The 181,130-nt window shown below is 61.9% G+C and carries 143 protein-coding genes, 3 tRNA genes and 1 pseudogene (1 of these 147 cut by a window edge); 62 read left to right on the plus strand and 85 right to left on the minus strand.

Going from position 1 to position 181,130, the window contains the following annotated elements:
* The 3 genes in view from rnc to B5G16_RS02285 are tightly spaced (at most 44 nt apart) and all read right to left on the minus strand, a layout consistent with a single transcriptional unit that may run on beyond the window.
* Positions 1–532, minus strand: the 5' portion of a protein-coding gene (gene rnc / locus B5G16_RS02275) for a ribonuclease III (protein WP_087260933.1). Its footprint begins 227 nt before the window's first position; only the first 532 of its 759 coding nucleotides appear in the window; the start codon lies at positions 530–532; the stop codon falls past the left edge of the window.
* A 39-nt stretch (positions 533–571) separates the two neighbouring features.
* Positions 572–1,819, minus strand: coding sequence for a beta-ketoacyl-ACP synthase II (gene fabF, locus B5G16_RS02280; protein ID WP_087260683.1), 1,248 nt, complete (start codon positions 1,817–1,819; stop codon positions 572–574).
* 44 nt (positions 1,820–1,863) lie between these two features.
* Positions 1,864–2,100 (minus strand): acyl carrier protein, encoded by a 237-nt coding sequence (locus B5G16_RS02285; RefSeq protein WP_087260685.1) that lies wholly within the window; start codon positions 2,098–2,100, stop codon positions 1,864–1,866.
* A gap of 177 nt (positions 2,101–2,277) precedes the next feature.
* On the opposite strand from B5G16_RS02285, the gene pepE reads away from it, so the two are divergent.
* From pepE to B5G16_RS02305, 4 genes are all read left to right on the plus strand, one after another.
* The gene (gene pepE, locus B5G16_RS02290) at positions 2,278–2,979 is read left to right on the plus strand and encodes a dipeptidase PepE (protein ID WP_087260687.1); all 702 of its coding nucleotides are present in this window, start codon (positions 2,278–2,280) and stop codon (positions 2,977–2,979) included.
* Positions 2,980–3,064: 85 nt separating this feature from the next.
* A complete protein-coding gene (locus tag B5G16_RS02295; protein ID WP_087260689.1) occupies positions 3,065–3,907 on the plus strand; it encodes a prephenate dehydrogenase in 843 nt (280 codons plus the stop codon).
* Positions 3,907–4,269 carry a YraN family protein gene (locus B5G16_RS02300; RefSeq protein WP_442856526.1) on the plus strand — a complete coding sequence of 121 codons (363 nt, stop codon included), beginning with the start codon at positions 3,907–3,909 and terminating at the stop codon, positions 4,267–4,269. The genes B5G16_RS02295 and B5G16_RS02300 overlap by 1 nt, the downstream gene beginning before the upstream one ends.
* Positions 4,270–4,403: 134 nt before the next feature.
* A complete protein-coding gene (locus tag B5G16_RS02305; protein ID WP_087260691.1) occupies positions 4,404–5,630 on the plus strand; it encodes a 3-deoxy-D-manno-octulosonic acid transferase in 1,227 nt (408 codons plus the stop codon).
* 287 nt (positions 5,631–5,917) lie between these two features.
* Here the strand turns inward: B5G16_RS02305 and B5G16_RS02310 are convergent, their stop codons facing one another.
* The gene (locus B5G16_RS02310) at positions 5,918–7,204 is read right to left on the minus strand and encodes an L-cysteine desulfidase family protein (RefSeq protein ID WP_087260692.1); all 1,287 of its coding nucleotides are present in this window, start codon (positions 7,202–7,204) and stop codon (positions 5,918–5,920) included.
* Between the two features lie 77 nt (positions 7,205–7,281).
* Between B5G16_RS02310 and B5G16_RS02315 the strand changes: the two genes are divergently transcribed.
* From B5G16_RS02315 to B5G16_RS12715, 3 genes are read left to right on the plus strand one after another with little or no spacing between them, the layout of a single operon-like run.
* Complete coding sequence (locus B5G16_RS02315; RefSeq protein ID WP_087260694.1) at positions 7,282–7,869, plus strand: NUDIX hydrolase; 588 nt, start codon at positions 7,282–7,284, stop codon at positions 7,867–7,869.
* Between the two features lie 19 nt (positions 7,870–7,888).
* A complete protein-coding gene (locus tag B5G16_RS02320; protein ID WP_087260696.1) occupies positions 7,889–8,743 on the plus strand; it encodes a 4Fe-4S binding protein in 855 nt (284 codons plus the stop codon).
* Positions 8,740–8,898 (plus strand): hypothetical protein, encoded by a 159-nt coding sequence (locus tag B5G16_RS12715; protein ID WP_162612005.1) that lies wholly within the window; start codon positions 8,740–8,742, stop codon positions 8,896–8,898. The genes B5G16_RS02320 and B5G16_RS12715 overlap by 4 nt, the downstream gene beginning before the upstream one ends.
* A gap of 106 nt (positions 8,899–9,004) precedes the next feature.
* Here the strand turns inward: B5G16_RS12715 and B5G16_RS02325 are convergent, their stop codons facing one another.
* The 3 genes from B5G16_RS02325 to B5G16_RS02335 form a co-directional block, all read right to left on the minus strand.
* Positions 9,005–10,198 carry a transglutaminase-like domain-containing protein gene (locus tag B5G16_RS02325; protein ID WP_335340984.1) on the minus strand — a complete coding sequence of 398 codons (1,194 nt, stop codon included), beginning with the start codon at positions 10,196–10,198 and terminating at the stop codon, positions 9,005–9,007.
* Positions 10,195–10,926 carry a copper homeostasis protein CutC gene (locus B5G16_RS02330; RefSeq protein WP_087260940.1) on the minus strand — a complete coding sequence of 244 codons (732 nt, stop codon included), beginning with the start codon at positions 10,924–10,926 and terminating at the stop codon, positions 10,195–10,197. The genes B5G16_RS02325 and B5G16_RS02330 overlap by 4 nt, the downstream gene beginning before the upstream one ends.
* Before the next feature lie 220 nt (positions 10,927–11,146).
* Positions 11,147–11,584 carry an Hsp20/alpha crystallin family protein gene (locus B5G16_RS02335; protein WP_087260698.1) on the minus strand — a complete coding sequence of 146 codons (438 nt, stop codon included), beginning with the start codon at positions 11,582–11,584 and terminating at the stop codon, positions 11,147–11,149.
* Positions 11,585–11,853: 269 nt separating this feature from the next.
* On the opposite strand from B5G16_RS02335, the gene B5G16_RS02340 reads away from it, so the two are divergent.
* Positions 11,854–12,435, plus strand: a complete 582-nt coding sequence (locus B5G16_RS02340; protein ID WP_087260700.1) for a GNAT family N-acetyltransferase — start codon at positions 11,854–11,856, stop codon at positions 12,433–12,435.
* A gap of 153 nt (positions 12,436–12,588) precedes the next feature.
* Positions 12,589–12,661: transfer RNA gene (locus B5G16_RS02345), tRNA-Phe, on the plus strand.
* A gap of 257 nt (positions 12,662–12,918) precedes the next feature.
* On the opposite strand, the gene B5G16_RS02350 is transcribed toward B5G16_RS02345, so the two are convergent.
* The 9 genes from B5G16_RS02350 to B5G16_RS02390 form a co-directional block, all read right to left on the minus strand.
* Entirely contained in the window at positions 12,919–14,769 is a 1,851-nt protein-coding gene (locus B5G16_RS02350) for an outer membrane beta-barrel family protein (RefSeq protein ID WP_087260702.1), read from the minus strand.
* Positions 14,766–15,350 carry a hypothetical protein gene (locus tag B5G16_RS02355; RefSeq protein ID WP_087260704.1) on the minus strand — a complete coding sequence of 195 codons (585 nt, stop codon included), beginning with the start codon at positions 15,348–15,350 and terminating at the stop codon, positions 14,766–14,768. The genes B5G16_RS02350 and B5G16_RS02355 overlap by 4 nt, the downstream gene beginning before the upstream one ends.
* Positions 15,351–15,469: 119 nt before the next feature.
* Entirely contained in the window at positions 15,470–16,816 is a 1,347-nt protein-coding gene (locus tag B5G16_RS02360) for an MFS transporter (protein ID WP_087260706.1), read from the minus strand.
* Between the two features lie 13 nt (positions 16,817–16,829).
* Positions 16,830–17,753, minus strand: a complete 924-nt coding sequence (locus B5G16_RS02365) for a glycerophosphodiester phosphodiesterase family protein (protein ID WP_087260708.1) — start codon at positions 17,751–17,753, stop codon at positions 16,830–16,832.
* 3 nt (positions 17,754–17,756) lie between these two features.
* A complete protein-coding gene (locus tag B5G16_RS02370) occupies positions 17,757–18,782 on the minus strand; it encodes a hypothetical protein (protein WP_087260710.1) in 1,026 nt (341 codons plus the stop codon).
* On the minus strand, positions 18,779–19,687 hold the full coding sequence (locus tag B5G16_RS02375) for a sugar phosphate isomerase/epimerase family protein (RefSeq protein WP_239405927.1): 909 nt from the start codon (positions 19,685–19,687) through the stop codon (positions 18,779–18,781). The genes B5G16_RS02370 and B5G16_RS02375 overlap by 4 nt, the downstream gene beginning before the upstream one ends.
* A 2-nt stretch (positions 19,688–19,689) precedes the next feature.
* Entirely contained in the window at positions 19,690–21,654 is a 1,965-nt protein-coding gene (locus B5G16_RS02380; RefSeq protein WP_162612006.1) for an outer membrane protein assembly factor BamB family protein, read from the minus strand.
* 21 nt (positions 21,655–21,675) lie between these two features.
* Positions 21,676–23,070 carry a RagB/SusD family nutrient uptake outer membrane protein gene (locus B5G16_RS02385; RefSeq protein WP_087260713.1) on the minus strand — a complete coding sequence of 465 codons (1,395 nt, stop codon included), beginning with the start codon at positions 23,068–23,070 and terminating at the stop codon, positions 21,676–21,678.
* Positions 23,071–23,083: 13 nt separating this feature from the next.
* On the minus strand, positions 23,084–26,470 hold the full coding sequence (locus tag B5G16_RS02390; protein ID WP_087260715.1) for a TonB-dependent receptor: 3,387 nt from the start codon (positions 26,468–26,470) through the stop codon (positions 23,084–23,086).
* 320 nt (positions 26,471–26,790) lie between these two features.
* On the opposite strand from B5G16_RS02390, the gene B5G16_RS02395 reads away from it, so the two are divergent.
* Positions 26,791–27,381, plus strand: coding sequence for an RNA polymerase sigma factor (locus B5G16_RS02395; RefSeq protein WP_087260717.1), 591 nt, complete (start codon positions 26,791–26,793; stop codon positions 27,379–27,381).
* Positions 27,378–28,364, plus strand: coding sequence for a FecR family protein (locus B5G16_RS02400; protein WP_087260719.1), 987 nt, complete (start codon positions 27,378–27,380; stop codon positions 28,362–28,364). The genes B5G16_RS02395 and B5G16_RS02400 overlap by 4 nt, the downstream gene beginning before the upstream one ends.
* Positions 28,365–28,778: 414 nt before the next feature.
* Here the strand turns inward: B5G16_RS02400 and B5G16_RS02405 are convergent, their stop codons facing one another.
* On the minus strand, positions 28,779–29,624 hold the full coding sequence (locus B5G16_RS02405; RefSeq protein WP_087260721.1) for a helix-turn-helix transcriptional regulator: 846 nt from the start codon (positions 29,622–29,624) through the stop codon (positions 28,779–28,781).
* A gap of 545 nt (positions 29,625–30,169) precedes the next feature.
* On the opposite strand from B5G16_RS02405, the gene B5G16_RS02410 reads away from it, so the two are divergent.
* The 8 genes from B5G16_RS02410 (at position 30,170) to B5G16_RS02445 (ending at position 37,209) form a co-directional block, all read left to right on the plus strand.
* Complete coding sequence (locus B5G16_RS02410) at positions 30,170–30,739, plus strand: LemA family protein (RefSeq protein WP_087260723.1); 570 nt, start codon at positions 30,170–30,172, stop codon at positions 30,737–30,739.
* Between the two features lie 35 nt (positions 30,740–30,774).
* Complete coding sequence (locus B5G16_RS02415) at positions 30,775–31,752, plus strand: DUF3137 domain-containing protein (protein ID WP_239405928.1); 978 nt, start codon at positions 30,775–30,777, stop codon at positions 31,750–31,752.
* Between the two features lie 44 nt (positions 31,753–31,796).
* The gene (locus B5G16_RS02420) at positions 31,797–32,453 is read left to right on the plus strand and encodes a hypothetical protein (RefSeq protein WP_087260728.1); all 657 of its coding nucleotides are present in this window, start codon (positions 31,797–31,799) and stop codon (positions 32,451–32,453) included.
* Between the two features lie 22 nt (positions 32,454–32,475).
* Entirely contained in the window at positions 32,476–33,834 is a 1,359-nt protein-coding gene (locus tag B5G16_RS02425; protein WP_087260730.1) for a hypothetical protein, read from the plus strand.
* A 12-nt stretch (positions 33,835–33,846) separates the two neighbouring features.
* Positions 33,847–34,938, plus strand: a complete 1,092-nt coding sequence (locus B5G16_RS02430; RefSeq protein WP_087260731.1) for a trypsin-like peptidase domain-containing protein — start codon at positions 33,847–33,849, stop codon at positions 34,936–34,938.
* 127 nt (positions 34,939–35,065) lie between these two features.
* Entirely contained in the window at positions 35,066–35,524 is a 459-nt protein-coding gene (locus B5G16_RS02435; protein ID WP_087260732.1) for a hypothetical protein, read from the plus strand.
* Positions 35,525–35,794: 270 nt separating this feature from the next.
* The gene (locus B5G16_RS02440; protein ID WP_239405930.1) at positions 35,795–36,433 is read left to right on the plus strand and encodes a hypothetical protein; all 639 of its coding nucleotides are present in this window, start codon (positions 35,795–35,797) and stop codon (positions 36,431–36,433) included.
* Between the two features lie 26 nt (positions 36,434–36,459).
* The gene (locus tag B5G16_RS02445; RefSeq protein ID WP_204227982.1) at positions 36,460–37,209 is read left to right on the plus strand and encodes a hypothetical protein; all 750 of its coding nucleotides are present in this window, start codon (positions 36,460–36,462) and stop codon (positions 37,207–37,209) included.
* Between the two features lie 205 nt (positions 37,210–37,414).
* Here B5G16_RS02445 and B5G16_RS02450 read toward each other — a convergent pair whose 3' ends face one another.
* The 5 genes from B5G16_RS02450 to B5G16_RS12940 all read right to left on the minus strand — a co-directional run bounded on the left by B5G16_RS02450 (position 37,415) and on the right by B5G16_RS12940 (position 44,498).
* Positions 37,415–38,068: a lipid-binding protein gene (locus tag B5G16_RS02450; protein WP_087260734.1), complete on the minus strand. Its 654-nt coding sequence runs from the start codon at positions 38,066–38,068 to the stop codon at positions 37,415–37,417.
* 40 nt (positions 38,069–38,108) lie between these two features.
* Positions 38,109–39,518 carry a SusD/RagB family nutrient-binding outer membrane lipoprotein gene (locus B5G16_RS02455; RefSeq protein ID WP_087260735.1) on the minus strand — a complete coding sequence of 470 codons (1,410 nt, stop codon included), beginning with the start codon at positions 39,516–39,518 and terminating at the stop codon, positions 38,109–38,111.
* A 25-nt stretch (positions 39,519–39,543) separates the two neighbouring features.
* Positions 39,544–42,771: a SusC/RagA family TonB-linked outer membrane protein gene (locus B5G16_RS02460; protein WP_087260737.1), complete on the minus strand. Its 3,228-nt coding sequence runs from the start codon at positions 42,769–42,771 to the stop codon at positions 39,544–39,546.
* A 242-nt stretch (positions 42,772–43,013) separates the two neighbouring features.
* Positions 43,014–44,228, minus strand: a complete 1,215-nt coding sequence (locus B5G16_RS02465; protein WP_087260739.1) for a site-specific integrase — start codon at positions 44,226–44,228, stop codon at positions 43,014–43,016.
* A gap of 138 nt (positions 44,229–44,366) precedes the next feature.
* The gene (locus tag B5G16_RS12940; protein ID WP_262481314.1) at positions 44,367–44,498 is read right to left on the minus strand and encodes a hypothetical protein; all 132 of its coding nucleotides are present in this window, start codon (positions 44,496–44,498) and stop codon (positions 44,367–44,369) included.
* A gap of 49 nt (positions 44,499–44,547) precedes the next feature.
* On the opposite strand from B5G16_RS12940, the gene B5G16_RS02470 reads away from it, so the two are divergent.
* Positions 44,548–45,741, plus strand: a complete 1,194-nt coding sequence (locus tag B5G16_RS02470; protein WP_087260742.1) for an FprA family A-type flavoprotein — start codon at positions 44,548–44,550, stop codon at positions 45,739–45,741.
* Between the two features lie 153 nt (positions 45,742–45,894).
* Here B5G16_RS02470 and B5G16_RS02475 read toward each other — a convergent pair whose 3' ends face one another.
* The 22 genes from B5G16_RS02475 to B5G16_RS02580 all read right to left on the minus strand — a co-directional run bounded on the left by B5G16_RS02475 (position 45,895) and on the right by B5G16_RS02580 (position 76,331).
* Positions 45,895–46,344, minus strand: coding sequence for a YhcH/YjgK/YiaL family protein (locus tag B5G16_RS02475; protein WP_087260744.1), 450 nt, complete (start codon positions 46,342–46,344; stop codon positions 45,895–45,897).
* Positions 46,345–46,382: 38 nt separating this feature from the next.
* A complete protein-coding gene (locus tag B5G16_RS02480) occupies positions 46,383–47,519 on the minus strand; it encodes an endonuclease/exonuclease/phosphatase family protein (protein WP_087260748.1) in 1,137 nt (378 codons plus the stop codon).
* Between the two features lie 6 nt (positions 47,520–47,525).
* Positions 47,526–48,140, minus strand: a complete 615-nt coding sequence (locus B5G16_RS02485; RefSeq protein ID WP_087260750.1) for a rhomboid family intramembrane serine protease — start codon at positions 48,138–48,140, stop codon at positions 47,526–47,528.
* A gap of 40 nt (positions 48,141–48,180) precedes the next feature.
* Positions 48,181–50,142, minus strand: a complete 1,962-nt coding sequence (gene mutL, locus B5G16_RS02490) for a DNA mismatch repair endonuclease MutL (protein ID WP_087260752.1) — start codon at positions 50,140–50,142, stop codon at positions 48,181–48,183.
* Positions 50,143–50,559, minus strand: a complete 417-nt coding sequence (locus B5G16_RS02495) for a hypothetical protein (RefSeq protein WP_087260754.1) — start codon at positions 50,557–50,559, stop codon at positions 50,143–50,145.
* A 180-nt stretch (positions 50,560–50,739) separates the two neighbouring features.
* Positions 50,740–51,903, minus strand: a complete 1,164-nt coding sequence (gene dnaJ / locus B5G16_RS02500) for a molecular chaperone DnaJ (protein ID WP_087260756.1) — start codon at positions 51,901–51,903, stop codon at positions 50,740–50,742.
* Positions 51,904–51,907: 4 nt separating this feature from the next.
* Positions 51,908–52,543 (minus strand): nucleotide exchange factor GrpE, encoded by a 636-nt coding sequence (locus tag B5G16_RS02505; protein WP_087260758.1) that lies wholly within the window; start codon positions 52,541–52,543, stop codon positions 51,908–51,910.
* A gap of 55 nt (positions 52,544–52,598) precedes the next feature.
* On the minus strand, positions 52,599–53,312 hold the full coding sequence (locus tag B5G16_RS02510; protein WP_087260760.1) for an SAM-dependent methyltransferase: 714 nt from the start codon (positions 53,310–53,312) through the stop codon (positions 52,599–52,601).
* 6 nt (positions 53,313–53,318) lie between these two features.
* The gene (alr, locus tag B5G16_RS02515; RefSeq protein WP_087260762.1) at positions 53,319–55,688 is read right to left on the minus strand and encodes an alanine racemase; all 2,370 of its coding nucleotides are present in this window, start codon (positions 55,686–55,688) and stop codon (positions 53,319–53,321) included.
* Between the two features lie 234 nt (positions 55,689–55,922).
* Positions 55,923–57,296 carry an MFS transporter gene (locus B5G16_RS02520; RefSeq protein ID WP_087260764.1) on the minus strand — a complete coding sequence of 458 codons (1,374 nt, stop codon included), beginning with the start codon at positions 57,294–57,296 and terminating at the stop codon, positions 55,923–55,925.
* Between the two features lie 2 nt (positions 57,297–57,298).
* Entirely contained in the window at positions 57,299–58,186 is an 888-nt protein-coding gene (locus B5G16_RS02525; protein WP_087260766.1) for an endonuclease/exonuclease/phosphatase family protein, read from the minus strand.
* A 13-nt stretch (positions 58,187–58,199) separates the two neighbouring features.
* Positions 58,200–59,111 carry a glycerophosphodiester phosphodiesterase family protein gene (locus B5G16_RS02530; RefSeq protein ID WP_087260768.1) on the minus strand — a complete coding sequence of 304 codons (912 nt, stop codon included), beginning with the start codon at positions 59,109–59,111 and terminating at the stop codon, positions 58,200–58,202.
* A 71-nt stretch (positions 59,112–59,182) separates the two neighbouring features.
* Positions 59,183–61,210 carry an endonuclease/exonuclease/phosphatase family protein gene (locus B5G16_RS02535; protein ID WP_087260769.1) on the minus strand — a complete coding sequence of 676 codons (2,028 nt, stop codon included), beginning with the start codon at positions 61,208–61,210 and terminating at the stop codon, positions 59,183–59,185.
* Positions 61,211–61,234: 24 nt separating this feature from the next.
* Positions 61,235–63,094: a PKD domain-containing protein gene (locus B5G16_RS02540; RefSeq protein ID WP_087260771.1), complete on the minus strand. Its 1,860-nt coding sequence runs from the start codon at positions 63,092–63,094 to the stop codon at positions 61,235–61,237.
* A gap of 26 nt (positions 63,095–63,120) precedes the next feature.
* A complete protein-coding gene (locus B5G16_RS02545; protein ID WP_087260773.1) occupies positions 63,121–64,545 on the minus strand; it encodes a glycerophosphodiester phosphodiesterase family protein in 1,425 nt (474 codons plus the stop codon).
* Positions 64,546–64,555: 10 nt separating this feature from the next.
* A complete protein-coding gene (locus B5G16_RS02550) occupies positions 64,556–66,016 on the minus strand; it encodes a RagB/SusD family nutrient uptake outer membrane protein (protein ID WP_087260945.1) in 1,461 nt (486 codons plus the stop codon).
* A gap of 12 nt (positions 66,017–66,028) precedes the next feature.
* Positions 66,029–69,586: a SusC/RagA family TonB-linked outer membrane protein gene (locus B5G16_RS02555; RefSeq protein ID WP_204227984.1), complete on the minus strand. Its 3,558-nt coding sequence runs from the start codon at positions 69,584–69,586 to the stop codon at positions 66,029–66,031.
* Between the two features lie 97 nt (positions 69,587–69,683).
* Entirely contained in the window at positions 69,684–70,667 is a 984-nt protein-coding gene (locus tag B5G16_RS02560) for a FecR family protein (protein WP_087260776.1), read from the minus strand.
* A gap of 202 nt (positions 70,668–70,869) precedes the next feature.
* Positions 70,870–71,424, minus strand: coding sequence for an RNA polymerase sigma-70 factor (locus B5G16_RS02565; protein WP_087260778.1), 555 nt, complete (start codon positions 71,422–71,424; stop codon positions 70,870–70,872).
* Between the two features lie 93 nt (positions 71,425–71,517).
* Entirely contained in the window at positions 71,518–74,010 is a 2,493-nt protein-coding gene (locus B5G16_RS02570) for an endonuclease MutS2 (protein WP_087260949.1), read from the minus strand.
* A gap of 71 nt (positions 74,011–74,081) precedes the next feature.
* Entirely contained in the window at positions 74,082–75,083 is a 1,002-nt protein-coding gene (locus B5G16_RS02575) for an MlaD family protein (RefSeq protein ID WP_087260780.1), read from the minus strand.
* 6 nt (positions 75,084–75,089) lie between these two features.
* Entirely contained in the window at positions 75,090–76,331 is a 1,242-nt protein-coding gene (locus B5G16_RS02580) for an N-acetylmuramoyl-L-alanine amidase (protein WP_087260782.1), read from the minus strand.
* Between the two features lie 142 nt (positions 76,332–76,473).
* On the opposite strand from B5G16_RS02580, the gene B5G16_RS02585 reads away from it, so the two are divergent.
* A complete protein-coding gene (locus B5G16_RS02585) occupies positions 76,474–79,389 on the plus strand; it encodes a putative LPS assembly protein LptD (protein WP_087260784.1) in 2,916 nt (971 codons plus the stop codon).
* A gap of 186 nt (positions 79,390–79,575) precedes the next feature.
* On the opposite strand, the gene B5G16_RS02595 is transcribed toward B5G16_RS02585, so the two are convergent.
* Both B5G16_RS02595 and B5G16_RS02600 read right to left on the minus strand, forming a co-directional pair.
* Positions 79,576–80,427 carry a nitroreductase family protein gene (locus B5G16_RS02595; protein WP_087260951.1) on the minus strand — a complete coding sequence of 284 codons (852 nt, stop codon included), beginning with the start codon at positions 80,425–80,427 and terminating at the stop codon, positions 79,576–79,578.
* 5 nt (positions 80,428–80,432) lie between these two features.
* A complete protein-coding gene (locus B5G16_RS02600) occupies positions 80,433–81,815 on the minus strand; it encodes an MFS transporter (RefSeq protein WP_087260786.1) in 1,383 nt (460 codons plus the stop codon).
* 138 nt (positions 81,816–81,953) lie between these two features.
* Between B5G16_RS02600 and B5G16_RS02605 the strand changes: the two genes are divergently transcribed.
* Positions 81,954–82,024 (plus strand) — tRNA-Gln (locus B5G16_RS02605).
* A gap of 177 nt (positions 82,025–82,201) precedes the next feature.
* Here B5G16_RS02605 and B5G16_RS02610 read toward each other — a convergent pair.
* The 3 genes from B5G16_RS02610 to B5G16_RS02620 all read right to left on the minus strand — a co-directional run bounded on the left by B5G16_RS02610 (position 82,202) and on the right by B5G16_RS02620 (position 87,171).
* On the minus strand, positions 82,202–82,780 hold the full coding sequence (locus B5G16_RS02610) for a hypothetical protein (RefSeq protein WP_143260808.1): 579 nt from the start codon (positions 82,778–82,780) through the stop codon (positions 82,202–82,204).
* Positions 82,781–82,823: 43 nt separating this feature from the next.
* Positions 82,824–84,905, minus strand: a complete 2,082-nt coding sequence (locus tag B5G16_RS02615) for a M3 family metallopeptidase (RefSeq protein ID WP_087260790.1) — start codon at positions 84,903–84,905, stop codon at positions 82,824–82,826.
* 82 nt (positions 84,906–84,987) lie between these two features.
* Entirely contained in the window at positions 84,988–87,171 is a 2,184-nt protein-coding gene (locus B5G16_RS02620; protein ID WP_087260793.1) for a M3 family metallopeptidase, read from the minus strand.
* 175 nt (positions 87,172–87,346) lie between these two features.
* On the opposite strand from B5G16_RS02620, the gene B5G16_RS02625 reads away from it, so the two are divergent.
* From B5G16_RS02625 to B5G16_RS02670, 10 genes are all read left to right on the plus strand, one after another.
* The gene (locus B5G16_RS02625; RefSeq protein WP_087260795.1) at positions 87,347–88,078 is read left to right on the plus strand and encodes a 16S rRNA (uracil(1498)-N(3))-methyltransferase; all 732 of its coding nucleotides are present in this window, start codon (positions 87,347–87,349) and stop codon (positions 88,076–88,078) included.
* A gap of 30 nt (positions 88,079–88,108) precedes the next feature.
* Complete coding sequence (locus tag B5G16_RS02630) at positions 88,109–90,097, plus strand: proton-conducting transporter transmembrane domain-containing protein (protein ID WP_087260797.1); 1,989 nt, start codon at positions 88,109–88,111, stop codon at positions 90,095–90,097.
* A 2-nt stretch (positions 90,098–90,099) separates the two neighbouring features.
* Entirely contained in the window at positions 90,100–91,014 is a 915-nt protein-coding gene (locus B5G16_RS02635; protein ID WP_087260799.1) for a respiratory chain complex I subunit 1 family protein, read from the plus strand.
* Positions 91,011–91,640: a hypothetical protein gene (locus B5G16_RS02640; protein ID WP_087260801.1), complete on the plus strand. Its 630-nt coding sequence runs from the start codon at positions 91,011–91,013 to the stop codon at positions 91,638–91,640. Before B5G16_RS02635 ends, B5G16_RS02640 begins: the two co-directional genes overlap by 4 nt.
* A gap of 4 nt (positions 91,641–91,644) precedes the next feature.
* Entirely contained in the window at positions 91,645–93,045 is a 1,401-nt protein-coding gene (locus tag B5G16_RS02645; RefSeq protein ID WP_087260803.1) for a complex I subunit 5 family protein, read from the plus strand.
* Positions 93,042–94,571 carry a hydrogenase large subunit gene (locus B5G16_RS02650; RefSeq protein WP_087260805.1) on the plus strand — a complete coding sequence of 510 codons (1,530 nt, stop codon included), beginning with the start codon at positions 93,042–93,044 and terminating at the stop codon, positions 94,569–94,571. The genes B5G16_RS02645 and B5G16_RS02650 overlap by 4 nt, the downstream gene beginning before the upstream one ends.
* A gap of 184 nt (positions 94,572–94,755) precedes the next feature.
* The gene (locus tag B5G16_RS02655) at positions 94,756–95,856 is read left to right on the plus strand and encodes a pectinesterase family protein (protein ID WP_087260807.1); all 1,101 of its coding nucleotides are present in this window, start codon (positions 94,756–94,758) and stop codon (positions 95,854–95,856) included.
* Positions 95,857–96,052: 196 nt separating this feature from the next.
* Entirely contained in the window at positions 96,053–96,817 is a 765-nt protein-coding gene (locus B5G16_RS02660; RefSeq protein WP_087260953.1) for an NADH:ubiquinone oxidoreductase, read from the plus strand.
* Between the two features lie 12 nt (positions 96,818–96,829).
* Positions 96,830–97,393 (plus strand): chromate transporter, encoded by a 564-nt coding sequence (locus B5G16_RS02665; protein ID WP_087260809.1) that lies wholly within the window; start codon positions 96,830–96,832, stop codon positions 97,391–97,393.
* Positions 97,394–97,408: 15 nt separating this feature from the next.
* Positions 97,409–97,981, plus strand: coding sequence for a chromate transporter (locus B5G16_RS02670; RefSeq protein WP_087260954.1), 573 nt, complete (start codon positions 97,409–97,411; stop codon positions 97,979–97,981).
* Between the two features lie 12 nt (positions 97,982–97,993).
* Here B5G16_RS02670 and B5G16_RS02675 read toward each other — a convergent pair whose 3' ends face one another.
* The 3 genes from B5G16_RS02675 to B5G16_RS02685 are packed head-to-tail and all read right to left on the minus strand — an operon-like array spanning position 97,994 to position 101,363.
* Positions 97,994–98,968, minus strand: a complete 975-nt coding sequence (locus tag B5G16_RS02675) for a class I SAM-dependent methyltransferase (RefSeq protein ID WP_087260811.1) — start codon at positions 98,966–98,968, stop codon at positions 97,994–97,996.
* 16 nt (positions 98,969–98,984) lie between these two features.
* A complete protein-coding gene (locus tag B5G16_RS02680) occupies positions 98,985–100,844 on the minus strand; it encodes a peptidase U32 family protein (RefSeq protein ID WP_087260813.1) in 1,860 nt (619 codons plus the stop codon).
* 57 nt (positions 100,845–100,901) lie between these two features.
* Entirely contained in the window at positions 100,902–101,363 is a 462-nt protein-coding gene (locus B5G16_RS02685) for a hypothetical protein (protein ID WP_087260815.1), read from the minus strand.
* A 400-nt stretch (positions 101,364–101,763) separates the two neighbouring features.
* Here B5G16_RS02685 and serS point away from each other — a divergent pair, with 400 nt between their 5' ends.
* From serS to B5G16_RS02700, 3 genes are all read left to right on the plus strand, one after another.
* Positions 101,764–103,035: a serine--tRNA ligase gene (serS, locus tag B5G16_RS02690; protein WP_087260817.1), complete on the plus strand. Its 1,272-nt coding sequence runs from the start codon at positions 101,764–101,766 to the stop codon at positions 103,033–103,035.
* A gap of 45 nt (positions 103,036–103,080) precedes the next feature.
* Positions 103,081–103,248, plus strand: a complete 168-nt coding sequence (locus tag B5G16_RS02695) for a DUF362 domain-containing protein (RefSeq protein ID WP_087260820.1) — start codon at positions 103,081–103,083, stop codon at positions 103,246–103,248.
* Positions 103,249–103,314: 66 nt separating this feature from the next.
* The gene (locus B5G16_RS02700) at positions 103,315–103,902 is read left to right on the plus strand and encodes a sugar O-acetyltransferase (RefSeq protein WP_087260821.1); all 588 of its coding nucleotides are present in this window, start codon (positions 103,315–103,317) and stop codon (positions 103,900–103,902) included.
* Between the two features lie 104 nt (positions 103,903–104,006).
* Here the strand turns inward: B5G16_RS02700 and B5G16_RS02705 are convergent, their stop codons facing one another.
* From B5G16_RS02705 to cysS, 6 genes are all read right to left on the minus strand, one after another.
* Positions 104,007–105,134 (minus strand): exo-beta-N-acetylmuramidase NamZ family protein, encoded by a 1,128-nt coding sequence (locus tag B5G16_RS02705; RefSeq protein ID WP_087260955.1) that lies wholly within the window; start codon positions 105,132–105,134, stop codon positions 104,007–104,009.
* Between the two features lie 187 nt (positions 105,135–105,321).
* Positions 105,322–106,434 (minus strand): peptide chain release factor 2, encoded by a 1,113-nt coding sequence (prfB, locus tag B5G16_RS02710; protein ID WP_087260824.1) that lies wholly within the window; start codon positions 106,432–106,434, stop codon positions 105,322–105,324.
* A gap of 13 nt (positions 106,435–106,447) precedes the next feature.
* The gene (locus tag B5G16_RS02715) at positions 106,448–107,089 is read right to left on the minus strand and encodes a cytidylate kinase-like family protein (RefSeq protein WP_087260826.1); all 642 of its coding nucleotides are present in this window, start codon (positions 107,087–107,089) and stop codon (positions 106,448–106,450) included.
* 3 nt (positions 107,090–107,092) lie between these two features.
* Positions 107,093–108,493, minus strand: coding sequence for an MATE family efflux transporter (locus B5G16_RS02720; protein ID WP_087260828.1), 1,401 nt, complete (start codon positions 108,491–108,493; stop codon positions 107,093–107,095).
* 275 nt (positions 108,494–108,768) lie between these two features.
* Complete coding sequence (locus tag B5G16_RS02725) at positions 108,769–109,359, minus strand: hypothetical protein (RefSeq protein ID WP_087260830.1); 591 nt, start codon at positions 109,357–109,359, stop codon at positions 108,769–108,771.
* 9 nt (positions 109,360–109,368) lie between these two features.
* Positions 109,369–110,844: a cysteine--tRNA ligase gene (gene cysS / locus B5G16_RS02730; RefSeq protein ID WP_087260832.1), complete on the minus strand. Its 1,476-nt coding sequence runs from the start codon at positions 110,842–110,844 to the stop codon at positions 109,369–109,371.
* A gap of 92 nt (positions 110,845–110,936) precedes the next feature.
* Between cysS and B5G16_RS12835 the strand changes: the two are divergent.
* The 3 genes and pseudogenes from B5G16_RS12835 to B5G16_RS02750 all read left to right on the plus strand — a co-directional run.
* A pseudogene (locus B5G16_RS12835) lies at positions 110,937–112,058 on the plus strand (DEAD/DEAH box helicase); the annotation flags it as partial.
* A 985-nt stretch (positions 112,059–113,043) separates the two neighbouring features.
* Positions 113,044–116,259, plus strand: a complete 3,216-nt coding sequence (locus tag B5G16_RS02740) for a glycosyltransferase family 117 protein (RefSeq protein ID WP_087260834.1) — start codon at positions 113,044–113,046, stop codon at positions 116,257–116,259.
* Between the two features lie 727 nt (positions 116,260–116,986).
* Positions 116,987–117,190: a helix-turn-helix domain-containing protein gene (locus B5G16_RS02750; RefSeq protein ID WP_239405934.1), complete on the plus strand. Its 204-nt coding sequence runs from the start codon at positions 116,987–116,989 to the stop codon at positions 117,188–117,190.
* A gap of 271 nt (positions 117,191–117,461) precedes the next feature.
* Here the strand turns inward: B5G16_RS02750 and B5G16_RS02755 are convergent, their stop codons facing one another.
* On the minus strand, positions 117,462–119,213 hold the full coding sequence (locus B5G16_RS02755) for an AMP-binding protein (protein WP_087260840.1): 1,752 nt from the start codon (positions 119,211–119,213) through the stop codon (positions 117,462–117,464).
* Between the two features lie 96 nt (positions 119,214–119,309).
* Here B5G16_RS02755 and queG point away from each other — a divergent pair, with 96 nt between their 5' ends.
* Entirely contained in the window at positions 119,310–120,281 is a 972-nt protein-coding gene (queG, locus tag B5G16_RS02760; RefSeq protein ID WP_087260842.1) for a tRNA epoxyqueuosine(34) reductase QueG, read from the plus strand.
* Positions 120,282–120,358: 77 nt separating this feature from the next.
* Here the strand turns inward: queG and B5G16_RS02765 are convergent, their stop codons facing one another.
* The 4 genes from B5G16_RS02765 to B5G16_RS02775 form a co-directional block, all read right to left on the minus strand.
* Positions 120,359–122,500, minus strand: coding sequence for a fimbrillin family protein (locus B5G16_RS02765; protein WP_162612007.1), 2,142 nt, complete (start codon positions 122,498–122,500; stop codon positions 120,359–120,361).
* Positions 122,497–122,619, minus strand: coding sequence for a hypothetical protein (locus B5G16_RS12945; protein ID WP_262481315.1), 123 nt, complete (start codon positions 122,617–122,619; stop codon positions 122,497–122,499). The genes B5G16_RS02765 and B5G16_RS12945 overlap by 4 nt, the downstream gene beginning before the upstream one ends.
* Positions 122,620–122,863: 244 nt before the next feature.
* Complete coding sequence (locus tag B5G16_RS02770; protein ID WP_087260846.1) at positions 122,864–123,805, minus strand: tetratricopeptide repeat protein; 942 nt, start codon at positions 123,803–123,805, stop codon at positions 122,864–122,866.
* Positions 123,806–124,159: 354 nt separating this feature from the next.
* Positions 124,160–124,606 carry a nucleoside deaminase gene (locus B5G16_RS02775; RefSeq protein WP_087260848.1) on the minus strand — a complete coding sequence of 149 codons (447 nt, stop codon included), beginning with the start codon at positions 124,604–124,606 and terminating at the stop codon, positions 124,160–124,162.
* A gap of 168 nt (positions 124,607–124,774) precedes the next feature.
* On the opposite strand from B5G16_RS02775, the gene aspS reads away from it, so the two are divergent.
* Positions 124,775–126,532, plus strand: coding sequence for an aspartate--tRNA ligase (gene aspS, locus B5G16_RS02780; RefSeq protein WP_087260850.1), 1,758 nt, complete (start codon positions 124,775–124,777; stop codon positions 126,530–126,532).
* A 156-nt stretch (positions 126,533–126,688) separates the two neighbouring features.
* Here aspS and B5G16_RS02785 read toward each other — a convergent pair whose 3' ends face one another.
* The 3 genes from B5G16_RS02785 to B5G16_RS02795 form a co-directional block, all read right to left on the minus strand.
* Entirely contained in the window at positions 126,689–127,072 is a 384-nt protein-coding gene (locus B5G16_RS02785; protein WP_143260809.1) for a DUF2752 domain-containing protein, read from the minus strand.
* Entirely contained in the window at positions 127,073–127,417 is a 345-nt protein-coding gene (locus B5G16_RS02790) for a CD225/dispanin family protein (protein ID WP_087260959.1), read from the minus strand.
* A gap of 462 nt (positions 127,418–127,879) precedes the next feature.
* On the minus strand, positions 127,880–128,353 hold the full coding sequence (locus B5G16_RS02795) for a hypothetical protein (RefSeq protein WP_143260810.1): 474 nt from the start codon (positions 128,351–128,353) through the stop codon (positions 127,880–127,882).
* A gap of 404 nt (positions 128,354–128,757) precedes the next feature.
* Between B5G16_RS02795 and B5G16_RS02800 the strand changes: the two genes are divergently transcribed.
* From B5G16_RS02800 to trmB, 7 genes are all read left to right on the plus strand, one after another.
* The gene (locus tag B5G16_RS02800) at positions 128,758–130,035 is read left to right on the plus strand and encodes a replication-associated recombination protein A (RefSeq protein ID WP_087260855.1); all 1,278 of its coding nucleotides are present in this window, start codon (positions 128,758–128,760) and stop codon (positions 130,033–130,035) included.
* A 217-nt stretch (positions 130,036–130,252) separates the two neighbouring features.
* Positions 130,253–130,756 carry a metallophosphoesterase family protein gene (locus B5G16_RS02805; protein ID WP_087260857.1) on the plus strand — a complete coding sequence of 168 codons (504 nt, stop codon included), beginning with the start codon at positions 130,253–130,255 and terminating at the stop codon, positions 130,754–130,756.
* 100 nt (positions 130,757–130,856) lie between these two features.
* Positions 130,857–133,307 (plus strand): ATP-dependent Clp protease ATP-binding subunit, encoded by a 2,451-nt coding sequence (locus tag B5G16_RS02810; RefSeq protein ID WP_087260859.1) that lies wholly within the window; start codon positions 130,857–130,859, stop codon positions 133,305–133,307.
* Between the two features lie 124 nt (positions 133,308–133,431).
* Positions 133,432–134,793 (plus strand): MATE family efflux transporter, encoded by a 1,362-nt coding sequence (locus B5G16_RS02815; protein ID WP_087260861.1) that lies wholly within the window; start codon positions 133,432–133,434, stop codon positions 134,791–134,793.
* A 36-nt stretch (positions 134,794–134,829) separates the two neighbouring features.
* Complete coding sequence (locus tag B5G16_RS02820) at positions 134,830–136,488, plus strand: PSP1 domain-containing protein (protein ID WP_087260862.1); 1,659 nt, start codon at positions 134,830–134,832, stop codon at positions 136,486–136,488.
* A gap of 3 nt (positions 136,489–136,491) precedes the next feature.
* Entirely contained in the window at positions 136,492–136,935 is a 444-nt protein-coding gene (locus B5G16_RS02825) for a hypothetical protein (RefSeq protein ID WP_239405935.1), read from the plus strand.
* An 87-nt stretch (positions 136,936–137,022) separates the two neighbouring features.
* Positions 137,023–137,775 carry a tRNA (guanosine(46)-N7)-methyltransferase TrmB gene (gene trmB / locus B5G16_RS02830; protein ID WP_087260864.1) on the plus strand — a complete coding sequence of 251 codons (753 nt, stop codon included), beginning with the start codon at positions 137,023–137,025 and terminating at the stop codon, positions 137,773–137,775.
* A gap of 37 nt (positions 137,776–137,812) precedes the next feature.
* On the opposite strand, the gene B5G16_RS02835 is transcribed toward trmB, so the two are convergent.
* Positions 137,813–138,910 (minus strand): alkaline phosphatase, encoded by a 1,098-nt coding sequence (locus B5G16_RS02835; protein WP_087260866.1) that lies wholly within the window; start codon positions 138,908–138,910, stop codon positions 137,813–137,815.
* A 107-nt stretch (positions 138,911–139,017) separates the two neighbouring features.
* On the opposite strand from B5G16_RS02835, the gene ung reads away from it, so the two are divergent.
* Entirely contained in the window at positions 139,018–139,680 is a 663-nt protein-coding gene (gene ung / locus B5G16_RS02840; RefSeq protein ID WP_087260868.1) for a uracil-DNA glycosylase, read from the plus strand.
* 186 nt (positions 139,681–139,866) lie between these two features.
* Here the strand turns inward: ung and B5G16_RS02845 are convergent, their stop codons facing one another.
* From B5G16_RS02845 to B5G16_RS02875, 7 genes are all read right to left on the minus strand, one after another.
* A complete protein-coding gene (locus B5G16_RS02845; RefSeq protein ID WP_087260869.1) occupies positions 139,867–140,727 on the minus strand; it encodes a sigma-70 family RNA polymerase sigma factor in 861 nt (286 codons plus the stop codon).
* 57 nt (positions 140,728–140,784) lie between these two features.
* A complete protein-coding gene (locus B5G16_RS02850) occupies positions 140,785–142,263 on the minus strand; it encodes a Do family serine endopeptidase (protein ID WP_087260871.1) in 1,479 nt (492 codons plus the stop codon).
* A 167-nt stretch (positions 142,264–142,430) separates the two neighbouring features.
* Positions 142,431–143,735 (minus strand): methionine adenosyltransferase, encoded by a 1,305-nt coding sequence (gene metK / locus B5G16_RS02855; RefSeq protein ID WP_087260873.1) that lies wholly within the window; start codon positions 143,733–143,735, stop codon positions 142,431–142,433.
* Between the two features lie 290 nt (positions 143,736–144,025).
* Complete coding sequence (locus B5G16_RS02860) at positions 144,026–146,059, minus strand: transketolase family protein (protein WP_087260875.1); 2,034 nt, start codon at positions 146,057–146,059, stop codon at positions 144,026–144,028.
* Positions 146,060–146,178: 119 nt separating this feature from the next.
* Positions 146,179–147,459 (minus strand): ATP-dependent Clp protease ATP-binding subunit ClpX, encoded by a 1,281-nt coding sequence (clpX, locus tag B5G16_RS02865; RefSeq protein ID WP_087260877.1) that lies wholly within the window; start codon positions 147,457–147,459, stop codon positions 146,179–146,181.
* A gap of 6 nt (positions 147,460–147,465) precedes the next feature.
* Positions 147,466–148,134, minus strand: coding sequence for an ATP-dependent Clp endopeptidase proteolytic subunit ClpP (clpP, locus tag B5G16_RS02870; protein WP_087260879.1), 669 nt, complete (start codon positions 148,132–148,134; stop codon positions 147,466–147,468).
* 167 nt (positions 148,135–148,301) lie between these two features.
* The gene (locus B5G16_RS02875) at positions 148,302–149,627 is read right to left on the minus strand and encodes a trigger factor (protein WP_087260881.1); all 1,326 of its coding nucleotides are present in this window, start codon (positions 149,625–149,627) and stop codon (positions 148,302–148,304) included.
* Between the two features lie 162 nt (positions 149,628–149,789).
* On the opposite strand from B5G16_RS02875, the gene B5G16_RS02880 reads away from it, so the two are divergent.
* The 5 genes from B5G16_RS02880 to rnr all read left to right on the plus strand — a co-directional run bounded on the left by B5G16_RS02880 (position 149,790) and on the right by rnr (position 158,668).
* Positions 149,790–150,608: a glutaminyl-peptide cyclotransferase gene (locus B5G16_RS02880; RefSeq protein WP_087260883.1), complete on the plus strand. Its 819-nt coding sequence runs from the start codon at positions 149,790–149,792 to the stop codon at positions 150,606–150,608.
* Complete coding sequence (metH, locus tag B5G16_RS02885) at positions 150,605–154,237, plus strand: methionine synthase (protein ID WP_087260885.1); 3,633 nt, start codon at positions 150,605–150,607, stop codon at positions 154,235–154,237. Before B5G16_RS02880 ends, metH begins: the two co-directional genes overlap by 4 nt.
* 17 nt (positions 154,238–154,254) lie before the next feature.
* The gene (locus B5G16_RS02890; RefSeq protein WP_087260887.1) at positions 154,255–155,211 is read left to right on the plus strand and encodes a methylenetetrahydrofolate reductase; all 957 of its coding nucleotides are present in this window, start codon (positions 154,255–154,257) and stop codon (positions 155,209–155,211) included.
* Between the two features lie 86 nt (positions 155,212–155,297).
* A complete protein-coding gene (locus B5G16_RS02895) occupies positions 155,298–156,410 on the plus strand; it encodes a M20 family metallopeptidase (RefSeq protein ID WP_087260889.1) in 1,113 nt (370 codons plus the stop codon).
* 11 nt (positions 156,411–156,421) lie between these two features.
* Positions 156,422–158,668: a ribonuclease R gene (rnr, locus tag B5G16_RS02900; RefSeq protein WP_087260891.1), complete on the plus strand. Its 2,247-nt coding sequence runs from the start codon at positions 156,422–156,424 to the stop codon at positions 158,666–158,668.
* A gap of 145 nt (positions 158,669–158,813) precedes the next feature.
* Here rnr and B5G16_RS02905 read toward each other — a convergent pair whose 3' ends face one another.
* The 11 genes from B5G16_RS02905 to B5G16_RS02955 form a co-directional block, all read right to left on the minus strand.
* Entirely contained in the window at positions 158,814–159,257 is a 444-nt protein-coding gene (locus B5G16_RS02905) for an ATPase (protein ID WP_087260893.1), read from the minus strand.
* Positions 159,258–159,311: 54 nt separating this feature from the next.
* Positions 159,312–161,150: a V-type ATP synthase subunit I gene (locus B5G16_RS02910; RefSeq protein WP_239405936.1), complete on the minus strand. Its 1,839-nt coding sequence runs from the start codon at positions 161,148–161,150 to the stop codon at positions 159,312–159,314.
* Positions 161,147–161,755: a V-type ATP synthase subunit D gene (locus tag B5G16_RS02915; protein ID WP_087260895.1), complete on the minus strand. Its 609-nt coding sequence runs from the start codon at positions 161,753–161,755 to the stop codon at positions 161,147–161,149. Before B5G16_RS02915 ends, B5G16_RS02910 begins: the two co-directional genes overlap by 4 nt.
* Positions 161,756–161,761: 6 nt before the next feature.
* The gene (locus B5G16_RS02920; protein WP_087260897.1) at positions 161,762–163,084 is read right to left on the minus strand and encodes a V-type ATP synthase subunit B; all 1,323 of its coding nucleotides are present in this window, start codon (positions 163,082–163,084) and stop codon (positions 161,762–161,764) included.
* Between the two features lie 3 nt (positions 163,085–163,087).
* Entirely contained in the window at positions 163,088–164,842 is a 1,755-nt protein-coding gene (locus B5G16_RS02925) for a V-type ATP synthase subunit A (protein ID WP_087260899.1), read from the minus strand.
* Positions 164,843–164,851: 9 nt separating this feature from the next.
* Positions 164,852–165,688, minus strand: coding sequence for a DUF2764 family protein (locus B5G16_RS02930; protein WP_087260901.1), 837 nt, complete (start codon positions 165,686–165,688; stop codon positions 164,852–164,854).
* 4 nt (positions 165,689–165,692) lie between these two features.
* Complete coding sequence (locus B5G16_RS02935) at positions 165,693–166,307, minus strand: hypothetical protein (RefSeq protein ID WP_087260902.1); 615 nt, start codon at positions 166,305–166,307, stop codon at positions 165,693–165,695.
* A 199-nt stretch (positions 166,308–166,506) separates the two neighbouring features.
* Positions 166,507–168,825, minus strand: coding sequence for a hypothetical protein (locus B5G16_RS02940; RefSeq protein ID WP_143260811.1), 2,319 nt, complete (start codon positions 168,823–168,825; stop codon positions 166,507–166,509).
* 51 nt (positions 168,826–168,876) lie between these two features.
* Positions 168,877–169,770 (minus strand): hypothetical protein, encoded by an 894-nt coding sequence (locus B5G16_RS02945; RefSeq protein WP_087260906.1) that lies wholly within the window; start codon positions 169,768–169,770, stop codon positions 168,877–168,879.
* 54 nt (positions 169,771–169,824) lie between these two features.
* On the minus strand, positions 169,825–172,071 hold the full coding sequence (locus B5G16_RS02950; protein WP_143260812.1) for a hypothetical protein: 2,247 nt from the start codon (positions 172,069–172,071) through the stop codon (positions 169,825–169,827).
* A 3-nt stretch (positions 172,072–172,074) separates the two neighbouring features.
* Positions 172,075–173,934: a hypothetical protein gene (locus B5G16_RS02955; protein WP_087260911.1), complete on the minus strand. Its 1,860-nt coding sequence runs from the start codon at positions 173,932–173,934 to the stop codon at positions 172,075–172,077.
* A 167-nt stretch (positions 173,935–174,101) separates the two neighbouring features.
* Between B5G16_RS02955 and B5G16_RS02960 the strand changes: the two genes are divergently transcribed.
* The 9 genes from B5G16_RS02960 (at position 174,102) to B5G16_RS03000 (ending at position 181,110) form a co-directional block, all read left to right on the plus strand.
* Positions 174,102–174,713 (plus strand): Crp/Fnr family transcriptional regulator, encoded by a 612-nt coding sequence (locus B5G16_RS02960; protein ID WP_087260913.1) that lies wholly within the window; start codon positions 174,102–174,104, stop codon positions 174,711–174,713.
* Positions 174,714–174,969: 256 nt separating this feature from the next.
* Positions 174,970–175,782, plus strand: coding sequence for a BACON domain-containing protein (locus B5G16_RS02965; RefSeq protein ID WP_087260915.1), 813 nt, complete (start codon positions 174,970–174,972; stop codon positions 175,780–175,782).
* A 101-nt stretch (positions 175,783–175,883) separates the two neighbouring features.
* Entirely contained in the window at positions 175,884–176,474 is a 591-nt protein-coding gene (locus tag B5G16_RS02970; protein ID WP_087260917.1) for a DUF6549 family protein, read from the plus strand.
* 92 nt (positions 176,475–176,566) lie between these two features.
* Positions 176,567–177,412: an endonuclease/exonuclease/phosphatase family protein gene (locus tag B5G16_RS02975; RefSeq protein WP_087260918.1), complete on the plus strand. Its 846-nt coding sequence runs from the start codon at positions 176,567–176,569 to the stop codon at positions 177,410–177,412.
* A 151-nt stretch (positions 177,413–177,563) separates the two neighbouring features.
* On the plus strand, positions 177,564–178,034 hold the full coding sequence (gene coaD, locus B5G16_RS02980) for a pantetheine-phosphate adenylyltransferase (protein ID WP_087260967.1): 471 nt from the start codon (positions 177,564–177,566) through the stop codon (positions 178,032–178,034).
* Between the two features lie 10 nt (positions 178,035–178,044).
* Positions 178,045–179,079 carry a UDP-3-O-(3-hydroxymyristoyl)glucosamine N-acyltransferase gene (gene lpxD, locus B5G16_RS02985; RefSeq protein ID WP_087260920.1) on the plus strand — a complete coding sequence of 345 codons (1,035 nt, stop codon included), beginning with the start codon at positions 178,045–178,047 and terminating at the stop codon, positions 179,077–179,079.
* Positions 179,080–179,086: 7 nt separating this feature from the next.
* Positions 179,087–180,139, plus strand: a complete 1,053-nt coding sequence (locus B5G16_RS02990) for a TlpA disulfide reductase family protein (protein WP_087260921.1) — start codon at positions 179,087–179,089, stop codon at positions 180,137–180,139.
* A gap of 101 nt (positions 180,140–180,240) precedes the next feature.
* Positions 180,241–180,858, plus strand: a complete 618-nt coding sequence (ruvC, locus tag B5G16_RS02995; protein WP_239405937.1) for a crossover junction endodeoxyribonuclease RuvC — start codon at positions 180,241–180,243, stop codon at positions 180,856–180,858.
* Positions 180,859–181,036: 178 nt separating this feature from the next.
* Positions 181,037–181,110: transfer RNA gene (locus B5G16_RS03000), tRNA-Arg, on the plus strand.
* Positions 181,111–181,130: the final 20 nt, after the last annotated feature.

Here is a 181,130-nt window from a genome sequence, read left to right on the forward strand (position 1 = left end):
GACACCATTCGATCAACCGGCTCTTGAAATCGGTCTCCGAATGGGTCAGTTCGTCCAGATTCAGATAGCGGTAATAGATCCGGTTGATCAGCAACCGGTTGACGAAGTCGTACCCCTGATCGAGATAGACCGCCCCCATCATGGCCTCGAACGCATCTCCGTAGATGTGTTTCTGAGCGATTCCGGCCCCGCCGTTCGAAATGACGTGGCGGTCCAGTCCGAGGTTCACGGCCAGGGCGTTGAGCGACTGCCGCGAGACGATCTTCGAGCGCAACTGGGTCATGAACCCCTCGTCGCGATCGGGATATTCGATGAAAATGTAGTCGGAGGTCACGGCCTCGATCACGGCATCGCCGAGGTATTCGAGCCGTTCGTTGTTGATGGCCCGGCCATCCTCCAAAACCAAAGAAGCTGACTTGTGAATCAAAGCCAGCTTGTAGAGTTCGACGTTGTGCGGGACGAACCCGAACAGATCGTCGACGATTCTGTAATAGAATTTGTCACGTCCGAAATTCCGCCGCAGCGGACGCAGAAGGAAGTCGATCACGGCGCGGGGACGTTGACAAACGGGTTAGAGTTTGCGGAAGATCACCGTCGAGTTGTGACCGCCGAAACCGAAGGTATTGCTCAACGCGCACTTGACCTCGCGTTTTTGAGCCTCGTTCAACGTCAGGTTCAACTTCGGATCGATGGCCGGATCGAGCGTCTGACAGTTGATCGTGGGAGGCACCACGCCGTGGGTCATGGCGAAGATGCAGGCCAGGGCCTCGACGGCGCCGGCGGCACCCAGCAGGTGTCCGGTCATGGATTTCGTCGACGAGATGTTGACGTTGTAGACGTGTTCGCCCAGCACTTCGGCAACGGCCTTCAATTCGGGGAGGTCGCCGGCGGGCGTCGACGTACCGTGTACGTTGACGTAGTCGATCTCCTCGGGACGGATTCCGGCGTCCTTGATGGCGTCGCGCATGGCCTTGATGGCGCCCTTTCCTTCGGGATGGGGAGCCGTGAAGTGGTAGGCGTCGGCCGAAGCTCCCCCGCCGATGATCTCGCAATAGATCTTTGCACCGCGGGCCTTTGCGTGCTCGTACTCCTCGAGGACGAGGGCGCCGGCGCCTTCACCGATGACGAAGCCGTCACGATCCACGTCGAAGGGGCGCGAAGCGTGCTGGGGGTCGTCGTTGCGGGTCGAGAGGGCCTGCATGGAGTTGAAACCTCCGACAGCCGGTTCGTTGACCGCAGCCTCGGAGCCGCCCGTCACCATGACATCGGCCTTGCCGTAGCGGATGGCGTCGAAAGCGGCGATCATGCCGTGGTTCGACGATGCGCAGGCCGAGACCGTGCAGTAGTTGGGGCCCATGAAGCCGTACTTCATGGAGATGAATCCGGCGGCGATGTCGGCGATCATGCGGGGGATGAAGAAGGGGCTAAACCGCGGGGTTCCATCCCCAGCGGCATAGCCCAGACATTCGTCGAAGAACGATTTGAGTCCTCCGATACCCGAGCTCCAAATGACTCCGACCTGCTCCTTGTCGATGGTTTCGAGATCGAGCGCCGAGTCCTCGACGGCCTGCGTCGCCGCGATCAGGGCATACTGCGTGAAGAGGTCGTACTTGCGGACCTCCTTGCGGTCGAAATATTGTGCCGGGTCGTAATTTTTTACTTCACAGGCAAATTTGGTCTTAAATTTTTCAGCATCGAAATGAGTAATGGGTGCGGCACCGCTGACTCCCTTCTCCAAATTCGAAAAATACTCTTCAATATTATTGCCGAGCGGGTTGATCGTCCCGATGCCCGTAACAACTACTCTTCTTTCAGTCATAAATTCAAGACTCTTGCCGTGAACAAAAAATTCCTGCGAAAAAATTATTTCTTGTGCTCCTCGATGTACTTGACAGCGTCACCTACGGTAGCGATCTTCTCAGCGTCCTCATCCGGGATCTGGATATCGAAAGCCTTTTCGAACTCCATGATCAGCTCTACGGTGTCGAGCGAGTCTGCGCCCAGGTGGTTGGTGAAGCTGGCTTCGGGAACTACCTCCGACTCCTTGACACCCAGTTTATCGACGATGATCTCGACAACTTTTGATTGAACTTCTGACATAATCTTTAAGTTTTTAGTTAAACAATTATTGGAAACAGTTCAGTACATTTCCAGGGTAATTTTGCGCAAAAGTAACACTTTTTTTATTACTTTTGACAAAAGAACGTGATTTTTTATTCACAACTTTTTCGACATTTAGCACAAAATCGTCTGTAACAAACTAAATATCACTCGATTATGAAATTGCTCCTGATCTCGAATTCGACCAATGCCGGTGAAGAATACCTGCGCTACCCGCTCCCGGAAATCGGGCGCTTTCTGGCCGGCATCCACGAGATCGCCTTCGTTCCCTACGCCGCCGTGACCTTCTCCTACGCCGAGTACGAGCGGAAAGTCCAGGCGCGCTTCGCCGAACTCGGCATCCGGGTCCGCTCGGTCCACCGGACAAAGGACCCCGCAGCGATGATCCGCACGGCCGAGGCAATCTGCGTGGGCGGCGGGAACACCTTCGCCCTGGCGCGGAAGATGCAGCAACAGGGGCTCATGCAGGCCATCCTGCGCCGGATCAAGGCCGGAACGCCCTACGTGGGGTGGTCGGCCGGAAGCAACGTCTGCTGTCCGACGATCTCGACGACGAACGACATGCCGATCGTCGAGCCCGAATCGTTCCGTGCCATCGGAGCCGTGAAATTCCAGATCAATCCCCACTACCTCGACGCCAATCCGGCCGGACACGCCGGGGAGACGCGCGAGCAGCGCATCCTCGAATTCATCGAGGCCAATCCGCGGCGGTGGGTCGCCGGACTGCGCGAGGGGTGCATGCTGCGGCTCGAAGGGGAGCGGCTGGAACTGATCGGCAACCGTCCGATGCGTCTGTTCCGCAAAGGCGTCGAGACCTTCGAGGTGCAGCCGGGCGACGATCTGTCGTTCCTATTATAAATATAGGTAACCCGCCCGCGGGAAGCCGCATACGGCGGACGAAGGCGGATGGGAGTTTGCAAACGCATAAATTCAGAAGATAGTCATGAAAGTATTGATCGTCGGACTGGGACTGATCGGAGGATCCTTTGCCCTGGCGTTGCGCGACCATGAACTCGCCGACGAGATCCTCGGGGTCGAGAACTCCGAGGAGCATGCCGTCGAAGCGCTCCGGCTGAGGCTTGCCGACCGGCTGGTGACGTTCGAGGAGGGGATTCCCGAGGCCGACCTGATCGTGCTGGCCACGCCCGTAGATACCATTCCGCTGCTGGCCGTCAAGGCGCTCAACCGGGTGAACGACCGGCAAATCGTCATCGACATGGGCTCGATCAAGAGCGAGTTGTGCGAGGTGATCTCGATGCACGCCCGCCGCGGGCGCTTCGTGGCCGTGCATCCGATGTGGGGCACGGAGTACAGCGGTCCGAAAGCCGCACAGCGCGGCGCCTTCACGGGCCGCAACGTCGTCTTCTGCGACACGATGCGCAGCGATCGCGACGCCCTGCACGCCGTGGAGCGGATCTTCCGCACGTTGAACTGCCCGGCCGTCTACATGGACCCCGAAGAGCACGACCTGCATGCCGCCTACGTGTCGCACATCTCCCACGTCACGTCGTTCGCACTGGCGCTCACCGTTCTGGAAAAGGAGCGTGAGGAGCGGCACATCTTCGACCTGGCGGGCGGCGGATTCGAGAGCACGGTACGTCTGGCGAAGAGTGCTGCGGCGACATGGGTCCCGATCCTGCTGCGCAACAAGTACAACGTGCTGGACGTTCTGCGCGAGCACATCCACCAGTTGCAGATCCTGCGCAAGATGCTCGAACGCGACGATGCCGAGGGGCTGAAAGCCGCCATGGAGAAGGCCAACACCATCCAACGGATCCTGCACTGATGACCACGGCCGAGACGGGTGCGGCCGGGGAACGTGCCGCTGCCGAGTATCTCCGCAAGGCGGGGTACCGGCTTTTGGAGCGGAACTGGCGACGGGGGAACTACGAGTTGGACCTGGTGGTCACGGATGGCGAGGTGCTGCACATCGTGGAGGTCAAGACGCGGCATGCGGGGGCGTTGACGCCGCCCGAAGCGGCAGCCACGCGGCGCAAGTTCCGGGCATTGACGCGGGCGGCTGCGGCATATCTCCGGGAGACGGGGTGGACGGGCGAGGTACAGTTCGACGTGGCGGCGGTCGAGGTTGCGGCAGACGGAACGATGCGCGTGGAATGGATTGAAAATGCGTGGGAATACAACTGGTAATTTTGCTTTTACGACAAATTATGCTATCTTTGTCGAACCAAAAAAACAGCCCTTCCGGAAAGTAGGTTGCGAGCGGGAGGAGGGGGCAAGTCAAAAGATTCGATATTGAACAATTTCAACACCATAGACTGCTGATGTGGTTCTATAATCTCGGCCTGCTGCTTTACGTATGGGCCATCCGTCTCGTGGCGCCGCGCCACCGGAAAGCCCGGCTTTGGCTCGAAGGGCGCAAGGACCTCTTCCGCCGTATGCGGGAGGCCATCGACCCGGCAGCCCGGGTTGTGTGGATCCATGTGGCATCCCTCGGAGAGTTCGAGCAGGGGCGTCCCATCATCGAACATCTCCGCAAGACTCATCCCGAGTACAAGATCCTGCTGACCTTCTTCTCTCCTTCGGGTTACGAAATCCGCAAGGACTACAAGGGTGCCGACTATATCTTCTACCTGCCGCTCGACACGCCGCGCAATGCCCGGCGGTTCCTCGATGCGGCGCATCCCGAAATTGCCGTCTTCGTCAAATACGAATACTGGCTCAACCTGTTGCGGGAGTTGCGGCGCCGCAAGATCCGCACCTATGTCGTCTCGGCGATTTTCCGCCGCGATTCGATCTTCTTCCGTCCCTACGGCGGGATGTGGCGACAGGCGTTGGAGTCCTTCGACGTGATGTTCGTCCAGAACGAGGAGTCGAAGAAACTGCTCGCCACGCTGGGATTCGACAACGTGCTGGTGGCCGGGGACACACGTTTCGACCGCGTGGCGGAGATCGCCCGTTCGGCCAAACATGTCGACATCGTGGAGCGCTTCAAGGGCGACGCGCGGTTGTTCGTGGCCGGATCGACCTGGGGGCCCGACGAGGAGCTGCTCATCCGGCTGATCAACGACAACCCGGAGGTGAAATTCATCATTGCCCCGCACGAAATGGACGAAAGCCGCATCGCCCGCCTCATCGAGGAGACGAAAGGCGGTGCGCTGCGCTATACGCAGTGCACCCCGCGCACGGGATACGGATCGCGCCAGGTGCTGATTCTCGACACGGTGGGACTGCTTGCATCGGTCTACGGCTACGCCACATGGAGCTACATCGGCGGCGGATTCGGGGTCGGCATCCACAACACGCTGGAAGCCGCGACATTCGGTCTGCCGGTCGCCTTCGGGCCCAACTATCACAAGTTCAAGGAGGCGCGGGATCTCGTCACGCTCGGGGCCGCGCGGTCGATATCGAACTACGAGGAGTTGCAGCACTGGTTCATTCCCTTGCGCGACAACGAGGAGTTCCTGCAAAAGACCTCCCGCATTGCCAAGGACTACACGACACGTCATCAGGGGGCCACGAACATCATCGTAAAGACCATCTTCCACTGATCCTGCGAGGGGTGGGCCGGAAGAGGGACGAAGAGTGAGGACCGAAGAGTGAGGACCGAGAGAGGGCGGAGAACGGATGAAGTGAGGGCCGGAGAGAGGACGAAAAAGGGACGGAGAAGAGGAACGGAAGAGGACGGAAGAGGACGGAAGAGGACGGAAGAGGACGGAAGAGGACGGAAGAGGGGAGGGAAACGGAGGATGGGGGTGAGAGCCGGATTCCCGACCGACGAAATACGAAAAACCCGGAACCTGTACGGCTCCGGGTTTTTCAATTATTCGGAAAACGGTTACTCCTTGTGGGTCATGATATCGAGAACGAGACGGTCGGTTTCATCCATACCGTCGCGGCCGATGGTCGTGAGATTGCGGATGCAGCGGTCCACATCCTCCTCGATGATCCCCTCCACGGAGCTGACGCAACGCCCGTCCATGGCCATCATCGCCGACAACACGGCCGTCGAGACACCGCTCATGAGTTTCATGGCACAACTCGGCTTCGCACCGTCGCAGATCATGCCCGTCAGATTGGCGATCATGTTCTTCACGGCGGCCGCAGCCCGATCATAATCCCCGCCCATCAGATAGGTGATGCCGCAGCTCGACCCCGTGGCCGCCACGACACACCCGCACAGGGCCGACAGACGCCCCAGACTCTGCTTGATGTAGACGACCGTCAGATGGCTCAACGTCAAGGCGCGGATCGTCTGCTCCTCCGACGCGCCCGTCTCCCGGGCATAGACGGCAACGGGCAGCGTGGCGGCGATTCCCTGATTGCCGCTGCCGGAGTTGCTCATCACGGGAACCATCTCTCCGGCCATCCGGGCGTCGCACGCCGCCGACGTATAGGAGAGAATCCGCGTGAAGAGGCTGTCGCCCATCACCTTCCGCTCCCGGTCGCAGCGCAGCGTCCGGCCCACGCAGTGGCCGTATTCGCCCGTGAAGGCGTGCTCCGCGGCAGCCATGTTCAGACGCCGCGATTCGAGAATGAAGCGGATCTCGTCGAGCGGTGTGGTCATGGCGAACTCCCACACGCGGCGCAGCGTCAGCGGGACCTCCGTTTCGGACTCTTCCGCACCCATCGCCGCCCGCCTGTCGAACAGCGCCTCGCCGTCGCGGTCGAGATAGACGAAATCGGTGTGTCCTCCGGCAATGATCGCCAGCGCCTTATGGCCGCCGGCCTCAACCTCCGCTTCAATATATAGTTTTTCGGTGATATCCTCTTTCAGGGCAATGGAGATGCGTTTTTCGTCGATCATCCGACGGCCCTGCTCCACGGCTTCGGGCGTCACGTCACGCAGCACTTCGAGCTGATACGCCGAACGGCCGATCAGCGCCCCGAGCGCCACGGCGATCGGAAGGCCGATCATCCCCGTGCCGGGAATCCCCACGCCCATGGCGTTTTTCAGAATATTTGCACTCAACCGGACCGCAATCCGTTCGGGCACTTCGCCGAGCGTCTCCTTCGCACGCGCCACACACAACGCCACGGCAATCGGTTCCGTGCATCCGATCGCCGGAATGACTTCCCTCCGGATCAAATCGATGATCCCCTTTCGTTCACTTTCCGGTAGCATGATTCTGGCTGTTTTGATCTCTGGTCAACAAAGATACGAAAATTTCACTACATTTGTGAGAGAAGAACGACCAAGCCATGAAAAAGCCGAAAAACCGCCCCTGGAAGGTGCTGACCAGCGAATACCTGGCCCGCAGGCCGTGGTTCACCGTGCGGCACGAGCGACTCGAACTCCCCGACGGGCAACGGGTTCCGGACTACTACGTCTTCGAATACCCGGACTGGATCAACATCACGGCCATCACGCGCGACGGCCGGTTCGTACTGATCGACCAGTACCGACACGGTCTCGGAGAAACGGACTACGAGATTCCGGCCGGAGTTTCCGAGCCGACGGATGCCTCGATGCTGGCGGCAGCGCAGCGCGAGCTGGCCGAGGAGACGGGCTACGGCGGCGGCGAATGGCAGCTGCTCACGGTCGTGGCGCCCAACCCTGCGACGCAGAACAACCTCACCCACTGTTTCCTCGCCACGGGCGTAGAACGGATCGGCGAACAGCACCCCGACCCGACCGAAGACCTGCGGGTACACCTGATGACGCGCCGCGAGGTGCTCGACCTGCTGCGCCGCAACGAGATCCGGCAGGCGTTGATGGCGGCGCCGCTGTGGCGTTATTTCGCCGAGCACCCCGATCCGGAGGATCGGCTTCCGGCACAGGAATCCTGAACCCAGCCACCCGACAACCATGAAAAAACACGATTCGATCCGCACGATCATCTTTTCACCGACCGGGACCTCGAAGAGAATCGCCGAGGCCATCACCCGGGGGATTGCCGCGCCGGACAGCAGTGCCTCCCCGACCCTCACCGCGCAAACGCTCGACCTGACGCATGCCGCCGCTCCGGAAACGACGGTTCCGGAGGAGTGCATCGCCGTCATTGCCGTGCCCGTCTACGGCGGGCACATCGCCCCGGCGGCGGCCGAACGGCTCCGGAACATCCGCGGGTCGGGCGGTCCGGCGGTCGTCGTGGCCGTGTACGGCAACCGGGCCTTCGAGCATGCCGTCACGGAGCTGGCCGCGTGGGCCTGCCGGCAGGGATTCGTACCGGTAGCCGCCGGAGCCTTCGTCGGCGAACACTCCTACTCCACACCGGAGACACCGATCGCCGCCGGACGTCCCGATGCGCAGGACCTCACCGCCGCTGCCGTCTTCGGACAGGCCGTCCGGCGAAAACTCGATGCCGGCGACACCTCGCCGGTCGACGCCTCGCAGTTGAAAGACCGCCGTGCGCCAAGTCTCTCGACGCTGCGCTTCATCCGCTTTGTCCTGCGCTACCGACGCCAACAGAAGAAACACCCCGTGGTCTACCTGCCCGAAGGCGATGCAGAATGCTGCACCCATTGCGGACGCTGTGCGGCGATCTGCCCCGTCGGAGCCATTCCGCGCGGCGACGAGACCCGCACCGATCCGGCGCGCTGCATCCGCTGCTGCGCCTGCGTCAAGGGGTGTCCGGTCGGTGCGCGGACGTTCCACACCCCCTTTGCCGCGGCCCTCGCCCGCAACTTCGCTCGGCGCAAGGAGCCCGTCACCCTCCTGTGACCGAATGGTTTCCGGCCCCGCACCATGCCACCCCGGCGCGTTCACCACGCTTTGGGAGCAGCGGAGTCTATGAACGGACGGGATTCCGCATCATCGGACGCGACGACCTCGATCCGTCGGGCAAACCCTGCCCCATCCTGCATCCGGGGATGTGACGGTTCGGAGCAGCGCATACGAAAAAGGCGGGCATCCTTCCCGGGACACCCGCCTTTCCTATTCCGTCCGCAGCGGCTCGGATCCCTCCGCCCGCACGGGTCCGGATCACTCCATGTAACCCACGACCGCAAGCGGCTCCTCGCCTACCTCGACCGTCACCTCCGTCAGCTCGCCCCGCGCATTCTCGTAGCGGAACGTACAACGCGACCCCTTTTCGAGCAGGAAGCGCAGCGCATCGTTCATGTCCTGCTGCGGACCCGAAGTGCGGCCTCCGCCCACCTGCTCCGTACCGCAGAAGACATCGACATTCGCCGGCGTGCGTCCGGCCGAGGTCCCCTCGACCGCGGCGTTGCGGTACATCGTGAAGGTCACCGGCACGTGGGTCCCGCTGGCCAGCCGTTCGTCGAACAGCTTCCGGCTGACCTCCCGGTAGCGGCGCGTCACCTCGACGGCATGGACCTCGCGCGAATCCTCGCTCCACACCATCGGGAACCAGTCGCCCGCAGGGCGGAACGACACGGCATAGATCGCATGCTCCCGGTCGCCTTCGATCGCCTGTCCGGCGTCGGCCAGGAACCACGCACGGTCGAAACCGACGAAATTATACTCCGTGAAGTGCCATTCTCCGTCGCACCACACCTCCGTCCAGCTGTGGTTGCCGCGGTTGTCGTGCCAGGCCGCCGTCCCGACGAACCGCGCCGGGATCCCCACGGCCCGCAGGGCATCGACCAGCAGCACCGAAAGCCCCGTACAGGAGGCCATGCCCTGACGCATCGACTCCGCAGGGCTCTGGTTGGTCTTCTCGCGCAGCGTGTTGTACTCGACGCCGACCCGTCGGGCGATCTCCCGGTTCACGGCCTCGGCCGCCTCGCGCATCGTCCGACACCCCTCCACGCAGGGGGCGAAGCGATCGAGGAAGTCGGCCCGCCAGGCGTCGCGCACCTCGTCGACCACGGCATAGGGCAGCACATCGTTCAGGAAAACGGAGTCGGGCAGCGCCCGGGTCCAGGCATAGCGCTCGCGGGCCCGGAAGGCGCAGGTCACGTTCTCGCGCAGCAGGCCGAGCCGCATCGTATCGCGGTCGCCGCGCGGCATCCAGGCAATCAGGAAAGCCATCGCCTCGCGTTCGGCGCGCGGCGTCTCGCGCAGCAGCATCCGCAGGCTGTCGGCCCGCGGGCACTCGGCAAGGGCCGCATCGAGCAGCGGGTCATAGGATTCGGGAATGCCGCTTCCGTAGCGGCTGCCGCCGCAGGCACACAGCCCGAGGCACATCAAGAGGGTCAGCAGTCGTATCATCATTCGAGTTCTTTGAGGATTTTTCGGACCAGCGTCTCGTCGGCGCACATCGTGGCGTATTCGGGGACCTCCCCGACGCCGCCCATCGAGACATTCGGATTGCGGAAGCGCATGCGGCTCTCGCGCCACCCCCGGGCGCTGAAATGCAGAGCATCGACCCCCGCGTCGGCCAGCAGCCGGGCATTCGCGGCATTCACGCCGCTGCCGGCCATGATCTCAATCCGCCCGGCAGCCCGCACGACCAGTTCGCGGAGCGTATCGATCCCCTCCACGGCGGTGTTGCGCCCGCCGGAGGTGAGGATCCGGCGGCACCCGCAGCCGATGACCGTTTCGAGCGCCGAGAGCGGATCGCGCGTCATGTCGAAGGCGCGGTGGAAGGTCACCTCCAAACCGCCGGCTTCGGAAACCAGCGCCGCCGTCCGGGCGGCATCGACCTCGCCGTCGGGCGTCAGCACCCCCAGCACTACGCCGTCGACGCCGCACGAACGGGCAAAACGGATCTCCCCGGCCATCTGCTCCAATTCCGGATCGGAGTAGCAGAAGTCGCCGCCGCGCGGGCGGATCATCACTTGCAGCCGGATGCCCGGGATGCGGCGGGCCAGGCGGATCGTCGCCGCCGAAGGGGTCGTTCCGCCCTCCCAGGGCGAAGCGCACAGCTCGACGCGCGTCACCCCGGCCCGGGAGGCCACGAGGCACGCATCGACGGAATAGGCACAAAGTTCGGTTGTCATGGTTTGCGTATGGTTCATATTGCGGCGGGACTTCCGGGCTTCGGGGCGCATATATCCACGACAGCCCCTCCGCCATCCCGCTCCTGTTTTTTGGGTTCCCCAAAGATAACCGTTTTTTCCATTCGCCGCTCCGTCCGGGGTGCGTTTTACCCGCCGAAACACAAAAAAAGAGGAGAATCCCGCCCATGCAGGATTCTCCCCGGATCCGGCTGTCAACCGATTATTTGATCTCGATCTGCCGTGCAGCCGATGCGGTCTCCGTCACCTTCTTCTTCGGGATGTCGATGCTCATCACACCGTGCTCGACCTTCGCGGAGATCTTGTCCCGCTCGACATTGTCCGGAAGCAGCAGGCTCTGCTGGAACTGCGTGTAGGAGAATTCACGCCGCAGATACGTGCCCTTGTGCTTCTTGTCCTCCTCCTTCTCCTCGCTGCGCTTCTCCATCGAGATGATCAGTTCGTTGTCCTCGTTGATATGGACCTTGAAGTCCTCCCGGGTCATACCCGGAGCGGCGACCTCGATCTTGTACTCGTCGTCGTTCTCGATGATGTTCACGGCAGGGGCCGTCGTATTGCGGCGTTCCATCAGCCAGTCGTTGGTCAGAAAATCGTTGAAAATGCTCGGCAGCCAGTTTTGATTCCGTCTTACAGGTACCATAGTTTTGTCCTCCTTGTTTTATTTTGGTTTAACATTTTTTCTTCGTCCCGCCCCCTCCGGAGCGGGTTCATCCGGAATCGGTCAAATCCTGTGCCACAACCCGAAATCGGAAAAATTGTCACAAATTGACATAATCAAAGACAATTCATGACAAAAAGCCGCCAGAATGTCCTGCCACGACGACAGATACAGATCTTTTCCTATTTTTGCAGCAGTCCGGAGGCCGTTCAGCGGGGGGGGGAGCAGACTGACGATTCACACAAAAGCCTATGAAAAACTACCGATTCCGACCGGCGACGTCCGACGACGTGCCGCGCATCCTGCAAATCATCGCCCAGGCCCAACGCCGCATGGCTGCGGCGGGCAGCGGGCAGTGGCAGAACGGCTACCCCGCATTGGGCAACATCGTCTCCGACCTCGGTCGCGGCTACGGGCATGTCCTCTGCTGCGACGCGGACTCCGGGGCGTGCGGACAGCGGGCATCCGTCGCAGGCCGAAACGATTCCGAAACGGTCGTCGCTTACGGAGCGATCGTTTTCGACGGCGAGCCGGCCTACGATGCCCTCGACGGACAGTGGCTCACTGCGGGACCTTATGTGGTCGTCCATCGGCTGGCCGTATCCGACGAGGCATTGGGACAGGGTCTCGGGAGGGCCTTTCTGCAACAGACGGAGCGGCTGGCCCGTGAACAGGGAGTCGGAGCCTTCCGCATCGACACGAATTTCGACAACCGCCGGATGCTCCATATCCTCGCCAGCGAAGGCTTTGTCTGCTGCGGGAAGATCCGATACGAAAGCGGCGAACGGCTGGCCTTTGAGAAGCGGCTCGGGGGCATCACCGAGAGGGGATAACCGGGATAAGGGCACCCGACGAATGGATCCGCAGGGAGTGCGGAGGGTGCTGCGACGACAAAAAAACGAGAATTTTTCATCGAGGACTTGCAGAATCGAAAATTTTGCTTACCTTTGCACCACGATACGACACAATGGTGTTCGATCGCGGATGGTGCCATAGCTCAGTTGGTAGAGCAAAGGACTGAAAATCCTTGTGTCCCCGGTTCGATTCCTGGTGGTACCACTGAAAATAAGAGAGTTACTTTCGTAACTCTCTTTCTTTCTTAGCTGAAATGCAGGGCAAAACAAGACCGTGTTTTCTCCGATGCTTTCCTCGAAATGGCAGCAGAGACCGTGTGCCATAAGTACAAAACGCCGAAAACGGAATGTCTCCCACCAACGTCAGACACGCCAAAGACAGGAAAACATGGACTGTGGACCCAGGGGGGGGGCGGGCCGGAACATTCCCAAAAACCGGTCCGGAGCCTATTATTTCTTGGATCAAATCCGATCCTCTATCCCCTTCCCGGACAGATGGCGCCGGGCCTGCCCCTTCACCTTCTTATTGCCGAAGGAACAGGAGATCACCACGTACAACTCCCGTCGGCCGAGATCGTTTCTATCATACGAACGCAGCAAATCGGTAACGGTCGTGGCCCTCGAAATTCCCCGGTTCAGAAGATCCTGCATCTTGACCGTAAAGCTCCATCCTGCAATCTGTTTCCGCAGGCCGACCGACAAAAGTTGGGAGCCCTCGAATCGGGTATCGGTATCCTGACAGGGCGTGTCCAGGAAAAAGGAGAGGTCGCAATACCATTTGCGCTGTTTCGACAGGGTAAACGTATTCATGGACATCAGCCAAAACGAGGACCCATCCGTATTCATCTCCCTCCCCAAGGGATTGCCCTTGAAGTGCGAATAGGCATAGGCCAGCGTGTTGGTCGTATTCCAGACACCGTTGAAGAAGCTTTTCGTATAGACGAAGTTGAAACCGAATTCCTGACTGTTCCCGTAATTGACCAGCGTATAGCGCATGACGTTGTTCTCCTCCGGGACGACGAATTGCGCCCATGCATCATAGTTGACCGTATAGGACGCCTGAAAAATGTAGTGGTCTTTTAATGTACAGGACAGCTCCTGCACCAGCGAAGGCGAAGATTGCAGAAACGGATTGTTCTCAACATAGGAGGTCGATGAAAAATAGTGCCGGAACGGATTGAGATCATTGAACCCGGGGCGTCGGATTTTCCCGCTCAAACTGTAAGAAAGAACGCCTTTGTATCCGAGAATCACCGTGGGGAACAGGTTGAACCGCGAGTTGGAGAACCGCTTGTCGCCGACATACTGGCGGCCTGTGTTGTGCATGTATTCCCCGCGCAGGCCCAGCGTCGTCTCGAAAGAATCGCTCCACGCCCGGCGGCAGGAGACGTAGGCGGCGCCGATCGTCTCGCCATACACGAAGCGGTTGGTGCGGTTCGGATCGTTGACATAGCTGCCGCCAACCGCATTGCCGAAAAACGTATCATTGTCCGTCGATGTGGAATAGAAGGCAACGCCGCCCTTCAACGTGTTTTCGGGCCCCGGGGACCACTGGTAGTCCATGCGGCCCGACCAGGCATCGACGGCTGTTGTGGCGCGCTGGATAAAGTCCGAGTTGCGATACATCGGGGCCCCGTTCTCATCCATACGGTCGCTGTACGTGAACGAATCCCCGGTCCGGCGGTTGTTCGAATAGCTGACATCCATGGTCAGCCGGTGCCGCGAGGGAACGATGTCGAACAGACAGATGATGCTTGCCGAGGTCTGGTTCACCGGATTCGCGCTTTCCGACCGGGAGCAGGTCAACGAATCCAGCATCTCCGCACGGCTGTACCGGTGGTCTGCCCGGCTGTCGCTCCGGTTGGCCCGGCAACTCCGGCTGAAATGCAGCCCGAGGGTGTGCCGGGGCGAGATTTCGTAATCGAGGCCGATCTTTCCGCCGACATAACCGCCGCCCTGTTTGTTACGGCCGAAACTACGGATATCGGTCTGCGTCTCAAAAACATTTTGCTCGGAAGCATTTTCCATGCAAGTAAGGCTTCGGCCTCCCCACAGGTTGGCGGCGAGGGAGACCTTTTGTCTCCGGAAGTTCAGGTTCAGCGATGCTCCGGGATTGTTCACGAAGCGGTTCTGGCGATCCTCCAGGCGCAGGGAGCCTTTCAAGCCGTCGGTCTGTTCCCGGATGACGACATTGATGATGCCGCCCGTACAGGAGGCCGCATATTCGCTGCCCGGCACGGTGATCACCTCGATGCGCCGGATCTCTTCCGACGGCACGGAGCGCAGATAAGCCATCAGGGCATCCTGACTCATGTGCGGGTCTTTGCCGTTGATCCGGATCGCCGTCCGGCTCTTGCCGACAATGTTGAGTTTGTCGTTTCCCGAGGAGATGACCAGCGGTGTGTGTTGCAGGAGTGCCGCGGCATCCGTCCCGGCCAGCCACGGGCGGCACTCACGTTGAAGACGAAGCGGTCGGACTTGCGCTGGAAGAGCGGCGCCTTGACAACCACCCCGCCGATGGCGTAATCCCGGGCCTGCATTTCGATTTCCAGCGGAGTGTCTCCCTCGATGGCGGTATAACGGTCGGCATAGCCGAGATAGGTCGCTTTCAGGAGCAGCGGCGCCGTGGTGTCCGGCAGTTTCAGGGCAAAATTCCCGTCCATATCAGCCATAGTGCTGACAAGCAGGGAACTGTCGGCCGCCTGCAACAGATGGAGATGCGCTCCGGGCAAGGAGCGGCGGTCGGCGGCATCGAACACGTGTCCGGAGATGGCCGCGGTCTGCGCCTGTGCGGGCGGCGTCAGCAGGAACAAGTGCAGCAAAGACGGAAGAAGCAGGAGACCGACCCGGTTCCCCCCCCCTTTGGAAATAGGAACAATCTGTTCATGATTCATATCTGTTTTTACGTATGGATAGCGTATGGCAGGTCCGGCATTCGGTGCCGCCCGGTTCGGCCGGGCGGACTCCCCCCCCCGGCCGAACCAAAGGCCGGATGTCCGGAAAGGTCGCCGCCCTATTTTGCGCGGGCGTTCCAGACGGCCAGCGTACAGAGGACCGAGAGGACGGCGGCGCCGATCCAGAACCACGTGACGACCGAAAAGTCGTATAATGCGGCGTCGGCCGTACCAGCGCTCCTGCCGTGCTGGATCAGGATGCCGCTCAACAGGTCCTGCACCGCGGCACCCACATAACTGGCGATCCCGACGACGCCCAGCGCCGCCCCGGAGGCCTTCTTCGAGGCAATGTCCACGGCCATCAGTCCACCCAAGAAGCAGATCAGCGCCCCGATGGCCAGTCCGAAGATCACCATGCTCGCGGCATCGAGCCAGAAACAGTCGCGCGGGCCCAGCAGGAAGAGGCAGAGTCCGAGGATGTTCATCACGCCGAAGATCAGTGCCGGGAGGTTGCGGCGCCCGCCGAAGAAGCGGTCCGAAACCCACCCCGAGGCGACGGTCCCGACAATGCCGCACACCGAGCTGATCGAAATCACCGAGCTGGCTTCGAGGTTCGTATAGCCCTTGTCGGCTTCGAGGAAGAAGATGCCCCAGCTGTTCACGGCATAGCGCGAGACATACATGAAGGCGCTGGCCAGGGCCAGCATCCAGATCGCGGGGTTGCGCAGCACCTCCTTCTGGTAGTCGCCGACCGACTTGCCGTCGGCCGCCGCGGCCTCCTCCTTCGGCTGATCGCCCTTGTAGAGCGCCACGGGCGGCAGGCCGTTGCTCTGGGGCGTGTCGCGCATGAAGAGCACGACGACGAGGAACCCCACCAGCCCCAGCACCGCCGTGCCGCGGAATCCCCACTGCCAGCCGAGCGACGCGACGATCACCGCCGTGACGATGAAGGTGATCGCCTCACCGATGTTGTGGCTCGACGACCACAGCCCGTAGAAGGTTCCGCGCTCGCGGTCCCCGAACCAGCGCGAGAGGGCCACGACGCACGGCGCGGCACCCATCGACTGCGCCCATCCGTTCACGGCCCACAGCACAAGGAAGACGGCGAACGAGGTCGTGAAGCCCAGCACGAGGTTGATCAGCGCCGTGGCGAGGAGTCCGGCCGCGAGGAAGCGGCGGATGTTGCTGCGGTCGGCCAGGAATCCGTTCGTGAGTTTCCCGACGGCATAGGTGATGAAGAGTCCCGAGCCGATGATGCCCAGTTCGGCCTCGGAGAGGACCCCGGCATCGACGATCGGTTTCTTGATGACGTTCAGGCTCAACCGGCAGACGTAGTAGAGTCCGTATCCGAGCGTGGCGGAGAGGAAGACCGACCACCGCAGCCGCCCGTAGCGTTTGCGGATCGCCTCGGGGTCGGCCAGCGGCTCCGCGGCCGGCGAAATGGCGAAGAATTTCAGCAGATTCATGGCCTTCCCGGAATTAGTCGTGCAACCCGCGCCGGCGGAGGTAGTCGAGCAGGTGTTCGGCGCGGTCGGTCTGGATGATCCGGGCGCCAAGCGTATCGACGAGGTAGCCGAACGCCGCATCGGGATCTTCGAGCGAGAGGTCGTCGTCGTGGCCCCCGCAAAGCGTATCCCACAGCGTGTTGTACCAGATCAGCGCCCGGCCGCGCAGCGTGTCGCGCATCCGGAGCGGCATGGCCGTATCTTCGGCCCGGGCATAGAGCAGTTCACAGGCCGCGGGCTTCAGGTCGGAGACGTACGCCTGCATCAGTTCCGCGGCATCCGCGTTGTCGAGGTTCACCACCGGCATGTAGATCACCTCATCGAGGTATTTCCCATACAGGGCCAGCACCTCATCGGCGGGTTTCGAACCCTTCATGACGATCTGGCGCGTCGTTCCGGTTCGTTCCAGCACCGGCACCACGAGGTCGAAGTAGCGGTCGGCCTTGTCGAGATTGACCAGCACACGCCCTTTGGCGGCCAGAAGGGCCTCTTCGAGCGTCGGGACCGAGTGTTTGGTGCGGATGCCGCAGCCGTTTTTGAGCCGGAGCGTGCGGATCGAATCCAGCGTCCAGTCGGCCACCTTTCCCTTGCCCGTGGTCGTGCGGTCCAGCGCGGCGTCGTGCATGACGATCAGCACGCTGTCGCGGGTCAGTTGAAGGTCCAGTTCAACTACGTCGACCCCCACGTCGATCGAGTGTTCGATGGCCGCCACGGAGTTTTCGGGCGCATGGCGCCAGTCGCCGCGGTGCGCCACGACGAAGACTGCGGAGGTATCCCCCGCCAGGAGGCGTTCCCGGAGCCCTTCGGCCCGGTTTTCCGGCGCTTCCGTCCGCCCGGCGTTGCCGGAACAGCCTGCCAGCACGGCGAGTGCCAGCAGGCAGGATATGATTCGTGTCATGGTTTATTCGAGTTTATGGTTTTTCCAGATCAGCCGTTCGCCCCAGAAAGGCATGTAACTGTGTGCGCAGTCGAGTTTCGAGGCGCGGTTCAGCCCCTGTTCGAGGGTCCAGCGCGACGTCGAGGGATCGGCGTGCGAGAGCTCCAGGATGTGCGACAGCAGGGCGTATTTCGGGGTGAAGAGCTTGCCGAGGACATTGTTCTCGGTCAGTTCGTTGGGCGCATAGCGCAGGACGTAGAGGTCGATCTCCTTCGTCACGTCGAACTGCTCGGGCTGGAAGTTCGAGTCGCCGGAGTGCAGCAGCACGAAATGGTCCGTATCCGCACCGCAGTCGATCTGGAAGACCGTCACGGGCACGTTCGTCGAGCCGTTGTTGTGGTTCGTGATGAAGGTGTGGAGTGCGAAGTTGCCGATCGTGTAGTCTTTGGCCGTCTCCGAGGTGTATGCGTATCCCGGCCGTTCGAGGTAGTTCGTCACGACGGGTTTTCCGGATTCAAGCATCGCATCGATCAGTGGCAGACTCTTGTGGTCCTGATGGACGTGCGTCGAGGCGTAGAAATCGAGGTACGGGACCAGTTCGGCGGCCCGGCGGTGGTAGATGTCCACGCCGAAGCAGCCCGACGGCGTCTGGATGACATAACCCATGTTGTAGAGCATCCAGATATGGACCTCCCCCGCGGCCGGCTTCCCGTCGCGCAGACCGTTCAGCACCCGGTCGAACGCCGCATCGTAGCAGGTCAGAATCCGCTCGCTCCTTACCAGCGAGGCGGCCAGCCGCTCGTCGGCATCGAGAAAGCTCGAAAAGGTCGCACTCGAACAGGCGTCGGCATAGCTCTGGATCGTCGCGAAGAGTTCGCGGCGCGTCGTCAGGTCGGCATCGAGCGGCGAGGTCGCCCACAGCGCCTCCATCGTCTCCGCGGCGGCATTCGGCTGCGGGGGTTCGGGTGTCCGCTCCACCCCCTTTTCGTTGCAGGCCGCAACTCCGGCTGCCAGCGACACGGTCAAAAACAGGCGGAAGAAAAATTTCATGGTCTCGTTTGATTTAATTCGTTGTAGTCTTCGCACATACGTTCGAACCCCGCGGCGATGTCCCGGGTCGTCGTGCGGCTGCCGTCGCGGCGCAGCTTCTTCACCTCGTGCATCAGCACGCCGTCGTAGCGGGCCTTTTCCCGCAGGCCGACAAGGAAGGCGCCCCAGTCGATCCGCCCCTCGTAGGGCAGCCAGTGGCATTCGTTCACGAAATCATAGTCGGAGATGTGCACGGTCCGGATCCGCCGTCCGGCCGTCTCGATGAAGTGCGCGACGGTCCCCTGCACATAGTGGTTCGTGTCGAAGCAGATCCCGACGCCCGGCACGGCGTCGACGATGCGCACCAGCTCCTCGGGCGTGTTGCCCAGGCAGGTGCGCGGAAGGTTCTCGATGCAGAGTTCCACGCCGCACGCGTCGGCAACGGCCTTCAATGTGCGGATCGACGCGACGGCGTTTTCGAGCCGCCGCTCGCGCAGGCTGTCGGCAATCGGCTCCGAACTGGGGTGCAGCACCAGCCGCTGCGGCGCATAGAGTTCGCAGCTCCGGCGGATCATCTGCGCCTGAACCGCCACGTTCGCCGCCCGCAGCGAGTCGTCCGCAACGGAAATGTCGAGCGTCCGCGAGAAGGGCAGATGCACCGACCACACCTGCATTCCGGCGCTGTCGAGGCGCTCCTTCATCCGGAGCATCCGGGGGAGCTGCTCCTCTTCGGGAACACCCCGATAGCACTGGTTCACGGCGACTTCAACCCACGGGATACCGTCGGTGCGGGCCTGTTGCAGCTCCTCGACCGCAGGAATCGCACCCCACACGGCGGTGGAGGTCCCGACCTCGGGCCGTTGGGCCGAAGAGGGGATCTCCATACCGAGCAGGAAGAGCGTCAGAAGAATTGCAAACCGTATCATGGTCATTTCAGGGAGTTGCTGCCCTGCGCATTTCCGCCGCGCATGGGCCAGCCGGACGTCGCCGCAGGATGCGGCAGCCCGATGGCGCCGAATTCGCCGTTCTTGCCGTAGTAGAGGCGCTGGTCCGGGCCGATCGTTACGGGACTCATCGTCTGGGAACCGATCGCGGTATATTCCGAACGGTTGCCCGAGGCGTCGAAGGCCAGCAGCGAGAAGGGCGACACATATTGCGAGATGTAGGCTGTACCTGCCTCGTCGAGCGCAAAGCCCGAATAGATGTAGCTCGTCGCGCTCTTGTCCTCCCATTTGAGCGAGCCGTCGCGCTTCACGGCGTAGAGGTAGCCGTTCTTCTCGCAGAAGTAGACCGTCCCCTCGCCGTCGACGGCCGGGTGGTAGCAGTCGCCGTTGGTCGTTTCGTAGTGCCACAGCTCGCTTCCGTCCGACGTGCTGACGGCCACGCACCCCTTCGACGAGGCTTTCAGCACGGCATACAGCGCGCCGTCATGCAGGGCCAGCGAACCGCCCCGCTCGGTGACCGCATAGGCCGTCTTCGAGGACCATTTCAGTTGTCCGTCGGCGGAATAGGCCCAGATGCCGGTCGAGGTGCCGATGTAGACCGTACCGTCGGCATCGACCACGACACCGCCGCCCACGCCGCTCTGCACGGCCGACCACCGCTCGTCGCCCGATGCCGCGTCGAACGCATAGAGGCGTCCGTCGTTGGCCAGCGCATAGACCACCCCGTCGGAGGTCACGGCCGGAGCGGCCTGCACCTTCGCGCCGAGCGACTTCTTCCAGCGGAGGGAGCCGGTTGACGAAACGGCATAGAACGAACCGCCGTCATCCTCGGTTCCGAAATAGACCGTACCGTCCGTTCCGACCGAAGGCCCGGCGCCGTAGGTCGCGGCATCGGTCGTATAGCTCCAACGGGTCTGGCCCGTGATGGCGTTCACGGCGATGAGTTTCTTGTCGGTCTGCGAGATGGTGTAGAGCGTCTGTCCGTCGGGCGTAAAGGCGATCTGGCTGGCCTTCTGGTATCCGGCGTTCGGGAACGTCGACCAGGCAAGACCCGAGACCGTAATCTCCCGGGTGGCTGACTCCGTAGACTGGTCTTCGTAAGTGACAGTCAACGTTACGGTCCACGTTCCGGTCTTGGCGAAGGCGTAGAGCGGGATCTCTTCATCCGAGGAGCCTCCGTCGCCGAAATCCCAGTGTACCGAAGCCACCGTGCCGCGCACGAAATAGGCCGGGTTGTATTCGAACGAGCAGAGCTCGAACTGCCGCAGCGAGGCCAGGTCGGCCGACGAGGTGGGCGTCGCAACGAACGGATCGATCAGTCCGGGCGTCGCCGCGGCCGTCAGCGTCTCGGAGTCGCCGTGGGCGTAGACGCACGTCAGCGCAAAGGTGTATGCGCGGTCGTTGGTCAGCCCTTCGACCAGGCAGGAGGTTTCGCCCGAGTCGACCGTCAGCGTTCGGTCATCGTCCGAGGCCGAGGAGACGACCAGCCGGTAGGAGTAGTCGAGCGAGGTCTCCGGGGCCACCCACGAAAGGAACACGCGCCCGTCACCGGCCATCGCCTTGAAGTTCGAGGCCGCGATGCGGGTCGATTTCGGCGTCGCGAAGGCCGTGACCTTCATCGACAGCCCGCCCGCATAACGCGCCTGCACGGCGAACGTGTAGGTGCAGCCGTTGGTCAGGCCCTCGACCGTCAGCGCATGCTGTCCGGCCTCGACCGTCGCATCACCGCCCTCGATCTGGGCATCGTCGGGCGTCCAGGAGACGTAATAGTCGAGCGGCCGGGGTTTCTCCGCCTGGGCCGTCCACGAGACGGTGGCGGTACCGTCGCCTGCCGTGGCCGTCACCGTCTCGACCTGAAAGAGGTCGAACGACGCCTGCGGCAGCTGATCCTTGCTGCATCCCGCCAGCAGCACGGCGCTTGAAAGCGCCCCAAGAAGTATGTTTTTCATCGTTGTCATTCATTTAAACCATTAATAACCGGGATTCTGCCACAGCAGCGACGTATTGTTGATGCGTTCGAGCTCCGTGTTGGGAATCGGGTAAAGCAGCTGATAGTCCTGAATGGCGTGGCCTTCGGCCGCCATGGCCTCTTTGGCATAGCCCATGCGCACGAGGTCGAACCACCGCTGTCCCTCGTAGGGGAACTCCTTCTGGCGTTCGAGGCAGACGGCGCGGCGGAACGCATCCTGATCGGGCAGATCCGTAATGTTCAGCGGATCGAGCCCGGCCCGCGTATGTACGGCATTGAGCGCTTCGAGGGCCGGCGATGCCGACGAACCGTCGTAGCCCACCTCGTTGAGCGCCTCGGCGTAAAGCAGCAGCACGTCGGCATAGCGCAGCAGGATCTGGTCGTTGCCGTATTGGAGCGTCGTCGCGTCGCGCGTGTCGAAAAACTTCTTCATCAGATAGAGCTGCACGTCGGGGACCTTCTGGTATTCGATCAGCGCCCGGCGGGCGTCGTCCTCGCCGTAAAGGGATTTCAGAACGGGGCTCTGGCCCGAGTTGTCCGTCAGGTTCGAGATCGAGAACCAGGCTCCGTGTCCTTCGTCGACCACCGTCTTGTTGAAGCGGATGGCGAAGATCACCTCGCCGTTCATCTTGTTGTTCACATCGAAGACATCGGCCACATCCTCCAACAGGGCGTATTTCCCGATCACCTCTTTCAGGACATCGGCGGCCTGCTGCGGCCTCTTGAACGTCAGGTAGACCTTGCCCAGCAGCGTCCGGGCCGCACCGAGCGTCGCACGACCCGCATCGGCCCCGTCGTAGCTCTCCGGAAGCATCGCCTGGTCGACGATCTCTTGCAGGTCGCCGGCAATCAGGTCGAACATCTCCTCCTCGGACGAGCGCCCGATCCGGAGCGCCTCCTCGACCGTCACAACCCGCCGCGTCGCGGGAACGCAGCCCCAGAGCCGGTATTTCATGAAGTAGGTATAGGCCCGCAGGAACATCGCCTCGCCCTTGTACTGGGCTTTGAGCCGCTCGTCGAAATCGGCCCCGTCGATGCGGTCGAGCACCATGTTGCAGCGGTAGACCGCATTGTCGAAATTGGCCCAGGCATCTTCGAGAATGCCGTTCGAGGCGTTGTCGCGGAACTGGTCGATGTCGTAGCGGTCCTGCGTGCCGGTCGTCGGGGCATCGAGGTAGAGATTGTCGCTGCGGTACTCGCACAGCTCCGTATAGTAGTTCACCTGGGTCTGGAATTTGGCATAACAGCCCACCACGGCGATGTCGAAATCGCCCGCCGTCTCGTAGATGTCGTCGACGGCCACTTCGTAGTTCGGCGTGAGGTCGAAGAACGACTCGCCGCACGAACCCAGGCCGAACAGCGCAATGACTGCGCCGAAAATCCGTATCTTTTTCATCTTTCGTGTCGTATTAGAAGGTAACATTGAGACCGACCATGTAGGTCTTGGCCAGCGGATAGGTTCCGTAGTCCTCGCCGGGCGTCAGGGCGCTCGTGCTGCCGCTCACCTCGGGGTTGTAGCCCGAATAGTCGGTCCACGTCACGAGGTTCTGCGCCGAAACGTAGACCCGCAGCTTCTCGACATGGAACTTCCGGGTCCACTTCGCCGGCAGCGTGTAGCCCAGGGCGATGTTCTGCAAACGCAGGTAACTGCCGTCCTCGATGTGCCAGGTCGACGTGCGCCCGTTGTTGCCGGTCTGCTTGCGGTTCACGCGGTTGGTGTTGCCGTCGCCCGGCTGGTCGGCGCTGACCCAGCGGTTCAGGGCGGCGGTCGTCCCGTTGACGTTCCCCTCCATGTTGTCCAGGTAGCGGCGGTTCAGATTCAGGATCTCGTTGCCGTAGACCCCCTGGAAGGCCACCGCAAAGTCCAGCCCCTTGTATCCGAACGTTCCGCCGAATCCGTAGGTGAAGTCCGGCATGTAGTTGCCGACGATCGTGCGGTCGGTGTTGGTGTCGATCACGCCGTCGCCGTTGACGTCCACGAAGCGGAAATCGCCCGGCTGCGTGGTGTCGAAGTGCGGGTAGGCCTTCAACTCGTCGGCATTCTTGAAGATACCGTCCTGCACGAGCACGTAGTAGGAGCCGATCGGCTCGCCGACCTTCGTGATGTAGTAGGCGTGCTCGACGCTGCCGGAGGTGATGATCGGCGTGTCGTTGGCCCCGAGCGCCTTCACCTCGTTGGTGTTCGTCGCCCAGTTGGCGTTGAGCGAGTAGCTGATACCGTTGGCATAGGAGTGCTGCGAGGTGGCCGAGAGCTCCCAGCCGCGGTTGTTCACCTTGCCGATGTTCATCAGCGTCGTGCTGTAACCCGTCAGGTGCGGGATCGGCACTTCGAGCAGCATGTCCGTCGTGTTGGCGTAGTAGTACTCGGCCGTCAGGTTGAAATAACCGCCCAGAAGGCTCAAATCGGCTCCGACGTTGAACATCGAGGTCTTCTCCCACGTGAGGTTCGGATTGGCGACGTTCGTGGGCTTGTATCCGTTCACGAGCGAGCCGCTCCCCGTCCCGAGGATGTAGTTGTCGCCGTCCATCGTGGCCAGGTGCTTGTAGTTGCCGATCTGGAAGTTACCCGTCTGACCGTAGCTGGCGCGCAGTTTCAGGTCGCTGACCCACGACAGGGCCGCGGCGTTCTGGAAGAAGGGCTCGCCCGAGATGCGCCACGCGGCCGAGGCCGAAGGGAAGTATCCCCAGCGGTTGTTCCGCCCGAAGCGCGACGAACCGTCGGCACGGATCGCCGCCGAAAGCATGTATTTGCCCTTGTAGCTGTACTGCACGCGGGCCAGGTAGGAGGCCAGCGACCACTCGTCGGTCTTCGAGTCGCCGTCGTTCACGGTTCCGCCGCCGATCGTCTGGTTGTAGTCGTTCGGGTAGTCCGTGGCCGTGACGTTGTTGCCCTTGTAGGTCTCCTTCTGCGCCGACTGCACCAGAACGGCCGTCAGCGAGTGGTCGCCGAAGTCCCGCGAATAGGTCAGCTGGTTCTCGATGAGCCAGTTGAAGTAGAAGCCCGAAGAGCTGTATCCGACGGGGTTGGATTTCTTCCCGTAGTTGGCCTTGCCGATGGTTTCCAGTTCGGAGGAGGAGTAGGTGTCGTTGTGGGCGCCGTAGAAGGTGCCGCCGATCGAGGTCTGGAACGAGAGCCCCTTGCAGATGTCGTAGCCGAGGAACGCCCGGCCGGTCATGGCCATGCGGTCCACGACGTCGGATTTGAGCGTCGCCAGCGCCACGGGGTTCAGGATCTCGTTGTGCTGGTAGTCGTTGCCGATGCGCCAGTAGCCGTTGCCCTGGAAGTTGAAGGTTCCGTCCTCGTTGTAAACGGGCCACATCGGGTTCGAGCACAGCGCCGACTGCACCACGCCGCCCGAGCTGTAAGGTCCCGAGGCATTGACGCGGTTCGATTTGGAGTACGACGGCGAGAAGTTCACGCCGTACTTGAAGTTCTTGTACTTGCCGTCGAGGTTCAGGCGGAACGAATACTTCTCGAAATCGGAGTTGATGATGATACCCTCCTTGTAGTAGTAGTTCGCGGAGATGAAGTAGTTGATGTTCTGCCCTTTCCCGGAAATCGAAACGTTGTGGCTCGTGGTCGAGGCCGTGCGGAAGATGGCGTCCTGCCAGTCGGTGTCGGTCAGACCCGGCTCGCCGTTCAGATAGGGCGTGAGTTCCACGGGCCAGTTCATGTAGGATTCGGGCCGCTCGCCGTTGGGGGCCGTGCCGCCGGGATAGATGCTGTAATAGGAGTTGTCGTGTCCCTCTTTGGCAAACTGCGCATACTGGTAGGCATTCATCAGGTCGATCTTCTTCGAGACCTGCTCGATGCCGTAGTAACCGTCGTAGGTGACCTGGATGGTCTCCGAATGGCCCTTCTTGGTCGTGATGAGGATCACGCCGTTCGAGCCGCGCGAACCGTAGATCGCGGCCGACGAGGCATCCTTCAACACCTCCATCGACTCGATGTCGTTCATATTGAGGTTCGAGAGTCCGTTCTCCATCGGCACGCCGTCGACGATGTACAGCGGGTCGTTGCCGGCCGTCGCCGAACTGATACCGCGCACGCGCACCATGACGTTGCCTTCGGGATCGCCGCCCGTCTGCATCACCTGCACGCCGGGCATCTTGCCGATCATCGACTGCCGGAAGTCCGAGATGGGCTGGTTGGCGATATCCTCGGCCTTGATCGACGAGATGGCCGTCGAGACGTCGCGCTTGCGCACGGCGCCGTAACCGATCACCACCACGTCGTCCAGCGCCGTGGCCTCCTCCTTCAAGCGGATTTCGAATGACGTGCGGCTCCCGACCGGAATCTCCTGCGTGTCGTACCCGATGTAGGAAACGACCAGCACGTCGGCAGGCGTCACATCGAGAGCGAATCCGCCGTCGATGCCCGTACTGGCACCCCGTGTCGTACCCTTCACGACGACCGTGGCCCCGATGACGGGCTCGCCGGACGCATCCGCCACCGTACCCTTTACGGTCCGGGGTTGAAGGGGGGGGGTCGACGCGGCCGGTTTGGCCGTCAGATAGATTTTCCGGTTCTTGATCTTGTAGCCGATCTGCGTGCCGGCGAAGAGCCGGTCCAATGCCGTTTCGAGTTTCGTGTCCGCGACGTCGAGCGACACGATGCGGTCGGGATCGACCGTAGGACGCGAGTGGTAGAACGCATAGCCGGTCTGCCGCGAAATCTCGTCCAGCACCTGCACCAGCCTGACCTGCCGGAGCCTGACAGTCACCTGCTGCGCCGAGACCGCGGTCACGGACGCCGCCAGAAGGACTGCCGCCAATAGGAGTCTAAATGGTTTCATTTCTGTTGGATTGGTTAATAAAGATAGGAAGAATCGGTGAATCAAATGTTTCTTTGCCGCAAAGATGTACAGCAGAAGATGCGGCCGGAGAACATCGAAATGACAATACGATGTCAATTTGCATGCAAGAAGTCAAAAGTTATCGGGTCATACGGTTGTAGTTTTGTCGGTTCATTCAAAGGACACACAGTCATCCCGAAAAGTGTGAGCGCAGAGCCGATTTTTCCGAAAAAAAATTCCGGACTACTCATTTTGCCCCCTTTCGGGTGTCTTGTAAATGAAACCGAATCGTTATCTTTGTATGGCTTTAACGAACGGATATGACTTCTTGGAAAGGAGATACGGAAGAGGACCTCGCGCTGCTCGAAAGGCTTCGGAAGGGCGACCGGGCGGCATTCGAGGCCATCTACCGGCGCTACCACGCCAAACTCTATACGCTGGCACTGCGCTATCTGAAAAACCGCGCCGACGCCGACGACGCCTTGCAGCAGCTTTTCGTCAAGCTGTGGACCGCCCGCGAGGCGCTTTTCATCACGCGGAATCTCTCCGGATACCTGTACGGAATGCTGAAACACCAGGTCCTGAACCAGATCCGCAACAACGTCAACGCCCTGCAACACAACTACCGGATCGTACAGAAACAACCCCAATACGATGATGACCTTTATACGTTGGCGGAGCGCAGCCACCGCATCGAACTGCTCGGACAGGCCATAGCCACTCTCCCGCCCCAGCAGCGGGCCGTGGCGACGATGCGCTGCGAAGGCTACTCGAATCAGGAGATCGCCGCACGGCTCAACCTGTCGATCCACACGGTGAACACCCACTACCGGGAGTGTCTGAAACGGTTGAAGAGCCTCCTTGCCGGGGCTGCGAACTTATTGATAACCCTGTTATTGTTGATCCGATGAAACGACCCGATGAAATAATTCTGAAACGAGTTCTCAATGAAACGGCCACCCCCGAGGAGGCGGCCGAAGTCGCCGCATGGTTCGCCACGGACGAAGGTCAGCAATGGCTCTCCGCCGAGTTCGATGCCGATGCGCAGCGGTTGGAATCGGGTGCTGCCGCCCCGCTGTCCGACATTCCGGGCGAAGAGCTGCTGCGCCGCATCGAGCGCATCCTCGCACGCGCCCGGAGACGTCGCATGTGGTTCCGGGCGGCCGCGGTCCTGATTCCCTGCGCCCTGATTCTGGGTCTGTGGGCCAATCTGAACAGCCGCCTGGGCGGCGCGCTCTTCTCGGCCGACGAACAGCAGACGGTCTCGGCGGCGGTCGGACAGCGCAAGGAGGTGATTTTCCAGGACGGAACGCGGGTCTTCCTCAACGCCGGCTCGACGATCTCCTATCCCGAACGGTTCGGACTCTCGGAACGCCGCGTGCTCCTCGACGGCGAAGCCTATTTCGAGGTGGCGCACAACTCCCGGCGGCCATTCATTGTCGAGACCGCCGACCATGCGGCAATCCGGGTTCTGGGCACGGAGTTCGATGTCAAGGCATACCGGGCCGATGAAATGATCTCGGTGGTGCTGATCCGGGGAAGCGTGGAGTTTTCACGCGGGGGAAAGAGCTTCCTGCTGGAACCCTCCCAGCGGCTCATCTATGACAAACGACTGGATACGAGCCGGATCGAGGATCTGGACAATGCCGAGCAGTCGATCCTGTGGAGCCACAATACGATCTGTTTCCGGGATACGCCCATGCGGGAGGTCATCACCGAACTGGGCCGCTGGTACGACGTACGCTTCGAGGTGACGGACCCGGCGGTCTACGAATGTACGTTCAGCCTCCAAACCCCCAACCTGCCGCTCCGGGAGCTGCTCGACGAACTGGAAAACATCGCGCCGATCCGCTGTTCGCTCAAAGAGGGAATCGTCGTAATCAGCGGACGATAGCAAGCGTCCTACGGACAAAAACGGGAGATCTCCTACGTGCCGGAGCGACTTTTCAATCGGGATGACGTCCCTGCGATCCGCCGGCCGGGACTTCGCCCGGACCTCGCGCGGATTTCAGGCGGACCGAATGGCGTTTCGGACTCCCGGGATCACGGTCCGGCCCCTTGCGACGGAGGGAATCACAACGGCAGATTACAGGAGGACCCCGGTGGCGCCGGGTTCCAACATGGTTCAGGACCTCCGGGACCCGTCGGAGGGGGCGCATGCCTCCCTTCGACGACATGGCCGCGAGACATATTTTTCGGACAATCGGATTCCGCATGGATTCGGGGTTCATCGGCGACGTAAAAATAGGAACCGCCGGCGAATGCCCGGTTCTGACCGGAGGCCGGAAATTTCTGACCGGAGGCTGTTTTACGGCTCCCCTAACTTCTCCCGCATCTGCCGGGGCGGCGCACCGAAATTCCGGCGGCAGTAATCCGCGAACGTGGAGGGCATGTTGAATCCGTTGCGTTCCGCAACCTCCCGCAGCGGAATCTCCGGATCGCGCAGCATCCGTTCGACCCGCTCCCGGCGCTGCCGGCGGAGCCATTCGGAGACCGGAATGCCGAACTCCTGCCGGAAGCGCCGCCGGAACACCGACTCCGACATGCAGCACGCACGGGCCAACGCTCCGCCGGTCGTCATTTCCGGCATTCTGTTCCGGGCCGCCTGCACCCGCTCCCGGAAGCCGAAGGGCCGGAAATCCGGAAGGTATTTCCCGAAAAGGTGAAAATCCCGTTCGGTCAGGAAGGGAAGGGCGGAACGTTGATCCGCAGGCGCCGTATGAAGCCGGTATTCGCGCAGCACATCCCCCGTCATCAGGTTGTAGAAAACATTCAGATGGGGGTATTTGTCGTGACGGCTGACCAGCGAATAAATCCGGGCGCAGGACAAAAGGCCCCGGCTGTTCCTTGTCCGGAGATAATACCGCCAGGTGTCGATGACGTATCCGAGAACCCGGTTGTCCGGGCAGAATGCCGCCAGCATATAGAACAAGGACTCCTCCTGCGGGCGCTCGGGCGGCACGGGGTTACAGCACCGGATCTGCTGCACGAGCCAGCGCATGGCCGGCACCTCCCCCGACAGCGACGCCAGAACCGGCCAGGTTTCGGTGCGCGCGGGATCCGCCCGCCGAATCTCCGACAAAACCCGGCCCGTCCAGATGTTCCATTCCGTATTTTGAGCAGCCCGCTCCAACCGGGCGCATAGTCTGTCCATCTCCCTGCATGCGGTAACAGGTCCAAAGATATGGCTTTTTCCGGAACCCGGGTGCTCCGGAGTCCGCAAATCTTCGGCTTGCAGGCCGCAACGGCGGAAAAAACCGGGTGAACCCGCGGATCGGGAGGGCTCCGGGCACAATTCATTTCGCCCCTTATGCCCGAATAAATCGTTCTTTTTTACCGCCGGTGCTTTGCGGATCAATAAAAAAAACTATATTTGTGGAGTGATTGGGCGCAGTGCCCGGTCGGATACATACGAAGCGTTATGCTGATCTTGCAGTTTTGGGAACCTGAGAAATTTTCAAACTTGGCACGAGAGATGGCATGGCGGCTTTCACGTTTGCGTGGGCTGCTATCACCATATTCGTGCTCAAAGGTAATCTCAGGACCTCCAAAACCAAATATGGCCGCAGACCCACGTTTCGTATCTATCAGGGTTGGGCGGACGGCCCGAATCCCGGAAGGTGCAGAATGGATGCAGCGGAGACACGAAAAAAATCGGAACAACCCGGAAATACAGAACCTGATAAAACGATATGTATTATGTCGACCGGAGGAATCATCATCTGCCTGGCGGCGGTCGCCCTGCTGCTGATCGTGTGGGGCATCGTCACCAACAACAGCCTCATCGCCAAGCGGAACCGCGTCAGGCAGTGCCGAAGCGGCATCTGCGTGGTCTTGAAGCAGCGCAACGACCTGATCCCGAATCTCGTGGCATCGGTCCGGACCTATATGGGCTACGAAAACGAGCTCCTGACGCGCATCGCCGACCTGCGCTCTCGGACGGCCGCGGCTCCGGAAGGGGAGCAGATCCGCAACGGCGGTGAGATCTCCGCACTGCTGGGGCGTCTGAACATCGCCGTGGAGAACTACCCCGAATTGAAAGCCAACGCACAGTTCCTGCATCTGCAAGGTCAGATCGCGCAGATGGAGGACGAGTTGCAGGCCATACGACGCACCTGCAACGCCGCCGTCACGGACTACAACAACGCCATCGAAATGTTCCCCTCGTCGATCATCGCCGCATGGCGCCGCCACACGCAGGAGGAACTGATCGAAATCCCCGAAGAAGAAAAACAACCGGTTTCGGTCGCCGACCTCTTCCGCTCATGAACGCAACGATCGACTTCAAACGGCTTTCCGGCAAAATGAACCGGGAATTGACGCGCATCGCCCGCCTGCGCCGCGTCGTTCGCGTGCTGCTCGTGATCGTCTATTCGGCAACTCTTGTGTGGTTCGTCTTCTGCCTCTTCGGCGGCTACCTGCTCGCCTCGGCCGATTATGCAACGAACGTACAAACCAGCCAATACATCCTTTACGGATTCATCTTCTTCTGCGTGCTGCACTTCGCCCTCATGCGGGGGCTTCAATCGCTCGGCGGACAGGAGACTGCGCTCATGGGCCGCATCGTCGGCGAACTCTTCCCCGAAGCGCGGTTCAACCCGGCGGGCGGCGTCGACCGCGAAGCGCTGGCCGAAAGCCGGCTGTTCGGCGACGCCTCCACCCTCCCGTCGCCGGAAGCGACATCGTACGGCCGCGTGGAACTCCCCGTCGGGGAGCAGACGATGCAGATCTGCGACGTGGGCATCACCCCGCAGCACGACAAGGGCCTCGCAGCGAATCCGCTCACGATGCTCTATCGGTCAATCGTGCGGCCGATCTTCGGGACACGGATCGAAAGCTCGATGCACACGTTCCGCGGCATGTTCGGATACTGCCGCACGCAGCGCCGCTTCAAGGGATATGTCCTGCTGCTGCCGGACCATCTGGAAGACAAACTCGGCTATCTGGCGCAGAGCGTCCAGAGCATCCGTCAGAAGAACGGCGCGAAGTTCGTCCACCTGGAAGACCCCGAATTCGAAAGTCTCTTCGCGGTCTATGCCGACGACGAGGTCGAGGCCCGCATGGTGCTGACACCGGCCACGATGCGCCGCATGACCGGACTGCGGCGATCGTTCAACCGCGACCTGATGATCTCATTCCGCGGCGACACCCTCTATTTCGCCTCCGGGACTCCGGACGGATTCCTGCGTCCCGGCCGGAGATCGCTCGCCGACGAACGACTGCTGGAACAACTCTACCGCGAAATCGACTTCTGCCGCACGGTCGGAGCCGAAATGAAATAAAATGAAATGAAAACAAACTATCCAACTTCAAACACTTCACACGTATGAAAAAATCAATCTGTTTCGCCGCCATCGCCGGCATCGCCGCACTGTTCGTTTCGTGCAACAACGTCAATTCGCTGCTCGGAGGAGCCAAGTATCCGGCCGACCAGGCGGAAACCTACGCCAAAGCGGTCGAAATCCTCAAGGAGAAGGTCGACACGACGAAGTTCAAGATCTTCTCCATGCGTTTCAACGAGCGCGAGGAGCTGTCGAACGATTTGAGCAGCATCTCGCTCGACATGGTCAATGCGGACAACTTTGCCTTCCGTCAGGCCTACTACATGGATGGCCGCGTCGGGCAGATGAACGACTACTCGACGAGCGTCAACGAGATCGACTACGCGAAGATCAAGGGCATCAGCCTCTCGGAGATCGACCCCGCAGCCATCGGACGCCAGATCGAAGAGGCCAAACAGCTCCTGCCCGAAGGACACACCTTCCAGTCGGTCAGCATCTACCAGATCAGCGAAGTGCTTCCGAAAATAATGTCCATGCTGAATCGCGGCAAGGCGGTCGGCACGCAGGAGGCCAACTTCAAGATCTGCTTCACGGAGGACGGCAAGGAGACCGAAACCAGCGGCGGCCAGGTGACGCACCTCTACTACGAAGCCAATATCATCGTCAATCCCGACGGCTCGATCACGCCCGAAGAAGAATAACCGTCAAACCCGACAACGACCCATGAAACGGACACTTCCCTTTATTGCGCCGGTCGTGGACTCCACGCAGAGTGCCATGCAGCGCGACCTGTACGACAAAAGCATCGACCTGTACGGCGAAGGGCAATACGTCGAGGCGTTCCACACGCTGCTCGACCACCTCAACCCGGAGTTCCGCACAAAATACGGCAATGCCGCGGGGACGGAGTTCCACCTGCCCCACGGCTCGATCGTCGTCAACGTGCGTCTCGACGACAGGACGATGTACATCGACGCCGACTTCCTGAACCTGCCCGCAAAGGGCCGCGTGGCGATGCTGCGCCAGGTGGCCGACATGAACATCAACCGCCTGCTGCTGCCGCGCTTCACGAAGGAGGGCGACCGCCTGAAAATGGAGTACCACTGCCCGATCGCGGAGACCCATCCGCACAAGATCGTCAACATCCTGCAAAACATCTGCCGCGTGGGCGACCGCTACGACGACGAATTCTGCACGAAATTCGGGGCCACGCGCTGCTACGAACCCCGCGTAACGCCCTATCCTGCGGAGACGGTGGATCGCATTTACGAGGCGATCCAGTCGCTCGTCCGGGCGACGCTCGACGCCGTCAGGGAGTACAACGACCAGCGTCGTTACGGCTATTCGTGGAACGTCATCGACACGACGTTCTACCAGATCTCCTATTTCGCGCAGCCGCAGGGCCAGTTGGCCAACGACATCGACAAGGCGGTCGACGATATGGACGAGGAGCTGCCCGTGGCCGAACTCGTGATGAAAGGCACGGCCTTCCTGCAAAAACTGCTCGACATGCCGAAGGAGAAGCTGGCCGAGGACCTCTACTATGTCGATACGCTCGTCTCGATCAAGGGCCCTTCGTCGTTGCAGAACGTGCAGGAGAACATGAAGGATGTCTACGAGGAGGCCACGGCCGCCATGCAGAACAAGGATTTCGAGCGGGCTGCCGTGCGCATCTGCTACAAGTTCTACGAAGCCTACTTCTACAACGACATGCAGGACGACCTGAACGTCATCTTCGTCAAGGCGTTGCGTGAAGCTGCCGACCAGCCGATGGAGAAGGCCGCCGAGATCCTCTGGACCGCGCTGGACAAGGTCATGGAGGGTGAGATCGAGGAGGACGACGACGAAGGGTTCTTCGCCGGCGCGATGGAGGGCAACCCGATGGCGCAGCAGATGATGGAGCAGGCGCAGGCACAGGCGCAGGCCATGCAACAGAAGATGGCTGCGGCGATGGGCGGCGACGAGATCCAGGAGCTGCAACGGAAGATGACCGAGGCGATGACGCGCGGCGACATGGCCGAGTACATGCGTCTGGCCGGCGAACTGCAACAGAAAATGATGAGCGGGCTCTTCAACAACTAAACACGAATCACCATGGAACAGAATATTTATAGCGTAGTATTCAAGGTTACGCATGCCGGCGGCTCGGGCAGCTGCTTCTACCTGAAAGACCACGATCTCTTCGTCACGAACTACCATGTGGTCGAGGGATTCCACACCGTGGCCGTCCACGACAACGACCGCAACCCCTATCCGGCGAAGGTCGTGCTCGTGAACCCAACGCTGGACATCGCACTGCTGGCCGTCGACCACGACTTCTCATCGCTGCCGTCCCTGCACCTGGCGGCCGACGATTCGCTCGCCATCAGCAACAAGATCCGCGTGGCGGGCTATCCCTACGGCATGCCCTTCACCGTCACCGAAGGCACCGTCTCGTCGCCCAGGCAGCTGATGAACGGGCAGTATTACATCCAGACCGACGCCGCGGTGAACCCCGGCAACTCCGGCGGCCCGATCATCAACGAACGCAACGAAGTGGTCGGCATCACGGTGAGCAAGTTCACCAACTCCGACGCCGACAACATGGGATTCGGCATCCGCGTCGAGACGCTGCACAAGCTCTTCGATTCGCTCGGCGAGCTGGACCGCGACTGCTTCCAGGTGCAGTGCGAGAGCTGCGACGAGTTGATCTCGGACGAAGAGGAGTTCTGCCCCTCGTGCGGCGAAAAGCTGCCCGAAGGGGTCTTCGAGGAGCGTCAGCTCTCGCCTTTGAGCGAGTTCTGCGAGGCGGCCATCGCGAAGATGGGCATCAACCCCATTCTGGCCCGCGACGGCAACGAAGCGTGGTTGTTCCACAAAGGCAGCTCCGAGATCCGGCTGTTCGTCTACGACCGCACCTACCTGTTTGCCGTCTCGCCGATCAACCTCCTGCCCAAAAAGGAGGTCGAGAGGGTGCTGGACTACATGCTCGATACGGACTTCTATCCCTACAAACTCGGCATCGAGGGGCGTCAGATCTACATCTGCTACCGCATCCACCTGGCCGACATCTCGGAGGAATCCGAGGAACGCATCCAGCAGAACCTCGTCCGGCTGGCAGAAAAGGCCGACGAGATGGACAACATGATGGTCGAGCAGTTCGGCTGCGAGTTCTCGGCCTATTCGAAACAGGACAACGAGGCGTAAGCCCGAAAAACACATTGCGAAAACCCGACGAAACCGGTCTCTTCCGCCGTGCGGTGTCCCCCGCCTGACGGAAGAGACCGGGGACAACGGTCCGATCCATCCATTTCCATCAAACAACGATCCAACCATGAAAACCTTCAATTACGCATCGACCTCGTCGATCAAGGAGAATCTGATCTCGCTGATTCTGGGCATCGCCCTGATCGTCTTTCCGCTCGTTCACCCCTTCGGGATCCGCATCGGCGCCAAACCGATCCTCGGCCCCGTGCCGACGACGATCCTGATGATCATCGCCGGACTCTACATGCTCTACTCGGCCTACCGCAAGATCCGTCAGGCCCGAGCCCTGTCGGCAAAGGGCGGCACCATCACCGTGGAGGACGACCGGGTAACCTATCCGGTAATCCGCAAGGGCAATGTCGAAAAGGAATCCTTCGCGATCTCCGAAGTATCGAACCTCGCGTATGCCGAGGACGACGGCATCCTGACCGTTGTGCTCAACGACGGCAAGACGGTCAAGTTCGACGTCGACTTCTTCGACAGCCTCGACACGCTCAAAGAGTTCTCCGCCCTGCTGCAGAAGTAATCCGCATGCTTTGTCGGGAGGGGCGTCGTAGCACGAAGCGGATACGGCGTCCCCGTTTTTTCAGGCCGTTTCATGGCAACACTTCGTCATGCCGGAACGAGACAGCGACAAAGGAGGACGAAGAAGCCCAGCCCGAAGCAATCGGGTCCCGCGACAAACTTCCGGCAACATGACTCGAACCGGCAGTTTTTTACAAATTATCTCCCTAATGGCATCCGGCTTCTCAAAATAATGCTTAACTTTACGAACAACCTCAATATGCCTGGTAGCATGAATACAAGAATCCTTCGTTTCACGCTGTTGACGCTGCTGTGCACCATGGCACTTTCCGTGGCTCACGCTGCCTCGACCGTTCAGGGGCGCATCTACCTCAAGAACGGACGCGTCATCGAATGCGGCGAAAAAGACCGCATCGAACTCCCCAAACACGCACAGGACGTCAAACTGCTGCGCCGTGCTTTCTACAAGGACAAGAGCAAGGAGATCTATCGCTACGAGGAGATCGACTCGATCGTCTGCTGGCACGCCACGGCACCTGAACATCCACAGAAGTTTATCCCCGCAGGGAAAGTCGGCTGGCTGTGGGTCTATTTCGAGACGCCTCATATCTGCGTCGGCGTCTTCGCCCAGAAGGGATACGGCGTCGATTCGAACGGCGGCATCGAGGTGCTGGTCAAGTATCGCTATCTGAGCCGTTCGCGCACGGCATACTACCTGCGCAAGGCGGGCGAGGAGGAGTTCTACGACGCCGGATCGGCCAGCCGCCGGGGCAAGGATCGTTTCCGCGAATCGGTGGCGGCCTACGTCTCCGACGATCCCGAACTCGCCGGGCGGATCTTGCAGTCAAATACCTCCGACCGCAGCAAGACCATCCTGATGCTCGAAGCCTACAACCCCGAAAAGAATTGAATGTTTAACAACGAACCTGAAACAAGATGAAACACTTTTTCTTTGGTGCGTTAGCTGCATTAGCCACCATCGGCATGATCTTCCGTGCCGACGCCAAGAATCCCGAAGATGCGGAGTCGGATCATGTGATCGTCACCCTCAAATCGGGCGAGAAGGTCGACTGCTACGTCCATCGGGGCTGGCACGCCGAGAATTCGGTATTCAAGAAGGAGAACTACTCGTTCAAGGTCACGAAAACGCCCGACGACAAGGAGCCGATCGAATATACGGCCGACGATGTCGTGAGCATCGACTATGTCGAGACGACCGAGAACCATCCCGACGGTCTGCGCTGGGAGTCGCATCCGCTCGCCAAGCCCAACTTCGCAAGCCGCTACCACACGATGCAGGTGCTCTTCTGCGTCAACAAGGTGGGCAAGAACGCCACGACCTACTGGTGGAAAATATGGGTTTCATCCGGAATAAACGGCATGGGCCGATCGCTCCAAACCAACTACGGCGTCCGTTTCCACAACGATCCCGAAGGGATTGTCTACCCCTACACGCTGGTCAATTCGGTGCTGATGAAGGACCGCTACCCGGGCTTGCAGGATTTCTGCAAGAAATGGTTCAAGGGTCCTGAAGGAAAGGTCCACGACAAGGAGGCCGAGGAGAACGACTCCTGGATCCTCGACATGTACGACGCCTATCTGGCCGGGATGGGCGACGAGGCGGCCAATCTGCCCTATCCCATTCCCGACAAGAAAAAAGCCTCCGGGAAGTCGGACAAAGAGTAACCGGGACCGGGGATCTCTGTCCAAAGCCGAAAGGATTCCCAGACAAAGAATCGCTCCGCATCAGCGCACGTGCCCGCCGGGGGTTCACACACTCACTCAAAAAAAGGAGAGGATCACCGTCACGGCTCCTCTCCGAATAAACATTTCCGGCCAAAACTCAATTCATTGCATCATTGATAGAAATGTTTACCTTGCTTCCTGACCATCACGGCCACAAGTTATTATCAATGAAATCAGAGTAATCCTGCATGTCCTCGTTCCAGCCGGTATTCTTCATCCCCTTGACGACATACTCCTTCATGGTCGCATCGGGATTCGTGCGGCTGTATGTAAATTCGATCGCATCGGCCTTGTATCCGGTCTTCGTATCAACTCCATTCTTCACAACCTTGCCGCCGGTGACCGTCACCTTGTAACCGTCACGATCCACATATCCGCTGTAACCCGCCGTATAGTAGGTCATGCCCAGATATATGTTGTTGCAGAATTGAGGCTGGGAAGCGTCCGATTCCGAACACGAGAACGTCAGATCCTTCGTATTGCAGGAAAGTCTGAATTGAAGCGCATCCAGAAAAATCGCGCTGATTTGATCCTGCGTATTGGTCGTATAGTGTTCGATCTTGCAGTCGGTAAGCGTCATCCACATGGCATCCGCATCATTGTTGGTCGTATTCGTAACCAGAATATCGAACACCGTGACCGGAGTCGTCAGATCGCTCGCATCATAGGCGAAACAGATCCACTGTCCGTCGAAATCGGCAACCGCCGTCATCTCGGGATCGTCCGCCTTATAAGTCTCACAGGCTGCGAAACCAAAGGCCAGAACGACGGCAAACAACATTTTCAATATCTTTTTCATATCTTGTCCGTTCTTTTAAATTTAACCAACTGTACTGAACCTATTTGTGCCACCACATCTTGGTGTTGAGGGGCACTACGTCCGGAGCGTTGGGGTTGAAGTCCGTCGACGTGTAAGGATAGAGGAAACGATAGGGATAGTCATTCAGGACTCCTTTCGACGAAGTAAGCGTCGTCCCTCGCGTCGGATAGCCCGTGCGGTTCATATCGAACCACGCCTCGATCGGCATGCAGCGCACATTGGCAGCCCACTTCTGGTTGATGATCTGCTCGACCATCTGCTCGGCCGTACCGTCGCTCTTGAAGGCATAATCGCCGGCGATGAACGTGTCGGCGCCCTCGCAGCCGCAACGGGCGAAGGCCGCGCGGATCGCCGCCTCATAGTTGCTTTGGGCATTCGCAGCGTCATTCAGACGGGCATACGCCTCGGCTTTCAGGAAAAGAGCCTCGTCGATCGTGGCGAAATAGACCGGATCCGTGGCTCCGAGACGGAGGCGGTTCGCCTGTTCCAGCATCGGCCGGATCCCATAGGCCACGCCAAGGAGCTCTCCATCCGTCTCATAATAGTAGGCCAGACGAGGATCGCTCTCATCCAGGATATTGAGAATATCCGAGCAGCAACGGATGTTGGCGGTCGTGTTCAACTGACGACGGTCGCTCTCGTACAACGGATTCGACTTGTCGGCCTGATCCAGGAAGTTGTCGAAGGCCGCATCCTGCGTGTCGAGCAGGTTGTTTTCGGTCAGCAACGTCTGGATCTTGGTCTTGTTGGCATCGAAATCACGCATCAGCACCCGCAGGTAGAGCGTATTGGCGAATTTCACCCACTGCTCCATGTCGCCGCCGAAGATCATGTCCGACGTGGTGGAGGTATTCGTCTCCTCATCGGTTGCCAGCTGCGCGGCATCCATCGCGCGAAGTTCTTCCAACAGGCCGACGATCACCTCCTGCATCTTCTCCCCGCTGTCGAAATGCGGGGTCGTGTTGGTTTCGTCGCCCAGACAGCCCTCCGTATAGGCCACCTCGTCATAGAGGCTCGTCAACAGATAGAGGTTGTAGGCCAGCAGGGCCTTGGCCTCGAAAACGAAGTTCGAGACATTGGACTCGCCCTCGCACTGCGCCAGAATCGTCTTGATCGACGGGAAGACCCGCGAATAGATATAGGCCCACGGGTTGGTGAAGTAGGACGACTGCGTATTGAGGTTGTAGGTCATGATGTCCACATACTGGTTGGTCTCATTGCACTGCACCACATACTGCGACCAGAAATAACCCACCAGCGTCAGTTCGTACCCCACCTTGTCCGCCGTTTCAAGCGCTACGGTAGGCAACAGCGCCGTCTTGTCCGCATCGCTGACATAGTTCGGGTTCTCGTTGATATCCAACCAGTCCCGGCATCCACTCAACACGGTCGAGAGAAGGATGGAAAATATGACAATGATTTTTTTCATAACGATATCTTCTTAAATGGGACGTTTAGAAAATGATTTTGATGCTGCCGCCGAAGGTCCGCGTCGTCGGGGCGGAGTAGAACTCGCCGAACTGCGACGTGAGGTCGTTGCCGTAGTTGGTCATGTCCGGGTCGATGAGGCCCTGGGTCGGCGTCCACATCAGCAGGTTGCGGCCCACCAGCGAGACGTCGATGCCCGTCAGCCACTTCACGCCGGCGAACCACTTGCGCGGAAGACGGTACGTGAGGTTGATCTCGCGGAGTTTCAGGTAGGTCTTGTCGAGCAGGTCGTCCCGGTAACGCTCGTTGTTGGAGTTCGAATACCAGTAATTGCTCAGCGTGTTATAGGCCGTAATGGGGATGTTGTTCTCATGGTATTCGCCATCTTCGCCCACATACACCGCATTGGGCACGACGAACGAATCACGCATGTTGTAGAGCGTCTCCTCGGCGTTTCCGTTGAAGTAGACGATGCTCTTCGTCGCCGAATACATTTTGCCGCCGTAACGCCAGTCGAACGAGAAGCCCAGCGACAGATCCTTCCAGCGGATCGTGTTGTTGAAGCCCATCGTGAACTTCGGATCCGCATATCCGATGATCTCCGTCTCGGTCGACGAGAGAACCGGATAACCCGTCGTGGAGCTGACGATCGTCTTTCCGTAGTAAGGGCTCGACTCGTCCTGCACGGTCTCGGTCTTGTAATAGGTCCAGGTTCCCATCGGCTGTCCTACGATCGCTTTCAGCTGGGGTCCCGTGGTCAGACCGTAGATCGTGGTCTCCGTCACGTCGTCCCACAACTCCTTGACTTCGTTCTTGTTCTTCGAGAAGGTGTAGGTGAAATCCCACTCCCAGTCCTTCGTCCGCACGGGAACCAGACCGACCGTCAGTTCGATACCGCGGTTCTGGACGAGACCCACGTTGCGCACCTGCGAGGTATAGCCCGATTCGGGCGCCAGGTCGGCCGAGATGATCTGATCCCGGGTCTTCTTGTTATAATAGGCGATGTCGAAGTTGACGCGGTTCTGGAACAGACGGATGTCGGCACCGACCTCCCATTCGGTGGAGATCTCCGGCCGGAGGCTCGTCGCCGGCATGCGCGTCGACTGCAAGAGACCCGAGAAACTGTTCAGCGGGAACGTCAGACTGCCGAAACCGCCCGTAGCGCTTCCCAGAACATAGTAGGTCGACGTATAGTAGGGTGAAGCGTCGTTACCGGTCTGTCCGTAACCGCCGCGGAGTTTCAGGAAGCTCAACACATTGCTGCGGATCGACGGGAAGAGGTCCGTCAGCACCACCGAGACGTTGGCGCCCCAGTAGAAGAACGAGTTGTCGTCGATGGGCAGCGTCGACGACCAGTCGTTACGCGCCGAGAGCGTCAGGTAGATGGCGTCGCGCCAGCCCAGGTCGGCCTGTCCGTAGAGACCGAGCAGACGGCGGCGCTCGAAATAGGACGACGACGTGGGGATCGCACCGCTCGTATTGTCGAAGCTCGGCCACTCCTCGACAGCCAGGCCCGTCAGCGAACCGGCCACATAGGAGGCCGTGCGCTGGTTGAGGTTCCAGCCCGCCGCAGCGTGCAGCGACCAGTCGCGGCCGAAACGGTAGTCGGCATTGAGCAGGATGTTGGCATCGATCTGGTTGCTTCGGCGGGCGATCTCCTGATAGGAGCCCTGCTCCGTCGAACCGCCCTCCACTGCCGTATACGATCCGGGCAGGAAGGTCCAAAGGTCGTTATAGTACTTTTCGGTCGAATTGTCGAAGTCGCCGCCCAGACGGCCGATCAGTTGCAGGCCCTTGCAGAGCTGGAAGCCCAACTCGATGTTGCCGTAGACGCGGTCGTCCTGATAGGTCGAATAGTTGTGGTCCAGTGTCCACCACGGGTTCTGGGCATAGGGCGTATAGAAGTTGTTGGCGTTGTTGTAGATGTTGTCGTAATCTTTCAGATCGCCGTAGTCGATGTCGACCGGATACTGCAAGATATCCTGATAGATGGTCGAACCGCTGCCGCCCTGGCCCGTCATGGCATTGCGGACATCCTTGCGCACGTAGGAGATGCCGTAGTTCAGCCATGCCAGTCCGCCCTTGATCTGCGTATTGCCGCGGAACGAAATGGTATTCCGCTTGTAGTAGTCGTTGTTGCCCGGGAGGATACCGTTCGAATAGGTATTTCCGTAGGAAGCCATGAATCCGCTGGTCTCCGTACCGCCCTGCACCGTGATGGTATTGTTGGTTTCGAAGCCGACGTCGTAGAAGTTCTTCAACGAATTCTTCGCATACGAGAAGGGTTTTACCGACATCTCGGCTCCGTCATACCACGCAGCGCCCGGACGCCAGTAGTTCGGACGGCCGTCGAGGCGGTTGCCCCACGAACCGTTCTCCGTGGGCGAGAAGTTGCCGAAATAGCCGCCTTCGTAGTCATAATACCAGCCCTGACCGAACTGGTCCTGCAACTGCGGGATGCGCAGCACGGTGCTGGCCATGAACGAACCGTCGTAGGTGACGGTCACGTCCTCGTTCTGACGGCCCCGCTTGGTGGTGATGATGATCACGCCGTTGCCGGCCCGCGAACCGTAGAGCGCCGTAGCCGAAGCGCCTTTGAGCACCGTGATCGACTCGATCTCGTCGGGATTCACGTCGGCGGCCTGGTTGCCGAAGTCGATCGAGTTGTCCAGATCCTGCGTTCCCATCGTGGAGTTCGAGATGGGCACGCCGTCGACGACGTAAAGGGGCTGGTTGCTGCCCGTCAGCGAGGAGTAGCCGCGGACGATGACCTTCTGCGAGGTGCCGGTACCTCCCGACGAGGAGATCTGCATACCGGCCACCTTGCCGATCAGACCCGACATGGCGTCGGCGGCACGACCCTTGGCGATCTCGTCGGCCCGGACCGTCGATGAGGCGTATCCCAGAGTACGCTCCTGACGCGTAAGGCCGAGGGCCGTGATGACGACGTTGTCCAGACCGATCGCATCGTCCTGCATGACGACGTCGATCGTCGTCCGGTCGTTGATCGCAATGGTCTGCGTCTGCATGCCGATGAACGAGAACTGCAAGGTTTCGCCCTTACGAACATCCAACGTGTATTGTCCGTCAGCATTCGTGCTGGTACCCACATGTGTGCCGTCCACGACAACCGTCACTCCCGCAATCGGTTTCCCCTCGGTTGAGGTAACCGTACCGGAAACTTTCTTACTTTGAGCCGAAGCATAAATGCTGCAACTCAAAACGGCCATGAAGAGTAGTACAAGTTTTCTCATAAACCTAAATTTGAATTAATAATTTTAAAAATATCTCTTTTCAAGAGATGTGATTACAATTTGAAACTTGTCGAAATATGGCTTCCAGTATACTTGCAGCTGCATTTTTTGTCATTTTTGTCTGAAAAAGTATGACCAAACAGGATGAAATGCTTCAAATATGTAAACAGATCATTGCGAATACCGTTTTTTTACTTATATTTGCCTTGTCGGAATCGTCTCTTGAAAAGAGATACAAACCGTCACTCGCCGAACCTGCTTGCAATCAAATCGATAACCATTCGGTTGGCACGGTCCACCTCGGCCGTATCCAGCGACGCCAGATAGATCTGTGTCGTCGTCTCGGAATCGTGCCCCATGCCTTCGCTGATCACCGAAAGCGGGATATGCTGGCTCCGCGCCACGCTCGCCCACGTATGGCGCGCCACGTAGAGCGTCAGCGGTACGGGGAGTTGCAGCCGCTGCCCGATCTTTTTGAGATTCCGGTTGATCAGGTGCCCGACATTCTTGTACTGGCTGCGCTCGCTGCCGGCGTCGCTGCGCAGAATCGGCAGCAGATAGTCCGGATGCCGGTCGGGATACTTGTCGACGATCTCCTGCATGCAGTTCTCCCATCGGATCGAGAGCTGCTGTCCGGTCTTCTTCCGCCGATAGGTCAGGATTCCGCCTTTCAGGTCGTTCTTGCGCAGGTAAACCATATCCACGAACGACATCCCGCGCGTATAGAAGCTCAACAGGAACATGTCCCGGGCATAGTCCTGCTTCGGCGAGGCGGAGAGATCCAGACTCCGGATCTTGCGGACGGTCTCCGCGGAGACGGCCCGCTTCACGGTCTTGTCGATACCCGTATACACGTGTTTGAAGGGGTGCCGCTGCGGGGTCAGCCGCTGTTCCACGGCCCGGTTGTAGACCGCCCGCAGGATGCGCATGTAGAACGACGAGGTATTTTTGCTCACACCCGTCATTTTGAGCTCGGCCTCATAGGCGCTCATGAGTTCGGAGTCAATGGCGTCCAGCCGGATATCGCGGAATTTGCGGAACCGCGAGAAGCTGTGCAACGCCGTGGCATAGGTCTCGCTGGTGCGGATGCGGTTCAGCGCTTCGAGCCGTGCGATCTGCTCCTGCATGAAGCGGAAAAACGATTTTTGGACCTTCGGAGCCTCCCCGCGTTGAAACACCTGCTCGAACGAGAACTCCCCTCCGGAACGTTCCTGTGCGGCGACATTGCGTTCGAGCCGCGCCAGGTCCGCCAGAAGATTCCGCCGCAGAGCGTCGAGATAACAGGTACGATCGGATCCGGAACCGCGGAATGCGAGACGCTCGTCCCACTCCGATGCATGGATTTTGTAGTCGGTCCTGATCCGGAAGACCTTCCGGTTGAGGATGATCTGGAAATAGAGGGATCCCTCTTTGCCCGCGACAGTCGAAGCGCGGAATTTTACCTTTACAGATGCCATATTTAATTTGATTTATAAGATAAAAAGACGACGGGAATATAAGATTTTAATTCCTGACGGCATCGGATCGGCAACAGACGGCAAAGGATCCGGAATACGGAACGCAGACCGATGGCACGAAAAAGGCGGAAACACCGGTCAAGGTTTCAGATTGAAAGCAGACGCACGGAAATCCGAAGAGGCGAAAAGTCTTTTCAGCACAAAAGTATCCGGATCGACAGATTTTCCCGTTTCAGGGAATCTTTCCGGATCGGATTCCGGGGTCGTCATATTCCGGGATTTTTTCGTAAATTTGCGGCAAAACAAACCGAACGAAACCATGGCAATCACGGAAATAGCACCCGGCATCCACTATGTCGGCGTCAACGACCGGACCACAACCCGCTTCGAAGGGCTCTGGTCGCTCCCCCAGGGAGTATCTTACAACGCCTACCTGGTCACAGGCGAGAAAACCGCACTCATCGACACCGTCGAGGAGGCATTCGGCAGCCGGCTCGAAGCCAATATCCGCGAGGTGATCGGCGACCGCAAGCTCGACTATCTGGTCATCAACCACATGGAACCCGACCATTCGTCGTCGATCACGGCCCTGCGGCGGCTCTACCCCGACCTGCAAATCGTCAGCAACGCCAAGGCCCTGCAAATGGTCGAGGGATTCTACGGCATCGCGGGCCCGACGCTCGAGGTCAGGGAGGGCGACACGCTCGATCTGGGCGGCAAGCACCTCACGTTCCACCTCATCCCGATGGTCCACTGGCCCGAGACGATGGTCACGTGGTGCGCCGGGGAGCAGACGCTCTTCACGGGCGATGCCCTGGGATGCTTCGGCGCCCTCGACGGCGGGATCACCGACTCGGAGATCGACCCCGAACGCTATTGGGACGAGATGCGCCGCTACTATGCCTGCATCGTCGGGAAATACGGCGCGCCGGTGCAGAAGGCGCTCCAAAAACTCGCCGCGCTGCCCGTGCGGACGGCCTGCCCGACCCACGGTCCCGTCTGGCAGCAGCAGCTCGGCCGGGTCATCGACCTCTACGACCGCATGAGCCGCTACGAGGGCGAGCCGGGCGTGGTCATCGCCTATGCCTCGATGTACGGGAATACCGAACAGCTGGCCGAACGCCTCGCCCGCGAGATCGCAGCCGAGGGTGTGCGCGACATCCGCGTCTACAACCTCTCCTATGCCGATCCGTCGGTGGTGCTGCGCGACGTATTCCGCTTCGACACGCTGCTGGTCGGAGGTCCGACCTACAATGCGGGGCTCTTCCCGCCCGTAGCCGAGCTTCTCGACAAGCTGGCCGCACGCTGCATTCCGCAACGCCGTTTCGGATGGTTCGGCTCCTTCACGTGGGCCGGGGCATCGGTGCGGCTGCTGGGAGAGTTTGCCCAGAAGATGAAGTGGGAGACGCTCTGCGAGCCCGTGGAGATGAAGCAGGGATTCTCCGGGAAGATGCACGACGCCTGCCGCACGCTGGCACGAAGCGCCGCAGAAGGACTCCGCGACAAGGCATAACGGGGAATCGGGCGGAAGAGAAAAACCGCCATCACACCCATCGGCGGCGGCATCGCCCCCTTCGCAGGACCGCAGCGGTCCTGCCATCAATGACAAAAACGGAAAAAGCCGGGGATTTCTCCCCGGCTTTTTCCGTAAAGCGGCGCGATTCCGCTATCGGCGCACCTTGACGATGATCTTACGCACCGTACCCTGGCCGACCATCGGAGCGTGTCCGTCCTCCGGGAAGAGGATCGTGAACTGGCCCGGACGGAGCGTGTAATAGGTCTGGGGTTCGTCGTCGAAGAGCTGGATGTCCTTCTCGACATTGAACTCCGACTGGGGCATGCGCAGATCCCTGCGCTCGCTCCATCCGAAGCTCTCGCACGTTCCGCTGACGAGCACCTGGATGTCGATGTACTCGTCGTGCACTTCGAGCTTGGCATCCTTCTTCTCTTTGAGCTCCCGCTCCATGACGTTGACATAGATGTCCTTTCCGTCGAGTTCGTGGATGCCGGGCTCCACAGTCATCCAGTCGGTCTGCGCAATCAGTTCGAAAGCCTTTTCCAGACGGGGATTCAGGCCTGCATAGAGGCTGCTGTTTTTCAGAGAGTCTAAAATCATAGCGTTTATGGGTTTTGAGTTGGCAATGAATTCCGTATCTACTCTTTTTTCAGATCCACGACCACGGGATAGTGGTCCGAATACTCGACCGGGAGGGTCGCATAGGACCTCGGATCGAAACCGTCGCACAGCACATAGTCGATGCGCAGCGTGTTGAAGAAGCCGCGGAAGGTGTGCGAATAGCCCGACCCGCAGACGCTGAACGCATCGCGCAGACCGCGGGCCATCGTCCGGTAGACGTAGGAGATCGGCGTGTCGTTGAAGTCGCCGCAGACGATCCGGCGCGTATGCGTGGCCTCCACCACGCGGGCGATGCTGTCGACCTGGGCGGCGCGCAGCACGCTGTTCTCGCGCAGCCGTCCGACGATGCTGCGGATCTTGACCTCGCGGGCCGTATCCGAGAGGAAGCGGTGGTCGGTGATGTACTCGCTGTCGGAGGCGTTGATCGCCGTGGAGCGCAGGTGGTTGTTGAAGACCCGCACCGTGTCGTTGTCGACCAGCAGGTCCACCCACACGGCCGACGAGGGCGTGAGGATCGTCCCGGAGCGGAGGATGCGGAACTTGCTCAATATCGCCAGCGGAGCCTCATAAACCGAATCGGGGGCCGCCGTACGTCCGAATCCGGAACTTTCGTACTTTTCATCCAGGAGCGAGAACTCCTCCGAGCGGGCCGCCAGACGGGCGTTGAACTCTTGCAGGCAGATGATGTCGGGGTCCTGCTCCTCGATCAGGCGCAGGACATCGCCGACGCTGCTGCGGCCGTTTTCGCCGTAGAAACAGCGGACGTTGTAGGTCATCACCTTGATTGTCCCGCGGCCGGAGGTCTCCTCCTCGTAGGAGCGGCGGATTTCGGGGCGCCAGAAGAGCGAGACCTTGAAGAATCCGACCGCCACGACGACCAGCATTATCGAAGCTCGCAACAAACGCCAGCGGATGATCCAGTAGAGCATCAGCACGACGCCGACCACATAGGTGATCGGGGCGGCCAGTCCCAGCACGGGGAAGAACCACACGCGGGAGGGGTTGACATAGGGAACGAGGTAGGTCAGGAGGATCGCGACGACGAAAGCCAGCGAGACGACCGTAAGCAGGGCGTCGAGGAGCCACAGGAGCCAGCTGCGGCGGCGCTTTCCGCCGCTGCGCTCCCGGTAATCGCTGTAATATTCGGAATCCATGACGGTTTAATATCGGATCTGTCCGCGCCGCCTCCACCACAGGAGCAGCAGATAGCCCCACAGCATGCCGCCGACGTGGGCGAAGTGGGCGACGTTGCCCACACCCCGCCAGCCGAGGAAGAGTTCGATGACGGCGTAGATGATGACGAACCACTTGGCCTTCATCGGGATGGGCGGGATCAGGAGCATGATCACGGCATTGGGGTACATCACGCCGAAGGCCAGCAGGAGCCCCATCACGGCACCCGAAGCTCCGACCAGCGCCATCGGCTGACCCATGGCCGTGGCGATGCCCGCCTGGATCAGCGCCGCACCGATGCCGCAGACCATGTAGTAGATCAGGAAGCGCCGCGAGCCGAGGTCGTACTCCAACGTCCGGCCGAACATCCACAGGGCGAACATGTTGAAGAAGATATGCTCGAAATTGGCATGCAGGAACATGTAGGTGATGAACTGGTAGGCATGGAAGTCATATCCCAACATGCGGGGCCCGACCTGCAAGGCGCCGAACCGATCGAGGAACAGACGGGCCTCGGGGATCAGCGCCATCGCCATGTAGACGAGCAGATTGATGATTATCAGATTTTTGACGACCGGAGGGGTCTGGAAATAGCGGTTCATGCAGCATCAAATTTTCACAAAAGTAACTTTTTCAGCCGGATTATCCCAACTTTGCCCGCAAATCTTCGGCGGTAAATTCGGCGAGGATGGTCTTGCCGGATGGCGAGAAACTGATGTTTCCGGTTTCGGCGAGGCGTTCGAGCAGCGCGGCGGCCTCCTCGCGGGAGAGGTTGCGCACGACGCCCTTCGCACCGGAGAGGGCCATCACGGAGGCGATCTTCTCGCGCCGCACGTCGGCCAGCGACACCGGCGTGGCGAAGGCCTGCAAGAGGTCGAACAGCAACTGGTCCACCGTATCGGCGGGCATGTCGGCGGGCGTACCCTTGACCTCCACGGCACCGCCGCCGCAGAGCTCGATGTCGAAGCCCAGGGAGGCAAACTCCACGGCATGCTCCTCCAACAGGGCATACTCGTCGCCCGAGAGGACCAGCCGTTCGGGGAAGAGCAGCTGCTGGCTGACGGCCGAACCGTGCCCCAGCATGCGGAGATAATCCTCGTAGAGGATGCGTTCGCGGGCCCTCCGCACGTCGACGACGACGAAACGCCCGCCCAGCAGCGCCGCGACATAACCCCCCGGCAGGGGCAGCGCATCGGAGAATTCGGCCCGGTGCGCCAGGTCGAGCGTCCGCTGTTCGAGCTCCGCCGACGAAGGGATGAAGTCGAGCGAACTCTCCCCGAACTCCGCTCCGTCACCGGGAATCCCGAAGCCGCCGCCGGATGCGAAATCCTCGAATTCGTCCGATTCCGAAGCGGCCAGCGCGCCTCCGCGCGGGAACGACGGCGTCCGCACGCTCCGCGGAGCGGCATGGGCCGCGGCTCCCGGATCGGTGTAGGGGACGTCGAAGCCCGTAAAATCGACATTCGGATCCGGCGCCGTCGGATCGATATACTCTTCGCGGAAGGGATTGTAGTCGTTGTTCGACATCGCCGCGGGTTCGCTGTACACGGCCCCCTTCTGCAAGACGGGAATCTCCATGGCCCCCTCGCGGTCGAAATCCATCATCGGCACCGCGCCGGTCTTGGCCAGCGTCTCCCGCACGGCGGCATGGACGATCTGCCAGACGGCCTCCTCGTCGGCGAAACGCACCTCGGTCTTCTGCGGATGGACGTTCACGTCGATCCGCGCCGGGTCGACCGTCAGGTAGAGGAAATACGACGGCTGGCAGCTCTCCGGGATCAACTTCTCGTAGGCTTTCAGGATGGCGCTCGTGAGGTAGCTGCTCTTGAAGAAGCGCCCGTTGACGAAGAGGTACTGCTCCGTATTGCGTTTTTTTGCTGCGGCCGGGCGTCCGATGAATCCGTCGAGGCGGGCGATCGACGTATCGGCCTCCACCTCCAACAGGTTCTGCTTGATGTGGCGTCCGACCACGTCGACGATCCGTCCGGCGAGCGATGCCGGCGGCAGATTGTAGACCGGAGCGTCGTTGGCGTAGAGTTCGAAGGCCACCTGCGGATAGCAGAGCGCGATGCGCTGGAACTCCGCGCGGATCTGCGCCGCCGAGGTGGTGCTCTTGTCGAGGAATCGGCGGCGGGCCGGGACGTTGTAGAAGAGGTTGCGCACGAAGAACTGCGACCCCGCGGGACACATCACCGGGGTCTGCCCGACGAACTGGCCGCCGTTGATTTCGGTCTGCGTGCCCACGTCGTCGCCCTCCTGGCGCGTGCGGAGCTCGACCTGCGCCACGGCGGCGATCGATGCCAGAGCCTCGCCGCGGAAACCGAACGTATGCAGCGCATAGATATCCTCCACGGCCCCGATCTTGCTCGTGGCGTGGCGGTCGAAGGCCATGCGTGCGTCGATGGGCGACATGCCGCAGCCGTCGTCGACGATCTGGATGAGATCCTTGCCGCCGTCGCGGAAGTTGACCTTCACCGAACGGGCGCCCGCATCGAGCGCATTTTCCATCATCTCCTTCACGACCGAAGCCGGGCGATTGACGACCTCACCGGCCGCAATCTGGTTGGCGACGACTTCGGGCAACAGTCTGATCTTGTCTGCCATTTAGTTTTCTGGTTCCTCCTGGTAATCGTTCGGGACGACGACGATCGGCGCATAGGGGTTGAACTCGCCTTCGGCCTGCGCCGCCGGCACCGGACGTGCGGGCTGCCGGAGTTGCAGCACCATATCGGCCAGCTTCGGGTAGAGCAGGTAGATGAACAGCAGCATCAGCACGGCTGCCGCAGCGATCTTCAACACCCGGACCCGTCCCTGCTCCTCCGTTCCGGCACGCCGGGCCGCCCGAGCCTCGCGCTGCGTGCGGATGTACTGTCCGGGACGGTACTCGCGGTCGGCATCCTCGGCGCGTTCACCGCGCAGTTCCGCCCGGCGCTGTTCGCGGGCCTCCTTCTCCGGGTCGTAGTAACGCGGAATGTAGTTGAACTTGTTCGCGTGTTTCTTGAACGGGGTAAAGCCTAACATGGTCGTCGTTTTTAGTGTTGATAAAGATACGAATATCTGTCCGATTTATTGTCCGGAACCGGGACGAACGCTTACGACAAGCCCCTCCCGGAGGAGAGGTTTGGGGTATGCATGACGCTGCGGGGCCTTTCGGCCGGGGTTCCGCGCAACGAATCAAAGAACGAACGTGGTTCCGAAGCCCTATCGGAAGAAGCTCTTCATGCGTTCGAAGATGTTCTGGTTCCGGGTCGACTCGGCCTTCTGGAATCCCGGCTGTGCGGCCAGCTGCTCGACGAGGCGTTTCTCCTCGGCGGAGAGCTTCGAGGGGATCGTGATGTCGACCACGATCAACTCGTCGCCGCGACCGTATCCGTTGACGTCGGGCAGGCCCTTGCCGCCCAGACGCAGCACCTTGCCGGCATGGGTTCCGGGGGCGATCTTGATCTTGGCGCGGCCGTCGACGGTCGGAACCTCGACCGTGCCGCCCAGCAGGGCCGTCGTCACGGTGATGTTCAGGTTGTGGATCAGGTCGTTGCCGTCGCGGACGAGTTCCGGATCGGTCTCCTCCTCGATGACGACCTGCAAGTCGCCGTTCACACCGCCCTGACGGGCCGCATTACCCTTTCCGGTGACCGTGAGGACCATTCCCTCGCCGACGCCGGCCGGGATCTGGATCTCGACGACCTCCTGTCCGCGCAGCGTCCCTTCGCCCTTGCACTTGTCGCACGGCGCCGTAATGACCTTGCCCGTGCCGCCGCACGTCGGGCAGACGCCCTGGGTCTGCATCCTCCCGAAGAAGGTGTTCTCCACGCGCGTGACGTATCCCGTGCCGTTGCAGGTCGAGCAGGTCGCGTAGGCGTTGGCATCCCGGGCTCCCGTGCCGCCGCACTTGTCGCACGCCACAGTCTTGTTGATTTTGAGCTTCTTCGTGACGCCGTTTGCGATCTCCTGCAAGGTGAGCCGGACCCGCACCCGGATATCCGAGCCGCGGTTCACGTGCCGCGCACCTCCTCCCGACGAGCGGAAACCTCCGCCGAAATGCCCGCCGAAGATGTCTCCGAACTGCGAGAAGATGTCCTCCATGGAGAATCCTCCGCCGCCGAATCCGCCGAATCCGCCGGCACCGCCCGCCGCGCCGCTCATTCCGGCGTGTCCGAACTGGTCGTAACGGGCGCGCTTGTCGGGGTTCGACAGCACGTCATAAGCCTCTGCGGCCTCCTTGAACTTCTCTTCGGCCTCCTTGTCCCCGGGGTTCTTGTCCGGGTGATACTTGATGGCCGCCTTGCGGTAGGCCTTCTTTATTTCGTCTGCGTTAGCGTTTCGCTGGACGCCGAGCACTTCGTAATAATCCCTCTTCTCTGCCATGGCCTTACTCTCCTACGACAACTTTTGCAAAGCGCAGCACCTTATCGCCCAGCATGTATCCGGTCTGAACGACATCAATGACCGTGCCTTTCTTATCCTCGCCGGCGGCAAATTTCGCCACGGCCTCGCAGAGGTCGGCGTCGAAAGCCTTGCCGCGGACATCGATTTCGGTCACGCCCTTCTGGCGGAGGGCCTCGGTGAATTTCTGCGAGATGAGCTGCACGCCGGCGCGCAGGGCCTCCACGTCGTCGCTCTTCTCCATGGCCCCGACGGCCCGCTGCACGTCGTCGCGCACGGGCAGCATGGCCAGCAGCACGTCGCGGCCGCCGGTCTGCACGAGGTCCATCTTCTCTTTGAGGGTCCGTTTGCGGTAGTTGTCGAACTCGGCCTGCAAGCGCAGGAACTTGTCCTTCCACGCGGCAACGGCCTCCTCCACGGCACGGGCCGTGGCCTCGGACTCCTCCGCCGTGCGGAGCCCGTCGGCGGGAGCCTCCTCCGCCTCTGCCATTTTGGCAGGCTCCTCCGCGGCATCGTCTGCCACATTGGCACAGGACGCCCCTTCGCAGGCGGGATCGACATTGCCCGGAGCGAACCCTTCGTCGCCATTAACAGCCTCATTATAAACCTTTTTCTTTTTCATATCTGGTATTTTTTTCAGTTTCCGAAAGACCTTTCGCACAAATTGCATACCAACGCTACCCGATGATGAAAATAGCCGGACGCTTGTTCAGTTCGGGCAGCGCCATCCGACGCCACTCCCCCACCGTGCGGGTTTCGATCCGTTCCGCCGGAGCCGTAAGGTCCGCGGCGACCGTCAGCCGCGTCTCGGGCGCCAGCGTCCGGACGAGTTGTTCGAGAAGTTTCCCGTTGCGGTACGGAGCCTCGATGAAGAGCTGCGACTGCCCCTCGCTGCGGGCCCGGCGCTCGAAAAAGCGGATGGCCCGGAGCCGTTCGGGCGGCTTGACGGGCAGGTAGCCGTTGAAGGCGAACGACTGCCCGTTGAGTCCCGATGCCATCATGGCAAGGATGATCGACGAGGGGCCCACGAGGGGCACCACGCGGATGCCCCGCCGGTGGCAGGCCTCGACGACCAGCGCCCCCGGATCGGCGACGCCCGGCACGCCGGCTTCGGAGATCACCCCGGCCGAACGTCCCGCCAGCAGCGGCGCCACCAGCTCTTCGACCTCGCGTCCGGCGACCGTATGTTCGTTCAGTTCGCGGAATTCCAGCTCTTCGATCGGCCGTGCGACGCCCGCCTTCGAGAGAAACCGCCGTGCCGTGCGGGTGTTCTCGACGATGAAGTAGTCCAGCGCGTCCATCACCGCGCGGTTGGCGGCGGGCAGTACGTCCCAGGGCGCCGTTTCGTCCGAAATCGGGCAGGGAATCAGGTAGAGGGTTCCGTGGTCCATCGTGCGTTACTCTTTGAGGTAGATGCGTTTGACGCGGCCCGAGACCGAGGTCATGATCTCGTAGGGGATCGTTCCCAGCACCCCGGCCATCGTTTCGAGGTCGTTGCCCGCGACGGCCGAGAAGACGACGGCCTCGTCGCCCTCCGCAACGCCCGGGATGTCCGTGATGTCGATCATGCAGCTGTCCATGCAGACCCTCCCGACGATCGGGGCCGGCTGTCCGGCGACGAGCATCGACCAGCGTCCGCACCCGAGGTGGCGGTCCAGCCCGTCGGCATAGCCGATCGGAACCGTAGCCGTGACGGTCGGGCGGGTCAGCCGGCCGGCGCGTCCGTAACCGACGGCATCCCCGGCTTCGAGGTGCTTGATCTGCACGATGCGGGTTTTCAACGCCGAGACGGGCCGCAGCGCCGGATTGTGCTGCCACCCGAAGCCGTAGAGCCCCAGCCCGAGGCGGCACATGTCGAACTGCGCCTCGGGGAAGCGCTCGATGGCCGCCGAGTTGGCCGTATGGCGGATGACGGCGTAGGGCAACGCCTCGACGAGCCGTGTGCTCATGCGGTCGTAGCGGTCGATCTGCGCCCGCGTGTAGGCATCCTCCTCGGGCATGTCGGCGCAGTTCAGGTGCGAGAAGACCGAGGCGACCTTCACGGCCGAAAGGCCTTGCAGCGTCTCGCACAGCCGGTCGATCTCCCCCTCCATGAAGCCGAGCCGGTGCATGCCGGTATCGAGCTTGATGTGGATCGGATAGCGGGTTTCGCCGGCGTGGTTCACGGCCTGCACGAAGTCGTCGAGCGACCGAAAGCTGTAAATTTCGGGTTCGAGGCGGTTGGCGATCATCAGGTCGAAGCTGTCGGCATCGGCGTTCAGCACCACGATCGGCATCGTGATGCCGCGTTCGCGCAGCAGGACGCCCTCGTCGGCGAAGGCCACGGCCAGATAGTCGACCCCCTGATGTTGGAGCATCTGCGCCACCTCGAAATCCCCGGCGCCGTACGACCCGGCCTTGACCATGGCCACGAGCTTCGTGCGGAAGTCCAGTTTCGAGCGGAAATAATTGAGGTTGTGGATCATGGCGTCGAGATCGACCTCCAACACCGTGGTGTGGCTCTTGTGCGCAAGGGCGTGGGCCAGCTTCTCGAAACGGTAGTCGCGGGCGCCCTTCAACAGCACGGCGCGTCCGGCCACGGCGCGGCGCCCGATGCGGGCGATGCACTCGTCGGTCGAGGCGTAGAAGGCCTTGTCGCAGTCGAAGAGCGCGCCGTAGCGTTTCAATTTGGGGCCGATGCCGATCAGGGTATCGATCCCGGCACGCGAGACCATGCCGGCAACCCGGCCGTAGAGTTCGTCGTCCGAAAGGCCGCTCTGGGCGATATCCGACAGCACGAGCGTGCGCCGGCGCGTCAGGGCCACGCTGTGGAGGTAGTCGAGCGCCAGGGCCAGCGAATTGAGATCGAGGTTGTAGGCGTCGTTGATGAGCACCGAGTCGTTGATCCCCTCCTTGACTTCGAGCCGCATGGCGACCTCCGGGGCCGCCGAGAACGACGGGGCCGGATAGCCCATCGCCGTGCAGAAGGCCTCGACGATCTGGGCGTTGCGGCGCGACGCCTCGTTGCCGATCACCGCCTCGGGGAGCTGCGGGGCCGCGGCCGCATCGAAGAGTTTCCGTCCGGCGAAACGCGAGGCGATCAAACGCCCCAGCGGCTCGTAGTAGCTGTGGTAGATGATCACCCGGGCACGGTGGGCCAGGACCATCTTTTCGAGACACTTCTGTTCGAGATTGAGGAAATTCTCCTGATGGGCGTCGCCGATCGAGGTGAAGATCACCGCATCGGGACGGATGATGCGTTCGAGGCGCTCCATCTCGCCGGGTTTCGAGATCCCGGCCTCGATCAGGGCCAGCTGCTCGTCGCCCTCGATCATCAGCACCGACAACGGCACGCCCAGTTGCGAGTTGTAGCTCTTGGGCGAGCGGTAGCACTTCATGCCGGCGGGCAGCTCCTCGGCGATCCACTCCTTGATGACGGTCTTTCCGTTCGAGCCGGTGATTCCGACGACCGTACCCTTGAAACGGGCGCGGTGGTAGGCCGCCAGACTCTGCAAGGCGGCGATGGCGTTCCTGACGAGGAGATAGCCGCACCCGGGCATCGCCTCGACGGGACGTTCGACGAGGAAGGCCCGCACGCCGCGGGCATACATCTGCGGGATGAAATCGTGCGAGTCGTGGTTGGCGCCGCACATGGCGACGAAAATCGGGTTACAGCCCAATTCACAGGAGAGCGAGCGGCTGTCGGTGACGACCGACCGCACGTCGCACTCCTCGCCCGAGAAGCGACCGCCGACGATGGCGGCGATCTGCGAAAGTTTGTAGTTCATGACATACCGATTGTTAACGGCATCGGCCCTTCCGGTGCTGTATGTCCGGATCCGGGAGCGGCGGAGCGGACAGCCCGCTCCGGCTGCGGGGATGCGGATTCGGGACCCGGGGTCCCGGAGGTGCAAAGGTAGCCAAATTTGTCGGAATTACAAAGCCGCGGGGGTGCTTCTCATCTGCAACAGAACGGGCTGCGGAGATCCTTCCGCAGCCCGTCCGCAGGGTTACCGTGCGATTCAGCGCCGGGAGCCCCGGGCAACGAAAAGGGCGAGGATGAACGAGAGGGCCGAGGCGGCGATCCAGAAGAGGGCCGCGGTGCCGAAATCGTACCGGACGACCCCGTCGACGAGCGTCTTGCCCGAATCGATGAGCCATCCGCTGACGATGTCCTGCAATCCGGCCCCGACGTAGCTGGCCATACCGACGATGCCGAGTGCGGCGCCCGTGGCTTCGCGCGGCACGATGTCGATGGCCATCAACCCCCCGAGGAAGCAGATCAGCACGCCGATGGCCATACCGAACAGCACCATCGCGAGCAGGTTGACGAACATGCCGTTGCCCGAGTAGAGGAAGAGCGTCAGGGCCAGGGTGTTCAGCACGCCGAACCCGAAGGCCAGTACATTGCGCCGTCCGTGGAAGAGGCGGTCCGAGAGCCAGCCCGAAAAGACCGTCCCGATGATCCCCAGCAGGGCGTTCACCGAGATGACCTGCGTGGCCGTGGCCAGCGAGTAGCCCTTGGCCTCTTGCAGGAACAACACGCCCCAGCCATTGATCGCATAGCGGCTCACGTACATGAAGGCGCTCGACAGGGCCAGGATCCACACGAACGGATTCCGGATCACGGAGCGTTGGAGTTCGGAGGTGGAGCCGTGTTTGCGGCTCTGCTCCTCGGACTCCTCGCCGGTCAGCACTTCGATCGGGGGCAGGCCCTTCGATTCGGGGGTGTCGTGCAGCAGGAAGAGGATGATCACCACGCCGACGGCCCCGGCCACCGAGGAGCCGACGAATCCCCACTGCCAGCCGAAGATTCCCACGACGGCGCCCACGAAGAGGAACGAGAGGAATTCGCCGAGGTTGTGGCTGGCGCTGAAAAACCCGTAATAGGTGCCGCGGATGCTCAACGGGAACCAGCGCGAGAGGGCGATGATGGCCGGAGGGGCGCCCATCGACTGTGCCCAGCCGTTGAGTCCCCACATCACGGCAAAGGCCGCGAAGAGGGTCATGTTACCCACGAACCCGCCGCCGTTGGCAAAACCCAGCACCCCGACCAGCAGGTTCGCCACCGTCGAGACGCAGAGCCCCGCGGCCATGAAGCGCTTGATGTTGCTGTGGTCGGCGAGGAATCCGTTGACGAACTTCCCGATGGCATAGGCGAAGAGCAGGGCCGAGCCGATCAGACCGAGTTGCGAGGCGTCGAGCGCCCCGCTTTCGAGGATGGGCTTCTTCACCACATTGAGACTCGTCCGACAGACGTAATAGAGACTGTACCCGACGGTTCCGGCCAGAAAGCTCTGGAAACGGAGCCTGCGATAGAGTTTCATGCGGGCCGCGTCGTCGCCTCCGAACGGGACCGCCGGTTCGCTTTTGCGAAAAAAGGACAGAAGAGACATGACTATTTCAAAAATTCAAGTTGAACCAATACCGGAAAATGGTCCGACGGCGTACGGGCCCGATAGCGGGGTTCGCCGTCGGAGGGCTCTTCCGAGCGGTAGGTGTCGGTCAGGATGCCGTAGCGCAGGACGCGGAATCCCGGGCTCACGAAGAGGTGGTCGATCCGGCGGAAGGTCCGGATATCGGGATCGAACCAGTTCTCCGTGCCGGTCATGGCGTAACGGATCCCGGCCCGCTCGAAGGCATCCGCGAGGATTCCCGAGTCGTGCAGAACGGCGTAGCTTTCGCTCGTCTCCCCGACATTGAAGTCCCCGGTCAGGATCACCGGCTCCGAGCCGCACATTTCGCGGATCTTCGCCAGCACCAGCCGGCAGCTTTCGACCTGCGCCTGCGCCCCCTTGTGATCCGTGTGCAGGGTGAAGAACCAGAAACAACGCTGCGTCTGCCGGTCGAGGAAACGTCCCCAGCAACAGATCCGGAGATACTTGGCATCCCACCCCCGGACCGGCCGCGCAGGGTCCTCGGCGAGCCAGAAATGGCCCTCGTCGAGCAGTTCGAAGCGGTCGCGTTTGTAGAAGACGACGCAGTATTCGCCCGCTTCGGCGCCGTCGTCACGCCCCACACCCGTCCAGCCGTATCCGGGCAGCGCCGCCGCGAGGTCCTCCAACTGACTGTGGAACACCTCCTGGGCGCCGAAGATCTCGAAGTCGTGGAACCGCACGAGTTGGGCAATCACGGGGCACCGGACCGTCCAGCCGTCACCGCGGGCATCATCCTCGGCGTTCAGCTGGCGGATGTTGTAGGTCCCGGCCCGGAGCGTCTGCCCGTGCACGGCCCCTGCGCCCGCCACCGCCGCGAGCCATGCGCCGATCAGCAAAAGCCATCTCATCGTTCCGGAGCTGTTACGGGCGGCGTCCCCGGGATTCGAGATAGCGGATCAGAAACTCCGGCCGGTCAGTCTGGATGATCGTCACCCCCAGGTCGAGCAGGCGCCCGTAGACGGCCTCCGTTTCGCCGCGGAAGGCCCGGTCATCGTCCAGACCTCCGCAGAGCGACGGCCAGAGCGAGTTGACCCAGAGCTTCGAGCCTCCGTCGACGACCTGCCGCATGCACGCCTCCACGTCGGGGGTCATCGTGTCCCAGCAGATCTCATAGGCCAGCGGCTGCACCTCTTGGGCGCGGTACGACTCGAAGAGCTCGCGTCCCTGGGGTTTGAGGATGTCGATGATCGGCATGTACATCATGTTGTGCGGATATTCGGCGAACTTTGCGGCCACGACCTCCGCCGGGCGCTTGCCCTTGATGAGGACCTGATCGGTCATGCCGAGCTCCTCGGTGACGGCCAACGCCAGATCGTAGTATTCGTAGCCCTGGTCGATGTTGACCACGATGCGGTCCTTGCAGACTTCGAGCGCCTCGCGGAGCGTGGGCATGCGCAGCGCGGTCTTCACGCCGTGGCCGGTCCGCAGCACGCAGCGGCAGATCGAATCGTAGGTGATGTCGCACACCCGCCCGTGGCCGTTGGTCGTGCGGTCGATCGTCTTGTCGTGGCAGAGCACCAGCACGCTGTCGCGCGTCAGTTTGAGGTCGAGCTCCATGATATCGACTCCCATGTCGATCACCGATTCGATGGCGTCGATCGAGTTTTCGGGCCAGTTCCGCCAGTCGCCGCGGTGCGAGACGACCAACACGTTCTTCGACATCGGGTTATGGAGTTCGGCCAGGATCCGGTCGGTCGTGCGGAGCGGTGCCGGATCGGGTTGCGCGGCACACGAGCAGAGCGCCGCCGCAATCAGAAACAAAATACGGTTCATTTTTCGAAAAAAGGATTAAAAAGCCGGCGGGAAGCACGCCTTGCGGAGCGGCTTCCCGCCGAAGCCACGGTTTATTCCAGGACCGGACAGCTATCCGAGGCCACCCAGCGGCGGACGGCCGTTTCGGGTTTGGTCGGGAGCGTTTCGGCTGTCAGGGCCTCGTAGAGGCCGGCCCCGGCATTCAGCGCCTCGACGAACGACGCGCACTCCTCCTGGGACGAGGGTACCGTCACGGCGCCCGTCTTCATTCCGTCAAGGCTCAACAGCGCCCCGACGCTCTCGGCCCAGACCGAACCGGCCTTTTTGGAGTCGTTGCCGACGATCCAGTTTGTGTTTGCCTTACCCGACGGGCAGGCCGCGTTGCCGTAGACGTTCCAGACGTTGCCCTTCTTGTTGTAGCCCACCGACGAAGCGTAGGAGTCGTTCTGCGTAACCTCGCCGAGCGTCGCGTAGCAGTTGATGACGAAGCTGTCGTCGCTGACGATACCGACGATGCCGCCGATGTTGTTGTTACTCGAAACAATGCGCTCGATCCAGCTGTAACAGTTGATGATGTAGTTGCCCACTTCATCGGATCCTTTGGAGACCTGTCCGACGATACCGCCGAGGTTCTCGCTCTTGGTAGCCTCTCCGGCCTCGATCGCCCCGCCGCGGTTGCCGCAGTTGATCACCACGCCCTGATTCTGACCCGTGATACCGCCCAGCACGGCGGCTGCGCCCGTACCGACGATCGAGCCCTGGAAGGTCACGCCGTCGATCACGCCGCGGTTCGTGCCGACGACTCCGCCGGCGGTCTTGTAGGCGGTCGAGAGCGAGAGGTTCTCCACAACCAGATCGCGGATCGTACCGTCATTGCCGCCGAAGAGTCCGTAGGAGGATCCCGAAGCGGTGGTCTTCACGTTGCGGAGCGCATGGCCGCGGCCGTCGAACAGGCCCTGGAAATAGATCAGGCTTTCGGCGTTGAACGAGATGGGCACGGCAGCCTGATTCTTGAAGTCGATGTCGGCCGTCAGGACATAATAATGGGTCGAAAGATAGCGGGCATCGGCCCCGGCGCCGTTGATCGACTCGGCGACGGCATTCCAGTCGGCCGAAGAGTTGATCTGCCAGGGATCGTCCTCGGTTCCGGCACCCTCGATCGCGGGGGCCTCCGGGGCGTCGAAGTCGAAATCGACCTGAATCGTCACCGGGCAGTGATCCGAAGGATAGATGTTCCCGAAGACCGAATTGTCGACCTTGTAGGACTTCAAAGCGAGCGACCCGCGCGTATAGATGTAGTCGATGCGGGCGGTCTCCACCGAGAGGTCGGCTGTGATCTTGTGCCCGTTGAAGGTCCCGAGGGGACCGCTGATGAAGCGTGCGTCCACAGCCTTGCGGGCATCCTCCCAATAGGAGCGGAACGTGCTCGACGCAGCGTCGTCGGGCGTGGCGTTCATGTCGCCGACCAGCACCGAGGGCATGCCCTTCGTATTGTACATCTGCTCGCGCTCGATGATCAGTTTGGCAGCCTCCGAGCGGGCCATGTCGGCCAGCGGCAGGTGGGTCACCGTCAGGAAGAACTGCTTGCCGTAGAGTTTGTCGGTCACGACGGCGCAGCAGGCGATGCGGTGATACCCCACCTCATCCCATCCGTAGCTCATCTCGTCGGGGGTCGCGGAGAGCCAGTAGAAATGCTGCTCGCTCAATGCGAAGCGCTCCGGATTGTAGGCGATACCGAGTGCCTCGCCGCTCTTTCCGTCCTGCGAATCGCGCCCGACAAACCACCACTCGTAGTTACCGCCCTTGTCGGCGACGAGCGTCGGGAGTTCGGACTGGATCGTGGTGTTGGCCTCCTGGAACCCGAAGATGTCCCAGCCGTTGTTGACGATCGACTGTGCCAGCACATCGCGGCGGTTCGTCCAGACGTAATCGCCCGTACCCTTGTTCGAGATCCAGAGGTTGTAGGTTCCGAGGCTGACGGTCTGCTCCGTGATGTCGGGTTTGGCCGGGGGCGTATCGTCCTCGTAATATTGATGGTTCAGTCGGGTCGGGAAATCCTCGGCGCAGCCCGCCAGCAGAGCGGCGGCCACGCACAAGGGGAAAAACAGATATCGTTTCATTTCAGTGTCGGTATTTTTCGGTTGTTACTTCTGGTAGTTGATGTGTCGGGCATTGCCGCCGTACTGCGACCAGGAGGAATCCGCGGCGGAGGTCACGCCCGGCAGAGCCACGGCGTAGACTTTGAGTTTTCCGGCGGCGGTATCCTTGCCCAGCACGTAGGCGTAGCCCCACTCGGCGATCGAAACCGAACCCTCGAAGCTGTCGGCGAGTTTCTGGCTGTACACCTCCTCACCCTCCGGCGAGAGGACGACATAGGTTCCGTTCGCGGTGACGACATGCACCTGTCCGAGGTTGTCGACGGCCGGGACGCTGTGGCACTCCGCGTCGAGCGTCCAGGACCAGCGGGTAGCACCGTTCGACGTGTTGAGGGCGTAGACCACCGACGGCGTCACGGCATCGGCCACGATGTAGAGGGTCTGGCCGTCGGCGCTCACCGTAGCTCCGGTCTGCTCGAAACCGCCGTCGAGAGCAACGCTCCACTTGGGCGTCTTTGACGAGGAGGAGGTCAGGTTCGCGCAGTCGAAGGCGGCAAGATTCCACGTACCGCCGCTGCCCTCCTTGATTTTGCCGGGCAGATAGACGCAGCTGTTGGCATCGACGCAGGGCTGGCAGCGACCGGCCGAGAGCGTCTTGTTCGGAGCAAAGGTATTGGAGGTCGGAACCGGCGCCCAGACGAACTGATTGTCGGGGACCATGATGCCATATCCGTACTCGGCCGTATTGGTGAAGATCACCACCCCGTTTTTAAGGATGATCGTACCGGAGGTGCCGCCACCGTTTGCAGGCGTGGCCTGTGCGGTGTTGCGTCCCGAGGCCTTGTCGAAGCCACGGATGGCTCCGTTCGTTCCACGGCTGCCGACCACCACCATACTCGGCGTGATACACGGTGTCGAATAGGCGATCCGGGCACCGGAGGCATAAGCGGTCTGGTTCTTCCACAGGACCTTACCCGTAGCTCCCTCGAAGGCATAGACGGTCGGCACGGCATCGCTGCCATAGGCATGAGCCACCCAATAAACCGTACCATCGGCATCCACCGACGCATAGGCAATCTCATCGGTCAGGAGTACCTTGTCCTGCGCGGCGGCATCGTACTCCCAGGCCACCTCACCGGCAGCATCCAGCGCCACGAACTTGCCGTCGCCCGTCACGGCATAGATATATCCCAGGTCGCTCACCGTGACGACATTGGCCACACAGAGCGCATCGGCCGACGCAACCTCCTTGCTCCACAGCACGGTGAACTCCGAGACGTCGCCCTCACGGACGTTGACCGACTTGGTGACGCTGCTCTCGCCGCCGCGGTTGTCGGTGACGGTGAGCGTCACGCGGGACATGCCCTGGGCGGTAAAGGTATAGGAGGGGCTTGCGTCCGTGGAGGTCGAGCCGTCGGGGAAGGTCCACTTGCGCGAGACGATCTCGCCGTCGGAATCGGACGACTTGTCGGTGAAGGTCACCTCGTCGCCGACGTTGACCATCATCGGAGCATAGGAGAAGTCGGCCGTCGGCAGCACGTTGTCGGCCAGCACGGTCACAACCTTCTTGATGGTGGCACGGTTGCCGTCAGCGCCCCAGGCCGTGAGGGTCACCGTGTACTCGCCGGCCTGCTTGTAGACCACCGGATCGGGCTGCGCCTCTTCCGACCAGTTGCCCTCGCCCGAGAATCCGAAGTGCCAGAAATAGTCCGTAACGGTCGTCCCTTCGACGACGGTAGCATTGGTGAAGGTCACCGCCGTGGTTCCGGCCACGATCTCGCCGTCGGAGATGGTGAAATCGGGGGTGATGACCGAATCATATACGTTGTTCATGTCGTCGTTGCCGTCCGTACAGGCACCCAGCGCGAGGAGCGACACGACGCTCAATAGGGAAATGAATCGTTTCATGATGTTCGTTTTGTCGTTTTAAGGTTTTAGCGTTTTCCTTTGCCGCGGAGGTATTCGTCCATTTCGGCGGGATAGTCGCACTGGATCATACGCACGCCCGCTGCAACGAAGGTGTCCATCAGCGCCGTATTGCCGTTGTAGAAGTTCTGCCCGTTGTCATCGAGCAGGTTCGAGACCGAGAGGGCCTTGGCGTTGATGGCGGCGATCCAGGAGGAGGTGACATACCCCGTGGAGGTCTGCACCATGTAGACCGGTTCGTAGGCCGTCATCTGGGTCAGCACCGACTCCTTGTTGGCGTGCGGCGCGAGGATTCCGGGAATCTCCTGCCGGGAGAGCCAGTCGGCGCGGTCGGTGTTGTCGGAGATGTAGAACTGCACGCGGTCGAGACATCCGCAGCGCTTGACCACGTCGTAGACCTTCTCGATGTTGACATCGCTCTCCATGCACTTGTCGAGGTTGAACCACACCTTCCCGCGGAATTCCGTGAGGACCTCCTCCAACGTGGGGATCTTCTCCTCGGAGACCTTCCCGTCGGAGGTTTTCAGCCGGAACCGGCCCAGCTCCTCGAACGTGAAGTCGGCAACCATGCCCTTCCCCGAATAGTAGTCGTTGTAGTCGGTGAAGCGGCTCAGATAGTTGTCGTGCAGGCAGATGACAACCCCGTCACGGGTGATCTGCACGTCGGTTTCGATGAACTCCACGCATCCCAGCTCGACGCAGCGGCGGAAGGCCGCCATCGAGTTCGGGGGCAGTTCGTAACCGTTCTTCGTATTGCCGCGGTGGGCCATGATCCACATCTTCGAGCGGTCGAAATTCCGGCAGGCCCAGCTCAACGAGAGCCCCTCCACCTCAACCGTGCGTTGCAACGTCCGGGTCTCGCCGCCGGCAAAGGCGACATCGGCCCGCACCGTATAGGAACCCTCCCCGGCAAAGCTGTGCGTCAGCTGCTGCGTCGCGGAAGAGGTGGTTTCGGGTTCGCTTCCGTCGCCGAAGTCCCAGGTCACGCCCGTCACGTCGGAGAGACGGTTGAGCGAGAAACGGACCTCCTCCATCCGGGCGGGGAAGTCGTTGCTGACGACCATGCCGGCCTGCGTGTCGTTCACGGCGATCGTGCGCGACAACTCGCGCATCGCCCCGGAGAGCGGCGTGAGGACCGCCTTGACGACATACTCTCCGGCCGCAGCGTAGGCATGCTCCACGGTTTCCGCGGGCTGTGCCGAGGCGGTTTTGCCGTCGCCGAACATCCACAGCACGCTGCGGAGCGACGAGACGTCACCGTCGAGCGAGAAGCTCACGAATTGATCCACCGTCGGGGAGGCGGGCTCCCAGCGGATCGCCGCCTCCGAACCCGTTTCCGGCCCCGGGGCGTCCCCCGCCTGCTTCGAGCAGGCGGCAAGGAGCAGCACCCCGGCCAGACCGAAAACCGTAAATATTCGTTTCAAACGTTCCATGTTTCGCAGATCAATCGACATTGTAACCCGGGTTCTGATAGAGTCCGTCCGGATTGAGAATCCGTTCGTTGTAGGGGATCGGCAGGAGCAGGTCCTTGACCGAGAAGTTGGAATTCAGCGCGTTATAGTGTTCGATCAGCTCCTGGTTCGAATACATGCGGCGCACGTCCTGCCAGCGCAGGCCCTCCTGCATGAACTCGAAGAGACGCTCGTCGTAGATTCCCTGCCGCAGGTCGCTGCCCGACCAGTCGGCCAGCCCGGCGCGCTTGCGGACCATGTTCAGGTAGGTTTTCGCCGTCGCTTCCGTGCCCTGCCAGTAGTAGGCCTCGGCCAGCATCAGCGCCACGTCGGCATAACGCAGCACGATCCAGTTGTTGCCGCCGTAACCGTTGGCGCCGCATTCCAGATCGGCATACTTCATCGTGTGGTAATAGGTCACGCCCGCCACGGTCGTCTCCCGCAGATAGTCGCGGCGCACGTCGCTCGGGTCGAACGAATCGTAGACTTCCCGGGTGGTCATGTTGTGCATCTGGCCGATCTTGTAGGAGGTGACCCCCGTCGTGCTGGGCCCGAACTGGAAGTTCCAGATCGACCCCAGGTCGGCATTTCCCTGCACGTAGTTGATCTGGAAGATGCTCTCGGGGCAGGATTTCTGCGTGGAGAGATCCCACAGTTGGTTGTAGGGAATGTCGGCCAGTTCACCGAAGGGGCGCATCTCCCACACCTGGGTCAGTTTCTCGACGGCCGTCGTCAGATAGGCGCTCTTGTCGGCGGCGAAATCCTCGTCGCAGGCGCATTGCAGAGCCACCTTGCCGTAGAGGGCGATGGCGGCAGCCTTGCTGGCGCGCCCGCACTCGGAGGCCGGCTGGAAATCGGCCAGCGGACTCCCGAGGACGAAATCCAGATCGTCGAAAATCGCCTTGTAAACCTCCTTCTTGGGACGCCGATAGTTGTTGGCCTCAACCTCGTCTTTGGTTTCCAGGCGTTTGAGGACCAGCGGCACATCGCCCCACTCGGTCACCAGATGGAAGTAGGTCAGCGCACGGATGAAACGCACCTCGGCCTCGTAGGTGTTCCGGGAATCGGGGTTGGCATAGCTCACGTCGTCGAGGTGCGCCAACAGCGTATTGGCCCGCGAGATGCTCTTGAAGAGCTGCGTGTAACGGTTGTAGACGTACTGGTTCTCCTCGGTGAGCGTATAGTTGTAGAACTGGTAGGGAATGCCGCTGCTGGCGCCGCTGTCGGTCACCACGGTGACATGCGCCCGCACGTCGGTGAAATAGTAGTTGTACTGATAGTAGTAATCCTGCGTCAGCGACTGATAGACCCCGTTGAGCGACGTCACGATGTCGGCTTCCGACGTATAGAAGTTTCCGGCCGTGGTGGCATTGGGGTCGTATTCGTCGAGGAAGTTGCACGACATCAGCGCCGCCGAAACGGTCAAAGCTGCAAATATCTGTTTGATTTTCATATTCATCCGAGTTTAGAAGGTAAGGTTCAGTCCAACCGAATAGATGCGCGAGAGCGGATAGCATCCCCAGTCGAAACCGGGCATCAGGTTGCTGCTCTTGTAGGATACCTCGGGGTTGTAGCCGCGGTAGGGGGTGATGGTGAAGAGGTTGTCCCCGCTGAAATAGACGCGGCACGAGGCGATGTGGAGCTTGTTCATCCAGCGCTTGGGCAGCGTATAGCCGAGGGTGATGTTCGCACAGCGGAAGAACGAGGCGTCCTCGACATAGTAGGACGAGAGTTTGAGCGACGTGTTGGGCGTCGAGATGCGCGAAGCGATGGGGACGTTGTTGCGTCCGGGCTGCTCGTCGGAGATGTAACGGTCGGCGACGATGGCATACTGGTTGCCCGAACCCTCCATGTTGTAGAGGTAGTAGTCCTGGAAGTTGATGACCTCGCCGCCATAGGAGTAGGCGAAGCTGGCGCTGAAATCGATGCCCTTCCACGAAAGGCTGGTCGAGAAGCCGCCCGTAAAGTCGGGATAGGCGTCGCCGATGATGGTCTTGTCGTCGGTGGTGATCAGTCCGTCACCGTTGACATCCTCCCAGATAGCGTTTCCGTAGGAGAGCGCGTCGAGCGAATAGGAGGACACGGCGGGACCTTTCAGCTCGTAGCCTTCGGGGAACTTGTTGCCGTTTTGGAGATAGACCTCACGGTCGAGAAGCGCATTGGCGTAGTCGGCCTTCGACATGATGCCGATGGCCTTGTAGCCGTAGAACGACCCGATCGGATAACCCTCCTTGGTGATGTGCGTCCCGACGGAGCGCTCCGACGTGGAGATGATGTCGTCCAAGCCGCCCATGCTGACCACCTTGTTGCGGTTGACCGAGATGTTGGTGCTGACGTTCCAGTTGACCTTTCCGGTAAGCAGGCGGGCATCGAGCTGGAGGTCGAAACCGCGGTTGCGGATCTTCGCGCCGCTGAGGTTCGTTTTGGTGGAGGTGGCGCCGGAGATCGCGGAGATGGGATAGTCGTAGAGAATATCCGAGGAGATCGAGTTGTAGTAGTTTCCGATGATGTTCAACCGGCCGTTGAAGAATCCGAGGTCGATACCGATATTGGTCTGCGTGGTGGTCTCCCATCCGAGCGCGGCATCGGCGAACGATCCCTCGTAGGTCGTCGACACGGGCGTGTTGCCGAAGGCGTAGCTGCCGGTCGAGATGGCGGCGATGCTGGCGTAGTTTCCGATGTCGTTGTTGCCGCTTTTTCCCCAGCTGGCGCGCAGACGGATCGAGACGATGCGGTCGAGGGCGTCTTTCAGGAAGGGTTCGTTCGAGAGCGTCCAACCGGCCGATACCGAGGGGAAGTAGCCCCAGCGGCTGTCAACGCCGAAGCGCGAGGAGCCGTCGGCACGGAACGACGCGGTGAACGTGTACCGGTCGTCGAAGGCGTAGTTCACACGGGTGAGGAACGACATCATCGACCATGCGGCCTTGCGCGTATCGTAGAGTTTGATATCCGTGGGATCGGAGCCGTGGGCCGTGACCTCATGGATGCGGTCGTCGGCGAAGCCCGTCGCCTCGACCCCCAGGCGGTCGTAGGTCTTCTTTTGGAGCGTATATCCGCCCAGGGCGTCGAAATGATGACGACCGAAATCCTTCTTGTAACTGATCGTGAACTCACCCAGGCGGTCGACGTCGTAGGTCGAGGTCGTACGGGCGATGTTGTAAGGTTTCAGGGCGTCGCTGTACGCCACGGCGGCATCGCGTCCGAGGCTCATCGGGCGGTAGTAGAAATAGCGGTAGTTGTACCACTGCTGTCCGAGGCGCGCCGAGAGTTTCAGATCGGGGATGATCTCGTAAACCAGATTTGCATTGAGGTTGTGACGCGACATTTTCTCCTGAATGTCGAGTTCATGGGCGATGGCCAGCGGGTTTTCGGGGAAGTTGATGCCCCAGTCGTTCTTCATGGCGATCATGGCGCTGCGGGCGTAGTCGCCGTTCTCCTCATAGACGGGGAGGTTCGGCAGGTACATCAGGGCGCTCTGGATCACACCGTCGTTGATCATACGGCCCGCGGCCTGCACGACGCGGTTCTTGGCATCGTACATCGAGTAGCTCAGGCTCACCGAGAAGCGTTTCGTGATCTGCGCGTCGAGGTTCAACCGGGCATTGATGCGGTTGTGGTTCGACGGGGCGATGATACCGTCCTGATCCATGTAGCCGACGCTGGCCATGTATCGGATGGCCTTGGTACCGCCCGTGACGGAGATGTTGTGGCGCATGATTCCGGCATTGGAGAAGAGTTCGTCCTGCCAGTCGGTATCGTACTGCGGGGTGACGGGCGTCCGGGTCGTGAAGTCGTAGAACATGTCGGGGATTCCGACCTCGGCCAGGGAGAAGCCTTTGGCAGCGCGCACCGAGTTGTCGTCATAAGGGCTCCACGACACGCCGGCAGCCGTGGCACGCAGGCGGTAGGAGTTGTTGCGGGCATCGATCAGCAGATCGCGGAACTGCGTGGCGTTCAACAGCTTCACCTTATGATCGAGTTGCTGGATTCCATACGAGAAGTCATAGCTGACTTTGGCGGCCTCGCCCTCCTTGCCGCGCTTGGTGGTGATCAGGACGACGCCCGAGGCGCCGCGCGAACCGTAGATTGCGGCCGATGCGGCATCTTTCAGAATGTCGATCGACTCGATGTCGTTCGGGTTGATGTAGACATCCTCCGAAGCGGGATATCCGTCGATCACATAGAGGGGATCGCTGCTGGCCGAGAGGGAGTTGACGCCGCGGACGCGGATCGACACGCCGTCGCCGGGGGCGCCGCTGGTCTGATGCACCTCGACGCCGGCGACCTTTCCGACGAGCGACTGCCCGACGGTGGGCGCCGTCACGGAGAGCTCGCTGGCCTTGACGCTGGCGATCGAGCCCGTGAAGTCGCTCTTGCGCATGGGCGTGTAACCGACGACCACGACTTCGGAGATCTGCTTGTTGTCCTCTTCGAGGGTGATGTCGATGACCGTCCGGGTCCCGACCTTCACCTCGCGGGTGTTGTAGCCGAGGAAGGCGAACGAAAGGGTCTGCCCGGGCTCTGCGGCGATCGAATATTCGCCGTCGAGACCCGTGACATTGCCGCTGCCGGTCTCCTTGACGATCACGCTGGCGCCGATGACGGGGTCACCGGCCACGGTGGTCACCCGGCCGGAGATCACGCCCTTCTGCGACTTTTCGGCACGGGCGGCTGCGGTCCCGGCGTTCGCGGCGGGTGCGAGGATCACGCGGTTGCCCTCGATCCGGGCTTTGAGATGCTGGGAGCCGAGCACCCGGTCGACAATCGCCACGATGTCCTCGGATTCGGCCTTGATGCTCACGACCGCCGCGAGGTCGATCTCGGCATTGTTATAGGCAAAGGTGTAGTTGCTGCGGGACTCCACTTCGGCGAGGAAGGTCTTCACCGAAACATTCCGCAAATCAATTGAAATCGTCCGGGTCTGTGCGACGGCGACAGCCACACTCAACGACAAGACCAGCGAGACGAGGAATTTCGGGACAAGGGAGTTGCGCCCGAACAGATTGGGTCCTTCATGTTTCATGGGTAAAAAGGTTTAAATTCAGATTGTAGTTTTTTCGAGCATCGTTTTCCGGGCAATGCCGGAGATCAGGCGGATGTTTTCATAGGTCGGATCAAATTTATTTGTGGATAATTATGTGATGTCGGTCGATCTGCCGGCAATGGTAGCGGGTGAGGTTTTCGATGATGCGGAGGGTCTCGTCGAGGGTTTCGGGGCGCAGGGTGAAGGAGATCCGCACCGAAGCGTCGACCTCGGGGGCGATCTGGATCCGGATGTTGTACCAGTGTTCCAGATTGACGGCGATCTCTTCGAGGGTCCGGTTTTCGAAGACGATCGAATCGCCGGTCCAGCTGCAATAGTTGCCGGCGGCGACGTTGCGGACGGTCATGCGCCCGGTTGCGGCATCGAACGAGCAGTTCTGATCGGGGCGGAGGCGCACGCTTTTTTCCAGGCGGGCGTGTTCGACCTCGACGGACCCCGATTGGAGGGTCACCTCCTCGACTCCGAATTTAGCGATATGACTGGCGTTGAAGCGGGTTCCGAGGACCCGGACGCGGAGATCCCCCATCTCCACCTCGAAGGGGGCCAGCGTGTCGCGCTTCACGTCGAAGAAGGCTTCGCCTTCGAGCCGGACGTGGCGGACACGGCCGTCGGCCAACGAGCCGGAATAGCCCAGCCGGGAGTCGGCATTGAGCCACACGACCGAACCGTCGGGCAGCGAGAAGCGCCCCTTGCTGTTCTCGGCCGTCACGAGCCAGGTCGTCGTGTCGGCCGCGAGGTGCTTCACGACGAAATACTCGACCGTCATGGCGAGGAGGATCACGGCGGCGGCCACGGCAGCGGCCTTCCGGGACAGGGTCAACAGACGCCCCTTGGGCGCCACACGCATCTCTCGGTGCAGGAGGTCGAGTTTCCGGCGATACTCCTTCTCGTCGACCGGGAAGACGGAGGCGGGATCGAGCTGCTGCCACTCCTGCCAGAGGGCATCGTTCTTCGCTGCGGCCTGCTCCCGGTCCAGCAGCCAGGAACGGAACTGCCGCTGCACCCGTTCGGGCATCGGGTTGTTCAGGAACGTGTGGATGATTTTTCTTACAAGATTCATTTTCCGCGGTGTTTACATGAATAGGACGGGAAGAGAGGCTCCTCCCCCAGTCGGGAAATCATTTTTTTTGCAAAATTTTTTGTCGGGCAGAAAAAAGCCCCGATATCCGGATCGGGGCAAAAGAAAGGGCTTTTTCCGGACGCGCGGCGGCGGTCCGGGATCTTTCACAAAGTTGTAATGCCCGGACGGTTCCGGAGCGGGATCAGAAGAAGAAGGCGATGATACCGATGATTTTCCGGAGTTCGGCGAGCGCCGTCCGGATGTGGTACTCGACGGTTTTGGTCGAGATACCCAGTTCGGAAGCGATCTCCTGGTAGGAGCGGTCTTCGCAGCGGCTCATGCGGAAGATCTTCCGCCGCTGTTCGGGCATCTGCTCCACGGCCATTTCGATGATCATCATCAGGTCATCGGAGGCGACTTTGGCGGCGACATCCTCCGACACGAAGTCCCCGATCCGGCGATATTGACGCTCATAGCGGACGCGGACGTTCTTGTGCTCGAAGAGGTCGAACACGGCATTCCGGGTCATTCGGAAAAGATAGCTCCGGAACGAACGGACGTGACCGATCGACTGTCGGTTTTCCCAGATTTTGAGAAAGATGTCGTGGGCGAGGTCTTCGGCTTCGGAGCGGTTTTTCAGCAGACAGCAGGCAAAGGCCTCCACATGCGGAGCGTAACGCATGTAGAGTTCGTCAAAAGCCCTGCAATCGTTCTGCAAGAGACCTTGCAGGATCCGTTCATCCGCCTGCCTGTCCATTCCGGTGAAGTATGAATCGGGGTTGGCCCCGTAAAAACGGGAACCAAATTACACAATTTTTCGCAAAAAACGAAAATGCCGCAGGTGAAATTCCTATGACAAATCGAAGGTCACGATGGTGATGCCGGCGCCGCCGCGGTCGGCATGCTCGTCGACGGCCGAGACCACCTCGGGCACCGTCCGCAGATAGCGGCGGATCTCCTCCTTCAAGGCCCCGGTACCCTTTCCGTGGAGGATCGTCACCGACCCCACACCCACCATCAGCGCGTCGTCCACCAGATCCTGCACCGCTTCCAGAGCCTCCGCGGCGCGCATGCCCCGCACGTCGATGTGATCCTTGAAATTGAGTTTGCGCGACGAGATATCGACCGACACCACCGTGCGGGCCGTCGTCGGGCGCGTCGCCTCGCGGTACTCGTTGTTCGAGACGACCGTCAGCGAGGACTTGTCGACCGTCGTGAGGATCTGTCCGAAGGCCACCTGCGCCCGCTTGCCCTTCACCGACTGCACCACACCGACCATCGCCTGCCCCGCCATGCGGACCTTCGAGCCGACCTCCACCTCACGCGGCTTTTCGGGCTCCGCGGCCGGCTTCTCCGGCCCCTTCTCCCCCTGCTGCGCGCGGCGTTCGGCACGCCGCTGGCGCCGCCGCTCGATCCGCTCGATTTCGCGCGCCACCGAAGCATCCCGCCCGGCCGCATCCTCCTTCTCGACCGTATCCCGGAAGTCGTCCAGCTCCCGACGGGCCAGGCGCGTCAGCTCCTTCTCGGCCTGCGCCTCGCGGATCGTCCGGATCGTATTCTCGATCTGACGGTTGGCGTCGGCGATCAGCTGCTGTGCCTCCTCCTTGGCGCGTTTGAGGATCTCCTGCCGCTCCGCGCGGATCTTCGTGAGCTGCTCCGCGTAGGTCTGCTCCAACTCCTCGACCTTGCGGTCCGTGAGCCGGATGCGGTCGCGCTTCTGCTCCCAGTAGTGCTTGTCGCGGGCGATCTCGCGCAGCTGCTTCTCGATATTGATATGGTCCGACCCGGCCTTCTCGCTGGCCCGGCGGATGATCTCCTCCGGGAGCCCGATCTTGCGGGCGATCTCCACGGCGAACGAACTGCCCGGCTTGCCCATCTCCAACTTGAAGAGCGGGCGGATATTCTGCACATCGAACATCATCGCTCCGTTGGCGATGCCCTCTGTATTCGACGCATAGTACTTGATGTTGGCATAGTGGGTCGTGATGACGCCGTAACACCCCTTTTCCAGCAGGCGTTCGAGAATCGCTTCGGCGATCGCCCCGCCGATGATCGGCTCGGTTCCCGACCCGAACTCGTCGATGAGCACCAGCGTGCGGTCCGACGCCCCGGCCAGCATGTGCTTCATGTTGAGCAGGTGGGACGAATAGGTCGACAGGTCGTTGTCGATCGACTGCTCGTCGCCGATGTCGATGCAGAGGCTCCCGAAGACCGGCAGCTCGGAGATCTCCGACGCCGGGACCGGGAATCCGCACTGGAACATGTACTGCACGATGCCGGTGGTTTTCAGACAGACGGACTTCCCGCCGGCATTCGGGCCCGAGATGACGAGGATGTGCTTCCGCCGGTCGAGTTGCAGGTCGAGGGGCACGATCTCGCGCCCGGCGGCCCGCAGGGTCTGCTGCAAGAGCGGGTGGCGGGCGTTTTTGAGCACGAGGCGGTCGTCGGTCGAGAGGATGGGCTTCACGCATCCGTTCTCCGAGGCCCAGCGCCCCTTGGCGCGCAGCATGTCCATCTCGGCCAGATAGTCGCCCGATGCGGCGATCAGCCCGACGTCGGGACGGATCGTCTCGGTGAACTCCGTGAGGATGCGGACGATCTCGCGCCGCTCGGCATATTCCAGTTCGCGCAGTTCGTTGTTGATCTCCACCACCTCGACGGGTTCGACATAGAAGGTCTTTCCGGTGGCCGACTCGTCGTGGATGAAGCCGTTGAGTTTGCGTTTGTTCGAGGCCGAGACGGGGATCACGGCCCGTCCGTCGCGGATCGAGATCTGGGCGTCGCTTTCGACGATTCCGGAGCTCTTGGCGGCGGCGAGCACGGCTTGCAGGCGTTTGGCGGCCTGCCCTTCGCGTTCGCGGATCGCGCGGCGGATCTCCTGCAAGGCGGGCGAGGCGTTGTCGCGGACGTTCCCGAAACGGTCGACGATCGTCGCGATGCGCCGCACGATCTCCGGGAAGGCCTCCACGCCGCGCGTGCGGGCATGCAGCACCGGATAACGCTCCGCGCGGTTGAGCAGGAACTCCACGATGCCGCCGACGGCGGCGAGGGCCCGGCCGAGCGTGACGACCTCCTCCACGTCGAGGAACGTCCCTTCGACGCGGAGTTTGGCGACGATATGGTCCACATCGGGGTATTCGCCCCCGGGGAAATCGCGCTCCATGTCGAGCACCAGACGCATTTCGTCGGCCAGCGCCAGACGGTGCTCGATCTCGCGCGGGGAGGTCGAGAATCCCTCGGCGGCGATCCGCTCACGGGCGGCGCGCATCGTACACAGCGCGGCGATCTGTTCACGCACACGGTCGAAACCGATTTTCTGCTCGAAAGAGGCTGGATAGATCATGAATGCAAACGTATCAGACGAAATTCGGCCCCTTTGCTCTCCGGGGCCGAAAGATTTGCCGCTGCCGATGTTCAACGCACTTTTTTCAGCGAATCGCGCTCGGCCCGTTCGGCAGCCTTCGCGGCCTTGCGTTCGGCCTTCGCCTGCATCTTTTCGGGGCTGCGGCCGAAGAGCGAGAAGTGGACATAGCGGCCCGGGTACTGTTCCAGATCGGCCAGCAGCGAGGCCAGGTTGTCGCTGGCCCTTTCGAGCGACTCGTAGAGCGCCGGATCGTTCAGCAGCCGGCCCACGGTGCCCTCACCCCGGTCGATGCGTTCCAGCAGGGCGTTCATCCCGGCGACCGTCTCGGAGAGTTCGCGGGCAAAGCCGGCCTCGGCCAGTTCCGTCGTGATACGGTTCAGATTGCCCATCATGCTGTCGACGCGGGGCGCGTTCTCACCCAGCATCACGGAGAATTCCGTGAGGTTCTCGACGGCAGCCTGCAAGTTGCGGCGTTCGGAGGCGAGCAGACCGGACAGATCGCCCGTCATCGTATCGAGGTTTTCGAGTGTTCCGCTGATGTGCTGCGCATTGGTTTCGAGCAGCCGGTTCAGGTTGTCGAGCGTCCGCGCGAGGTTGTCGGTCACCTGCGAGACTTTCTGCTTGAAGAATTCGAGTTCGGAGCCGGCCATGTCCATCAGATCGCGTTCCCGCACCGAGCGCAGCGTGTCGCCCGATTGGAGATACTCGTCAGCGGCGCCGTAGATGATCTCGATGGCTTTTCCGCCCATGAGTCCGTCGCTGTAAATCTTGGCTTCGGAGTCGGTCGGGATCCGGTACTGGCGTTTGACGGTGAATTGCAGGACGACATTCTGGCTTTTCCGGGGGTCGAACGAGATACCGGTGACGGTGCCGATCTTGACACCCTTCATGGTGATGGGCGAGGCGGTCTGCACGCCGTTGATCTGGTCATAGGCGGCATAGTAGACGGCATTGCGGCTGAAAATGTCGAGTCCTTGCAGGAATCGGATTCCGGCCCAGGCGGCGAAGATCATGGCCACCCCGAAAATACCGATTTTGACTTCCCTTTTCATGGTTTTCTATTTGGTTACAATTTGCGTACCCCGACAGGCGACGACGAAGGCGTCGGGGAAAGTTTTGCGCACGGAGCCGGCGGCCCGCTGCGCTTCGGAGCGGCTCTTGTACTCGCCGACACAGTATTTGTAGGGGAACCGCCCCTCCCCGGTGCACTGCCGGACCTTTCCGCGGTAGGAGCGGAAGTTCGACGCGTTCACCGACACGGGCTTGTCCGAAGCCAGCACCTGCACCGTATAGCGCAGCGGTTCGGCAGCGGGCTCCCTTTTCTTTTCCGAAACGGTTGCGGGCGCCGGGCTCTTCGCGGAGGTCTCTCCGGCCGCTTTTCCGGCCGTCGCGGGTTTCTTCTCCGACGGTTTTGCGGTGTTTTTCCCGGACGCATCCGTCCGGGGGCTCTCCGCAGGCGCGGATTTACCCGTCGCGGGATTCGTCTCCGAAGCGGCGGCATCCTCCTCGGCACGCCGGGTTTCCAGCACATAGGAGGAGTACTCCTTCACGGCGCGGTAGATCGACGCGGCGATCTCGTTCTGCCCCTTGTCGGACTTCATGTAGGCCAGCTCCTGCGCATTCGACATGAAGCCGATCTCGGTCAGCGCACCGGGCATGTCCGTGGCGTAGAGCACGCGCAGAAGCTGCCGCTTCACGCCGCGGGAGTTGCGCCCGGCCTTGGTGTAGCTGGTCTGGATGCAGCGCGCGATGGCCATGCTGTACTCCCCGTAGGTGAATTGCAGGTTCTGGATGTAGGCCCGCACGATCGCGGCCGTCCGTTCGTCCGACATGTCGATCAGATCCTCGCGGTTGCTTTCGTAGAGGGCGTTCTCGTTGTACCGCTGCTCCTTGGGGGTTTCGCCCATGATGAGCGTCTCGACGCCCTTGACGGCCGTGGCGCGCGGCGCGGCATTGGCATGGATCGAGAGGAAGAGGTCGCCGCCGGCGTTGTTGGCGATGTCGGCCCGGGCCTGAAGGTCCGTGGCGAGATCCGCGCCGAGGGCCTTGTCCGTGGTGCGCGTATAGACCACCTTGACGCCCGGCATTCCCTCCTCGATGAGTTTCCCGAGTTTCAGGGCCACTTTCAGCGTAATGTCCTTCTCATAGACCCCGCCGTAATGGGCTCCGGGAAATTTCCCGCCGTGCCCGGCGTCGATTACCACGACGCCGACGCCGTGTGCAATATTCTTTGCGGCAACCGCGTTTGTAAGGACGGCTGCAATCGCAAAAACGAGTGACAGCAAAAGGCGCGTGCGCATATTTAATGGTGCCAAGTGTAAGCTATCTGTAAATTTTTACCTATCTTTGTCGGGCCGCAAACGCGGCCGGAGGAGGTTCCGGGAGCCTCCGACGGGTGTTTTTGCCGACTTGTCGGCAAAGGTACGGAAATTTTTCGGAATTTTGGACAACAGAAGGGCAAAATATCTCCTATCGGCGGCAGTCGTACTGCTGTTCGCACAGGCCGTATTGGGCGGCATCACCCCCCGTACGGTCGGGTTCCGGCTTCCGGACGACACCCTGCGGCACGCCGCACCGCCGGAACGGACCGGCTCCGACCCCGACACCCCCGACGCCCCGACGGGGCCCTCGACATCCGATGCCGCCGCATCCGCAGATCATCCGCTCTCGCGCCGCGAAGCCCGCGCCGCCCGCGAACGGGCGCGCCGCAACGCTGCCTTCAACGCGCTGTCGCAGGAGGAGAAGGATTCGCTCTTCTCGGCACAGGTCGACTCGCTCATCTCGCTGAAAGCAGACTCACTCGACCGCCCGCAGCGCGACTCGCTCGCCGCGGATTCGCTGGCGGCCGACACGATGCGCCGGGATTCGGTCAAAAAACCGCGTCCGGCGGGAGCGTTCCTCGACGACCCGATCTCGGGCAAGAACACCGACTCGCTGGTCTACGACGTGCGCAACAAGCTCGTCTACATCTACAACCAGGGCGACGTGACCTACCAGAACAGCAACCTCAAAGCCGACTTCATGCGCATCGACATGAACTCGAAGCTGGTCCACGCCTACGGCAAGCCGGATTCGCTGGAAGGCAAGCCGATCGTGACGAAACCGGAATTCTCCGACGGCTCGGCCTCCTACCAGATGGACACGATCACCTACAACCTCGACACGAAGAAGGCGAAGATCAAGGGCGTGGCCACGCAGCAGGGCGACGGATGGCTCGTGGGCGGCAGCGTGAAGAAGATGCCCGACAACACGATCAACATCCAGCACGGCAAATACACCACGTGCGACGAGACCGACCATCCGCACTTCTACCTGGCGATGACCAAAGCGAAGGTCATTCCGGGCAAGAAGGTTGTCACGGGACCGGCCTACCTGGTCATGGAGGATGTGCCGATCTACTTTCTGGGCATTCCCGAGGGCTTCTTCCCGGTCAGCTCGGGTCCGAAGTCGGGACTTCTGATGCCCACCTACGGCGAGGAGTACTCCAAGGGATTCTTCCTGCGCGACCTGGGCTACTACTTCACGATGGGCGAATACGCCGACCTCGCGGTCCGGGGCGGCATCTACACGCTGGGATCGTGGGAGGCCTCGGCCGCCTCGCGCTACATCAAGCGCTACAAGTACAGCGGCAGCTTCAACATGCAGTATTCGAGCGTGAAGACCGGCGAAAAGGGCGAACCCGACTACATCAAGCAGAACAACTTCCGCGTGCAGTGGACCCACTCGCAGGATGCCAAGGCCAATCCGGGCTCGACCTTCTCGGCCTCGGTGAACTTCGCGACGAGCGGTTACAGCAAGTATTCGGCCACGAACCTCAACGACATTCTGGCCACCCAGACCAACTCCTCGATCTCCTACTCGAAGAGCTGGACGGGCACGCCGTTCTCGCTGTCGGCCAACATGGCCATCTCGCAGAACTCCCAGAACCAGTCCATTTCGGTGACGCTGCCGACGGTGGTCTTCAACGTTTCGCGCTTCTACCCGTTCAAGCGCAAGGAGAAGACGGGCAAGGACCGCTGGTACGAGAAGATCTCGATGCAGTACACGGGCAAGATGACCAACTCGGTGACGACCACCGAATCGAAGGTCTTCACGAAGGAGACGCTCGAAAACATGAAGAACGGCATCGAGCACTCGATCCCGGTCTCGGCGTCGTTCAACCTCTTCAACTACATCAACGTCACGCCGTCGGCCAACTACACGGAGAAGTGGTACTTCAAGAAGGTGGAGTACGAGTGGAACCCCGTGACGAACAAGACCGACACGCTGCCGACGAACTACGGCTTCTACCGCCTGTACAACTACAATTTCAGCGTCTCGACCTCGACGACGATCTACGGTATGTTCGACTTCACGAAGAAGCGCCGCGACCGCAAGATCCAGGCCATCCGCCACACGCTGACCCCCTCGATCGGCTTCTCCTACGCGCCGGATTTCAGCGACCCGAAATACGGTTACTACCTGACGCGGCAGACCGACTCCACGGGACGCTTCACGACCTACTCGCCCTATGCGGTGAACGCCTACGGCGTACCGTCGTCGGGGCGTTCGATGTCGATGAACTTCTCGCTGTCGCAGAACCTCGAAATGAAGGTCCTCTCGAAGCGCGACACCTCGGGCGTGAAGAAGATCAAGCTCATCGACGAGCTGCGCGCCAGCGGATCGTACAACTTCCTGGCCGACTCGATGCGGCTGTCGACCATCTCGCTGTCGTTCCGCACGACGCTCTTCAACAACTTCGGCATCAACCTCTCGGCGACGCTCGACCCCTACCGCGTAACGCCGCAGGGCGTACGCTACGACAAACTCTTCTTCCCGGGGCGTATCACCTCGACGGGCTGGTCGTTCGGCTACACGTTCAAGTCGCGCGAGGACAAGAGCACTCCGGCGGTGAACGACATCACGTCGATCCCTCCGGAATACCAGAACCCCTACTATGACCCCTACGGACAAATGGATCCGGTGTTGCGAAGACAGTACATGGCCCAGGCATATTATGACTTCACGCTGCCGTGGAACTTCGGCTTCAACTATGCGGTGAACTATTCGATTTCGTACGTCAACAATGGCACGACGGGCTACCGGAAGAACATCACGCAGACGGTGGGATTCAACGGTTCGGTGAACCTCACGCCGAAAACGGGCATCACGTTCCAGGGCGGCTACGACATCAAGACGAGGAAACTGACCACCTCATCGGTATCGATCACGCGCGACCTGCACTGCTGGCAGATGTCCTTTTCGTGGATTCCGTTCGGCTACCACCGGTCGTGGAGTTTCAACATCGGCGTGAAGGCGGCATCGCTCTCGGACCTGAAATACGACAAGTCGCAGTCGATGTACGACAACATGTATTAAGGAGGGGGGGGCCGCAAGAGAGCCGGAAGGGCCGGAGGAGCCGCAAGAGCCGGAGGAGCCGCAAGAGCCGGAGGAGCCGCAAGAGCCGGAGGAGCCGGAGGAGCCGGGAAAAACGGCGAAAATACAGATATAAAAAGGAGCGGTCGAAAACCGCTCCTTTTTTGCATACGCCGGACGACCTCGGGTTCAGTTTCTCGGGGCCGGATCGCGGTCGATGTAGTTGGGATAGAGGAACTCGGGCATTCCGAAAGCCAGAACCGCACCGATGCGGCGTCCCTGCAACCCGAGCATCCGGTTCAACCTCTTGCGGCGATCCTGCCGCACGGCGGTCAGCACGAAGCCCATGTAGATCTGACTCACGCCCAGCGCTTCGGCCATGAGCGAGGCGTTCTGGCAAGCGAGGTTCGCATCCTCGACGCCGAAACGGCTCGCACGGGGCGCATGGATGAAAAGCAGGGCCGTGGCACCGCGCAGAATGCGGTCACGGCCTTCGGCATATTCGAGCCGCAGACGCCGGAAAACAGGCAGATAACGGTAGGCTCCCGGCATCAGATGCCGCAGCCAGGGCCGGATCAACGGATTCGCAAGCAGACGCTCCAACCTCCGGAAAATCCGCAGCGTATATTCGGTCACCTCACGCAGCCGTTCGGGATCGGTGACGAGCGTGTAGCCCAACTCACGGGCATTGCTGGCCGTCGGGGCGCGGTCGGCGGCCGCGATGATGCGGTCGAGCCATTCGGGCGGCACGGGACGGTCGGAGAGCGCGCGGTTCGAGCGACGCACGGCCAGCAGCAATTCCACCCGCTCGGGCGTCGGCAGATCGCGGCGGTCAAAGGCATGCACCCGCTCCGGCGGGAAGCCCTCGTGTGCCACGGAGCCGGTCGGACAGGCCGCGACACAGTGCCCGCAAAGGATGCAGTTCCCGGGTTGGCGGAGCGACACCGCCCCGCGGGGCTCCTCCTGCACGAAGATCTGCGACGGACAGACCCTTGCGCACCGCCCGCAGCGGATGCAGGACTCCCGGACACGAATCTCCATCCGGATCAATGGCTGACTTTCCCGAGTGCTTCGGGGTTATGCTTGTAGCGGAAGGCAATGGCGAAGACCACGGCCACCACAAGGGCATATCCGGCGAAGACGAGCCACGTGGCGGGCCATCCTCCGGCCACACCCTCGCGGGCGACCAGATAGCCGCCCTCCCAGTCGCAGTAATGGGAGACGACCTTGCCGGCGATCCAGGTCCCGACCGAGGCGCCGATGCCGTTGGTCATCAGCATGAACAGCCCCTGTGCGCTGGCCTGCATGGGTTTCGCGGCCTCCTGCTCGACGAAGAGGGCGCCGGAGACATTGAAGAAGTCGAACGCCACGCCGTAGACGATGCAGGAGAGGAAGAGCAGGGTTATGCCCATCACGCTCTCCGTCGAACCGACTCCGAAGAATCCGAAACGCAGCACCCAGGCGAACATGGCCATCAACATGACGACCTTGATTCCGAACCGTTTGAGGCAGAACGGGATCAGCAGGATGCACAGGGCTTCGGAGACCTGCGAAACGGAGACCAGCAGGGTCGGATTCTCGGCGAACCAACTCTTGGACGATGCGGCGAAACTGTTGATATAGGGGGTTGCATATCCGTTCGTGATCTGCAACGAGACGCCCAGCAGCATGGAGAAGATGAAGAACAGCGCCATCTTCTTCTGCTTGAAGAGCACGAAGGCATCGAGACCGAGACGCTGTGCGAGCGACTTATTCCCGGCGGCGGCCGACCGATCGATGGGGCAGGCCGGGAGGCTGAACGCATAGAGTCCGAGCATCACGCCGAGGGCGCCGCAGACGATCAGCTGCATGTAGGTGAACTGCGCGGCCATGGGGACGAGGACAAGCGTCTGGACTCCCTCGCGGAGTTCGGTCTGGACGCCTGCGCCGCCGAATCCGACGAAGTTGACGAACCACATGGCGGCGATGAAGCCGACGGTCCCGAAGACGCGGATCGGCGGGAAGTCCTTGACGGTATCGAATCCCCGGTTTTTGAGGATCGAGAAGGCCACGGTGTTCGAAAGGGCGATCGTCGGCATGTAGAAGGCCACGCTCAAACAGTAGGCCGTGAAGATCGGGACGATGGAGGTCGCCTCTCCGGCGAGGGTCAGCGTCGTGGCCTGATAGCCGAACCAGGCGGCCACGAGCATGAACGCGGCGGCGGTCAGGTGGGAGATGCCGAGCAGACGCTGCGGCTCGATGAACTTGTCGGCAATGGCTCCGATGATCGCAGGCATGAAGATCGACACGACGCCCTGCGCGACATAGAACCAGGAGATGTATTCACCCAGCCCCACGCGGCCCAGGAAGTTGCCGATACAGACCAGATAGGATCCCCAAACGGCGAATTGGAGGAAATTCATGACGACGAGTCGGAGTTTGACACCCATAATCAACTGATTTAATAGAAGTTTCAAGTTTCATTCACAATCTCGGCACGGAGATTAAAACAAAAGTACGAATTTTTTTTGGGAAAATTCTTTGCAATTGCAAAATAAAGTTCTACTTTTGCATCACCAAAACGTCATTGAGCTATGGTGTAATGGTAACACAACAGATTCTGGTCCTGTTATTCTTGGTTCGAATCCAGGTAGCTCAACACCGAAGACCGCTCCGAAACCCGGGGCGGTCTTTTGTTTGGAGGAGGAAACCGGGCTAAAGGAGGAAATCAAACTGACAGTAGCGCAGCTTTTTGTTGCGCTCCGCCCTGTCCCAAAAAATCAAAAAAGCGATTCCTAATGATTAGGAATCGCTTTAACGTTAAAATTCTTCTATATTAGAAATCAGAAATAGTTTCTTTTGATTTTGCCTCTTTTTCTGCATTTATTCTTTTGACAATAGGAGCATTTTCATATATCATCAAGCCTGCACTTGTATCAAATTCAACAATCTGATTTTCTTTTATTCTATAAACTTTCATCGGCAAGTCTTCTGAAAGTTTTAACAATTGCAATCCATAATCATCATGTTTATCACTAAACATCTGTTGAGCCTTAAATATATGTATTGCATCTTCAAATTTGAAAGAAATTCTATACAGTGAATCGTTGTAGTATTCAGGATAAATATACACTTTACTATCTCCAATAGAAGAGTTGAAAGTATAGTAATAATTATCTGACAGATCTATTTTCAGTTTCCCTGCTTTAACTAATTTCCCACAATATGCATATAGTTGCTTGGCAGTCATTCCAAATTCAAAACCCAAAAAGGTAGCTTTAACCGACTCTTCACTATTTTGGGCTAATTTTATAGCTTCCAAACACTTTGCATTTCTTTCTTCCCTATCTTTTTGTTCAGAATTACATCCTACAAAAAACAGGGAGACAATAAAGACTAATATTATTTTTTTCATTATTGTCGTTCAATTTGAAAATCTCAATACCCCAAAGCCTGCTTTATTTTCCGAGCCCCATGCGTTCGATCAACGCCCGGGTTTCGGGCTTGTGGCCGCGGAAACGGACGTAAAGAGTCATCGGATGCTCCGTGCCGCCCTTCGAAAGAACGTTCTCACGGAACGACGTGGCTACCTCCTGATTGAAGATACCCTTCTCCTTGAAGAGCGAGAAGGCATCGGCATCCAGCACCTCGGCCCACTTGTAGCCGTAATAACCGGCCGCATAGCCTCCGGAAAAGATGTGCCCGAACGTGGGAGCCACGGCCGTCCCGGGAACAACGGGCAACACCTGCGTGGGCGCCATCGCCTTGACCTCGAACGCCTCGACATCCCCCTCGAACGGCTCGGTCAGCGTATGCCAGGCCATGTCGCTGAACCCGAACGAGAGCTGGCGCACGTGGGAATAGGCGGCCAGATAGTTCTGTGCGGCGATGATGCGGTCGACGATCTCCGCCGGGATCTTCTCCCCGGTCCGGTAATGCACGGCCCACAGGTCAAGGTACTCCTTCTCGGTGGCCCAGTTCTCCATGAGCTGCGAGGGAAGTTCGACGAAATCGCGGTAGACGTTCGTCCCGGTCAGCGACTCGTACCTGCCTTCGCCCAACATGCCGTGCAGCGAGTGTCCGAACTCGTGGAGGAAGGTCTCGAACTCACTGAACGTCAACAGCGAAGGGGTCGTAGCGGTGGGTTTCGTGAAGTTCATCACCAGCGATACCAGCGGACGGGTCTCCACTCCGTCGACGGTCTTCGTGTTGCGGAATTCGGTCATCCACGCACCGGCGGTCTTCGAGGCGCGCGGGAAGAAGTCGAGGTAGAGCACCGCCATGAAACGGCCGTCGCGGTCCGTGACGTCGTAGGCCGTGACGTCGGGATGGTAGACGTCGATCTCCCGGTTGGGCGTGAAGTTCAGCCCGTAGAGCCTGTTGGCCAGCAGGAAGACGCCCTTCTTGACGTTTTCGAGTTCCAGGTAGGGCTTCACCAGCTCGTCGTTCAGCGCATACTTCTCATTTTTGTACTTCTCGCTGTAATAGGCCCAGTCCCAGGGCATCAGCTCGCCCCGGAATCCGAGCGTGGCGGCATAGTCGCTCACCGTGCGGTAGTCGGCATCGGCCCACGACTTGGTCGGTTCGAGGAGCTCGTCGAGGAACTGCGTCACGGTTGCCGTGCTGCCGGCCATGCGCTCTTCCAGCACGTAATCGGCATAGCACTTGTAACCCAGCAGGTTGGCGACTTTGAGCCGCGTATTGACGATCTTGCGGATGATCTCCGTATTGTCGAACTTCCCGCCCAGGCAGCACGAAGTGTTGGCGCGCCAGAGTTTCTCTTTCAGGGCACGGTTCGTCGAGTAGGTCATGAAGGGAAGGTAGCTCGGGTATTGGAGCGTCACGGTCCACCCCTTCTCTCCGCGGGCAGCAGCCTCGGCGGCCATTCCCTCCTTGACGAAGCCGGGCAGTTCGGCCACGACCTTCGGGTCGGTGATGTTGAGCGTGAAGGCATTGGTGGCAGCCAGTGAGTTCTGTCCGAACTGCAAGGTCAGGGCCGAGAGTTCGGTGGTATACTGTCGGTAGAGCTCCTTGTCGGCCGCGGAGAGTGCCGCGCCGTTGCGTGTGAAGCGCTTGTAGGTCTTTTCGAGGAGCATGCGGTCCTCCTGTCCGAGGCGCCCGGGGTGTTCGTAGACGGCCTTCACGCGCGCGTAGAGCACGGTGTCGAGCGAGATGTCGTTTTCGAGTTCCGTCAGCTTGGGCTGCACGCGCAGGGCGATCTGCTGCATCTCGTCCGAAGTCTCGGCGCCGAGCATGTTGAAGAAGATCCCCTCGATGCGGGCGAGCAGGGCGCCGCTGCGTTCGAGGGCGACGACCGTATTGCCGAAGGTCGGCTTTTTGGGGTTCTCGACGATGGCCTTCACCTCGGCGCGCGAGCAGGCGATGGCGGCGTCGAAAGCCGGTTCATAGTGTCGGAGTTCGATTTTCGAGAAGGGAGGCGTGGCGTGCGGGGTCTCCCACGCGGCCAGCAGCGGGTTCGAAAGATCGAGTTCGGGCAGCTGTGCCGTGGGAATCGAGTTGTCGGCACAGCCTGCCGCCATAGCGGAAATGGCCATGATCAGAAATGCTTTTTTCATAAACGGGTCTGTGAATTGGTTCGGTTTCTTCTTTCGTCCGGAGGCGTCACTTCACCGGGACACTCTCGACGGGAGTCGCTCCGGCGGGTGCAGGCATGACAGCCAACGTATCGACGGGATCGGGACCGTTCCAGAGCCCGCGGGCACGGAGCATCGGGCGCTTGTCGGGATCCTTGCCGCGGAAGTCGCGGTAGAGGGTCATGCCGTCGGCCGAACCGCCACGGGCCAGCACCTTGCGGCGGAAATCGTCGGCAATGCGCTTGTTGAACAGGTCGCCGCTCTCGCGGAACGCCTCGAAGACATCCTTGTCCAGCACCGCGGCCCACGTATAGAAATAGTATCCGGCCGAATAGCCGCCGTCGAAAATGTGCGAGAAATAGGGATAATGATAGCGGGGCTCGATCTGCGGGATGAGGCCGCGCTTTTCGGTCAGCGCCTCACGCTCGAAGGCCTCGGGATCGAACGGCTCGTATTCGGTCATGGAGTGGATATCCATGTCGGAGAGCGATGCGGCGATGAGTTCCGTGGTCATGAAGCCCTGATTGAAGAGTTTGCTCTTGCGGAGTTTGTCGACCAGATACTGGGGAATGACCTCGTCCGAGCGGTAGTTCACGGCGTACTGTTTCAGCATCTCGGGATCGAAGGCCCAGTTCTCCATGAGCTGCGAGGGAAGTTCGACGAAATCCCCTTCGACCTCGGTCAGACCGCGGTACCGGACGTCGTGGAAGAGGAAGTGCAGGGCGTGTCCGAACTCATGGAAGAGCGTTTCGGCCTCGTCGAGGGTGAGCAGCGCCGGGGCGTTCGACGTCGGACGGGTGAAGTTGCAGACGACCGAAACCACGGGAGCCACACGCTTTCCGTCCTCATAGGTCTGCTCGACGTAGTTTCCGCACCAGGCGCCCTGACTCTTCCCGTCGCGGGGGAAATAGTCGAAATAGAGGATGCCGAGGTGCGACTCGTCGGCGTCGAGCACCTCGAAGGCGAGGGCTTCGGGGTGGTACAGCGGCACGACGACGGGCCGGAACGTGATGCCGTAGAGGCGGTTGGCCAGGAAGAAGATACCGGTCTGGACGTTTTCCAGCGAGAAATAGGGGCGCAGCATCTCCTCGTCGAGGGCGTACTTCTGCTTGCGGAGTTTCTCGGCGTAGTACCACCAGTCCCACGAGGCGAACTCCCCGTCGGGCACATCCTTGCGGAAGAGCTCCTCCATTTCGGCCAGTTCGCCTTTGGCGCGTTCGAGCGCCGGAGTCCAGACCTCGTCGAGGAGTCCGTAGACGGCCTCGGTCGTGCCGGCCATCTCGTCATCGACGACATAGGCGGCGTAGGAGGGGTAGCCGAGCAAGTGGGCCTTCTCCGTGCGCAGGCGGATGAAGTCGTTGATGAGCTGTTTGTTGTCGAACTCGTCACCGTTGTTGCAGCGGTTGAGATAGGCCTTGTAGATCTCCTCGCGCAGCTCCCGCTTCGAAGAGTAGGTCAGGAAGGGAATCAGGCTCGGCTTGTGGAGCGTGAAGGCATAACGATCCTTCTTGCCCAGCTGCGCGGCTTTCTCGCGGGCCTGCTCGCGCACGCCGGCCGGGAGTCCGTCCAGCTCCTCGTTGGTGAGCATCAGCACGTAGTTGTTGGTCTCGGTACGGATGTTGTTGCCGAACTTCACGGCGGCGAGCGACAACTCCTCGTTGATCTCCTTCAACCGGGCCTTCTGCTCCCCGTCGAGCAGCGCTCCGGCACGCACGAACGCCTTGTAGGTCTTTTCGAGCAACCGCATCTGTTCGGCGTCGAGGTCGAGCGCGGCCCTGCGGTCGTAGACCTCCTTCACGCGGGCGAAGAGTTTTTCGTTGAGCAGGATACGGTCGGCATGCGCGGCCAGAAGGGGCGCCGCCTGTTCCTGGATTTTTTCCAGTTCGGGGGTGTTCTCCGCGGCACAGAGCATGCCGAAGATCAGTTCGACCTGCGCGAGCATCTTCCCGGAGTTGTCATAGGCGAGGATGACGTTCTCGAACGAGGCCTCGTCGTTGTTCGACGTGATGGCGTCGATCTCGGCGTCGTGGAGCGACATGCCGCGTTCCAGCGCCGGGAGAAAGTGTTCCGGAGCGATCCGGTCGAAGGGCGGAACGCCGTAGGGGGTATTCCACTCGGAGAAGAAGGGATTTTCCGCGGTGCGTTTTTCGGATTTGCAGCAAACGAGCGTCATGGCCAGAAAAAGCGTGAATAAACCGACAATACGTTTCATGAAATGTGTTATTTTGTGTAACTTTGCGCGCCGCAATCCGAACGCCGCACGAAAGGGCCCGGAGAGCGTCCTGACGGAAGAATCCGCCGGCCGCCTCCGCCCCGTCGCAACCGGCGGACGGCTCGGGCAAGACAAAGGTACAATAAAATTCCGTAAATCAAACAGGGGACCCATCATGCAACTCTTCTACGCACCGGACCTCGAACCGCCCTACCATACGCTCGACGAGGAGGAGTCGAAGCACTGCATCCGCGTGCTGCGCCTCGGCGTCGGGGGGCGGCTACACCTGACGGACGGCCGCGGAAACCTCTACGAAGCCGAGATCACCGATGCCGACCCGCGACGCTGCACGGTGCGGATCGTCGCGACGCACGCCGAATTCGAGAAGATGCCCTACGCCCTGACGATGGGCGTGGCGCCGACGAAGAACCCCGACCGTTTCGAGTGGTTTCTGGAAAAGGCTACCGAGGTGGGCGTGACGGAGGTCGTGCCGCTCGAAACGGCCCACAGCGAGCGGCGCACCTTCAAGGCGCAGCGCAGCGAGAAGGTCATCACGGCGGCGATGAAGCAGTCGTTGAAGGCCTACCGTCCGACACTGCACGAGCTCACGCCGCTGCGGGAGTTCGTCGCACGCCCCTTCGCCGGGCGGAGCTTCATCGCCCACTGCGCCGCGGCACGCTCGCAGGGCGGCAAGGCCTTTCTGGCCTCCGCGCTCCGCCCCGGAGAGCCGGTGCGGATCCTCATCGGCCCCGAAGGGGACTTCTCGGCCGAAGAGATCGACTTCGCGCTGGCACACGGCTTCGGGGAGATCACGCTCGGCCCCCAGCGTCTGCGCACCGAAACGGCGGCCCTCACGGCCGTCATCATGGCCGCAACGGTCAACGGGCCGCTGCTGTGCGGCGAATAGACCCATTCCCGGAAAATCAAAAAACGCGATATGCTCTATCTCTACACGTTGTTTTTTCTCGTTCTGGTCACCGCCGCGATCTTCGCGGCGCCGCTGCGGGCGAAGGCCTGGACGGCTCTCGCGCTGACGGCCGGCGGCGCCCTGTGGGCCTCGGTCCGCGCGATCGGAGTGCTCGCCGGAGGAACCGCCGAGGCCCTCTGGGCGGCCCCCGACCCCCTCTTCGGGGGCGACACGGGCTCGATGGACGGACTTTCGGCCCTCTTCGTCGTGCTGATCTCGATCGGCGCCGTGGCTTCGGTGCTCTACGCGCGCGGCTACCTGGACCACACGCTCGCCGCAAAATCCCCGGCGCACGTCTCGCTGCACTACACGTCGCTCACCGTCATGTGCTACGCCATGCTGGGCGTGGTCTGCTCCGACGGCGGTTTCTCGTTCCTCTTCTTCTGGGAGCTGATGACCGTGGCGTCGTTCCTGCTGATCCTCTACGACGCCCAACGCCGCGAAGTGAGCCGCGCGGCGCTGGCCTACCTCATCATGATGCACATCGGCTTCGTGCTGCTCGTCGTGGGGTTCGTGCGCCTCGACGCCGTCTGCGGCTCGGCGACGTTCGACGCCCTGGGCGAATACTTCCGCACGCAGAAGGCTCTGCCGCTCTTCCTGGTCTTCCTCGCCGGATTCGGCATGAAGGCCGGCATGTTCCCGATGCACGTCTGGCTCCCGGAAGCACACCCGGCCGCCCCGTCGCACGTCTCGGCGCTGATGTCGGGCGTGATGATCAAGACGGGCGTCTACGGCATCCTGCGCACGGTGGCGGCGCTGGGCGAACTTCCCGTGCTGCACACCGCCGGGGTCATCCTCCTCGCGCTGGGGATCGTCACCGGTCTCTGGGGCGTGATCCTCGCCGCAACGCAGAACGACGTGAAACGGCTGCTGGCCTACTCCTCGATCGAGAACATCGGCGTGATTCTCCTCGCACTGGGCGTAGCGGCCCTGGGCAAGGCTTCGGGAAACCAGCTCGTGGCGCTCTGCGGCATGGCCGGCGCGCTGCTCCATACGCTCAACCACTCGTTCTTCAAGTCGCTGCTCTTCTTCGGCGCCGGAAACATCCTCTCGCAGACCCACACCACATCGCTCGACGCACTGGGCGGGCTCTCGAAGCACATGCCCCTGACGTCGCTCCTCTTTCTCGCCGGCACGGCGGCCATCTGCGCCCTGCCGCCGCTGAACGGATTCGTCTCGGAGCTGCTCATCTACCTCGGGCTCTTCGACGGCATCGCCTCGGGGAGCGGGATTCTCGCCTCGGCGGCCGGACTTGCGGCGCTGGCGCTGATCGGCGGGCTCGTCGTGCTGGCCTTCACGAAACTCTACGGCACGGTCTTCCTCGGCGCACCCCGCTCGCACGAGGTCGCCGAAGCCTCCGAAGTCGACAACCTCCGCATCGCCGCCATGGCGCTGCCGCTGGCCGGAATCCTCTTCGTGGGACTCTTCCCGCGGGCGGCCGTCGCGGGCGTGACGCACGCCGCGGACTTCTTCCTCCGCACGCCGGCCGACGCCGCCGACTGGCTGCTCTCCCCGACGCTCGCGGCCGTGGGACGCATCGCCTGGGGACTGCTGCTCGGCACGGCGCTGCTGCTGTGGCTCCGCCGCCGCATGCTGCGCGGACGCCGCATCGCCCGGGGCCCGACGTGGGGCTGCGGATTCACCGCCCCGAACGTGCGGATGCAGTACACGGGCGAATCCTTCTCCGAGGGGTTGCAGTCCATCGCCACGCCCCTGACCCACAACAGCGGCGAAGGCTCCGCCGTGGGCAAGGGCGAGATCTTCCCCGACGCCCACCGCTTCGACATCGGCCACCGCGACCGCATCGGACGCCTCTTCTCGGCGTGGTGGGTCGAACTGCTGCGCCTGATCAACCAGCGCATGATGCGCCTGCGCACGGGAAAGATCAACCACTACGTGCTCTTCGCCCTGGCCTTCCTGGCGCTGGTGTTCCTCCTGTCGATCTGTAACGTAATCTGACCATGACACTGCTCAATACGCTTCTCGTCGTGCTGGCGGCGATCTGCATCCCGGGGCTGATCAACCGCACGCGGGCCCGCCTCGCCGGACGCAAGGGCATCCGCTTCACCCAGCACCTCCACGACGTGCGCCTGCTGCTGCGCAAGGGCGCCGTCTACTCGCCGACGACCACCGTGCTGTTCCGCACGGCACCGTCGGTCATCCTGACGACCTCGCTGCTCGCCGCGCTCTGCATCCCGGTGGGCGACCTGCGGCCGCTCGTCTCGTTCGACGGCGACCTGGTGGCCTTCGCCTACCTGCTGGCCCTCGGACGCGGGGCGCTGATTCTCGCGGCGATGGATACCGGCAGCTCGTTCGAGGGGATGGGCGCCAGCCGCGAGGCGCTCTACGGCGCGCTGGTCGAACCGGCGCTGATGCTCACCTTCGGGACGCTGGCGCTGATCTCGGGCCACACCTCCTTCGCGTCGATCTTCGAGGCCGATGCCACGGGCGACGCGAAACTCATCGTCGTCCTGCTGCTCGCGGCCTACGTGCTGACGAAGATCGTCTTCACCGAAAGCGGCCGCATACCGGTCGACGACCCCCGCACGCACCTCGAACTGACGATGATCCACGAGGTGATGTGCCTCGACTACTGCGGCGTCGATCTGGCCTACGTTAAGATCGGGACGTGGCTCAAAAGCGCCGCACTGTCGATGCTGGCGGCCGACGCCGTGGCGGCGGCAACCTGCCCGCGGTGGTGGTTCGCGGCACCGCTGGCCCTCCTGCTCACGGGACTCTCGGTGGGGATCGTCGAGTCGACACAGGCCCGCAACAAACTCGTCCGCAATACCACCTTCATACTCACCATCACGGCACTGGCCGCCCTGGTCTTCTTCACGGGCTACCTGCTGCGACTCAACATCGGACTCCAATGATTCTGCCGCTGATTCTGCTCTACGTCGTAACGCTCGTCTATCTCTCGATCACGGAGCGTTTCCGCAACTTCGCCTCGCTGATCGGCCTGCAAGGATGGCTGTTGTTCGGCATCGCCATCATCCGTCTGCACGCCTCCAATCCGGCCGAGCTGGCCTTCGTGGCGCTCGAAACCCTGCTCTTCAAAGGCATTCTGGTACCGTGGCTGCTCTTCGCCGTGATCCGCCGCACGCGCATCAACCGCGTGAAGCGTTCCGGATCGTCGCAGTCGGGATCGCTGCTGCTCTCGCTCGTGGCGCTGGCCGTGAGCGCCTCGCTGACCTACTGCATCGCCGACCCGACGGTCGATCTGGTCTTCTTCGGCGTGGCCCTCTACTCGCTGTTGAGCGGGCTGATCCTGATCGTCCTGCGGCGGCGCATCTTCTCCCACATGGTCGGCTTTCTGGTCATCGAGAACGGCGTGTTCCTCTTCTCGACGGCCATCGGCGTGGAGATGCCGCTGCTGATCAACTTCGCCATCCTGCTCGACATCCTCATTTCGGTGCTGATGCTGGGCATCTTCTTCACCAAGATCGACGACAAGCTCCACGCCGACGACGCCGATTCGCTGACCAACGTAAAGGACTGACGCCATGATCGCCTATCTCATCGCAAGCCTGCTGATCGCCGCCACGGCCTTCGCCGTGCGCCGCGAACGCCAGCTCTTCCATATCGGAGTGCTCTTCTACGCCGCACAGGCGGCCTTCGCCGGGATGATCCTCTTCGGAGGGCTCTACGGCGGAAACTCGACGGGCTGGTTCCGCTTCGACGCCCCGGGGACGCTCTTCTACGTGCTGCTGTGCATCGTCTCGGCCTTCGCCTACTTCCACTCGGAGGCCTATCTGCGCGCAAACGACCTCTCGCAGACACGCACCTACTCGGCACTGGTGATGCTGCTCACGACCGCCATCTCGGGGGCCTACTTCGCCTCGAATCTGGCCGTGACGTGGATCTTCCTCGAAGCCACGACGCTCTGCTCGGCGGGGATCATCTACCACCGGCGCACGGCCCAGACGCTCGAAGCGGCCTGGAAATACGTCTTCGTCTGCTCGACGGGCATCGCCATGGCCTATCTGGGGATCCTGCTGCTGGCTGCCGCCACCGACTGCGAATCGCTCGACTACGGCGTCGTGGCCGCCGCGGCAACCCACGGCAACGCCCTCTACCTGAAAACGGCCTTCGTGCTGATCCTCTGCGGGTACAGCTGCAAGATGGAGCTCTTCCCGCTCCACACCGTGGGCATCGACGCCAACTTCGCCGCGCCGTCGCCCGCCTCGGCACTGATCTCCACGGGGCTGGTCAACGCCGGATTTCTGGCCATTTTCCGCGTCTACAAGCTCCTTGCTTCCACGGAGGTCTTTCCGTGGGTGCGGTCGGTGCTGCTGATCGTCGGCGTGCTGTCGCTCGCCATCGGGGCGCTCTTCCTGCGGCGCACGAACAACTACAAGCGGTTCCTCTCCTACTCGACCGTCGAGAACATGGGCATCGCCGCCATCGGACTCGGCATCGGCGGCATCGGCGTCTGGGCCGCGGTGTTCCACGTCGTCTGCCACACGCTCATCAAGAGCAGTCTCTTCCTGCAAATGGCCGTCGTGCGCCAGGTCTACAACGGCTACCGCATCAACCGCATCGGCGACTACATCCACATCAACCGCGTCGGAGCCGTGGGTCTGCTCACGGGCATGGTCGTGCTGGTAGCCTTTCCGCCCTCGCCGCTCTTCGTCTCGGAGCTGATGATCCTGCGCGGGACGATCACCGACGGCGCCTGGTGGCTCGTGGCCGGGATGCTGCTCCTGCTGTGCATCGTCATCTACTCGTTCTGCTCGCGCCTGATCCGCCTCTGCTACCAGCCCAATCAGGACGAACTCCACCCCTCGAAAGCCGACCGGGCACTGTCGTGGTCGGCCCTCTCGCTGCTGGCCGCGGCCATGGTGCTGGGGCTCTGGCAGCCGGAATTCCTGCGGGAACTGATCGATCAAATCGCAACGCTATGAATTACCTCGTAACCGACAATACGGCGGGATCCATCCGGCTGGAAGAGATCCCCGAAATCGCCTATGCCGATTTTTACGACCTGCTGAACGGCTGGCTCGCCGACGAACGCTGCCACGTGGCGCACTACTTCGCGCTGCCGTCGGGCAACCGGATGCGCTTCTACTGCCTGGTGCTGGACGACGCCGAGGGGCGGGTGCTCATCACCTCCCACGCCACGGGCTACTACGACGAAACGGCGCTTCCGTCGCTCACGGCCCGCTATCCGCAGCTGCACCCCTTCGAGCGGGAGATCGCCGAACGCTGGGGCATCCGCTTCGACGGGCAGCCGTGGCCCAAGCCGCTGCGCTTCCCCTTCGACCGCTACGACCGCCAGAGTTCGATCGACAACTACCCCTTCTACACGATGGCGGGCAAGTCGCTCCACGAGGTCAACGTGGGCCCGATCCACGCCGGGATCATCGAGCCGGGAGCTTTCCGCTTCATCTGCAACGGCGAGCAGGTCCTGCACCTCGAAATCGCGCTGGGATACCAGCACCGGGGTGTCGAGGCGGCCTTCACGGCAACGGAGAACCGCCTGCGTCAGATGTGCCTGGCCGAGTCCATTGCCGGAGACAGCGCCGTAGCCCATGCCACGGCCTTCGCCGAGGCGATCGAGAAGCTCACGGGCCGTGAGCGCCCCGCCCAGCTGGACCGCGAACGGGTCGTGGCGCTGGAACTCGAACGCATGGCCATGCAGATCGCCGACACGGGCGCGCTGTCGATGGATACGGGTTATCAGCTGGGGCAGGTGGCCTGCGAGGCGCTGCGCACGATGACGATCAACACCACGCAGGCGTGGTGCGGCAACCGCTTCGGCAAGGGGCTGATCCGCCCCCACGGCACGGACCATGCGCTGACGCCCGAAAAGTCGGCGATGATCCGCCGCAACGTGGCCGAAATCGCCCGCCGTTACGACGAGGTGCGCCGCGACATCGAGTCGTCGCCCTCGTTGCTGGCGCGCTTCGAGCAGTGCGGCGTGGTGCCGCGCGACGAGATGCGGCGCATCGGCGGCGTGGGTCAGGCGGCGCGCGCCAGCGGCCTGGGGCGCGACATCCGCGCGACGCACCCCTGGGGATCGTTCGGCAAGTGTCTGTCGCACGAATCGATCGTCGAGGAGGCGGGGGATGTCATGGCGCGCCTCACGGTCCGCAGCCGCGAGGTGGCACAGTCGGCGCGTTACATCGACCGGCTGCTGTCGATCTACGAACAGAAATACGGTGCGACGGAAAACCCGTGCGGGCGCCCCGACTACACGTCGCAGTTAGCCCCCTCGTCGCTTGCGTTCGGACTGGTCGAGGGGTGGCGGGGCGAGACGTGCCACGTCGCGGTGACCGATGCGGAGGGGCGTCTGGCGGCATACCGCATCAAGGACCCGAGCCTGCACAACTGGCTGGCGCTGGCGCTGGCCGTGCGCGGCGAGGGGATCTCGGACTTCCCGATCTGCAACAAGAGTTTCAACCTCTCCTACTGCGGCCACGACCTCTGACCCGACGGCCGCCGTATGAACTTCCGGGCCCCTGTTCCGCAACGGAACAGGGGCCCTGCGTTTTCCGGCAGGAGCCCGTCAAAGGCCAAAACGACAAAAAATCCCGGTTTTTCGCGGAAAAATCCCCTCCGGAGCGTTCCGAAAACCCGAACTTTGCCGAAGAAACCAAACACGAACCTGAATCATGAAACCTTTCTACCCCATTGCCGCACTTCTTGCAACGTTGCTGCTCCCGGTTCTTCCGACGGCCTGCGGGTCGGCAGATGACGACACGCCCGAACCCTCCGACCCGATCCATACGGTCATCGTGGCCGCCGACGGATCGGGCGACCATACCTCCGTGCAGGAGGCCTTCGACGCCCTTCCGGTCGACAACAAACCGCATATCGTGCGCCTGCGCCCGGGGACCTATGAAGAAAAGGTCACCCTTTCGTCACGGCATCCCTACGTAACGTTGATCGGCGACGATGCCGCCACGTGCATCATCACCTGGGACGACTACGCAGGCCGCGACAACGGTGCGGGCGGGACCCTCGGCACATCGGGCTGCCAGACCTTCCTGATCGAGGCCAACGACTTTACGGCCAGCAACGTCACCATCGCCAACACCTACGTCAACAGCAAGGCGAACATCGCCGCCGACGGGGGAGATTCACAAGGCGTCGCGGTTCAGGTCCGGGCCGACCGCGCGGCCTTCTACGGATGCCGCATCACGGGCTATCAGGATACGTTCTACGGCCGCGGTACGGGACGCGTCTACCTGCGCGACTGCTACGTCGAGGGCAACGTCGACTTCATCTTCGGATCGTCGACCATCCTGCTGGACCGCTGCACGCTCCGCATGAACCGCAACAACAGCGTCGTGACGGCCCCGTCGACCCCCGCCGACCACCGTTACGGCATCGTCTGCACGGACTGCACGATCAGCTTCCCGTCGAGTTCCGAAAAAGATTTCGACGGCGCGGCGTTCACCTACTTCCACCTGGGACGCCCGTGGAAAGATGCCCCGCGTGCGGTCTTCCTCCGCTGTGAGGAGCCCGCAGCGCTGAAAGCCGAGGGATGGACCAAAATGTCGGCCAACCCGGCGCTCTTCGCCGAATACCGGTGTACGGGCGAGGGAGCCACGGCCGAGCGCCTCGCACAGCGCGCCAACGGCGGGCGCCAGCTCACCGATGCCGAGGCTGCGGAGTACACCGTGGCGAAGATCTTTGCCAAAGAGAGCGCCACAGAGTACGCCATCGACTGGCTCCCGGCAGCAACGTTCACCGATCCGGGGCGGGAGTGACGCCGGGCAACCGCTCCGGGGTCGGGAATGACACCGAACAACCGGCTCGAAGCCGGAAGTGACGCCGGGCAGCCGCATTGGGGCCGGAATTCGCTCCGTCGGGAGGAGTTCCGGCCCCGGTTTTGCGTAATTCGCGGAAAAGAGTTGTACGATCCGCGGCTTTTCGCTATTTTTGCGGGATACAAAACATACGCAGATGATTTTTCCGAAAATACGGGTCCTGCGCAGCCACGGGCGGCAGGCGATTCCGGACCTCGATGCCGTGGAGCTGACTGCGGAGTTCCGGGGACGCCCCGAACTGACCTTCACGGAGGATCGCGCCGACGCGGAACGCGCCGCGGCGATCTGCCCCACGGGAGCCTTCACGGCCGAACCGCTCTCGCTCGATCTGGGGCGCTGTCTCTTCTGCGGCGAGTGCGCCCGGGTGGCACCCCGCAACGTGCGCTTCACGAACGACTACCGCATCGGTTCGCCCACGCGCGAAGGGCTCGTCCTGCACGCCGGAGACACCCGCGTGGCCTTCGATCCGGAGCGGGTGCGCCCCGAAATCCGCCGCTGCTTCAAGCAGGCGTTGCAGCTGCGCGAGGTCTCGGCCGGCGGCGACGCCTCGGTCGAGATGGAGCTCAACGCCACGGGGAATGTCAACTTCGATCTGGGACGCTTCGGCATCGGATTCACGGCCTCGCCGCGCCACGCCGACGGCGTGGTCGTCTCGGGCCCGATCTCGGCGAACATGGCCGAAGCACTGGAAATCTGCTACGACGCCGTGGCCGAGCCGAAGATCCTCGTGATGTGCGGCACGGAGGCGTGCTCGGGAGGTCTCTTCTCCGAGAGCCGGGCCGTCGACCGGCGCTTCCTCGACACCCATACGCCGGACCTCTGGCTCCCCGGCGCCCCGACCCACCCGATGACCTACATCGACGGACTGCTGACCCTGCTGGGCCGCAAAAAACGCGAATAAAACCCTGAAACGATGAACCGCCTGCGCACGATATTCGCCTCGTTCTTCAAGATCGGACTCTTCACCTTCGGCGGGGGCTACGCCATGATCCCCCTGATCGAACGCGAGGTGATCGACAACCGGAAGTGGGTCGAACGCAAGGAGTTCCTCGACCTGCTGACGCTGGCCCAGTCGGTGCCGGGCCCCATATCGCTCAATACGTCGGTCTTCGTGGGGTACAAGGTCCGCGGGCTGTGGGGCGCGGCCGCAGCGTTGCTGGGCGTCGTGCTGCCGTCGTTCGTCATCATCCTGGCCATCGCGCTCTTCTTCGCCGACATCCGCCACAACCCGATCGTCGACGCCGCCTTCAAGGGGATGCGTCCGGCCGTCGTGGCGCTCATCATCGGGCCCGTGATCTCACTGGCCCGCGGCATGCACTGGTCGATGTTCGCGGTCATCGCCGCAGCAGCCCTCGCCGTGTGGGGATTGGGATGGTCGCCGATCTGGGTGCTGGTGATCGCCGCCGCGACAGGCATCGCCTGGGAACTGGCCGTCGCCCCGAAGATCGCCAAACGCAACGACAAACCGAAAGCATAACCGCCCTGCGACATGATCCTCCTCTGGCAACTCTTCGTCTCGTACCTCAAAATCGGATTCTTCGGATTCGGCGGTGGATACGCCATGCTGTCACTCATCCAGAACGAGGTGGTCGTGCAGCACCAGTGGCTCACCAACGCGCAGTTCGCCGATATCGTGGCCATCTCGCAGATCACCCCCGGACCCATCGCCATCAACTCGGCCACCTACGTCGGCTATTCGGTGGGGATGCAGACCGGAGCGGTCTGGTGCGGCGTGCTGGGATCGGTGATCGCCACCTTCGCGGTGTGCCTGCCGTCGCTCACGCTGATGATCCTCGTGGCGCGGTTCTTCATGAAGCTGAAAAACAACCGGTGGGTCGAGGGGGCCATGCGGGGGATGCGCCCGGCGGTGATCGGCATGATCGCCGCGGCGGCCCTGCTGCTGATCTTCCCCCACAGCTCGGAGCCCGACGAGCAGAACTTCATCGACGCGTGGAGCTGGGTGCTCTTCGGCGGGGTCTTCATCGGATCGTGGCGCAAGGTGAACCCGATCCTGCTGATCGTCCTCTCGGCCGTGGCCGGGATTCTCATCTATCACGTCTTCTGATTCCCGACCGGACTACCGGGTGAATCGGTAGTAGGTCCCCAGGGGCAGCTCCTTGCCGGCGCGGTCCGCAAAGCAGAGTTCGCCCCATTGCTCTTCGATCGGGGCGCCGAAGGCCTGCCGCACGGCCGTGCGGGCCAGCGTCGAGGACAAACCCATCGAATAGAGATTCAGCACGAGGAACGCCCCGCGGGGTTCGAGCAGTGCGGCGCACGCTTCGAGCATCTCGCCGATCTGGTCCTCGAGGACCCACTTCTCACCATTGGCCCCGCGTCCGTAGGCCGGAGGATCGAGGATGATCCCCGCGTAGCGGTTGCCGCGGCGCACCTCGCGGTGCACGAACTTCAAGGCATCCTCGACGATCCAGCGCACGCCGTCCAGCCCGCTCGACTCCATGTTCTCGCGGGCCCACGTCACGACCTGCTTCACCGAATCGACGTGCGTCACCTCGGCCCCGGCGGCCCGCGCCGCGAGGGTCGCACCGCCCGTGTAGGCGAAGAGGTTCAGCACCCGCGGCGCCGCGGAGGGGCGGTCGGCCGCAACCGCGGAAGCGTCTCCGGCGAGATTCCGAAGACCGCCCTCCGCGGAGCCGGATACGGCGCGGGCCGCCGGGGCCACGCCGCCGAGCCGCCGCACGTTATCGTAAATGAAATTCCAGTTGGCGGCCTGTTCGGGGAAGATGCCGACGTGCTTGAACGACGTGAGGGCCAGCCGCATGCGCAGCCGCATCTCCCGGCAGGCATAAGTCACCGTCCAGCGGTCGGGCATCTTCGGCGCCAGGCGCCACACGCCGCGTTCGTCGCTGCGGGCGTCGCGCAGGAACGACGCATCGGCCAGCCGCTGCCACTCCGCTTCGGGGAGCGTCCGCCGCCAGATGGCCTGCGGTTCGGGGCGCCGCGTCACGAAACGGCCGAAGCGTTCGAGTTTCTCGAAATCGCCCGTGTCGATGAGTTCGTAATCCGGGAAATCGGGGGTCAGTTGCTGCTGCATGGTATTTTCGTGGATTTTATTTGCGTTCATCGTCTGCGGGAGTCCTCCGGCCGGGACGTGCACCTTCCCGGCGGGGCTCCTTGACCAGCGACATCTCGCACGCCGCACAGTCGAACACCAGGCGGAAGCGCTCCGCACCGTGTTCGAGGTAGAGGTCGCCGCCCAGGCGCGAACCTTCGCGCAGGCACTCGCCGATCTCGCGGCGGATGCAGTAGGCCGAGCGCATCACGGTGTGCCCCACAGCCGAGGCGGCCCGTTCCAGCGGCGGTTCGATCTCCCGCACGCCGTGGTCGCGGTAGAAGGCTTCGGCGAGGCGGTTCGTCACGTTCTCCTCGGCCGTCAGCCGCTCTGCCGGGTAGCGTGCCGCGGGGTTTTCGGGCAGGATCCGATGCGGCAGGGGGCGTTCGGTCCGGACCCGCAGCAGCCCGTCGAGGGCTTCGCGCCGCACCTCGGCGGCCAGCGACGCCGGGACGAACCATTCGGCGCCCCGCACCTCGACCTCGCGCACCGCAAAGATCGTATCGCCCGACTTCATCGCCTGCGCACGCAGCGCCGCGGCATTGGCTTCGGGATTCTTCGCCCGGTCGAGCGGCAGGGGGCGCGATGCCGCGGCCGAAAGACCTTCGCAATCGGTGCAGCGGATCGAAAACTCCCCTTCGGAGACCTCGACCACGGCCCGCGCCGGAATCACGCGCCGCATCCGGCTGCGCTCCAACGCCAGCGTGAACCGCCGGTCGCAGTTCCGGAACACCTCCGCACCGGGGACAATCCCCTCCATGCGGTTCGGGGTGATACGGCGCCCCTCGACGGCATTGACGTTCGTACCCGTCGCGCCGCGGGGCGTCAGCAGGCAGAGTCCGTCGCCCGGGGCGAGGTCCGCATCGGTGTCGAGCGTGAAACTCCCGCCCGCGACCCGCGCCACGCGGCCGATCCGTTCACCGACCGACTTCGGGGTGTCGAACGACGCCACGCCGGGGCGTTTGCCGTCCAGGAAGTATTCGGATTCGCCGCGCGTAAAGCTCTTGGCGGGATCCGGCGTAAAATCCGGGACGCTCTCCCCGACCGAGGCGCGGCACAGGCCCGGACGTGCGGCCAGCACTTCGTCGAGCGCCCGGCGGTAGTAAGCCACGACGTTGCGGATATAACCGGCATCTTTCAAACGCCCCTCGATCTTGAACGACGCGACGCCGGCATCGACCAGTTCGCCGAGGCGTTGCGAGAGGTTCAGGTCGCGGACCGACAGGAGGTGTTTTCCCGCAATGAGTTTGCGGCCTTTCGCGTCGGTCAAATCCCAGGGCAGGCGGCAGGGCTGGCTGCACGCCCCGCGGTTGCCGCTGCGCCCGGACATCGTCCGCGAGAGGAAGCAGCGGCCGCTGTACCCGACGCAGATCGCCCCGTGGACGAAGACCTCGACCTCGGCCGTCGTCGCGGCGCAGATGGCCCGGATCTCGTCAAGCGAGAGGGCCCTTTCGAGAATAACCCGTGAAAAACCCGCTTCGGCGAGGAACCGTGCCCCCTCGGGCGTGCGGTTCGAGACCTGCGTCGAGGCGTGCAGCTCCACGGGGAGGTTCATCCGCCGCAGAGCCATGTCCTGCACGATGAGGGCATCGACCCCGGCGTCGACGAGCTCGCGGGCCTGCCGTTCGGCATCGGCGAGCTCCTCGTCCCAGAGCAGCGTGTTGAGCGTGGCGTGGACCCGCACGCCGAAGCGGTGGGCATACTCCACGACACGGGCGATCTCTGCCGTGGCGTTTCCGGCGGCCTGCCGCGCCCCGAAGCGCGCGCCGCCGATGTAGACGGCATCGGCGCCCGCATCCACGGCCACGACGGCCGAGGCGTAATCCCTGGCCGGAGCCAGCAGTTCGACGGTTCTCACACGGATTGAATTTTGCACAAAAATACGAAACTATTCCGCCTCTACAACAAAACACCCTTATTGTTTATAAAGAATCACCTTATCCGTTGTTTTTGTTTTTCGGGTAATTCCTCCGTTCTCATCATATTGGGTGGTTGTTATCGTTCCGAATCGGATATTGTCCGAATCCGTGTAGGTATAATCAATTTCCTGCTTGTAATACAAATATATATCTCCGGATATACTCTTACTGTATACCAATTGTATGGAACCGATCAAACGCCCTGCATCGTCGTATTCATAATCTGTACGATTGGATTCCAATCCATTTTCATCATACGAAACAATACTGGCCCATTTCTGACTGCCCCACGCACAGTTGCACGGCGTATCCGAATCATTTCCCGAAGATGGAACATCACCGGTTGTAACATCATTTCCAGATTCGATCTTACTTTCGTTTCCACAGGCCTGGATGGCAAGGCTGATAACAGCGCCCAAAACAAAGGCAGCAAACAACAAACTCAATTTTTTCAACATAACGCTTCATTTATTTAAGTTAAACAATCTTTCCGTAAAATGGATCGTATGAATGCAAAAAGCGTGGGACAACGCCTGATTTGTTTTTGAGGTATCGCCAAACACCCTTACCCAAATAGACAAAGCCCACGCCGTCAGACGCGAGCATCAACCTATTCTCGGGTATTCTTCAATTTGGCGATTTTCAAAAACGAGAATAAAAGCCAACGCTTTTTATATGTCAATCAAACACCGATTCTTTATACCATAGGCATGAATACGTTTCCTTTTTACAAAGATAGTGAAATTCATCGGACCGACAACCGCCGGAGAGTTTTTCCCCGATGAAAAAGATACACTTTCACGCATTTTTTGTAATTTTGTCGCTCGTAACGCGAAAACACAAAAAACTTCCGATACCATGCTTACGATCAAGCAAATCCGCGACGACCGCGAGGCCGCCGTCCGCAAACTCGCCAAAAAGGGCGTCGACGCCGCACCCGTCATCGACCGGATCCTCACGCTCGACGACCGCCGCAAGGCCATCCAGCTCGAACTCGACAACACGCTGGCCGCCCAGAACAAGGCCGCCAAGGAGATCGGCGCCCTGATGGGTCAGGGACGCCGCGACGAGGCCGAGGAGCGCAAACGCTTCGTGGCGGACCTCAAGGAGAAGTCGACCCGCCTGCAAGCCGAGTCGAACGACGTACAGCAGGAGTTGCAGGCCGCACTCGTGACGCTGCCGAACTTCCCCGCCGAGATCGTCCCCGAAGGCAAGACGGCCGAGGACAACCTCGTCGTGAAACTCGTCGAAAGCTACACCGCGCTGCCCGAAAACCCGCTGCCCCACTGGGAGCTGGCCAGGAAGTACGACATCATCGACTTCGACCTCGGCGTGAAGCTCACCGGAGCCGGATTCCCCGTCTACAAGGGCAAGGGTGCCCGTCTGCAACGCGCGCTGATCAACTACTTCCTCGACTGCAACACCCGCGCCGGGTATCTGGAAGTCGAGCCTCCGGTGATGGTCAACGAGGCGTCGGGATTCGGCACGGGACAGCTCCCCGACAAGGAGGGGCAGATGTACCACGCCACGGTCGACAACTTCTACCTCGTGCCGACGGCCGAAGTCCCCGTGACGAACATCTACCGCGACGTGATCCTCGAAGAGAAGGATTTCCCCGTCAAGATGACCGCCTACACCCCCTGCTTCCGCCGCGAAGCCGGCTCCTACGGCAAGGACGTGCGCGGCCTGAACCGCCTGCACCAGTTCGACAAGGTCGAGATCGTGCAGCTGTCGCTGCCCGAGGTGTCGTACGAGGCGCTCGACGGCATGGTGGCCCATGTCGAGGGAATCGTCAAGTCGCTCGGACTCCCCTACCGCATCCTGCGGCTCTGCGGCGGTGACATGTCCTTCACCTCGGCGCTGACCTACGACTTCGAGGTCTACTCCGAGGCACAGAAGCGCTGGTTGGAGGTCTCGTCGGTCTCGAACTTCGAGTCGTTCCAGGCCAACCGTCTGAAACTCCGCTACCGCGACGCCGAAAAGAAGACCCGCCTGGCCCACACGCTCAACGGTTCGTCGCTCGCCCTGCCCCGCATCGTGGCGGCGCTGCTCGAAAACTTCCAGACCCCCGAAGGGATCCGCATCCCCGAGGTGCTGATTCCCTACACGGGTTTTGATATTATCAAATAAGTTTCTATATTTGCATACACACATTAACCATAAACACGCAAAAAAATGGCTTACAAAATCACTGATTCCTGCGTAGCATGCGGGACCTGCATCGGCGAGTGTCCGGTAGAGGCCATCTCGGCCGGCGACATCTATGTCATCGACCCCGACAAGTGCATCGACTGTGGCACCTGCGCAGGCGTTTGCCCGAGCGAAGCGATCGTTTCGGAGTAACGAACGGATATAACCGTAAACCACGCCTCGGGAGCCTTTCCGGGGCGTGTTTTTTGTCTGCAAACCATGAACGATCTCGAAAAGATGCGCACGGGGCGCTGGCTCCACGCCGTGACGCCCGAAATCGGTGCCGCACTGCTCCGCGCCGAGGAGCTCTGCTTCCGGCTGAACCAGCTGCCGCCCTCCCGCCGCGAGGAGCGCGAGGCGATCATCCGGCAGCTCTTCGCCCACGTCGGCGAGGCGCCCTGCCTCCACAGTCCGTTCCACTGCGACTTCGGGGAGCAGATCTCCGTGGGCGACCACTTCGTCGGGAACTTCAACCTCACGATCCTCGACGAGGCGCCCGTGACGATCGGCAGCCACGTCTACATCGGCCCCAACGTGGGGATCTACACCGTGCACCACGCCCTGCTGGCCGACCAGCGCAACGAGGGGATCATGCAGTCGCTGTCCGTCGTGATCAGCGACAACGTCTGGATCGGCGGCAACGCGGTCATCCTGCGCGGGGTGACGATCGGCGAGGGGACCGTGATCGGTGCCGGGAGCGTCGTTTCGCGCGACATCCCGCCGCGGGTCATCGCCGCAGGGAACCCCTGCCGCGTGCTGCGTCCCCTGACCGAGGCCGACCGGATCGCGGCATCGGAGATCGACTGACCCTCCGTCCGGGCCGGGAACAGCCCGGTCCGGGGCGGATCCGCAAAAAAAAAGCGATACCACCCTCCTCGGGTCGTATCGCCTTTCTTTGTCGGAGGCCGTGACTATTCGTAAAGAAGGTACTTCGCCCTCCGCGTGCGGAAGGCCTCGGCTTCGGGTTTCCAACGGGTCCGGATCTCTTCGGCCGTAGCCCCGTCGAGGATCATCTCCCGGATCCACCCCACGCCGACCAGTTTCTCGAACATCGGCGTGAAAAAACCATCGCCCAGCCCGAGATCGGCATAAGCGTCAATCACATACTGCAACGAAAAGCCCGTCGCGCGGGCCTCGCCAAGCGGCAGGCGGCTCAAATCTTCACCCCGGCACAGGCGGCCTTCGAGCGGCGGATGCTTGGCTCCGGGGGTCGGGCGCGGCATGAAGGTGAAGGCGCGGCCCGTCAGATCGGGGTGTCCGTAGATTTCGAACGGCTTGTCGGTGCCGCGCCCGAGGCTCACGACCGTTCCCTCGAAGGGGCACAGCGCCGCATAGAGGTAGACGGCCCGCTGTGTCGGAAGGTTCGGGGACGGCGCCACGGGAAGCACGTACTCCGTGGCGCGGGTGTAGTTGCGGCACGGGACGACGGTCAGGTCGCACCGCCGGGCCCACCCCTCGCCCACGGCCATGCGGGCGATCTCGCCCATCGTCAGTCCGTGCAGCACGGGGATCGGCAGCGCCCCGACGCCCGACTTGTAACGCATGTCGAGCAGCGGGCCCTCGACCTTGTCGCCGTTGGGATTCGGGCGGTCGAGCACGATGACCGGGCGGCCGAATTCGGCGCAGGCATCCATCATCCGCAGCATTGAAATATAGTAGGTGTAGAAGCGCAGCCCGACGTCCTGCATATCCACGACCAGCACGTCGAACGAACGCATCGTCTCGTCCGAGGGGCGCAGCGTGCGTCCGTCGTAGAGCGAGCGGATCGGAATGCCCGTGCGGGCGTCGACCGAACCGGCGACCGTCTCCCCGGCATCGGCCGTGCCGCGGAATCCGTGTTCGGGCGAGAAGATCGCCTCGACGTCGAAACCGCTCTCGTGCAGCAGGTCGACAAGGTGCACGCGCCCCGCTCCGTCGGTCGTCACGGCCGCGCCCGAAGCGCCCCGCACCCCGGGCAGCTCCGCCACGGAGGTCTGGTTCGCCAGCACGGCCACCCGCTGTCCGCGCAGCATCGGGAAATAGGCCGCCGTATCGGTCATGCCGACCCGCACGCCGGAGCCTGCCGGAAGCGGCGAAGAGGATTTTTCCGGGGAGACCTCCGAAAGGGGAGACAACAAACGCTTGTCTGCGTCAGTGCTCCCGCCAAAGGGATGAGCCACGGCAAGACCGGTCCACAGCACCCCGGCCAGCAGAGCAGTCCACCCGCCGCCCCCTCGAAGAATGCCCCTACGCATTGGCTCCGAACTCCATGAGGTAGGCCTTGATGAATTCGTCCAGATCGCCGTCCATCACCGCCTCCACGGCCGAGGTCTGGACCCCCGTGCGGTGGTCCTTCACGCGGCGGTCGTCGAAGACGTACGAGCGGATCTGCGAACCCCACTCGATCTTCTTCTTCGAGGCTTCCAGCGCCTGCTGCGTGGCCATGCGCTTGTCCAGCTCCCGCTGGTAGAGCTTCGACCGCAGGATCCGCATCGCATTCTCGCGGTTCATCAGCTGCGAGCGCGTCTCCATGTTCTCGATCAGGTACTCGATCGGTTCGCCCGTATCGGGGTCCTTGCCGTGGTAGCGCAGCCGCACGGCCGTCTCCACCTTGTTGACGTTCTGACCCCCGGCTCCCGACGAGCGGAACGTGTCCCACTCGATGTCCGCCGGGTTGATCGTGATCTCGATCGTGTCGTCGACGGCCGGCGAAACGAAGACCGACGCAAAGGTCGTCTGCCGCTTGTTGTTGGCGTTGAACGGCGAGAGGCGAACCATGCGGTGCACGCCGTTCTCGCTTTTGAGGTAGCCGTAGGCGTACTCGCCCTCGAATTCGATCGTGCACGACTTCACGCCCACCTCGTCCCCGGCCTGGTAGTCCAGCACCTTGACCTTGTAGCCGTGGGCCTCGCCCCAGCGCGTGTACATGCGCAGCAGCATCGACGCCCAGTCCAGCGCTTCGGTGCCGCCCGCTCCGGCGTTGATGTCCATAATGGCGCCGAGTTTGTCCTCGTCGCGGCGCAGCATGTTGCGCAGTTCGAGCTTCTCGACCTTTTCGAGCGTCGCGGCGTAGTGCGCATCCATCTCCTCCTCGCTCACGACCCCCTCCTTCACGAAATCGGGCATCAGCGCGAGGTCCTCGACATCCTTGCGGATCGCGTCGTAGTCCTCGACCCACGCCTTGATCCCCGCCACCTTGCGCAGCTGCTCCCGCGCCCGGTCGGGGTCGTCCCAGAAGTTCGGCTCCTGGGTCTTCTCCTCCTCGTTGCGCAGGTCGATGCGCTTCTGTTCGATGTCCAGGCAGCGCTCCAACGCCTCGCGGCGCGTTTCGAGTTCCTTGATCTGTTCGGATAATACCATATCTCTCTTCCGTCTAAAATTGCTCGTGGAGTTTCCGCGCGGCGAAGTCCAGAATGAAATCCGCCGTGCCCTCGTCGCCCAGCGTCGAGGAGTTCACGCACAGGTGGTAGGTCGCCGCCTCGCCCCACGTCCGCGAACTGTAATAATTGTAGTACGAGGCCCGCTGGCTGTCCACCCGCTCCATCATCGAGTGCGCCTCCTGCTCCGTGCAGCCCAGCCGCTCGCAGAGACGCGCACAGCGGGACTTCTCGTCGGCCGTGATGAAGACGTTCACACACCGCGGGTGGTCGCGCAGGATGTAGTCCGCACAGCGCCCCACGAAGATCGCCGACTCGCGCGAGGCGATCTCGCGGATCACGTCGCTCTGGATCCGGAACAGCGACTCGTTGGCCAGAATGTTGTTCGAATTGCCGCCCTCATAGCCCGTGAACGGCGCCCGCAGGTAGCCCACCAGCGTCGCCAGCACCCCTTTGCGGCCCCGTTCGTCGGCCTGCTCGAAGCACTCCGGGCAGAGCCCGCTCTCGCGGGCCGCCAGATTGATCAGCTCCTTGTCGTAGAGTTTGATCCCCAGCCGCCGGGCAATGATCTCTCCGACGATCTTGCCGCCGCTGCCGAGCTGGCGGCCGATATTGATGACGAATTTTTCACGTTCCATAGGTCATTGCGGATTTTCGGCGGAAACCGAGGGCTTCATGGCCCGGAATTTCCGCAGTTGGTAAGTCAGCATGAAGAAGGCCACGATCGAGGCCAGCAGGTCCGACAGCGGCATCGAGCACCAGACCCCCCAGCTGCCGTCCCACGGCGTGTGCGCATCGAAGATGTGCGGCAGGAAGATCAGGAACGGCATGAGGAACAGCAGCTGCCGCGACAGCGACAGGAAGATCGCCTTCGAGGCCATGCCGATGCTCATGAAGAAGTTCGTGGCCACCATCTGGAAGCCGATGATCGGGTAGCAGATGAAGACGATGCGCATGCCCTCGACGGCCAGCCGGATCAGCTCCTCGTCGGTGGTGAAGAGCCCCACGGCCAGGCGCGGGCAGAGTTCGCCGATCAGGAAGCCGGTCGTCGTGATGCACGTCGCGCCGATCATCGTGAGTTTCAGCACCCGCAGCACGCGGTCGAACTGCCGCGCGCCGTAGTTGTATCCGGCGATGGGCTGCATCCCCTGGTTGATGCCCATGACGATCATCACGAAGAAGAACCCGAGGCGGTTGACGATGCCGTAGGCGCCGATCATCAGGTCGCCGCCGAACTCTTTCAGCCCCTTGTTGATCAGAATCACGATGAAGCACGCCGCGAGGTTCATCAGGAAGGGCGACATGCCGATGGCCAGGATGTCGCGCACGATCTTGCGCCGCAGACGGTAGATGCCGCGCCGGAAATGGAGCAGCTCCTCGCGGTTCGAGAGGATCCGGAACTGCCACATCAAGGAGATGATCTGCGCCAGCACCGTCGCGATGGCCGCGCCGCGGATGCCCCAGTCGAACCAGAAGATGAAGATCGGGTCGAGGATGGCATTGATGATCACCGTGTTGATCGTGGCGTACATCGACTTGCGGGGGTGTCCCGCAGCGCGCAGGATGGCGTTCAGGCCCAGGTAGAGGTGCGTGACGACGTTGCCCAGCAGGATGATGATCATGTATTCGCGGGCGTAGCCGATCGTGGCCTCGCTGGCCCCGAAGAAGTAGAGGATCGGATCGAGAAACAGCAGCGCAAGGAGGCCGAATCCGATGCCGATGATGCAGTTGAGCACCACGACGTTGCCCAGCACCCGCTGGGCCGTTTCATAGTCCCGCTGTCCGAGGCGCATCGACACCAGGGTCGCGGCGCCCACGCCGACCAGCGAACCGAACGCTGCGGCGAGGTTCATCAGCGGGAAGGTCAGCGCCAGGCCCGAGATGGCCAGGGGTCCGACGCCATGGCCGATGAAGATACTGTCGACCATGTTGTAAAGCGACGATGCCGTCATGGCGATGATCGCCGGCACGGCATACTGGATCAGCAGCTTGCGGATTCGTTCGGTCCCGAGTTCCAAAGCCGCCACTTTAAGTTCCGCCATAAATTCTATTGCTTGTTGCTTACAGGTTCTTCATTGTGTTTTTGCATTCATGTTCCCGAGCTCCCCTTCCGGGTTCGGAATTCATTGCGGACGAATGCAGGGAGTACCGTGCAGCACCCGGGCCGATTCCGGGACCGGCGTTCGGGTTTCGGTGCAGACGGCGCAGGGCGCATGCCCCTTCCGCGCGGAGACGACCGGGCCCCGGCAACCCGTTACGGGCGATCGCAATGCCTCAATCCGCACTCCGGCGGTATCATCGCATCCGGCCGCCCCTCCTACCGCGGTACGGCACGGTCGAGCCGTTCGAACCACGAGCGGTAGATCTCCGGATCGGTCGAGAGACCCAGCTCCTCGGTCGTGAAAACCGAGGAATCGCCCGAATACCACTGGCGCGAGACGTAGACCGTCAGCCGCACCTCACTGGTGAGATGTGCCGGCTGTACGAGGAAGCTCAAATGCCGGATCTCCCCGGCCATCGGCACCACGGTCATCCCTTCGGCCGGCAGCACCTGTCGCGCCACGACGAGTCCCGAAGCCTTGTCGGCGCTCTCGATCAGGCAGCCTTCGCCGAGCAGCACGCCGAGCAGCAGGTCGTAGCACTCCCCGGCGCCGACCGTCATCCGGTGGCGGCAGAGGGTGTCCAACTGCCGGGCATCGGGTATTCCCTCGGAGACCGACGTCCGTTTGCGGGCCTGCAAATAGACATTCGACGAACAGCCCGCCAGAAGCATCGCGACGACCGCCGCCAGGCACGCCGCCGTCCTCCGGCGAACGCCCCGGAGGTTGCCCCGGAAATTGCCCCAGAAGTTGCCCCGGAAGTTGCCCCCGGCCCCGGCGCCGTTTTTCGTGCTCTTCCCCGCTTTCATGCTCCGCGTCTATTCGAGTTCCCAGTCCGAGCCGTCCTTGCGGTCCTTGACGCGGATACCGGCGGCGGCGAGTCCGTCGCGGATGCGGTCCGACGTCGCCCAGTCCTTCGCGGCGCGCGCTTTCAGGCGCTCGTCGAGCAGCATCTCCACGAGCGGCGTCACATAGTCGCGTCCCGAGGCCGCACCGGCGGCCTTCTCGTCGCGCAGGCCCAGGATATCGAAGGCGTAGCGATGCACGGTATTTTTCAGCGTTTCGAGGTCCGCGGCCGTGATCGTCTCCTTGCCGTCGGCGAGCTGGTTGATCGTACGCACCCAGTCGAACAGGGCCGAGATCACCATCGGCGAATTCAGATCGTCGTCCATCGCCGCACGGCAGCGCTCCTCCAATTCGGCCGGCGAGACCGTCGACGCGGCCGCGGGCCGGATCTTGTCCAGCGTCTCGATGCCCTTCATCAGGCGGTCGAGCCCCTTCTCGGCGGCCTGCAACGCCTCGTTCGAGAAGTCGAGCGTCGAACGGTAGTGCGCCTGCAAGACGAAGAAGCGGATCGTCATCGGCGAATAGGCCTGGGCCAGCAGCCGGTGCCGCCCGGTGAAGAGCTCTTCGAGGGTGATGAAGTTGCCGAGCGACTTGCCCATCTTCTGGCCGTTGATCGTGATCATGTTGTTGTGCACCCAGTAGCGGGCCGAGTCGTGGCCCAGCGCGGCGGTCGACTGCGCGATCTCGCACTCGTGGTGCGGGAACATCAGGTCCATGCCGCCGCCGTGGATGTCGAACCGCTCGCCGAGGTAGCGCGTCGACATGGCCGAGCACTCCATGTGCCAGCCGGGGAAGCCGTCGCTCCACGGCGAGGGCCACCGCATGATGTGCTCCGGCGAGGCCTTCTTCCACAACGCGAAGTCATACGAATGGCGCTTGTCGGACTGTCCGTCCAATTCGCGCGTGTTGGTCACGATGTCGTCGAGGTTGCGGCCCGACAGACGTCCGTAGTTGTATTTTTCGTTGTACTTCTCGACGTCGAAGTAGACCGAGCCGTTCGACTCGTAGGCGAAACCCTCGTCGAGGATCCGCTTCACGAAGGCGATCTGCTCGATGATGTGCCCCGAAGCGTAGGGTTCGATCGAGGGCGACTCGACGTTCAGGGCGTCCATCGCGCGGTGGTAGCGCTCCGTATAGTAGTGGGCCACCTCCATGGGCTCCAACTGTTCGAGACGGGCCTTCTTGGCGATCTTGTCCTCGCCCTCGTCAGCGTCGTGTTCGAGGTGCCCCACGTCGGTGACGTTGCGCACGTAGCGCACCTTGTAGCCCGAAGCTTTGAGGTAGCGGAACAGCAGGTCGAAGGTCACCGCCGGACGCGCATGGCCCAGATGGGGGTCTCCATAGACCGTCGGTCCGCAGACATACATCCCGACCCGCCCCTCGACGAGCGGCTCGAACTCCTCCTTGCGGCGGGTGAGCGTATTGTAAATCACGAGTTTCGATTCCATAATATTCTCGGTTTATCGGCGTTTTGAACGGGTAAAGATACGAATTTTATGCGTTATCCCGAAAAATTATCGTACCTTTACCCCGATTTATGATGAAATTTCAGGATTTAGGACTCTCCGCGCCCCTGTTGCGCGCCATCGAAGAGAAGGGGTACGAAACCCCCACCCCCATTCAGGAACAAGCCATTCCGCCCGTACTCCGGGGCCGCGACCTGCAAGGCTGCGCACAGACCGGAACGGGCAAGACCGCAGCCTTCACGCTGCCCATCCTCCAGCTGCTCGCCGCAGAACCGCCCGTCAGGGGCCGGCGCGAGATCCGCGCGCTGGTGCTCACGCCGACGCGCGAACTGGCCATCCAGATCGACGAGTGCTGCCGCGACTACGCCCGCCATACGCCGATCCGCCACTGCGTGATCTTCGGCGGCGTGAACCAGCGCCCGCAGGTCGAGGCGCTCCAACAGGGCGTCGACCTGCTCGTCGCCACCCCCGGACGGCTGCTCGACCTCATCGGGCAAGGCTACATCACGCTCGACCGCCTGCGCTTCTTCGTTCTCGACGAGGCCGACCGCATGCTCGACATGGGCTTCATCCACGACATCCGGCGCATCCTGCCGCTGCTGCCCCCGAAGCGGCAGTCGCTCTTCTTCTCGGCCACGATGCCCGCGGACATCGCCGCGCTTGCGGCCCGGATCCTGCACGACCCCGTGCTGGTCTCCGTGACGCCCCCGGCATCGGTCGTCGAGACCATCGCCCAGCGGGTCCATTTCGCCGAAAAAAGCGAGAAAAGCTCGCTGCTGATCGACCTGCTCCGCACTTCGGAGGCCCGTCAGGTGCTGGTCTTCACCCGCACCAAACACGGCGCCGACCGCCTGGCCCGCATCCTCAACAAAGCCGGAATCGAAGCCGCGGCGATCCACGGCAACAAGTCGCAGAATGCCCGCGTGCGGGCCATGAACGACTTCAAGTCGGGAGCGTGCCGCGTGCTGATCGCCACCGACATCGCGGCCCGCGGCATCGACATCGACCAGCTGCCGCTGGTGATCAACTATGAGCTTCCGGAGGTGGCCGAGACCTACGTCCACCGCATCGGCCGCACGGGACGTGCCGGACGCGAAGGTTCGGCATGGTCGTTCTGCTCCGAGGCGGAGCTGGAATACCTGCTCGACATCCAGCGGCTGACCGGCGTGACGATCCCCGTGGAGGGCGAGGTTCCGGAGTACGCCGCCCGGGCGCTGGCCGAGGCCGAGCGGAAGCAGGCCGGGAAGTCGGGCCGGCGCGCCACGCCGAAACCGGCGGCCCAGAGTGCTCCGGCGCCGAAAAAGGAGAAGAGCGGGGAAGCCGGAAAGGCCGAAAAAACCGGGATAATGGAGATGCCGGGAAAACCCGAAAAACCCGAACGGGCCGAAGAGCCGGAAGATCCCGAAACTCCCGAAACTCCCGAGGCTCCCGAAAATTCCGACGAAGAGACGGCGCCGAAAAAGCGCCGCCGGAAGCGCCGCCGCGGGCCAAAGGCACCGGAAGGGAACGCCGCAGCAGACGGAACCGCAGCAACAGACGGAACAGCAGCAGCGGTCCCTGTCACGGAAGCTGAACCCGCCGCGGCAGCAACCGCAACGGCCGCAGTCGCCGGGAGGGAACCTGCGGCCCGACCGGAAGCCGCAGCATCGCAATCCACCGCCGCAAACCCCGCCGCGGAATCCGGAGACAAACCCCGGAAGAGACGCCGCCGGAAAAAGAACGCACCGGACACGGATCCCGCCGGGAAGGCCCCTGCTGCGGCAGGCTCCGCCGCCGGGGAGATGCCGGGAACGACCGTCCCCGCAAAAAAAGAAGTCTCCGCCCCCGAAAGCGCGACGAAAGCAGCTTCCCCCGCGCCCGAAAATACGACGGAAACAGCGCCCCGGCGGAAAACGGCAACCCCCGACGCCGGGAATTCCCCGGCATCCGCGGCCGGAAACGCCCCGGAAGCCGCCCTCCGGCAGAATCAGAAAAAGAACCGGACACGCAACACGCCCCGACTCGAATATGTGGACAACGAGCCGAAAACCGGTATCGAACGCGCCCGGGATCGGCAGGTACCCGACCGCGAGCACGAAGAATCGAAGCCCCAAAAGCAGATTCCGCATACGAACGATTGGAAAAAACGCGTTAAATCACTACTTTTGCGTTCATTCCGCAAATAATTAGGAACAGACCGATATGCAGCTTTTCAAACGTTGGAACAACCTCGTCGGATGGGGCGTCTTCGCCATCGCGGCCGTCGTCTATCTGATGACCATGGAACCCGTGTCGAGCCTCTGGGACTGCTCGGAGTTCATCGCCACCTCCTACAAACTCGAAGTCGGACACCCGCCCGGAGCCCCGCTCTTCATGATGCTCGCCCGCCTGGCCACACTCTTCGCCTTCGGGAACCCCGACTACGTGGGCATGACCGTCAATGCCATGAACTCGCTGGCCAGCGCCTTCTGCATCCTCTTCCTCTTCTGGACGATCACCCACCTGGCCCGCCGTCTGGCCACGCGCCGCGGCGAGGAGCTCACCCCGCGCAGCATCATCGCCATCCTCGGCGCCGGAGCCGTCGGAGCCCTGGCCTACACCTTCACCGACACCTTCTGGTTCTCGGCCATCGAAGGCGAGGTCTACGCCCTCTCGTCGATGTTCACGGCACTGGTCGTCTGGCTCATGCTCAAATGGGAGGAGCAGGCAGACCAGCCCCACGCCTCGCGCTGGATCGTCCTGATCGCCTACCTCATGGGACTCTCGATCGGCGTCCACATCCTCAACCTGCTCTGCATCCCCGCACTGGTCTTCATCTACTACTTCCGCAAGACAGAGCACATCACCTGGCGGGGCGTCATCGGCACCACCCTGCTGGCCGGCGCGCTGATCATCTTCCTGAACAACATCATCATCCCCTATACCGTCTGGCTCGGAGCACAGGTCGACACGCTCTTCGTCAACACGTTCGGACTGCCCGTCAACTCGGGCATGGTGCTCTTCGCCCTGGCACTGATCCTCGGGCTGGGCTGGGCCGCCTGGAAGGCCCACCAGAAGGGCCGCGTCGTGCTGAACCTCTTCCTGCTCTCGACCACGATGGTGCTCGTCGGATTCTCCTCCTACGCCTCGATGACCATCCGCGCCGCAGCCAATCCGCCGATGAACTCCAACAACCCGAACAATCCCCACGCGCTGCTCTCGGTGCTCAACCGCGACCAGTACGGCAGCCGCCCGCTCGTCTACGGAGCCCAGTATTCGGCGCCCCCCGAGGATGTCACGGAGAAGAACGTCTGGTACCTCGACGAGGACGGCAGGTACAAACGCGCCTCCGTGCTGACGGGATACACCCATTCGCCGGAGTTCAGGACCCTCTTCCCGCGGATGTGGAACTACGCCAAGGGCGAGAAGGAGTACAAGCAGTGGGCCGCCTACCGCACGAAGACCGAAACGCTGCGCGACGAGAACGGCGAGGTGCTGCGCGACGAACAGGGACGCCCGATGCGCGGCGAGGTGCTCGACTACGGACGCAAGCACTACTACACGGATGCCTACGGCGAAACGCACAGCATCGTGGAGCCGACCTTCGGCGAAAACCTCTACTTCTTCTTCAACTACCAGCTCTCGTACATGTACTGGCGCTATTTCCTGTGGAACTTCGTCGGACGCCAGAGCGACATCCAGCCCTCCCGGACGACGATCACCGACGGAAACTGGCTCTCGGGAATCGACTGGATCGACGAAATGTACCTCGGACCGCAGGACAACCTGCCGCGCGAAATCGCCGAAAACAAGGGACGCAACACCTACTATTTCCTCCCCTTCCTGCTGGGGCTGATCGGGCTGGTCTACCAGCTGAACCGCGACCCGCGCAACTTCTCGATCGTCATGTGGCTCTTCATCATGATGGGCGTGGCGCTGGTCTTCTACTTCAACACCTCGCCCGGCGAGCCCCGTGAGCGCGACTACGTTTACGCCGGATCGTTCTACGCCTTCTCGATCTGGATCGGATTCGGCGTGCTGGCCCTGCGCGACCTCTTCGAGTGGATCGCCAAACGCCGCACGACGGCCGTCGCCGTCGCCGCCACCGTCGTCTCGATGGGTGTCCCGGCAATCCTCGCCGCACAGAACTGGGACGACCACGACCGTTCGCACCGAACCATGGCCCGCGACATCGGCTGGAACTACCTCCAATCGACGCTCCCCAACTCGATCATCCTCAACTACGGCGACAACGACACCTTCCCGCTGTGGAACAACCAGGAGGTCTACGGCGTGCGGCCCGACGTGCGGATCATGAACACGTCGTACCTCGGCGGCGAGTGGTACATCGACGAGATGAAGACCCGCGCCAACGAGGCCCCCGGAGTCCCCTTCTCGCTGCCCAAACACAAGTACACCTACACGAACGATCTGGTGCCGGTGATCGACAAGCAGCTCGATCGCATCCCGGAGATCCGCGAGGTGATCGACTTCGTGCGCAGCGACGACCCCCGCAGCCAGGTCAAGCTCTCCGACGGAACGATGTCCGACTACATACCCGCGAAGCGCATCGCCCTGCCCGTGAACAAGGAGAACGCCATCGCTTCGGGCATCGTCGCCGAGAAGGACCGCGACAAGATGGTCGACACGGTCTACCTCAACATCCGCCGCAATTCGGTGGACAAGAGCCAGCTGATGATTCTCGACATGCTGGCCCACTTCGACTGGAAGCGTCCGCTCTACTTCACGCAGGTCTACATCCTGCAAGACCTCGGGCTGATGGACTACCTCCAATTCGACGGCTATGCCTACCGTTTCGTCCCGATCCTCACGCCGGTGCAGAATCCTTACGAGATCGGACGCATCGACACCGACTATGCAGCTCCTCTGCTCAAAGAGACCTTCCGCTACGGAAACCTCAACGACCCGCGGGTTTACGTCGATTACTTCATCCAGTACAACCTCTCGGCCTCGCATGCCCGCGACGCCTTCGCCCGCGTGGCCAAGGAGCTGCTGCGTGAAGACAAGGTCGACGAAGCCGTCGAACTGCTCGACCTGGGCCTCGAAAAACTGCCGACGTCGCAGATCCGCTTCACCGACTCGAACACCTATCCCTTCCTCGAAGCCTACTACGCCGCATCGGCCATGGGTGCCGAGGGGGCGGCCGAGAAGGGCGATGCCCTGCTGCTGGAATATGCCCACACGCTGATCGAGTACATCGAGTACTACCTCCGTTTCGACGGGGCGCAGGGCGACATGGTTTCGGACCTGATCGACGAGAAGCTCGACCAGCTGGGCGACGTCTACTATCTGGCCAGCTATGCCGGGCGCCGCAACGTGGTGGCCGAGCTGAACGACTACTACCGCTCGCTGGGTGTTTCGGAGGAGAACCTCATCGACGTAGGCGACAGACCCGAGCCGATTGATTCGGCACACTGAATCGGTCGGGCGAAGAGCAGTAACATTCCGCCGCAGAAGCCACCAAAACCACAAAAGCAAAGGGGCGAGCACCGTGTGGACGGAGCTCTGCTCACGAAAAATCCTCTCCGGAATTCCGGGGAGGATTTTTCATGGGAGGGAGGGGGAGGGCCGGACTGCCGGAGGGCCCCGGCGGGAGCGCGAAAGCGGGACAGAGAGAAGAGGTGTGGAAACGCGGGGATGCGGGGTCGGAGGGCCCAGGCGGGAGCGCGGAAGCGGGACAGAGAGAAGAGGTGCGGAAACGCGGGGATGCGGGGTCGGAGGACCCCGGCGGGGACGCAGGAGCGAGGACAGAGAGAAGAGGTGCGGAAGCGCGGGGATACGGGGTCGGATGGTCCCCGGCGGGAGCGCAGGAGCGAGGACAGCGGCAGAATGGCAGATAGAGAACAGCGACGGGAGCGGCAGGACAGCGGATTGAAACCCGGGAGCACATGATAAAAAACAGCGGAGAAGAGAAGGTTTTGAAGAATTCAAATTGAATGTGACGCAACTCACCCTTCTCTTGCTCCGCCGTATCGCACTCCGACCGGAAATTCCCCGCAAAACCGGCTCGGGAATCTCCCATCGGAATCTTTTCCGGAAGCAAAGATAAGAAAAAAATCATTAATGATGTATAAATCATTACAAAAAGATTCAAAGCGGATGTTTCTTTGTTCTAATGAAGCAACCGTGGCGAGATACAAACCTTTTGGAGGCCATTGCCTGCCGGCTCAAAGTACTGCGGGCAGGCAAGGGTGTGTCGCAGGAGGTAGTCTACGAAGATACGGGCATACACATCGGGAAAATAGAAACGGCTAAATACAACATCACCGTCAGCACCCTCTCCCGGCTGTGCAATTACTACGGGACCACGCTGAAAGAGTTTTTCGACACCCTCGAACTCCCCGAATAGCCGGAGTGGCCTGCAACCGGAAGGAGCGGTCAGAAGCAGGAGGGGGGCAGTGAAGCCGGAGGAGCAAGGAAAGCCGGAGGTGCAAGGAAAACCGGGGAGCAAGGAAAACCGGGGAGCAAGGAAAACCGGGGAGCAAGGAAAACCGAAAATACCGAAAACAGCAGGAACATAGCGATCAAAACAAGAGACCGCACCGTTGATCGGTGCGGTCTCTTGTTTTCCGATTCTCCCCCGATTCTCTCTCGGTCTCCCCCGGTCTTCCCCCCCCGGGTCAGGAGCGCCCGGCGACGGGACGCTCCGAAGCGTCAGGAACCGACGATCCGGAATCCAAAACCGAAGCGGCCGAAGCCGTCGAAGAGTCCTCCGGATCCCCGGACTTCCCCTTCGCATCCTTCGCCGTATTCTTGTTGTAGAGGAATCGCTTGATCTTCTGCGTCGGCGTCTTCACGAACTCCTCCTTCTCCTCCACGACCTCCGAAATCCGCGAGAACCGGCTCACCTTCGCATTCACGAAATCCATGATCTCCTTCTTCAACTGCTCGGTCTTCGCCTCCCACGCCTCCTTCTTCGTCGCCCACTCCTCGCGCCAGTCGTCGATCATCGATTCGATCTCCTCCCGGTTGAAGTGAACCAGCGCCACCAGGCGCCCCTCCTGCTCCGTGACGATCGAATCCGCAATGCAGACGTGCGAGTTCAGCACACTCTCGATATCCTCCGGATAGATGTTCTCCCCGCCGGGTCCCACGATCATGTTTTTCAGACGCCCCTTGATGTAGAGCCAGCCCTCCTTGTCGAACTCCCCGAGATCGCCCGTGCGGAACCAGCCGTCCGCCGTGAAGGCCTCGGCCGTCGCTTCGGGGTTCTTGTAGTAGCCCAGCATGATGCTCGGCGTCAGCGCCACGATCTCGCCCTGGCGGGTTTCGGAATTCACGTTTTCCAGTCGCAACTGCACGCCCGGCGCCTGCGGCCCCGTCGAGCCCAGACGCACCTGCGAGGGAGCTGCACCCGCCAGCAGCGGTGCCGTCTCGGTGAGTCCGTAGCCGATGGCGTAGGGAACCTTTGCTTCCAGCAGGAAACGCTCGGCGCCCCGATCGAGTTTCGAGCCCCCGATGCCGAGGAACCGCAGCCGGCGGCCGAAGAGTTTCATCAGTTTCTTGCCCGCCACGCGGTGCAGGTAGCGCCGCATGAACCCGATGCGGTAGAGCGTGCGCCAGAAATTGTTCGACTGGAACTTCGCAAGGACCTGATGCCGGTAGATCTTCTCGATCACCAGCGGGACGATCAGCATCACCGTAGGCCGCACGCTCCGCAGGGCCGGCATCAGCGCCGACGCCGTGGGCGGACGGTCCATGTAGACCACACGCGCCCCCTCCGAGAAGGGATAGATCATGCCGATCGAACACTCGTAGGTGTGCGACAGCGGAAGCACCGAAAGGAACGTATCGTCGCCGTGCACCGGAAAGATCGACATCGAAATGTCGACCTGCCGGCACAGCGCCCGGTGGGTCAGCATCACGCCTTTCGGCTTGGAGGTCGTACCCGACGTATAGATGATGACGGCCAGATCGTCGGGCTGCGGAATGCCCGTCGAGCCCTGTTCGCGCGTATGCTGTGCGATGACGCCCAGATTCTTCGTGCGGACGACGACGTTCAGCCGGTCGATGGTCTGCCGCGAGAGTTTCGTGAAAAGGCGGTCCGAGACGAGCAGCGCCCGGGCCTCCGAATGTTCGATGATCATGTCGAGCTCCTCGCTCGAAAAGTCCGGAAGGATGGGAACGACGACCATTCCCGCCGAAGTGACGGCAAAATAACAGATCCCCCAGTTGGGCATGTTGCTGCTCAACAGGGCGACCTTGTCTCCGGGACGGAGCCCCGAAGAGACCAGAATATCCTGAACCTTCGCAATACGACGACCCGCCTCGGCATAGGTTACGTCCTCGCCGTCGAACATCGAATAGGCGATTCGGGACGCAAACGTCTCGACACTGTGGCGGACCAACTCGTAAAGTGTATTTATAGTCATTCCGTAATCTTTGTTGTCCGTTACAATAACGCAATTTCCGGGACAAAATTACGAATTTCCGGTCAAAAAACACTATTTTTAGCGCAAATTATCAGCATGCTCGACCATTCCCACATCAAGAAATGCGCGGCCGCAGCCGGATTCGACCTCTGCGGGATTGCCCCCTGCCGCCGTCTGGATGACGGAGAGAAACGCTTCCGCGAATGGATCGCACGCGGATACCACTCCTCGCTCGGATACCTCGAACGCAACGCCGAAAAACGCTTCGACCCCCGCCTGCTGGTCGACGGCGCCCGAACGGCCGTCGTCTGCGCCGTGGCCTACAAGAATCGGGCAAGCGACGGATACCCCGACGGACATCGCACGAAGATCGCATCCTACGCCTGTGCCGAGGATTACCACACGTCGCTGCGGAGAATGCTCCGCGAACTCTTCGAGCGGTTGAAGAGCGCAACCCCCGGCCTCCGCGGACGCGCCTTCGTCGACACGGCCCCCCTGACCGAGAAACTGCTGGCTCGGGAGGCCGGGCTGGGATGGATCGGACGGCAGTCGCTGCTCATTACGCCGCAGTTCGGGAGTTTCGTGGTGCTCGGAGAGCTGATCCTCACCGAAGAGACGGACCGTTACGACACCCCCTTCGAGGAATCGCACTGCGGGAGTTGCCGTGCCTGCGTGGAGCATTGTCCCACGGGGGCCGTCATGCCCGGACGCGGCATCGACACGGCCCGCTGCATCGCCTGCCACACCATCGAGCGAAAACCCGACACGGAGATCGACCTCGACGGCTGGATCTTCGGATGCGACGCCTGCCAGAGCTGCTGTCCCTGGAACCGGCGCGCACCGCAGCACCGGAACCGGACCTTCGACCCGCTGTTCGATCCCTCGGCGATGGATGCCGCAGCGTGGCAGGCAATGGACGGAGAGCAATTCGGGCTGTTGTGCGGACGGACTCCCCTCACCCGCAGCGGACTGGAACGCATCCGCGGCAACATCCGGGAACGCAGAGCAACCGACGGCTGGAAGAGCGGAGCGGATGCCGAAGAACGGCAGACGCCCTCTTTGCACTGACAAAGAGGGCGTTCGCCATATCGGAGAAGATCTGTCCGCGGTCCGGGGCTCCGTCACCGGCCGTACGCCGCAGAAGGTCAATCCCGCTGGCAGCGGATCGGAAGCCCGAAACCGCGCGGATCGGAATAACATTCGTAAACCGTGGCCGAAGTCAACCCGAAGGTCCACGCCCCGAACGAATCGGACGAGGCCGGAGAGCTGGTCCAGTAATATCCCGACGGTGTGAAGAAAAAGACCCCGTATTCATCGTAACGGTACCCGACACCCGGATAGTAGGTCGTCGAAGAGCCGTCGTAGACAAAGTTCCAGCCCTGGACGAACGTCCCCGAAACCTCCACGCCGCCGCTCGACACCGAAGTCGTGGCACCCGTCTGGGTGAACCCGCTGAAAACGTAGGGATGCGGAACCTTCCAGCCCGGAGGGCACGGGTCGAACAGGGTCTTGGTCGTCTCCTGACCGACGGTCGTGCCGTTCGGATTCCCCCACAGCGAATTGTTCCGGTAGTCCGAGGTCGTACCCTGTCCCCCGCCCCAGTACCAGTCGTAGGAGGAGCCGGGAACCGTGGCGATGAACGTGTCGGGATGCGCCGTGGCGTACCACGTGTTGCCCGTATAGCCGACGTATTGCCCCGGAGAGCCCGTCGCCTGGACTGCCGTCCACTCCGAAAGGTAGTTGTAGGGATTGCTGTCGGCATCGTAGACCACATCGCCCCACGGGAAGGGATCCTTCCGCCCCCACTGGTAGAGCGATGCCCGGAACGACCGCGCATAAGGTCCGTCCTCCTTGTAAATGGCCCCCAGGTTGCGGTCCATCATCTGCGCCGAGCCCGCACCGTAGGCCGTTTCGTAGGTCGAATACATCGTATAGGTCTCGGCCGCCGCCTGCAACTCCTCGTTCGTCTGGTCCGTCACCCAGATGTGCCAGCTCCACAGCGCCTCGTCCGACGACGCATCCGTATAGAGCCCGATCACGGCATTCCCGCCCAAGGCCGTGGGACGCTCCGTCAGGGAGAAGGTGATTTGCCCGTCGGCATAGGCGATGCTCCCCGGCTCGATCAGCCACGGCTGGCTCTGCCACAGCAGCTTCGCATACCCGCCGCCCGTAATCTGGGCCGACAGCGTGCGCCCCTCGAAGCGTTGGACGGCCGCCAGCAGATCGTCCGTGATGACGCCGTTCCCGGCCACCGTGGCATCGAACGAGTAGCTCTGCGAAGGCGTCGAAACCACATAGCAGTTCGCCGTCTCGGCCGACGACGAAAGACTGACGGTCGGCCCGGTCGCCACTCCCGTCGAGACATCCTGCGTGATGACCGGCATCTGCGCCGGCGAAATCACGATCCCCGGCATCGACCACGTCGACGTATAGCCGTCCGTCGTGCTCACCACGACGTAGACCACGCCGCCGCCCTGCGAATAATCCGCCGGATTGACCGTCAGATAGGCCTTCACCGGCTGCGTGCCGAGCGTCGGAGGCTCCGCGAAGGTAACGCCGCAATAGTTGATCTGCGCCTCCCCGCCCGCATAGGTTGCCGAGGCATTCGACGTCGCCGTGAGGTCGAACGTGAATCCGCCCGTCATGTTGGCCGTCCCCGAAAGCGTCCCCGACGAGGAGACCGTCGCGGCATCCGTCCCGAAAAGCATCACCGACTCGACGCTCTTCCCGGCCATCGTCCCCGACCCCGTGAGGTCGACCTCCACCACGGCGAAGGCGTGGCTGAACGTCAGCGGTCCGAAGTCGCCCGTGGCGCTCGTCACGGCCCCGGCCACCAGAAAATCGCTGTCGCCCAGATGCGACGAATCCCCCGCCGTCGTCTGCGTCTGCTGCGCCGAGAGCGTGAAGGCGACGTTCGTCGGCTCCGCGGAACTCTCGGCCGAATAGGGATAATAGGCATAGAGCGTATAGGAGGAGGCCCCTTCGGTGAGGGTGATCTCCCCGCTGAACGTCCCGCCGGAGGAGGGAGCCGACCCCTCGAAGGTCAGCGGCGCATTGGACGTCGTAACCGTACCGCCGCTCTCGACATAGACCCCGATCCGGTCGCCGGGGCTCCACAGCACGTTGTATCCGTCGCCGGCCAGCTCCGTCCGGGTACCGGGCGCGGCAGCCTCGATCCGCACGCGGCGTGTCACCGTCTGCTGCCCGACCGGGTCCCCGGTCCGATCATCCGTGCAGGCACACGCCAGCCCGCAGCCGATCACGGTAGCCATCATCCATCGTTTCATGCCCATTCGTCCCGATCAAAACCCTCGATATCGCCGTCCACGTCGGAGACGGCAAATCCCCGTTCGATACAGACCTCGATCACCTCGACCTCTGGTCTCTCGTATGTTTCCTTTTCCATGGTTCGGTTTGCAACAGTTCCGCATGATGCACACACATATCGTACCAAAACGGAATACCGGGACCGGCGGACAAAAGGAACGCAAACAGGCGATGTCGGCGGCAGGAGGAGCAGGCACGCAAAAAACCGCTCCGGCGCAGAACGTCGGAGCGGTTTTCAAGGGATTTCTTCGGGAACTGCCGGGCCCTTCGTTTTCCGGAGAGGGGCTTTCCCGGATTTTGTCAGGAGGGGTGTGCCCGGGCCGTTATTTCTGCAACTCGGCCAGAGCAGCCCTGGCATTCTCGGCAGCCTCGCCGGCGGTCACCTTCTGGAAAGCGGCAATGGCCTGATCGCGCATCTCACGGGCGTTGTAGGCCGCACCCAGCACGTAGTACATCAGGCTGCGGTCCTCCTCGTCGGTCTGGGCGTCGGCAGCGGCCTGACCCAGTTCGATCACCTTCGCGTAGTCCTTCTTGCCGGAATAAGCCTGCAAGCGAACCTTCTGGAACAGCGCACTTGCGGGATTCTTTTCAAGCTGGGCATCCGCCATCGTGATGATGCCGTCGAAATCCCCGGCCTGCTGCATCCCGGCGACCTTGTTGTTCGTGTAGAGCGCCATCATCTCCTTCGCCTGGGCCACATCCTCGGCATATTTCGGGTGCGTCTTGGCGGCAATGGCCTCGTAGATGTCCATGCCCTTCTCGTACTCGCCCATCTCGCAGTAGCTCATCGCCAGGTTCAGCGCCATGCCCGTGTTGTCGGGATCGGCCTTGTAGCCCTTCTCGAAGACCGATGCGGCCGTCACATAATCCTTGTTGTTGAAGGCATCGCCGCCCTGGATCTGGTAGATCTTGGCCACCCAGCCGTTCGATTTCGACATCTGGGTCATGTCACCGTAAAGCTCGGCCAGCTCGGCAGACCTGCTGAACTGCTTCAACGCTTCGTCGTAGTTCTGCGACTTGATCGCTGCGCCGCCCAGATAGTAGTAGCATTTGGGAAGCGTCGCCTTGGCGGTCGCCACCTGCGATGCCACCTCGTCGTTGTCGATACCCAGGTCGATCACCTGCTCGAACTTGGCGGCAGCCCCGGCGAAGTCCTTGGCGTTGAACGCCGCACCGGCTTCGTTGAAAATCGTCGTAACATCCTCCTGTGCCGAAAGCGTCAGTGCTGCCATCAGCGCTACGGCCGAAACAAAGATCTTTTTCATGGTTTTCTATGTTTTACGTTTTTTGAGGTTCCGTTTGCATCCGCACTCCGGACGGGCGACAGCCCGCGGCCCGGAATCCCCGCTCCCCCGTGCCCTTCTCTCCCTGCCCCTCTCACTCTCTCTAATTCTCCCTGCCCATTCTCACTCTCCGCACCCTTCTCTTTCTCCGCCCCCATTCTCACTCTCCGCACCCTTCTCTTTCTCCGCACCCATTCTCACTCTCCGCACCCTTCTCTTTCTTCGCACCCATTCTCACTCACCCCCCCCCTCACTCTCCGCACCCCGCCGGCATACGCCAGGCCGGACAGACACGTTGGGGACAAAAATACGAAAAATTTTCCACTTCCGCCAAATCTATTCCCGCAAACCCGCGAAAAAAGAGGTCATCAATGCCTCGCACTCCGCGGCGAGAACACCCGACACCACCTCCGTCTTCGGATGAAAAACCGACCCGCTGTAACGCCGGAAACCCTTCTTCGGATCGTCGGCACCCCAGACCACCCGTCCGACCTGCGCCCAGCCGATCGCCCCGGCACACATGATGCACGGCTCCACGGTGACGTACAACGTGCTCTTCGGCAGATACTTGCCGCCGAGCGTCGCGGCCGCAGCCGTCAGGGCCTGCATCTCCGCGTGCGCCGTCGGGTCCGCCAGCGTTTCCACGAGGTTGTGCCCCCGGCCGACCACCGCGCCTCCGGCTACGACCACCGCCCCGATGGGTACCTCCTGTTCATGCAACGCTTTTCGGGCCTCGTTTAGTGCGAGCCGCATGAATTTTTCATCGATTTGTCGCTGATCCATGTCGATTTTTTCGCAAAAAACGCGATTTTTCCCCGGATTTCCAAATCCCCGGCCCGGCTCCCCCGCAGAAACCCCGGCGCCGGAAACCGTTTTTTTCAGCCCCGACGCCTTTTTATCCGTAAAAGTTATTAACTTTGTGGGTTAAAAAAACAACAAACCTACATCGTCATGTACAGAACGCATACTTGCGGGTGCCTGCGTGCCTGCAACGTCCATGAAACCGTCACCCTCGCCGGGTGGGTGCAGAAGATCAGAAACCTCGGCGCCATGACCTTCATCGACCTGCGCGACCGATACGGGCTGACGCAGATCGTCGTCGAGGAGCACTCCCCCGCCGAAGCCCGCGAAACCGCCGCACGCCTCGGCCGCGAATGGGTCATCCAGGTCGAGGGCCAGGTCGTCGAACGCGAGGCCAAGAACCCCAAGATGCCCACCGGCGAGATCGAAGTCTCGGCAAGCCGCATCACGGTACTCCACGAGGCCGAAGTCCCGCCCTTCACCATCGAAGAGGTCTCCGACGGCGGCGACGACCTGCGCATGAAGTACCGCTACCTCGACCTGCGGCGCCCGCCCCTGCAACGCAACCTGATCCTGCGCCACAAGATGGCCCAGGAGATCCGGAGGTTCCTCTCCGACGAGGGATTCCTCGAAATCGAGACCCCCTATCTGGTCAACTCCACACCCGAAGGCGCCCGCGACTTCGTGGTCCCGAGCCGCATGTCCCCGAACCAGTTCTACGCACTGCCGCAGTCGCCCCAGACGCTGAAACAGCTCCTGATGGTCGCCGGCTACGACCGCTACTTCCAGATCGTGCGCTGCTTCCGCGACGAGGACCTGCGCGCCGACCGTCAGCCAGAATTCACGCAGATCGACTGCGAGATGTCGTTCGTCGAGCAGGAGGACGTGCTCGGAATCTTCGAACGCTGGGCCAAGCACATGTTCAAGACCGTGCTGGGTATCGAGTTTCCCGAGCCGCTGCGCCGCATGCCGTGGATCGAGGCCATGGAGAAGTACGGTTCGGACAAGCCCGACCTGCGTTTCGGCATGGAGTTTTCCGATATGACCGACCTGGCCAAGGGGCATGGGTTCAGCGTTTTCGACGACGCCGAGTACATCACCGGATTCGCCGCCCCGGGCTGCGCCTCCTACACGCGCAAGCAGATCGACGCCCTCACGGAGTTCGTCAAGCGGCAGCAGATCGGCGCCAAGGGGCTCATCTGGATCCGCATGGAGGCCGAAGGCGGCGTGAAGTCCTCCATCGACAAGTTCTACGCGCCCGACGAGGTGCGTGCCATGGCCGAGCGCTGCGGCGCCCAGGCCGGCGACATGGTCTTCATCCTCTGCGGCAAGAAGTTCAAGACGCTGACGCAGCTCTGCGCCCTGCGCCTCGAAGTGGCCCAGCAGCTGGGGCTGCGCGACCCGAAGAAGTTCGCTCCGCTGTGGGTCGTCGACTTCCCCCTGTTCGAGTGGGACGACGAGACGCAGCGTTACTACGCCGTACACCACCCCTTCACCTCGCCCAAACCCGAGGACATCGCCTACCTCGACAGCGACCCGGGCCGCGTGCGGGCCAACGCCTACGACTTCGTCTGCAACGGCACGGAGATCGGCGGCGGCTCGATCCGTATCCACGACTCGAAGTTGCAGGAGAAGATGTTCGAACTGCTGGGATTCACGCCCGACGAGGCACAGGCCCGTTTCGGCTTCCTGATGAACGCCTTCAAGTACGGCGCTCCCCCTCACGGAGGTCTGGCCTTCGGTTTCGACCGTCTGTGCTCGTTGTTCGGCGGCTCGGAGTCGATCCGCGACTACATCGCCTTCCCGAAGAACAACGCCGGGCGCGACATGATGCTCGACGCCCCGGGTTATATCGACCAGGCACAGCTGGACGAGCTCTGTCTCGAACTGCGCAAGCCCGAGGCATAGCGCGGAGACGGCCATACGGCCACAAGAAAAACGGTCCGGAAATTCCGGACCGTTTTTTTATCGGGTTATCGGGGGGGGGTACCGGGCCATCGGGTGATCAGACCATCGGATTTATCAGGCTATCGGGGTGATCAGGGCCATCGGGGCATCCGCGACTCACGGAATCACCCCCGGCAGGTTGCGCACCACCCACCAGACGACGAACAGCACGCAATAGGCCCAGGCCAGCCAGCGGTGCTGCACGATCGGGCGGAGCCGCCGGGCCGCCGGGCCGTCGTCGAGCGAGGTCCACGCCACGGCCAGCAGATAGGGAACCGCCACGACCAGAAAGGGATTGAAGCGCAGCGCCTCGCCGAAGCGTCCGTGGAGCAGGCTGTGCAGGGCCCGCTGTCCGCCGCAGGCCGGGCAGTCCCAGCCCGTCAGTGCATGGAACGGGCAGCGGGGCAGCCATACGTCGTGCGACGGATCGACCGCATAGTAGAGCGCCGCCATCCCCGCCACGGCGATCGGGAGGACGATCCAGAGTCTTTTCCGCGTCAATCAGAGATCGAACAGGGGCAGCGAAACCGCCGCCGCGAAGACAAACACGAGGAGCAGGTAGACGAGCCAGCAGAAAGCCGCCACTCCGACCGAGACCCACGTCCACGTCCGGGCCCTTTTCGAGGAACGCCGGGCGGCTTCATGGTCGCCGGCAAACCAATAGGTATCCACCTGCGAGGCATAGACGATGGCCACGATGCCGAACGGCAGGCAGCAGAGAATCGTGCTGACGATGGCCCACGCCAGATAATTGTCCGGTTTCACCGCATCGGGCCGCGATGCGGAGGCGGTCGAAGCGGTCTGGGATGCCGCCCCGGAGGTCGGCTGGGGGTCGATGATTTCCATCTGAACGTAATTTTTCGGGTTCAACGAATACAAAGATACGATTTTTTCACAGAATCCCGCACTCTGCGGTATTTCATCAGCACATCGGGCCGCCGGAAGAGCGGGGAGGAGCGGAAAGGGCGGGAGGAGCGGAAGGATCGGAAAGACCGGGAGAGCCGGGAGGAGCGGGAAGGAGCGGGAAGGAGCGGGAAGGAGTGGGAAGGAGTGGGAAGGAGTGGGAAGGGCGGGAGAACCGGAAGGATCGGGAGGAGCGGAAGAATCGGGAAGACCGGGAGAACCGGAAGGATCGGAAGGGCCGGAAGGGCCGGAAGGAGCGAAAGGGCCGGAAGGAGCGAAAGGGCCGGGGCGCGTCCCGGTCCGGCCATACATAAACCGACCGGGGACCTTTCCACGGCAGGAAGGCTCCCGGTCGATCCGCAGTGCCCACTCGCGGCATCCACTCGCGGCATCCATTCGCGGCTTCTATTCGCGGCGGGACCGCCGGCAGGCATCGAGTCGGCGAAACCACTCCCCGGCATCGGGTTCGAGCGCCTCCCAGGACGGTGGATAGGAACGGTAGATGAAAGGCATCACGGCGTCGTTGAACCGCCGCGACAACCGCTCCCGCAGGGCTATGCACACCGCGAGACGCCCCACCGTCCGTCGGTCGCAGAAACGCACCATGCGGTCGAGCAGGCGCCCGGCCTCGTCGTCGAGCGAATCGAGCAGATCGAAAGTCCCGTCGCGCAGATAACCGGCATGCAGGGAACCGAAGCGTTCGGAACCGTGGGCCGCATAGGAGGAGAGCACTTCGTAAAGCACCTCGGATTGCAGGTCGGTCACGCGGCGGAATTCCCGTTCGGCCAAGTCGAATTGCAGCTGTCGGTCGCATCCCGTCGGGAGCAGCATCGTCAGAAGCACTCCCAGAAGAGTAAAGAGAAATTGCCGTTTTTCCATAAAAAATGCACGGGTCAGTTATTTACCGGCTAACAAGGTAGACCAATACCCATGCGATCGACAAATAAAAGCCCGCGCAAACGCGCGAGCATTACATTTATCGTTCCTTCGCAACTGAATTTTTGGTCTTTTTGTTAGCGAGAACAATAACGTAACGCTTACGTTAAACAACAATGTCATGCGGCGGACGCACCCGCCGACAAGACAAAGATAGGAATTTTCGGGCAAAAATCAAATCTTTTTCATCGGTCGAAGAGCGGAACAGCTTCGATAGTCGTATGCGGGTAAAAGGTCCGGAAACCCCACGAAGGCCCCGCAGCCCATAGAAGCGGTTTCTTAAACCGCTTTGGATCGGCAGAAATACGCGATTTTTTCCTATCTTTACACCGTAAATCCGTAATGCCATGCCCAATATTCCCCTGGCCGAACGTCTCCGCCCCCGCTCCCTCGATGAATACATCGGGCAGGAGCATCTCGTGGGCCCGAAAGGCGTCTTCCGCAAATTCTTCGAAACGGGAAACGTCCCCTCGTTCATCCTCTGGGGGCCTCCGGGCGTCGGCAAGACCACCCTCGCCAGGATCGTCGCCTCGCAGCTCGACCGACCCTTCTTCACCCTCTCGGCCGTTACATCCGGAGTCAAGGAGGTCCGCGAAGTGATCGAATCGGCTCGAAAACAGCGCTTTTTCGACCAAAAATCACCCTTCCTCTTCATCGACGAGATACACCGCTTCAACAAGTCCCAGCAGGACTCCCTGCTCGGGGCCGTCGAGCAGGGAATCGTCACGCTCATCGGCGCCACAACCGAAAACCCCTCCTTCGAGGTGATCTCCCCGCTGTTGAGCCGCTGTCAGGTCTACATCCTCCGCGCCCTCGAAGACAAGGACCTCCAAACGCTCCTCGACCGCGCCCTGCACACCGACATCGAACTGCGTGAACGGGAGATCGAAGTGCGGGAAACCGCAGCGCTGTTCCGCTTCGCGGGTGGCGACGCCCGGAAACTCCTCAACATCCTCGACATCATCATCGGAGCCACCGACGGAAAGGTCATCATCACCGACCAATACGTACAGGAGTGTCTTCAAGAAAACATCGTCCTCTACGACAAAAACGGCGAACAGCACTACGACGTCATCTCGGCCTTCATCAAGTCGGTGCGCGGCAGCGACCCCAACGCCGCCGTCTACTACCTCGCCCGCATGCTCGCCGGAGGCGAGGAGCCGAGGTTCATCGCCCGGCGGCTGGTGATCCTCGCCTCGGAGGACATCGGACTCGCGAACCCCAACGCCCTGCTGCTGGCAAACGCCTGTTTCGATACCGTCCACAAGATCGGCATGCCCGAAGCCCGCATCCCGCTGGCCGAGGCAACCATCTATCTGGCCACCTCGCCCAAGAGCAATTCGGCATACATGGCCATCGGAAAAGCACTCTCGCTCGTGGAGCACGACACGACGAACCGTCCCGTCCCGCTCCACCTGCGCAACGCCCCGACCAAACTCATGAAACAGGCCGGATACGCCGAAGGATACAAGTACGCCCACGACTACGAGGGGCATTTCGCCGAAATGGAGTTCCTCCCCGAGTCGCTCTCGGGAACGAAATTCTACGAACCCGACACGCAGAACGCCGCCGAAGCCAAGATCGCCGAACGCATCGCCCGGCTCTGGAAGGACAAGTACAAATAGAGGAGGGGGCCGGGAGCGGCCGGAAAGGTCGGAAAGGTCGGGAGCGGCAAAAACGACTGACGACCGGAACGGCAGAAAAGGTCGGGAACGGCAAAAACGACTGACGACCGGAACGGAAGAAAAGGCCGGGAACGGCAAAAACGACAGACGACCGGAACGGCAGAAAAGGCCGGAAGCAGCAGGCCGCGGCCATCCGGCAACACACAACGCAAAAGTCATGAAAAAAATAGGCATCATCTCCGACACGCACGGATGCTTCGACGAGCGGCTCCGCGAATTCCTCAAAGAGGTCGACGAAATCTGGCACGCCGGAGACATCGGCTCGCTCGAACTGGCCGACCGCATCGCCGCCTTCAAACCCCTGCGCGCCGTATGCGGGAATATCGACGGCGGCATGACCCGGCGGGTTTACCCGCCCTTCCTCTCGTTCGAGTGCGAAGGCGTGCGGGTGCTGATGACCCACATCGGCGGCTATCCCCGCCGCTACGACCCCCGCGCCGTGCAGCAGATTCAGACGCTGCATCCGAAGCTCTTCATCTCGGGCCATTCGCACATCCTCAAAGTAATGTACGACCCCGTCTACGAACTGCTGGCCGTCAACCCGGGGGCGGCCGGCGAATACGGATTCCACAAGGTCCGCACCGCCATCCGGATGGTCTTCGACCGGGGCGGAATGCACGACATGGAGGTCGGCGAATGGCCCCGGCAGTCAGTCGGATAGGCCCTCCGCAGGGCGGCAGCCCGAAAAGTAAACAATAAAGGCCGCATAATAACCGGAAGCGTCCGTCCGTTAGTAGGGCGAATTCTAACGACGACGCAACATGCAACTGAAAATCTCAAAGACGCTGGAGGGCATCATCGCCCGGGCGGCATTCAACACCACCAAGGCGGGAGTGACGCATTCGTTCAAGGATTTCCTCACGCTCGAACTCCTCCGCGAGGAGGGGTCGCTCGCCTACCAACTTCTTTCCGCACGGCTGCAAGACTGGGAACTCTACCAGGTAAGGCTGCGCATCGAACGCGAGATGACCGACCTTCGGCAGCCCGAAACCCGCACGCCCGAGGAATTCTACCGGATGTTCACCGACGAACTCCTCGCCTCGACACGCAACGCGAGAAGCGTATCGACGGCCCATGCCCTGCAAACGATCGCCGAGGACCGCTCGACGGCCACGGCCCGCGTGCTGGAAATGTACGGCGTAAACGCCGAGACGATCGGCCAGGACCTCCAAAAATTCGCCTTCGGAGACGACCTCCGCACCGAAATCCCCATCGGGCACCGGCTCGACTTCCACGAGGAGAACAAACCCGCGGAGAAAGAACATATCCTCGACAAATTCGGCGTCAACCTCACCCGGCTGGCCCGCGAAGGACGCATCGACCCCGTCGTGGGGCGTGACGCCGAAATCGAGCGCGTCGTGCAGATCCTCTCGCGCCGCAAGAAGAACAACCCGATGCTCATCGGCGAGGCCGGGGTCGGCAAGAGCGCCATCGTCGAAGGCCTCGCCCTGCGCATCGCCCGCGGAGAGGTACCCTACACCATCGCCGACAAACGCCTCTTCGCCCTCGACATCTCGGCGCTCGTGGCCGGAACGAAGTTCCGCGGCGAATTCGAGGAGCGCATGCAGCAGCTCCTCGACGAACTGCGCCGCGACCGGGACACGATCCTCTTCATCGACGAGATCCACACCATCGTCGGCGCCGGCGCCACCCAGGGAAGCCTCGACACGGCAAACATCCTCAAACCGGCACTGGCCCGCGGCGAACTCCAAACCATCGGCGCCACGACGCTCGACGAATACCGCACGAACATCGAAAGCGATGCGGCGCTCGAACGGCGCTTCCAGAAGGTGACGGTCGAGCCCACGACCCCCGAACAGACGCTCCGCATCCTGCACAACATCGCGCCCCACTACGAGCGCCACCACCGGGTCCGCTACACGGAAGCGGCGCTCGAAGCCTGCGTGACGCTCACACAGCGCTACATCACCGACCGCTGCTTCCCCGACAAGGCGATCGACGTACTGGACGAGGCCGGTTCGCGGGCGCACCTCCGCACGGCCTGCGAACCCGAAGAGCTGCGCGCCTTGCAGACGGAACTGCACGAAATCCGCCGCGAACGATGCCAAGCCGTCGAAGCGGCCGTCTACGAAAAGGCCGCTTCGGCACGGATGCGCGAGATCGCCCTGCGGTCGAAGCTCGACGAGAGCCGCGCCGAATGGCAGCGCTCGCTCGAAGACAACCCTGCGGAGATCACCGAAGAGCAGATCCGCGAGGTCATCACCTCGATGACCGGAATCCCGGCCGAACGGCTCTCGGACGGCGAGGCCAAGCGGCTGAAAACACTCTCCGACCACCTCGCACGCCGCGTCGTGGGGCAGCACGAAGCCGTGGAGCGCGTGTCGCGCACGATCCTCCGCGCACGATCCGGATTGAAGGACGAGAACCGTCCGATCGGCGTCTTTCTCTTCGTCGGGCCCACGGGCGTCGGCAAGACCCTGCTGGCCAGGGAGATTTCGAAATGGCTCTTCGACGAACGCCGCGGAATGATCCGCATCGACATGAGCGAATACGCCGAAAAGCACAACGTCGCCCGGCTGATCGGATCGCCCCCAGGCTATGTCGGCTACGGCGAGGGCGGGCAGCTGACCGAAGCCGTGCGGCGGCAACCCTACGCCGTGGTGCTCTTCGACGAGATCGAAAAGGCCCATCCCGAGGTCTTCAACACACTGTTGCAGCTCTTCGACGAGGGGCGCCTGACCGACGGCGCCGGGCGGACGGTCGACTTCCGCAACACGATTCTCATCATGACCTCGAACGTCGGGTCGCGCGAGGCCGCACAGCGCTCCGTGCAGGTCGGATACAGCACCCCCTCGAAGGAGGCCGGAATCGAAACCGCCCCGCAGTCCGAATACCGCAAGGCGTTGGAGCGGACCTTCGCCCCGGAGTTCCTCAACCGCATCGACGACATCGTGCTGTTCCGCGTGCTGGAAATCGCCGACGTCGAACGCATCGTCGAGTTGGAGTTGCAGGGGCTGCTCGGACGCACGAAGCGCCTCGGCTACCGTCTCCGGATCACCGGAGGCGCCAAACGCCGTCTGGCAGCCATGGGCTACGAGGCGCGCTACGGCGTACGGTCGCTCAAACGGACACTCACGGAACAGGTCGAGGAGCCGCTCTCGGCGCTGATCGTCAACGGCGAGCTGGACGAGGGCGGCACGGTCATCGTCGAATCCGGGAAGGGTTCCGGCATCCGGCTCCGCGTGGCCTGACACCGGCGGGAACGCCCCGGCCGACAACGCCCGAGAAAGAGGGAGGGTCTTTTTGAAAAGATCCTCCCTTTGTTTCGTTTCCGGAGAAGATTTTCGTACCTTTGCGGGCCATAAAAGAGAGCCTATGTACCATTTCTCGACATACAGGGAGCAATACAAGCAGAACCTGCGACTGGCGCTGCCCGTCGTACTCACCCAGCTGGGGCAGATCCTCACACAGCTGGCCGACAACCTCATGGTCGGACAATACGGAGGCAACGACCCACTGCCGCTGGCCGCCACGTCATTCGGCGGCACGGTCTTCTTCATCCTCTTCATCGCCTCGATCGGCCTGGCCCTCGGCATGACGCCCCTCATCGGCGAACTCTATGCGCAGGGCGACCGCGAAAAATCCGCCGGACTGCTGCAAAACGGAATCCTCTTCTACGGCCTGCTCGGCGTGGTCATGTCCGCCGTGCAATATGCCGTCATCCCGCTCATGTACCACCTCAACCAACCCGCCGAGGTGGTCGACGCCGCCATCCCCTACTACAAGATGCTCGTGTACAGCATGCCCGCCGTCATGCTCTTCTTCGCCTTCAAGCAGTTCCTCGAAGGCGTCGGAAACACCCGGGCCGAAATGTACGCCACGATCATCGCCAACGGCGCAAACATCGTCTTCAACTGGATCTTCATCTACGGACGCTGGGGAATACCCGAAATGGGCGCCGAAGGAGCCGGTCTCGGCACGCTCCTCGCCCGCGTGATCGGCATGATCGTCATCATCGGATACTTCCTCTCGCGCAGCCGCTACCGCCTCTACCTGAAAAGCTTCTCGCCGGCGAAGTTCTCCCGGGCCGATGTCCGGCAGCTGCTCCACATGGGAGGCCCGATCTCGTTGCAGATGTTCCTCGAAGCCTCGGCCTTCGTCGGTACGAGCATCATGATGGGCTGGTTCGGGACCGGCGTCACCATCAGCGCCAACCAGATCGCCATGACGATCGGAAACTGCGCCTTCATGATCGTCATGTCCATCGGCGCCGCCACCACGATCCGCATATCCCACTGTTACGGCGCACGCAACATCGGCGAGCTCTCGCTGGCCGCCAGAGCCTCGTACCACCTCGTGCTGGCCTGGAACGCCTTCGCCGCGCTGGTCTTCATCACCCTGCGGCACTTCATCCCCACGCTCTTCACCTCCAACGCCGAGGTCATCGCCATCGCCTCGCAGCTGCTGGCCTTCGCCGCCCTCTACCAGCTCTCGGACGGCATTCAGAACGTCTCGGTCGGTATCCTGCGCGGCATTCAGGACGTACGGATCATCATGCCCATCGCCCTGGTCTCCTACTGGCTGCTGAACCTCCCCGTCGGGTATCTCCTCGGATTCTCGCTCGGGATGGGACCCTCGGGACTCTACGTCGGCTTCTCGTTCGGGCTCTCGTGCGCCGCCCTGCTGATGATTCTGCGCATCCGGCGAAGCGTCCGACGACTTCACGCAAGGAAATAAAAAAATTTTCGTATCTTTACGCAAATTATACCCGAAATGGAGATCGAAAAACAACATAACGGCGACTGCAAACCCCAGGTGGGGCGCGGATGCGCCTTCTGCAACGGCGGAGCGGAACCCGAAGCCATGCTCTGCGAAGGGTGTTTCAAGCTCCACGAAACCCCCTGGCTCGACGAATTCCCCGTCAACGAACCCTCGGACATCGTCGAGGTGCGGTTCAAGAACACCCGGCGCTCGTTCTATCAGAATGTCAATCACCTCGACCTCAAACGCGGCGATATCGTCGCCGTCGAGGCCGCGCCCGGACACGACATCGGAATCGTCTCGCTGACCGGCGACCTCGTCGCCCGCCAGATGCGGCGCACGGGATTCAACCCCTACAACGGCGAATTCAAGAAGATCTACCGCAAGGCCAAACCTTACGACATCGAACGCTGGCAGGAGGCCATCGCCCTCGAACACGAAACGATGATCGCCGCACGCCAGATCGCCGCAGACATGGGCCTCAACATGAAAATCGGCGACGTCGAGTATCAGGGCGACAAGATCAAGGCCATCTTCTACTACATCGCCGACGAGCGTGTCGACTTCCGCGAGCTGATCAAGGTCTTCGCCGAGCGGTTCCACATCCGCATCGAGATGAAGCAGATCGGCGCCCGGCAGGAGGCCGGACGCATCGGCGGACTCGGCGCCTGCGGCCGCGAGCTGTGCTGCGCCTCGTGGATGTCGAGCTTTTCGAGCGTCACCACAGGCGCCGCCCGCGTGCAGGACATCTCGCTCAACCCCCAGAAGCTCGCCGGGCAGTGCTCGAAGCTCAAATGCTGCATGATGTACGAGTACGACACCTATGTCGACGCCCGCAAGGAGTTCCCGCGGCTGCGCGAGCCGTTGCAGACCGTCGACGGGGAGTGGTTCCTGGTCAAGAGCGACGTGCTCGCCGGGACGATGACCTTCTCGTCGTCGAAAGAGACGATGGCCAATGTCACGACGCTTCCCGTCTCGCGCGTGAAGGAGATCCTCGCGCTGAACCGGCAGGGCAAGAAGGTCGAGCAGTTGCAGCACGAGGACGACATCCGTCCAGCGGTCGAGGAGCCGACCTACCGTTCCGAAGAGGACAGCATCACGCGCTTCGACCAGGCCAAGCGCCGCAAGCGCGGAGGCAAGAACCGCAACCGCAACAACGGCGGACAGAACGCCCAGAATGCGCAGAACAACAACGGAGCACAGAACAACGGAGCACAGAATGCGCAGAACGGGGCGTCCCGGGGACAGCAGGGTGCTTCGGAGAACGGCGGGCAGCCGTCCCGGGAGTCCGGATCCGAGAATCCGCAGCGCCGCAACCAGCGGAGCCGCAACAACGGCGGGCAGAACGGACAGAACGGACAGAACAGCGGTGCACAGAACGGACAGAACGGGCGGTCCGAAAACGGGAAGCGCAACAACCGGGAATCCCGGGAGAACGGGAACCGGGAGACGCGTCCGGAGAACGGATCCGGACAGGAACCGCAAGAGAACGCCGGGAACGGCAGCAACCGCGAAGGGGGTAACCGCGAGGGAGGCAACCGCAACCGTCGCAACCGCCGCCGCAACAACAACGGCGGACAGAACGGCGGACAGAACGGTGCGCCCCGCGACGGCGGCCGCTCCGACAACCGGAACAACGGCGGGGAGGGAAATACGCCCCGGAACGAATAGACGGTGAAACGGCGCTTCGGACATATCCTGCTTGCAGGAGGAGTGCTTCTGGCCGCAGCCGGCGGGTGCGGATCCCCCTATCAGACCTCGGCCGTGGATGTCAACTCCCGGCGGTGGGAAGGGCCGGCCGGGATTCGGGTGGAGAATGCCGATACCGCGACGCTGCGCGATGCGGCAATCTTCCTGCGCTACAACGACCGTTTCGCGGAAGATACGCTCACGGTCCGCATCACCACGCTGTCGCCCGATTCGCTGCGCTTCGAGGAGGTGTTCCTGCTCGCCATCGTCCGGACGGATACGCCGGCGGCGTTGCAGCACGAAACCCTCATCCCCTACCGCCGGCGGATCCGGCTGCTCCGGAACGGAGAATACCGCATTTTCATCACCCCCGTGCGTCCCGTCCGGGGTGTGGAGGCCGTCGGGATCCGGCTGGCAAAGAGCTACTGACGGAGAGCCGACAACCACAAATCAACGACATCGCGGACTCCGAACCGGAATCCGCCCATCGTAAAAACGACCATCAGCCGAACAGACATGGGAAAAGACAAATTACGCCGCTTCCGCGAAAACCTGACGTTCGAATGCTTCGTACAACCCGAATTCGAGGAGGTTTTCCGACAGGACCACCCGTTGAAGGGGCACTGGAACGCCGATTTCTTCCACAACGACCACCCCATCGTGCTCGAACTCGGGTGCGGAAAGGGCGAATACACCGTGGCGCTGGCCGAGCGCGACCCCGACCGCAACTACATCGGCATCGACATCAAGGGGGCACGCATGTGGCGCGGCGCCAAGACCGCAACGGAACGCGGCATGAAGAACGTCGGATTCCTCCGCACACGGATCGAGTTCATCAACGGACTCTTCGCCGAAAGCGAGGTCGCGGAGCTGTGGATCACCTTCCCCGACCCGCAGCTCAAAACCCGCCGGGCCAAGAAACGCCTCACGGCGCCGCTCTTCCTCGAACGCTACGCCCGGCTGCTGCGCCCCGACGGAGCCATCAACCTCAAAACCGATTCGAAACACCTCTATGCCTACACGAACGAGGTGATCCGGCGGTTCGGACTTCCGTGCGAGGTTTCCGAGGCGGACATCTACGGTTCGGGCCATGCCGACGAGGTGCTTTCGGTGAAGACCGCCTACGAGGAGCGCTTCCTCGGGATGGGGCTCCCGATCACCTACACCCGCTTCCGGCTCGACGGACGCCGCGACTTCCCCTGGTTCGACTGGGAGGAGGACGAAAAACTCGAAAAGGACGACGAAGAGGCCAGAAAGGCCGGGCATTAAGCCCGGCCTTTTCGTTTTGCAGCACGCCCGGAAAGGGTCACTCCACGCCGAGGAGTGTCATGATCCGCCGCGCCAGCTCCGTATTCTCCATTACCCCGCCGATGCGGTCGGCACCCGTACCGTACAAGTAAACGGGCAGCATCGTCGCCGTATGGCTCGTGGTGGAGAAGTGGTATTGCAGTCCGTTCTCGCCGAGGGTAAAATCCGTCTTGTTGGCCGAAATGGCCAGTCCGCCCGTCTCGTGATCCCCGGTCACGACGACCAGCGTCCCCGGCGTGCGGTCCGCAAAGTCCATCGCCGCGGCAACCGCCCGTTCGAAATCCCGCATCTCGTCCAGCGTCCAGCCGGCATCCCCCGCATGGAGCGCATAGTCGATCAGCGATCCCTCGACCAGCAGCAGGAACCCCTGCGGGCGTCCGGCACTCGCCGCATCGAGGAGTTCCAGGGCCCGTTCGGTGGCGCGGGGCAGGAAATCCCCGCGTTCGGATGCCTTCGGGAGATGCTTCTCCGCGACGGCACACAGCACCTTTTCCCGTCCGACGGAGTGAGTCTGCGCGAGGTCGTCCGTCACGAAGTAACCCCGCCGGACAAAGGCATCGAACCACGTCCCGCCGTCGTCGCAAGGCTCCGCCAGCCATCGCCGCCCGCCGCCGATCAGCACGTCGATGTCCGCGGCGGCCAGCTGCCGCGTGATCGCCGGCATGTCACCCCGATCTCCGACATGGGCGTAGAAGGCCCCCGGCGTCGCATGCTGGAGGGCGCTCGTCACCACGATGCCCGTCGCCAGACCTTTGGCCGCAGCCCGTGCCATCGACGATTCGAGCGGAACACCCGACGGATCGACCCCCAGCGTTCCGTTGTCGGTCTTGCAGCCCGTCGCCAGCGCCGTCGCCGCCGCCGCGGAGTCCGTGACCCGGTTGTTCGCCGAGCGGGTCACGAGCAGCGCAACCTGCTGCGCCCGGTCGAAGGCCGTCGGGGCGTAGTCGTTCCCGATCTGCAACATCGAAACCTGCGCAAGGCCCATGCCGTCGCCGATCATCAGAACAAGATTCCGAACGGGTTCCGGATTCGGATTCGGGTGCGCCGTGCCCGTCAGCAGGAGGCACAGCACGAGTGTCAGCCATTTGCCATTCATGGTTCTGTCGAAGATTTGTCGGGTAAAAATAGGAAAAACGTCCCGGAAAGTCAAACTTTTTGCTACCTTTATCCTATCATACAATCCGTTTTTAATACCCTTGCAACATGGATGTAAAGATCGCTGCCGACTGGAAGGAGATTCTCGCCCCGGAGTTCGAAAAACCCTACTTCGCACAACTCACGGAGTTCGTGCGGCAGGAGTACGCCACCCGCCGCATCTTCCCGCGCGGAAGCAATATCTTCCGGGCCTTCGACAAATGTCCGTTCGAGGAGTTGAAGGTCGTCATCATCGGGCAGGACCCCTATCACGGACCCGGGCAGGCCAACGGGCTCTGCTTCTCGGTGGGCGACGGCGTGCCCTTCCCGCCCTCGTTGCAGAACATCTTCAAGGAGGTCCACGACGACACCGGGACCCCGATTCCCGCCAGCGGGAACCTCGACCGCTGGGCCGAGCAGGGTGTGCTGCTGCTGAACGCCGTGCTGACGGTCCGGGCCCACGAGGCCGCCTCGCACGCCGGGCGCGGCTGGGAGACCTTCACCGATGCCGTCGTGCGGGCCATTGCCGAGCGCCGGCAGGGGATCGTCTACATGCTCTGGGGCAGTTACGCCCAAAAGAAGGGGGCCATCGCCGACCCGCAGCGCAACCTCATTCTGAAAGCCGTGCACCCCTCGCCGCTCTCGGTCTACCGCGGCTTCTTCGGCTGCCGCCACTTCTCGCGCGCCAACGAATACCTCGTCAGTCAGGGCAAGGCGCCGATCGTCTGGTAGCGGGCCGGTGCGGCGACAATTCCGGAACGGCGACGGCTCGGAACAGCCCCGCAGCGATCCCGCAATGTCCGCAGGCAGAGCGGCGCCGCGGCCTCTCCGCCACAGCAGGTTCCGTCCGACACCGACACAAAAAAACCGGAGGTTTTTGGAAACCTCCGATTTTTCATATTCCACACGGGGCAACGACTACCCCAGATAGGATTTCAGCAGCTTCGAGCGCGACGAGTGGCGCAGGCGGCGGATCGCCTTCTCCTTGATCTGGCGGACCCGTTCGCGCGTGAGGTCGAACTTCTCGCCGATCTCTTCGAGCGTCATCTCCGAGCAGCCGATGCCGAAGAAGTACTTGATGATGTCGCGTTCGCGTTCGGTCAGGGTCTCCAACGCCCGATCGACCTCCGTCGAGAGGGATTCGTTGATCAGCCCGCGGTCGGCGTTCGGCGAATCGGGGTTCACCAGCACGTCGAGCAGCGAGTTGTCCTCGCCGTCGGCAAACGGGGCGTCCACCGAGACATGCCGTCCGGCGACCCGCAGCGTATCGGTTACCTTCTCCTTCGGGAGTTCCAACTCCGTAGCCAGCTCCTCGGGCGACGGCGTACGTTCGTGCTCCTGTTCGAAGCGCGCGAACGCCTTGTTGATCTTGTTGAGCGAGCCCACCTGGTTCAACGGCAGGCGCACGATGCGCGACTGCTCGGCAAGGGCTTGCAGAATCGACTGCCGGATCCACCACACCGCGTAGGAGATGAACTTGAATCCGCGCGTTTCGTCGAACTTCTCGGCGGCCTTGATCAGGCCGAGGTTGCCTTCATTGATCAGGTCCGGGAGGCTCAATCCCTGGTTCTGGTATTGCTTGGCCACGGAAACCACGAACCGGAGGTTCGCTTTCGTAAGTTTTTCGAGGGCTTCCTGGTCGCCTTTCTTGATCCGTTGGGCGAGTTCCACCTCCTCCTCAACCGTGATGAGCTCCTCCTTGCCGATCTCTTGCAGATACTTGTCCAGCGAGGCGCTTTCGCGGTTGGTGATGGACTTCGTAATTTTTAACTGACGCATATTAACTTAACTATCCTGAAAATGTCACTCCGTGGAACCCGCCTGCGGACAAGGCAACTACTCGACGAGCATGTAGCTTGCCGAGCGGCCGTTCGGATATACGCCGTCGATCGAACGGACCTTCTCGGTCATGCGCTGCATCTCATTGAGCGAATAGACCGGGCGGTCGTTGATGTGCGTAATCACAAATCCCTGCTTGACGCGGGCCCGGGCCAGAATTCCGTCGGCCTTGATGCCGACCACCTGTACACCGCCCTTGATCTCGAGCTCACGGCACAGTTTGGTTCCCGCATCGGCGAACTTCCCGCCGAGGGCCTCGACCACGTCGACGTCCTCTTTGGTCATCAATTCCGTTTTACCAGCCTTATTACGCAAAGTAACCTCAAATTGTTTCACCTCGCCGTCCCTTTTTACCGATAATTTGACCGTATCGTTGGGTCGGTGGCGGGCGATCTGCTCCTGCAAGGTCGACGGTTCGGTGATCTTCACGCCGTCGATGGCCAGAATCACGTCGCCCTTGCGGATCCCCGCCTCCGAAGCGGCTCCGCCTTCGACCACGCTCGCCACGTAGGCTCCGCCCAGATCCTTGATGCCCAAATCCTTGCCCTCGGCATCGAGAAAATCCTGATCCACCACGCGGAACTGGATGCCCAGCAGGGCACGCTGCACGACGCCGAACTCTTTCAGGTCGACCACCACCTTGCGCACGATCGTCTCCGGAATGGCGAACGAATAACCCACATAGCTGCCCGTCTGCGACTTGATGAGCGTGTTGATGCCGACCAACTCCCCGTGCGTGTTGACCAGCGCACCGCCCGAGTTGCCGGGGTTCACCGCCGCGTCGGTCTGGATGAACGACTCGATGCGGAAATCATTCGGGATGGCGCCCAGCTGACGCGCCTTCGCGCTCACGATACCGGCCGTGATGGTCGATTGCAGATCGAACGGCGAGCCGATCGCCAGCACCCACTCGCCCAGACGCAGGGCGTCCGACGACCCGAAGGGCAGCGTCGGGAGATCCTTCGCCTCGACCTTCAACAGCGCAAGATCCGTCGCCGAATCCGTGCCGATGAGTTTGGCATCGAACGTCCGGCCGTCGTTGAGTTTCACTTTGAGTTTCGAGGCGCCGTCGACGACGTGGTTGTTCGTCACGATGTAGCCGTCCTCCGAGATGATGACACCCGAACCGCCGGCCCGCTGCTCGCGGTACTGCGGACGCCCGTCACCGTAGCCGTAATCCTGCGGAATGCCGAAGAATTCCAGAAACGGATCGTATCCGCGGCGCGGCATCTCCACCTGCTGGATCGCCTCGATGTTCACCACGGCCTTCACCGCATTTTCGGCGGCATAGGTCAGGTCGGGATATTGTTCGTTCTGGTACGACGTGAAATGGTTGCCCAGCGCGGGGGTACGCTCCACCTCGCGCTCGACATAGGCGACCTCGGTCCCGCGGTTTCCGACCACGGTCCAGGCCGTGAGCCCTCCGGTTACGGCCGCCAGGGCTGCAAAGCCCAAAAATAAAAATGCCTTTTTCATAACTTTAAGAGTTTAGTGCTTGTTCATGAGAGGCTGTTTTCCTGCATAGGCATTGTTTCAAATTTCCTTTGTGGGACAAACGGGCGGAATCGTCCGGTTAGTATGTCCGATTCGTACAAAAAAATCGGGGCGCCCCTTCGGGCACCCCGACATACGAACGGAGTCCGTCACAGTCCGAACTCCCGGCGGATCTCCTCCACGGCGTCGAGCTTCTCCCAGCCGAAGAACTCGATCTCGCGCTCCACCTCGCGGCCGTTCTCCCGGACCTTCTCCACCTTCGTGTAGGGGCGGTTGCCGAAATGTCCGTAGGAGGCCGTGGCCTCGAAAATCGGGTTTTTCAACCCGAAGCGTTTCACGATGGCCGCAGGTCGCAGGTCGAAGAGTTTGCCGATGCGGCGGGCGATCTCGCCGTCGGTCATCCCTTCGAGCGCCTTCGGGCGCGGCGAACGGTAGGTGTCGACGTAGATCGACAGCGGCTGGGCGATGCCGATGGCGTAGCTCAACTCCACGAGCACCTGCTCGGCGACACCCGCCGCCACGAGGTTCTTGGCAATGTGACGCGCGGCATAGGCGGCCGAACGGTCCACCTTCGAGGAGTCCTTGCCCGAGAAAGCGCCGCCGCCGTGCGCACCGCGCCCGCCGTAGGTGTCGACGATGATCTTGCGGCCCGTGAGCCCCGTATCGCCGTGAGGACCGCCGATGACAAACTTGCCCGTGGGGTTCACGTGCAGGATATAGTCGTCGCCGATCAACTCCGCCAGCTTGTCCCCGGCCCGTTCCAGACGCGCCTTCACGCGCGGAATGAGGATCGTGCGCACGTCCTCGCGGATGCGCTCCTGCATCTGCCGCTCGGCCTCCTTCTCACTGACGCCCTCACCCGGACGGATAAACTCGTCGTGCTGCGTCGAGACGACGATCGTGTGCACGCGCAGCGGACGGTTCGTCTGCTCGTCGTACTCGATCGTCACCTGCGACTTCGAATCCGGGCGCAGGTAGGTCATCACCTTCCCTTCGCGGCGGATGACGGCCAACTCTTTCAGAATGACGTGCGAAAGGATCAGCGTCGCCGGCATCATCTCGCGCGTCTCGTTGCAGGCGTATCCGAACATGATGCCCTGGTCGCCGGCACCCTGCTCCTCCTCCTGCTCGCGGACGACGCCCTGGTTGATGTCCGGGGACTGCTCGTGGATGGCCGAAAGGATGCCGCACGAGTTGCAGTCGAACTGGTATTCGCTCTTCGTATAGCCGATGCGCTCGATCACGCGCCGGGCCACGCCCTGCACGTCGACATAGGCCTCCGAACGCACTTCGCCCGCAACGACCACGAGTCCCGTGGTGCAGAGCGTCTCGCAGGCGACTTTCGAATTGGCGTCGTGGCGCAGGAATTCGTCGAGAATGGCGTCGGAAATCTGATCCGAGACCTTATCGGGGTGCCCTTCGGACACCGACTCCGATGTAAACAAAAAACCCATTTTGATCCGTTTTTTGAGGTTAAACGTATAAAATGGGAAAAATTGGCTGTTGAGAAATAAAAAACGTGCTGTTTTAGCGATTTTTTATTGTGGTTTGCAATCAGTCAAATCTTTCCACATTTCCCCGCTTGACAGACGGGATCGCAAAGATAGCGAGTTTTCGCGGACTGGCAAGCGAATTGTCCGGGTTTTTGCAAAAAAATCGTACGCCGGCCCTTCCTACCTATGTATATAAAAGGGGGAGGGGCGATCTTCGGTCGTCCCTCCCCTTCGTTTCGCGGGTCCGGAGATTACCGGCCCAGCATCTTCTTCACCTCGGCGGCAACCGTCGCACCGTTATAGCCGAACTTCTCGTCCAGCACCTTGTACGGAGCCGAATAGCCGAAGTGGTCGAGTCCGTGGATCATGCCCTGCTCGCCGACAAGCCCCAGCAGGTTCACCGGAAGCCCCGACGTCATGCCGTAACGCGGCAGTCCGGCCGGCAGCACCGACTCCTGATACGACTTGGGCTGGTCGCGGAACACCCCCTCGCTCGGGACGCTCACCACACGCACGGCAATGCCTTCGGCCGCCAGCAGTTCGGCACCTTCGACCAGCGTCGAGACCTCCGAACCCGAAGCGATCAGCACCGCAGCCGGCTTCGCGGCATCCATCACCACGTAACCGCCTTTCGCAATCTGTGCGGCCTCCTCGCGGCGGCTGGCTCCCAGCGTCGGCAGGTTTTTGATATTTTGACGCGACAGAACCAGGGCCACGGGACGGTGCTCCTCGACGGCCAGTTTCCAGGCCATGACCGTCTCCTCGGCATCCGCCGGACGCAGCACGACCATCGATCGCTCGCCGTGGTGGTTCCGCAAGTGTTCCATCAGGCGGATCTGCGCCTCGTGCTCCACGGGCTGGTGCGTCGGACCGTCCTCGCCCACACGGAACGAGTCGTGCGTCCAGACGTAAACCACGTGCAGGCGCATCAGCGCCGAAAGACGAACCGCCGGCTTCATGTAGTCCGAGAAGACGAAGAACGTCCCGCAAACCGGAATCACACCGCCGTGCAGCGCCATGCCGTTCATCACGCAGGCCATCGTCAGCTCCGAAACCCCCGCCTGGAAGAATTTTCCCGAAAAGTCTCCTTTCGTGAAGGCCTTGGTCTTCTTCAAAAATCCGTCGGTCTTGTCCGAGTTCGAAAGGTCGGCCGACGCCACGATCATGTTCTCGATCTTCTCGGCATAGACCCCCAGCACCGAAGCCGAAGCCGCCCGCGTCGCCACGTCGGCCTTCACCTCGATCTGCTTGTAGTCGATCTCCGGCAGCTTGCCCGAAAGGAACGAGTCGAGCTTGATCGCCAGCTCCTTGTGTTCGCTGCGCCACGACTTCTCGACGGCAGCCTGCTTCGCAGCCCACTCCTTCAACGCCTCGCGACGCGCGGCAAAGACCTCGCGGCTCTCCTCGAAGAGCGCAAACGGATGCTCCGGATCGCCGCCCAGATTCCGCACCGTGGCCGCAAAGTCGGCTCCGGCGGACGTCAGCGGCTGTCCGTGCGTCGAGACCTTATCCTCGAAGCTCCCGCCGTCGGGGCCCTTGGCACCCTTGCCCATGATCGTACGCCCGATGATGAGCGTCGGGCGCTCCGTCTCGCTCTCGGCGGCAACCAGCGCCTCGCGGATCTCGTTGATGTTGTGTCCGTCGATCGACAGCACGTTCCAACCCCACGCCTCGTACTTCATGGCGACGTTTTCCGTGTCGACCTCATCGACTTTCGTCGAAAGCTGGATGTTGTTCGCATCGTAGAACATCACCAGGTTCGACAACCCGAGGTGGCCGGCGATGCGGCCCACGCCCTGCGAGATCTCCTCCTCGACGGCGCCGTCCGAAATGTAGGCGTAGGTCCGGTGAGCCATCCACTCGCCGAAGCGCGCCACCATGAAACGCTCGGCAATCGCGGCGCCGAGGGCCATGGCATGTCCCTGACCCAGCGGGCCCGACGTATTCTCCACCCCGCGCATCACGTCGACTTCGGGGTGACCCGGCGTCACGCTGCCCCACTGCCGCAGCGATTGCAGATCCTCGGTCGTATAGTGCCCCGCCAGCGAAAGCGTCGCATACAACATCGGCGACATGTGGCCCGGATCGAGGAAGAACCGGTCCCGAAACGGATAATCCATCCGGTCGGGGTCGTAACGCAGGAACTCGGCAAAGAGCACCGTGATGAAATCCGCGCCGCCCATCGCACCGCCCGGATGCCCCGATTTGGCCTTTTCCACCATCGCCGCCGACAGAATGCGGACATTGTCGGCCACGCGCGTAAGTTTTGAATTCGTTGTAGACATAGAGTTAGTATTTTTAACAGGTTTCTCGATATTCCAAATCCCGGTTCATCGTCCCGCGCATGCCGACCGGGAGCCGTCCGGATACGCAGCAAAGATAACAAAAAGCAAACAAAAGAAAACTATCCGACTTGTTTTAACTCCAAAATCTTTGCTTTTTCTATCTTTTTACGCGCATAATCCAGCGTCACGGTGAACTGATGCGTATCCGTCGACGGCAACTCGAACATCGTGTCCATCATGATCGCCTCGCAGATCGAACGCAACCCCCGCGCCCCGAGCTTGAACTCCACGGCCTTGTCGACGATGTAGTCCAGCACGTCGTCGTCGAAGGCGAGCTTCACGCCGTCGAGCTCGAACAGCCGGACATACTGCTTGATGATCGCGTTGCGCGGTTCCGTCAGGATCGAACGCAGCGCCTCGCGCCCCAGCGGCTGCATGTAGGTCAGCACCGGGAGGCGTCCCACCAGCTCCGGAATCAGTCCGAAGGATTTGAGGTCCTGCGGCGTGACGTACTGCATGAGGTTCGAGCGGTCGATCGGGTCGGCGTTGATCCGCCCGTAGCCCATCGCCCGCGTGTTGAGCCGCTGGGCGATCTTCTTCTCGATGCCGTCGAACGCTCCGCCGCAGATGAAGAGGATGTTGCGCGTGTCGACCTGGATGAACTTCTGCTCGGGGTGCTTGCGCCCGCCCTGCGGCGGTACGTTCACCACCGTTCCTTCGAGGATCTTCAACAGCGCCTGCTGGACTCCCTCGCCCGAGACGTCGCGCGTGATCGACGGGTTGTCGCCCTTGCGCGCGATCTTGTCGATCTCGTCGATGAAGACGATGCCCCGCTGGGCCTGCTCCACGTCGTAGTCCGCCACCTGCAACAGCCGCGAGAGGATGCTCTCGACATCCTCGCCCACGTAACCCGCCTCGGTCAGCACCGTGGCGTCGACGATCGTGAAGGGCACTTTCAGCAGCTTGGCGATCGTGCGGGCCATCAGCGTCTTGCCCGTGCCGGTGGGTCCCACGAGCACGATGTTCGACTTGTCGAGCTCCACGTCGTTCTCCTTCGGCGCGTAAAGCAGCCGCTTGTAGTGGTTGTAGACCGCCACCGACATGTAGCGCTTCGCGGCGTCCTGCCCGATGACGTACTGGTCGAGGAACTCCTTGATCTGGGCCGGTTTGAGCAGCTCCTCCTTTTTCAGAGGCGCAACTGCGGAGCGGCGGGATTTCCCGTCAGCCGCCACGTCGTTGTCCACCAGAATGCGGTAGCCGTTCTCGATGCACTTGTTGCAGATGTTCGCGCCGTCCACGCCCTGGAACATGATCTCCACCTCCGAACGCTTCGCTCCGCAAAACGAACAGCTGTCTCCGCCGTTCCTGTTGTTCGTATGGTTGTTTCGGTTTTGTGTCATAAGATTTTACTTCTCTCGTTTGGACAGCACCTCATCGATGAGCCCGTACTCTTTGGCCTCGCGCGCCGACAGCCAGTAGTCGCGGTCGGCATCCTTCTCGATCTTGCGGACCGACACGCCCGAATGCGCCGAGAGGATCTCATAGAGTTCCCGTTTGGTCTTCATGATCTCGCGCGCCGTGATCTCGATGTCGGAGGCCTGGCCCTGCGCCCCGCCCAGCGGCTGGTGGATCATCACCCGCGAATGGGGCAGCGCCGCGCGCTTGCCCTTCGCCCCCGCGGTGAGGAGCACGGCACCCATCGAAGCCGCCAGACCCGTACAGATCGTCGCCACGTCGGGCGCCACGAGCTGCATCGTGTCGTAGATGCCCAGTCCGGCCGATACCGAACCGCCGGGCGAGTTGATGTAGATCTGGATGTCCTTCTCGGGGTCGACCGATTCGAGGAAGAGCAGCTGCGCCTGGATGATGTTGGCCGCGTCGTCGTAGATCGGAGCCCCGAGGAAGATGATGCGGTCCATCATCAAGCGCGAGAAGACATCCATCGTCGCCACGTTCAGCTGGCGCTCCTCGATGATCGTCGGCGACACGTAGGCCGCGCTCACCGACTGGAAGTCATGCAGTTTCAGCGAACTGACCCCGCAATGTTTCCGTGCGTATTTTTCGAATTCTGACATATTTTCCCTGTATCTTTGCATTCTCTCCGGAATCCGGGCTTCCCGACTTCCCTTTCCGCTCACCGGGGCCGCCGGACTCCGCACCGAGTGCGTTTCCCATGCACAAAAGAAGGACTTTGCAAACATCACGCCTGCAAAGTCCAAAGATAATCAAAAATCGGCGAATCTTAAAGCTCCTTCGCCAATTTGGCGAAATCATCTGCGGAAACGGCTTTTTCCGTCACCTTGATCTTCGATTTCACATCCTCCACGACCTTCACCTCGTAGAGCTTCTCGTAGATCTTCTGGCCCTGCTCCTTGTCGGAGAGGATCTTCCCGGCATAGCCGGCCAGCATCTCGTCCGGAGCCGACGGCATGCCGTACTGCGCGAACTGCGCGGCGGCCAGCGCCTTGGCCTCGGCCTCGGCCTCCTCCTTCGTCACGGTGAGGTTGTCGGCCTTGATGAAGTGCTTTTGGAGGTAGTTCCAGGTGAACATTTTCAGGAACTGGTCGAAGTCCTTCCCGATCTCCTCCATCGTGAACTTGCCCTCGTTGATCGTGTAGAGCCAGCGTTTGAGGAAGGCCTCGGGCATTTTCAGATCCGCCTTCTTCACGAGGTAGTCGCGCAGTTGCAGCGTGAAGAGGTAGTCGCTCTCACGGCGCAGCTCGGCGGCGATCTGCTCGTCGATCAGCTTGTCGAACCCGGCCTCGTCCGTGACGTTGCCCTGCGGGAAGGCCATCTTGAAGAACTCCTCGTTCAGCTCCGGCTCGGCGAACTTGCGGATCTTGGTGATCTCCATCTCGAACTCCGGATTGATGCCTTCCAGCTCGTTCTCCTTGACTTGCAGGCAGGCGGCGCGCTGGGCCGGGTTCTTGTAGAGCTCGTTGATGTTCACGTGCATCTTGTCGCCGACCTTCTTGCCCAGGAAGGGCTTGCGCTCCTCCTCCGACATCGAGATCAGACCCACGTAGGCGTCGGCCACGTTCATGTCGCCGTTGTCGAGCGTCACGGTCAGCGCCTCGTCCGAGGTCACCTCCGCGGCGTCCACCAGACGTCCGTAGCGGCGCAGGTAGTTCGAGCGGTAGTCGTCGTGCATCTTCTTGTCGACCTTGATCTTGTGGTAGGTCAGCTTGTCCTTCTCCGAGAGATCGAGGTTGATGGCCGGAGCCTCGCCGATCTCGAAGACGAACTCGAACTCGGTGTTGTTCTCGAAGTCGAAGGCCCCCTGCTCCTCGGCCGGAATCACGTCGCCCAGGTAGTCGATGCCCTCCTTTTGGAGGTATTCGAAGACGGAGTTCGAAGCCGTGCGGTAGGACTGCTCGGCCACGACGCCCTTGCCGTACATCTTGCGGATGATGCCCATCGGGACCATGCCGGGGCGGAAGCCCGGGATGTTGGCCTTGCGGCGGTACTCGCGCAGGGACTTTTCGACCTCCTGACCGTAATCATCCGGACCGACGGTCACGCGGATCAGCGAGTTGTTCTCGCCGTGCTGTTCTCTTACGATGTTCATAATGAATGTGTTATATCTGTTTTCTTACGTTTTTCCGTGCGGAATCGGGAGGCAAAGATACGAAATTATTCCCATCCCGGCAACAGAAACTCCCATAATATAAAGGAAATTATGATTTGTGGTTTGCTTTTCGTAACTTTGCGGAATATATTCTTTCGAACGATGAAAGCTGCAACGATACTCCTGCTGACGGCCGTGCTGTTCCAGGCCTGCGGAAACACCCCCGCCCGCACCCGGAAAAACAGCGCGGAGAGCACCGCTGCGTCCGTACAGGCGGAACCCCGACAATACACCTACCGCGTGAAGACCGTCCACCCCCACTCGACGAAGGCCTATACGCAGGGGCTGCTCTGGCACGACGGCCGGCTCTGGGAGAGTACCGGGCAGCACGGCGAATCGGTCGTCCAGACCCTCGACCTCGAAACCGGACGCACCCGCGAACTGGCCCGCCTGCCCCGCTCGGAGTTCGGCGAGGGGATCGCCATCCTCGGCGACGAGCTCTTCCAGCTCACCTGGCAGTCGAACACCGCCCACGTCTACCGCATCCGCGACGGAAAACTCGAAAAGACCCGCGACCACCGCTACACCGGCGAGGGCTGGGGACTCACGACCGACGGGCGGAAACTCTACATGAGCGACGGCTCGGCCAACCTCTACACGGTGGACCCGGCGACGTTCCGCCGCGAGAAGCGCGTGACGGTCACCTGGCGGGGCGAGGCGGTGCCCTACCTCAACGAACTGGAATGGATCGACGGCCGCATCTGGGCCAACGTCTACACGACCGACCAGCTCGTCATCATCGACCCGGCGACGGGCCGCGTCGAGGGGATCGTGGACCTCACGGGGCTGCTGCCCGCCGGGGAGTACACGTCGACGACCGACGTGCTGAACGGAATCGCCTGGGACGCCGAAGGCCGGCGCCTCTTCGTCACGGGCAAGAATTGGAGCAAACTGTTTGAAATAGAGATCATCGAACAATGATACCCGCAGATACGAAAAACGATACGCTGCACGCCCTGCTCGCGCGCCGCATCCTGCTGCTCGACGGCGGATTCGGGACCATGGTCCAGGGCTACGGATTGCAGGAGGAGCAGTACCGCGGCGAGCGCTTCCGCTCGTGGGACGTACAGCTCAAAGGGTGCAACGACCTGCTGGTGCTGACCCGTCCCGAGGTGGTGCGCGAAATCCACGAGAAATACTTGCAGGCCGGGGCCGACATCATCGAAACCGACTCGTTCAACGCCAACGCCGTGTCGCTGGCCGACTACCGGCTCGAAGCCCTTGCCTACGAGATGTCGCGGGCCGCGGCCGAGGTGGCCCGCGAGGCGGCCGACGCCTTCACGGCGCGCAACCCGCAGAAACCCCGCTTCGTCGCCGGATCGATGGGCCCCACGAACCGCACGGCCTCGATGTCGGCCGACGTCGCGAACCCCGCGGCCCGCGAGGTGACCTTCCGCCAGCTGGTCGACGCCTACACGGAGCAGGCCCGCGGCCTGATGGACGGCGGCGCGGACATCCTGCTCGTCGAGACGGTCTTCGACACGCTCAACGCCAAGGCCGCGCTCTACGCCATCGACCGGCTCTGCGAGGAGCGCGGGCGGCGGATTCCCGTCATGGTCTCGGGAACGCTGGCCGACGCCAGCGGCCGCACCCTCTCGGGGCAGACCGTCGAGGCCTTCGCCGCGTCGGTCTCCCACGCACGGCTGCTGTCGGTCGGTCTGAACTGCGCCTACGGCGCCCGGCAGCTGATGCCCTACCTCGAACGGCTGGCCGCCGTGGCCGAAACCCGCATCTCGGCCCACCCGAACGCCGGACTGCCCAACGTCATGGGCGGTTACGACGAAACCCCCGAAATGTTCGCCGAGGATGTCGGCGAGTACATGCGCCGCGGGTTGGTGAACATCGTCGGCGGATGCTGCGGAACGACCCCCGCGCACATCTTCGAACTGGCGAAGATCGTCGACCGTTACACGCCGCGCCCGCTGCCCGAGCCGCGCCACGTCACCACGTTGAGCGGCCTGGAACCGCTGCGGGTGGTCCCCGAGGCCAACTTCATCAACATCGGCGAGCGCACGAACGTCGCCGGGTCGGCGAAGTTCGCCCGGTTGATCCGCGAAGGCAACTACGAGGAGGCACTCTCGGTGGCCCGCGCGCAGGTCGAGGCCGGGGCGCAGATCGTCGACGTCTGCATGGACGACGGCATGATCGACGGCGTCGAGGCCATGCGCACGTTCCTCAACCTGATGGCCTCGGAACCCGAAATCGCCCGCGTGCCGGTGATGATCGACTCCTCGAAGTGGGAGGTGCTTCAAGCGGGGCTCGAAGTCGTGCAGGGCAAGTCGGTGGTCAACTCCATCTCGCTGAAAGAGGGCGAAGCGGAGTTCCTGCGCCGGGCTGCGGAGATCCACCGTTACGGAGCCGCCGCCGTGGTGATGCTCTTCGACGAACGCGGCCAGGCCGACACCTTCGAGCGCAAGGTCGAAGTCGCCGAACGCGCCTACAAGCTCCTGACCGGCAGCGGATTCCCGGCCGAGGATATCGTCTTCGACCCCAATGTGCTGGCCGTCGCCACGGGAATCCCCGAACACGACGGATACGCCAAAGCCTTCATCGACGCCACGCGCTGGATCCGGGAGCACCTGCCCCATGCGAAGGTCTCGGGCGGCGTCTCGAACCTCTCGTTCGCCTTCCGCGGCAACAACGCCGTGCGCGAGGCCATGCACTCGGCGTTCCTCTACCACGCGATCCGCGCCGGCATGGACATGGGGATCGTCAATCCCCAGATGCTGCGCGTGTACAGCGAGATCGAACCCGAACTGCTCGAACGGGTCGAGGACGTGATCCTCTGCCGTCGGGCGGATGCCGCCGAACGCCTCACGGAGTATGCCCACGAGGTGCAGCAGACCGCCCAGGCCCAGCCGCAGGCCCCCGATGCCTGGCGCAGCGGGCCGCTCGAAGAGCGCATCGGATACGCCATGCTCAAAGGCATCGCCGACCACATCGAGGAGGACGCCCTCGAAGGCTACCGCACGCTCGGCAGCCCGATGGAGGTGATCGACCGCCTGCTGATGCCCGCCATGGAGCGCGTCGGCGTATTGTTCGGCGAGGGCAAGATGTTCCTCCCGCAGGTCGTAAAGACCGCCCGCGTGATGAAACGCGCCGTGGCGGTGCTGACCCCCTACATCGAACAGGGAGCCGCAACGTCGGCCCATTCGGCCGGGAAGGTCGTGATCGCAACGGTCAAGGGCGACGTCCACGACATCGGCAAGAATATCGTCGCGGTGGTCATGGCCTGCAACGGGTACGAGATCCGCGACCTGGGCGTGATGGTCGAATCGGAACGCATCGTCGACGAAGCCGTGGCCTGGGGCGCGCAGGCGATCTGTTTGAGCGGACTGATCACGCCGTCGCTCGACGAAATGGCCCACGTCTGCGAGGAGTTGGAACGCCGCGGCCTGCGCATCCCGGTGATCATCGGCGGCGCCACGACCTCCGAACTCCACACCGCCGTGAAGATCGCCCCGGCCTGCTCCGGCGTGGTGGTCCACTCGCCCAATGCCAGCCGCAACACCCAGATCCTCGCCCGCCTGCTGGGCGACGACGCCGAGGCCTACGTCGCCGAGGTGAAACAGAAGCAGGCCGCACTGCGCGAGGAGTATGCCCGGAAACTCCGCGAACGCGACCTCATCCCGATCGTCGAGGTCCGCAAGGCCCGCCGCGGGGCACCGGCACACCAGCCCGTCAAGCCGCTCCACCCGGGGCGCATGGTCTTCCCCGACTTCGACATCGCCGATGCCGAACCCTTCATCGACTGGAACTTCTTCTTCCCGGCCTGGGGGTTGAAGGGCCGTTATCCGGAGATCCTCGACCATCCCGAAAAGGGCGCCGAGGCCCGCAAGCTCTTCGACGATGCGCAGGCCCTGCTGGCACGGATCCGCGACCGGCGGCTGCTGACCCTGCAAGGCGTCGTGGGGATCTTCCCCGCACGTGCCGAAAAGGACGACATCGTCGTAACCGACGCCAAAGGGCGCGAAAAGCGCTTCCCGATGCTCCGCAACCAGACCCGCGGCGAGGAGAACCGCTCGCTCGCCGACTGGATCGCCCCGAAGGGCGACTGGATCGGATGCTTCGCCCTGACGGCCGGAATCGGACTGAAAAAACTCGAAGAGCAGTTCCGCAGCGAGGGCGACGACTATTCGGCGATCCTCGCCAAACTGCTGGCAGACCGCCTTACCGAGGCCTTCGCCGAGGCCGTGCACACCTTCGTGCGGCGCCAGATGTGGGGCTACGAGACCGAAGGAGCGCTCGACATCCCGCGCATCATCCGCGGCGACTACCGCGGACGCCGCATGGCCTTCGGCTACCCCGCGTCGCCCGACCACTCGCTCAAACGCGAGGTCTTCGACCTGCTGGCCGTCGAGGCCACCACAGGCATGCGCCTGACCGAAAACTGGATGATCGACCCCGGCGAAGCGCTGTGCGGACTGATGTTCGCCGATGCCGAGTACTTCTCCGTCGGGACGATCGACACCAAGCAGCTGCTCGACTACGCCCGCCGCCGCGGTCTGGACGCCGAGCAGATCAAGAAACTCATTCCCAACAACATCTGACCCCGAATACCCCGAACATGAATGTAGTCGATATTATCCACGAGGCGATCGCCTCGAAACGAACCCGCTTCGCCTTCGAGCTCCTCCCGCCGCTCAAAGGCGACGGAAGCCAGAAGATCTTCGCCGCCATCGAGCCGCTGATGCCCTATGATCCGGCCTACATCAACATCACGTTCCACCGCGAGGGGATCAAGGAGACCGTGCGCGAGGACGGCAGCGTCGACTGGCACGTCGTCCGCCGACGCCCCGGAACGGTCGGCATCTCGGCCGCCATCCAGCAACGCTACGGCGTGGAGGTCGTGCCCCATCTGATCTGCGGAGGGCTCTCGAAATACGACATCGAGGACACGCTCATCGACATGGACTTCCTCGGGCTGCACAACGTCCTGGCCCTGCGCGGCGACAAGTCGCAGAACGAACGCCGCTTCATGCCCCATCCCCAGGGGCACGCCCACGCCGTGGACCTCGTGCGGCAGATCGACGGCATGAACCACGGACGCTTCATCGACGGAGAGGTCGAGGAGTGCCACCACTCGAAGTTCTCGATCGGCGTGGCCGGATACCCCGAAGTCCACTTCGAGGCCCGCGACATCACCTCCGACATCGCACACCTCAAAGCCAAGATCGATGCCGGAGCCGAATATGTCATCACGCAGATGTTCTTCGACAACCGCAAGTATTTCGACTTCGTGCGCCGCTGCCGCGAGGCCGGAATCACCGTACCGATCATCCCGGGGCTGAAACCCCTCTCGACGCTCCGCCACCTGGAGGTGCTGCCCGAAACGTTCAGCGTCGAGATCCCCGAAGAGCTCGTCCGCGAAGCGAAGGCCCATCCCGAAAGCGTCAAGCAGATCGGAACCGAATGGACCATCGCCCAGAGCCGCGAACTCATGGCCGCCGGAGTCCCCGTGCTGCACTACTACACGATGAGCCGCACGACCAACATCCAGAAGATCGTCTCGACGCTCTTCTGACACAACCATACCCGCGGATCCGGTCCCGTAACCGCGTCCGGTCCCCGCAACCGTTTTTTCAGATCCTCATGGAAAGTGAAAGAGAAATGACCCCCGTCGAATTCCGACGGCACCTGCACGCCCATCCCGAACTCTCGTTCCGGGAATATGCGACAGCCGCCTTCATCGAAGCGCAGCTCGACCGGATCGGAATCGAACACCGCCGGATCGCCGAAACCGGCGTACTGGCAACCCTCCGGGGAACGAAAACCTCCGAAAAAGAGAACCGCGCCGTCGTCCTGCGCGCCGATATCGACGCCCTGCCCATCACCGAGGCCACCGGCTGCGCGTGGGAATCGCAGAACCCCGGCGTCATGCACGCCTGCGGCCACGACATGCACGCCGCCGTGTTATACGGTGTCTTGCAACAGTTGGCGGCCGACCCTGCGTTCCGCGGCACGGTCCTCGGACTGTTCCAGCCCGGCGAGGAGTGCAATCCCGGCGGAGCGTCGCTCGTGCTGGCCGAAAAGCCCTTCGAAGGGTATGACGTCCGCGCCGTCATCGGCGAGCACGTCGAAGCGCAGCTGGAAGTCGGGACCCTCGGGTTCCGCGCCGGAAAGTACATGGCCGCCAGCGACGAAATCCGCTTCCGCGTCCACGGAACCGGCGGGCACGGAGCCATGCGCCGGCTGCTCAAAGACCCCGTGGCGGCCGGAGCCGAACTCCTGACCCGGATGATCGCCCTCAACGGCGAGGAGTGCGTCCTCTCGATCGGGCGTGTCGAGGCCGCCGGAGCCACCAACATCGTCCCCGACGAGGTCTACATGGAGGGTACGCTGCGCACCTTCGACGAACAGGAGCGCGGCATCATCCACCGCCGCATCGGAAACATCGCCGCCGAGATCGACTCCCGGTACGGCGTCTCGACACACGTCGACATCAACCACGGCTACCCGTGCGTGGTAAACGACGAGATGCTCGTCAAACGCGCCGTGGCTCTTGCCAAAGCCGAAGGACGCAAGGTCGAAATGCTCCCGCTGCGCACCACGGCCGAGGATTTCGGATTCTACTGCCGGCAGTACCCCGCGATCTTTTACCGCCTCGGCGTCGGTATCGCCGCCGGACGCTCCCACACGGCGACCTTCGCACCCGACGAACAGGCCATCGACGTCGGCATCGGCTTCATGCACAGCCTGGCCCTCCAGATTCTGGACAAATAAAACAATCCGATATGAACAAGAAACAGAAACGGGAATCCCAAAAAACCGGAAGGTCCAACCGCGAGGAGATCATCCTCCACCTGCTCCGGGATTTCCCCAACACGCAATACACGCTCAAATACCTCGCTTCGGTATCGGGCGGGGCCTCGAAGGAGGGCCGGCGCGAAACCTTCGAGATCCTCGACCGGCTCTTCAACGAGGGGATCGTCGAGGAGTGCGCCCGCGAAAAATACCGGCTCTCGCAGCAGCACCGCCCCCTCTACGAGGGAACCGTAACCGGCATGACCCATGCGGGTGCCGTATATGTCACGGTCGACGGGCTCGAAAACGACATCTTCGTCCAGCCCCGCCATGCAAACTACGCCCTCGACGGCGACCGCGTCGAAGTAGCGGTCAACCACCGCGGCCGCGACGGACAGTTCGAAGGCGAGGTCACCCGCATCGTCGAACGCAGCCGCAAACCCTATGTCGGCATCGCCGAGGTCGGAGCCCATCAGATCTTCGTCCGCGTAGAGTCGCGGCGCATGCCCATGGACATCTATCTGTCGAGGCACACCTATCCCGACGTGCGCGACGGCGAGAAGGTCGTCGTCCGCATCGCCGACTGGCAGCCCGGCAGCAAAAGCCCCGTCGGCGAGCTCGTCGAACGCCTCGGCGTCGCCGGGAACAACGATACCGAAATGCACGCCATTCTGGCCGAATACGAACTCCCCTACCGCTTCGAACCCGAGGTCGAGGAGGCTGCCGAGGCGATCGACGGTCGTGTCACGGCCCGCGAGATCGCCCAACGCCGCGACTTCCGCAAGGTGACGACCTTCACCGTCGACCCGGCCGACGCCAAGGACTTCGACGACGCTCTCTCGGTGCGTAAAATCAAGGACGGCATCTGGGAAATCGGCGTCCATATCGCCGACGTCACCCACTACGTCAAGCCCCATTCGGTCATCGACGACGAGGCCGTCGAGCGCGGCACCTCGGTCTACCTCGTGGACCGCACCGTCCCGATGCTCCCCGAGCGTCTCTCGAACGAGCTCTGCTCGCTGCGCCCCAACGAGACGAGCCTCTGCTTCTCGGCCGTCTTCACCCTGAACGAAAACCTCGAAATCCTCGACGAGTGGTTCGGGCGCACGGTCATCCACTCCGACCGCCGCTTCACCTACGCCGAAGCCCAGGATGTGATCGAGACCGGACGCGGCGACTTCGCCGAGGAGATCCTCACCCTCAACCGTCTGGCCCAGGCCCTGCGCGCCCAGCGTTTCAGGAACGGTGCCATCTCCTTCGAACGCGAGGAGGTCAAGTTCCGGCTCGACGACGACGGAAAACCCCTCGGCGTCTACTTCAAGGAGCAGAAGGAGTCCAACCAGATGATCGAGGAGTTCATGCTGCTGGCCAACCGCCGTGTGGCGGAGTTCTGCGCCCACCGCCGCAACGAAAAGGGACGCGCCGTCGCCCGCACGATGGTCTTCCGCGTCCACGACGCCCCGAGCGAGGAGAAGCTCGACCGTTTCCGCCAGTTCATCCTCCGCTTCGGCCACGTCTTCAAGGCCTCGAAGGGCCGCGCCGTCGCCCGCGAGATGAACAAGCTCTTCAAGCAGATCAAGGGTTCGACCGAGGAGAACGCCGTCTCCACGATGGCCGTGCGATCGATGGCCAAGGCCTTCTACTCGACCGACAACATCGGCCATTACGGACTCGCATTCCCCTACTACACCCACTTCACCTCGCCCATCCGCCGCTATCCCGACATGATGGTCCACCGCCTGCTGGCCCACTACCTCGACGGCGGGAAGTCGGTCGACAAGGAGTCCGTGGAGAACCTCTGCGCACAGGCTTCCGACCGCGAGATCGTTGCCGCCGAAGCCGAGCGCGCCTCGATCAAGTACAAGATGGTCGAGTTCATGAAACAGCACATCGGCGAGGAGTTCGACGGGCACATCTCGGGCCTCACCGAATGGGGCGTCTACGTCGAGCTGGACGAGACCCACATCGAGGGCATGTCCTTCCTGCGCGACATCGAGGGCGACTTCTTCCTCTTCGACGAACAGCAGTACGAGATCGTCGGACGCTCGACCGGCATCCGCCTGACCCTGGGCGACGCCGTGCGCATCCGCGTAAAGCGGGCCGACCTCCAGAAACGCCAGCTCGATTTCGAGCTGCTCCTGCCCGGCATGGCCGCACGCCGCGGACGCAGCGACGAGGAGCACGGCAAGAGTCGCGGCCCGAAGGTCCGCACCTCGACCCGCCGCAAAGGCCGGTAGCAAACCGAGGAGGGCCGCCGACGAATTGCCGCAAAAGCCGGCAGCAAACCGAGGAGGGCCGCCGACGGTCCGGGGCTTCCGCCCCGAAGCACAAAAAGGGACCCGCTGTTGCAGCGGGTCCCTTTTTGCGTCCGGAGACGACGGTTTAGAAGAGGTTCACACCGTCGAGCGTGGCGATCAGGAAGGTCGCAGCGACCGAAAGAATGGCGTAAAGCTCCGGGAAGGCGGCCAGAATCAGCGTCTTACCCATCACGTCGTGACCGTTGCCGATAGCGGCGACACCGTTGGCGCAGATCTTCGCCTGGTAGATCGACGAAGCCAGGTTCACGATGCCGACCAACAGTCCGGCTCCCAGAATCGCGGCTCCCTGCGTCATCGTCGGATTCGTCAGACCGCCCTGAACCAGGAAGAAGCAGACGAAGCCGTAGAGACCCTGCGAACCCGGAAGCGCCGCGAGAATCATGTAGCTGCCGAATGCGCCGCTGTTCTTCTTCATGGCTCCGACGGCCGCCTGACCCACAATCGAGGTTCCCACAGACGATGCGATACCAGCCAGGCCCACCATCAGCGCTACGCCGACATAAGCCATTACCAATGCAGTTGTTGTTTCCATAATCTTTGAAAAGTTTTTTGATTGTTATTTTTATTCGTTTGTCTTGTCCATTTTGCGGATCGGGTCGAACGACCGCGCCGCCATCTCGAAGCCCGCGTTCTTGAAGAACTCCACGAACGTCAGACGCATCGGGTGCACGAACGACGAGATCGTCGACATGAAGAGGTTGATGCCGTGGCCGACCAAGAGGATCGGGACCATCACCAGCAGGTGGGTCACGATGCCCGCACCCTCCGGCACGAAGCCCTGGGCCAGCGTGTTGAAAACCAGCGCCAGCACACCGCCCGAAAGTCCGATGGCGAACAGACGGATGTACGACAGCACGTCGCTCAACAGCCCCGTGATGTTGTTGTAGAGGTCCCAGAGACCGGCTCCGAGGTTGATGAGCGGGTTGCGCTTCGGATTGTTCAGCAACAGCAGCAGCACGGCGCCGAGGCCCAGTGCCACGTAGAAGGCCACCGACCCCGAGGTGAAGCCCGGAAGGGTGATCCCAGCCATGGGCAGCGCCACGGCCAGCATGCACGACACGAGGATGATGAACCACCCCAACTGCCCGAAGGCCTGCGTGATGCCGAAGCAGCGCGTCGTCGTCCAGATGTTGAGCGCCATGCCGAAGAGGATCTGCACCACGCCGATCACCAGCGACAGGATGAAGAACTTGCCCTGGAAATCGAAGAACGGAATCGACGGGAAGTACTCCCCAAGACTCAATCCGAAGAACGAGCCGCAGATGCCGCCGAAGACGATCGTCGAGACGGCGCACAGCGTCGCGAACCACGAAGCGCGGCGCATCATGCCCGGCTCGCGGAACTTGTGCAGCATGAAGAGACCCGCAGCCAGCAGCACCAGTCCGTAGCCCGCATCGTTCAGGCAGATGCCGAAGAAGAGCATGTAGAACGGCGCGAAGAAGGGCGTGAGGTCCAGCGTGCCGTATTTCGGACGCGCGTAGAGGTCGCCGATCATCTCGAAGATCCGTGCGAAACGGTTGTTCTTCAACTTCACGGGCGTATCGTCCTCCGGCGTCGGGTCGCTCTTGATCCACACCACGTTGGGGTATTGTTCCAGCAGGGCGTCGACCTTCGCCGACGTCTCCGTCTCGGCCCAGCCCTCCATCACCAGCAGCGTGCCGTCCGCAGCCTTCTGCGCCGTGGCTTCGACGCGGACGCCCTGCAAACGCTCTTTCAGCGTCGCGGCGTGCTGCGACAGCAGCTGCTCCGAAGCCGCCACACGCGAGAACTCCGCATCCAGCGCCGCGAGCTTCGACTCCTCCTCCGCCATGCGGCGCTCCGCTTCGCGGATGTCCATGCGCGGCGTCTTCATCTCCTGGGCGTCGAGTTCGACCTCCTCGCCCGGAGCCGTCACCACCACGAACCATACCGTCGAATCGTTGCGCGAGATCTCCGAAACCGTATAGCGTTCGGACCACGCCGCCAACTGTTTGTCATAGGTGTTGCGCTGCGTGGAGAAGTAGCGCAGGACGATCCCCTGTGCGGCGAGCTGCTCCGTGCGCGTCACGTCGAACGCGCCCCACGGACGCAGTTCGTCGGCCGCCTTTTCCAGCCGCGCGATCTCCGAACGGATCGACGCCGCCTCACGCTGCGCCGCCGCATAGTGTTCGTAGGCCTCCTCGCCCGACGAGAACGGCGCCGCCGCCGAATCGCAGCGACCCTCCTCTTCGCGGAACGCCTTCAAAAACTCCGAAGCCTTCGTACAACCCTCGATGTCGAGCAACAACTGGCGGTCCTCCTCCGAGGGTTCCCAGCCCGTCGTCGTGATGTCGACCAGTCCGAGTTTGCGAAGCTCCTCGATGAAATCCCCGCTCTGCGCCGCATAGAGCACAAAGTCGTATTTCGTCATTCTCGCTATCATAGCATCGCGCCCTCCCCGGCGGCCTGTTGTTTGGTTTTCACGATCTTCTGCGCCGATTTCGAGAGGTTCTCCTCGTCCTCCATGAAGCGCTTGATCTTACGGATCGCATCCTCGTAACCCGGGATCTGCACCTTCTCGTAGAGGTTCACCTTCTGCGTGGTCTTCCGCCGCGCGAAATCCAGCAGCTCCATCCGACGGTTGTAGACCTCGAATTCAAGTCCCAGGCGCGTCAACCGTTTGAGAATATCCACGCCGTCGGCGAACCACGCCGGCGAGGAGAACAGGTCGTAGGCCTTCTCCTCGAAACGGACATCCTCCAACTCCGGAATCCGCACCCCCGCAATCTTCCGCACGCCGAGTTCCACGTCCGAAATGCGGAGCAGGTCACTGTCGAACTCCCCCCACAGCGAAACCATGTAGTCGTACTCGGCTTTCAGGGCATCGAGCCGACGTCGGTAGTCCGCCGCGGAGTCCTTCGCCTTCTTCACCTCGGACCGAAGCGCCGACTCCTTGCTCTTGATCGTAGGGAGTGCCTTCTGGCGCATTTTCAGCTGCTTGCCGAGTTCGCCCAGCGAAGTCTTGTTGTATTGAAACTTGATGGCCATCGTGCGTTACGCCTCCTTCCAGTATTTCTTGATCAGCTCCTCCTTGATGGCGACCTCCTCCTTCGAGAAGTACTTCGCGAAAAGTCCCCACGCCGTATCGAGCATCTCCGTGATGCCGATGTTCACGTCGATCGCCAGCAGTTTCTCCGAATAGTCCCGGGCGAATTTCAGCGCCCGTTCGTCGTAGTCCGAAAGGTCGAAACCGTTTTCGAGTTTCGTCTTCGCGTTGGCCGCGTCAGCATACAAGCGCACGCAGGCGTTCATCACCTGCGGGTGGTCCTCACGCGTCTTCTTGCCGATGACGAGCTGTTTGAGTCGCGACAGCGAACGGAACGGGTCCACGATGACCTTGCCCGTATCGGAGTCGTTGCGCAGGAACAGCTGTCCTTCCGTGATGTAACCCGTGTTGTCGGGGATGGCGTGCGTGATGTCGCCGCCCGAGAGGGTCGTCACCGCGATGATCGTGATCGAACCGCCGTTGGGCAGCTGCACGGCCTTCTCGTAGATCTTCGCCAGGTCCGAATAGAGCGAGCCCGGCATCGAGTCCTTCGACGGAATCTGGTCCATACGGTTCGACACGATGGCCAGTGCGTCGGCGTAGAGCGTCATGTCCGTCAGCAGCACCAGCACCTTCTCGCCCTTGTCCACGGCAAAGTACTCGGCAGCCGTCAGCGCCATGTCCGGCACGAGCAGACGCTCCACCGGCGGATTCTCCGTCGTGTTGACGAACGACACGATGCGGTCCAGCGCCCCGGCGTTCTCGAACACCGACTTGAAGTAGAGGAAGTCGTCGTTCGTCAGTCCCATGCCGCCGAGGATGATCTTGTCGGCCTTGGCGCGCAGCGCCACGTTGGCCATCACCGCGTTGTAGGGCTGGTCCGGGTCGGCGAAGAACGGAATCTTCTGGCCGGTCACGATCGTATTGTTCAGGTCGATGCCCGCGATACCCGTGGCGATCAGCTCCGAGGGCTGGATACGCTTGAAGGGGTTCACCGTCGGGCCGCCGATCTCGCGGGCCTCGCCCTCGACGATCTCACCACCCTCCAACGGCTCGCCGTAGGCATTGAAGAATCGGCCTGCCAGGGCGTCCGAAACCCGCAGCTTCGGCGGCTCGCCGTGGAAGACGACCTCCGAGTCGGTCGAAAGTCCTTCGGTGCCGGCGAAAACCTGAAGCGTCACGTTCTCGCCCATAATCTTCACCACCTGGGCCAGTTTCCCGCCCACCGTGGCCAGCTCGTCGTTCCCGACGCCCTGCGCCCGCAACGTAACCGTCGCCTTGGTGATGTTGTCAATCCGGGTATATATCTTCTGAAATGCGCGTGTTGTCATGGCTTATTTGTTTTTTTCACTCACGTACTCCTCGATCTGACGCTTGTACGACTCGAACTTCTCCGACTTCCACTCCGAGTAGTTCATCTGGCGGAAGAGGTTGATCAACCCCTTGAAGAACTGCGAGCACTCCTCGAAATCCGCAAACGAGAAGGTCTTGCGGCAGATCCCCAGCACCATCTCGTACATCATCTTCTGACGCTCGATCGGGCAGTTGGCGTCGATGTCGTCGAAGGCATCCTGTTGCAGGATCACGAAGTCGATCAGCTCCGACTTCCAGAACCGCTCGTGGTACTCCACCGGCACGCCGTCGTCACCCAGGATGTTGATCTGGTCGTTGGCCTCCTTGCCCCGCTGCACGATCGTCTTGCCCGCATACACGAGGTCCACCCAGTCCTTCTCGATGTGTTCGTCGAGGTATTCGCGGATCTCGGGGTATTCGAGGTACTTCGAGTAGGAGTCCAGCGGGTCGATGGCCGGGTAGCGCTTCGAGTCGGCGCGGCCCTGCGACAGGGCGTAGAAGCAGCGCGCAGCCTTCTTCGTCGACTCCGTGACCGGCTCTTTCAGGTTACCGCCCGCCGGCGACACCGTACCGAGGAACGTCACCGAACCCGTCCGGCCGTTCGAGAGCTTCACCAGACCGGCCCGCGAGTAGAAATTCGAGATGATGGCCGAAAGGTCCATCGGGAAGGCGTCCTGTCCCGGAAGCTCTTCCAGACGGTTCGACATCTCGCGCAGCGCCTGCGCCCAACGCGACGTCGAGTCGGCCATGACCAGCACTTTCAGACCCATCGAACGGTAGTACTCGCCGATCGTCATGCCCGTGTAGACCGAAGCCTCACGAGCCGCAACCGGCATGTTCGACGTGTTGCAGATGATAATCGTGCGCTCCATGAGCTTGTGACCCGTGCGCGGGTCGACCAGCTCGGGGAACTCCTTGAAGATCTCCACCACCTCGTTGGCACGCTCGCCGCACGCCACCATGATGATCACGTCGGCATCGGCCTGCTTCGAAATGGCGTGCTGCAACACCGTCTTGCCGGCGCCGAACGGCCCCGGGATGAAGCCCGTACCGCCTTCGGCCATCGGGTTGAAGGTGTCGATCGCACGCACGCCCGTCTCCATCACGCGCGACGGACGCGGCTTCTCCGTATAGCAGCGCACGGCCTGCTTGACGGGCCACTTCTGCACCATCGTGATCGCGTGCTCCGCGCCCTCGGCGTCGGTCACCACGGCGATCGTGTCCGTGACCTTGTATTTTCCGGCCTTCGCCACGCTCTTGACCGTATAGCTCTCCGTCATCGCGAACGGAACCATGATCTTGTGCATGACCCACTGCTCCTTGACCTCGCCCAGCCACGACGCGGCCGAAACCTTGTCGCCCGCCTGGGCCAGCGGCGTGAACTCCCACTCGGCGTCGAAATCCACCGGGTCGGTGATCGAACCGCGCGCAATGAACAGACCCTCCATCTTTTCGAGGTCGTTCTGCAAACCGTCGTAGTTGCGCGACAGCAGTCCCGGCGCCAGCGTCACTTCGAGCATGTGTCCCTCGAACTCGACCCGGTCGCCGATCTTCAAGCCGCGCGTGCTGTCAAAAACCTGCACATAGGCCGAATCGCCCATGACCTTGATGACCTCCGCCATCATTTTCGTATCTCCCGTCCATACATGGCAGATCTCGTTCTGGCCCACAGGTCCGTCGGCCTTGACGATCACGATGTTGGAGATGATACCGTTTACACGTCCTGTCGTTTTCATCGTATCTTTTTATTGTTTATTTGCAATCAGTTCCCGGCCGTCCAGTTCCGCCATCAGGCGGGCAAACATCTCCCGTCCGCGCGCCGCGTCGAGGCGCGTCCAGCGGGCCACGATATTCACGCGCACCAGGTAGGAGAGAATCGCGTCGAGATCGAAATAGTCGAACGTCGCCAGCTCCGCGGCCTCCGTCCAGCGGATCAGGTCCAGCTTGCGCTCCTTCTCCACGAGGTTCGCCTCGTCGTTCACCGCCGCGATCACCGCGTCGATGTACGGAAGTTCGCCCCGCAGCCCGAAATCGGCGGCCGAACTGCGCTGCAACTGCTCCACGACGTCGCCGCCGCCCACGACCGACTCCTCGATCGGGCGACCCGTCGCACGGGCCGCCACCGCGGCCGTCACGTTGCGCAGCGTCCGGTCGAACGACGACCATTCCCGCAGGAAGCGGCTCCGCGAACGCGCGCACGACGCATAGTAGGCGCCGAAAAGCGCCCGTTCGAAACGCCGCGACGTATCCACCGCCTCGGCATCCTCGCCCTCCGGCTCGGCATAGGCCCGCACGACCTGCGCCAGCGCCTCCGGAAGCCGGCGCGGAGCCTTCAACTCCTCCTCCAGCTCCTCGCGCGTGAGGTTGCCCAGCGGGTTGTGCGACGAACGTCCGCTCCGCAGGGCCGCCAGGTTCTCGCAGTCGTAGTAGCCGTAGAGCAGACGAACCTCCCGGGCATCGTTCCGCTTCACGCCGTCGAGGATCTCGCCGACGATCTCCCGGGCGTCGAAACCCTTCGTATCGGAGTCGAGCGTGTACTCTTTCAGCGAGGCAACCAGACTGTAATATTGGTTCGCGAACATCTCCCTATGCCTTGAACAACAGTTGGTAAACCTTCTCGCGGAGGTATTCGCCCAGCAGCGCTTCGAGATCCGCATCGGTGAACGAGATGTAGTAGCCGCCCTCCCGGGCGCCCACCTTGAAGCCCGTCTTCACGGATTTCGACCATCCCACCTCGATGCCGGCGTCGAGCAGCGACTTGGCGCTCTTCGCGAACGCCGCGTCGAGCTTCGCACGCGCATCCTCGGGAAGCAGCGCCTGCAAGGTGACCTTCCCCGAGTCGGCGCCGTTCCAGTTCTTCGCCACCGACACGAGCATCTCGCGGATGAATTCCGGATCCAGCGAGGCGCTCTTCACGCTCTCGCCCGTCGCCTTGGCGACGATCGCCCCGGCGATCTCCGACTTGATCTTCGAAACGGCCTGCCGGCCCGCAAGCGCAATCTCCGTCAACGTGTTCTTCTCCACGTCCTCGGCCTTCGTCCGGGCCGCACGGACGATGCCGTCGGCCTGCGCCTGCGCCTCGGCGAGGATTTTCTGCGCTTCGGCCCTGGCGTCGGAGATCAGTTTCCCGGCCTCGGCACGGCCCTTCTCCAAGCCTTCGTCGTAGAGTTTCTGCGTCAACTCTTGCAGTTTGTTTTCCATAGCGTTATTGTGTTTTGATTATTGTTTTTCCTTTCCGGACACAAATATATAAAAGATTATGAACAAACCGCAGTTCCGAACGACAATTTATCCTGTTTTGACAAATTTCACGCGCAAATCGGTCAGACTTCCCCAACGCGGACACCCCTGCCACGAAACGTGACAGGGGTATCGGTCCGTCGCCGTGACGACGCCGTGCCTATCGGGCGTCGGAGATCCCGTAGATGTACTCGACGTCCGACTTCTTGAAGCGCAGGATCCGCGTATCCTTCGTGCCGGCGCCGTTCTTCGTCATGTAGAGGTTGCCCATGCCGCCGCCGATGTACCAGCCCGAGCCCTCCGGCGAGTGGACGCCGAAGAGTATGTTGTTGTAGTGCCCCGAGTGCATGATGCCGTCCGCATTCCACTGCGCCCCCGGACCGTACCACGTGATCCCCTCGTCGGACGGGAAATCCGTGCTCCACATGCGCACGCTGATCAGATCGCTCAACGACAGCGTCCCGACGACCAGATCGTTGCGCCGCTGCTGGGCACGGCTCACCCGCGAATGGCCCTCCCAGGGCTCCCGGAGCGTGTGCGTGCCGCCCCACATCATCCAGATGTAGTCCGTGGCATCGAAAACGCGGTTGAACTCCTCCATCGTCGGGAGCTCGTAGCCGTCCGGCGAGAGCGCATCCGCCGGAAGTTTGTTGATATGCACGGAAGAGTCCGTCGAGAAGCCCTCCATCACCGCAACGCCGTCCTGGTCCACGACCCGCATGCCCTGACCGCTGCCGCCCTGATAGGCCCATCCCCAAAGGTCGTAAAACTCCTCCGGAGTACAGCTTGCCAGGTAGTTGTAGAGGCTCTTCCCGGCCTGCGCCGCCGGATCGGCCGACGAAAGGATCTGATCCTCGAAATTGCGGGAATTGCCCCGCGCATTGTACTTGCACCACCACACGCCGTGGAACCACGTCACCGGAAGTCCCCAGTTGCGACGCGCAATCGTATATTCCTCGCGCATCGAACCGTCCTCGCGGCTGCGGATCACCAGACGGGCCGCCTGACGACGGCCGTCGGCCGTCGGATCGTTCGGGCGCCAGCCGCCCAGCACCCGGAAGGTGTTCGGAGCCTCCGGAACGGGCGAAACCTTCACCCACGGATCCTCTCCTTCTCCGAACTCCGCCAGCAGTTCCTTGCCTTCGGGCAGCGTGAAGACGCCCAGTTCGTTGTCGACATAGCGGCCGAAATCGGTCTCGTATGCCGCATTGTCGAAATCCAGAAGACCCTCGACCCGCGTCGGATTGGCTGCCAGCTGCAACAGGATCCGGTCCTCGGGATAGAACTGTTCCAGCCCCTTGCGGCGGAAACGGACCTCGATCTCCTCCGAAGGGCGGCCGGGGGCATAGCGCGCCTTGCGGATCCGGAAGAGATTCATGTCGTCCGGGCTGCCGCCCGTCGAGACCTCCTCGACCGTCAGCGGGAACTCCGCCCGGGGAACCACCTCCAACTGGCCCGCACTCGCGACAGCCAGCAGAATCTCCGTCTCCGTATAGGGCAGGCGGAGCGTCCGGCCCCCGTCTGCGACCTGCACGTCGGAAGGGATCGTCGACCGCAGTTCATCCACCGTCAGCACACCTTCCAGATCGGGGTCGAGGTCCGTGCTCCCGCCGTCGCCCCACGCCTCGACGCTCAACTGCACGTCGGTGTCGAAGAGATCCTTGCGCAGCGTCACCGTATAGATCCGGTTCCGGCCCACGGTCCGGGGCAGCGCCCCCTCCAACGTACAGGGCTTGCCGTCGATCTCGGCCTCGACCCGCACCCGCAGGTCGGCATTCTCCTGCTCGTAGAGATAGGCCACGCCGGGCGTATCCTCCGTCAGCGGCAGCGCAACGGCCGCCGCCACCTCCGTCCGCACGGCCGAGGGCGGAGTCGCAATGTGCTCCTGCGGCAGCAGGTAACCCGTGCGGGCGGCGCCGAGCAGCGTGAACGCCTCGACCGAGACACTCCCGGCAACCCGCAGCCGCAGGTCGAAACGCGCCGTGCCGCGGGTCAGCGTCAGCGGCACCACGGCCGAACCGGCCGGAACGGCACCCAGATCGAGCCGTCCGGTCGAGAAATCGGCCGTTGCAGCGTCCGCCTTTCCGATCGTCGCTGCCAGCCACTCCCGCTCGGAGAGGCCCTCGGACAAAGGACCCGAAATGAGTTCCGGATGCGCGTTCGCGACGACATAGAGCGTACCCGAAAGCCGGTCGAGACGCAGGTCGCACCCGTTGCCCGACAGCGGAAGGTTCTCGTCGATGCGCGTCAGCAGACCCTCCTCGAAGAGGTATGCGTGGATCTGCTCGATGCGCTCCTCCCCGGCGACGGCTCCCGTACTTCCCGCCGTCGGAAAGGAGGACGCGGTGACCCGGACCACCCGCTCCGCGGCGGAGTCCCCCGGAACGGATTCGAGGGGCTCCGTACACGAAGCGAGCTGCCAGGAGAGCGCCAGCAGGCCGAACGCCCGCAACAATATCTTGTGATTCAGCATTTTCATGTCATTACAGATTTTACGAAGGCCGGGAATCCCGGCGGATTCCATCGGATTCTATCGGCGCAGCGGCGTCAGCTCCGTATCGCCGCCCTCTTCCCACTCATCGAACGAGACGTCCAGATGCACGTCGATGACATCCTTGCGCACGGTCAGTGTATAGATCCTGTTCCGTTCCAGATCCGTTTCGAGACGTTTGGTCAGCGTCTTCGACACGCCGTCGATCTCGGCCTCGATGACCGCTTCCAGACCGTCGTTCTCCTGCTCGTAGAGGTACAGTACCGCCGGAGTATCCTTCGTCAGCGGCTCCGAAATCGTCGCTACGGCATCCCGGCGCTGCACGTCCGCCGGCGAGAGGTCGCCCGGAACCGGGAACAGATAGGCCGACTGTGCGGCGTTTTTCAGCGTCAGACTCCGGACCGAGGCCACTCCCGCCGTGCGGATCTGCAAGTCGAAGCGCACCAGACCGCGTTTGAGCGTCACCGGGAGCTCCGTCTGCGAATTCTCCATCCCGTCGAGCTTCACACTCCCCGAGAAGAAGTGCGCCGGAGCGGCACCCTGCATCGCCACGGAGAGCTGCAACCACTCGCTCTCGCTGATCGAACGCTCCTTCAAGGCATTCAGATCCAGCAGGCCCTCGGTATTGGCCACCACGTAGAGCGTTCCGGCGTGGCTGTCGAGCTGGATCCCGTAACCGACGTCGACCGACGTCGGCGCATCGTAGACCTTCGTCAGGACGCCCGACTCGAAAAGGCATGCACGCAGGTCGGAAACCTCGTTCTCGCCCTCCAGCGCCTGTCCCGTGCCCTCGAAGGCCGCCAGACGGGTCTTCACCAGCGGCGCCGGGCCCGGAACAGGAAGCGTATCAACCGCATCCGAGCAGGCTCCCAACCCCAGGACCAGTGCCCAGGCAAACATCTTCACATTCATCTTTTTGTTGTTCGTTTTCATGATTTTCCTCGTTTGATTGTTTCTCCTGTCAGGAGTTCGCCGCATCCGGCGGCGTCACTCCCCATAAATATATTCGACCGGCGTCTTCACACAGCGCAGCACGCGTGTCTTCGTCGAATTGTTCGCCACGAACTTGAACCAGTTCTGGCCCGGACGGTCCGCATTGGCATAGCCCTCCATCATCCAGGTCTTCGAAGCGTTGCCATACGTGGCCAGCAACAGCGACATCCGGGCAATGTTTCCCGCCGCGGGAGTCCACTGGTGGCCGAGTCCGGCCAGCACCCAGACCGAATTCCCGGAGCGGAATTCATAGACCGCGATCGTACCGTAGGCATGGCCGAAGAACTCGGTCTCCCGCTCCTGGATGCGGATCGTCAGCTCCTCGCCCGTCGCATTGCGGAAGGTCCGCTCCCCGACGCCGCCGAGGTTGTAGTTCTCGCTCCGCGTGAAGAAGGCATAGTCGTCGTAGTCGGGAACCTGATAGCCGCAAGGCGCCATCGCCGTCGGATCGAGCACCCCGAAATTCTGGCCCGAAGAGGCCATTCCTTCGTGATAGAAGGCCGAACCGTCGTGCCGCAGCGGAAGACCCTGCGGGTTTCCGGCCTGATACTGGTCGCCCAGAAGAGCCAGCAGATCCGCATCGTCGGCAGCGATCAGATAGTCCGCCAGATCGGCATCCCCGGCCGGATCGTCCGCAATCAGCACCTGATCCTCGTAGCGCGAGACATCGCCCCGCAGGTTATATTTGCACCACCACGTGCCGCCGATATTCACGACCGGGAGCCCCCAGTTGCGGCGGCGGACCGCATAACGCTCGACGGCACTCCCGCCGGCATCCGCAATCACCAGAAAACCCTCCTGCACGCGGCCGTCGGCCTGCGGGTCGTTGGGTTTCCAGCCGCCCAGCAGGCGGAAGGCATCCCCGTCCGGCACCAGCGCCATCCACCGCGGCTCGCCGGAGGCGAATTCCAGCCGGAGTTCGACCCCTTCGGGAGCCGAGATGCGGGCCAGTTCGCCCTCGATGTAACGTCCGAAATCGCACGCTCCCGTCTCATCCAGTTGCAGCAGCCCTTCGATCCGCACCGGATTGGCCGCAAAGACCAGCGTCACACGCCCCGACATCACGCCGTCGCGGGCCAGCGTCAGTCCGATGTATTCGTCCTTCGTTCCCGGCATCCGCAGCGGCGTGGTGACCGAAACGGCGGCCACCGTTTCCAGTCCCCGCGTCACGCGCTCGGGCGTCACGCGGACCCCGCGGACCTCACCGTCGACGATCACCTCCGAACCTGCCTCGGCCCGCAGCACCAGACGCAGCGCACCGGCCACATGGGGGATGTAGACCGTATCGCAGGCGGCGTTGAGACGCACGCCATCGGGCAGTTCCGAAGCCCCGGCATCGACCACACCCCGCAGAATCGGCGCAGACTCCGCCGTGGAACCTTCCTCCCAGCTTCCGGCCGTCACCGTCACCCCGGCATCGGCACCCCGGCCCCGGACTTCCAGCGTATAGACCGTATTGCGGAGCAGCTGCGCAGGAAGGGTGTTCTTCAAGCGATGCCATCCTCCGTCGAAACGGGTCACGACTTCGACCTCCATGCCGTCGTTGGGCTGTTCGCAGAGGCAGAGCAGCGTCTCGCGCGACATTACCAGCGGAGCATCGCCGTAGTCGCGCCGGAAATCCGTCCGCGAGGCCGACGACGGCGTCGCCGGCGCGCCGTTCTCCGCCACATAGCCCCGGTCGGCAATCCGCCGGATCGTCACGGAGTGGACCTCGACCTCCGCATCGCGCGAAAGCAGGTCGATACGCGCCACGCTCCGGCGCAGATTCACGCTCCGGGGAGCGGTCGAGAGTCCCGCCCCGTCCAACAGGAGGGTGCCCGTCATCACGAACCCGTCGTGCGTCAGTTCGTCGGGCGTCGCGTCGAGCCGCAGGAAGGTTTCGAGCGAAGTCGCCTCCGGGACCAGCGTCCCGAAGGAGCCCACGCCCGCAGCATTCACCGCCAGCCGGAGTTCGCCGCGCGGCGTCGCCGACGAAAAGGTATAGAGGTCCCCGCTGCCCGACGAAACCCCCGGAATCACCTCCCGAAGCACGCCCTCCTCGAAACGGTAGCCCGTCACCGTGCGGATCGCCGACCCGGGATCGGCGGCATCGGCGCCGTCGGGCGTCACCGCATGCAGGCGCACGGAAAGCGGCGTCGCAACCGGCCCGGCATCCGGCATCCCGTCGTCCGCGCATCCCGCGGCCGACAGCAGCATCGGCAGCACTGCTGCCCAATGGATAAATAAACTGTTTCTCTTCATGATTTACGGATACAAGGTCGGGTTTTTGGATGTATTCAGATAGGTGGACGAATCAATCGGCATCTCGCCCAGATGTTCGACGTAGAAGTTGTTCATCAGCTCCTGCGCCCACGGTCCGTAGGTGAACGAACTGTCGTGGCTGTAACCCATCACGTGCCCCAGCTCGTGGAACATGATTTCACACGAATAGGTGTTGGTATAGTGGTTGAGCCATGCCGTCTGGTAGGCTCCGAAGACATAGCCTCCGCCCAGTCCGATGACGCCGTGACCCGGATAGACCAGACCCACGATCAGACTCCGCGGCTGACGCATCTGCGCAAGCACCGTCTCGGGAGTCACCTTGTCCTCGACGCCGCCGTTGCCGTAGAGCCGGTCCTGGTTCTCGCGGAGAATCACCTCGTGCTGGGGCATGTCGATCATGTAGGTGAAGTTCAGGAAAAAGGCCACGACCTCGCGGCAATGCACCGGGCGTATGCCCATCCAGTTGCCCACCGGACCGCCGTTCGGAAGATCGGGATCCCCGCCGTAGAGTCCGAATGCAATGGTCCAGCCGTGCAGGATCCCCTGCAACTTCGACCAGTAGGGGTCCTCCGATTCGATCTTGAACTCGATGCCCGCCAGAGCCGGCACGTCCAGCTGCGGAAGCTCCACCCAGCGACCCGATTCCGAGCGACAAAGCGTCGGACGCTGCATCTGCGGCAGGATCTCGCGGAAATCCGCAAACGGCGGAATGCTGTCGAACCAGGCCAGGTCGAGGTATTCGCTGTCGACCTGCGGGATCCGGGCACGCACGAGCACCCCGGAGAGGGGCCGCGGCGAATAGAAGCGGGCGTGCAGCTCCCCGGCGTCGGTCACCGAGAGTTGGAGCGGCTGCGCCGTATTGAAACGTCGCTGCGAAGCGTCCGTATAGATCTCCTTCGATTCACCGTCCTGGAGAATCAGCGCGTGGCTGCCCTCGTCGTAGGCCCGCTGCGTGATGAACATCGTCCCCGACGCATTGTCCGGATGCACGACCGGCGTATTCACCCGCCCGATGCGGTTGGCCTCGATCCGGTCGAGTTCGAACCCGAAGAGCCGGCGGACCCGACCGCCCTGATAGGTGCGCGTCTCGATCTCGATCTCGCCCCGCAGCGCGGTGGTTTCCAGCGACGGCAGGAACAGATAGCCCGACGCCGCGGCCAGATCGACCTCCAACGACAACTCGTCGCTCTCCCCGACGAACGATCCCGAACCGGTCAGCCCCGTACGGAAACGCATTCCGGAGAGCGTGGCCCGCTTCGAGACCTCGGCCGTGCGGACATAGGGGTTCTCATAGGAGAACGTGAAGTCGGCGCGTCCGACGATCCGCTGCTGTACGGTCTCGGTACCCGTGATCTCGATCGAAGGGATTCCCGAGGAGCCCGTCTCCACGCGGACCGTAAAGGGGGTCTGCGAATAGAAATACTCGGCGTCGAGCGGCTTCCCGAGGTCTTCCGGGAAACTCAACCACGTCTCGTCGATATGGCCGATCGGGCGGATCGTCGCCCGGTCCTCCCGCTCGTCGCCCCGGATTCCCAGGACCAGCAGCCGGTATTCCCCGTCGCGGAGCCCCTCGATCCGCAGCTCCGAAGACGACGGATCGTAGAGACCTTTCAGATTGGTCACCGCAGCCCCCGAAGCGTCGATCACGCGGAATTCGACCCGGTCGTAATCGGCCGTCCGGAGAGCGGCCGAACGGGTGTCGTCCCCGTCATAAGCAGTATAGTTCAACCGGAAGGCCGCCGGGGTCTCCTCCGCCACCGACGGCGCGGAGTCCCACCCGTCCCGCTCGCAGGAGGCCAGCAACAGGCCGCATCCCAAAACTGCGAAAAGAATTCTCTTCATTTGGCGCTTTTATTGTTATATTTGTACATTCAAAACATCCGGACCGGCACCCTCCCGCACAGTGCAGACAAAGGATCGTCCGAAACCGGCTGCAAAAGTAGAGCCTCGCAAAGAGCTTTTCCGTAACATAGGTTACGGCGAAACTCCGACCGACAATTCAAGCCCGTATGGAATGTGAAATTTACAACATGCCCCTCTTCAAAGGCGGCGACCGGAACCTTGTGGAAGCCGTTCTGCAAAAATCCCCGGGGCGTTACGCCTCGTACCGGAAGGGGGATTTCATCGCCTTGCAGAACAGCGTCTGCCGCTCGCTGTTCCTGCTGTGCGAGGGAAGCGTCTACGCCCAGATGACCAGCTCCGAGGGGCGTGAACTGACGCTCGACACCCTCTCGGCGCCCGACACGCTCGCCTCGGCGTTCATCTTCGGGACGGAGAACCGCTACCCGGTGTCGATCGTCGCCAACAGCGACTGCCGGCTCTGGGTCGTGGGGCGCGAAAGCATCCTGCAAATCATCGAGCAGGACAACAGCGTACTGCGGAATTTTCTGACGATCCTCTCCGACCACAGTCTCTTTTTGAGCCGACGGATCAACGAGTTCGCCCTGCAAAGCCTCTCGTCGCGGCTCGTAAGCTATCTGAAAGACCACCACGCCGTGCGGAACTTGCAGGAGACGGCCTTCATCCTCGGCGTGGCGCGCCCGTCGCTCTCGCGCATGATCGCCCAGATGGTCGAGCAGGGCACGATCCGCAAGACCGACGAGGGATACGTTCTGAATTGAACCGGGGAGGGGCCGGAAAGGGTAAAGAGAAGGAACAGGGAACAGGGAACAGCGGCGACGCGGAGCGATTTTTCTTCGGAATACCCTGTTTTTTATACCCTTCGGGCGGATCGGTTTGGTGCGTTCGGGAAAAATCCCTATCTTTGGAAAAACCGGATTTACAAACTCCAAAAAACAACCATCATGAAACGTTTTTACCTGCTGACCGCCCTCTTCGCGCTGACCGCCGCCGGGTGCGTCAAGGTGGATCTGGTCGATGCAATTCCCCCCCCCTCAAAATCTGACCGTTGAGCAGACCGACTACACGCTCGGGGCCTTCGAGAAGCGGACTGCAACGGCCGCATTCTCCGCAAAGGGCGACTGGACCCTCTCGATCGTGTACGACGATGCCGAAGCCGGAGACGAAACCGATGCCGATGCCGCGTGGCTGACGGCCGATGCCGCGGGCGGTGCGGCCGGAGAACAGAGCCTCGGAATGTCCGCCGCACGGAATTTCCAGGCAGCGCCCCGCACGGCTTATGTCGACCTCGTCTGCGGGGAGCAGACCGTGCGGCTGACCGTCACCCAGACGGGCCTGTCCGACGACATGGACTTCTCCGCACTGTTCGATGAGACCTTTGCGCAGAAGTTGCAGGAACGGGATATTGTCGCCGATGCGGAGAAGATCACGATGCAGGAGATGCAAAGCATGGCCATAATGACCGAACTGGATATTTCGGGAACTTATGACAATCCCGGCTCCCTGACCTCCCTGCGAGGGATCGAGTATTTCGAAGCGCTGACAAAATTGAACTGCAACCGCAATTCGTTGCCGACGCTGAATATAAGCCAGAACACGGAACTGACGAAGTTGTACTGCGACGACAATCAGTTGAAGGAGTTGGATATAAGCCGGAATACGAAACTGACGTATTTGAGCTGCGAAAACAATCCCGGGGACGGGAACTCGGGTTTCCCGCTTACGGTATGGGTAGACCAAGCCGAAAAACCGGGCAGTTTGTACGTGTATCAGTCGGGTTGGTGGTACAACGGCAAGTACATCACCATCGAATACCAAACGGCGGAATAACCCCTTTAAGAAAGGGGACCTTTCCAAAAGTTTTCCAAAAAAATAGAAACCGGACGCCTCCCGGACATCCTATCTTGCGGGGTCAACCAATCCCGCAGATCATGAAAAAATACCTTATCCTTTACGCCGTGCTGGTCACGGCCGCACTCGTCGTCGCACTCCGCCACTTCCGGAGCGAAAACCGACGTCTCGTCCAGAATCAGGAAGCCCTCGCCTCCGATCTCACCCATTACCGCACCCGGGCCGGCGAAGAGGCCGCCGCAGCCCGGGTCCTGCGGCTGCGCTGCGCGGAGTTCGAACGCCTGCGCACCGAAGATGCCGCCGAGATCCGCCGCCTCGGCATCCGCCTGCGCCGTCTCGAAGCCACGGCCAAGATCGCCGCCGCGACGCAAACCGACCTCCATGCCCCGCTCCGCGACTCCGTCATCCGGCGGGATACGGCAGCGTCCGTTTTCGACACGCTGAAAACCTTCCGCTGGCATGACCCCTGGGTCCGCATCGAAGGGTGCATCTCCCACGACTCGGTCCGCTGCCGCGTGAGCAGCGTCGACACCCTGCGGCAGGTCATTCACCGCATCCCCCGACGCTTCCTCTTCATACGATGGGGAACCAAAGCCCTCCGGCAGGAGATCGTCTCCTCGAACCCACACACGCGGATCGTCTACGCCGAATACATCCGGATCGAACGCTGAACGGGGCGGTTCCCCGCCGGAAAAGATTGCACATCCGGAAACTTATGCGTAATTTTGTTCGAAAAAATACCCCAACCCAACCAACAGCAGCCATGACAACCGAATCTTCGAAACTGCTCCGAGCAGGACTTCTGCTGACAGCCGTCCTGCTGTTCTCCGCAGCCACAGCCGCACCCCGCAACAACGCCCCGAAAAAGCCCCTCGCCCCGAAAGCCGACGGAGTCACCCGACTGGTCACCTACAACGTCGGCATCTTCAACAAATACATCGCGGACGACTACCCGCTCATCGCCGCCATGATGCAGGAGATCGGAGCCGATGCCGTCTGCATGAACGAACTCGACAGCTGCACCAACCGCACGGGCCGGGTCTTCCAGCTCGAACGCATCGCCGGACTCCTCGGCGGCTGGGCCTTCACCTTCGGCGCCGCCATGCCTTTCGACGGAGGCAGCTACGGCGCCGGAATCGTCAGCCGCGAAAAGCCCCTCCGGACCTTCTCCGTCGTGCTGGAAAAGGGGGTCGGCGCCGAACCGCGCGTGCTTGTCGTCTCGGAATTCGACCGCTTCGTGCTCGCTACGGCCCACCTCGACCACGTCTCCGCCGAACAGCAGGCCATTCAGGCCGCCACGGTCAACCGCATCATGCAGGAGCACTACGGTAAATCGACGAAGCCCGTCTTCCTCGGCGGAGACATGAACGCACCCCCCGACTCGAAAACCCTGCGAATCCTGCGCCGCGCGTGGAAGGTCCTGACCCCCGGCAACCCCACCTATCCGTCCGACGACCCGCGCGAGTGCATCGACTACATCTTCCAGCTCGACAACGGCGCCGGGTGCGAGGTCCTTCAGGCGCAGGTCCTCGACCGCTTCGAGGCCGGCAGCGTGCAGAAGGCTTCGGACCACCTGCCCGTGGTGCTCGACGTGAGAATCGACCGCTGAACGGACCCGCAACCTCCCGAGACCCGCTGCCCGCTCCCGGAAGACCCGGCAACCCCGGAAAAAGGCGGCCCGACACACTGTGGAGCCCCTCCGCACGAATAATCGGAGGAAAACGTGCGGGGTTTGCGTTTTTTTTCTACCTTTGTCCGATATGGAACGAATCGCGATATTCCCGGGGTCGTTCGACCCCTTCACCCGCGGACACGAAGCATTGGTCGACGAGGCCCTGAACCTCTTCGACCGCGTGGTCATCGGCATCGGCAACAATACCGCCAAATGCGGGTTGCTGACCGTCGAAAACCGCAAACGGCTGATCGACGACGTCTTCCGCAACGAACCCCGCGTCGAGGCCCGCATCTACACCGGTCTCACCGGCGAATTCGCCGAGGAGGTCGGCGCCTGCGCCATCATCCGCGGCGTCCGAAACACCACCGACTTCGAGTACGAACGAACGATGGAGGCCACCAACCACCGCATCTATCCGGCGCTGACCACCGTGATGCTCTTCACCCCAGCCCCCGTGGCCGACATCTCCTCGTCGACCGTCCGCGAAGTCCTCGCCTTCGGACGCAACGTCGAGGAGTTCCTCCCACAAGGAATCGACATCAACCAATACCTCTAAACGAACGACTATGATGGAATTTACGGCCGAAATGATCGCCGGATTTTTGGGCGGCGACATCCTCGGCGACAAGAACGCCTCGGTACACACCGTCTCCTCGATCGAGGAGGGAAAGGCCGGATCGCTGGCCTATCTCACCAATCCCAAATACGAGCCCTTCCTCTACACTACGGGAGCCTCGATCGTCCTGGTCGACCGCTCGTTCGAACCCGCACAGCCCGTCGCAGCCACGCTCATCAAGGTGGACGACGCCGCAGCCTGCGTCGTGAAACTCCTGTCCATGTACAACGCCGCGAAACCCCGACGCAAGGGGATCAGCGACCGCGCCTCCATCTCGGGAAAGGCCCAGATCGGCGAGGAGTGCTACATCGGCGACTTCGCCGTCATCGAGGAGGGCGTGAAAATCGGCAAGAACTGCCAGATCTACCCCCAGGTCTACCTCGGACAGGGCGTAACGGTCGGCGACAACACGACGCTCTATCCCGGCGTGAAGATCTACGAAGGGTGCTCCGTCGGGGCGAACTGCATCCTCCATGCCGGCGCCGTGATCGGTGCCGACGGCTTCGGATTCATGCCCAACGCCGCGGGCGGATTCGACAAGATCCCCCAGCTGGGCAACGTCATCATCGAGGACGACGTCGAGATCGGCGCCAACACCTGCATCGACCGCGCCAAGACCGACTCGACCATCATCCGCCGCGGCGTGAAGCTCGACAACCTGATCCAGATCGGCCACAACGTGCAGATCGGCGAGAACACCGTCTCGTCGGCCCAGACCGGCATTGCCGGGACCTCGCGCGTGGGCCGCAACTGCTTCCTCGCCGGGCAGGTCGGTATCGCCGACCACGTCACGATCGGCGACCGCGTGAAGGTCGGCTCGAAGAGCGGTATCGACAAGAACGTCGGCGACGACGAGATCCGCCTCGGCTACCCCGCCCTCCCGGGCATGCAGTACCACCGTTCGTCGGCCGTCTTCAAGAACCTCCCGGAGCTGGTGCGCCGCGTCCAGGAGCTCGAAAAACAGATCAAAGAACTCCAAAAATAAAGAAACCATGAAAAAAGTACTCCTTATGGCTCTCTCGGCCGCCGCGCTGTGCAGCTGCGGCAGCAAGAACCGGTTCATCGTCGAGGGCAACCTCGCAGGCGTGACCGGCACGGTTTACCTCTTCGACGAGGAGCAGCAGGTCATCGATTCGGCCGCAGTCGACAACGGCGCATTCCGCTTCAAGGGCACGGTCGAAGGCCCGGCGATGTACATGTTGAGCGACGCCAAGGACGACTCGGGCTCCTTCTACGCCCGCTTCTTCCTCGAACCCGGCACGATCACCATCTCGGACGACGCCGAGAACCCGATGTTCAAGATCGCCACCGGCACCCCGGCCAACGACGCCAATGCCGCATGGAACGAGGCGGCCCGCGCCCTGATCCTCGAGGCCCAGAACCCGGAGACCTCCGACGAACGCAGCGCCGCCATCGAGGAGGAGTACTATGCCCTCTTCGACTCGGTCTACCAGGCCAACCGCGGGAACTATCTCGGCGCCTTCATGCTCGCCCAGCAGATCAACGAGCGTCCGGGCGAGGAACTGCTGAACGAGATCGCCGCATTCTCACCCGAGTTGCAGGCCTCGAAACTCCTGACGGACCTCAAACGGGACGTTGAGCAGATGATCAAGACCGAAGTGGGACAACCCTGCATCGACGTCGTGCAGCCCGATGCCGACGGCAACGAGGTATCGTTGAAATCGGTTGTCGAGAACCCGGCAAACAAGTACGTGCTGCTGGACTTCTGGGCTTCGTGGTGCGGTCCCTGCATGGGCGAGGTGCCCCACTTGAAGAAGACCTACGATGAGTTCCACAAGAAGGGTTTCGAGATCTTCGGCGTATCGTTCGACAACGGCCGCGAGGAGTGGCTCGGCGCCATCGAGAAGAACAAGATGAACTGGATTCACGTCAGCGAGGTCAACGGCTGGGAGAATCAGGCCCGCGAGGATTATGTCATCCAAGGCATCCCGTCGAACTTCCTGATCGACAGCGAGGGCACGATCATCGCCAGGAACCTGCGCGGCGAGGCCCTTTACGAGAAGATCGCCGAACTGCTCGACTGACGGATTCGGCGTTCTGCACCACAGCCCCTCCTTTCCGCAGCAACGGGAGGGAGGGGTTCTGTTTCAACCCCGGCTCGGGGCGAACACGACAACGCAACGAAATGAAAGCACAGGAAAAATACCGCATCATGGGCATCGACCCCGGCACGAACTACATGGGTTACGGCGTGCTGGAGGTCGAGGGACGCACGGTGCGTTCGGTGGTGCTGGGCGACATCGACCTGCACAAGCTCGCAGACCCCTACGCCAAGCTGCGCTACATCTTCGAGCGGGTCGGGACGCTGATCGACGAGTACGGGCCGCGGGAGGTGGCTTTGGAATCGCCCTTCTTCGGGGAGAACGTGCAGTCGATGCTGAAACTGGGACGCGCACAGGGCGTTGCGATGGCCGCGGCATTGAGCCGCAGCCTGACGGTCTTCGAGTATGCCCCGATGCGGATCAAGCAGTCGATCACGGGGCGCGGATCGGCCACGAAGGAGCAGGTGGCGGGGATCGTCTGCCGGTTGCTGACCCTCGACCGGCCGCCGCGGAGGCTCGACGCCACGGACGGCATGGCGGTAGCCCTGTGCCACTACTTCGCCACGGCAAGCCCATTGAATGCCGCGCTGGGCGACGAGCGGGTAAAGGGGCTCGGAGGGGGCAAGAAGGCGGCTTCGAAGGGCGGATCGCAGAGCTGGGAGCAGTTTTTGAAGCAGCATCCCGACCGGGAGATCAAATAACCCGCCGGGCGGGGAGGACAGAAGTCGCCCGAAGCTGCAACCCGGGAGTACAACCCACTGTCGGCGTGCGGCAAACAGGTCGCAAAAAGCGGAAAGGAAGCGATTCCGAAAATTTTTTAAAAGATTTATTTGCAGGATTCGGAATTTTGCCGTACATTTGCACTCGCAATAAAGGAAAGGCGCCGTAGCTTAATTGAATAGAGCATCTGACTACGGATCAGAAGGTTACAGGTTTGAGTCCTGTCGGCGTCACAAGGAAGGAGAGTCCAAAA

It is taken from the genome of Alistipes sp. An66 (assembly GCF_002161445.1).
GTDB classification, from domain to species: Bacteria; Bacteroidota; Bacteroidia; order Bacteroidales; family Rikenellaceae; genus Alistipes; species Alistipes cottocaccae.

Bases quoted from the DNA above. Each gene is read 5' to 3' on its own strand.
- fabF (WP_087260683.1), bottom strand. From the start codon at position 1,819: ATGACTGAAAGAAGAGTAGTTGTTACGGGCATCGGGACGATCAACCCG.
- B5G16_RS02285 (WP_087260685.1), bottom strand. From the start codon at position 2,100: ATGTCAGAAGTTCAATCAAAAGTTGTCGAGATCATCGTCGATAAACTG.
- pepE (WP_087260687.1), top strand. From the start codon at position 2,278: ATGAAATTGCTCCTGATCTCGAATTCGACCAATGCCGGTGAAGAATAC.
- B5G16_RS02295 (WP_087260689.1), top strand. From the start codon at position 3,065: ATGAAAGTATTGATCGTCGGACTGGGACTGATCGGAGGATCCTTTGCC.
- B5G16_RS02300 (WP_442856526.1), top strand. From the start codon at position 3,907: ATGACCACGGCCGAGACGGGTGCGGCCGGGGAACGTGCCGCTGCCGAG.
- B5G16_RS02305 (WP_087260691.1), top strand. From the start codon at position 4,404: ATGTGGTTCTATAATCTCGGCCTGCTGCTTTACGTATGGGCCATCCGT.
- B5G16_RS02310 (WP_087260692.1), bottom strand. From the start codon at position 7,204: ATGCTACCGGAAAGTGAACGAAAGGGGATCATCGATTTGATCCGGAGG.
- B5G16_RS02315 (WP_087260694.1), top strand. From the start codon at position 7,282: ATGAAAAAGCCGAAAAACCGCCCCTGGAAGGTGCTGACCAGCGAATAC.
- B5G16_RS02320 (WP_087260696.1), top strand. From the start codon at position 7,889: ATGAAAAAACACGATTCGATCCGCACGATCATCTTTTCACCGACCGGG.
- B5G16_RS02325 (WP_335340984.1), bottom strand. From the start codon at position 10,198: ATGATGATACGACTGCTGACCCTCTTGATGTGCCTCGGGCTGTGTGCC.
- B5G16_RS02330 (WP_087260940.1), bottom strand. From the start codon at position 10,926: ATGACAACCGAACTTTGTGCCTATTCCGTCGATGCGTGCCTCGTGGCC.
- B5G16_RS02335 (WP_087260698.1), bottom strand. From the start codon at position 11,584: ATGGTACCTGTAAGACGGAATCAAAACTGGCTGCCGAGCATTTTCAAC.
- B5G16_RS02340 (WP_087260700.1), top strand. From the start codon at position 11,854: ATGAAAAACTACCGATTCCGACCGGCGACGTCCGACGACGTGCCGCGC.
- B5G16_RS02350 (WP_087260702.1), bottom strand. From the start codon at position 14,769: ATGAGTCAGGATGCCCTGATGGCTTATCTGCGCTCCGTGCCGTCGGAA.
- B5G16_RS02355 (WP_087260704.1), bottom strand. From the start codon at position 15,350: ATGAATCATGAACAGATTGTTCCTATTTCCAAAGGGGGGGGGAACCGG.
- B5G16_RS02360 (WP_087260706.1), bottom strand. From the start codon at position 16,816: ATGAATCTGCTGAAATTCTTCGCCATTTCGCCGGCCGCGGAGCCGCTG.
- B5G16_RS02365 (WP_087260708.1), bottom strand. From the start codon at position 17,753: ATGACACGAATCATATCCTGCCTGCTGGCACTCGCCGTGCTGGCAGGC.
- B5G16_RS02370 (WP_087260710.1), bottom strand. From the start codon at position 18,782: ATGAAATTTTTCTTCCGCCTGTTTTTGACCGTGTCGCTGGCAGCCGGA.
- B5G16_RS02375 (WP_239405927.1), bottom strand. From the start codon at position 19,687: ATGATACGGTTTGCAATTCTTCTGACGCTCTTCCTGCTCGGTATGGAG.
- B5G16_RS02380 (WP_162612006.1), bottom strand. From the start codon at position 21,654: ATGAAAAACATACTTCTTGGGGCGCTTTCAAGCGCCGTGCTGCTGGCG.
- B5G16_RS02385 (WP_087260713.1), bottom strand. From the start codon at position 23,070: ATGAAAAAGATACGGATTTTCGGCGCAGTCATTGCGCTGTTCGGCCTG.
- B5G16_RS02390 (WP_087260715.1), bottom strand. From the start codon at position 26,470: ATGAAACCATTTAGACTCCTATTGGCGGCAGTCCTTCTGGCGGCGTCC.
- B5G16_RS02395 (WP_087260717.1), top strand. From the start codon at position 26,791: ATGACTTCTTGGAAAGGAGATACGGAAGAGGACCTCGCGCTGCTCGAA.
- B5G16_RS02400 (WP_087260719.1), top strand. From the start codon at position 27,378: ATGAAACGACCCGATGAAATAATTCTGAAACGAGTTCTCAATGAAACG.
- B5G16_RS02405 (WP_087260721.1), bottom strand. From the start codon at position 29,624: ATGGACAGACTATGCGCCCGGTTGGAGCGGGCTGCTCAAAATACGGAA.
- B5G16_RS02410 (WP_087260723.1), top strand. From the start codon at position 30,170: ATGTCGACCGGAGGAATCATCATCTGCCTGGCGGCGGTCGCCCTGCTG.
- B5G16_RS02415 (WP_239405928.1), top strand. From the start codon at position 30,775: ATGAACCGGGAATTGACGCGCATCGCCCGCCTGCGCCGCGTCGTTCGC.
- B5G16_RS02420 (WP_087260728.1), top strand. From the start codon at position 31,797: ATGAAAAAATCAATCTGTTTCGCCGCCATCGCCGGCATCGCCGCACTG.
- B5G16_RS02425 (WP_087260730.1), top strand. From the start codon at position 32,476: ATGAAACGGACACTTCCCTTTATTGCGCCGGTCGTGGACTCCACGCAG.
- B5G16_RS02430 (WP_087260731.1), top strand. From the start codon at position 33,847: ATGGAACAGAATATTTATAGCGTAGTATTCAAGGTTACGCATGCCGGC.
- B5G16_RS02435 (WP_087260732.1), top strand. From the start codon at position 35,066: ATGAAAACCTTCAATTACGCATCGACCTCGTCGATCAAGGAGAATCTG.
- B5G16_RS02440 (WP_239405930.1), top strand. From the start codon at position 35,795: ATGAATACAAGAATCCTTCGTTTCACGCTGTTGACGCTGCTGTGCACC.
- B5G16_RS02445 (WP_204227982.1), top strand. From the start codon at position 36,460: ATGAAACACTTTTTCTTTGGTGCGTTAGCTGCATTAGCCACCATCGGC.
- B5G16_RS02450 (WP_087260734.1), bottom strand. From the start codon at position 38,068: ATGAAAAAGATATTGAAAATGTTGTTTGCCGTCGTTCTGGCCTTTGGT.
- B5G16_RS02455 (WP_087260735.1), bottom strand. From the start codon at position 39,518: ATGAAAAAAATCATTGTCATATTTTCCATCCTTCTCTCGACCGTGTTG.
- B5G16_RS02460 (WP_087260737.1), bottom strand. From the start codon at position 42,771: ATGAGAAAACTTGTACTACTCTTCATGGCCGTTTTGAGTTGCAGCATT.
- B5G16_RS02465 (WP_087260739.1), bottom strand. From the start codon at position 44,228: ATGGCATCTGTAAAGGTAAAATTCCGCGCTTCGACTGTCGCGGGCAAA.
- B5G16_RS12940 (WP_262481314.1), bottom strand. From the start codon at position 44,498: ATGACGACCCCGGAATCCGATCCGGAAAGATTCCCTGAAACGGGAAAA.
- B5G16_RS02470 (WP_087260742.1), top strand. From the start codon at position 44,548: ATGGCAATCACGGAAATAGCACCCGGCATCCACTATGTCGGCGTCAAC.
- B5G16_RS02475 (WP_087260744.1), bottom strand. From the start codon at position 46,344: ATGATTTTAGACTCTCTGAAAAACAGCAGCCTCTATGCAGGCCTGAAT.
- B5G16_RS02480 (WP_087260748.1), bottom strand. From the start codon at position 47,519: ATGGATTCCGAATATTACAGCGATTACCGGGAGCGCAGCGGCGGAAAG.
- B5G16_RS02485 (WP_087260750.1), bottom strand. From the start codon at position 48,140: ATGAACCGCTATTTCCAGACCCCTCCGGTCGTCAAAAATCTGATAATC.
- mutL (WP_087260752.1), bottom strand. From the start codon at position 50,142: ATGGCAGACAAGATCAGACTGTTGCCCGAAGTCGTCGCCAACCAGATT.
- B5G16_RS02495 (WP_087260754.1), bottom strand. From the start codon at position 50,559: ATGTTAGGCTTTACCCCGTTCAAGAAACACGCGAACAAGTTCAACTAC.
- dnaJ (WP_087260756.1), bottom strand. From the start codon at position 51,903: ATGGCAGAGAAGAGGGATTATTACGAAGTGCTCGGCGTCCAGCGAAAC.
- B5G16_RS02505 (WP_087260758.1), bottom strand. From the start codon at position 52,543: ATGAAAAAGAAAAAGGTTTATAATGAGGCTGTTAATGGCGACGAAGGG.
- B5G16_RS02510 (WP_087260760.1), bottom strand. From the start codon at position 53,312: ATGGACCACGGAACCCTCTACCTGATTCCCTGCCCGATTTCGGACGAA.
- alr (WP_087260762.1), bottom strand. From the start codon at position 55,688: ATGAACTACAAACTTTCGCAGATCGCCGCCATCGTCGGCGGTCGCTTC.
- B5G16_RS02520 (WP_087260764.1), bottom strand. From the start codon at position 57,296: ATGTCTCTTCTGTCCTTTTTTCGCAAAAGCGAACCGGCGGTCCCGTTC.
- B5G16_RS02525 (WP_087260766.1), bottom strand. From the start codon at position 58,186: ATGAGATGGCTTTTGCTGATCGGCGCATGGCTCGCGGCGGTGGCGGGC.
- B5G16_RS02530 (WP_087260768.1), bottom strand. From the start codon at position 59,111: ATGAACCGTATTTTGTTTCTGATTGCGGCGGCGCTCTGCTCGTGTGCC.
- B5G16_RS02535 (WP_087260769.1), bottom strand. From the start codon at position 61,210: ATGAAACGATATCTGTTTTTCCCCTTGTGCGTGGCCGCCGCTCTGCTG.
- B5G16_RS02540 (WP_087260771.1), bottom strand. From the start codon at position 63,094: ATGAAACGATTCATTTCCCTATTGAGCGTCGTGTCGCTCCTCGCGCTG.
- B5G16_RS02545 (WP_087260773.1), bottom strand. From the start codon at position 64,545: ATGGAACGTTTGAAACGAATATTTACGGTTTTCGGTCTGGCCGGGGTG.
- B5G16_RS02550 (WP_087260945.1), bottom strand. From the start codon at position 66,016: ATGAAAATCAAACAGATATTTGCAGCTTTGACCGTTTCGGCGGCGCTG.
- B5G16_RS02555 (WP_204227984.1), bottom strand. From the start codon at position 69,586: ATGAAACATGAAGGACCCAATCTGTTCGGGCGCAACTCCCTTGTCCCG.
- B5G16_RS02560 (WP_087260776.1), bottom strand. From the start codon at position 70,667: ATGAATCTTGTAAGAAAAATCATCCACACGTTCCTGAACAACCCGATG.
- B5G16_RS02565 (WP_087260778.1), bottom strand. From the start codon at position 71,424: ATGGACAGGCAGGCGGATGAACGGATCCTGCAAGGTCTCTTGCAGAAC.
- B5G16_RS02570 (WP_087260949.1), bottom strand. From the start codon at position 74,010: ATGATCTATCCAGCCTCTTTCGAGCAGAAAATCGGTTTCGACCGTGTG.
- B5G16_RS02575 (WP_087260780.1), bottom strand. From the start codon at position 75,083: ATGAAAAGGGAAGTCAAAATCGGTATTTTCGGGGTGGCCATGATCTTC.
- B5G16_RS02580 (WP_087260782.1), bottom strand. From the start codon at position 76,331: ATGCGCACGCGCCTTTTGCTGTCACTCGTTTTTGCGATTGCAGCCGTC.
- B5G16_RS02595 (WP_087260951.1), bottom strand. From the start codon at position 80,427: ATGGAGATTCGTGTCCGGGAGTCCTGCATCCGCTGCGGGCGGTGCGCA.
- B5G16_RS02600 (WP_087260786.1), bottom strand. From the start codon at position 81,815: ATGGGTGTCAAACTCCGACTCGTCGTCATGAATTTCCTCCAATTCGCC.
- B5G16_RS02610 (WP_143260808.1), bottom strand. From the start codon at position 82,780: ATGAAAAAAATAATATTAGTCTTTATTGTCTCCCTGTTTTTTGTAGGA.
- B5G16_RS02615 (WP_087260790.1), bottom strand. From the start codon at position 84,905: ATGGCGGCAGGCTGTGCCGACAACTCGATTCCCACGGCACAGCTGCCC.
- B5G16_RS02620 (WP_087260793.1), bottom strand. From the start codon at position 87,171: ATGAAACGTATTGTCGGTTTATTCACGCTTTTTCTGGCCATGACGCTC.
- B5G16_RS02625 (WP_087260795.1), top strand. From the start codon at position 87,347: ATGCAACTCTTCTACGCACCGGACCTCGAACCGCCCTACCATACGCTC.
- B5G16_RS02630 (WP_087260797.1), top strand. From the start codon at position 88,109: ATGCTCTATCTCTACACGTTGTTTTTTCTCGTTCTGGTCACCGCCGCG.
- B5G16_RS02635 (WP_087260799.1), top strand. From the start codon at position 90,100: ATGACACTGCTCAATACGCTTCTCGTCGTGCTGGCGGCGATCTGCATC.
- B5G16_RS02640 (WP_087260801.1), top strand. From the start codon at position 91,011: ATGATTCTGCCGCTGATTCTGCTCTACGTCGTAACGCTCGTCTATCTC.
- B5G16_RS02645 (WP_087260803.1), top strand. From the start codon at position 91,645: ATGATCGCCTATCTCATCGCAAGCCTGCTGATCGCCGCCACGGCCTTC.
- B5G16_RS02650 (WP_087260805.1), top strand. From the start codon at position 93,042: ATGAATTACCTCGTAACCGACAATACGGCGGGATCCATCCGGCTGGAA.
- B5G16_RS02655 (WP_087260807.1), top strand. From the start codon at position 94,756: ATGAAACCTTTCTACCCCATTGCCGCACTTCTTGCAACGTTGCTGCTC.
- B5G16_RS02660 (WP_087260953.1), top strand. From the start codon at position 96,053: ATGATTTTTCCGAAAATACGGGTCCTGCGCAGCCACGGGCGGCAGGCG.
- B5G16_RS02665 (WP_087260809.1), top strand. From the start codon at position 96,830: ATGAACCGCCTGCGCACGATATTCGCCTCGTTCTTCAAGATCGGACTC.
- B5G16_RS02675 (WP_087260811.1), bottom strand. From the start codon at position 98,968: ATGCAGCAGCAACTGACCCCCGATTTCCCGGATTACGAACTCATCGAC.
- B5G16_RS02685 (WP_087260815.1), bottom strand. From the start codon at position 101,363: ATGTTGAAAAAATTGAGTTTGTTGTTTGCTGCCTTTGTTTTGGGCGCT.
- serS (WP_087260817.1), top strand. From the start codon at position 101,764: ATGCTTACGATCAAGCAAATCCGCGACGACCGCGAGGCCGCCGTCCGC.
- B5G16_RS02695 (WP_087260820.1), top strand. From the start codon at position 103,081: ATGGCTTACAAAATCACTGATTCCTGCGTAGCATGCGGGACCTGCATC.
- B5G16_RS02700 (WP_087260821.1), top strand. From the start codon at position 103,315: ATGAACGATCTCGAAAAGATGCGCACGGGGCGCTGGCTCCACGCCGTG.
- B5G16_RS02705 (WP_087260955.1), bottom strand. From the start codon at position 105,134: ATGACCGATACGGCGGCCTATTTCCCGATGCTGCGCGGACAGCGGGTG.
- prfB (WP_087260824.1), bottom strand. From the start codon at position 106,434: ATGGTATTATCCGAACAGATCAAGGAACTCGAAACGCGCCGCGAGGCG.
- B5G16_RS02715 (WP_087260826.1), bottom strand. From the start codon at position 107,089: ATGGAACGTGAAAAATTCGTCATCAATATCGGCCGCCAGCTCGGCAGC.
- B5G16_RS02720 (WP_087260828.1), bottom strand. From the start codon at position 108,493: ATGGCGGAACTTAAAGTGGCGGCTTTGGAACTCGGGACCGAACGAATC.
- B5G16_RS02725 (WP_087260830.1), bottom strand. From the start codon at position 109,359: ATGAAAGCGGGGAAGAGCACGAAAAACGGCGCCGGGGCCGGGGGCAAC.
- cysS (WP_087260832.1), bottom strand. From the start codon at position 110,844: ATGGAATCGAAACTCGTGATTTACAATACGCTCACCCGCCGCAAGGAG.
- B5G16_RS02740 (WP_087260834.1), top strand. From the start codon at position 113,044: ATGCAGCTTTTCAAACGTTGGAACAACCTCGTCGGATGGGGCGTCTTC.
- B5G16_RS02755 (WP_087260840.1), bottom strand. From the start codon at position 119,213: ATGACTATAAATACACTTTACGAGTTGGTCCGCCACAGTGTCGAGACG.
- queG (WP_087260842.1), top strand. From the start codon at position 119,310: ATGCTCGACCATTCCCACATCAAGAAATGCGCGGCCGCAGCCGGATTC.
- B5G16_RS02765 (WP_162612007.1), bottom strand. From the start codon at position 122,500: ATGAAACGATGGATGATGGCTACCGTGATCGGCTGCGGGCTGGCGTGT.
- B5G16_RS12945 (WP_262481315.1), bottom strand. From the start codon at position 122,619: ATGGAAAAGGAAACATACGAGAGACCAGAGGTCGAGGTGATCGAGGTC.
- B5G16_RS02770 (WP_087260846.1), bottom strand. From the start codon at position 123,805: ATGAAAAAGATCTTTGTTTCGGCCGTAGCGCTGATGGCAGCACTGACG.
- B5G16_RS02775 (WP_087260848.1), bottom strand. From the start codon at position 124,606: ATGGATCAGCGACAAATCGATGAAAAATTCATGCGGCTCGCACTAAAC.
- aspS (WP_087260850.1), top strand. From the start codon at position 124,775: ATGTACAGAACGCATACTTGCGGGTGCCTGCGTGCCTGCAACGTCCAT.
- B5G16_RS02790 (WP_087260959.1), bottom strand. From the start codon at position 127,417: ATGGAAATCATCGACCCCCAGCCGACCTCCGGGGCGGCATCCCAGACC.
- B5G16_RS02795 (WP_143260810.1), bottom strand. From the start codon at position 128,353: ATGGAAAAACGGCAATTTCTCTTTACTCTTCTGGGAGTGCTTCTGACG.
- B5G16_RS02800 (WP_087260855.1), top strand. From the start codon at position 128,758: ATGCCCAATATTCCCCTGGCCGAACGTCTCCGCCCCCGCTCCCTCGAT.
- B5G16_RS02805 (WP_087260857.1), top strand. From the start codon at position 130,253: ATGAAAAAAATAGGCATCATCTCCGACACGCACGGATGCTTCGACGAG.
- B5G16_RS02810 (WP_087260859.1), top strand. From the start codon at position 130,857: ATGCAACTGAAAATCTCAAAGACGCTGGAGGGCATCATCGCCCGGGCG.
- B5G16_RS02815 (WP_087260861.1), top strand. From the start codon at position 133,432: ATGTACCATTTCTCGACATACAGGGAGCAATACAAGCAGAACCTGCGA.
- B5G16_RS02820 (WP_087260862.1), top strand. From the start codon at position 134,830: ATGGAGATCGAAAAACAACATAACGGCGACTGCAAACCCCAGGTGGGG.
- trmB (WP_087260864.1), top strand. From the start codon at position 137,023: ATGGGAAAAGACAAATTACGCCGCTTCCGCGAAAACCTGACGTTCGAA.
- B5G16_RS02835 (WP_087260866.1), bottom strand. From the start codon at position 138,910: ATGAATGGCAAATGGCTGACACTCGTGCTGTGCCTCCTGCTGACGGGC.
- ung (WP_087260868.1), top strand. From the start codon at position 139,018: ATGGATGTAAAGATCGCTGCCGACTGGAAGGAGATTCTCGCCCCGGAG.
- B5G16_RS02845 (WP_087260869.1), bottom strand. From the start codon at position 140,727: ATGCGTCAGTTAAAAATTACGAAGTCCATCACCAACCGCGAAAGCGCC.
- B5G16_RS02850 (WP_087260871.1), bottom strand. From the start codon at position 142,263: ATGAAAAAGGCATTTTTATTTTTGGGCTTTGCAGCCCTGGCGGCCGTA.
- metK (WP_087260873.1), bottom strand. From the start codon at position 143,735: ATGGGTTTTTTGTTTACATCGGAGTCGGTGTCCGAAGGGCACCCCGAT.
- B5G16_RS02860 (WP_087260875.1), bottom strand. From the start codon at position 146,059: ATGTCTACAACGAATTCAAAACTTACGCGCGTGGCCGACAATGTCCGC.
- clpX (WP_087260877.1), bottom strand. From the start codon at position 147,459: ATGACACAAAACCGAAACAACCATACGAACAACAGGAACGGCGGAGAC.
- clpP (WP_087260879.1), bottom strand. From the start codon at position 148,134: ATGTCAGAATTCGAAAAATACGCACGGAAACATTGCGGGGTCAGTTCG.
- B5G16_RS02875 (WP_087260881.1), bottom strand. From the start codon at position 149,627: ATGAACATCGTAAGAGAACAGCACGGCGAGAACAACTCGCTGATCCGC.
- B5G16_RS02880 (WP_087260883.1), top strand. From the start codon at position 149,790: ATGAAAGCTGCAACGATACTCCTGCTGACGGCCGTGCTGTTCCAGGCC.
- metH (WP_087260885.1), top strand. From the start codon at position 150,605: ATGATACCCGCAGATACGAAAAACGATACGCTGCACGCCCTGCTCGCG.
- B5G16_RS02890 (WP_087260887.1), top strand. From the start codon at position 154,255: ATGAATGTAGTCGATATTATCCACGAGGCGATCGCCTCGAAACGAACC.
- B5G16_RS02895 (WP_087260889.1), top strand. From the start codon at position 155,298: ATGACCCCCGTCGAATTCCGACGGCACCTGCACGCCCATCCCGAACTC.
- rnr (WP_087260891.1), top strand. From the start codon at position 156,422: ATGAACAAGAAACAGAAACGGGAATCCCAAAAAACCGGAAGGTCCAAC.
- B5G16_RS02905 (WP_087260893.1), bottom strand. From the start codon at position 159,257: ATGGCTTATGTCGGCGTAGCGCTGATGGTGGGCCTGGCTGGTATCGCA.
- B5G16_RS02910 (WP_239405936.1), bottom strand. From the start codon at position 161,150: ATGATAGCGAGAATGACGAAATACGACTTTGTGCTCTATGCGGCGCAG.
- B5G16_RS02915 (WP_087260895.1), bottom strand. From the start codon at position 161,755: ATGGCCATCAAGTTTCAATACAACAAGACTTCGCTGGGCGAACTCGGC.
- B5G16_RS02920 (WP_087260897.1), bottom strand. From the start codon at position 163,084: ATGACAACACGCGCATTTCAGAAGATATATACCCGGATTGACAACATC.
- B5G16_RS02925 (WP_087260899.1), bottom strand. From the start codon at position 164,842: ATGAAAACGACAGGACGTGTAAACGGTATCATCTCCAACATCGTGATC.
- B5G16_RS02930 (WP_087260901.1), bottom strand. From the start codon at position 165,688: ATGTTCGCGAACCAATATTACAGTCTGGTTGCCTCGCTGAAAGAGTAC.
- B5G16_RS02935 (WP_087260902.1), bottom strand. From the start codon at position 166,307: ATGGAAAACAAACTGCAAGAGTTGACGCAGAAACTCTACGACGAAGGC.
- B5G16_RS02940 (WP_143260811.1), bottom strand. From the start codon at position 168,825: ATGAAAATGCTGAATCACAAGATATTGTTGCGGGCGTTCGGCCTGCTG.
- B5G16_RS02945 (WP_087260906.1), bottom strand. From the start codon at position 169,770: ATGAAAACGAACAACAAAAAGATGAATGTGAAGATGTTTGCCTGGGCA.
- B5G16_RS02950 (WP_143260812.1), bottom strand. From the start codon at position 172,071: ATGAAGAGAAACAGTTTATTTATCCATTGGGCAGCAGTGCTGCCGATG.
- B5G16_RS02955 (WP_087260911.1), bottom strand. From the start codon at position 173,934: ATGAAGAGAATTCTTTTCGCAGTTTTGGGATGCGGCCTGTTGCTGGCC.
- B5G16_RS02960 (WP_087260913.1), top strand. From the start codon at position 174,102: ATGGAATGTGAAATTTACAACATGCCCCTCTTCAAAGGCGGCGACCGG.
- B5G16_RS02965 (WP_087260915.1), top strand. From the start codon at position 174,970: ATGCAATTCCCCCCCCCTCAAAATCTGACCGTTGAGCAGACCGACTAC.
- B5G16_RS02970 (WP_087260917.1), top strand. From the start codon at position 175,884: ATGAAAAAATACCTTATCCTTTACGCCGTGCTGGTCACGGCCGCACTC.
- B5G16_RS02975 (WP_087260918.1), top strand. From the start codon at position 176,567: ATGACAACCGAATCTTCGAAACTGCTCCGAGCAGGACTTCTGCTGACA.
- coaD (WP_087260967.1), top strand. From the start codon at position 177,564: ATGGAACGAATCGCGATATTCCCGGGGTCGTTCGACCCCTTCACCCGC.
- lpxD (WP_087260920.1), top strand. From the start codon at position 178,045: ATGATGGAATTTACGGCCGAAATGATCGCCGGATTTTTGGGCGGCGAC.
- B5G16_RS02990 (WP_087260921.1), top strand. From the start codon at position 179,087: ATGAAAAAAGTACTCCTTATGGCTCTCTCGGCCGCCGCGCTGTGCAGC.
- ruvC (WP_239405937.1), top strand. From the start codon at position 180,241: ATGAAAGCACAGGAAAAATACCGCATCATGGGCATCGACCCCGGCACG.